Origin of the sequence: Psychrobacter sp. PL19, assembly GCF_017875835.1 — a bacterium.
In the GTDB taxonomy this organism is placed as follows: Bacteria; Pseudomonadota; Gammaproteobacteria; order Pseudomonadales; family Moraxellaceae; genus Psychrobacter.
In genome coordinates this window covers 1,845,482-2,076,167 of sequence record NZ_JAGING010000001.1, presented here as the reverse complement: position 1 = coordinate 2,076,167, position 230,686 = coordinate 1,845,482, and the positions used below count along the sequence as shown (strand labels likewise).

Sequence of the window (230,686 nt, the reverse complement as noted above, 5' to 3'; positions counted from 1 at the left end):
GTGGTCTAAATTGCATGTTCACCTTTATGAATGTGGCACGAATCGGTACCGCTATTCAAGGGGTCACAGCATCTCAGTACGCTTTTCAAGGGGCCTTGTCTTTTACTAAAGAACGCTTAGCATTTCGTTCTCTAGACGGTGCTAAGTTTCCTGAAAAGCCAGCTGACCCGATCATCGTACACCCTGCAGTCCGTGATATGCTGTTGACCACTAAAGCATTCGCAGAAGGCGGTCGTGCATTGATTGGTTATATGTCTCAGTTTGCTGATACCGTTGCCAAGGGTGAAGGCGATGCTCGCAAAGACGCGGATCAAATGCTGTCACTGCTTACCCCTATTGGCAAGGCCTTCTTGACCGAAACGGGACTTGAGTCTGCCAGACATGGTGTTCAAGCGTTGGGTGGTAGTGGGTTTTGTACTGAGTATGGCTTAGAGCAAAATGTCCGTGATACCACTATTGCTTGTATCTATGAAGGGACGACTCAAATTCAATCGCTCGACTTAATCGGACGTAAAGTATTGGGGTCACAAGGCAAACTGCTTACTAACTTTACCAATGTCATTCAGCAGTTCTGTGAAGACAATAAAGACAATGACGACATGGGCCAATTTACTCGTCCTCTTATGAGACATATCAAAGAATGGGGCGATCTAACTGCCCGTATTGGTATGCAAGCAAACGACAATCCTGAGGCAGTAGGTGGCGCTGCAGTTGATTACATGTACTTTAGCGGTTATGTGACCTTGGCTTTCTTGTGGGCACGGATGGCATTAGTGGCACAAACAGCTATTGCTGACGGTACCGGCGAGCAGGCATTCTATGATGCCAAAATCAAAACCGCGCAGTTCTACTTTGCAAAATTGCTACCGCGTACTAGTACTTATGTCAAGCGCATCGATACTGGTGTCGAACCCTACATGAGTATGAGCACTGACCAATTTGCATTTTAATTAAGCGTCATATTTGAGCTGAGGCCTTAGTTATTAGCGTACATTGTTATTAAGCGTACATTGTTATTAAGCGTACATTGTTATTAGCGTGTATTTTAGCTATAAAGTGGTCAAAAACTGCTTTTAATTATAATGGTCATGATTCAATATCTTCCTATAGGCAACATACTAAGGTGTGTTGCCTATTTTGTTTTGGTAGCGAGCTCTAAGCTCTAAAACTATTGGTCTTTTAAAGTGAGTTGACTTATAGTTAAAATACCTTAAAAACGCGACGGTACTGCGGATATAAGATTTTTGCAGCCTCTGTCTGCGTAGGCACAGCAAGCAAGAAAAACGTATGCCAGCAGTAGGTTATGTATCGATATTACTTTTCATTGACTATATATGACTTCGATTAACCATGGTTAATTAGCTAGGATTGCCTTTCCAGCGGGTCACTTAAGTTATATTTAAATACTACAAGAGCACAGAATGACTTTCGGTGCACGCGTAATTCACGAAGATATACACAGTTTAAGCCCTTAATTTGCTAAACTTTATAAATCACTTAATCGTTTTACAGCAATAAGTTTATTGCCATAACTCGCATATTTTATATTTTTCATCTATTTACTGTGACCTTATTAACGGATAACTCGTCATCAATAGATGACCAATATTATTAATACCCCTATTCGTTAGCGTCTCAATATCCTTTGATTCTAACTACCAATAAATAAACTGCTTTACTTCTATTCATATTGAACAATAAGGAATATTTATGTCTGTCTATAATGCCCCTCTTAATGACATGCGTTTTATCTTAACTGACGTTTTTAAAGCTCATGAGTTTTGGCAAAATAATGATAATTTGTCTCATGTTGACATGGAAACTGTCGATATGATTTTAGAAGAAATGGCAAAATTATCCAAAAACGTGCTACTACCTATTAATCGTAGTGGTGACGAAGAAGGCGCAACCTTCCATGGTGACGGTGTCGTTACCACTCCTGAAGGCTTTAAAGAGGCCTATAAGCAATATGCGGATTCAGGTTGGGTTGGTCTGGGTGGCAACCCTGAGTACGGCGGCCAAGGTTTCCCAAAAATGGTCACTATGTTGACTGAAGAAATGATCTTTACCACCAACCAGTCGTTTGCGCTATATCCCAACCTCACTGTTGGCGCGACATTGTGTATGAATGCTGCGGCCTCAGAAGAGCAGAAAAAACTGTATTTAGAAAAAATGTACTCAGGTGAATGGTCAGGTACCATGTGCTTAACTGAGCCGCATGCTGGTACTGACTTGGGTATCATCAAAACCAAAGCAGTGCCCAACGACGACGGTAGCTTCAACATTTCAGGTACCAAAATCTTTATTACCGGTGGTGAGCATGACTTAACTGAAAATATTATTCATTTGGTGTTAGCAAAAACGCCAGACGCGCCAGCGGGTTCTAAAGGTATCTCATTATTTGTGGTACCAAAATTCATAGTTAATGAAGATGGTAGCTTGGGCGAACGCAATACACTGGCAGCAGGCTCTATTGAACACAAAATGGGTATCAAAGCCTCAGCCACTTGTGTGATGAACTTTGATGATGCTAAAGGTTGGTTGGTTGGTCCTGAAAATACGGGGCTTTCATCAATGTTTATTATGATGAACTATGAGCGCGTTACTATGGGCTTACAAGGACTTGGTGGCTCTGAACTTGCCTATCAAAATGCAGCACTTTATGCGCTTGATCGTGGTCAAGGTCGTAGCGACACCCAAATTCAAAGCCCTGAAAAACCAGCTGATGCCATCATTCATCATGCCGATGTACGCCGCATGCTGTTGAACGCTAAAGCCAATTCTGAAGCATCACGCTGTTTTGCCATGTACGTCGCCAAACAACTTGATGCTGAAAAGTTCAGTACCGACCCTGAAGCAGCTCAAATTGCCTCTGCTCGTGTTGCGTTACTAACACCTATTGCTAAAGCCTTCTTAACCGATAAAGCTCTAGAAGCTACCATCGATTGTCAACAAGTATTTGGTGGTCATGGTTATGTGCGCGAATGGGGCATGGAACAAATCGTTCGTGATACCCGTATCGCTCAGATCTACGAAGGGGCCAATGGTATTCAAGCGCTTGATCTGCTTGGCCGTAAAGTCGCTCGTAACGAGGGTAAATATGTTACCAACTTCTTAGCTGAAGTTCGTGATTTTGTGAATACGATGCAAGCCGATCATGGTGTCAAGCAAGCAACGTTAGAGGCTGCTGATACCATAGAAGAGTTGACCAATACCGTCCTTGCCAATATCAGCACACGTAAGAGCGAAATAAATGGCTGTGCAGTTGACTACATGCATGCGTTCGGCTATCTATGCTACTCATACATGTTTGCCATGATGGTAGAAGCTGCTGACGGTAAAGAAGGTGAATTTTATACCAATAAAGCCAAGCTCGCTGATTACTTCGTTGGTCGCATCTTGCCACGTATTGATGCCCATGCTCAGATGGTCAGGTCTGGCAGTGATCCAATGATGAACTTTGATCTTGATTATTTTAATGCCTCAGCTTAATCATGCATAATGATTGATTAAGCGGTTGAATAAAAAGGACAGTCTTATGACTGTCCTTTTTTTATAGCCGTGCAATTGATTGTTTGGTTCATAGAATTAATTTATAGGAAAGTGACTCACTTATAGTGTATATTCATATAAATGAATATTTAGTAGTAATAAAATGTTTAGTGACCGTGCTAAAACCATATGGACTTTGGTGACGATGTGCTCAATCTTAATAATAGTGGTGACACTTTTGAGAATGGGTCGTATTATTTGATGACTGCCTCGCAACATCTGTCTCCAAGCTGTCTGTCTCCAAGCTGTCTGCCATTGGTATAACCTATTGTTGGCATAACCTGCCTACTCATTTTGCCTGTACGCGTACTGTTCTATACCCCCCCCCTTGTGCAGTACTGAGGCATAAATGATGCTTTTTTATAGGCATAAGTTTTATGGACACTGAAAATTCCTATCATCTGCTGTTTGCTGGTTTATAACAGTTCTCAAAATTCTATCCTTCCTTTATAGCCATCCGCAAAACAGTAGTCTGAAAAACGTCATTGATTACTCACTTAATTTGGGTGTCGGTTATTAAGTCTACTTTCGTTAGGGGTTCATCACTTAAGTTTTAGTAGCTAGTTAAGTGACACCATCACATTTGATCAAAAAACGTTATTTCGTTACTGTTTTCTTTATTTGTCTGAAATTAATTACTAACAAAATAAATTGCCTATCTGTAGCCCTTTCAGATTAAAATGAGTCAGAAAAGAGTGTCTGTTCCTTATACAAAATTTAGAAACTGAACGCTTATTAACCCGTTACTCTATCTGCAAATAACCTTACTGCTGTGAATATTTAATATTAGGTTACTTAATTGTAAATACCGCTGATCACTATTTAAATAACAACAAAGGGTACAAGGTGTCAGGAATAAAATACATTTTACAGCAGATTACTGCCTTGAGTGAAGTGCCCGATCCTTCGGTGCTCAAACGCTTGATCGATGAATTGCGAGTATCTGAAAAAGAACCAGCGCTTGCCAACGAGAAGATCCAGGTCCTCATCGATATTTTGCGTCAGCATCCAGAATATGGAGATGGGCTTGCAAGCTTTGTCTTAAAGCTTATTATTGAGTACCGCCAAATTGCCCTGTATACCGATACAGGTATCATGTCAGATGAAGGATTTTTCAGTAGCCTACGCCGCTTAGTCGGCCACCGTTTTTTACCGTTATTACCGCAAGATGATTCAGTCGTTGAGTTGGTTGGTTATTTGTTCAATAAAAAACAAGATGAGCAGTGGCTCGCCAATATTGACAAAGACAAATGGGACACCCTAGTTGAGTTATTTAAGGTTAAAGAAGAGCACTTAGACTTGGTCGCTACCACCAAGAACAGTATATTGAACGCTATCGTTATTCTGTCCTATCGTATTAGTGGTATTGGGCTGCATCCTGATTTGATGGAAGCTTATCCACAAATACTGAACTACTCAGCGTCCTTTGTTGCTCAAAATCAGGAAGCCGTATTATTCGTTAATCAATATCGGCAGGCGCATGAGCTAGATAGCTTGACCGACATTACACCTGAACAAGCGGTTAACCCTGCTCCCCTATTGGTCATGCTTGAGCAGTGTGAAGGTATCGTCGCCACCGTGCGTAAGCGTATTTATAAAACCGGTATCTCTATTCGTCTGACCAATATGATGTTACGACTGGATCAAAGCTTACAGCGCATGCGAGTCTTGACTGAATTGGTGGCGGCTGACGCGCTTAAGCGTGATAGAGCAATTATTGAACTGATTCAAACACTAGTGATTACTGCCAATCGACGCTATAGCATCGGCTATCTAATCGATAACAATACCAAGCTGTTATCACGTAAAGTCACTGACAATGCCAGCCGGGTCGGTGAACATTACATTAGTACTGATAAGTCAGGCTATCAAAAAATGTTTAGAAAAGCCTCGATTGGTGGCTTTATCATTGCCTTTATGGCTACTATTAAAATAGTGACTTATCAGCTGGCGATTGCGCCCATGGTTCGTGCCTTTGTAAACAGCATGATTTATGGTCTAGGCTTTGTCTTCATTCATATTGTTCATGGTACGGTAGCAACCAAACAGCCCGCTATGACCGCTGCCGCTATTGCTTCGACCATCTCTGATAGCTCTGGAAAAAAATCACATCAGCTGACTAAACTATCAGAGCTAGTGGTCGATATCTTGCGAACTCAGTTCATCGCTATTATGGGCAATATAATGATGGCGATACCCGTGGCGCTGATTATCTCGTTTGCGTGGCTGCACTATACGGGCACACCGATGATTAATGCGGATAAAGCAGGGCATCTGTTGCATGAGCTAGATCCTTTTCGCTCATTGGCTCTACCTCATGCCGCCATTGCTGGGGTCTATTTGTTTTTGTCTGGGCTTATTGCCGGCTATTATGATAATTTGGCCGTTTATAACAATATTGGTGCGCGAATTCGCCGGCATTGGTTATTACAGTACTTATTACCTAAGTCATGGCTTCAACGTTTGGGTGGTTTTATAGAAACCAATCTCGGCGCTATTATGGGCAATTTTATCTTTGGGGTATTTTTAGGCAGTACCGCCACCATCGGCTTCTTATTTGGCTTGCCAATTGATATTCGACATATTGCTTTTGCTTCCGCAAACTTGGCACATGGTCTATTTAACCTATCGGCCACACAGATGAATTGGGAAGTGATTTTACTGTCTATCCTTGGGGTCGCGCTGATCGGTATGGTCAATTTAATAGTCAGTTTCTCACTGGCACTATTTGTTGCTTTGCGCTCTAAAGAAGTCAAATTCTTTGAATGGAGTCGTTTAACCAAACAAATTTTTAGCCATATGATTACGCATCCCACAGACTTTTTCTGGCCACGCGATAAACCTATGAAATACGCGCGCATCGATAGCCAAGGTCATATGATTTTTGACGATAGCGCAGCACAAAATAGTGGTAAGCCGCTGCCCAGTAATTATGTGGTCAGACGTTTGTCTGATGTGAAGATATTCCCTAAATCTATGCAAGCCGATACCCAGGGTAAGCAAGCAACGACAGATATATATTATGACAATCAGCCAAAAAGTAATAACACTGGCAGTAATTTGAACAACAATGAAGAAAGGGCCACTCATACTACAACAGCCCAGATCCTATCTAAAAAAGTAATAGATCTCGACGATGGCTTGATAGATAGTGAGCTTAACAGTGTCCCCTATAGCGATGATATACAATATGATAAGACGACTAAGACACTTGGTGCGATCAGTGATGGCCGACAAAATAGTGATCACGAAAGCTCCGACGGCAAGGCTGCTGGAGATACCAAGATGCCACTTCCTAAACCCAAAAAACCGCCCAACCTACCCCATTAATTTGGTTGTAAGTTAAGACAGTGCTTTGAATATACTTAAGAAACCTTAATACGAGTACAATAAAATTATTTAAAGTGAGTCAAATGTAAAACTAATCTCTGAGTGTAGAGTGGAAACTGTAACTGGCTTAATTAAAGAAGAATATTAAGCCAATTTAACTCTCTAGCAGAATTATCCTTGGTTCATCATCACTATGACGCAGAGCAATCAGCGCTAGAAGTGATCACTTTACCATCACTTAATCGGTAGGCCAGCAGGTAATTACCCCACACACAGCCGCCATCAAGTGCGCGGGCGTGCGGTAAATCGACCTCACCTTTAAGCGCGGCCCAATGTCCAAATAATATCTTACGTGCACGTGGTACTTGCCATGCAAACCATGGTAAAAAATCAACTGGCATCGGCTGGTCCAGACTTGAGGTAAAACTAAACTCAAGCGACCCGTCCTGCTTACACAGCCGCATACGAGTAAAATAATTAGCAATCGCTCTTATCTTAGTAAAGCCATTAATATCAGCGTGCCAATTATCAGCCGTTTTGCTATATAAATGTGGCAGCACACGATCAAGATGATGTAAACTGCCTCGCAGCTGTGTTTCTAGCTGCTGAGCGTAACCTTCCGCATCCTCTAAGCTCCAATGCGGCGGAATACCCGCATGCACCAATACCGTATGGGTATCGGGGTAAGCCAATATCGGCTGGTGACGTAACCACTGTAATAACTCTTCGCTATCTTCAGCAGCGAAAATTGGGGCCGTCCTGTCTTTTTTCTTAATCTTAGTCGCCCCCCGCCATACCGCGAGCAAGTTCAAATCATGATTGCCCAAAACAGTTGCTGCAGCGCCTTGCTCACATAACGCCTTGACATCGCGCAAGGTATTTAGTGAGTCTTCGCCGCGTGCCACTAAATCACCGGCAAACCATAACTTATCTTGAGTCGAGTCAAAATTTAAGGTGTTAAGTAACTGACGATACGCGCCATGGCAACCTTGCAAGTCACCGATGACATATTGGTGGCGAAAACTCATAGGACCTCGATTGCTAATACTTGATACTAAAGACCAAAATAACCTTTATCGGTGACAAAGGTACTATAGCTTTCTATTTCTGGCTCTCTATTTCTAAACCTCTACTTGTAAATGACGCGCATGATTGCTTAAATTCACAAAGTCACTAACACTTAAGGTCTCTGGACGCGCTTGTGGGTCTATAGCGCAAGCGGCAAAATCGTCTTCGCTTAAGGTGGGTAACAGAGTGGATTTCTTAAAAATAGCACGTAGGGTTTTGCGACGATGATTAAAGGTGTCGCGTACGACCAGGGCAAAATGTTGTTCATCTTCTGCTACTACTGGCTTGTTGATATGTGGAGTCAGGCGAAAAAAAGCACTGGTTACTTTGGGCGGCGGATTAAAAGCGCCTCTAGGGACGGTCAATAAATAATCAGTATCGCAATGATACTGCATGATCACCGATAGACGTCCGTAAGTCTTGCTACCAACATCGGCGGTAATACGCTCGACCACTTCCTTTTGCAACATAAAATGCATGTCTTGAATGACATCAGCGTAGCTGAGCAAATGAAACAGGATCGGGGTGGAAATGTTGTACGGTAGATTGCCCACCACACGTAGCTTACCGCGCTCAGGACTGTATAGCTCACGATAATCAACGTGCATGGCATTGGCTTTGATAATCGTAAAGTTTGGATGGCTGTTAGCACCAATCCGAATCCGTAAGCTGTCTGCTAAGTCGCGATCAAGCTCAACAACGGTCATGGCATCAACGTCAGCCAGTAACGGCTCAGTCAACGCACCCATACCAGGACCAATTTCTATTAGATTGTCATCACGATCCAAACGTATGCTATCGATAATCTGGCGAATCACACTACCGTCATGCAAGAAGTTTTGACCGAAGCGTTTGCGTGGCTGGTGTTTGGCAGTACGCAAACTGGCAGATAAGGTTTGGGCGTCAAACGAAGGTTTAGACATAAATAGTTCTTAATTTATAAAAATGAAATGATAGAGGCCATTAATAATGGCAGAACAAATGATAGTGCTTTGACTTTAAATTATACCACAGCTCATAATTAGGCTACATTGTCGTCCTACTATTAATTTATGTTCTTAGTAATGTATATTCTTAGGGATTGGTCTTATTAAGTTAATAAAGCTAATGCTCAATTAAGTATTAGCCTTTGGCAATCAGCGCCTTGTCGGCCATTTCATTTGCCATCACTAGCGCTTGGTATAAGCTCGTCGCACTTGCACCGCCGCGACCCGCCAAATCAAGCGCAGTACCATGATCTACAGACGTCCGAATATAAGGCAATCCTAACGTTAGATTGACGGTATCACCAAAGCCATGTGACTTAAGTACCGGCAGTCCTTGGTCATGATACATCGCAATGACCACATCACAGTGCTCCAAATGTCTTGGCGTAAATAGCGTATCAGCTGGCATCGCCTCAGAAATATCTATCCCTGCAGCGATAAACTCTTGCAAAACGGGATTGATAATTTCACTCTCTTCCACACCCAGGTGTCCACCCTCGCCAGCATGCGGATTTAGACCACAAACTAAAATTCGTGGTTTTGCGAGACCAAACTTTGACTGCATATCATCGAGCACAATTTGTATGGTCTGGCGTACATTCTCTTGAGTGATAGCAGCGGGCACATCTTTAAGCGCTAAATGAGTGGTTACCAGGGCCACTTTCATGGTGGGATTGGCCAGCATCATCACCACTTTATCACAGCCACTTTGCTGCATAAAAAATTCTGTATGACCACTAAACATGGTGCCATCTAGCAACTTGATATCAGCATCAATCAGCGCCGATTTTTGTAGTGGTCCAGTGACGATAGCCGCAACCGTGTTGCCGGACGCCAGCTGATGGGCGATTTCTAATTGCCGCGCCACCATTAACGCATTGTTAATCTCAATGTGTCCGGCGACTACAGGCGCGCCACAAGGCATATCAAGTAAAGTAAACCTGCTGTCATTAGCGTCATTATCAACAGCCGCCTGCTGTGAAATCTGCGTTATAAAGTCATCGACATCCGCTTGTGCCGTGACCGTTTGCCAAGAGGGACAGGTCTTTAATACGCCGGCAGCGACCAATTTATCGGCCCGCGCTTGCATGGCTTCAGCTTCAGCAGTGACCCAGATAGGTCGCGCAAAATCCTGTAGTTTACCTTGCTGTGCTAATAGCAGCACCACGTCCATGCCAATGCCCGCAGGCTCACCAGTAGTAATTAGTAGAGGTAGTTTTTGCATTGTGTCAGTGTCCTTGTTGATTCTATAAGTATAAGATTTTATTGTATTTTTTTATTATTGGTATCAGGGTCATTTAAGTGATCAGTCGTTAAGTCAAGCGACTGGTGAATGCAGATAAATTAGCCATTAGAAACCTAAGAAAGAGAATAATGTGGTAGACTTTCGCCTTTGATTGTAGCATTTACTGACAAGCGGTGAAGATGCGTTTTGGTATTTCTATCATAGAAGTACGACTCACTTTTTTAACGGTACCCGACTGTTATTTTTTATACCGATTTCCGAATACCGACTTTTAATAATTAGGCACCCATGGCAGACACCGACAAGACCGACGACTTGCTCAATCAGCAACCGCCACACAATATTGATATTGAAAAAGCCTTGCTGGCTTCTTTAATGAGTATTGAAGAGGCGTATGAAAAGATTGCCGATATCGTCACTAAAGACGACTTCTACGCGGGGCGACACCAATATATTTTTGATGCCATCGCTCACTTGGCGGCAGTAAACGAGCCTTATGACACGGTAATGGTCCATGACTGGTTAGAATCTCAAAAACTACTCAAAAACGCAGGTGGTGACAGTTATTTGGCGGATATTTTGAGCCAAAGCCCCGCGACTCTGTTTAACCTAACCGCTTATGCTCAGCGCGTCCGCGAACTGTCCACCTTACGCCAGTTAATCACTACAGGCAATGAGATGCTCACTCTAGCCTATCATCCTAAAGATCAAACCGTCAGTGATATTTTAGACAATGTTGAAGCCAAAATATTTAGTATCAATGAGCAGCATAACAAGCGCGCTGAACAACGTGGGCCAGTTGGCATTACATCCGTATTGAGCAACGTTATCGACAAGATTCAAGAGCTCAAATCCAACCCTGATGGCATGATTGGTTTGCAAACCCCATTTACTGAGCTTAACAATAAGACGCAAGGTCTACAAGCCGGTGATTTAGTGATTGTCGCCGCGCGTCCGTCTATGGGTAAGACCACCTTTGCTATGAACTTAGCAGAAGGCATTCTGTTCAATGAAGATCTGCCAGTAGTGGTATTTTCTATGGAAATGCCGGCGGAATCAATCGTTATGCGCCTATTGTCCTCATGGGGGGCGATTAATCAGACCCATTTGCGCTCAGGACAAATGAACGAGGATGAATGGGCCAAGATGATGAATGCCATTCAGCATTTGCAATCAAAGCATCTATATATCGATGACAGTACGGCACTTCCTCCTTCCGAGCTGCGTTCTCGCTGTCGCCGTATCGCCAAAAACCATGACGGAAAGTTAGGCGCTATCATCGTTGATTATCTACAATTAATGAAAGTTCCTGGTCTTGATACCAACCGGGTTGGAGAAATTTCTGAGATTTCTCGTAGCCTTAAAGCTTTAGCCCGTGAGCTTGAATGTCCAGTCATTGCACTATCGCAGCTGAACCGTAGTCTAGAAAACCGTCCAAATAAACGCCCTATCATGTCAGATTTGCGTGAATCTGGTGCTATTGAGCAGGATGCCGATTTGATTATGTTTATCTATCGCGATGAGGTCTATAATGAGAACTCAGACCACAAGGGCGTGGCTGAAATTATTATTGGTAAACAACGTAACGGCCCCATTGGTACTTTACGCTTAGCTTTTGAGGGACAATTTACCCGTTTTACCAACCTCACACCTGAATATTATCAAGGCGTTACCTTTGATGATGAATAGCACTCAGTCGTGATTAATAGTAAACAAACCTTTTAGCAACACAACTGATAATACAGTTGATAACACATTTAATAATACGGCGCTACTGATCGTAAATCGCTATTCATAACAATAGCTTTGACTACTCAGTGGCTTGAAAACCCTGCTAACAAAGAAGCCGATCATGCGCACTATTACCATTAAATCGCAAGCCCTCACTCATAACCTCAACCAAGTAAAAAAACTTGCTCCTCACGCTAAAGTCCTAGCCATGGTAAAAGCCAATGCTTACGGTCATGGTATTAAAGCGGTCTTGCCAGCATTGCAGCAAGCAGATGGTATTGGGCTGGCAACTTTTAGTGAAGCAGTAGAAGCGCGGCAATTAGGCTGGGATAAAACGATTGGTTTAATCGAAGGGGTGTTCAGTGCTGATGAGTGGCAGCAGGCTATTGAGCAATCATTCAGTTGTGTGATTCATCATGATCCGCAGTTGGATTGGGCGTTAGCAAATGTACCGCCTGCGAATAGTCCAACACGGCAGGTATGGCTCAAATACAATACCGGCATGAATCGTCTAGGCTTTGATGAGCAAACCATTGTCCAAGCAGCGCAGCGTCTGCATGATGCCGGCTACCAACTGATTCTTGCTACTCATTTTGCTAATGCAGATGATTGTAACCACCCATTGAATGCTATTCAAATACAGCGTTTTTCTGACATGCTGAATGTTCTACGAGAGGGTGTTGACCGAGACATCAAAGGATCATTATGCAATTCAGCAGGATTAGTGAATTTTCCTGACAACCATTATGACTGGGTGCGCCCAGGCATTATATTATATGGTAGCTCACCGCTTACGGATAAATCTGCTGCTGACTTAGGTTTACAGCCTGTAATGGTCTTTAGTGCACAAATTATGGCTTTCCAAACCGTCAAAGCTGGTGATGCTGTTGGTTACGGTAGTCGCTGGGCTGCGCTACAAGATACCAGAACGGCGCTGGTCAGCATAGGCTATGGTGACGGTTACCCACGGGTACTCAATGAAGATGCTTATGTTTGTGTCATTGATAAGACCAGCAACCAAAGCTACTCATGCCCAGTTCGTGGTCGGGTCGCGATGGATATGATTGTTATTGATATCAGCGCAGCACCCAAAGATATTGCTTTAAATAGCGAGGTAGTGCTGTGGGGCGGTGCACCTCACGTTGATGAAGTGGCCACTCATGCCGGTACTATTGGCTATGAGCTACTGTGCCGACTTAGTACACGTCCAGTACGCATACAAGATTAATCCGTATAATACGCTAATATGCTTAACTCTCCTCTTACAGGCTTAGTTATTATGGCGAAATTGGGCGTTTACATTGGCATTAATTACGCTATACTAAAAGTTTGTTGTCACCATAGTATAGCTAATAATGCGATGCTATTGACGGCTGATAACGTTTCATTGACTGTGATTGACTGCTAGGATTGTTATGAGTTTGCGCCATTTTTTGACCTTATCTGATTTAACCAAACAAGAACTAGAAGCCCTTATAAAACGCGCAAGCGAACTACGTAAAATGCAACATGCTGGCGAGATTTATCAGCCCTTTGTTGGTCGTACGCTAGGTATGATCTTTGAGAAGTCATCAACCCGTACGCGCATATCTTTTGAGACTGGCATGGGCCAATTTGGTGGTAATGCTATTTTCTTATCGCCAAAAGACACTCAGCTCGGTCGTGGTGAGCCATTAGAGGACTCAGCACGTGTGATATCGAGCATGGTCGATATCGTTATGATTCGTACCTTCGAGCATCAGATTGTTGAAACTTTTGCAGAATATTCCAGTGTGCCGATTATAAATGCACTTACCAACGAGTTCCATCCTTGTCAGCTGCTTGCCGATATGCAGACCTATCATGAGCACCGCGGTAGTATCGAGAATAAAATCGTGACCTGGGTGGGTGACGGCAATAATATGTGCTCTTCATTCATGCAGGCCGCAAATCAATTCGGCTTTGAGCTGCGCGTGGCGGCTCCCTATGGCTTTGAGCCTGACCCTGAGCTTATGAAACGTTTTTCACACTGCGTCAGCCTGGTTGAAAATGTCCAAGATGCGGCCAAAGACTCAAACTTGATTGTCACAGACGTGTGGGCAAGTATGGGGCAAGAGTCTGAACAAAGCACCCGGGCGCGCCGCTTTGCCCCTTATCAAGTGACGCCATCACTATTAGATAAAGCCGATCCGGAAGTGGTTTTCATGCACTGCTTGCCTGCGCATCGCGGCGAAGAAATCTCGCATGATATGCTTGATGATCCACGCTCAGTAGTGTGGGATGAAGCAGAAAACCGCCTACATGCGCAGAAGGCATTAATGGAATTTTTATTAAAGGATAAAATTAAGCTGCCTGCTTAATAAAGACATTAATGAAACAAAGCGTTCTAAAGGTAATCTTGTAGAGAAATAGCGTACCTAAAAATCATAGGCAATAAAGAAGGCAGGTTACCGACGTAACCTGCCTTTATTATGCCCCTTCAATAGCGCTTATGGCCTGGCTAGTATTGTTGTTATTTTTCGCAAGCAGATACGTTTAGAGTCAATATCATTCTTACTATTATCAATAGGTAATCCATTAAGAACGCATCAATACATCTACTCCAGTACTACTCGCCTTTAACAAAACATCCGCTTGGTTGGCTGCAAAAACTCCATTGCAGACTACGCCTACGATATTATTTAACTGTTGCTCAAGTGCCAGTGGATTACTAACATCCAAATCATAAGTGTCTAAAATAACATTGCCATAATCAGTGACAAAGTTCTCTCGATATACGGGCTCACCGCCCATTTGTGCTAATTGGCGGGCGACATAAGAGCGCGCTTGTGGCAATACTTCAATGGGTACTGGAAACTCGCGCCCAAGAAACTTAACCATTTTGCTATCATCAACCATACAGATAAACTTGTTGGATGCGGCTGCGACAATTTTTTCACGGGTCAATGCCCCACCGCCACCTTTAATCAATTGCAAATGTTCATTCACCTCATCAGCACCATCAATATAGACATCCAGCGTACCCGCAAAATTTAAATCAACTATTTCTATCCCTAAAGCCTTGAGCCTATCTTCTGTCACCTGCGAGCTGGCAACCGCACCGGCAAGCTTCAGCGAGGGCAATAACTCAATCAGACAGTTGACGGTACTACCTGTCCCCACACCAAGTATCATATCGTCTTCGATATAACGTAGAGCAGCCTTAGCGGCGGCTTGCTTTTGTGCGTGCTGATCGCTCATCATAAATCCTTGGCAAGGTAAACTTATCACTATAAAACAGGTAAAATGCGCGGCCATTATAACTGATGGCTATGACGGATGTCAGGGTGATGCTGATTTTAATTTAGTCACTGTTTGGTTGCCGCACATTGCTCCTATAGACTATATTTATCTAAAATAAAGGCTAGTAGGCACTCTATAAGCCAAATTATCCAGCGACCAGGTTATTAAAAATTGCAATTGCATCTTGCAAGATGTTAAAAATCAGCATAGGCTGAGCTATTTCATTTTTATCTTCATCTATCACCTATTTATTCATCACCTAAACTAGGAGTCATTATGCTGTCACACTGGGTACGAGCCATATTGCAAGCTACCGTCTATGACGTTGCCATTCAAACCCCACTTGAGCCTGCACCCAAGCTAACCCAGCGTTTTGCTAATGACATTCGCCTCAAGCGCGAAGACTTGCAGCCAGTTTTTTCGTTTAAATTACGCGGTGCTTATAACCGTATTAGTCAACTGAGCGACGAGCAAAAATCTCATGGCGTTATTTGTGCTTCAGCGGGTAACCATGCTCAAGGCGTCGCTTATTCTGCCCGCAAGTTGTCACTAAAGAACATTATCGTTATGCCAACCACTACTCCTGATATTAAGGTTGATGCGGTCAAGGCGTTAGGTGGCAACGTTGACTTGCATGGCGATAGCTTTGACGAGGCCAACCGCTACGCAATCGACCTTGCGCAGCGTGAAGGCTTGACCTTTATTCCACCTTATGATGATGAGCTAGTGATTGCTGGACAAGGCACCATTGGTCTTGAACTGACCCAACAATGGCGCAATATGGATTATGTCTTCGTGGCAGTAGGCGGCGGCGGTCTGATTTCAGGTATTGCTGCATTCTTAGGCGAAGTGGCGCCACACGTCAAAGTTATCGCCGTAGAGGCCGATCAATCCGCTTGTCTAAAGGCGGCACTTGAAGCGGGCTCACGCGTGAAACTTGAACAAGTTGGCTTATTCGTCGATGGGGTGGCAGTGGCGCAAATTGGTGAATTACCTTTTGACGTTATCCGTACCCAAAAAAGTGATAATTCAGGACCGATTGTTGAGCCTGAAGTCGTGACCTGTACTAATGATGAAGTCTGTGCTGCTATTAAAGACGTTTTTGAAGAAAATCGTAGTATCGTTGAGCCAGCTGGCGCACTATCAGTGGCTGGCATGAAAAAATATATCAAGGCACATGACTTGCAAGGCAAAAACTGTGTGGGTATCATCTGTGGTGCCAACATGAACTTTGACCGTTTGCGTTATATCGCAGAACGTACTGAAATTGGCGAGAAGAAAGAAGCTATTTTTGCAGTGACGATTCCTGAGCAAACCGGTGCATTTTTAAACTTCTGTCGCAGCTTACATGGTCGTAATATTACTGAGTTTAACTACCGTGCGGATAACCAGCTGTCTCCAGACTCTATGGACCCTGCAGCAATATTTGTCGGTATCGGGTTAAAAGAAGGCGATAAAGAGCGGCAAACAATCAGTAATCAGTTAGCAGCTGACGGCTATGCGGCGCATGACTTAACTGATGATGATATTGCCAAATCGCATATTCGCCATCTAATTGGTGGCCATGCTCACGTGGCAAACGAACAGTTATTAAAAGTCACCTTCCCTGAACGTCCTGGCGCGTTATTGACTTTTTTAGAAAAGTTGGGCGATGATTTTAATATTACCCTGTTCCATTATCGCAATCATGGTGCTGCTGAGGGTCGGGTATTAGTTGGCTTACAAGCTTCTGAAAGCAATTCGCGTTTACTACAAGACGCGCTACTCGATATCGGCTATGACTGTACTGCTATTAATGACAATATCGGCTATCAGCTATTTTTGAAATAGGCTAGCCGCTACTGGTGGTCCAAGAATAGCTACTACCAGCATAGTTACTAGTAGTGACACCCAGTTAAAAACGATTTTGATCTTTATACCGAGTGACCTATCGTTTTTATAACGGGTTACCTTACTCGTAAAACTCTAATTTATCAAAAAGCGCTGAGAGTCACATCTTGGTTAAATATATTTTAAGATTCAGGGCATTATATCAGTCCTAATTAGTATTCAACCAAGGCAAAGACTCATAAAAAAGTGCCTACTTAAAATGATTAAAGTATACCTATGCAATTATCCATTGAAGATGCTTGGAAGCTTAAGTGGATTTTAGGAAAAATGCCCTCATATTAAGAAAGTATCTCAGATACTCTGTAGTCATTATCGGACGCGCCAGCTGATTATATTGATGCCAGGCGTAGAGCCATTATTAGGTTCGAGCTCGCCATAGCCGAAGTTAGTTTTATAGTAATACTCTAAAACCGCTTAGTTATAACGTTACTTTAGTATCAGTCATTTAAGTATAAAATCAGTTACTTATAAGCGACTTGAATATAAAATCTCGATAACCCGTTAATACTTATACTTTTTACACAGATTGGCAGTATCTTGTTCGATCTGTATTCAAAGGAATCACTATGAAAAATAATCTTGATAATAGCAACCAAGCCTTACTCAAAATTCGCCTCGATAAATGGCTATGGGCGGCACGATTTTATCGGACGCGCACTCTTGCTAAGCAGGCTATTGAGAGTGGACGTGTCCATTATGGCGGTAGCCGTGTAAAGACCAGTAAAGAGATTGCGATCGGAGACGAGTTAACGATTCGCCAGGGCTCGGCAACCGCAATGACAGAAAAAACGGTTATCGTTGAAGCCTTAACGGCGCAACGTGGCAACGCCGACGCCGCACAAGTTTTATATTCAGAAACTGAAGACAGTGAAGAGCGCCGCGCTTATTATGCCGAACAGCGCAAATTGGCCAATCTTGCTCGACCAGATAACAAGCCCAATAAGAAAGAGCGCCGTGAGTTGCATCGCTTTAAAAACAATCAGGACTAACGACTAGGCACAATTGACGGACTATTAAAAGCTGTCTAAATATTATATACGCTATAGATTCAGCATCCATCCATTGAATGACCCTATTGTTTAGCCTCTGCCCTTGCCATTCGTGCCATTAACCGTTACGCTGAGGGTTGATTTTCTTACTCATTTGCATGCTAATAAACAGCATTACCCGTGCTGGTTTCTTATGGCATGCTTTTTTTGTTGTCATAAAAGGTTGTCTTATGCAGGTTAAAGCATCTACCCCATCGTCTGTATTGTTGGTTTGTTTGGGCAATATCTGTAGGTCACCCACTGCCGAAGAGATCTTTCGTCAGCAAGTGGCTATAGCAGGGTTTGCGATGAAAGTAGACTCAGCAGGTACAGGGGACTGGCATATCGGCCACGCACCAGATGCCCGTGCACAGCGCCACGCTAAAACTCATGGCTATAACATCAGTAAATTGGTAGCCCGCCAGGTGAGTGCCGACGATTTCCGTAATTTTGATTTGATTTTGGCCATGGACGCGCAAAACTTGGCAGACTTACAAGTACTTAAAGACAGCATTGTCGATTCAGACAACGCAACAGCCATTACTGATCCATCGAAAAGACTGGCCAAGCTGGCCTTATTTAGCGAAGAAGATCCGACCTATGGCGGTGATGATGTTCCTGATCCCTATCAAGGTGACGGCGATGCTTTTGAAGACGTGATTAAACGTATTGAGTCAAGTGCACAGGCTTGGATTGAGAGTTGGAAGACCCTATAGAAATAAGATGCTAGATTTCTCGTCCTTTTGATCAGCGTATCCTCTATAATAAGCACCGCATGACTTGTTATTTACTCGCTAAACAGGCTACCTTATGACCTCAGATGTGCGCCTTGATCTCAGTGTCCAGTGTGATTTATCCCCTGGCTTTGCATATGAAAGATTATGTGATGAGCCATATGACCTATCACATGCCAATACTATGGCGCTGGCATGTGTTGCCGACTCCGTAGTGATGTTAGCGGATGAGGCGCAGCTTGATAGCTTTATGGCAAGTTATCAAAAAACCGCTGAACATAATCGACCATTATTTGTGCTGTCCGGCGGTAGCAATGTGTTGTTACCCGCACAATTAAATGCAATTGTACTGCGACCACAAATGCGCGGTATCACCGTCAAAGCTCAGACAGAAACCCATGTCGATATCGAAGTTATGGCCGGGGAAAACTGGCATGATTTAGTCATCTATACAGTCGAGCAAGGCTGGTATGGACTTGAAAATCTCGCCCTCATTCCAGGTTTGACCGGTGCCGCCCCCATTCAGAATATTGGCGCTTATGGCGTTCAGTTAGAAGACTGTTTGCAGTATGTGCGTGCCTATCATTTACCCACCGGGACCTGGCGGCACCTATCGGCCATTGACTGCGAATTTGGTTATCGGGACAGTGTCTTTAAACGCTCGCCAAATACATGGCTGATCAGTCGCGTGGGTTTTCGTCTGCATCTAGATCCAACACAAGTTTTAGCCAGTTATGGCGATGTGCAATCGGTAGCGCAGAATTATGCTGCGCAAAACCGACGCACACAGCCCACTCCTGCTGATGTGATGCAAGCCATTATCGATATTCGCACACAAAAACTGCCGGACCCTAAGCATCTGCCTAATTGTGGGAGTTTCTTTCAAAACCCTGTTATTAGTAATGCCCAATTTGCAGCACTGCAAGTCACTTACCCTGATATTGTCGGCTACTCCATGCCTGAGTCCATGGTTAAGGTCGCCGCAGGCTGGCTGATTGAGCAAGCGGGTTTAAAAGGTGGCGGTATTGCCCCCATTCTTACGCATCAACAACAGGCACTAGTGCTTACCAATCACAGGCCTTATCAGGCCACTCAAAAAGATGTGGCTCAAGCCCAACGGTATATTTCGACTTGTGTTTACAATAAATTTGCGATTACCTTATCTCGTGAGCCTATTTTAGTGAATGCTGATGGCTCAATTGGGCATGGCACGCATGTGGTCTAAAAAGTCGTGGTCTAAAAATCTATCACGATATTACCTGCGATCAGCTGAACGGATGGCCAAACTGTTTCGTATTATTAATATTACCTTTATACTCGGATCAACGTCCGTCATCTTAGTGCTTATTAGTTTATTCACGCCGCTATTTTCGCAAACGGTTGTCTATATACTGAATCATCTGCCTTTACCCCATATGCCAGCCGCCATTATGAATGCACCACCGACCGCTTACGTGGTGCTTGGTGGTGGTCTCACTAATGATAATAACAATCAGATTATTCTCAATCGCTATAGCCTCAACCGCGTTCGTACCGCAGCCACCGCCTATCACGATCTACCACTACCCATTGTACTAAGTGGGGCTGAAGCGCCTTGGCTTAGCCAGTGGCTCATCGAACATGGTATTGAGGGCTTAATAAGTGAAAATGCCAGTATGAATACCTGCGAAAATGCACGCTTTACCGCCAAACGTATTCCGCTACATCATGTCTATCTTATTACCGATAGCTACCATATGGCTCGTGCACGACGACAGTTTGCTCTAAACGGCATTAATAGCACCCCAATTAATGCGCCCTTGCCCGTCAGACGCGATTGGATGGCACCGGCACAAAACCTGAGTCATTCAAGGCGCGCTGTTTATGAAATTGCGGCTTACCTACGTGATGTGCTACGCCCACAATTAGACTGTCGCCGCGCCGAAGATATAACACCGCAACAGTTATTAACGCCCAGAGGTAGCGCGGTAAAAACTTTCAATTAGAATCTATGTCTAAAACACGTTTGTATCCTATGTAATCTTGCTCATTCTTTCCCCCGATAGCAGTCACTTGATATGCCAATAATCAGCGTATAATATAGTGAACTGTCAGCTAAGAGGTCTATAATGCTCAGCATATTCTTATTAATTCCATTGAGCTTGATGTTGTTTGTGGTGGCTATTTGGGCAGTACGCTATGCGGTAAAATCCAACCAGTTTGAAGACCTAGATAACGCCTCTCAACGCATTATTTTAGATGACCGCCAAGAGCGCAGACAAACCATTCAGGCTCATGAGCAAACTGAGGCTACTGTTGATGGTGCTGACACCTCACTTACCGACAACAACATCAATAACGATGCCAATGATCATCAACCAGTCGATAGCGTCAAGGTAGATGATGCAGTTAGCCTTACTGATACGAATCACACCCCGAAAATATAAAGCCTTGATAGGTATTACTTGCCTGCGTTTTCTGGTGGTGGCCAGTATACTTAGTAAATGACTGTCGGTAAAAAATAGAGTTACATTTCAATATTTATTGTAGGAGATACTCATTATGACCACCGCCTTATTGGTCGCAGCATTATTGATGGGGTTTTTTGGTTCACCGCATTGTTTGGGTATGTGCGGCGGTCTGGTGACGGCATTTGGGCTGTCTATGAAAGATGTCAGTCCAGCTAAGCGCCGTGCTCTGGTCGCCACCTATCATCTGGGACGTCTAACCAGTTACGCATTCTTAGGCTTAGTCGCAGGACTTATTGGTACCACTGTGTTAGAGCCATTAATGAAGGGTAATAGTACGCCGCGTATTTTACTGGGATTGGTACTGGTTTTTGTTGGCGTGACCATGCTTGGCGCACCCTTTTTGACCAAGCTTGAGCGTTTTGGTATGCGCTTTTGGCAGTACCTTAGCCCACTTCGTCAAAAAGTATTTCCACTAACCACTTTCCCACGTGCACTAACTGCTGGTCTACTTTGGGGCTTCTTGCCTTGTGGCTTGGTCTACGGTGCCCTACTTATCGCAATAGTCGCCCACAATCCGTTGAGCGGTGCAGCATTGATGTTTGTCTTTGGCTTAGGTACAGTGCCAATGCTGGTTGCCACGCACGAAACCGTTGGCTGGTTACGCGATAAGATTGGGCGTTTTCGCTTAAGACAGCTGAATGGCGCTATTATGGTGTTATCTGGCTTAGCAGTTATTGTTGTACCCATGGTAATGGCTAACATGCACAGTGGGCATGGCGGTGGCGATGCACAGATGGATCATGGCAGCCACTCTGCTATGACGACGTCTAATCCGGAACGTTCTGAAGCAACCACGGCCGATATGAGTCAAATGAATCACGACATGACGCCCGATAGCGATAATGCTATGGATCATAGTATGCAAGACATGAGCACTATGCCAGATGTTACGTCGAATAATATGCCAAGTACTATGCCAAGCGATCGTGATACGAACACTAATTAGTCCACTACCTTGAATCAAGATTAATGAGAAGCTAGTGAGTCATCACCACACCAAGTTAAGAGCATCACATTATTAATGTCCATAAAAATCCCTTAACGCCAATCATGACGGTAAGGGCTTTTTATTTTGAACACGATGGCCAATGAGCAAGACCTCAATCGACTACAAGCAAAACCAGTTCGAGTTGTGGCTGGTTTATTAAAGCCGGTACATTAAGCCAGTCTGATGCTACAACAGGTTGATGTTTGCTCTATAACAACTATTGTTGCCACTGCTCAAGGGTAAACTTAGTATCTAAATGCTTCTCTAACGCCGGTATATTAAAAGCATCGTCCTCACTGACGAAGCTAATACTGATTCCTGTTTGTCCGGCGCGGCCTGTACGACCAATGCGATGCACATAATCATCTGGTTGATCGGGCAAAGTATAATTGACCACATGACTGATATCATCAACATGAATGCCTCGTCCCGCCACATCAGTCGCTACCAAAATAGAGGCATGACCATCTTTAAAGCGTTGTAAGTATTTTTCACGCTTTTGCTGAATGACATCACCTGATAGCATCACAATTTTGTGTGCTTGACGTAGCTTATGATAGAGACGCTTCACTTGATCTTTACGATTGGCAAATACAATCACTTTTTCCACCGCTGTGTCGGTAATAATGCGCTGTAGAGCTTCTAGCTTCTGATCTTCTGTGAGTAAGTAAAAATGCTGATCAACCAGCTCACTGGTCTTATGCTCCGGCTCAATTTCAACGAATTGTGGCTCATGTAACCAACGATAGGCCAAGTTCATCACATCTTGGTTAAATGTTGCTGAAAACAATAAACTTTGACGATCAGTGTTGGGCGGCATCCGTCCTACTAAACGCTTGATATCAGGGATAAAACCCATATCCAACATACGATCTGCTTCATCTAATACCAGTACTTCCACCCGATCAAGATAAACCATACCTTTATTCATTAGATCAATCAGACGTCCAGGTGTGGCAATCAGAATATCGACGTATTGGCGCTCAAGCTCGTGCTGCTGAGTTTCATAATTGGTGCCACCCATGATACAGACACTATGTAACGAGGTATATTTGGTCAGCATGATGCAATCATCAAATATTTGCTGAGCCAACTCGCGTGTTGGTGCCATAACGACCGCGCGTGGCTCGCCTAAATAACGCTCTTCATCAGGAGTAAAGGGACGAGTAAGTAGCGCTTCCATAATAGTGAGCAAAAATGTTGCCGTCTTGCCAGTGCCGGTTTGCGCCTGGCCGATGGCATCTTGATGTGCCAATGTGTGCGGTAATATTTGGGCTTGAATAGGAGTCAGTTGGGTGAAACCTAAATCACTTACCGCGCGTAGGGTCGGCGCTGAAAGTGGCAAATCAGTAAATGTCGTAAAATTACTCAAAAAATCATCCTTTTATATTGACCGCTTGTATATTAACCAGTGATGGGCTCACGGTAAGCCTTGTGGTAGCCAGTATATAAATACAAATGACTATATTTCTGTAAACCAAAAACATAAAAAAGCCAAGCCTGACATCTGTCTCTTACCAAATACGCTGCGATAAACTCAACATCGGTAAGATCAGACGGGCTTGACTTAGTAGTATATCAGTAGTTTATACAGACATTATAGCTAAACTACCCTAATGTCTATGCGGATCACTCTTCTACTTTTCTGACCTCTTCAGCTTGAAGACCTTTATCGCCTTCTACCACACTGAATTCAACTTTTTCGCCGTCTTTTAGAGAACGATAACCATCACCTTGAATCGCGCGGAAATGGACGAAAATATCTTCTCCACTATCACGTTGAATGAAACCAAAGCCTTTTGAATCATTAAACCACTTTACAATACCTTCCTCACGAGCTGACATAATATTACTTCCTAAAAAGTTTATTTAGCCCCAAATTCCTTTGCAACATTGCATATAAACGGGGTCTAAAATTATGAGATCAAAATCTAAGAGTACTGCTCTAAATACTGTTGTTCAAACATTTCAAGTTTATATTCATAGCCACTTTTATCATTTGGTGTGCACCATTTAACAAAAGACTTTCTAAATCAAGACGATTATATTTTATCCGTATTGGTTAGTGCTACCATCATGATGGAATCACTCCTTAGAACATAATAAGTAACAAACTTACAATACTTATTACTTAAAAATATCATAGCACGGGTTTTTAGTAACATAAAGTCTTTTAACATGATTTTTAAAGGCTAACGCAGTTTTTTAGACAATTTTTTATAATCTAACCGGCAAGCTGCTATGATAAAGGGCTAGAGCAAAAATTATTAGGTTTATTCGCTACTATACGACCATTTTATATTTATTGATGATTGACCGTCTTAGCCGTTTGTCGTATCAATACTTTTTTTATATTTATAGAGAAACTTATGAGTAATTCTTCTCAATCGGTAATGCCAACTAATCTCTCTAGTTCGAGAGCAACCATGCCACTTACCCGTAGACTGTTACTTGTTAATGGGGTAAATCTTAATCTGCTAGGTAAGCGTGAGCCTGATATTTATGGTCATACTACCCTCGCCGATATTGAGACGAACTTAATCAACCGTGCCGCTCAGCATGGTATTGAGCTGACTTGTATTCAATCAAATCATGAAGGAAAACTCGTTGATGACATTCAGCATTACGGCCTGTTAGCAGAAGCCACAGCGCAAGTAGACGCGATTATCATCAATCCTGCCGCTTTTACTCATACCTCGGTCGCGCTACGTGATGCTTTATTAGCGACTCAAAAACCGTTTATTGAAGTGCATTTATCTAATGTCCATACGCGAGAATCTTTTCGGCAGCATTCTTACTTAAGTGATGTGGCAGTCGGGGTTATCTGTGGTCTGGGGCATTTAGGCTATCAGATGGCATTGGATTACTGGCTGATCAACACTTACGCCGTAAATTTAGAGCGTTGATTGTGCATCATTGATAATAGTAACTAAAGCAGACTGGTTAAATAGTGACAGCTTGAGTAAAATAGGCTTGGGTAAAAATACCTAGAGCATCCATAGCCTAGCTTTTGTAATAAAATAAACCTTACAATCAAAAACTTGACTCAATCAATAGTCCAATACACGGTGATATGAATGGCAAAATCGTCCAGAAAACGCTTTATGAAACTCGCTGGCATGACTGCAAGTATTGCGGGGAAAGCGGCTAAAAACTCATTGAAGCATCTCTCTAGTGACGAAGAAAAACGCCTGCAAGCGCGCTCAGAGTTGATGCAAGACGTGGGTATCCAGATAGCTGAAACCCTTGGAGAAATGAAGGGTGCGGTGATGAAAGTGGGACAGATTGCCTCACAATATAAAGATGTGTTCCCACCTGAAGTGGCAAATGCCCTTGAAAAGCTGCAAAAAGACGCACCGCCAATGCCTTACGCACAGATACTCGCGCAAGTTGAGCGTGAGCTAAAAGCGCCTATTGACCAGCTGTTTACTGAATTCGAAGAAACATCGTTTGCCGCCGCGTCTATTGGACAAGTCCATAAGGCGACTCTACCCTCTGGGCAAAGGGTGGTCGTCAAAGTACAGTATCCTGATGTCGATGAAAACTGTGATAGTGACCTTAAACAAGTGCGTATGGCGCTCAAGATAGCCGGCGTTCTTAATATGAGCCGTGAGTTACAGAACCAGCTGTTTGACGAGATTCGCCAAAGCTTACATGACGAGCTAGACTATATAAAAGAGGCTCATAATCTGCGTGTGTTTGGCGCCTTCCATGCCGATGATACAGGCCTTATTATTCCCAAGGTTATCAGTAGCCACTCTTCTAAACGGGTATTGACTTTGACTGAAGAGATGGGCGAAACGCTGACGGTAGCAGCAAGCTGGGACAATACTATCAAACAAAAAATTGCAGAGCGCTTATTTCATTTTACTGCCGGACAGCTATTTGGTCTATACCGGATGCATTGTGACCCGCATCCAGGTAACTTTGCCTTTCGAGCTGATGGTAGCGTAGTCGCTTATGATTTTGGCGGGGTTCGCAGCTATAGCGATAGTGAAGTTCAGTTGTTTCGACGCTTTGCTCAACATGCCATAAAAGGCGATGTAACGGCGCTTGAACAAGATTTAGTAGCCCTTGAAGTACGCCGAGATGATGATAAAAATATTCCAGGTGAATTTTACCAAAAATGGCTAGAAATTGGACTCAAACCCTTGTCTATCAAGCCTTATCAAGATGGCGCTTTTGATTTTACTAGCAGTCAGGTGCACCACGAAGCCATAGCTCAAATGCGCACATCTTTAAAGTATTTCGGTCAGTTCCAACCATCAGCTACTACTATGATGCTAGATCGTACGGTATCCGGTCAGTATTGGAACCTAGTCAACCTGGGAGTCGAAATCGATTTGTCACCATTAGTTGCTGACTATCTATAAACGCCACAGCACTCATCCTATAAACATCACAGCACTCATCGCCCTACACATACCCAAAGTTATGGAATGGCTGTTTGTTATATATGTAGCGCATGCCCACAACGATCACAAAACTCTGCTCCTACTGCATGACCAAATTTACCGCAGTTCGGGCAGGTGACTGGATTGAGCTGTGGACGCAGATTACGTGCCAGCTCAGCAGTAAAAATCCCTGTAGGTACCGCGATAATGGAATAACCAGTAATCATGACCATAGAAGCAATGGCTTGTCCTAGCGGTGTTTTTGGCGATATGTCACCGTAGCCTACCGTGGTCATGGTGACAATAGCCCAATAGATAGATAATGGAATACTGGTAAAGCCGTTTTCTGGCCCTTCAACCACATAAATAACCGATCCGAAAATCGTTACTAATAGTACTAAAGATAAGAAAAATACGGTGATTTTCTGTTGGCTGGTTTTTAGAGCAGAGGCTAAAAATCCTGCTTGCTGCATATAAGCTTTCAGCTTGAGCACTCGGAAAATGCGTAAAATACGCAAGATACGTATTACTAGTAGATATTGTACACCCACGAACATTAAGCTCAAATAACTGGGTAGCACCGACAATAGATCCACTACGCCAAAGAAACTAAAGACATAACGGAACCGATTGGGCGCTGAAAATAGTCTTAAAACATACTCAATGGTAAATAAAATAGTAAAGAACCATTCAGTATAGAAAAATATCGTGCCATACTGTAAGCGCATATACAGCACACTATCGAGCATCACTACAGCCACACTGGCCAAAATCGTAATCAATAACATGATGTCGAATAGCTTACCCAAACGAGTGTCTGTGCCTTCAATAACGATGTGAATGCGCTTACGTAGCTGGATAACGGCTTCAGTGGTTGATTGCTTCATAGGATCAATGGCGTCATAAGAATAAGGGCTTTATAAAACCGAATAGTTTAAACGGAAATGAAAGAGTGGGATTAGTTAAAATGATGACAATAGCTGCATATTAGTGTCAACTGATAGCGGTCACCGCCCTATAATACTTGTCACAGTGTAGCAAAAAACCATTATTAGCGACATACAAATTGTCAACTCACACGTAAGCTTGTTATTACAAACAAGCTTGATGAGCGTAAACTTGCTGAGCGTAAAGTAGAAACTGTGTGGGTAATTATAGGCCGTTGTTGTCAGCAGCGCTTTGATCAAGATACTAAATAACAAGCAAAAATTAAGGATATCGTATGGCAGGCCATTCAAAATGGGCAAATATCAAACACCGTAAAGCCCGTCAGGATGCGGTAAAGGGTAAAGTCTTTACTAAAATTATTCGTGAGATTGTCTCAGCTGCCAAGCAAGGTGACCCCGACCCTGATAAAAATCCACGCCTGCGAGCCGTGATTGAAAAAGCGCTATCAGTCAATATGACTCGAGATACCATCAATCGTGCGGTTGCTCGCGGTGCTGGTGGCGGTGACAATGATAATATGGAAGAAGTTAACTACGAAGGCTATGGTATCGGCGGCGTAGCAGTATTGGTTGAAACCATGACTGATAACCTCAACCGGACCGTCAGTGAAGTGCGTCACGCCTTTACCAAGCATGAAGGCAATCTTGGCACTTCAGGCTCAGTCGCGTATTTATTTAACAAACGTGGTGAAATTAGCTTTAATGACCTGGGTTTAGAAGATGAGATTATGCTTGCTGCCTTAGATGCTGGTGCGCTTGATATCGAAAATGATGGTGAGACCCTAGTGGTTATCACTGAAGTCGATAGCTTTGGACGTGTTAAGGATGCTCTTAATGCCGCAGGTCTCCTCTCTGACAACGCTGAAGTAACCATGTCACCAGCGACTAGCGCTGAGATTGATAATATTGATGACGCGCTAAAAGTCATGAAAATGATTGATATGTTAGAAGACATCGATGATGTGCAAGAGGTCTATACTAATGTCAATTTCTCAGATGAAGTCATGGCAGAGCTTGAAGAACACTGATCACTATTAATCTAAATCAGCTTAAAAATCATGTTAGTCGCAAAAAAGCCAAACGTTTAATGACGCTTGGCTTTTTTCAATTACGTATGAAATTAAATATTTTGCCACAACTTCATGCTTTACAGGTAATGCCTTCAAGCGCGAGCAGATATTCCTTTTTATCCAACCCACCTGTATAACCGCCGAGCTTACCATCACTGGCAATCACCCGATGACAAGGAATAGTCACGCTAAATGGGTTTTTACCATTAGCGTTAGCGACAGCTCGAAATGCCGTGGGCTGGCCAATATTATCAGCTAATTTAGCGTAACTGATGGTTTGACCATAAGGTATTTTTTGTAGCGCTCTCCATACCTTTTGTTGAAACTCAGTACCTAGGGTGGTATCAATCGGCAAGTCAAAGCTACGGCGTGTTCCTTGCAGGTATTGCTGCAATTGGGCAATACTGGTTAATAGTAGCTGCTGCTCGATGCAGCCAGAAACAAGCTGCTCAGCCTCTACAAACTCAGTATCCATAATGTCAAAATTATAATGCTTCGCCAAAGAGGATAGCTTAATTTTATCTTGCCAATGCTCATCTGCTCCTAACCATTTACACCAAACTAACTTTGCCGTACCGTCGATAGTATGACTGCCCAGCAATAGTGCCGCCTTAGACAGTTGCTCATTATCATGGTGATAAGCAGCAATATCGGGCACTGTAACGTGCGTTATAATCATATTATCCACCCTACTAATAAGTATATTATCTATGCTAAGCCTAACTGATGTTTATTGCTCATCCGTCTCAAATAACGCGGCAACAAACTGTTTCGGACTAAACGCACGCAAATCATCAATCGTCTCGCCCACCCCAATATAGCGAATAGGAACATCTGTAGTTTCCGCGATATTAAACACGACGCCACCTTTAGCCGTACCATCTAGTTTAGTGATCGTGATACCCGTTAGTGGCACCACTTTATTAAACAGTTCAACTTGATTGATAGCATTTTGTCCCGTGCCGGCATCAAGAATAATCATACCTTCATGCGGTGCAGTTGGATCAGATTTACGCATGACCCGCACTACTTTTTCAAGCTCCGTCATCAGGTGGGTTTTATTTTGTAGGCGCCCAGCAGTATCTGCTATTAGTACGTCAATATTTTTTGCTTTAGCAGACTGCATCGCATCGAAGATTACCGAAGCGCTGTCGGAACCGTGACCTTGCGCGACCACCGGAATATTATTACGCTCGCCCCAAATTTGTAGCTGTTCAGTAGCGGCGGCGCGGAAGGTATCACCAGCAGCCAGCATGACTGACTTACCCTCACCTTGCAAACGCTTGGCCAGCTTACCAATAGTAGTAGTCTTGCCCACACCATTGACACCGACCACTAAGATAACAAATGGTTTTTTGCTGCTATCAATAATGAGCGGCGCCACTTTTGGCGTTAGGATGTCGACCAGTTCAGTTTGTAATGCTTTATATAGAGAGTGGGCGTAAATCAAATCGCCACGCGTGGTTTGTTCAGTCAAGCTTTTGATAATACGATTGGTCGCATTAACCCCAATATCGGCAACCAATAACTGATCTTCGACCTCTTCTAATAGCTCGTCATCAATCTCTTTACCACCGATAAGAATATTAACCATACCTTCAGCTAAATTCTTACGCGATTTGGTCAGTCCCGACTTCATGCGGTTAAACCAGCTGCCTTTTTGACGGCCTTGCGGTTCATCTTCTAGTTCTACTTCAGACGGCTCTACTTTAGATAGTTCAGCGTCACCACTTTTAGACTGAGCACTGCCATTATCGCCTAACTGTTCTTGCAGAGGCATTAACGGTGTGACCGCTGGCGCGGTTTCGTCTTTTAGCGGAGTGTCTGTGTCTGGCTGGTTCTTTAGCTGACTGTCACTAGGCGCTGTACTTTCAATCTTACTTTTGACTTCTGGTGACACGATCGGTGTGCCTAATGCGATATCTTCTGCCGCATCAGGGCTTAGAGATTCGGTGCTTGAAGGTTCTGTGATCAGATGTTCTGTGCCTAGTGCTTGTGAGTCTACTGTCTTAGCCTCTTGTGGCTTTTCCTGGGCGCTATTGTCACCGGATATTTGAGTTTCAGACTGAGAGTCTTGCTCATCAATAATGGGCACAGATTGCGTCGGCATACTAGGTAAAGTGATATCATCATCATCTAGATCATCAAGGTTACCATCTAGATTGATGACGACGCGATTGCTATTATTTACATTATTCATGAGCGGGCCCTAAAAGTTATCAATGTCAGTAAGCTGTTTGTTATTCAATAAGCTGTTTGTTATTCAATAAGCTGTTTATTGCAAAGTCGTTGTTTGTAGCATTCCAAATGAGAAATGATTTTTGTCATAGTTTAGCATAATTCAGACTACCCTCATTCAACACAATAATAGAGGATTGCTAAGTGATACAAATACTCTCAGAAAGCTTGTATTAAGGTTTGGACACAAAAATATGACCCTTGCTAGGTTAAACTTCGCTACAGTTTGCTAGTCTTCATTACGCTATTATTTGGTATTGAGTCGTGAGCCAGCTGCCGGTCTTTATGCCGGTCTTTTACTAGGAACTTTTATGCCATCAATGATGCAGTCTTATTTGCCCCGTCAGACGCCAAAAACTCAGACCTCCACAGTAAACTCTAAAAAATGGATACGGGCCAGTTTAATGTTTACCATAGTAGCATCAGTCTTTTTAACGACCGGTTGTAGCACTACCCACGAGTTTAAGCCAACCGCTACTGTCCTAGTCGGTGCCCATAAGTCGTTGTAACACTTTTTATTACAAAATTTAGTGATTGCAGGTTTTGGTTATTGCAGGTTTTAGCACTAATATGTTCAATCGTCATTTTTATAAGTAGACCCTATCATGTCGTCTTCAATGCAGTCACACTTATCAAAACCCGTACATTTATTGGGATGCAAATATCAATCGAAAGATATCAAAAACATGAACGCTACTAAAATAACCTTGCCACTCATTATCGCTGTTTTATCTTTTTTGACGGTAGGTTGTAACACGCTGCAAGCGCTCGAACCAACAGCCATTTTAATTTCTGATATAAAGAATGCTTTATAATACAGCTTATCGCTATTTTTAAAGTTGCTGTTTTTTAGAGATACTGTTTTTTAGAGATACTATGTTTTAAAGTCACTATGTTTCAAAGTCACTATATTTCAAAGTCACTATATTTTACAGTCACTACATTCAATCGTCATTTTTATAAGTAGAACATACTATGTCACCATCTATAACGTTGCGCATTGCTTGTACCCTAGCGCTATCTTTAACATCGGTCGCTACCCTGACTGCTTGTCAAACCACTACCCTTAAGCAAACAACACAATCTGATGTGACAGCTGTCATGCCAGCGTTAGAAATATCCAATTCGAGTGATAAATCAGACTTAGCGATAGACATGTCAGGGCGTCATGAATTTCAGCTAGATAATGGCCTAAAAATTATTGTTAAAGAAGACCATCGCGCGCCGGTAGTGATGACTCAAATCTGGTATCGAGTGGGCTCGACAGATGAACCTCTCGATAAAGGCGGTATCTCCCACTTACTTGAGCATATGATGTTTAAGGGTACAAGCAATGTATCAAGCGATGACTATGAACGCTTGATTGCCAAGTTTGGCGGGGTCAATAATGCCTTTACCAGTTATGACTATACCGGCTATTACGAGCTGTTTCCGGCCAATCGCCTGCCATTAGCACTAGAGCTAGAAGCGGACCGTATGACCAACTTGATCTTTGATGAGGCCGCCTTTGCAAAAGAGCATCAAGTGGTTATGGAAGAGCGCCGCCAACGTACCGATGACAATCCCCTTGCTAAAGCATATGAGTCATTTCGCTTGCTAGCCCTACCTGATAGCCCTAAAGGTGAGTCGGTCATTGGACCGATGGCAGAGCTTAAATCAATTGAACTGTCGGAGTTGAAAGACTGGTATAAGACCTGGTACGCGCCCAATAACGCCACCCTAGTCATTGTGGGTGATGTTGAGCCACAAGAAGTGTTAGCGCAAGTTAAACGTTATTTTGGCAAGCTACCTACCAGCAAGCTTCCTAAGCGGCCAGCAGTGAGCCAACCAGGGTTTCGTGGTTATAAGCAAGTGAACTCCGAGCAAGCGGTACAGGTACCGGTGTTATTGATGGGGTATAACGTACCCAGTTTACTGACCGCTGGCGCAGAGGGTGAAAAACAAGCCTACGCCTTATCGCTTGCCCAAGATGTCCTAGATGGTGGTCTATCAGCGCGCCTAGAGAGCAGATTGATACGTGAGCGAGGACTGTTGACAACGGTTGGCACCTCTTATAACTTACTAGATCGTGGTGATGGGTTGTTTTTGGTTCAAGCGACACCGCGTGAAGGCGTGAGCTTGGAGCAGGTGCAGCAGGCTATCATGACTGAAATTGATAAGCTTGGCACCGACCCGATTCAAGCTGATGAGATTAGTCGCGCGAAGACCAATACCGTCACCGGACTAATTTATGCGCAAGACAGTATGGAAGGACAAGCACGCATGATTGGCTCTCTACAATCTATCGGGCTTGATGACCGCCTACTGGCGACTCTACCTACCAAACTTGACGGCATAACAGTTGCTGATATTCAAGCGGCTAGTAAAAAGTATCTGATAAAAGATAATTTGACAGTGATGCATATCATACCGCCTAAAGACGAAAAGGCTCAAGTTGAAGCAAGCAAGTCTGAAGATAATAACTAGAAATAAATTCCAAAACTAGCTCTAACTATACTTTTTGCGCTATGCCACTTTTCTAAGAACACTTATACTAAGAAGAAAGATATGACTCATAAGACTTCTAAATTCACGACAAAGAAAACAGCTCTAGCCCACATACCAAACTCAACACGGTCAACAGTTTCTAAATCTAAGCAGCTGTCCTATATGAGTATGGGTATAGCTATAGGCTTAGTAACGTTGACTCTGCCCGCTTATGCAGATTCTGCTGGTGCAACGGACGCGCGCGCCTCATCAGCTGCAATCGACGCCAATGCACCCATTGCAGCCTTGTCGAAACTGAGTAGCCTTGATAACGTCAAACCTTTACAAGTGACCGTGCCGAATGTTGAACATTTTAAAACCACAGCGGGCGTTCCAGTGTCTTTTGTACGCGCGGCAGCATTACCTATTGTCGATATAGATTTACGCTTCAATGCTGGTAGCGCCCGTGATGGTGATGTACGTTCAGAGGGCTTTGGTATTGCTAATATGACCGCCACTATGCTCACTCAGGGTACCCAGAGCTTAGACGAGAACGAATTTACCCGCGCGGTTGAAACCTTGGGTATTAATCTAAGTAGTGGTGCGTACAAAGATATGTTTATCGTCTCACTGCGCAGTCTATCTGACGATAAGCACCTACTACCGGCCGTTGACTTGATGACTCAAATGCTGACTAAACCAACCTTTGATCCAGAAATCCTCGCGCGTAATAAAGCACGTTTATTGGTTGGATTACAGCAACAAAAACAGGACCCCAGCAGCCTTGCCAGCCTTGCTTTTAGCCAAGCATTATATGGTAAACACCCTTATGCGCACCCCTCTTCCGGTACGCTCGAAAGTGTACCAAGTATTGTAAGAAAGGACTTAACGGACTTTCAAAAAAACTATTTAGTGGCAGCTAATGCCTCGCTTGCCATGACTGGTAATTTAACACTAGTTCAAGCTAAAGCGCTTGCTGAAGAGGTTACTGCTAACCTGCCTATCGGCAAGGCTGCCGCTGTCTTGCCCGAACCTAAAACTCTCGACAAAGCACAGCGTATCCATATCCCTTTCCCAAGCTCTCAGACCACAGTATTGATGGGGCAATTGGGCGATAAACGCGCCACTGACCCTAAAGCACAGCAGCAACAGACTAACTTTGCGATTGGTAATGACGTATTGGCAGGTGGCGATTTTAATGCGCGGTTAATGACCGAAATTCGCCAAAATCTTGGTTATACTTATGGTATTTCAGGATCTATGAGTCCAATGCTAGCGCGTGGGCCCTATCAAATTGGCTTTGCTACTCGCAATGACAAGGCACGTGCAGCGATTGACGCCAGTCTAGACGTTATCAATGACACTTTAGACCAGGGTATCACCAGCGCTGAGATGCGTCTGACTACCGATAATCTAAAGAATAGCTTTCCGATGAGTTTTGCCAGTAATGCGGGGATAAACAGCTTACTCGGAATGATGAATTTTTATCAACTGCCAGACAGTTACTTGACCGATTATGTCAACCGTATTGATCGAGTGCAGTTAGCGGGGGTTAACCAGACCATGCGCGATACCCTTAAGCCAGATAAATTTTTGATTGTGACGGTTGGGCAAGATGATCCTTGGCAGAAAAACGCTGATAAATAGGCTTATAAAGCGTTGATGATAAAAAGAGTAGTATAGATAACAGCTTGTAAGAACATACTGCTATTCGTTGATATAGTAGCTTAGTCAGTAACGGTTACGGCCACATCATAAACTAAGCGTTGCGGTTTATAGGTCACGCCATTATAGGCCAAGCGAATGACGTGTCTGTCATAGGAGGCGACCTGATAATCACCATTGGCGAAGTCATGCAAAGTCGGCACAATCAATAAGGCTTCGATTTGTTGGTTATCAAGAGCGACTGCGATATGTTGTCCAGTTTGCGGATATAAGAAGTAATCACAATAGTTGTCTACCATGACTTCAGCGCTGCGCTTGATAGTATTATTGTCCACGTCTTTTTGTAGTAACTTGGGACAGATATCAGCGTGCTTGGATGCCAAACGCGCATAAGAGTTATTGATACCGTCTTCAATACCTTGTTGACTCTTATGGGCAGTCGCCGCTTTGATATCAGCTTTTTTTTCGGGAGACGTGTCTGGACTACAGGCGTTGCTAAGAAAAACTGTGAGAATAGCCGCGCTGAGCAGGGCTATGTACAAAGGGTTTGATGGCAAAATAATTGGTTCCATGACGTTTAACTTACGAAATCTTACTATAGCCGAGCATAGATTTTTTATAAATATCACTCAGGACAAACCTGTTTATCTTATTTTTATTATAAAACACAGCGTTAAAAAATAAAATGCTTATAGAATTAATTATTAAGAACAATTATTATAAAATATAGCGTCCTAGGATGTTATTGCTTTTAGCAGCATGTAAATTTATTAGTCCTTATTTTACCTTTTCTTGTCTCAAATTGACTCTTTATGTCAAAAATTGAGTCTTTGTAAGCGGTATGTTATCTATTTTTGAGTAAGTTCTATTCGATAGCTGGGCTTGTCTTTATCAATATGTCTTTACAAGTTGAGATTTATCGGTCTAATAGCGACATGCAGAGCTGCTACTGGCATGATTAAAACCCCATTTACGATAACCTTGGCTATCTAGATGAATGGCACCCGTCGAATAGAGTCCAAGCCCAAAGTTATAAGACTCGCCTTGATACTGCCAGAACTGACACAAACTATCCTGCATATTATTGAGTCGCCATAAATTATTCTCGTATTCAGGCACCCAAATATCTATCGCTCCTGCGGTCATGTGCTTACTACCATCAGCGCCACCCGCACAACCATTGAGACCCGGACTACGATATACCGAACGAATTTCACTGCTTGCGGGTAAAATTCCTTGGATTTTTAGCGCACTATACAGCCGTAACGTAGGTACAATATTTGACCACAGCTCTTGCGGCGGTAGCTGATACGGCTCGTAGCCGCATTTATCCCAGCTACGGGCAGTCGTCAATAGCTGAGAGAGTGGTGGGACGTTTTGAGCGCCAACTTGTGAGCTGAGGTAGCCTTGATAGTTATTTACTTGCTGGGCACGGTAACGGTCGCTATTGAGCCAACTGTTAAAATCCACAGCAACAGGGTTATTATAGCTATTATTGTTAGTGCTATAGGTAGTGTTGTAAGTCGACGTACGCCTATTTATATTAACGCGCTGGCTTTCTTCTATGGATAGCTTGGCATCATACTCAAACTCGCGCTGTTTTTGTTGGATAAGCCCTTGCAAGCTATCGCCGCTTAGCCTATTGCTACTCAAAATAGTAACGCCGCTGGCGCTATCATTTACTGCACCAGTAGCAGGTGCGATATAAGCGTTACTGCTGCCGCTATTACTATTACTGCCATAGCGTACTTCAATGCGGCGCTCGCTATTATCACTTATAATAGCCGCCTGTACGCTGATACTGCCAGTACAGACAAGCAAGGCAATCACGGGCTTAGCAATAGTAGAGAAAAAAGTTTTTAAAGGTGGTACCCATGCTGATGTCAGCTGATTATTAGCAGTGTTGTGAGCAGAATTATAGATATGGCTATGGGCATGATTTTTTATATTTGTCATTGCGGGCAACTACTACTAAAAACATTTTATCGATACTATCAAATTTTGCTCAAGCAGGCTAAACTATTGACTCTAATGAACCACAACGCGTTTATTAGTAACACTTATCCTTATAATTTTTATAGTTACGTTACTTTCTTACCATCACGTTACTTTATTCATTACCATTTATTGAAATCAACGACTTGGCATTACCGCCTTAAAGCCACTGGCTGATCGCTAATTTTTTAATTAATATAACTTTTGCTAACGCTAATTTTTAATCCTATTCTGCCTATGTCTTCTAGCCCGCAGTATCGCTTTTCGCGCCAAAGCCATCACCTTGGTCAACGTCATGAACAAACGCTATGGCAGCGTATTCATGTTGATCCCTGGTTGACCCTACTTTTACTAACCGTTTGCTGCATTGGTTTAACAATCTTGTATAGTGCCTCGAGCCAAGACAACAGCATGGTCATCCGCCAGATTGTTAGTTATGGCGTGGCGTTTGGGGTGATGTTTGCCATGGCGCAAGTGCCGCCCAGTATTTACCGCGCTTTTACGCCTGTATTTTATGTCTTAGGCTTGGTGCTGCTGGTGCTGGTTGACATCATTGGCGAGGTGCGGATGGGTGCGCAACGCTGGATTAATTTGCCAGGTTTTGGCAGTGTGCAGCCCTCAGAATTTATGAAACTTGGTATGCCAATGATGTGTGCCTGGTTTTTATCCAAGCGCGATCTGCCACCGTCGTTATCTAGTGTTGCGATAACGCTGGGCCTTATTGCCATTCCAGTATTATTAATCGCTAGAGAGCCTGATCTTGGCACCTCGCTGTTAGTAGCCGCCAGTGGTTTATTCGTGTTGTTTTTGGCAGGGCTGTCATGGTGGATGATCTCAGGCGCGCTAGCGCTATCGGTACCCTTAGTAACCTTTGTTTGGCACTTTTTATTACATGATTACCAGCGCACGCGGGTATTAACCTTGTTCAATCCTGAAGCTGATGTTCAAGGCGCTGGCTGGAATATTATTCAGTCCAAAACCGCGATCGGTTCAGGTGGTCTTACCGGAAAAGGTTATTTAGAAGGCACACAGTCGCACCTACACTTTTTGCCAGAGGGCCATACCGACTTTATTATTGCCGCTTTCTCTGAAGAGTTCGGTCTATTAGGCGTGATACTGCTAATGTTTATTTATGCTTGTCTACTGACACGCGCATTATATATTGCCTTTACCCACCCTGATACTTATAGCCGATTGTTAGCAGGCGCTATTGCCATGTCATTTTTTGTTTACGTGTTTGTTAATGTTGGCATGGTCGGTGGTATTTTGCCAGTCGTTGGTGTTCCTCTACCCTTTATCAGTTATGGGGGCACCGCAATTGTAACTTTGATGGCCGGGTTTGGATTACTGATGTCAATTAACACCCATACATCGAGCTAACTGGCTGCTTCCATATCAACAAATAATGCCTAAATTGAATAATAAATAGTGAGTGATAACGAAAAACAGCCAGTCATTTTAAGGCTTAAAATAGCTTTAGAATATCTTTAAGGCATCTTTAGGGTGGATTTTGGGGTCTTAAAACAACAGTTTGAGAGCACTAAATAAAAGCCTTGAAAAAATAAAACTAAGCTAATAGTACCCTTAAGATGGAAACATAGAAAACGGACAAGTATTGATTATAACGTGGTAAATAGAGTTATTTAAGCCAATGTAATATTAAATAATAATCTTTTATTTGTACTTTTCTCTGAATAATCCTTTTAGATAACCATGTTCTATTTCGTGTTATCGGTCTTGCAAGCTATTGTTTTTATTAGGTTAATATAAACAATAGTTGTACCTTTGTCTCCTTAATAGCACAGCTATTGTTAATGAATTCTTATGAGTTTTAATACTTGTTTTTTACAAAAATTTGCGTTACTCTCGTTTCACTGTACTTCGATACATAATCTGTACACAGCTACTAACAAAGTTAGCATTTAATTATATTCGAGTTGCAGCTTATCAGTATAGTTGGCAGATTATAAAACCTGAGCTTTCAAATACACTACTTAATTAACGGTTTACCAACAAAGCAACAGGCAAAACCTCTTAAACCTTTTATTAATTTAGCGTTATAAAAAAGCTCATATACTAGACAAATATAGCGTAGTATCAGCATTGAACTTATCAAACTCTTCTAGTGCCGATAGTACGTATTTTGTTGATGTTGCTAACCCACACTCGAGCCTATCATAAGTGTCTGCAGATATTTGTTACCGTCTGCAAGACTATAATGATGAAACGAAAAACTTACCATATTTTAGAAGCTATAAAAGCCAGTATTCAGTACCAATTCTTATAAACCATTATAGTTATAAATTATTATAGATTGGTTCAGAGGCTTTAGAGCATGCGGTCGTGTTAGGTTGGTCTAACGCTACCACGCGCCATCTAATATTTTTAGATTGGCTCCTAATGTATATGTTATAGAGGTATTTATGAATAAGCGTTTATCTGGTCTACTTACAATGTCAGTGTTTTTGTTTGCTGGCTCTACAATAGCCTCCAATGCCAATGCCGTAGAAGCAAAAAACACTCTTGCGACCTTGTCTCAAGATAACGCCTCTCATATCGACCGTGTACTAAGTGAGCTTACTCGTCAGCACGATGGTGCATCAAGCTTAGTTAAATCAGCCCGCCAGCCAGCATCATTGGCGATTAACAGTTCATTACTGGCCAAAGATACTACCCAATTATCCAATGATGATGACGTATTAGAGCGTCTAACCGCGGTAGCATCTAACTCCGTCAGTAAATTTAAGCAAGCGGGTCTAGCCTCTTGGTATGGTCGTAAGTTTCATGGTCGCAAGACAGCTAGTGGTGATATCTTCGATATGAATGGTTTAACCGCTGCTCATCGTTCGCTACCTTTGAACTGCTATGTCAAAGTGACTAACAAGACTAATGGTAAAAGTGTGGTGGTAAAAGTCAATGATCGTGGCCCATTCTCAGGTAACCGTGTATTAGATCTGTCTTATGGCGCTGCTAAGCAGTTAGGTATGACTGCCAAAGGCGTTGGTAACGTCTCAATTGAACGCGTTTCAGGGCCGTAGATTTAAAGAGCCCCTTAGCTATATAGATCTAAACAATAAAAAAAGCGTCTAACTTGTAAGAAGTTAGGCGCTTTTTTTATCTATTTTATTTTAAATTTTTTAAGTATAGATCATTTAATTGTCGTTCACTGGATTATCGATGGTTTGATTATCGATGACAAACAGTAGCGCTTTATAGTCAGTTTACAATAAAAGAGAGTCGTGTATAGCACTGTGTCTTTTTTAAATTGAATCGACTGTATAATAAGCAGACTATCGCTATAGCTCAAATGCGCGTTCAATAGCGTCATCAAGCCGCTCTACCGCTATTACAGTAATACCCTTAAATTGAGCAGCATTAGCGGCAGGTGCATTAGGCTTAGGAACGATAGCATGGGTAAAGCCATGCTTCATTGCTTCTTTTAAGCGCTCCTGTCCGTTGGGAACAGGACGAATTTCACCGGATAAACCCACTTCGCCGAAGACGGCTAATGAGGACGGTAGTGCTTTTTCTTTAATACTAGAGGCACAAGCCAGTAGTACAGCCAGATCAGAGCCAGTTTCCATTACCTTTACCCCGCCAACGACGTTGACATAGACGTCTTGTCCGCTAGTATGGATACCACCATGCCGATGCATAACCGCAAGCAGCATTGATAAACGCTGAAAATCTAGCCCAAGTGCCATACGCCTTGGCTGTCCTTGTGAGTCATCAACTAGCGCCTGTACCTCGACTAACAAGGGGCGTGTACCTTCGCGGCTGACCATCACTACTGAACCGGCGACTGGCTTGTCATAACGACTTAAAAAGATGGCAGATGGATTGGCCACTTCCTTGAGTCCCATATCAGTCATACCAAAAATACCCAATTCATTAACCGCACCAAAGCGATTTTTGACCGCGCGAATCATACGAAAGCGTGAGTCAGACTGCCCTTCAAAGTATAATACAGTATCCACCATATGTTCGAGCACCCGTGGGCCTGCCAGCGTGCCTTCTTTGGTGACATGACCCACCAGAAACAGTGAGGTACCAGTTTGCTTAGCGTAGCGGGTCAGAATAGAGGCAGACTCACGAATTTGACTGACACCGCCTGGCGCAGAATTAATCGCATCGGTATAAATGGTCTGAATGGAGTCAATAATAGCAATGGCCGGCTGCTCTTGAGTTAATGCCGCACAAATGGTTTCTACATTGGTTTCGGCCAAGACCCGCAATCGATCTGCGGGTAACTCTAACCGCCTAGCACGCATCGCTACTTGCGCGAGTGACTCTTCACCAGTGACATAAAGCGCACTACCTGCCAATGAATCAGCACGCGCCATATTAGTAGCCGTTTGGAGCAGTATGGTTGATTTACCAATACCTGGATCACCACCTATCAGCACCACTGAACCGGCAACCAGGCCACCGCCCAGCACGCGATCAAACTCACCAATCCCTGTCGACATACGCGCATCTAAAGACACACTCACCGCATTAAGGGGCATGACCGCACTATGTGTGCCAGAATAGTTCCCAGCAGGTGCTACGCTGCCGTTGCCCGTACTACGAGGAGCAGCGCGAACAGCGGGTTTAGCCGTAGTTTTATTATGGTGCGGCATACTGACATTGGGCGCTTCAATTAAACTGTTCCATTCGCCACAATCAGAACACTGTCCCGCCCACTTACCAAAATGAGCACCACAATGCTGGCAAACATAGCTAGTTTTATTTTTTGACATAGTATATGAGCCTTATTCGGGGTATCAATTAATGATGGATAATGGGATATCGTTACGCTTATTCAAGTCACTGTTTAGGTTACGAGTAAGCGGTAGTCGCTTATGACAAAGCATTGGCTTATAGAATATTAGCGATTGCTAGCAGAGGCAGCTATCAATATTTAAGATCGATAGTGATAGCTAAGAGAGATGATAATAAATATTAAGATGCGATGAGCAATGTCCGTTTCGATACATAAAGTTAATTCCAGCACATATCAGACTGATAGCGACCGACGGCTTTATACTTGGAAGTCTTTACCTAAATAAACAGATTTGACTAAATCATTGTCTAAAATGTCTTCTGGTGTGCCCTCAGCAATAATAGCCCCTTCTGAAACGATATAGGCCTTTTCGCAAATAGCTAATGTATCACGAACATTATGATCAGTGATTAACACCCCAATACCACGATTTTTTAGAGTTAAGATTACCTCTTTAATGTCACCAACCGAGATAGGATCAACCCCAGCAAAGGGCTCATCTAACAAAATAAACTTAGGGTCAGCAGCCAAGGCGCGCGCAATTTCGCAACGACGACGCTCACCACCTGAAACACTCATGCCTAAAGATTGACGCACGTGGCCTAAATTGAACTCGCCTATTAACTTTTCAAGCTCTTGACGCTGCTCGGCGGCACTCAATTCTGTACGCGTTTGCAAGATAGCCAAGATGTTATCCTCGATAGATAACTTGCGAAAAACAGAGGCTTCTTGTGGCAAATAGCCAATCCCCGCGCGTGCACGCTCATGCATGGCATATTTGGATAGGTCCATTTTACCTAGTGTGACGCGGCCTTTGTCCATGTTGACTAGGCCAACTACCATATAAAAACTAGTGGTCTTGCCCGCGCCGTTAGGGCCTAATAAGCCCACAACTTGGCCTTGCTCAACAGAGAACGACACATCCTTCACTACCCAACGTTTGCCATAGCGCTTACCTAAATTTTGCATGGTTAAACGTGCGACAGGTGCTGCATTACTGGTTGATACTAAAGGGTCAATACTTTTATCATCACTCATAACTTACTCATGCTATTGCAAAATTTAAGCGCTAACGCGTACTCATGATTTTATGTGTAGGGCTTAACGTATGCTGCTCTGATTGGCGTTATTATTGGGTGGGAATACCAGCTCTACTCGCTGATTGCCGCCAGCAGTCGCTTCCACATCACCCGCTTTTAGGCTATAGCGAATGACATTACCCGCAAAGCTCGCACCATTTTGTACCAGCTTGGCATTACCGGTTAAGGTGACGATACCGTTCACTGCATTGTAGTCAATTTTATTGGCTTGCCCTTTTGCTAAGCCTTTTTCTTGGGTTACAACCTGTTGCATAGTCGCGGGTCGTCCAGTCGCTACTGCCGAATTAATGCTGCGCTGCTGCGACAAATTTACCGTGATATTGTCAGCAGTCATCTTGAACGTGCCTTGGGTGATAATAACATTGCCAGAGTAGCTGGTAATCCCTGTGCTTTCACTATAAGTAGCTTTGTCTGCCAATAGTTTAATAGACTGGTTGGCATCTGATGGCAACGCGTGGCTATACAGTGGTAGCGCTAATAGCATTACCATCGGTAGTCTACGTACACCATGCGGTACTTGAATAGAGTAAGTCGATAACAAACGTAAAGCCGGCGAAAAGTTAAATTTCATAAACGATTACTCTTTTGATAATTAGTAAACAATGGCGGCTATATATAGTGGCTTTAAAAAATAATGGCTTTAAGGATATGGTGGCCATAAATAGTATTTTAAGGGTTTTTATCCTTTATTATAAATCATCTTAAGATAGGTTATAGGCGATTTTTATTCTTAAAACAGCGCTTTATCTTGGCGTTTAGCAGGGGTAAAGTTCACCGCTACCTGACCAAATTCATATTCGCCGGTTTCAAGATTGGCTTTCATACTGGATGCCTCAAAACGGTTCATACCTTGTTCAACTTTGACCGGTTCATCACTATAAACCTGCCGTGATTTGGTATTGCCTTTAAGCGTTTGACCAATCACCTTAATAGGCTCAATATTCGTCGCCCCTGCTTGGTCTTCACTGGCTAAAGTAAAACCACCCGCTAGACGTAACTCACCCGTTTGCTGATTAATGGTGGCACTGCCTGCCTCAATCTGGTAGCGCTGCTCAGCTGAAGGCTCCCAGTTCATGGTGATACCTGACATTTCATCCTGATTGGTTACTGGGTTATGAGTTAATGATTCCGCATTGAGTTCATACTCAGTTTCACCTTGCTCATTAGTCTGTACCGCCTTAATATCTGTGGCTTCATAATCAACATCGGTTGCTTCTATATTCACTGGCGGTGTTATCTCGCCTTGTTGCTGAAAAAACCAGCCAGCAATACCGGCAATGATTAAAGCCAGAACGATTAATACGCGGGTATTCACGACAAGTTATCCTGTATGTTAGCCTGAGTCTGCGTGCTATCAAGAGTATAGTGCGCGATGAAGTCTTGATAATGGCCGTGACCTTTTAAGATTAAATCACAGACTTCACGTACCGCACCAGTACCCCCTGCCCGAGTAGTAACCATGTCGCTGCGATTAATCACCTCCGAATGCGCATTCGATACAGTAGCGGCGAAACCAACGCTTTGCATCGCTTTTATATCAGGCAAGTCATCACCCATGTAGGCGCAATCAGTAATATCAATATCAAGGGTTGAAAGCAATTCGTTTAAAGCGATCAGCTTATCATCACGACCTTGTATCACATAGTCGACCCCCATCTCAGTGGCGCGTTTATTGACCATAGGACTGCTGCGACCAGTAATGATGGCGGTTAAAATACCATAACGTGCTAAAGACTTAACCCCTACACCATCTTGTACTGAGAATGCTTTGGTTTCAGTCCCATTAGCGTCATAAATAATCTGACCATTGGATAAAACACCATCGACATCCATTACTAGTAACTTTACTTGACCAGCTTTTTTTATTAGGTCTTGCATAATCCGTCTCTTATTAAAGGCTATTTTTTGAGCGTTATTTTTTATGAGTTAATAAGTGCTTATGGGTTAATAGGTATTATCAAGTACTGAGTATTTATAATTAGGCTTGATACTAAATTCATAATAGAGCAGCTTATTTATTTTACGCCCGCTTTTAGTAGATCATGTACGGTAATAATGGCTTCCAAACTGCCTTGCTCATCAATAACCAATAATTGACTGATAGAATTTTCGTTCATGACACTTAGCGCATCTGAGGCGCGCATGGTTTTACTGACTTGACGTGGATTAGTAATCATTAGCTCACGCATCGGGGTATTAAGATCAATGCCTTTTTCTAAACCTCGGCGCAGGTCACCATCAGTAAAGACCCCAACCACCTTTTCTTGGTCATCGGTCACAACCGTCATCCCTAAGCGGCCGTCAGTCATAGTAAATAGCGCTTTACATAATGGCGATTGCTGGTTAACCACTGGCAGATTCTCTGTTGTGGTATGCATCAGGTCCTCAACCCGCGTCAATAACTGACGCCCAAGTGCGCCTGCAGGATGAGACAACGCAAAGTCTTCTGAGGTAAAGTTGCGTGCATGTACCAGGGCGACTGCTAATGCGTCTCCCAACGCTAAGGTGGCAGTAGTACTTGAAGTAGGCGCTAGATTCAGCGGACAAGCTTCTTGCGATTTACCCAGAGTTAGCACAATGTCAGCTGCCCGCGGTAGCATACCGCGCTGATCTCGGCTAATACTGATTAAAGGAATACCTAAACGCTTGACCACTGGTAACAGCATTTTGATTTCGTTAGATTCACCAGAATTGGAGATAGCCAGCAGCACATCGCCTGGTACCAACATGCCCAAATCGCCATGCCCTGCCTCACCAGGATGCATAAAGAAAGCAGGCGTACCCGTAGAAGCAAAAGTCGCCGCTATCTTACGTCCAATCAGGCCAGACTTCCCCATTCCAGTCACTACCACTCGCCCTTTACAATCTAAAATGATATCGCAAGCCTGAGCAAACCGATCATCTATTTGTTCGGTCAGTAGTGCCAACGCTGCCTTTTCAGTATTGATGGCGTCGATAGCAGTACTAATAAATTGTTCATGGGTCAAATTATGTGGACGGTTACTCATGGATAGCTCAATACTTTTAATGAATCAATGATATATTTTACTATATTATAATCAATATTAATAATATAGTGCAAAATCTAGAACAACGTAGCTACAGTCGAAGATTATAGGGCTGTTTATACGAAAAAGACCCACTATAACTATAATAGCAGGTCTGTCTTTAATAGGTTATGCATTAATACTGTACGCTTGAGTGAAGCGCTTATTGAACCGCACTTTTATCTATTGTTATCTAATCATCGTTAGACTCATCTTTTGGTTTGTCATCAGAGTCAGGATTGTCAGTTGGCGCATCAAACCCACGGTCTTGACCAAAGCCGCCGCGCTCAAAGCCACGATCTTGGTTCTGACCCGGACTCTGACCAAAGCTACCACGTTCAAAGCCGCGATCTTGGCCCTGACTAAAGCCACCACGATTAAAACCGCTACGATTAGACGCAAAGCCGCGCTCTTCAAAACCACCCGCACTAGCGGCGCTAGTACCAGTAGTGCTCTCGCGCTCAAAACCACCACTCATGCTGCCACCTTGATAGCCAGCTGTACCTGTACTTTGGGCGGGCGTACTACTACCAGCAGCTGTCGTTGTTGTGCTACTACCACGGGGATTGCGCGCTGGTACAACTGTTGAAATAGCGTGTTTATATACCATCTGACTGACTGTATTTTTGAGCAGCACCACATATTGATCAAATGACTCAATCTGTCCTTGTAACTTAATACCATTAACTAAAAAAATAGACACAGGAATGCGATCTTTTCGCAGCGAGTTCAAGAACGGATCTTGTAGGGTTTGTCCTTTTGACATGAAATCTCTCCTAAATAGTATGTATAATTATAATTTAATGCTGGTTTAACTATAAGGGTTAGAAGCAGATACAATAATAAATTTTATTGACAAAACGTATCTAAATAAATGCTAAGTCTTCTTAAGTAATTCTACTCTATATTCAATACATTATTATTGTAAATAATTAAGTAACCAGTTGTTTCTATAACATATTTTATAAAAAACTATCAATTTATACTAACGAATAGTAAAAACAATTAATTAGTATAATTAACATTTTAGCGATTTTAAATTATAGCAGTTATATGTCTCGTACTTCGAGATTTATTGTCATTCATTTCTCCTTTATCATACTCAAAGCCTATTTCACTGAAATTAGTGTATTTTTACTTTACTCAGCGCAAATATTCTTTTGCTCAAGCAAGCTATCAACAATATAACAGTCGTTACAACGGTTCGTTACTAAAATAAATAGTTCTTTGCCTGCGCCATCGTCGTGAATGGCTGTACGATTGTTTGATTATCCACAGCACTATTCATAGGGTTGTTTATGGTATTAGGTGATGAAAATATACTTGGTATCCCTGACGATAGACTCGGCAATTGGGTCAATTTGCGTAGCCATGTGTACTGACGTTTTGCTAACTGTCTTGTAGCATATAATGCCTTATTTTGCATTTGTTGACAAGCGAGTACCTCAAGCGGACTGTTCGGCTCAATTGAATGCCTAGTTTGTTGTCGCGTGTTATTTTGCTGAGCTTGCTTAGCATTCGTTTCATCAAACGGCTCAAAGGCGTCATAAAACAGGGCTTTATTTAGATGCGGCTGCGCAAATACTGGATGGTCAACATGTACCAGATATTCTAATACTTGGCGATAACCAACACAACGCATGGCGGGCAAGTTTGGCGTAAGTGGATAACGCTCAAGCAGACCAAGAACCTCGGCGACCAATCCCTCTTGCCACATGATATCAAGGCGCTGCTCAATACGGGTATGCAGCCATGCGCGATCGGGCATCACTGTTAACGCATGCCACTGCTGAGCAGTATTATGCGCTAGTGCTTTTTTAGGTTTGCGCTGCCAGTCGCTTATTGGGATATTCGTTTGTAGATATACTTCAACTGCACGGGTAATGCGTTGGGTATCTGCCGGCTTTAGGCGCTGATGGCTACTAGGATCAACCTTACCAAGATAACTGTACAGCGTACTGATACCTTCAGCCTGTCGCCACTGCTCAACTTGCTGACGGACACTATCATTGCTGTCTGGCACAGGAGATAACCCATCAAGTAACGCCATGTAATACATCATAGTACCCCCTATTAATAAGGGTATTTTATCGTTTTGGTGACAGCTATCAATAAGGCCCGCAACGTCCGTGACAAACTCCGCCACACTATAACTTTGTATGGGATCAATAATATTTACCAAGTGATGCGGGTAGCCTTGTAGCTCAGTACTCGTCGGCTTGGCGGTGCCGATATTCATATCTCGATATATCAGCGCTGAGTCTACCGATATTAACTCATAGCGTCCTGTGTCATACAGCTCATAAGCTAGCGCAGTCTTACCACTAGCAGTTGGTGCCATCAAACACACCACACTGTTATCAGCCAGAGTGTGAGATGGGCTATCAGATAATAGTCGCATATACTGGCCTTTTACGTTGACGCGTTTGATAACATGGCTTTGAGTAGCTGCTCGGTATTGAGCATAGAGTGGGCATGAGTACTGAGTGCTTGTTCAATGGTTTCTTTAAATGCTATTAACTGCTGAGTAGACATGCGCTCGGCACAGCTATTTATTTGCTGATTGATCATCGCAGCGCTAGCTGGCACAGTATTTTTCTTGTCAAGCGCTTGCTCCAAGCACTGTTGTTCACCTAACGTCTGGGACTCCAGTTTAGCCTTAAATACCGACTGCCAATTTTCTTGCCAACGTTGTTGATCGATGAGCAAACATTGTCCTTGACTATAAAACAATAACCACGGCAATGATGACTGGTCATCGCTTTCAATTGCAGCAGCCGAAGTCGCTTGATAACGTTGAGAGACATCATCAATCACGTTTAAGCAGTGCGGTAAAGGTGAGTTACTAAAGGCAGATGGCCTGTCATTGGTACTACTACTTAGGCTATTTTCTTTGTCAAAGCTACTATTATCAGTACTATTAATATCGAAATATGATGGTTCTGGCAATGGTTTGTTTAACAGCTGTTGCTTATCTGAGTGCTGATATTGAGACTGAGGCGCTCGCACTTGCTGGTGTGAAGTCGCATCCTTCAAAGGAGTATCTTTGAATGAAACTGCTTCATGTGAGTGGTTATCTAAAGGTGCTGCACGAATTGACGCTTGCGAGGTATTTGTGTTTATCTTTTTGAGTTTAAGAGCGATGACATGACTTAAATGCGCCATAACATTGTTTAAAGGACTGATTTTGATACGCTGCTTAGTGGGATGCACATTAATATTAAGCCAATGTCCGGGTAATTCAAAATATAGTGCGTAGCCGATACCAGCGAGTTGAGCATTGGTTGCAAGCTGACGTAGCTGGTTGCTAATAGCGATTTCTTTAACCAAGCGGCCATTCACGTAAAGTAGCTTTGGCAGAGAGGTAAAGGTGGCTTGATTGCTCTGCTCATTAGTAACTGGCCATAACCAACCGCTGATAGTTGCTCGCTTGTTGGGATAGTCAGAAGAAATATTTGACTCGTGTAAAAGACTCGATAGATCTACTGTTATTTCTAGCGCATTATCAACTAAGGCGAGCCCTAATGCTTGCTCAAGACGCGACAAAGGTAGATGATTCTCATTACTACCAGCTATACTACCAACCGCGCTGTCAACTGAAGTTGCCGATAACGTTAAACGTTTTTTTTGATCATGATAAAGGCTTAAGGTCACATCCGCACGCGCTAAAGCTACCTCACGGACAACGATTTCAATATGAGCAAACTCAGTGCCAATAGACTTAAGATTACCGCGCCGCGCCGGTACGTTAAAATATAGGTCCTTTACTGTAATCGTTGTACCTTGGTTGTGCACGACCGGCGTTAGCTTGGGTGTATCTGCCAACACGCCAGCGACTTGCAACTGACGGCCAATGCCACTGTCATTATGGCTGCTAGCCAATGTTAGACGAGAAACAGCCGCTGTGGCTGCGAGCGCCTCGCCGCGAAAGCCTAATGTACTAATACCGTGCAAATTAGCGATATCAGCGACTTTGCTGGTCGCATGACGAGTAATCGCCATCACCATGTCATCGGGATGAATACCATCACCATTATCCACGACTTCAATCATACCCATGCCACCTTGGGTAATGCGTATTTCTATATCAGTAGCGCCAGCATCAATAGCATTTTCTAACAGCTCTTTGACCACGGCCGACGGGCGGGTCACTACCTCACCGGCTGCCAATTGATTGATTAGCAGTGGTGATAACTTTTTGATACGGGTATCGGAATGAGTATTATCTGGCATAATAAAGGTCATATTGAAGGTTAGGACACTGGATTTTGGTACTTAGTTTTGAAGCTTAGTTTTGAAGCTTAGAACTTAACGGTGAAAATTTTGGCAAGAAGACTATGCTCGAAATCAGTATTACAGTTAAAGCGTTCACGATTGATGAGGCTTTAAAGAGTCAGTGCGGATAAATCAATCCCTTGCGCCTGCCCTAATCGTGACAGTCTGAGCTCCACTTTCCGTAATTCCTTATTTCTTTGAGCACTGTCAATTTGAATGCCGCCACTTTGAATGCCGCCACTTTGAATGCCGTCACTTTGAGCATTGCCACTTTGAGCACTGTCATCTTGAGCACTATCACCTTGAATCATATCAATAAACAATGTCGGCGGTGGTAGATAGCTGTCAGCACGACTGGCCCATTCAATAATGATCAGTGCACCCGGTTCATCAAGATACTCATCAAAGCCAATGAAAGACAGCTCTTCTGGATCTTGTAGGCGGTATAAGTCCGCATGATAGACCGGCTTACTCATGCCATCATTCTGCTGAATATAATAAGGCTCGACCAAGGTATAGGTTGGACTTTTGACCGTTCCAATATGGCCTAACGCCTGCAGCCAATAACGAGTTAAAGTGGTTTTACCTACGCCTAAATCACCTGACAGCCATACGCTACCTGATAACGGTAAAGTGGCTAACTGCTGGGCTAAGCGCTGGGTATCTGCCTCAGAAGTCAGCACTAACGTTATCGACTGTTGATTACTTTTGGAGCGCTCATCGTCATTAGACATCTGGCTGCACCTGCATAGTCACCGATGGATTGATAAAACGCTCACCGCGTATTAGTTTGGCATATAGCTCTGGATCATGCCATTCAGCACAAACTTGCGCGCTAAATTCAAACTTATCCAGTTCAAGCTTACCCATCTGATCATTGGCCACATCATCAGCAAAGCATTGTGCATAACCGGTTGCCGTTTCGTGAGCAATTACTGAATACACACTCACATCAGCCTCACCATTTTGCATCTGGGTTTGCTGTAATACTTGTTGCGCCCAAAAAAATATTACCCGTGAAAACTGCTCAGCTGATGGAGAAACTGGCAAACTTATCCAGCGGGCACTGAACTTTTTGCAAGCAGCGATATACTCAGGATCGTCTTGATTCCAAAAACAAATCGCGTGATCAAAGCTATCAATAATGTCCTTGATTGAGGACTTCAACAGCCCAAAGTCATAAACCATATGTCCATGATCTAAGCTATGAGCCTCAAGAATCAACTCAATCTGATAGCTATGACCATGAATGGAATGCTTGCAGCGCTCAGAGCTACAATTACGAACGATATGAGCATTTTCGAATTTAAAAAGTTTACGGATACGCATAATAGTAAATTAACCAAAACAGTGAGTATCATTGTACTCGATGGACATGAATAATTATTTACCGAACCTAGTAATCGGCTTATATCTTATTATAGCAAATCGCCATCCTATCCGTAAGTAAGTGCTTATCAACGCTGTCGTCTATTTAACTCAATTTCAAACAATGAATTGCCCAAGCTAACCTTGTTAGACTGACGGAAACGACTTGTTGTAGTGCGTGCATCTACCTTCCACGTCATCTTTATTTTTTGGATGGGCTATTAGCTGGCAACAGCTAGCTATTGCTCGGTCTTAAGGCTATACTGATTTTGCTACGTATTAATAAAGCAGTACAATGGCAGCGACGGCGTAGCCTGTTAACAGACAGCCTAGTAATAAACACCACTTATAATACACAGCCTTTAGGTTGGCTAAAGCTGACCTTGAAGGGTTTGAAAACCTAGTTCAAAATTTTAGAAGCTATCTAAATTAGAAGCTATTTCAAAAAGGTCATCTCAAAAGGAGAGCATCATGAGTAAAGGTCAAGATAGTAAAAAAAACGTAAAAAAGAAACCGCTTTTAACAGCAAAAGAGAAAAAAGCGGCTAAACAATCGAAGAAAGACGATGGCAGCATTCTCGGAAAGCACTAAATAGGACAGGCCATCCACAGACAACTAACTACAGTTGTCTAGGGTGGCCATTGACTATCTAACTATTGCCTGCCTAGCTATTGCCTATCTAATCACGTTAAATCTCACCGCACCTTCATTGGTCTTCTAGCAGGCTTTTCGCCCTTGCCCTCTACTACAACATCAAGTGTCCAAACACGCTTTTCAAATCCGACGATTTAATTGTCAAGCGTCCGCTAGTAGTTAGTAATTTAGGCGCTACGTGGTGCAAACATAATAATAGCCATGCCTAACAGCGCTATCGCAGATCCTACGATGTCCCATATAGTTGGCCGAATACCATTGACTGTCCATAACCACATAATCGCCATAAAGATATAAACACCGCCATAAGCGGCATAGACTCTGCCCGCAGCGGTTGGATGTAGGGTCAACAGCCATACAAAAGCGACCAAACTCAACGCCCCTGGTATCAAAAGCCAAATCGACTTACCTTCTCGCAACCAAAGGTATGGTAAGTAGCAGCCAGCAATTTCCGCTAGCGCGGTAAGCATAAAAAGACCCACGGTCTTCAATTCAGACAAAACAACCTACTCCTTAAGTAAACCATAGCGCCAAACATTACCAAGTGGGCACTTATAACGCTAAATAGTAATAAATCCTGTTAGATAGTGCACCGCATTGCCAGCAATAAACACTCTATCATCTGCAACAACACAGTCGACCACCCCGCCTCGACTTGACGCTTGATAACCAATTAATTCATTTTTACCCAGCCGCTCTGCCCACAATGGTGCCAATCCAGTATGACTTGATCCAGTTACTGGATCTTCGTCACCGCCATTTACGGGCCAAAAATACCTAGAGATAAAATTATATTTATTATATTGGTCTGACTCAGTCTTGCAGGTAACCACCACATCTAAGGGCTTTAGCTGCTTCAAAGTGTCGTTATCACGAACTACCGACAGTACGTCAGACTCAGAGTGGTAAATAACAAAATACGCCTGGCCATTACAATAGACCTCAACAGGAGCAATAGATAAGCCCGCTAATAAACTCTCTGGGATACTATCGACCTTGTTAGGCTTAGTATTAGGAAAATTCATTTGAATTTTGCCAGAGTCTGTTTGTACGACTGACAGTGTCCCAACAGCAGTCACTAAAAAATTAATTACGGTTAGACTAGGGTTCTTTTTGAATAAGACAAAAGCTGATGCTAAGGTCGCATGACCACAAAAATCGATCTCAGTCAGTGGCGAAAACCAGCGGATATGATAGGTAACGACTGTATCTGACTGGTCTTTATCATCTAGCGTATCTGACTCATCCACCACTAGAAACGCAGTCTCAGATAGATTATTTTCCATCGCAATAGACTGCATCAAATCATCACTTAACCAGCTATCTGTGATAATAACTGCCGCTGAGTTTCCTTTAAACAGGGTATCCGTAAAGGCATCAATAACGTTGATTTCGAGTCGCATTTTATTTTCCTACCTTTGATAGCTTGTCGTTTTTAACCTTTAAACACAATCATCTAACATAAAGTATTTATTAGCGACTATAGCCACCGGCGCACTTTCGCTAGATAGACTTGATACTTATTGCCAAACTTCTTCGCCATAATCCTTTCTTCTGGTTGAATTTGAAAGTGGCTTATATAAATGATAAAAATGGGAATGAGAGCAAACGCTAATAAGTTAGACAAATATAGCCCCCAACCTGATAAAACAAGCACCAACCCTAGATACATAGGATTGCGCGTATATCGATAAATGCCATTGGTTACTAGACTGGTAGAATTGTGCGGCACATGCGGATTAATAGTGGTTTGTGCTTTTTTAAATTCAGTAACCCCCATGATGCTAATACCCAACCCTATAATCGTTAGAATAGCGCCCAGCCAAGCCGACCCAACCAGTGAAAACTGCAATGCGGGAAACATTCTAGATACCCCGTACATTACAGCACCTATAATTAAGGCTTGCAATGGCGGTGGAACTTTAAGCTCTAAAGACATCATAATGTCACCGTATAAAAACGTATCAATAGTAAACCTTAAACTATACGCTATTCTGTTATCGCTATTTGATGTACAACCAATCAACTATCAAAAAAAACTTAAGCCAACGCTTACAGTCTGTAATACAATTATTATCATAATCAAGAGTCTTGTAGCCAACCCTCTTGCACTGCTACCTGAATATTATCAAGCATCCATGAGTGGATTTCAGGGAAATCATGGGCAATGAATGCATGTGCTGCTAATACTTGAGATTTCTTTATGCCAAGCTCTCGCCAGGTTTTACCTTCGCTAGAAATATTATGTAAAAAAGGCAACATTCTATCTACTGCCTTTAGTAATTTAGTCTCTAAGCTATCGCCTGTTTCTTGCTCTTCCCACAGTTCAGAAAGCTCAGCAACCCCATTACCTGGATAGGTTTTTAAACGCTTTACACCTTCTCGCTCAGCGGTATGCGCGGTACTTCTGTCGCTAGCATAAAGAAAGGTATCGCCAGCGTCTATTTCACCTAAATCATGGATTAACGCTAGCTTCAGTAATTTTTCTTCAGATATGTCAAGATTAAAACTTCTTGAAATTGACCAGCAAGCCATAGCCAAATGCCATGAATGTTCAGCAGAGTTTTCAAGACGAGCGCCACCATCGATATAGGTGCGGCGGTTAACCAGTTTTAAGGCATCAAGCTCAAGAAGGTACTCTGTAATCGCCGTTAAATCATTCGACAATGTAAACTCCTTATAAATTAGTGAATTTCTGATTGGTAAAACCATATAGATTGGTTAGAAGAGTATAGGTTGCTAGAACAGCATATAACCTAGAGCAGCTTAACTGTTCTAGACAGTTAAAAGATTGAATTAGAAGCCTTGAATTAGCGACTATGAACTACCGACCACCTATAGAGGTGGCGGTTTCTTAGATAATACCCATACTTAATATGATATTCTGTATCAGAGGTTAGGCAAATTCACTAAGCTAACCCTGTCACACCGACAGTTTTGAGTGTTACCAGTCTTAATCCCTCGTTTAAGATATTAAGGCTGGCATTGATATCTCGATTATTTTTTTGCAAGCAGCTCGGGCAATCCCATGATCTTACCGATAGTGGCAGCTCAGCTTTAGTCAGTAAGTGACCGCACCCTGAGCAGGTTTTAGAGGACGGATACCACCTGTCTATTTTGACAAGCTCTTTGCCATACCAGTCTGCTTTATACGCAAGCATGGTGGTAAAAGTAGACCATGAGCTGTCCAATATGGCTTTGGCAAGTTTGTGGTTTTTAACCATGCCCTTGACGTTTAAATCCTCAATTGCAATAACATCGTGGTTTTTAATGAGATTGAACGAGAGTTTGTGTAGGAAGTCTTTGCGTGCATTGGTTATTTTTTCATAAACTTTAGCGACTTTTGTTTTCTGCTTTTGATAGTTGCTGCTCTCAGACAGCTTGCGCTGCTGAGTTTTAGCAACCAATCTGCGTTTGGCCAATATTTTTTGTTCTCGCGCCAGTTTATTTTGCAATTTTGATAGAAATTTAGGATTAGCAACTTTTGACCCGTCTGATAGGACGATGAAGTCTATTAATCCTAAATCAATACCGGTGTTTGACTGGGTTTTAGGCAGGTCATCGACCACTGTTTCAACCAATAAGCTGACATGGTAGTTACCGGATGGGCTTTTACTGATGGTAGCGCTTTTAATTAAGCCATTGATAGAGCGGTGTACCTTCGCCTTGATGTGACCGATTTTAGGCAACTTAACGCTGCTTTGTGTGACCGCTACCGTACCCTTTTGATTGTTGGTGGTGTAACTGTCTTTGATGCCTTTCTTCTTGAACTTAGGGAAGCCTGACCCTTGTTTGAAGAATTTATTATAAGCACTGCGTAGGTTCTGCTGGACGTTGGCCAGCGCCAAACTATCAATCTCTTTTAGCCACTCAAACTCAGTCTTATATTGAGCAGGGGTATTTTTAAGCTCAGTCTTACTCTCTTTATAATGCTCAATCTTATCACTAAGCATCTTGTTCCAAATAAAGCGCGTGCAACCAAACGACTTAGCAAAGAATATTTGTTGATCCTCTGTCGGGTACAGTCTGATTTTATGGGCTTTAAGGATTTGTTTGCTCATATAGAAGTTGTTTGTCATTGGCGGTATAATTATTAATTATTATAACAAATACACCAAATAGTAACCCAAAAATACGCATTCATCCCACTACTTTAGAAGTAGGGGAATTCTGCGCCGAGGTGTTAAATTATAAGCCTTGCATTCAAAAATCCGTAACCTTGATAAATCATTTCGGCTGCATAACATCAAAGCCTGTACGAATATTACTAAGAAAATATCTTGCAGAGCCCAGCGCAATAAGCTCGCCATCGATACAGTTATCTTAGATTCATTACCAGTAGTTTATACCATTCTCGCCATAATATTTAATAGCCAGTAAAAAGACCTTCTAGCAAATGACTTCAAGATTCAAAAGACGTTTCTTGATGAGAAGTCTAAAAATCCAAATTAGCCTAAATTGTCCTGAATTAGATATTACCTAATATGTCCCTAACATATGCAGTATCGGACCAAGTTCTGAACTTCAAATCAACCACAACCATAGAGCATCTAAAACAAAAAAGCCTTCCAGTTCTCTAAAGAGATGCTGGAAAGCTTTTCCTAAATCTAGGCCTTAACCATCAAGCCGTTCTCATGGAATAGTGCTATGCAACACTATGCATAAGCTGGCTCTTTAGCCTTGATCGGGTTAATATTTTCAGCCTTCATAGGGTCGGCAGTGGCAGCACGTTCAGCCTTAATCTGATCAGCGATTTTTTCGGCAATAGCGATGGTTGGACCATTAGTATTGGCACTGATTAGTGTCGGCATAATCGAAGCATCGACTACACGCAGTCCATCGACACCTCTGACTTTAAGATCTACGTCCACGACTGATAGACTGTCTGAACCCATACGACACGTACCTACTGGATGATAAATCGTATCCGCCTTGTTTCGTATATAGCCTAGTAAACCATCCTTTTCAATATCAGGGCCCGCGTAGTCCTTGGTGATGAACTTTGCCATGGCCTCTTCTTGCATAATGGCACGCGTACGCTCTGCGCCTGCTACCATATGTTCGACGTCTTTTGGATGAGACAAATAGTTGGGATCAATTAGCGGTGCTTCGCTTGGATCATTAGATGCCAACTTAACCGTACCGCGGCTTTCAGGACGCAAGTAACAAGTGTGGACGGAGACGGCGTGACCCAACTTAATTTTGCGACCATGCTCTACCACTCGAGAAATCAAAAAGTGTAGCTGGATGTCTGGCCAATCTTTTGGGTCGTTTTCTTTAGCACTAAAAAAGGCACCCGCTTCAGCAAAGTTGGTTGACAACAGGCCGGTGCCATCTTTTTTCCAACGACTCAAGCCTTTGATTATTTTACCAGCTGCACCCAAAGTAATCCCAAACACGTCTTTGGTATTCACCTCATAATCAAAAACAACATCTAAATGGTCTTGTAGGTTTTCACCAACATTTGGTGAGTCATAGACCACTTCAATACCATGTTCTTGCAACTGCTCTTTAGGGCCAATACCTGACAACATTAATATCTTAGGTGAGCCAAAGGTCCCTGAACACAAAATAACTTCTGAACGTGCTTGAATGGTATATTCTTCACCACTTTTATTGTATACCATGCCTACTGCGCGCTGATCTTCTATCAAGACACGTGAGGCCATTGCACCGGTGATAATCGTAAGATTGGGGCGGTCGTCCTCAATAGGATGTACATAGGCGGCAGCGGCTGAACAGCGTTGTCCCTTCTTTTCACCATGAAAGTGGGTGACTTGATACAGACCTGCGCCGTCTTGCTTGGTCGCATTAAAATCATTGTTACGGTCTATACCATTAGCAGCGCACGCATCAATAAAGGTATTGGAGATAGGACGAGGGCTAAGCAGCTCGGTGACATTTAAAGGTCCGCTGTCACCGTGATGGTCATCACCGCCACGGCTGTTATTCTCTGATTTCTTAAAATAAGGTAATAACTGATCATATCCCCAGCCCTCACAACCTAGATCAGCCCAGCGGTTATAGTCTTTTGGACTACCACGGGTGTAGACCATCGCATTAATAGCGGATGAGCCGCCAAGACATTGTCCACGGGGCTGGAAGCCAATGCGATTGTTGAGATGGGTTTGCGGTACGGTATCGAAGCACCAGTTATTTAGTTTCAGTGGTTTGCCTGGAACCATCAAGACGAGGCCAGCAGGTACTCGCACCGCAAGATCTTTGCCGTCGCCACCAAACTCTAATAAACAAACTTTGATTTCAGGGTCTTCTGACAAGCGCGCTGCCAAAACACAGCCTGCAGATCCACCGCCAACGATAATATAGTCAAATTCCATAAATAAATAGCTCCTTGCTTGCGAATAGTATCCGTTCAATAACACGCAGCCAATATCCTCAATAGTGATACCTGGCTTAGGTGAATCAACTTACTTACCAATTAACTATAGCAGAAACAGTCAACTATATTCGCTTAATTTAGAAGACACCCTAGTCATCTTTCAACTAGATATTTTAATTACATAGTATATTAATCAATACTAAACAATTTTTTATTAAGCCCTCTGGTTACTTACATTCAAGCATCTCCATACAGTATTAGTTTAAACTTAAAAGCAAACCAGAAAGTATAATAATCGTCTCATAAATAGGACATTGCACTGATTAAAGGTACCCATAAATGGCAGACTACCTGCCTCAAATGCTCTAAATAGTACTAAAGCTACATTCTTACTACTGGTGTTTGAGAAGCATAAGAGCAGTGGGCTGCCGTAGACCATATATTTACTTATGAACAGACCGTTATCTAAAGACGAAGTTATTCTTCCTTACAATGTTTTTAGAAATTAAGACCTGTCATTAAAAAAGCACCCTATCGAGTAAAGGCTCAATAGGGTGATTTTTTTATTTGACGAGCAATAAACAAATGGCTCAGTGCTTTAACAGGGCTTTAGATATCAAACTCTAAAACTCTATCGCCATCCGCATCTTGAATACGAGTTGGCAGACCAATCCCATTGAGCAGATTAATAAACGGCTTGGCATCAAGCTCTTCGACGTTGACCATTTTTCCTGCATCCCACTCGCCCGTAGCGACTAGCATGGCGGCGGCAACCGGTGGCACGCCAGCGGTATACGAGATACCTTGACTACCCATGGCTTCATAAGCGTCTTTATGGTCGGAGATATTATAGATAAACACCTCAGTATCCACGCCGTCTTTTTTACCTTTGACTTTGTCACCAATACAAGTCTTGCCCGTATAATTCGGTGCTAGCGAACTTGGGTCTGGTAGTACCGCTTTGACCACTTTTAGCGGGATAACTTCAAGGCCTTCAGCAGTCATTACCGGCTGCTCAGACAATAAACCTAAGCTTTGTAGCACGGTAAAGACGTTGATGTAATGCTCACCAAAGCCCATCCAAAAACGAATATTTGGTACGTCTAAGTTAGTAGATAATGAATGAATTTCGTCATGGCCACTTAGATAGCTATTTTGTACACCAACGACGGGGAAATCATCCGTACGCTTAACTTCAAACATTTTATTGGACTGCCACTTACTATTCTGCCAAGAGTAAACGGTGCCGGTGAATTCACGAAAGTTAATCTCAGGGTCAAAGTTAGTCGCAAAGTACTTACCATGGTCGCCAGCATTAATATCAATGATGTCGATATCTGTGACTGAGCCTGCATCCATCATGTCGTAGCCAAGTCGAGCATAAGCATTAACCATACCGGGATCAAAACCTGCCCCTAAAATGGCAGTGATATTGTTATCTGCACAGCGTTGTTTACGCTGCCATTCATAGTTGTCATACCATGGCGGGGTCTCACAAATCTTGCGCGGATCTTCATGAATAGCGGTATCAATATAGGCGACGCCAGTCTCGATACAGGCTTCTAGTACGCTCATATTGAGAAAAGGTGAGCCAACATTAATAACGATTTGAATACCAGTGTCGCCAATGAGCTGTATTAGCGCTGGGATATTCATGGCATCGATTTGGTGCGTATACAAGGTGGCTGGCTGCTTAAAACTGGCCTTTTCCTGTACGCTTTGAGCGATCGCATCACATTTATCTTTAGTACGTGAGGCGATATGAATCACGCCAAGCACATCGTTATGCATTGCACATTTATGCGCGACTACTTGTGCGACACCGCCAGCACCGATGATCAGCACGTCTTTTTTAGCTTGATGGGTATTCTTGGTATGTTGAGTTGATTTCAATGCAACAATCCTCCTTTGTGCCCCTGTCACTGCCATGGTATTGGCTATTCAAAACAGAAACGAGTGAATGATATGCGTGAATTAAAAAGGAAGACCGAGGAAAACCCACGCACCCGATGGACAATGACTGCTGTTTTTGTCCGTGATGATTATAACAATTTTTGCTGCTCTTTCGGCAATAATTAGTCAATCAATAACACGATTACTCTCTAAATTCCCTATGAGTTAGACAGCTTTATGACAAGCTCGCTTTGTAATCCTGATAATCAAACTCCCGCTGTACTTTAATACTACCGTCAAGGCGACGAATCACGATCGCTGGCATATTGACCCCATTAAACCAATTTTTCTTGACCATGGTATAGCCAGCTGCATTACCAAAGGTGACAGTATCTCCTATCTTTAAGGTAGACGGTAGCGCATATTCACCAAAGATATCACCTGCCAAACAAGAACGACCACAAATAATTGTACTATCAGCTGATTCAGTATGCTCAGTTGTTGGTGCATTATTATGGTCGATATTAATGGGCACGATATCAATCGGCTGACCATTAACTGCCGCTATTGACGCGGACTCTTGATAAATTAGCAAGTCAAGCATATGCGCTTCAATAGAAGAATCCACTACTGCAATATTTTTTTCATTGTGCAGGACATCTAAAACAGTGGTCACCAAGGTGCCAGCGCTATGGATACTAGCCTCGCCTGGCTCCAGATAAACTTGCACACCATACTTTTCACTAAAGTCTTTTAGACGTTCAGCAAGCTGCTCAAGCGGATAGTCAGGGGCGATAAAATGAATACCACCGCCCAAACTGACCCAATCAAGTTGCTGTAAGATATCGCCAAACTTAACTTCGATATCCGCCAAGCTGTCACTAAAGGCTGCAAAGCTCTCGTTCTCGCAATTGTTATGAATCATGACGCCGCTAATGTCTTTTAGAATGGTATTAATACTGGCTTTGTCATGTTCGCCAAGTCGACTGAACGGACGTGCAGGATCAGCAATGATAAACGATGAATTACTGGTCTTGGGATTAAGGCGTAACCCGACTGGAATGTTTTGCCCATTGGCCTGATCTTTAAAAGCGTTTAATTGCGAAATAGAGTTAAAAATAATCTTGTCAGCATAGCTTAGTACTTCAGGAATTTCATCGGCGCTATAAGCCACACTATAAGCATGCGTTTCTTTTTCATCTGCATTGCCAAAAGTCTCACGACCTAAGCGTACTTCATTGAGCGACGACGATGTGGTGCCATGTAGATAAGGTTGCATCACTTCAAACGTCCCCCAGGTGGCAAAGCACTTTAATGCCAATAGCGCCTTTGCGCCGGATAGCTCACATAAACGGGCAATAATTTTCATATTGGCCACGATTGCGGCTTCGTCAAGCAAATAATAAGGGGTTGGCACAGTAATTGGTTTTACAGCGGATAACTCATTCATAATAGACAACCTAATGGCTTTTGATATTGATACTAATAAAAGGTATAACAATGATAACTGTTACAGCAAAGATGATAGCTAGAAGTGAAAATTTACAGATTGTAAATAATGCCTGCCAGCGTTGTAAATCTTCTAGGTAATTGCGCTATAGTAGTACAAACCTCACCTAATTAGAATAGCTTATGTCTCTCTCAACCGATTATTCTACTTCCCTAAATCGACCTGATTTAACCCCGTTTGATCTACCGCATCTTTACGCTGATGTTCACGCAGTCTTGAACTTCTGGTTCGATAAGAACCACGAGCCTTATTGGTTTTTAGAAGATGATAGCTTTGATCAACAAATTGCGGATCAGTTTGGTGAAGTATGGCAGACAGCAATACAGGGTGAATATTCGTGTTGGCGACGTACTGAAGGGCAACCTGGTATTAATAATTTAACCGCTGATTTAGCCGGACGTCTAGCCGAGATTATTGTCTTAGACCAGTTTTCACGCAATCTATGTCGTGGCCAAGCATCCGCCTTTACCCAAGATGGTATGGCATTAGTTCTCGCACAAGAAGCGGTGCATCAGTCTGGCTTTGATGATCTGCCGTGGCAATGGCGCCAGTTTATGATTATGCCATTTATGCATTCAGAATCAGCGGTGATTCATAAACGCTATTTACCGCTATTTGAGCAGTTAGACGATCCAGTTACGCTGGATTTTGCATATGGCCATCAGGCTATCATCAAGCAATTTGGCCGTTATCCCCATCGTAACTTGGCCCTTGGTCGTACCTCGACCGCCGAGGAAGTCGCATTTTTGCAACAGCCAAACTCTTCATTCTGAATAATTCTCTAAGCATGGAATCAGTCATTTAACCTACTATTCAAGAGTATGCTTAGGCTATTTATAGTGATTATTATAGGTGCTACTAAATTTATTTTCTACTAGGTGTTCAACACGACTTATTTACTCTCTAGTGCTCGCCTCACTGGCGCAAAGCTGCGTCGATGTGCTGCCAGAACCCCATGTTCTTCGATAGCGTGCATGTGCGCGCGGGTTGGGTAACCTTTATGCTTGGCAATACCATATTGTGGATATTGGGAGTCAAGCTCATACATGGTTTGATCACGGCTGACTTTTGCTAAGATACTGGCCGCGGCGATACTGGTATGGCGAGCATCCCCTTTTACCCAAGCTTGGCAATCAATAGCGGACTTTTCTATACCCAATGTCGCAAGCCTTGCATAATCTAGCTCCGGACAGCGATTACCATCGTATAGCACTTGTGCTTGTAAGTAGGTAGACTTTGCTGCCGCTCCATTAATATCGCCTATATCTCCCATAACGGGAGCCAACTGACTGGCTAATAACTCTAATAGCGCTTCTGTACATATCCGCATACCAAGCATAGTCGCTTGTAGAATATTGACCTGATCAATCACTGCCGCTGGAATGTCAGCCACCACATATCCTATCGCGTGCCACTGCACTAGCGGATAAAGTAAATCGCGCTTTTTTTCACTGAGCTTTTTAGAGTCGGTCAAAATAGCGAGCGGCGTATTTTTTAGTGGCTGGGCCTCAATCAATCCTGACCATGCGCTTGGTAATATTGCTGCAGCCACGTTGACACTACCTAGCAAGGGTCCACGCCCTGCTTCATCAACGCCGATCTGTAGCGGGTGTTCATCTGTGCTGTTATTTGTATTTATTTCGTGTTGAGACAACAGTTTAGAGAGGTTTAACTGTCCCGCTATATGAATAGGCGATGCTAAATTCATATACTGCCCTTTACTATCAATATGCTCAATACTGCTGTTAATGTAGATAATATAATCTTGTGAAGAGGTCTCAATACTCATAACGCTAGTGCTTCTTTTTTATTAATTGGAGTAACGATGAGAGGTGTTTATAAGCCTGTAGTTAATAGTGCTTAACCTATGACGATGGCTGACTATCCTGAATAAACCATTGCTCAATCACGCTGTTAGCAGGGTTATGATTGCTTTGCTGTTGTAGCGTTTGTTTGGTGCTCGCGAGGGTTTTTAATTGCGCCATGTAAGCACGCGGCTGCAATAGTTGCATGACCGTCCGGCAAATATTCTCGCCATTCGCCTGCTCTTGGATCAATTCAGGGACAATTGCCTTACCCGCTAAGATATTGGGTAACGCCACATAGGGTACTTTTACCAAGCGTTTAGCAATTTGATAGGTCAGCTGATTTAACTGATAAATCACTACCATTGGGCGCTCAAGCAGCATAGCCTCAAGCGTGGCGGTACCTGATGCGAGCATAACCATATCTGAGGCTGCCATCGCTTGTTGGCTGAAGGCCGGCTGACTGTCATCATAGACCACGACAATAGCAGCCCGCAGTTTTTCTGAGCGCTTATCAATCACATCTTGTACGATATATTGGTGATTTTGATCCACGGTTGGAATGATAAAACATAGCTTAGGGTCAAGTAATATCAACTTTTGAATACCATCAAGCATCAAGGGCAAGATGGCCATGATTTCGCCGCGCCGTGATCCTGGCATCACGCAAATGAGCTGGCTAACCTCGTCAAAGCGCTCGATAAAAAACTGCTGTAGTCCGTCATTGCGCCAGACCAGCTCACTACGCAGCTGATTGGTTGGGGTGTCTATTAACGCTTGATTAATGGTTCGTAGTAGCGAATGACCGACACATATTGCGGGATGGTCATAACGCTCGTATACTGCTAGCTCAAATGGAAATAGGCAGAGCACTAGGTTAGTCGCTGCCTTGATACCATGGATACGGGACTCGCGCCAAGCCCAAATTGAGGGGCTGACATACTGCACACAGAACACGCCTTTGGGCTTAAGCTTTTTGGCGACTCGTAGATTAAAATCGGGCGCATCAATACCGACAAACCAATCAATATGAGCAGTCTTGAAGGCGGCTAATAATTCACGGCGGGCTTTAAGCAGATCAGGCAGTTGTGATAACACCTCAACTAAGCCCATTACGGCTAAGCGTGATAAGGGAAAAATGCTTTGTAAGCCTTGTGCTTGCATTTTTGTGCCACCCACCCCCACCCAAACGATGTCATCACGCAGATTATTCATTTGTTGCATAAAGTCTGCACCCAAACTATCGCCTGACACCTCACCTGCGACGATACCAATGACTAACGGCGCAACCATTGTCTGATGCAGGTCATGAGAGTCATCGGTTGAGTCAGTCGGATCAGTTGGTTTGTGAGACATAGCAGAATTTGTCATGACAAGATCTCAATAATATCAAAGCATAATGGACAGGGTAAAATAGAGCACAAGCAGCTAGTTTTAAGCGCTGAGCGGATAAGTACAATCGTAAGCCTTACTTTTATGCTAACGTCGTACTCCTTATGTGGCCATCATACGTGACGGCGGTGCAAATAGCCAAATTACAGCGTTATAGCACGACCAATCATGGCTCAAAAACCACTAAATTATTACTTAAAAGGTATCTTAGTAGGCAAATGCTTAAGTATAAAATAACAGTCAGAAAACTTCCTTGATGTTCAAATAACAGGCAAACGTGAAGAAAATTTGATTTACTCATTGCAATTATCAATTAATTAACTGACCGACTACCCTTGTCAACCGACCCTTTTCACCGCATAATGAATATTCCTATAAATTAGCTAGACGATGTATAATCATGACTACACCAGCTACTCATAACGCAGATATTGATGACGTGAATATTGAACAATTCATCCCTTTGATCACTCCCGCTGAGCTAAAAACTGAGCTACCACTAACAGATCCAGCCTATAAAACGGTCTTAAAAGGTCGTCATACTATCCAAGATATCTTAGATGGTAAAGACAAACGTTTGTTTGTGGTGATTGGCCCTTGCTCTATTCATGATATTAAAGCAGCCCATGAATACGCCGACCGCTTAGCAATACTCGCAAAAGAACTTGAAGATACCATCTTTGTGGTCATGCGCGTTTATTTTGAAAAGCCGCGTACCACAGTTGGCTGGAAAGGCATGATCAATGACCCTGATATGGATGACAGTTTTGATATCGAAAAAGGTCTACGCACTGCCCGTAAACTGCTGATTGACTTGAATGAAAAGGGTCTGCCCTGTGCAACAGAAGCATTGGACCCCAATACTCCGCAGTACATGCAAGACTTAATCAGCTGGTCGGCCATTGGCGCCCGTACTACTGAAAGCCAGACCCATCGCGAGATGAGCTCAGGCCTGTCATGTCCAGTTGGTTTTAAAAATGGTACCGATGGTGGCATGACAGTGGCGGTCAACGCCATGCAAGCGGTCAAAGCCGGTCATAGCTTTTTAGGTCTATCTTCAGATGGTAAAGTATGTATCATCAAGTCTAAAGGCAACCCTTATGCGCACGTCGTATTGCGTGGCGGTAATGGCAAACCCAACTATGATGAAACCGCCGTTGAGGAAGTTGAAAATGCTCTAGCTGCAGGCAAAACTAGCAGCAAGATTATGATTGACTCAAGCCATGCCAACTCAGGAAAAGACCCCTACTTACAGCCGATGGTTATTAATAACGTCGCTGAGCAAATCCAAAATGGTAATAAATCTATCATCGGTATGATGATAGAAAGCCATCTAAAAGGTGGGAACCAAAAATTAACTGCTGATTTAAGTGCGCTAGAATATGGCGTGTCTATCACTGATGGTTGCTTAGACTGGGACAGCACAGTGACCGCGCTACATAATTTGCGTGATATGGTAAAAGACGTCTTGCCTCAGCGCTAATTTTAAGATTTATGAAAACCCAAAGCCCATCTGTGCATAGATGGGCTTTTTCTGTGCGCATGAGTTAAGGCAAGTTCATTAGATATTTTTTCTTTCTTAGATTAACACACCAAGTGCCACGCTAAATAATGGCATAGCACACCAGCGTCAGCATCGCATAGGCTGAAATATCAACTTTATTATTTTTCTATACATGTGATTAATGATTCATTTTAGTGGATTCATTTTAGTGATAAAACAATTATGTTCAAAAAATGATGCTAACAATAGGTACACCGATCATTAGAACCCCAAGCGCTTTAAATGCACTTATACCCAGAGATTTAAGTCAAAATCATCACGGCTCAGTGTTGAAATACTCACGATCAGTAATAAACTGCGCCCAAACAATTGGCCCAATGTCGTACATTGCTAATATACCAAAGGCGACCACTGCAAAGGCAGTTAGTGCTGGTGGTAGCAGTAATTGCCAAGGCGTTACTGGCCAAGGATTCTTGGCGGTAACTTTGCTCGGCCACTGAGCCGGTGCTGGTAGCAACCAAAGGCGCCATAAGATAGGTAGGAAGTATAGGGCATTTAGCGCCGTTGAAGTCCATAGTACCCAAACCACCCAGTCCATTTGCGCGGCTATAGCACCGTTTTTTAACCAGTATTTGGTGACAGCACCTGCTGTCAAGGGCGCACCCATCATCCCCAAAGCGGCAATACTAAAAGATATGCTCGTGAGCGGCATGCGCCGGCCAGCTCCATTCATATCACGAATTTTATAAACACCAAGCGTTTCAGCGTAATTACCCGCACTAAAAAATAGCGTTATTTTCATAACACCTTGATGTACTAAATGCACCAGTCCACCAATGGTTCCAACAGGACCGAACAAGGCAGTACCTAATGCGATGTAGGAGACCTGACTGATAGTAGAATAGGCCAGCCGTTTTTTTAGCTCGCTTTGAAACAGCGCTCGCAGACTGCCCCATATAATGGTTACAGCGGCCCAGATAGCCAGTGGCAGCAATAGCTTTAGTTGCTGCGCGAATTCTATTCCGAATACCTCATAGACCACGCGCACGATACCAAAGGCACCGGCTTTTACTACTGCTACGGCATGCAGCAAAGCACTAACGGGTGCAGGGGCCACCATGGCTTTTGGTAGCCAGCCGTGCAGTGGCACCAAGGCTGCTTTTACGCCCAGTCCAATCATTAGTAGAATAAAAATAATAATCAGCGAGGTATGATGCTCCGCGCCTAAGCCACTCAAAAAACCACCTTCGGTAAATTCTAAATTGCCGGTCAGGGTATAGAGCCATACCGTTCCCAGCAACATCAAACTACCACCGCCGAGGGTATAGATCAGATAAGTTTGCCCCGCTTTGCGCGCCGCCTCGGTACCGCGATGTACCACCAATGGATAGGTCGTTAGGGTCAGTAGCTCATAGAAAATCAAAAATGTTAACAGATTACCAGCCATGGCCACGCCAATTGCGGCGGTAACGCATAGACTGAAAAAGCCAAAGAAGCGACTGCGATGAGGCTCATTTTCTAGATAGCCTATGGCGTAAATTGTCGTAAGCAGCCACAGGCAAGCAGATAAGGTGACAAAAAACAATGCCAGTGGATCAGCTCGTAACACCAGCTCGATACCTGGTAGTAGCACCCAACGCGCTTCATAACTATAACCTTGGGTAACCCCCCATAACATCCAACCGACGAGTACCAGCTTTGAGATAGCACCGGCCAAGTTAAGCACGGTACGAATACGCACGCTTTTTTCAGGTAGCTTAAAAATAATAATTGCTGGTAACAGTGAGCCCAACACTACCAAACATGGCAAAAGAGCGCTTAAGTTCATGACCCACTCCCACTAAAAGGTGCGCCAATCTGCAATAGTGACAAAAAGGGTACTGCCAAAAAGCCCAGCGTAATAGCACCGAGCGCCAATAATAATGCGGCCCACTCCATACGTGCAGGTACCCTTGACGGTTCGTGGGTCACTTCAGCCTCAGTAAAGCAGCGCCCTAATACCTTGAATATATAAAGTGCGGCAAGCAGCCCACCAATGAGCATTACTGCCACCAAATCCCAACGCCCCTGCACCAACGCAGCCTCTAGCATTAACCACTTACCAATAAATCCGCCGCTGGGCGGCAAACCCATAATACTAACCCCAGCTAAAGCGAACGCAAAAGCGCTTAGTGGTAGGCGCTGTACCACACGATCAAGATCTTTGATGCGATCATGCCTGCCAAAGTGCAAAAGGTTACCCGCTGCCAAAAACATAGCCGCTTTGGCCAGAGCATGAGAAAGTGCTAGTATTGCAGCCGCATGCCACGCGCCCGCTGCAGCTGCTAGCGGAAACACTAAGAATAAATAGCCTATCTGTGCCACCGTGGAGTAGGCTACCAACAGCTTTAAGCGAGTCTGACGCAAGGCCTGAACAGAACCCCATAAAATAGCCACCGAACCCATTATACCAAGAAGTACTGCCACGATGTCGCCAGAGATAGGCCCGAACAGCGATATCCATAAACGTATCAAAATGTAGAATGAGGCCTTCACCACCAGCGCTGAGAGCACCGCACTTACAGGGGATGGGGCACTGGCGTGAGCAGGTGGCAACCAAAAATGCAACGGAAATAACGCGGTTTTTAGTGCCAAGCCAACTATCATCAGAACCAAGGCAGCCCATGCTGCTGGCTCTGGTGTTATGCGTTCTGCTAGAATAAAGATATCTACGCTGCCAAAGGTCTGATACAGCAATACAACACCCAACAGATAGGCAATAGACCCAGCCAGCGTTGATAACAGATAACGCATGGCGCCAGCAAGGGCGTTACGGCTGCCAGACAATGCTGTTAAGGCCACCGCTGCCAATCCCATTAATTCTAACGTGACATACAGATTGAATAAATCCGCCGAAAGAAATAAAGCATTCAACGCCGCTAGCAACAATAACCAAATAGGCCAGAACCGATGCGCTTGCTCGGCATTGAAATACGCCGAAGCGTAGATACTACAGCCGGCTCCAACCAAAGCGGTCGCCATCAGCATCACTAGGCTTAAGCCATCAGCATACAACTCGATACCTAGGGGCGCATCCCAGCCGCCCAGCGAATACTGAAACACACCCTGCTGCCAAATCTGTAAGCCTAGACCAGCCACTGCGATTACCATCACTAAGCTATAGATTAATACCAGTGTCTGCGCTGTACGTGGCCACACAAAAACCATCATCGCTGTGATAAGCGGCAGAATGATTAGCATAATCGCCCATGGAATACCCAACAAAATATCGGTCATTCTGAGTTTACTTCCTTGTTTGGTAGCACTGGCTGACCAGTAATTGCTGTCAGTTTCAGCATAAGTACCAGCGCCATCGCGGTGGCCGCAACTGCCACTACAATACCAGTGATGATCATGGCATGGGGCACCGGATCTGGTATGGCAGTGCCTGTGCGTGTGGCTAATGCTGCTAGCAACAAAAACACCCCACTACCCATTATGTTCAGCGCTAGAATTTTACGCAGCAGATGACGATAGCGTAATAATCCATGTAAACCAATTGCAAAAAGCCCCACACCTACCAGCCCATATATTAACGCCGCACTCATCACCATTTCTCCTTACTCGGGCGCGTGCCCATAAACAATGCAATAAGCGCGGCTGCAATCGAGAGTGTAGCCGCCGTTTCGATGACTAATATAAGCACTCCGGCCCACTCGATTGGCAACTGTAAAAATCGACCTTCTAGGAGCCCAGTGATAATACCCAGTAGCAAAAACGTCGCCGGTCCTAATACCAGCATCAGACGTAGCGGCCAACCGATCCATGCATTAGGTAGCCGCGCGCCTGACAACAGCATCAGCACCCCTGCAGCTGCCAGCACAGCGCCGGCTTGAAAAGCACCACCAGGACCATAAGCGCCCACCCACAGTAAATATGCCGCGACCATAATTAATAAGGGCACTAGCAGTCGTGATAGCGTATCCAGAACCAATCCCGGTGCGGTTTCTTGTTGTGGTAGTGGTAAACCTAATGACCACACGCCAAGTAGCGCTAGCAACAATACAAATAACTCCAGTAAAGTGTCATAACCACGAAAATTTAGTAGTACGGCTGTCACCGGATTAGTGACCCCACTATTACCTAAATCAGCAGCAACCCTGATACTGAGTCCAGCAGCCTCCGGCGGTAACATCCAAACAGCATATCCCAGTCCTGTCGCGACAAGCACCGCAATCAATAGGCTAGCAACCGTAAGGCCACTGCTAAAACGGTTGCCAAGCTCTAGTTTTTCTACATTGGTAACTGATGTGCTGGCACGCAAATTTTTGTAAGCCGTTAGTAATAATGCTCCGGTTAAACCAGCGCCAATAGCCGCTTCAGCCAAAGCCACATCAGGCGCATTTAAGCGGACCCAAGCTAACGCCATCATCAGTCCGAAGGCAATGAACAACACAATAGCCTTGAACAGTTTGGCACTGCTAAGTGCCCCCCAAGCCAAGCCTAGCGCTATCAGTCCAATCACGATGTCAATAGTAGAACCAATCAGCGTCTCCATGGTCGAATACCCCGTTGCAACGCTCCGTGTGCCACTAAATAAGATATGCTTGCGCCAGCAAGCAGCACCAGTAGCCAAATCAGTACTAATTTTGCCACTACAGGCCAAGACTCTGCTTGTACTGCCAACCCTATCACTATAAAGCCCAACCCTAAATTATCGGCCTTAGTAAGGGCATGAAGCCGGGTAAAAACATCTGGGAAACGCAATAGACCTAGCGTGCCCGCTAAAAAGAACACGCCGCCAATGAGCAGCATGAATGCAGAAAAATAGTCACTTACTGTCATTATCATTCTCCAAAAACACCCAAGCACGGCGTGCAAAAGCCACCGCTGTGACCGTCGCTAGCAGCGCAAATACCAATGCCACATCGCGCAGTGCTGCGCTGCTTGAAGCCTCAGCAAGTAACAATAAAATGGCCACAGCGGTAGTACCGAATAGTTGCGCTGCCAACATGCGATCAGCGGCGGTAGGTCCGCGCAACACTCGCCACATTCCAGCGCCCAAATTTAGCAGTAAAAACAAGGCTAGTGCTAGGTATAAGTTCTGTATAGTCAAGAATCCTCCCGTACAGTCTGCTCAGACAGGCTTGGAAATATCTGCCCCAAACGTTGCTCCAAGCGTTGCAACTCGGCTAAATAATTGCTTTGACTATCAAGTATATGTATTTTTAATACATTTCCCTCGATCTCAGAGCTCAGCGTGCCAGGTAGCAAGCTTGTTACATTAATCATAGCCACTTGCGCCAAACCTGAGGACAGTCGCAACGGATATTCAATAAGCTCCGGCGCTAAAGACATGCTCGGTTGAAACGCCAGTTGCGCAACTTCTATACCGCCTTTTAACGACTGCCAAACAAAGAAAGGCATAAATGCTACCAATCGCCACCACACAACCTTCACTGGTGGCGACAAAGCAATGCTGACCGCCACTGCACAGACAACTGCAGGCGCACCAATCACCCATGAACCGGCCTCACCGCCGGAGAGCACCCACCAAATAATTGAAAATAGCAAAAGCCGCAATACAACCGCTGAACTGTCAATTTCTTGACTTTTTATTCTCATGCGCTCTATTCCCAATTTAGGATGATTCATTCAAAGATATCGCTACTAAAAAATATCACTACTGTATTCACTGCGGTCGTGTCACGTGACCTACTATACAGCGCGTATAGTCGATTCAATTTGAAAAGGATACAGTGTTGCTGGAACGAATTTTTTGCAGCCTCTGTCTCGCAGCACGCCAGAAAAACTTATACCCATATCACCTTGCTATATACGACTCTTATTTGTTGTGAACCATTTATAGTATAGGAGATTCAAAATAATGCCAAACCTAAAATATATAGTATAATTTAAACATGACTATACAAATATACACCCTAAAAAGTTATGGCTTTGGCAGACTCTCGAAGACCAAGAGCAATCCCAGAGCTCGTCAATGTTTACTCATTCTATATCAATAAAGCATGGGCAAAGCCACTAACGACATTGCCAAATAACACTATAACGCTCGTCATACTGTTAACGGTATTTACCAGATATTAAAGCGTATCGGCATGATGGTAGAAAGCCATCTAAAAGACGGTAATCAAAAACTGACCGCTGATTTAAAGGCATTAGAATACGACATATCTATCACTGATGATTGCCTAGACCGGAATAGCACAGTGACCGCGCTACATAGTTTACGCGATATGGTAAAAAATATGCTACCTAGTCGCTAACGGTTGTTAGCAATATTGCTAGTGTTAGCATTCTAGAACATTTTATATCAAAAATATTTTATAAAAAAAGCCCATCTATGGATTCATAGATGGGCTTTTTTGTGGCTTATGACTAACATCATATCAACAAAAATAAAGCGAGCTACTATAGTTAAAATACCTTAAAAACGCGACGGTACTGCTGGTATAAGCTTTTTGCAGCCTCTGTCTGCGTAGGCACAGCGAGCAAGAAAAACGTATGCCAGCAGTAGGTTATGTATCGATATTACTTTTCATTAACTATATATCTCATAACGACTTAATAAAGGGCGCTTAACTCTATTAGTCACAAACTCTCGGAGTTACGCGCTTACCTTTACTGGACCACTTCTGTTGATAGTTTTATAAGAAACTGACTAGACGCCTGCTGCGCCTAGCACTGTGTCCATACTTTCCAGTACGTTCTTAGAAGAGACGTGCTTCTGTAGTTCTATCAAATGATCATGCGCCATTTGGCGGCGTGGCTCAACCAAGGTATACCAGCGGGCCAGCACTTGTAATAAACGCGAGGCCACAACTGGATTCTCTTCATCCAATTTTTTGATCACGCTAGTATAAATATCCAAACCTTCTGGCGTCCAGAGTACGGTCGGCTGAGAGGTAAAGGCACTAATCACTGAACGTACGCGGTTGGGCGTATTCCAATCAAAATCAGCATGCGCGAGCAGTGCTTCAATGGTATCCGTACTGACCTGGTCTGCGGAGGCTTGCACACTGAACCATAAATCGATAACCAGATCATCTGCCTGAAAGCGGTTATAAAAATCGGCTAAATAACTATCAGCACCAACAACTTGATGATTGACCATTGATTTTAAGGCACCAAAACGTTCAGTCATACAGCTGGCATCGTCATACTGCTGCTGCGCCCATTTAGTAGCGTCACTGACTTTTGCAGTCAATGCCATATCCAACACTACATTGCGCAGTGCGCGCTTGCCACGAGCCTCAGAGCTGTCTTCATAAGACTGTAACGGCAGCTGCTCGTATAATCCAGTCCAATGATCTTTCAGCGAAACAGCAACTTGTTGATATAAATCTTGGCGCTGCTGCTTAATGGCTACCGGATCATAATCCTTATGAATGGCCGATGCCAATTCTTGGGGCGATGGCATATCAAGCAAACGTGCAGCAAGCATGGCATCGTCAACCGCCAAGGTTGGCAGAGTCTCAGCCAAGGCTTTTAGATAGACTTCAGGGCTGCTTTTAGAGCCATGGCCTTGTAACAGAATACGGTTGACCAGCATTTGCGTTACTTGCCAGCGGTTAAAACCATTGGTCTCATGAGTCAATAAAAAGGCTAAATCTTCATCTTGATAGTCATAATTGAGCTGTACTGGCGCACTAAAATCACGTAGCAATGAGACTATCGGCTCGCTAGTAATGTTGTCAAAGCTAAAGGTTTGCGCAGCTTGATCGAGTAGTAACAAGCGCTCAGTGATAATTTGGCCCGTGTCTTTATCAAATAAGGCCGTTGCTACTGGAATTGGTAACGGCTTTGGCGCATCAAAACCTGCAACGTGGCGGGTCTGTTGACTCAGCTTAATGGTCAACGTCTGACTCTCACTATCATACTGCTGGTGACCAGACAGCACTGGCGTTCCTGGCTGACGATACCAGTCGATGAAATTTTCAACCTTGATATCAGTGACACTCAGCGCTGATAAAAAGTCCTCAACCGTTACTGCTTGCCCATCATAACGACGGAAGTACTCGTCTGTACCTTGACGGAACTTCTCTGGCCCTAAGGTATTGGCCAGCATACGTACGATTTCTGCGCCTTTTTCATAAACGGTGGTGGTATAAAAATTATTAATTTCCACAAAGCTTTCGGGGCGTACTGGATGGGCTAGCGGTCCTGCATCTTCTGCAAATTGATGCGCACGTAGGGTCGCGACATCATCGATGCGCTGTACGGCACTGGACTGCTGATCTGCTGAAAATGACTGGTCACGAAAGACGGTAAAGCCTTCTTTTAAACACAGTTGAAACCAGTCGCGGCAAGTAATACGGTTACCAGTCCAGTTATGGAAGTACTCATGAGCAATGACCGCCTTGACATTAAAGCTGCGCGCGTCAGTGGTGGTTTCAGGACTTGATAACACACAAGCGGTGTTAAAAATATTGAGCCCTTTATTTTCCATCGCCCCCATATTAAATTGACTGACTGCCACAATCATATAGCGATCTAAATCATATGCGCGGCCATAGTTGACTTCGTCCCAGACCATTGAATCTTTGAGAGCTTGCATGCCAACATGACACTTATCGATATCGCTCGACTTAGCGTACAGCTCGAGAGTTACCTCACGACCTTCGCTGGTGGTGTGGTGATCAGTGAGTACATCTAAGTCGGCAACCACGCACGCAAACAAATAGCTGGGCTTATTCGTGGGATCATGCCAAATCGCATAATGACGGTCTGGTGCGTTTGCCACCTCACCTTGTTCAACCAAGTTACCATTACTTAGTAGAGTCGGATAGCGCTTATCTGCCTCAAGACGGGTGGTAAATATCGCCAATACATCAGGACGGTCTGGATAAAAGGTGATTTTGCGAAAGCCTTCAGGCTCACATTGAGTGACAAACATGGTGTCGCTACCACTACCTGCCATATACAACCCTTCAAGCGCAGTATTGGTTTGTGGGCAAATCCGCACTTGCAGTTGCAAGGTTAAAGTAGCGGGAGCATCGGTGATCATCAGCTTGCCTGCTGCTTGGTTATAACGCTCAGGGGCAAGTGTCGCTCCATCTAGTATAATCGCCAGCAGCTCCAGATCTTCACCATACAGCACCAAATCACCTGCCGTCTGCCGTACCATTTTTAGTGTACTGTCTACCTGCGCATGATCATCGAACAGTCTAATATCCAAATCAACTGTCTCCACATCAAAGCTTGGCTGCTTATAATCGTGTAGATTAATTTTGTTGTTAATGTCACTAGGCGCATGTAATGGCACATCAGGCATTTCAGGATTGATAATTTGGGCGTCGTTTTCAGCGATAGACATGGTTATTCCTATTATTGTGTACTTTATTGGGTAATAGTAAAGGGTAATACTATAATTTGCCCATTATAAAATCGCTACGGCAGCAACCTTGCTAACCCTAATAATAGTTAGGATCTACTCGGTTTTCTGGTATCGATATTATTTTGGGTTAACTATTTGGACTGACTGTCTGGATCGATTATCCAGTATTAAAATTATATGGACTGGGCTCAGTACTTGATAAGTGTGATTATAATTGCTGCTATAGTTATTATTAGAGTTACATTGCCGTAAATGGTTAAATTTCAAGAGCACGCAGCAACAAAATCTAATTTATCAGCTACAGCCACTATAAAACGATTGGTTTACAATTAATACGATAGCTATTTTTAGCGCTATGTTTTAGCGATATGTCTTGGCAATATAGTGATAAACAGTACGGACAAAATAACTATAAACGATGACAATAATATTAGAGCGTGTTATTAATTGGATTATAGCGCTTAAAATGATTTAATGGGGCTATTGGTTACCCACCCTGAATGAATGGCTTGTTCTTATGATGAACCACAATACTCACTGCCAAAATATCACACTACCGTTATTGATTGCTTACATCGAAGCACTGCTACCCGTGCTACAGGCAAACTCTGCAACCCAAACAGTCACTGATGGCAATAAAAATGATAACGCTGATGACCAAGCTACGGAACTGTTATGGGTGGCACAGGATAACACTGCAATGTTAGTGCTGGACCCACAGCTGAACCATAAGCTAGCTGAAGTTAATGGGGTCAATGATGGCAATGGTGGCAATAATAGGCAGCCTAGCAACTCACACTTATCGACCCTGTCAGTACTGGTTCAGCAACCCATACTTGAACGGTATGAGCTGGCCTGTTTTTGGCTACCCACGCTATCAGCAGAATTGCTACAGCAGTATATTCCACTACTCATGCGTTACCGTGATCTCTATGCCACGCACCTACTTGTCGCACTAGACAGTACCATAGATTTACGGGCTTATGGTTTTACTCCGTTTGATATTTTGAGCGAGCAGACGGCGCTTTTAGATACTATTGAGCCTCTGACATCATTAGAGACAACACCATCAGCAACACTTTGGCAATTTAACTTATATGATTACAAACAGCTGCCAAATTGGCTCAATGCCGACTATTGGGCTAACCCTGAAAACTGGGACAAACGTCGCTGGTAGTACATAGTAGTTATATAAGTTAATTAGCTATTTATCGACATTGCTAGAGATCATAATACTTAATTTTAGTATGTTTGCCTGAAAACGATACAAATGATCCAATAAATATGATCATGGATCAGTAAGATCTGATATTACTTACAGTAATGATACTTACATAACGTAACATTGATTATAGTATGAGTAGCAATTGCCTAGATTTTATTATGAGCAATTTAAAAATAACAAGTTTAATTAAAAATTTAGGAGCTAATAATGTCAGTTGATTGTACTTTATCTAACACCGGAGCACAAAATCGTTTTGCTAAAATCGCTGCGCTTGCGCTGCTATCAAGTGCTGTAGCACTAACCACAGGTTGTGCTACTAAGCGTGCGACCTCTGAAGTGGTCGTTGCCCCCCTTGGTATCCCAGGTGGTCAAATGGGTTATACTGGCGCTGTCGTTGTGGATAACTCAAACGCCATTATTGGTGCCGCTGATAATCTACAAGCGGTGGTTTACTTCGCTTTTGATAGCAGCGAGATTACCTCACAATCAGCAGGCATTCTAAATCAGCACGCCAGTTTATTGAGCTCAAATCCAAATGCTAGCGTCCTTATCGCCGGTAACACTGACGAACGCGGTAGCCGTGAATATAATATGGCATTGGGCGAGCGCCGCGCACAATCTGCTAGTAACTATCTTGCTGCTCAAGGTGTATCTACTAGCAATATTCGGGTGATTAGCTATGGTGAAGAGCGTCCTGCTGCTGCGGATACCAGTGAAGATGCCTATGCACAAAATCGCCGCGCTGAACTGTCTTACTAATTATTTTATAACGGTTTATGCTTATTAAAAAAGCCCAGCAATATCCATATTGTTGGGCTTTTTTATAATCTGTTCATAAGCTCTATAGTTTACTGCACCCTTCAACACTCGCCTTAGACTGCTATTGGGTAGGCAATACTCCTGACTACAAACGCTACTTTGATCCCTTATGCCAATTATAACGCTACGCCACCACTGCTATACCCAACTTGATCCCGAGTCATGGTGCGCAACCGCGCAAATTAATCCATCAATCTCATTATTATTGAAGCCGAGCTCAGCCAATCATTTGGCATTGTCTAAGACCCCTATTCCTTGTATTAATTCCCGTGCTTCTGATTTGCGAACTTTTAATTTGCGAACTTTTGATTTCTATACTTTATATTGGCAAGTTTATCATCCAGACAGCGCGCTATCCACTCGCGAAATTGCCTACAACGCACGGCAGCAACAGCGTAATGGTGTGCGCTTACTGCTACAAAACCTACTAAGCAAAATCGGCATTATCGATACTTTAGACCAATCCGAATTCCCGTATCGGCTGATGAATAGTAGGTATTATGTGTGCTTTAGCCATTCAGGAGATAAGCACTTAAATAAAGTGGCGGTCGTTGTCAGTACCCACTGCGCAGTGGGTATCGATATCGAAGTACAGGAGGTGGCTTGGCGCGTTGCACAGCGTTTTTATCATGCCAACGAGCTGGCTATTTTAGCTGAGTTAGCGAGTAGTGAGCGAGACCGCGTTTGTAGATTGTTATGGCAACTAAAAGAGAGTTTTATTAAGATATATCAATATAAATTAGCACAGGGCTTAGGTATAGATTACGCCGCTCTTATTCCTGCGCTAAGCAATATCATGGCTCAAGATGAACGTTCATCAGTTATAATTAGCGACAGTAAAACTAATTACCAAATTGCGGTTTTGCCTTATCAACAAACGGTTGTTATTTTTTAGAAGCCGTTTATTTGCCTAGTATTTTTATTGTTAACCAATACTTTATTTTGAACATAAAAAAACGGCCCGAGGGCCGTTTTTTTTTAGCTTACTGAACTATTTACAGAATCTAATGACTTCTGTAAATTAGAAACGGTAAGTTGCGCCTAATTTAACAATTGGGAAAAACTCAAGGTAATCTTTACCTTCTAGCTCTCTTTCAGCAGCATCAGCAGCTTTTTTAGCTTCATCGCTAGAGTTGCTAGCATTTATTGTAACATCTGTTTTGCCCATATAAGCCGCACCGATTTCACCGAACACACCAAAGTTATTGGTAATGTTAGGACGGAAACCGACAGTCAGGTATGGGGCTAACTTGTTACGATGCTCAATGTTACCTTCTAAAGTACCTACGTCAGCTTCATCATAATCAGTACCGTTGATTCTATAGTTAGCACCATTAGCATTAGCAACTACGTCGATATCGTTGTCAGGAACAATGATACCAGCACCCATAGTGAACCAATTGCCTGCAGGACGTAACTGAACACCCATGTACGGGTTGCTGAAGTCAGTATCGACGTCGTAGTTTATGTCGTTGACGTCAAAATCACCACCGAATAGGTCAGCAACATCGCCACCTGTCCAACCAGCTTGTAGTTCGACTTTATCGTTAATTGAATAACCGACGCTAGCACCATAACCTAGAGTACCGATTTCAGCACTAACAGATGCTGGATTGATTACTGTATTGAATAGAGTCTTGGTACCACCAACAACAGCGCTAGCTGTATTACGAACGACGCCCGCGTCATTGTTATACTGATAAGCAGGAGCAGTGGTATAAGCGACTGGTTCAGCTTGATAAACGACTGCATTATTGTTGTTATCAACAATAATGATAGGATCAGCAGCTAAAGCAGCAGTTGATGCCAATACAGCGGCAGATAATGCAGTTAGTTTGATAAGTTTCATGCGTACTCTCCTAAAGTATAAAATAACTAGCCCGTAAAAATGGTCATCTAGCCTTTATTTTAGATGCTCATTTTGTTGGGCTGATTAAAACAATTTTGGCTCAATAAGTAACCACTATAAATGTACTTTTTGTATACTATTATGTAAAGATTGCATAGATATTGTAATAATTACCCTCTAAATCCTAGAAAACCTAGCTTTTTGTTACAGGATACTCTTACAGTAACTAAATGATGTGTAACAAAAATAATATGTACGCTACTAAATATAGATTACTGCGATCAAAATTAGTAGCAACATCACAGCCCTGCAAATCATGTGGCTATCATGTCGTAGTTGTTGAGGTAATTCAGTAGAGATTTCTATAACTTATTACTACTGTTTGTTGTAGTTTGTGAGTTGATGTAGCCTTAGTTACTCATAAGAGTGAGTTGTGCTGAGTCTAATGACGTTATTGTTGTACTCGGCCAATGTAGAACTGCTACAGAGCCCTAATATATATCGATGTTGGCTCTCCTGAACGTGCTGTTGCAGCAAGCAGTATGCTAAACTTATTATTAAAATTTGTTTCCAATAATAACTGTCAAATACTTATTATTTTCCAGCACTCACTCTTAATAGTAATTGGTTCATTACTGGTTACTTGACACTGTTTGCCGCTGCCTTTTTTATTATTATTGAGCTGTGTATATGCCTAAAGTATCGTCAATTACCCGTGTATTAGAGATCATCGAAGCGGTGTCCTATGCGGCCAAACCTATCTCACCGCTTGAACTGTCGCAAACGCTTGATATTCCAAAACCAACCATCCATCGATTGATTCAAAACCTAGTCGATGAAGGGTTTGTGGCGGTTGACCTAGGGGGCGGTATAATACCTGGCAAGCGGGTGCGCAATCTGAGCGTTGAGCTTTGGCAGCAGCGTCAGTTCTTTAATGAACGACAGATGATTTTGAAAAAGTTGGTAGATGAAATTGAAGAAACTTGCGGTATTGGTATTCCTTATAATATGGATATGATCTATACCAACCGCGCACAAACCACCTTACCCTTACAGATCTATCTACCAGTGGGTGCAAAGTCGCCGATGTGGTGTACCGCAACGGGCAAGCTATATCTAAGCCAACTCCCAACCTCAAGCCGCAATAAGATACTACAAAGCTTACCGCTAAGTAAGTTCACTAAAAATACGATTATCGATATTGATACCTTAAATATCGAACTTGATCATATTGCCAAGACTGGCATCGGTATCGATAATGAAGAGTTTATCTCTGAAATGGTAGCAGTGGCAGTACCGATACTAGATAAGAAATCACGCTATCTAGCCTCGCTGTACTTGCATGCGCCGACCATACGGGTGTCTTTAGATGATCTACTGACTCATGTGCCACGCTTACGTACAGCGGCGCAAGATATTCAAACATTGATCTATGAGTTGCAAGACTGATATGAAAGCACGTATAAATAACGTATTAAATAACGGCGACAAAATAAAAAAAAGTCCCCCTGCGCTATTGACCTTATGAAGGTATGGCGTAGAGGGACTTTTTTTGTACTCTTTATTCTAGCGTTAAAGTTTTAGCGCTAGAACTGCTGAAGTTGTAGTTAAAATACCTTAAAAACGCGACGGTACTGCTGGTATAAGCTTTTTGTAGCCTCTGTCTGCGTAGGCACAGCAAGCAAGAAAAACGTATGCCAGCAGTAAGTTACTGTATCGACATTACTTTTTATTGACTATAGAATGCTTAAAGTTCGTGGCTGTTTGAGATCACTATAAGTATATTATCGAATAAATTCTATTACTTATAGTGCAAATTGAAACTGGTACCAATTGCAACCTAGATCAATCAAAAACAGCATAATTGCCCTTTAACTCGTTACCATCTACGTTGTCATTTAGACAATACTGAACTGTCGTGAAATGCCATGATGCTAGAAAAATCTTTATCACCATACTCAAGAGTGTGCGCTTCGTATAGCTCAGCCGCTTTGGCACCCATTGGGGTATCCACTTTAGTTTTTTCGGCGGTTTGCATCGCCAGGTTAAGATCTTTTCGCATCAATTTAGTCATAAAGCCGCCTTGGTAACGATTGCTCGAAGGCACACTATTCATCACTTGCGGATAAGGGTTATAAACCTCTAAAGTCCAGTTACGTCCCGAGCTTTGGAGCATAATGTCTGACAATACTTTAGGATCTAGGCCGTTTTTGACTCCTAAATTGATCGCCTCTGCGGTCCCTGCCATCAAAATTCCCAGCAGCATATTGTTGCAGATCTTGGCCACTTGTCCGGCACCATGCTCGCCTGCATGAAATATATTTTTGCCCATCGTGGCTAGTATTGGTTCAGCTCTAGCAAAAGCCTCAGCACTGCCACCAACGATAAAGGTTAGACTACCAGCAATAGCGCCACCTGTGCCACCTGACACTGGAGCATCTAAGAACTCAATACCTAACTCAATTGCAGCATCCGCTACAGCACGAGCATCAGCAGCTGCAATGGTGCTGCAATCAATAACTAATGTGCCTTTAGGCAAGTCTGATAATAGACCGTTATCACCCAGATAAACGGAGTGCACATGCTCGCCAGCGGGCAGCATACTGATGACGACTTGAGCATCAGCAGCTGCTGCCTTAGGACTATCAGCGACTGTTGCTCCTGATTGCTGTAAATGTGCAATCGCTGGTGCTGATAGATCATAGACACATAGCGAATAACCTGCTTTTAGCAAGTTCTCTGCCATCGGTGTCCCCATGTTGCCTAGCCCAATAAAAGCAATCTTAGGCTTAGCGGCTTTGTTATTTTGAGCATTGTTATTTTGGTTTTGTTTTGTGGTTTCCGTTGCGCTCATTTCATCACTCCTTGATGATTATGTGGTCAGTACGATTGATAAGTACTAAAAATTAAAGACTGTTAAATACCATCAAATGATATTAGGTATAGTTTGATTAAACGGGTAACGCTATGAGTGATATTTAACCCACACACTCATATTTACAGTACGAACTGGACAGCGAGTGACTCAGCACCTAGCCAGTCCGAGAGTGGGTGTTCTCCTTCCGCATAAGGGTTAGTAAAATGCTGCTCAATATAATCCCGTCCCTCTACGCTCAAACAGTCTGCTAATGAACGCGACCACTGCGGATTTCTATCTTTATCAATCAGCAGGGCACGAACGCCTTCTTTAAAGTCAGGGTTCGCAGCGCAATGTACGGCAACGTTGGTCTCTAAATATAGAACCTGCTCTATTGAGAGCTCAGCCACTTTATGAAATAGCGCATAAGTTAATGCCACAGTTACCGGACAGCCATGACGATAAGTAGACATTGCTCGCTGCGCCCAGCTGTCTTGAGCAAAATTGGCATCAAGCTGCATAAGTGCCGCTTCATCACGCATGAGCGCATCAATATCTGCCAAACCGCCACTGGTCATCAACTTCTGAATGGCTTGCCAATGGTGTGCTAACTTGCTAGCAGGAAGATCCGCTCTTGGTTGTGATGCCAGCGCGTGGTTGGTAATGCTATGAGCAGTGGCAGATTGATTGACATCAACAGCCGCCTGCCAATCGCTTCGGATTAGGCGTTGTATGATGGCGTCGTAGTCGCTACTTTCTACCGCATATTCAGCGAGATTGGCCAGGAGCGCATCATTACCATTACACTGGGCGCCAGTCAGTCCTAAAAACAGACCTATTTTGGCCGGCATACGTTGTAAAAACCAACTGCCGGAGGCATCAGGAAACAGTCCAATAGTCACTTCAGGCATCGCAAAACGCGTGCGCTCAGTCACCAGACGATGGCTACAACCCGCCATCAAGCCCATGCCGCCGCCCATAATAATGCCATCACCCCATAATATTAATGGCTTGGTGTAGAAGTGCATCTGACGATACAAACGATACTCATGACTAAAGAACTCAGTCGCATAAGGGTTCGGTAATGGCGCGGTTTCGGACATGCTGTCATAGAGCTTACGGATGTCACCGCCAGCACAAAACGCCTTATCGCCTGCCCCTTTTAATAGTATCGCTACCACTTGCTCATCGTCTTGCCACTGATCAAGCTGATGTGATAACAGCTGACACATCTCAACACTCAACGCGTTTAGAGACTTGGGGGTGTTTAAGGTCATGATTCCGATGAGATGACCACAATCCGTTGTTTCTGTCTTAAAGAGTACAGGCGCTTCTAATGCTGGCTCTAGCGTGGGCTGATTGGTATTATCCGCTGCTGTCATAAAGGTGACCTATAAATAATAAAAAAGGTAAAAAAGCTACTGTAGTAAAGGCTATTTATTTTGCCAATTGGGGGCGCGTTTTTCTAAGAATGCCTGAACCCCTTCACGTTGATCCATGGTATCAAATAACTTCACAAACGCTTCACGCTCACAGATTAGATTCTGTGCAGGCGGCGTGTGACGAGCGGCTTGAATCAGAGTCTTAGAATGACTGACGGCAACTGGTGATTGCTTAGCAGCTTTTAAAGCTAAGGCTTGTGCCGCTTGTAGCCCTGTACCTTTTTCAACCACTTCTTCGACTAGACCAATACGTAGCGCGGTTGCGGCATCCACCCGCTCACCGCACAAGATCATGCGCTTGGCCCAACCTTCACCGACCAACCACGCTAAGTTTTGAGTGCCACCTGCGCACGGTAATAAGCCAACGCCCGTTTCTGGTAACGCCATCTGTGCATGGTCTTCAGCGATACGGATATCACAAGCTAGCGCACATTCAAGTCCGCCGCCCATTGCATAGCCGTTAATGACTGCAATGCTGACCCCGCGATAAGCCGACAAGGCCTCAAAGGCCTCACCAAAAGCAATCGCCATACTGACTGCACGTCCTTTATCGCCATCAGAAAAATTATTGAGATCCGCACCGGCTGAAAAGAACTTTTCGCCATCACCATGAATGATTAATGCATACACCTCATCATTGGCATTGAGGTCAGTCATCAACTGCTTGAGTGCCTGCAGACTGTCCATTGTCCAGGTATGAGCCGGTGGATTATTCAATGTTAAAGTGGCAACGTGGCCATCAATCGACAGGTTAAGATTGGTATAGTCCGTCATAAATAATCCTTTTTATTCTTTAGCATAGTCCGTGAAAAATAATATCGATACATAACCTACTGCTGGCATACGTTTTTCTTGCTTGCTGTGCCTACGCAGACAGTGGCTGCAAAAGCGTATACCAGCAGTACCGTCACGTTTTTAAGGTGTTTTAACTATACTGTTTTAGTAGTACTGGTTTTATAGTATTAGCCGTAAATGCATTACGTCAGTTACTAGCGCAAATTGCTGAGGCCATCGTCTTGTAATAGCTGACGTGAGATAATCACCCGCATGATTTCGTTGGTACCTTCTAATATTTGATGGACACGTAAATCACGAACATGACGTTCAAGTGGGTATTCATTCAGATAGCCATAACCGCCGTGCAGTTGTAAGGCTTCATTTGCCACATCAAAGCTGAGATCGGTTGATAAGCGCTTAGCCATAGCACAATAAGCTGAGGCTTGCGGATCATTCTCATCAACTTTGCTGGACGCTAGATATAGCATTTGCCGTGCGGTAATCGTTTGAGTGAGCATATCGGCAAGCTTAAACTGTACCGACTGTAGCTCGGCAATCGGGCTGCCAAACTGGCTACGTTCTTTGACATAGTTGGTCGCAGTTTCAAGCGCTGCTTGCGCTGTACCTACCGCACAAATGCCAATATTAATACGTCCGCCATCGAGACCTTTCATAGCAATACGAAAGCCTTGTCCTTCTTCGCCTATTAAGTTCGCTGCTGGTACCTTGACATCTTTAAAGCTAATAGTACGGGTTGGCTGTGCTTTCCAGCCCATTTTTTGCTCATTTTTGCCGTACTCAATACCGTCACTATGGGCATCAACCACGAATGCTGAAACCCCTTTTGGTCCACTACCGCCGGTGCGTGCCATAACTACCAATACATCGGTCTCGCCTGCGCCTGAAATAAAGGCTTTTTCACCATTTAGCACATAATAGTCGCCTTGCTTGTCCGCTTTGGTACGCAAAGACGCCGCATCAGAACCGGCGCCAGCTTCGGTTAGACAATAGCTGCCTAGCCACTCGCCGCTAACCATCTTAGGAATATATTGCTCACATAACGCCGCACTACCATACTCACCGATCATCCATGCCACCATATTATGGATACTCATGTAAGACGCGACCGACGTGTCACCCCATGCCAGTTCTTCAAAAATAATAGCAGAATCTAAGCGCGGTAACCCTAAGCCACCATAATCTGGATTGGTATAAAGCCCTAAAAAACCAAGATCCCCAGTTTTTTTAATCACATCGACTGGAAAATGAGAATTACGATCCCACTCAGCAGCATGGGGCTTAAGCTCTTTGAGTGCAAACTGTCTGGCGGTCTGCCTAAAGGCAACTTGATCGTCGGTTAATGAAAAATCCATGAGGTTATCCTTTTCTATAAGCACGGTATATAAATATAGGGCTATGTTGAATACTTTATTACTTTATTGCTTTATAAAGAGTTACTTGTAAAGAATTATTTGCTTGCGGTAGAATGTTCCAGAAGTAGCATAAATTTTCCCAGCCACTATTAATCAACTACTATTTATTAAAAATCAGCTATAGCCAGTTCAAAGTAGAACAGATACTTTTGTGTCAGCGTGCTACTAGTATAAATTCTTCTTGCTTGCTGTTCGCACGCGTGACAGAGGCTACGAAAAATTCATAACAGCAGCACTGTGTCGTTTTTAAATTGGATTGACTGTAGCAGTCTTTATATATAGCACTCAATGGCATATTTAAAGACTGCTAGTTAATGTAATGAACTAACGCTTACATCGAAATAGTCGTATTAACTTTACCACGGCTGGCCTCATCATCAAACCAACGTGCAGTCACGGTCTTCGTTTGGGTATAAAACTGTACCGCTTGCTTGCCATAAGGACCGAGGTCACCAAGCTTACTGGCACGTGAGCCTGAGAAAGAAAACATCGGTAGAGGCACAGGAATTGGTAAGTTAATGCCGATTTGTCCAACTTCAATATCTTGTTGGAATTTATGCGCCGCCGCCCCTGATTGGGTAAAGATAGCAGTACCGTTACCATGTGGATTGGCATTGAGCAGCTCTATCGCCTCATCTAGGCTATCAGCACGCATGATGCATAGTACGGGGCCAAATATTTCTTGCTGATAAATTTGCATGTCATTGGTGACATTATCAAAGATAGTTGGCCCAACGAAGTTACCCTTCTCATAACCTTCAACCGTGACACCACGACCATCAAGCACTAAGCTTGCGCCCTCCTCCACACCAGTCGCAATCAGATGCTCTACGCGCACTTTGGCAGCAGGCGATATCAATGGGCCTAAGTCTTTATCATGTTTACCCGCTGAGAGCACTAAGCCTTCTGCTTTGGCTTTGATATCGTCAACCCATTCGCCTGCTGCGCCGACCAACACCACTACTGATAACGCCATACAACGCTGACCAGCAGCCCCAAAGGCGGCACCTGCCAATTGGTTCATGGTTTGTTCTTTGTTAGCATCCGGCAAGATAACTGCGTGGTTTTTTGCGCCCATCATACATTGCGCGCGCTTACCTGATTGACTGGCACGCTCATAGACATGTTTGCCCACTGCAGTAGAACCCACAAAAGATACCGCTTTGATATCCGGATGATCACAGATAGCATCGACCGTTGCTTTGCCGCCATGAACCACGTTTAACACGCCTTCAGGAACGCCAGCTTCTATGGCTAGCTCTACTAAGCGCATAGTAACCATTGGATCTTGTTCAGAAGGTTTGAGGATAAAGGTGTTGCCAGTAGCAATAGCCATTGGGAACATCCATAACGGAATCATCGCTGGGAAGTTGAACGGAGTGATACCTGCACAGACGCCTAATGGCTGCCAAACACTATAGGTATCAACGCCAGAAGCGACGTTTTCGACGTAGTCGCCAATTTGTAAATTGGCGATGCCAGCCGCATGCTCAACCACTTCTAAGCCACGAAACACATCACCACGGGCATCGGCGATTGTTTTGCCTTGCTCAGCGGTCAGGATTTCTGCCAGTTCTTCCATATGCTCACGGATTAGGGCTTGGTATCTTAAAAAAATACGGGCACGAGTGGTAATGGGGGTTTTACGCCAGGTTTGAAAAGCGGTCTTCGCGGCGGCAACAGCTTGATTGATTTCGTCATCTGTGGTTTGCGGAACCTTGGCAATGACTTCTTGAGTTGCGGGATCAGTGATATCAAGCCACTCGCTAGTAGCTGATTTGGTAAACTGGCCGTTGATAAGTTGTTGGACGTGATGCATAAGATATCCTTATCTTGTTTGCGCTACTACTAAGCTACTTTACTCATAGGGCAGCGTCTTTATTCATTAAAGGGTGAGTAAAACGTCATTTATTGATAATTAATTTTCTTGTTATCAACTATATATAAAATGATTTAATACGTATCGTTATTGACTATAACAATAAAACAATTTTAGGGTCAAGCGCTTTATTAAAGTTTTGATAAAGACTGCCTACCCGAATAAAAGTTTTGTTGTCATTACAGTAGTTACCGAAAGTCTATTTTCTTGCTGGGTCAGTCGGTCCTTCTCTAGATATGAACGATATAAACGTCCTTTCAACTGTCAGACGAACTCATTGAAGTGCTTGCGAGATAAAGTATTGTAAGCCAATAAAAAAGCTCATGGATTATCTATACTGAGTTAGAAATCCATGAGCTTAAATATTTGTTATTGACCATTAGAATAGCTATTCGCTGTTAATAATCTTTCATAGCCTGCTTCACCGCATCAATTGCGGTTGGATTATCAAGGGTTGACATATCGCCGGTTGGTTTATCTTCTGCTAAGGCCCGAATAGCGCGGCGTAATATTTTACCCGAGCGGGTCTTGGGTAGCGCCTGCGGGAAATACACAGCCGCTGGACGGGCAATACCGCCAAGGGACTTAACAACGGCACCAATAATTTGTTGCTCAAGACGAAAGCGATTTTCAGTGGTTGCAACTTGCTCGTGATCTCTTAACACACAAAACGCGATAGGTAACTCGCCCTTTAACTCATCATGAATGCCAACTACCGCACATTCCGCCATTTCTGGATGAGTACTGATGGCCTCTTCGATTTCTTGGGTGCCCAGTCGGTGTCCAGCGACATTGATGACATCATCTGTGCGACCAAGAATATGGAAATAGCCGTCCTCATCAGTGACTGCATAATCTGAGGTAGAATACTCATTGCCATCAAACAAGCTAAAGTAGCTATCAATAAAGCGCTCATCATTGCGCCAGACAGTCGTCAAGCAGCCCGGTGGTAATGGTGCACTAATCGCCAGTAACCCTTTTTCACCTGCAGCGCAACGTTCGCCGGTTTCCTCATTAATAACATGGGCGTCATAGCCATACATAGGATAACCAGGCGATCCCTGCTTGTGCGGTTTATGATCAAATTTTGGGGTGTTACTCAAAATGGGCCAGCCCGACTCGGTTTGCCAGTAATGATCTAAAATTGGCACGCCCAAATGCTTAGCAAGCCAATTGGCCGTTGATTCATCAAGAGGCTCACCCGCTAAGAAGAACGACTTGAGACTAGAAACATCATAGCGAGTCATCCAAGTTTCATCTTGTTTTTTGAGCATCCGCACACCCGTAGGTGCAGTAAACAAAATGTTCACCTTATTGGCTTCCACGATACGCCACCAGATACCTGGATTTGGGCGATGTGGTAACCCTTCATACATGACGCTGGTCATGCCAGCAAGTAACGGCGCATAAATAGTATAAGAATGACCAACTGCCCAGCCAATATCTGATATCGCCCAAAAGGTCTCGCCAGCCTTACCGTCATAGATATAGTCCATCGAGGTAGTTAGCGCCACGGCATGACCACCGGTGTCACGCTGCACCCCTTTTGGCGTACCTGTGGTACCAGAGGTATAAAGCAAATATGAGGGCGTATTAGACTCTAACCAGACTGGCTCAACAACAGCATTGGCTTCGCAGCTGACACGGCGCTCAGTTGCATAGTCAATATCTAACGCCTGTGGTTTAAAGGGTAAAATACCGCGATCAACGACTATCACATGTTCAGGCTTGATAGTCGCTTGCTCGACGCCTTGATTGACCAGGCTTTTATAATTAATGACCTTACCACCGCGTAAGCCGGCATCAACAGTGACGACCACTTTTGCCTCGGCATCGTCCATACGAATGGCCAAGTTATGCGCAGCAAAACCACCAAATACCACCGAATGAATAGCGCCAATACGCGCACAAGCTAACATGGCATAAGCGGCTTCTAAAATCATCGGCATATAGATGATGACCCGATCACCCTCACCAATACCATGACGCTGTAATACATCTGCAAAATAATTGACTTCTTTGTAAAGCTCGTTATAAGTCAGACGGCGCTTAGTATAGTCAGTATAAAACTCAACGCTGTTGCCTAAGTCGCTAAAAGCATCAACAATCGCTGGATAAGTCTCTATCAACTCTTGATTAACTTCTGAGGACAGCCAAATAAAAGCGTCTTGTTCAGCGCGCTCAGGTAAATGGCGATCAACGCAGTTATAGCATAGGTTGGTCTCTCCGCCGACGAACCACTTGGCAAAGGGCAAATTACTGTCATCAAGGATTTGCTCTGGCTCTTTGTGCCAATAAATGCGCTTGGCTTGTTCCGCCCAAAACTGCTGACGGTCATTGATAGAGGAGTGATATAACTCAGAAAAGGTAGGTGCTTGCTCAGTAGTTACTGGATTTTCAGAGTTTTGATTAGAGACTTGATTGCTGATTTTATTAGAGGCGTGCTCGCTCATAATGGCTATCCTTAGCGTAAACGAAATACAACGAAATATAACGAAATAAAATAATGAGTATAGTGTAATGCAATCTTGTTAAATGACAGCGTAGCATTATTATAATGAAACTCTGGTCTTCCTTGCCGAAAGTAAAAAACCGATACGTTATGTATCGGTTTAAAATGTAGCAGAGCCAGTAATAAAGGTCAACTGCTAAGCCTATAAAATGCTAAATGCCTTCATAACAATCAATCTACAGTCGTACGAATAACGATACGAGTGTGGACTTCTCTTACCTGGCATAACTAGCTCGATAAACGCAGCTGACACTGGTTCATTTTATTAGTGGGAAACTAACTACACTCCCGTTTGATTACCATACATCTCTCGCATCAACTTTTTATCATGCTTGCCAACAGAGGTTTTGGGCAGTTCATCAACGAACTTAAACTCGCTAGGTACGCCATATTTAGGAATAATGCCCTTACTAACAGCCTGATCGGCAATAGCCTTAATATCGTCACTACTGGTCTCCTGGCAGTCCGGCTTAAGCACTACTAATGCTAACGGACGCTCACCCCATTGTGGGTCCCGAATACCAATCACTGACACGTCAGCTACTGACGGATGCAAGGACAGAATAGTCTCAATTTCTAGAGACGAAATCCATTCACCACCAGATTTAATCACGTCTTTGAGACGATCAGTAATCTTAATATAACCATCAGGACGTATGTAGGCAATATCTTGAGTATGCATATAGCCCTGTTGCCACAGCTCAACGCCCGCATCATCATTTTTGAGATAACTTTGGGTCAGCCAAGGCGCGCGTAGCACCAACTCGCCGGTATGCTCTTTACCAGTAGCAACCGACTGATTGTTCTCACCCCAAACTTGGGCATCAACCATCAATATTGGCTTACCGGTCATACAGCGACGAGCGATATCTTTTTCTTCGCTCATCTTAGGCTCATTAATACTGAAATCCGTTAAGCTGATCAACGGTGCGGTCTCAGACATACCATAACCCGTGTAAACCTCGATACCTTGCGCCAGTGCCGCTTTCGCTAAACCTTCAGTTAATCTTGAGCCACCAATAATCATTTTTAGCCCATTAAAGCTGGTATCACGGTCTTGCGCTTCTTTGAGCACCATCTGCAAAATTGTCGGTACACAGTGAGTAATACTTACCTTCTCATTGATGATTAGATCTAGTAAGGTGTCTGGCGCGTAGCGACCCGGATACACTTGCTTTAGCCCAATCATGGTTGCGGTAAAAGGAAAGCCCCATGCGTGTACATGAAACATCGGCGTCATGGGCATATAGACATCGCCATAGCTAACGCCCTGCTTGTTCGGCAACATACCAAATGACGCCGCTTCTGCCAAACTGTGCAATACCAATTGACGATGGCTAAAGAATACACCCTTAGGGTCGCCGGTGGTACCTGAGGTATAAAAGGTAGTGGCAATCGTATTTTCGTCGAAATCAGGAAAGTCAAAATCACTGTCAGCACTGTCTAATAACGCTTCATACTCACCGACTACGCGGCCTTGATTGTCACCAAACACCCCTTCAACGCTCATATCATTATCATCTAGCCAAATAATGTGCTGAATACTAGAGTTTTCAAACTGGTAATTCTTCACTAGCTCAGCAAACTCAGAGTTAAGCATTAGAACTTTAGGCTTGGCATGATTGATGGTGTAAAGCACTTTTTCTGGTGACAGGCGAACATTAACGGTTTGTAAAATATATTGCGACATCGGCACGGCAAAATACGATTCTAAATAACGATGACTGTCCCAATCCATGACTGCAACCACATCGCCAGCGTCAAGGTTCAAGTCTTCTAGGACATTCGCCAAACGATTGATACGAGTAAATAACTCTGCGTACGTTAAGCGTTTTTTGTCGGCATAAATGATTTCTTGATCTAGTGACACCGTTTTGGCACGATTTAATAGTTGTTTGATGAGTAGTGGAAACTCATAGGCGGATGGTGCACTGGGATAAGCGTTTGACATAGATTGGACTTCCTTGTGAATGTTATCAGAGTAACGTTATAAAAATACAGACAAGTAACTTTTGAGTCATTGTAATTGGTTTCAAGACTAACGGATTATTGTCGTACAGACAAATATTTTTGATCAGGTACTTATCGATAGTAAGAAAAAACCTATACTCACTATTATATTAAGTAGAAGTGGCGCGGGTTTTGGTTTTAACCATTCCAAAACTGGCGACGACTAATGCCAACACTTGTACAAATAACAATAGCCACACTGTTAACTTCCATTCTCCGCGCGCATACGCTAATCCACACAGCCATGCGCCCATTGTACCGCCTGCATAATAGCCCATGTAATACAAACCAGAGGCTAGTGATCGGCCCTTGTTAACATTAACCGCGATATAACTGATGGTCGCCGCTTGAGTAATAAACACCCCTGATGACATGATAGCAAGTCCCACAATAATGCCCCACAGTGGCGTAACTTGTGTCAATAACACACCAACCATTGATACCACTACTGCTACTCGAACAGTGCGCGCTGCCCCAAAGCGACGTAGCAATTTCGTGGATAATGGGGTGATGACTACCCCAATCAGATACACGGCAAATATATTAGCCAACTGTCCAGTGCTCAGCTCATAAGGGGTCTTGGCGAGGTGTAGATTGATAAAGGTAAAGCAACCTACTAAGGAGAACAACACACAGGCGCCAAGCAAGCAGGCCGTTACCACATAACGGTTGGTTAGGTGCTCGCCGAGCGTTTGGGTCGCTGAACGAAAGTTCGGATTGGCTTCAAAGCAGCGCGACGCTGGCAGCATTTTACTCACCCATAGCGCACCTATCAAGGTCATTGCCGCCATCACATAATAGCCATAGCGCCAGCCAATAAATTCATGTAGATGCCCCAGCAAAAAACGACCCATAAAGCCGCCGAGTACTGAGCCTGAAACATAAAATGACATCAATTCTGTGACGGCTCGCCCTTTAAACTCTTCCCCAATATAGGCAATGGTCACTACCGTAATACCAGGTACTGATAGGCCCTGCATAAATCGCCACAGTCCCAGCCAACCAATACTGGGACTCTGAGCAATTAAGGCAGTGGGTATCGCTAAAAACAATAACGCGCCCACAATAAATGGCTTACGCCCAACCGCATCAGATAGCATACCTAGAAACGGCGACATGATCGCAATGGCCATCACTGTCGCTCCGACAATCATGCCCGCTTGCACTTCAGTAGCATCAAAATCCACCATCAATACCGGTAGTATTGCTTGGATAGAATATACCTGCAAAAAGGCAAACATTCCAATAAGACTGATGGTGAGCTTTAGGGCCCACGAAGGTGAATTAGAATCAGGCATATCTGGCGCAAATGAGGGTGCAGACGCACTGGGTACTTGAGTGGCGCTGTCTGTTTGAGCGTTGTTTAAGGAATGATCATTCACGGTAATACTGACTATGTTGGACGCCGTTTATCTGAGCGTGAGTGTAGAGGCGAGGTTATGACAGCCTAAGCTTATAATCACAACAGTAAGCGCATTATGGTACCACATTGCCAAACTTGCTTAGAGAGCAAAGTGTCGTAAATAAGCGTTTAGAGCCTAAAAAGATAAGGCTGCTATTGATTATTAGCAGCCTTATCTTTTACATCAGTTATTAACGCAAGCAAAGCACTTATTCACAGCTTGCCTTGCCAGTGCGATGATTAATAGCCCCATTTTCTGACAGCAGCTGTTGCATCTTCACGTGACCGCGTGTGCAAGCATATGAGTAGGCACCTTGGTTATACGAGCCCATCTTCTTATCTTTGGTAGTGGCAACGAGATTTGGATTGGCCCCTTTCGATAGCAAGTATTTCACAGTCTCTAAGCGATTATTACTAGCGGCAACCATAATCAGGGTTTCGCCGTCACCTTCTAGGGTCTGATCATTTAAATCTACTGGCTTTTCAGCATTTAATAAGTTGTATACTTTTTTGACCACATTAGTGTTTTTTCCCAGCGCAGAAGATTTTAGGACATTATAGACATCGCCTTTATCCGTCGCTTGCAAGCTAGCGCCTTGGTTAATTAAATAATCTACGATATCTTCATAGCCGATAAATGCCGCCCAGCCTAGCGCGGTCTGATTAAGATTGCCAGTATCTTTAACTTCCAAATCTTGGCCGTTGTTTGCCATATATTTAACGGTCGCTAGGTCGCCGTGTTTTATCGCATCAAACCACTTAGCATCTGCACCTTTGCTGGGCTCATTATAAAACATACGATAAGAAAGCTTGTCTTTGTTAGCGATATCGAAGTTTTCCGCAGCGCTGAAGCGATAATCTGTTTGCACGATAGGGGCCACTTGAGATGCTTGAACAATATCATCCTTGTTCATATTGCTATCAGTATTAAGACTTGAGCATCCGGTTAGCAGCATCGCAGCCGTGATAACTGATGCGCTCATTTTATAGACGAGTTTCATAGTGCAACCTTAAAAAGTAAATTGAATAATAGCCATACGTGACCAACTAATAGCAGCAATTTTTGATTGGTGTCTGAGTTTTGGACCAATGGATGTCTCACCCTAATAAGTATCTCAGACATTATTAGTATCTCAAGCTCATGATGGTAGGTTGCCAGCCTCTTGAACTCCTACTTATATTATGCGGCAATTGCCAGTGCTATTCATCGTATGTTATGTAGAAATTATCAGGATTAAATGATGGCTTATTAATACTCATTACTACTTATTAATACATATTTAGCCTTTAAAACCCGGCCACTATCTATAAACTGAGAGTGAAAGTTACTAGCGATAGTTCCATAAGTACAACAACATAGTAGTTATACAGCTCATTTTAAGTAGCCATTAATCTAACTAGCACACCATTTCGGATACTATTTCATTTAACCCCTATTTCATTTAACCCCTATTTCATTAAAGCAGTTTAATCCCAGCAGTATTCAATACATTATTTATTAAATTATTAAGGAGTAATGCAGATGACAGATAAAATCTATAATTTAGGCGCAGGCTTTTGGAACATACAAGGCTCATTTCGTTTGGGCGGCATCATCGATATCGGTACTCAATGCTCCTTGGTACAGTTAAGGTCAGGGCGCTTTATATTCTTGGACAGTTACACGCTAACCGATGATGTACGTGGACAGGTTATGGCATTGACCAATAATGGCCAGGACGTAGAAGCCGTACTCAACGTGCATCCTTTTCATACCATGCACTGTGCGCAGATGGCTAAAGACTTTCCGCAGGCTACCTTTTATGGCAGTGAACGCCACTCTAAACAGTTACCCGAAGTGCAGTGGGCCGCTGAACTGGTTGAAAGCGACGCGGTAGCTCAACTTTACCCTGAGCTTGAGTTCTCTTTGCCTAAAGGTATCTACTACATATCGCCGAATGAAAAAGTTCATGCAGGCTCGCTATTGGTGCGCCATCCTGCCAGTCAAAGCGTGCATATTGATGATACTTTTATGAGCCCCCCTTCCAAAATACTTAAAGCGATACTACCCGAATTAATGCTACATCCAACCACCAAACAAGCACTCAAAAATGAGTCAGATGCCGGTGAGCAATATTGCGACTGGGCAACCAAAATCGCCCATCAATGGCGTGATACCCATAATTTCTGTGCGGCGCACTCAGGTTTGGTAAAATTTGAAGTCGGTGGCTTTGAAAAGGCGTTACTGACTGCTATTGATAAAGCCCGTCCTAAGCTTGAAAAAGCTTAATACAGTCAATGAAAAGTAATATCGATACATAACATACTGCTGGCATAAGTTTTTCTTGCTTGCTGTGCCTACGCAGACAGAGGCTGCAAAAAGCTGATACCAGCAGTACCCTAGTGTTTTTAAGGTATTTTGACTATAGCTTGAGATATTTTTTCTCGTAGGGCATAACTCTATATATGATACATGCTAGCTAGAGCAATCATAAGAAAGGCTACCAAAACGGTAGCCTTTCTTACTAGTTTTATAAATGAAGTATCTCGAAGAATCCTGCCTTTTAACTTTAAACAGAGTCCTACTCGATACCCTCCTTCACGATAACAAACTCGCAAGCTCAACTTCGTTACTGATAATATCTGCCAGCGTGTAACCTTCAAGCACGGTAATAAAAGCCGTTAACGCTTCAAAAAACACCCCTTTCAACTGACAGGCCGGACTAATAGCGCAGCCCGCTTTGGCATTCTGCCCCTTTACGGCTGTTTCATCGATAAGCGTCAGAGGCAATCCTGGAGTATTAGCCTCACCATAGCTATTATCATAAGTCGTATCATGATTAGTGCTGCCAGTGATGCCATTAATAGAATTATCAGTGTTGGGTAAGGTCGTGGCAAAACATTCTACCAAGTCAAAATCTGGCTCAATTTGCTTTATCAATACGCCCAAATTAATATCTTTAGGATCACGTGCCAGCCGAATACCGCCATTCTTACCGCGCACACTATGAATATAACCCAACTGTCCAAGCTGATGAATAATCTTGGTTAAATGACTTTTAGAGATATCGTAGCTGTGCGCAATGTCGCTGATATTAGCAAGCACTCCCCGCTCAGGCTTGACCGCCAAATAAATCAACGAGCGCAGTGCATAATCACTATAGTTGGTCAGACGCATGTTATAACGCTCCTATTTCTCTATTATATTAAAAATAAAAATTTTGATTTAAGGTCATTCCAATATAGAAGTGGTGCAAGGAAATCGAGCGCAGGACATACATTAGTATTCCTAGCTCGATTAACACCGTACCGCGAATATAGGGGGATTACCTGCTAACCAAACAAGCCATCAGGTCTAGGTCGCGCCAGCATGGGTAAATAGCTGATGCAAAATAACGTAAAGCACGCAATCCACGCCCCTTGCGCAATCATTATCCATAGTAGATAGTTATCCATATCTACTATGGGCAATAGCACGCGGCTAATAAAGGTTAGCACCATCAAACCAAACATGACAGTCACTGTTTTAGGCGGCGTGTGAATACTGCGTCCGGTATGGCCAAGCGACACCCGCGCCATCATCGCTAGGGTCATCATCCCAACACCCGCAATCGACAGCCCATGTACCGCAATACTATGGTTATAACCCAACCACGGTTGTAACGCGTACAATAAGAAGCTCAGACACATACCCAAAAATGCAATATACAGCGACCATAGTAGCGGCTTTTGCCAAATACCATGATGGTACCAGCCTATTAAGCGTACGATATTAACTGCCGCCACTCCCAGCGCAGTGATGGTCAGCAGATACTTGTTAGGATAAAACAAATCAACGATAAAAAAGGCTAAGAAAAACAGTAAGCTGGCAATATCTTGCGCTTTATTATTGCGTAAGGTCACTTTTTCTGCGCCACCAACGCTCAAACCACGCTCAATAAAAAACGGCACTACTCGCCTACCAATGGTTAGGATCAAGCCAATAATTAAATAAAAGCCAAGATACATGCCAATCTTAGTCAGGTTCATATTTGCGCTAATGATACCCCAATAGCATAGCCCATTACCGACCGTCAGTAGCGCAAGCTTGGCTAAAATACCCATTTGCTTATACTGCTTAACCTGTAGCACCGCTCGAAAAATAAAGAACGCCATTGATCCTATAAATAACATATCAAATATAGCCGCCATATACAGCCAAGCGGCTTGCTCAAATCCAAAACCTAAACTAACACCTAAACCAAAGGCTAACCATCCTAGACGTGCCAGCAACCAACAAACAAAAATACCCAATAGTTTATAACCATGCGGCATCATTACCCCAGTCCAAGTCTTCACTGAGGTTAGTAAAAATCCCGCTACCACAGCCATTGCATAACCATACACCATTTCATGGCCGTGCCAATACAAGGGATTTAAGGTTTGTGCATCAATATTAGTATGACCAGTAAATACCAACGCCCACAGCGCCATAATAATAATGGCGAATAGTGCCCCTGCACTAAAAAATATGCGAAAACTGAGGTTAAGAATAGGATGCGGTGAGGTTGGGGGCTGGTTGGGTAAAGAGAGCGATTGCATAGTAGACTTCTTAATGTATATTTAGTAAAACTTATCTTAAAAATACTCGCATAAACATTCATTTTAAATGAATGTTATAAGTTATGCAATGGACGTTATGAATTCAATTTTATATTAGAACATATTCTATAATCGATCCAATTTAACAAGGACACAATGCTGCTAAATAATAGGATAGGAAATACAGCAAACGTTACTAATTTAAAATAAACAATCGAAATGATCAGAATTTTTTAGTTCTGATATTATCTACACCGTACATTCTTCAACTATCTCATTATGTACTTCAAGTGCTTTATAAAGAATTTTCAGGTCTGTTGTGACAGGCACATCAACATCTGATATCAGCCATAGCGACAATAATTTTTATAACAGAGTTGTATTTTTCTGCCATCAACATAAAGGCAGCGATCATAACTGAACCGCTGCAACAATCAATGATACAACCACTATCACAGTGACATACTGTCTGACTTTAAAATAATCATAGCTAATAATTTGTGCCTGATGAAGACCATAGTCAATCACTACCATAGCGATGAAACCAGCGACCAATAGCCAGATAAAACTAACGGTTGATAAGCTCAAAAACCCTAACCATAAGCTAAGCGCAATAATATTACTAAATATAGGCAATTTGACCGCCCAGCTATTGTCATCAGCCAAGCCAAGATGATTACCCCAATGCGCGCCTGCCATAAATGAGGCTATTACTAGGCCATAAACGGAAAGAACGCCCTCAGTCCTCCCCAAAATTCGTATGGCCTCAACACCTATAGTGATAAAAATGGCGCAAATAACGAACGGAATAGCACCCGCAAAGGTTAAATAAGGGCTTGGCTTTTTCATAGCGTCACATTTATCTCGTGTTTATAAGTTTGATTTAAGGTTCACTGGCCGTATTAACTCGTTTTATGACCCTGCCATTTCTTGATAAAATCACCATTGGGATCATGTTGCTGGGTTTGTTTTTTGAGATTAAACTGTCGACAGCCTCTTGGATCTGCACCCACTCCCGCAAGGTACTGCCAGTTACCCCAATTACTACCAACATCATAATCGATAAGGTGTTGCTCAAAATAGCTAGCACCGTAACGCCAGTCCAAACCCAGCTCATGAATAAAACAGCTGGCAACTATTTGCCTACCCCGATTCGACATGTAACCAGTACTTGTTAGCTGATGCATACAGGCATTGACGATAGGATACAGTGTTGTGCCGTTTTGCCATTGCTGTAGACGTGTTTGATCCAAACGTGTCGTTGGTGCATGTTGGGCAATCCCTTCGAACCAAAATAACTTTTGTTGATGGACAAGTGCGTACCAATAAAAATACTCGCGCCAGAGCAGCTCAAACCATATCCAATAAGTTGAGTCGTTAGCGATAACATCACGTTCATGATGCCGTAAACGATTCAGCAGCACCTTAACCGATAATGAGCCGTTAGCCAACCAAGCTGAGAATTTAGTGGAATGCGTCCAGTTATCCAGTGCATTACGGGTGGTTTTGTAAGTGCTGGGAGCATCGGAATTGAAGTAGTCATTTAAATGACTGATGGCGTTTGTTTCGCCGCCTTTAAAATTAGGCTCTGGCTGTATTTGCTCACTAAAATCTTGGTGGGTAAAAAAGTAGTTACTATTATTCGCTGTGCTATTTGTCATGCTGTCAGGCATAGGTGGCAGCGTTTTTGGCGTTTGGCAAGTAAACAGGTCGTTTTCGGCAGTTAGTAAATCGTGGTTGGCTTCTACTTTTTTGCGAAATTGAGTAAAGCTTTTGGGCAAATCATGCGTTGGTAAAGTAATAAATAAAGTGTTGACCGACTGACTATGCCAGTCTATAAACGGGTATGTCGCTTGTAAAGCATCATAAGCTTGGTTTTGATTATAGTCTGCCGTTTGACTGACACAAATATCAGTGATGTGCTCTTGTTCGATCAGCTGGCATAGCTGCGCGAAGGCGTCTAATTCTAACGCTGATTCTGAACGTCCTTGTGATAAAAATTTTGGTGGTAAAGTTGCAGCTTGTAAGTCTTCTTCTGACTGACTTTCTGATGCTACTTTTAAATTTGGTAGGCACAGCAATCTATTGCCAAGACGCTGTAATGATTCATCTAAATCAGCTAAGCTCTCAGATAAAAACTGCTGACGGGCAGCGCCCATTTCATCAAAAGCATAATACTTACTGTCCTGACTGCCCTTTTTGTCAGCAAGTCTGGCCGCGAAAGTTGATGCATAGACGAGTAGCAACCGTCCATCATCACTGGCTAGTGCTGCCGATTTGAGTAAAGTGGCATTGTCATCTACCCGCAAATCGTTGTGAAATAAAACCAACACGACTTTTTTATCCAACGCGGTATCCACTGGGTTAGGTTGTGAACTATCTAGTGCCTGATTTGACATAGGAGCAATTCCAAAATAATTAAACGCAATCGATGAATACTTAAGGTCAAACTATAGTATTTTAAAATATCATATACCGTATAGCAGGTGTTAAACATTCAACCACAGTATTCGTCATAGTTGTTATTATAGTCATGAGCATTTTTATTGTGGCCATGAATGTTGACTCTCGTTAAGCTGACTGGTTAAATGGTTTAAACCTAGGAGAATACTATGACTGAAGAAAATGATCCAAATAAAAAATATGATATCGTCAATAGATTTTTGACAAAGCTCACTAAAGAACAGCCACAAATGTATTATGCTACTACCTCTGAAGTCGCTCGCAGTATTCATACTATGATCAAAGAGCATACTAACCGCTTATCGGTAGAAGAACAGGCACTAGTCAGACGCATGACTATAGAGGAAATTCAGGGTATGTTAGGCTTTCACCTTAAGTAACAAGCTTAAGTGACGAGCTTAAGTAACAAGCTTCTGGATAGACAGCAAAATATAAGTACTTTTTCCATAAAAAAAGACCGCCCTATGGCAGTCTTTTTTTTGAGTCAAAAGTTTGAGTTAAGCCCATTTGAGTTGAGCCCACCGGAACAGCTGAAATATACGCTTAAAAAGGATAGTCACGCGGGGTATGCTGTACTGAAATCCAATGCAATGTCGTAAATTCTTCAAGTACCCATTCGCCATTGAAACGGCCGATACCTGAGTTTTTCTCGCCACCAAATGGGGCGTTACTTTCATCATTCACGGTAATGTCATTAATATGAGTCATGCCCGCTTTAATACCGCGAGCAAAACGCAAACCTTTTGCCATATCTGTCGTGAATACTGAGCTTGAGAGACCATACATAGTATCATTGGCGATTGTTAGGGCTTCATCTTCATCTTTAGCACGGATAATACCAATTAAAGGACCGAACACTTCATTGCGTGCTAAGTCCATATCGCTGGTGACATCAATAAAAATATGCGGCGGTACCATTTGACCTTTAATCTCACCACTTAAAATCATTTTTGCGCCTTCGTCCTCGGCTTTAGCGATTTTGTCTTTAAGTGATTTAAGCTGCTTGTCATTAATGATGGGACCGATAGCTGTGTCTTGGTGGTTAGGGTCGCCGACTTTTAAAGTTTTTACGTGGGCAAGGAAACCCTCTACAAAGTCATCGTAAATCTCATCTTCGACAATAATACGGTTAATCGCAATGCAGATTTGCCCTTGATGTAAGAATTTACCAAAAGCGGCAGCTTTTACTGCATTTTCGATATTGGCATCTTTTAGTACTACGAACGGATTGTTACCGCCCAATTCGAGTGCCAGCTTTTTAATGTAGTCGCTGCTATTGGCAAGCTCGCCGATATGTTTGCCAACAGCGGTTGAACCGGTGAAAGACACCAGTCTTGGTGCATCATGGGTAACCATGGCATCGCCTATCTCACTACCAGCGCCCACCACCACATTTAGCAGGCCTTTTGGCAAACCAGCTTCTTCAAATATTTTAGCCAGTAGCAAACCACCAGTAATCGGTGTGTCACTGGCAGGTTTTAGCACGACCGCATTACCGAGTGCTAAGGCGGGAGCGATAGAGCGCTGAGTTAAATGAAAAGGGAAGTTCCAGGGGCTAATAACGGCAATCACACCGATAGGTTCCCGATAGACAAAGTTCTCTTTACCTGGAATTTTGGAAGAACGAATCTCGCCGTGTACACGGTTTGGAAAGCCTGCTGACTCAAGGGTAATTGCTCGTGCACTACTAAATTCTACCATGGCTTTGATACGGGTACTGCCCGACTCTTTTACTAGCCAATCGATAATCTCATCTTGACGCTGATCTAAAACCTCAACCACTTTATACATAAGGCCGGCGCGTTCTGCTGGGGTTTTTTGTGCCCATTCAGCCTGCGCCGTTACTGCTGCTTTATAAGCCTCCTCCAGCTGGTCTTTAGTGGCTTGTTTGATCTCTACTATGGGATCACCATTATAGGGATTAGTATTAGTATTGATGCTATCATCTTTACCGCTTTGCCACTCGCCGGCAATATATTGTAGGTGAAAATCGCTGTAGGCATCAGAGGTGCTGGCTTTGGCGTTAGTATTATCAGTAGTCATGATTGTCCTTATTTATGGTTATAGCAATTATATTATTGCTTATAGAATGTGACTTTGTTACTGCTCCGCTGAGAAGCAAAAGACCCCTATTTAAAGTTATATTTTAGAGACGCTATTTATTAAACAATTAGCGTCTTAAAGATGATGAAATAAAAGAAGATATAAAAACGTAACTTGATAGACGACTGGTCTAATGCTACCATAGTGGCATAAGGAATAAGATTACTTTGTCATTATATATTGTTGAAAAAACGTAACACTCGTGAATTAGTGACGTTCTAAAAAATACTTAAAGACTAACATTTAAAAGACTGATAACCCTCTATTAACAACCCTAATTTAATAAAAAGCTAAGGAGGACATGACCTTTATGTCTGCTACCACCACATCCATTTCATCAGATATGCTGTCTTTAGAAACGCCACCTTTAGATAATACGTCTTTAGATACAGCCCCTTCAAATACTAAGAACCACCTATTGACAACCGGTTATTGCTTGATTGCAAAAAAAGGTTTTACCGCGGTCGGTATCAAACAAATCTTGGATCAAGCTGGTGTTCCTAAAGGCTCGTTCTATCATTACTTTGCCTCAAAAGAAGCCTTTGGCGAAGCCATTATTAATGACTACTTCACCGAATATAAACAGCGGCTGGCGCTTATTGATACCCTAGACGTTACTGCCCAGCAAAAACTTTATAACTACTTTCAGAACTGGTACGACACCCAGCAAAATGGCAGTGGTCATGAAAAATGCTTGGTGGTCAAATTGAGTGCAGAAGTCGCAGACATGTCAGAGCCCATGCGTAAAGCAATTCATACCGGTTACCAACAAACCATTACTTGGCTCGCTGAGCAAATTAAAGCGGGCTGGAAAGATCACTCAATCCCTCATCCCGATAATATAGCGGCAGAAAGCATGGCGAAACGTTGGTATTTTGCCTGGCTTGGCGCCAGCTTAGTCTCTAAAATCAGTCAAACCAATACGCCGCTAGCAGAGGTCTGGCAGATGACTACAACACAAATGGGCCGCTAAATGGGCCACTAACTAATAGTAGTTAATAATAAGGTCTGATTTTTCACCCTGCATCACTTTTTTTAGCAGCACTTCTTCAACCAAACCGCACTTTGTATCAATGTTATTAACATCACACCTTGTTGTCTACTGTATAAATATTTTGTAAGTACTACTAGACGACCGGTCTAATTAATGTACAATGCTGACAAATACAAAGAACAAGCGCAATTCATATTCAAGATTTAAAATTGATATTGTTTAATTTTAAACCCCCATTAGACTCCCAGGAGCACTATGAAAAACTTCCAGTATTACAACCCCGTACGTATCGTTTTTGGTGAAGATCAAATCAAACAACTGTCAAACCTAGTCCCTACTGAGGCTCGCGTACTAATTACCTACGGTGGTGGCTCTGCTCAGCGCACAGGTACTTTAGACGAAGTCAAAGCCGCATTAGCAGACAATGGCAGCCGTCAAGTATTTGAGTTTGGTGGTATTGAAGCCAATCCAGAATTCACCACCTTGCTAAAAGCCGCTGATAAGGTCAACGAACATGATATCGACTTCATATTAGCTGTCGGTGGTGGTTCAGTGATTGACGGCAGTAAGTTTGTAGCATTGGTCTCTTCACTTACCGAAGAAGACGGCACCACGGTATCACGCGAACAAGCATGGGATGCCCTAACCAGCGGTTGCAAAAAAATTGACTCGGCTATCGACTTCGGTACTGTGTTGACTATTCCAGCGACAGGTTCTGAGATGAACTCAGGCGGCGTTATCAATCATAGTGAACGTAAAGCAAAACTACCTTTTGGTAGTGCGCTGGTTTATCCTAAATTTTCAATTCTAGATCCTACTAAGACTTTGACCTTACCAGAACGTCAAGTGACCAATGGTGTTGCTGATGCCTTCGTCCATGTGATGGAACAGTATCTGACTTATCCAGTCAATGCCAAGGTTCAAGACGGCTTCGCTGAGAATTTATTAAAAATTCTAATTGAAGACGGCCCAGTAGTCAGAAAAGAGCCAGAAAATTTAGACATTCGTAAAAACCTCATGTGGACAGCAACCATGGCGCTTAATGGCCTGATTGGTAGCGGTGTACCACAAGATTGGACGACTCATATGGTCGGCCATGAGCTGACGTCATTGCATAGCATTGACCATGCACGTACGCTCACTATCTTATTGCCTTCGGTCATGCGTGAGCTAAAAGACAGCAAAAGAGACAAGCTACTTCAATATGCCCGTAATGTCTGGAACATCACTGATACCGATCAGAGCGATGACGCTATTATTGATATGGCAATTGACAATACTGAGAACTTCTTCCGCGAGCTTGGCCTACCGGTCAGTCTAGAAGATGCAGATTTAGATGAGTCAGCCATTGAGCCCATCATTAAGCAGCTTGAAGCACACAAGATGGTCAAATTAGGCGAGTATGGTACGAATGACCTAGACGTGTCACGCCGTATCTTGCACCGGGCAATAAGCAACAAAGCCTCGTAACGGTGTTCAATACTAATAGTAGTGATAAATAACATCTAAAATTTCTAGCAAGAAATAGCAGCTGTTCATTAATGAATGGCTGTTATCTTTAAAGTTAATAAGTGAAACGATAACATTAGACTGACATAAGTAAAGTAGAACAACATAAGTAAAATGGCATAATTAGAACGACATAAGTAAACCAATATAATTACAACGATATAATTAAAACGATATAATTAAAATAAGGAGCTTTAACATGAGCTTTGACAATCAACAACAAAACCAACAACAGAATCGCCAAATTAAACTTGCCAGCCGCCCCCATGGCGCGCCAACCAGCGATAACTTTGAGCTGACCTCCAGTGACCTACCCACTGCAAATAACAACGAAATGCTACTACGCACCGTTTACCTATCACTCGATCCCTACATGCGCGGACGTATGAGCGATGCTAAAAGCTACGCTGACCCTTTAGAAGTTGGCGATGTGATGCTAGGCGGTACCGTCGCTCAGGTAGTTGAATCCAATCTTGATAAATTTGCCATCGGTGACCTAGTAGTTTCCAATTCAGGCTGGCAGGATTATAGTGTCAGTGATGGTGAAGGCGTACTAAAGCTTGATAAGAACATGGCGAACCCGTCTTATGGATTGGGTGTCCTTGGTATGCCAGGCTTCACCGGTTATATGGGCTTGACTGATATTGGTAAACCCAAAAAGGGCGAAACCCTAGTGGTTGCCGCTGCAACAGGCCCGGTCGGTGCGACAGTCGGACAGGTTGGTAAGCGTCTTGAGGTGCATACTGTCGGGGTGGCAGGTGGTGCTGAAAAATGTGCCTACGCGGTCGACGAATTAGGTTTTGATACTTGTATTGATCACACAGCCGACGACTTTGCACAGCAGCTTGAAGACGCCTGTCCTGACGGCATCGATATCTATTATGAAAACGTCGGTGGTAAAGTGTTTGATGCGGTAATGCCACTATTAAATGCCCACGCGCGCATCCCAGTATGTGGCTTAGTATCCCAATACAACGCGACTGAACTACCTGACGGTAAAGACCGCTTGAGTGTCCTAATGGGCAATGTTCTGAGTCGACGTCTGACCATCAAGGGTTTTATCATCTTTGAAGAGTATGGCGATCATTTCCCAGAATTCTTAAAAACTATGAGCAAATGGGTTGAATCTGGCGAAGTCAAAACTAAAGAACATCAGATCGATGGGTTGGCACAAGCGCCACAAGCCTTTTTTGATATGCTAGAAGGCAACAATTTTGGCAAAACCGTCATAAAAGTTGCTGATGTTAAATAGTAGATAGCCTTGATAAAGGCTGGCTGCAATAAGTACTGATAACTACTTTATCTGATACTCTAACAAGCACCACTTGATAGATACTGTTTTCAAATAAATAAGGATAATTATGAATATTTTAATGGTTTTAACATCACACGATCGTTTAGGTGATACTGGTAAAAAAACTGGTTTTTGGCTAGAAGAATTTGCCGCTCCTTACTATGCGTTTTTGGATGCTGGCGCAAATGTTACACTTGCCTCTCCTGCTGGCGGTCAACCACCACTTGATCCTGGTAGCGACACCCCAGATGCACAAACAAAAGATACCACACGTTTTAAAGAAGACTCTGATGCGCAAAAGCATCTTGCCGACACTAAGAAACTCGCTGATATGAAAGCTGAAGACTTTGATTCAGTGTTTTATCCTGGTGGTCACGGCCCATTATGGGATTTGGCAGTGGATAAAGACTCTATCAATCTGATCGAGACTTTCGTTAAACAAGACAAACCTGTAGCCTTCGTTTGCCATTCTCCAGCAGCCCTTAAAAACGTTAAAATCGATGGCGAATACCTGGTAAAAGGTAAAAAAGTCACTGGCTTTACCAACTCAGAAGAAGAGGCGGTTGGCCTTACAGATGTGGTGCCTTTCTTAGTAGAAGATGCGCTTAAAGCCAATGGCGGTAATTACCAAAAAGCAGCTGATTGGGAATCGTTTGTGGTAGAAGATGGCTTGTTAATCACAGGGCAAAACCCAGCATCATCAGAAGAAGCGGCCAAACGCTTACTGACTAAGCTCAAAGGCTAATAGCTTAGAGATCCATACTACAGGCTAACTACTATGATTCGCTTACACCACCTTAATCAATCACGTTCGCTACGCATTTTATGGCTCTTAGAAGAATTAGGTGAGCCGTACGAAATTATTAGTCATCAGCGAGATGCTAACACTTATCTGGCACCAGCCAGCTTAAAAGCCGTTCATCCTCTTGGCAAGTCGCCGGTCATCGAAATGGATGGTCAGTTATACTCAGAATCGGGTGCAATCACTGAATTATTGATTGAACGCTTTGCGCCAGATCGCTTGCGACCTGCTCTTAATAGTGCAGAATATGGTCATTATCTACAGTGGATTGACTTTGCTGAAAGCTCGCTAATGTTGCCATTGATGCTTGAATTGTTCACCAAAAAAGCAGGCATTCATGATAATGAGTTTTTGAATGGTTATATCGATAAAGAAAAGACCAGATTGTTCAAGTATTTGGATGCAGCGGTCGAGGGTAAGTCTTTCATTGTAGGCAATCAACTTAGCGGTGCTGACTTTATGCTGTCATTCGACTTGATCATTCTTGCTCAACGTCAGAAACTGGAGGCGTATCCGCATATTAGACAATACGCAGACAAGCTGGCCGGCCTTGACAGCTATCAGCGTGCGATGCGCCTTGAAGCTGATTATGATGAGACTAACCGTACTTAGACGCTGTTAGCAACGAGTGATAACTAAAGTTATGACAAAATAGCCCAGGCGAGTCTTGGGCTATTTTTTGGTTTTATCATACTGCTAATAATATTAGAGTGTGCCAGCAATCAGCTTGTGCAGGAGCTGTAATATGTTCCTATCCTCTCCATTGCTACAGACTATCGTTCGCTCATGACTACCGAATATCGATTTAAACCCCATGAACAGCCGTTTATGTTGGGTCCACCTGCCACTCCCGACCATCCCGTACCCCGTAAACAGCCACTCTTGACGTCATTATAAATATGACCTCTGAAGTGGCTTTTTTGTACAAATCACTAACTAGATTTTTATGCTTATGCTCATACTTATATTAGTGCTTAAACAAGCATCAGTGTCTGTAATCATTTATGGCAGTAGGCGTTTGGTGTTCCAACTTACGGCACTGTCATTACTGTCATCACTGCCACTATCGTCACGGCTATAGACGATACGGTCATGCATACGATTGGCCCGACCTTGCCAAAATTCAATTTCATTAACCGTAATCTCATAGCCGCCCCAAAACTCTGGAGTTGGCACTGAAGTATTTTCTGGGTAATCAGCTTGCAGCTGGTCGAAAGTCTGCTCCATTGCCTCACGACTGGCAACTTTGCCACTTTGTGGTTGACTGACCCACGCGCCGACTTGGCTGTCATGCGGACGTTTTTGGAAATAGGCGGATGATTTGTCCGCATCTATTTTAGCAATGCTACCACTGATACGAATTTGGCGCTCCAGCTCGTGCCAAAAGAACAACACTTCAGCATTGGGGTTTTCAGCGATATCTTGCGCTTTAGCACTTTCATAATTGGTATAAAATACCACGCCAGTTTCAGTAACTTCACGCATCAGTACAATACGCACACTGGGTTTATTATCAGCGCCGCAAGTGGCAAGACTCATCGCATAGGGCTCTTGTACTTGCTGCTCAGTCGCCTCCCCAATCCAGCCTTTCAATAGCTCAAACGGTGATGCGGGTACTAATTGTTGATCAAGGCTGCCTTTATCATAAGATAGACGCTGATCAGTAAAATCCATGCTCATAACTGTTCCTTATTATTCATACTTTTGTTGGTGGCTATGGTTAATTTTGATGGCAATCAGCCCAATACCGCTTTAATATGATTGGCCAAGCCATTGGCAATCATATCACATTCTATCTCATCATCTGACTCAACCATAACACGAATCATGGGCTCGGTACCCGACTGTCGAATCAGCAAGCGGCCACGTCCTTCTAGGGTGATACTCGCTTTTTCAAAGGCGACAATCAACTCTTCATACGCATAAGGATCCTGCATCTGAGATAAGCGTATATTAACCAATTTTTGTGGCAACACGTCAAAACCTTCAGTAAGGTAGCTGAGCGCTTTATTTTGCTCTTGCATGATTGCCAGCACTTGTAGGCCTGCAATAATAGCGTCCCCAGTACGGCTCTTGTCTAAACACAGAATATGCCCGGACGGTTCACCACCTAGTATCCAACCCTTGGCTTCTAGCTCTTGCATCACGTAGCGATCACCGACTTTTGCACGAACGAAACCAATGCCTTTTGCCTGTAGTGCCAGCTCTAGACCCATGTTGCTCATTAACGTACCCGCCACGCCAGCGACTCGCGTTTGACCTTGCGTGGCGAGCACATATAAAATACCGTCACCATCGACTAGCTTACCAGCTTCATCCACTAGCACGATGCGATCACCATCACCATCAAGACCAATGCCAATATCAGCATCATGGTCTAAAACGGCCTGTTGCAGCCCTTCAGGATGAGTGGAGCCACAATCAGCATTAATGTTTAAACCATCCGGCGTATTATTAATAGCAATTACGGTAGCGCCAAGTTCACGCATTACCCTAGGTGCCACACTGTAGCCGGCACCATTAGCACAATCTACCACTATTTTTAGTTGGCTTAAATCATGTTGATAAGGGAAACTGCCTTTACAGAACTCAATATAGCGACCTTTAGCATCGCCAATCCGATAATTTTTACCCAACTCTGCCGGATCGAGGATCGGCATCGATAAATGATTGCCTTCACCGTCAGTTGCACTCATGACAACTTTTAATTTATCGTTAATTGCATTTTGCATCTCATCAGTAAGCTTTTTACCATCTGCTGCAAAGAATTTGATGCCATTATCATAATAGGGGTTGTGCGACGCTGAGATTACCACGCCAGCATCTGCATGAAAGCTACGAGTTAAATGAGCAATGGCAGGTGTTGGCAAAGGTCCTAACAAATGGACATCTACCCCTGCCGCATTAAAGCCTGCTTGCAACGCGCCTTCAATCACGTAGCCTGAAAGCCGAGTATCTTTACCGATGACCACACTGGGTTTACGCTCAGGATTATCGTTATTTGCTATTAGCACCTGTCCAGTCGCATAGCCTAATTTTAAAATGAAATCAGGCGTAATAGGCATTTTGCCAAACTTGCCACGAATACCATCGGTGCCGAAGTAACTCATTATTAATAATCCCTATGTTAAAAGTGAAAGGCCAAACGTGCTCGCAGGCTAGAGTGTCTACTACTGTCTTATTTTACAAAAAAAACAGCCAACAATGAACGAGCATTGTGGGCTGTTTGTATCTTAAAATCTCTGACGTATAAATATTCACGCTTTTACCGCTGTCATTTAGTCGACTCGGTAGTTTGGTGCTTCTTTGGTAATCTGCACATCATGAACATGCGACTCTTTCATACCAGCAGATGTGACTTTGATAAACTGGGGTTTGCTACGCATCTCTTCAATAGTCGCACAGCCAGTATAGCCCATCGATGAGCGCAAGCCACCAACCAATTGGTTAACGATACCCGCTACTGGACCTTTATAAGGAACGCGACCTTCAATGCCTTCTGGAACCAGTTTTTCGACCCCATCTTTGGCATCTTGGAAGTAGCGATCTGATGAACCGTTCTGACCTGACATGGCACCTAGGCTACCCATACCGCGATAGGCTTTGTAATAGCGGCCTTGGAACAGCTCAACTTCACCTGGCGCTTCTTCTGTACCTGCCATTAGTGAACCGACCATGATGCACGAAGCGCCAGCAGCGATAGCTTTTGCCATATCTCCTGAATAGCGAATGCCGCCATCAGCAATCAGCGGAATGCTATCTTGTAATGCACTAGCTACGCTATCGATAGCTGATATTTGTGGCACACCAATACCAGCGATAATACGGGTAGTACAAATAGATCCTGGACCGATACCCACTTTAACGGCATCAGCACCAGCGTCACGTAGGGCTTTTGCCGCATCACCCGTTGCGATATTGCCACCGATAACTTGAACATGTGGAAAGTTCTTTTTGATCCAAGATACTTTATCAATCACGCCTTTTGAATGTCCGTGCGCTGTATCAACAACAATAACATCTACGTCAGCAGCGATTAAAGCTTCAACGCGCGCTTGGGTGTCTGCGCCAGTACCGACGGCCGCGCCAACACGCAAGCGACCATGATCATCTTTACAAGCATTTGGGTTGTTTTCAGCTTTAGCAAAGTCATTAACGGTAATCAGACCGCGCAGACGAAAGTCATCATCAATAACAATGACTTTTTCAATACGGTGTTCATGCAGTAGTTTCTTAATATTCTCGTTGCTTTCACCTTCATGAACGGTGACCAGCTGTTCTTTTGGGGTCATGATATGACTGACCGGTAATGATAAATTGGTTTCAAAACGCCAGTCACGATGAGTAACGATACCGACAACTTTATCAGTACCCTTCTCTACTACAGGCACACCTGAGATATTATTATCTTGGGTCAATCTTAATAGTTCACCAATAGTCATCTCTGGATGGACAGTAATAGGATCAACTACTGTACCCGCTTCGAATTTTTTGACGCGGCGCACTTGAGTGGCCTGCTTATCAATATCCATACTTTTATGCAAGATACCTAACCCACCTAACTGTGCCATAGTAATGGCCATTTCAGACTCAGTAACCGTATCCATAGCAGCAGAAATTAACGGTAAATTTAAGGTAATACTTTTGGTCAGGCGAGTAGACAGATCGGCAGTTTTTGGCAGGACTTCAGAATAGGCTGGTAACAATAAAACGTCATCAAAGGTGAAGGCTTCATGGACAATACGTAACATACATACCCCTAGCGGTGGTTATTTTGATGGGTGGGAGCTCAGTATTAAGGATCTCAATTAACAGTATGGCAGCCAGCAAACGCTAAATACAGATTCTAGATATAGGCGCTTACTAGAGTCAAAGGCTGTTTCAATGAGTGATCAATAATGCGGTAATACAAATGTAGCATCGACCGCTGCTTAATGACTCAGTTATCCCTTAAAAATAACGCCACATTATAACAAATAAGCCCGCCTCTCGCATAATAGTTTTGTCATCTCACTTTACAGCGGCGTATCTGTATTCCAATATTATATACTCAACTGACACTCAAATAAGTAAAGTTTATAATTTATGCCACTAAAGCAGCTTTTGGGGTAATGACCATCAAAAACATGTCTATTGATGGCTGTCTTTAAAGGTAAAACGCTCTGTTGGTAGATACTCTTTTTGTTCCTGATTAATATAGCTGAGCATTTCCTCACGCACACTGCTTGCTAATATCCAAGCATTGTAAGGACTATTTGCGGCCTGACTGCCCCTTATTTTGATACTATTTTCACTGACTGATACTACAAATAGCTCAGGCTCCGACTTCCCATCCCATAACTCATTCGCCTTGACCACTTCAATATATTTTTGGCGTATAGTGTCGATATCAGCACCATAATCAAGATGTAAATACACCACACCAGTTTGGTGCGATTCGGTATGCGACCAGTTTTCTATGATTTCAGTAATAAGATAGCGCATCGGGACAATTAAGCGCCGCTCATCCCAGGTTTTTAGCACCGCATAGGTATAGCGTAAATCTTCGATAGTACTCCAATGACCTTCCATCATCACTGTATCGCCAATGCGTACTGGCTGAGTGATTGCCACCTGTATACCCGCAATAATATTGCCCAAGCTAGGCTGCGCGGCAACACCAATAACCACACCAGCAATACCTGCTGAGGTCAATAAGGCCCTACCAAGCCCATTAATATTGGTAAATTCACTAAGGCCAATCCAAATACTGCCTAGGATCATCACAAAGATAAACATGCGCCGAAATACTGATGCATAAGTACGGCGGCGGCGTCCTTTATCGAAGTTCTCTTCACTTAAATTTTCAATTTGTAAATCTTGGTAGCGATTGGCAAAAAAGTTGATGACTCGTATGCCGAGCCGCAGCGCGCTGAATACCAGGCCAAGCCAAATAATCGGACGGGTGGAGGACGCCACGGCATCTAAATAAGGAAAGCCACCGGAGACTAGAGTGAATACTAAAGAAAAGCTGATGGTAAACGTCAACGGCACGGTCAACTTACTGACCAAGTCCGCCACACTATTACTACTGCCAACATCGATAGTGTATCTTTTGTCGGCTGCAAACCGGTTGATAATTTTTTCGGTTCCTGTGCTCAGTAACCAACCCACACCCATAGTAAATGAGAAAAATAAAACGAGCGCTAAAAATTCCCATACTGCAATACTAAAAAACCGTAACCCCATCCAAGTAGGTAAATAACGCTCAAACTGCGTGGGTTGATATTGATCATAAAGACTGTCGATATTACCGACCGTTTGCTCAGAAAACACCCAAATCGGCGCATTATCCTCAACTCGCACACGTTGTAAATACATAGGTACACGGCGCTCACGGTATTCCATGTATCCGAGCTGAATAGAACGTCTGGGAATACCTGTCACGCTGTTATTACTACCAAGAGGTGGTTCAATCAGACCATCAGGGCGATCGGGCAACTTATCAAAGACATATAGTTTTTTTTTGGTTAATAAAAAATCTAAACGCTTGGACAATTCAAGTGAGCGACTAAGCTGCACATCGCTATCAATCAAATTCATATTTAGCGCATAAGCGGCCAAATCAAACTGTTGCTTCATAATAGCCGACTGAAAAAACTCCAAAGTGGCCAGTGGCGTTGATAAATTAGGCGGCGTTGCTAATGGCGGTAACCCACTGTTGAGAGCGTCTAGCGGATAGTAGTTTTCATTGTACTCTCCTGTTAGGCTCGTCTCCCCTTGCAAATGCCCTGCTTGCTGCACAGCCGTTTGTTCAGTAGGGTTAATCGTTTCACGAGCTATTTCAGAGAGATCAATATTTTTATTTTTGATAGTTTCAATCTTCTGGGCGGCGTAATCAGCCAAGTTATCTGGCTCATTTTTGGTTGGTGCTGACGGATTGCGCTCTTCATTATCATTGGTAGCAGCCTGGGCAGGAATGTAAAGCAAACTAAGCAACATGACTAAAAAGCCAATCAATAATTTGACACTATTGCTATTAGCCTTATTAATAAAATTATTAATGTAGCAAGCATAAAGGTTGTTATCCGCCGCTTTTAATTCAGCATGATGAGTACAGAGATGACCAGTTTTAGTATTGATAAGCTTACAGTGGGTTTTCATAGCATTGAATTTATTGACCTAAATATTAATCCAATTTAAAACAGTCCGTAAAAAAAAGCCAGTGTAAGCTGACTTAATTTATTAGGGTTCGTATTTAATATGAAGTATTCGTATTAAATAGCGAAAAATAGCTTTTACAATCACGATAACAACCTTTAGGCGCGACGCCAGGTAGTGCCAGTGCGACTGTCTTCAAGCTCAATACCGGCCTCTTTCAACAGCACCCGAATCTCGTCGGCACGAGCAAAGTTTTTATTGGTTTTGGCATCGGCGCGTTCAATGATCAAATTATCAATATCAGAATCACTAAAGCTATCATCGCTCTCTTCACCGATAACGGCTTGTAAGAACTGCTGCACTGGCTGCTGTAATATATTGAGTACCTGTGCCAGAGCTTTTAACCGCTGCGCCAACTGCCATGCACTTTCCACGTCTTCAGCTTTAATAGCCTTATTAATGTCACGTGCCAGCCCAAATAAAATACTGATAGCAGCAGAGCTGTTAAAGTCATCATTCATGCCAGCGATAAACTCTTGTCCTGCCGTACTGGCATAAGCATTATTTATCAAGGTTTCGTTAACCTCTAATGCCTGTCCTTTTTGTCGCTCCGCGATCTTTAGCGCATGATATAGTCTGCTTAGGCTATTATGTGCTTCATCTAGGGCCACATCTGAGAAATTGACTTGGCTGCGATAATGGCTGGATAGTAGAAAGTAACGCACGGTTTCAGGATGGTATTTTGCCATCACATCGCGAATGGTAAAAAAGTTATGCAAAGACTTGGACATCTTTTCGCCATCGACGTTAATAAAGCCCACGTGCATCCAATTACGCGCGTACTCACAACCAGTAGCCGCTTCAGACTGCGCAATCTCATTTTCATGATGCGGAAACTGTAAATCGTGGCCACCACCGTGAATATCAAAAGTATTACCCAAGCATTTAGTCGACATCGCCGAGCACTCAATGTGCCAGCCCGGACGACCTTGGCCCCAAGGTGACGCCCACTGTGGTTCATTTGCTTTAGCCGCTTTCCATAACACAAAGTCAAATGGATTGCGCTTAACGTTTTCAACCTCGACCCGTGATCCAGCTTGCATCTCATCTAAGTTGCGCTTGGACAATTTGCCATAGTCAGCAAAGCTATCGACGGCATAATAGACATCACCATTATCAGCAGGATAGGCGTAATCGCCGGTGACTAGGGTCTCAATCATCTGCTGCATCTCATCAATATGATCAGTCGCGCGCGGTTCCGCATTAGGCGTTAAGCAACCAAGCGCGACGGCATCTTCGTGCATCGCTGCGATAAAGCGCTGGGTTAATACGCCAATATCTTCGCTATTTTCTGCAGCACGGGCAATAATCTTGTCATCAATATCGGTAATATTGCGGATATAATTGACCTCATAACCCAACTGCTTGAGCCAGCGTACCGCCAAATCAAAAGCCACTAGCACTCGCGCATGACCAATATGACAATAATCATAGACCGTCATGCCACACACATACATACCCACTTGACCAGCATTAAGCGGCGTGAATGTCTGCTTACGTCCAGTCATCGAATCATAGATGGACAACTGCGACATGGCATCGGCAAGTGGTGTGGTAGTCATAAAATAGCCTTTAGGTAAAAAATTAAATTAGGTGTTAACAACAGGAATAAAAATAAAAAAACGGGCAATAATGCAAAAAATAGCATGCAGACAGTCTAATATTAAAGTCTAAACGTAGCGCAGCATAATGTAACCAATCTAACGATCTCAACGACAATGGGTCTTAGCAAAATGTATCTTAGCGAAAATGCTTGTAAAATACTACAATGAGCTAGATTATGGCAGATGTTCACTTATAAACACTGAGTGTTAGAAACTTACCCCTCCCTATAAACTGCACGATAAATGAGTACACCTAAGGAAAAACAATGGGCAATCGCTTAAGTAAAATTTACACTCGTACTGGAGATGATGGCACCACCGGTATGGCCGATGGTAGCCGTGTCAGCAAGGCCGATGACTTATTCAGCGTGATGGGTGATGTCGACGAGCTTAACTCGCATATTGGCCTAGTACGGGCACACTTTGCCCAAGCGGTAGCCGCAGCGGATGCCAATACGCAGCCGTTACCTGACCGTCTACAACAACAGGAAGGGCAGCCAGCAGGCGCTGATTTTACCCAGGCCTTGGTTATTATCCAGCATCTATTATTCAATGTTGGTGGTGAGCTGGCGATGCCAGAGTATCAAGCGGTGTACGCCAGCCATATCGAGTGGTTAGAGCAGCAGATTGATGCCATGAATACCACTTTACCGCCGCTCAAAGACTTTATTTTGCCGACCGGTTCGGTATTGGTCAGCCAACTGCATGTCGCACGTTGTGTCTGCCGCCGTGCCGAACGCCAAGCAGTGATACTACAACAACAACGCCCACAAGCCATTCGTAGCACTGCAGTAAGCTTAATCAATCGACTGTCTGATTGGTTATTTGTAGCTGCTCGCTTCTGCACTGACCCTGAGCAAGTTTCTGAAGTCTTATGGGACAGCCAAGTTTTACAAAAACTTGAGGGTAATGAATAGCTGCATTGTTACTGGCTAAAAACCTTACGGTTGTAACTGAAAATGTTTTTTGCCAAAACGCCCGCAACTTTAGTCAGTTGCGGGCGTTTTATTTTTATACTATTTTTACACTATTTTTTTACATCAATTTTTGCATCAATATCAAATTATAAACCAATAACAAATTCTTAAATTAAGCACAAAGTGAACCTTTAATAGGTGGCGCTATCATCTTCGATAATGACCATATCAATACTATCATCTTTTGGCACCGACGCTGGAGCAGTAGGTGTGGCTGGCGCTTTAGCATCAGTACTCGGCGTTACAGCCTCTTGAGGGGTATTTGAAGTACTGCCTGGTGTGCTGTCTTGATTAATGGTGGGCGGAGTCGCAGGCTGTGCAGGCGTAGATGGTGTTACCGGCTTAGGCTGACGAGTAGTCTGAGTTTGGTTGCTACTGGCATTATTATTTTGCGTAGCGTCGCGGCGACGGGGCGCTTCTTGAGCAGGGCTCGGCGTACGCTGACTGTCCATAGCTGACTTTAAAACCGAACTTGCCATGACATCTGCCACTACTGTAATCAGTGCGGGCTGTCCGGCAATACGGGTGCGTACTTGGCCACCTTGAGTGCTCACGACATAAGAAAAGGCATCATCAACCAGCATATTGTTATTGATACGAATATTATCCTGAGCGAGACGAGTTTGTAAGCTGGCCTGATTATTCGCCGCTTGTACTTGACTGGCTTGATACAGATCTTCACTAGGCAAGGTCATGCTGACACTAGCCTGACAGGTGGTCATGCCATTGGCGTTGGCTTCTTGCAGGATTGCCGCATTTTGCACATCAATGAGAATACCGTTTACTTTCCCATTAACTGTGGCACCGCTTAAACTAATTTCTGCACTGTTGGCATAACTGGCGGCTAACGTTTGCGCCTGCTGATTGAGCGTAATTTTTAGCGCAGTTTTGAGACGGTCTTGTACCATCGGGTCATCACAATTAATAGCAGGAGCGACCGCACTATCATTAGTGACGGGTTGCTCGATAGCAGCATCTGTATCTTTACTGTCCTCAACCTCATCTGAGCGGCTACACCCAGCAACTGCCAATCCGCATATCATACCGATACCGGCGACTTGCTGCCATTTGATCCATTTATTACTCGCTGCGCTCATACTTAATTTACTCCCGATTTACTGATACGTGCCACTGTCTATGGACAGTGTTTGATATCTATACCGCAACAACCGCTACGATAGATTTAAAAACCAAACCATTATACGAGGTTTGAATAAGGTGGTCATCAGTGTAGCTCATTGATATGCAAATAAAATCCATCAACGGCCTTAAAACCTACCTTTGGTTGCAAAAACATAACAAACCCTCATATTAATCCTTAACCCCTACTACCGATTTGGCAAATCATTGAATATTAAGAGCAACATAGCCATTACCAATAGATAGATAAACCACTGTTTGCTTATCTGAAATCCATGCAGCATGGTTTAAAAGATCGCTATGTTTAGTAGCTAACAATATTTTCGTTTAACAGCTCATTAGATTTTCGCCAGATCTTGTTATATCCTGTTAGGACGTGTTGGACATTTTTTCGCCATTAATTTACCCCCAATGTTCAGCAGACCCTGTTAGGCGTTACAAGTTATTAACTTGTATGGACTCACTTAAAAAAAGGGAGTGGTTAATCATCATGATAAACCTTGAAAACACGCAACTGATTGGTCATCGTGGCGCTCGCGGCGAAGTGCTAGAGAATACCTTGTCTGGATTTCAGCATGCTTCTCGCTTGAGGCCGCGTGGCTTGGCAGGAATTGAGTTTGACGTACAGCTGACAGCTGACGAGCATTTAGTGATCTTTCATGATGAAACCCTACAGCGCTTATGCGGTTTGCAATCCCGTATTGATCAATTGAGCCTGATTGAAATTCAGCGTCAACTGCAATCAGGACATCAGATCATCAGTCTAGACATGCTGGCGCAAGCACTGCCATTATCAGTGCAAGCACTGCCTTCCTCCACGCCACAGAAACACACGCTAAATAACTTATTTGGTGGGTCTAGATTTGATGGGTCTAGGTTTGCTGGGGCTAGGTTTTCTGACAATACTAATGATGATTCCCTAACAACAGCCGTGCATAAACTCGCACAATTTACCCATATTGAACTAGAAATTAAAACGCACCCCCGCACTAATTATTCAAAATTAGTTGGGGCGTTAGCGCGCTACTTGGTAGATACCCCACTTGCTGGGCTACCTATTGTGCTCACCAGCTTTGATCTACAACTACTCGCTCAGCTGCAGCGCAATAAATTATTGACCCATATGCCCAGAGGCTTACTGGCACACACACCAGAATTATTGGCGACTGCGCCCAATAAGGCATTGCAACTGGGCTGCACTCGACTTGGGGTCTATTATCCCCTACTGACTCAGTCAGTCATCCAACATTGCCACCGTCACAATTTACCAGTGAGCGCTTGGACAGTAAATGATATTGACAGTATTAAACAACTTGTGAAATGGCAAGTCGATGTGATTATTACCGATATCCCAACTCAACTATTATAAATACCTAACAAATATTCATATTATAAATATCCAATTGTCATAATTATAAATACCTAGTTATTATAGATGAGTCGTTTTTACTAATAGAGGGCTGCCATGAATATTTAATGTTTATGACTGGTCTGTATTACTTAAATCATGATCAATCGTTGGCGTTAATAAGACGTTGATTACTGTTCAGTTATTATGAATAAATCGTTAGTTTTACTACGATAAAAGCTATTGATATTTACGGCTCTAAAACCTTACAACAGACCTTAGATACGGTGTTAAAAATTTAACATATCTTGGGTGCTACTTACACTTTTACTCAATACCTGGTAGGTGACGCGATATTCACAGCAATAACTTGTATATATCTATACAAGTTATTGTTATCTAGCAATATTTTTATAGTGCATAGGTGTTCACTTTCTTCTCTTTTTGATGTAATATAGGGTATTGAAGTTAATACCGTTAGGGATATTATATGATTGCAAAAAAAGCACTTGGCTTACCGCTTAAAGGCTTACGTTTCGCTATCAAATCTGGCAGCACACTAGTGCAGAATGCCACTATTCAAGCGACGCGCTTTAAAACGCGGTTCGACGATAACAAGGCGAATAACGCACTCAATGAGCAGCGCGCAGCCACTAGTGACTATACCAATAATTCGTCTGCCTCTACCAAGAGCGGCGATGTCTCTATGAGCGAGACCATCGACGTGCGTGAACTTGAGTTCACAAAAGCACCGATTAATTGGATACCCGCAGCGATCTTGGTAGCCACGCCGCTTGCTGCTGCAGTCATTACTCCTTGGTATCTAATGACCCATCAAGTCAGCGCACCCGTTTGGGGCGTATTCGGCGTCTTGATGGTCTATACAGGTATGAGTATTACTGCAGGCTATCACCGTCTATTGTCGCATCGTTCTTATAAAGCGCATCCGATAGTCAAAAACTTCCTATTACTGGGCTCTACACTAGCGGTACAGGGCTCTGCGTTTGACTGGGTTTCTGGGCACCGTAGCCATCACCGTCATGTTGATCACAAGTTAAATGACCCGTACTCAGCACGGCGCGGCTTTTGGTTCAGTCACGTGGGTTGGATGCTACGCAACTATCCTAGTGGTAAGTTTGATTATAAAAACATCCCTGATTTGACCAAGGATAGAACCTTACAAATTCAGCATAAGTATTATGGTCTGTGGGTGGTAGCGGCTAACGTCGGCTTAGTAGCCGCCATTGGTTGGTTGATTGGTGACGTTTGGGGTACCTTAGTACTGGCCGGTTTGCTACGTTTGGTACTGACCCATCACTTCACTTTCTTCATTAACTCATTGTGTCATATGTTTGGAACGCGTCCTTATACCGATACCAACAGTGCCCGTGATAACTCTATATTAGCGATCTTTACCTGGGGTGAGGGTTATCATAACTATCATCACTTCTTCCAGTATGACTATCGTAATGGTGTGAAATGGTGGCAGTATGATCCAACTAAATGGTTAATCGCTGGTTTGTCAAAAGTGGGCTTAACGACTGAGTTACGTACTATTGATGACACCACTATCAAGCATGCTGAAGTACAAATGCAGTTCAAACAAGCGCATCAACACATCGATACGGCAAATGCGGATGGCATTGATATTCCTCATGCCATGCAAAGCTTCCAAGATCGTATTAAATTTGAATACGATGCCTTCACCCAAACGGTTGAAGAATGGCAAGCGCTGAAAGCCAAAGCTATCGAAATGAAAAAGACTGAGTTCGCTGACCGTTTGCATGAAGTCGATGACAACCTCAAGTTTGAATATGCCAAGATCGAGCAAAAGATTCATGAGCATAATGACAACTTGAAAACAGCGTTCCGCTCTATCGGCCAGAGCAGTAAAGCCGCTTAAAGCTGACTGAACCTAGACGTCACTGTTTAGTTAAGCGTTACTGTTCTCAGTCGGATTAGTGTACTTATTACAACGTTTCTCCTTCCCCCTCATCTACTATGGATGAAGGGGGTTTTTTTGTTTAGAGCTTGGTAAAAAAGTTAAAGAACAGTATAAAATAGGCTAACAAAAAATAGATTACAAGACCGTGACAGTGTAGCTCGATGCCGTATTAAGCCTATGTTATAGTGGTTTTATCTACCTTATGTTTTAATGGAAATACCTGATATGCGCTATCAAAACACCTACGCCAAATTAGATCCACGTCTTCATCATAAGCAACCGCCAACACCACTTGATAACCCACGTGTCGGTCATTTTAATACTCAAGTTGCAGAGCAATTAGGCTGGGCAGAAAACAGCGATTTAATGGCTCGCTGGGTTGATATTATCGGTGGTCATTACCTACCTGCCGAATTTGAACCTTTGGCGATGGCCTATGCCGGTCATCAATTCGGTCAATGGGCGGGGCCATTGGGTGATGGTCGCGGCTTATTAATGGCCCAAGTACTAGATAGTAATGATAATTTACAAGATTTGCATCTTAAAGGCTGCGGTCTGACACCCTACTCTCGCATGGGTGACGGACGGGCGGTCTTACGCAGTACTATAAGGGAATATTTGGGTGGTCATGCCCTAACTCAACTTGGGGTTCCCTCCTCTAATGCGCTCGGCTTTGTGGTATCTGATACACCTATCCGCCGTGAGCGTATGGAAGCCGGTGCCGCATTGATGCGGGTCGCTGACAGCCATATTCGTCTCGGTCATATCGAATGGATTGCTAGCTTTGCTCCTGACTTACTCAGCGAGTTCACTGATTATATGATCGATACTTATTATCCAGAGTGCCGCGATAGTGAGACGCCAGTACTGGCTTTCTTACAAGCGGTAGTCCAACGTACAGCACGAATGATTGCTGACTGGCAACTGACTGGCTTTGCTCATGGGGTAATGAATACCGATAATCTGTCTATCACTGGCAGCACGTTAGACTTTGGCCCGTTTGGCTTTATGGAGCGCTTTGATCCGGCGTGGATTAATAACCATTCTGACCATGGTGGGCGTTATGCTTATCAGAACCAGCCGGCTATCGGCCATTGGAACCTTAATGTGTGGCTACCACACTTTATGCGCTTAACCCAAGCGGGCGTGACTCGTGATAGTTTGGCTGAATGCCTGGCCCCTTATGAGCCCACCTTTATGCAGCACTATCAGCAAGGGCTGTGCCGTAAGTTAGGATTACCGCACCAGTCAGCCAGTTTGACCTTGGCCTTTGAGTGGCTAACCTTGTTAGAAGACAACTTACTCGACTACACCAACAGCTTTCGGGCGCTACTGGGTTTGGTCGCGCCAGATGACCACCCCCATGAGCAACAGCTACTAGCAACCATGGTCTCTGAGCTTGACGGTGAGGCGCTACAAGTATGGCAAGAGTGGCGTACGCGCTATCTGACACAGATTGAGCAACAAAGCGAGCTATCAAGTACCAATATATCAAATGCTAATATGTCAACTTCCGAGGTCATTAAAGGGTTACAGAACAACAATCCCGTTTATGTCTTGCGCAATAGCATGGCGCAACACGCTATTGACGCTGCTGAACAAGGACAGTTTGAAGAAGTGGCACGTTTATACACGTTGCTCGCCAGTCCTTATCACGTACAAGATATTGCCACTGAACGTGATAGTAGCCCGCCGGCTCCTCATGCACCGCAACTGCCGATCAGCTGCTCATCATAAGGTTTATGATGAGTATTGATTGATATTTGTTTACTAGTTTGGTAAAAAATTAGTATTATCAACTGGCTAAATGTTCAATATCAATTTATTATATTATCTGCGTGTTTCATCTCGGTTGGCTAGCCAGCGAATTGCTAATAATGCTAGAATAACTGTCTCACAAGATTGCTGTTTTTTACGCTGATTTCCAACCGCCAAGCGCTACCCTCTCAATTTAACGGCCCCCTCCAATCATCACATGCAATAATGATTGTGAGGGCTAAACGTTAGTTTTTTTATCACTGTTTGTTTTATTCCAATTTCTTCTAACCATGGCAATTACTATGAATGACGATACCAACCTGAATACGGATAACCCTAATACGGAAAGAGAGCAGTTTGAACAGGCTGCCTTACATTACCATTCACACCCAAGACCGGGTAAAATTTCGGTCACGCCTATCAAGCAGTTGGCCAATCAACGTGACCTGGCCTTGGCTTATTCACCTGGTGTGGCAGTACCTTGTCTTGAGATCCAAAGAGATCCAACGCTAGCCGCCAAATATACCGCACGTAGCAATCTAGTAGGTGTTATCACTAACGGTACCGCGGTATTAGGTTTGGGTAATATCGGTCCATTGGCCTCAAAGCCGGTGATGGAAGGTAAAGGGGTTTTATTCAAAAAATTCGCTGGTATCGATGTTTTTGACATTGAAATTGCCCAGAATGATCCAGACAAGTTCATCGAAGCCGTTGCTGCTCTTGAGCCCACATTTGGTGGTATTAACCTAGAAGATATCAAAGCCCCAGAATGTTTCAAAATTGAGCGCGAATTGCGCAAACGTATGAACATTCCAGTTTTTCATGATGATCAGCACGGTACCTCAATTATTGTTGCGGCCGCCATGCTTAACAGTTTATTACTCACTGGCAAAAAAATTGAAGATCTCAAAATTATCTGTTCAGGCGCAGGCGCAGCAGCAATTTCATGCTTGAATCTTATTTGCGCCCTTGGTGTGCAAAAAGATAATATCTACGTTTCTGACTCACGCGGTATCATTACTACTAGCCGTGACAATCTAGATGAATCAAAACAGCTTTATGCCCGTGACACCGAAGCCACTACCATTGACGAATTGATTGATGATGTGGATATGTTCCTAGGGCTATCTATGCCAGGGATCTTGACCGCCGATATGGTTCGCCGTATGGCAAAAGATCCAGTTATCTTTGCCCTTGCCAACCCAACGCCTGAAATTATGCCTGAAGAGGCACATGCAGTACGTTCAGACATCATCATGGCAACGGGTCGCTCAGACTATCCAAACCAAGTTAATAACGCGTTGTGTTTCCCTTATATCTTCCGTGGCGCATTAGATGTTGGTGCAACGACTGTTAACGAAGAGATGAAAATTGCCTGCGTGCGCGCAATTGCTGCTATGGCACATGTTGAGTCAACGCCAACTAACAACGTTAAAGACATCGAGAGCATGCAAAGCTTTGGTAGAGACTACTTGATCCCAGGTCCACTGGAGCCAAACCTGATCATCGAAATCGCTCCTGCCGTCGCTAAAGCCGCGATGGATTCAGGCGTTGCTACCTTACCAATTGAAGATCTTGATGCCTATCGTCAGCGTCTGTCTGAGTTTGTCTATAACTCAGCCTTTGTTATGAAACCAATCTTTGCCCGCGCTAAATCAGACCCAAAACGTATCGTCTACTGCGAAGGTGAAGACAGTAATATATTACTAGCCGTACAAGTAGTGGTCGATGAACAGCTCGCCCAACCAATCTTAGTCGGTCGCCCTTCAGTTATCGAAAACAATATTGCCAAGCTAGCGCTACGTTTAAAAGATGGCGTCAACATCACTATCGTTAACATTGATGATGATCCACGCTATAAAGACTATTGGCAGGGCTATTATGACAAGAACAAACGTAACGGAGTCAGTATCGAGCTTGCACGCCGTGATGTGCGACGCAAAACGTCATTAATCGGTGCGCTACTAGTCGAAAACGGCGATGCGGATGGCATGATTTGCGGTACATTTGGTCACTATCAACTGCATTTAAAATACGTTCAAAACGTCATTGGCAAAAAACAAGGCGTTAGCGACTTTTATGCGATGAATGCGGTCTTGATGCAAGATCGTAATATCTTTATTGCCGATACTTATATCCATGAAGATCCTACTGCTGAGCAATTGGCTGAAATGACAGTATTGGCTGCGGATCAATTACGCCGCTTTAGTATTACCCCACGAGTCGCACTAGTATCGCACTCTAACTTTGGTACTTCTGATCGCGCCAGCGCCGTGAAAATGCGCAAGGTATATGAACTGTTGACAAAAATGAATGTTGATTTTGATTTTGACGGCGAAATGCAAGGCGATGCAGCTCTTGACGAACGTATTCGCATAGAGGACTTGCCATCAAGTCAATTTAAAGGGGCAGCGAACTTGCTGATCTTACCGACGCTAGATGCGGCGAATATCTCCTTTAACCTGCTCAAAACAGCAACCGGTAGCGCGTCTATTGGTCCTATTCTGTTAGGTTCCAATAAACCAGTACATATCCTAACACCATCAGCGACCGCGCGCCGTGTGGTCAACATGACTGCCCTTGCGGTCACTGAAGCCCAAGATTTAGAAAGCGAGGCCGCCGCCGCTAAGGCATAATGAGCACTAAATAAAATGGATACGCATATATACCACTCTGCTACTATTATTAATTGATGGTAGCAGTCTGTTATACTAAAACCAGTCAGTGCCATTGCAATAACGGCGCTGACTGGTTTTTTTTGGCCAAAATAGCGATAGCAAGATAACTATAACCAAGCAGCTATAACAAAATAGCGCAAGAGGGTGCAATGCAAGTCTATCTGGTTGGTGGTGCGGTACGTGATCAGCTATTAGGACGTCCGATCAAAGATAAGGACTTCGTAGTGGTGGGTAGCACCGTGGCCGAAATGCTGGCAGCTGGCTTTCAGCAAGTAGGTGCAGACTTTCCGGTGTTTTTACATCCCACGACTCGAGAAGAGTATGCCCTCGCACGTACTGAACGTAAGCTTGGCCATGGCTATCAAGGCTTCAGTGTTCATGCCAGCTCGGACGTCACTTTGGAACAGGATCTGCAACGTCGTGATTTGACCGTCAATGCGATGGCTATTGAGGTAGTAAGCCTCATTGATGACAGTCCTGTTGACGGTGAAGTGATTGATTATTATAGTGGACTAAAAGATATTAATGGCAAAACATTGCGCCATATATCAAGTGCCTTTAGCGAGGATCCATTAAGGGTCCTTAGAACCGCCCGCTTTTATGGTCGCTATTATGATTTAGGGTTTACCATCGCTGATGAGACGCTCACTTTGATGCGAGAATTGGTAAGCTCGGGTGAGCTGGCACATTTGAGTGCTGAACGTATTTGGCAAGAATCGAGCCGGGCAATGATGCAGACCTCCCCTCATGTCTATTGGCAGCAGCTCTATGAGAGCGGTGTATTGAACGTCTATTTTGTCCCTCTAAATCATGCTTGGGATATTGTTCAGGTACGAGAGACGGTACAGACGGCGCTGTACTTCGCCGGTCAAATGCGATTGAATTTATCACAGCGCTGGTCGCTATTAATGGCCAGTCTGAATCAATCGTTATTTAAGTCAAAATCAGACGATTTAAAACTGTCTGCTACTGCAAATTCGGATATTGCTATTGATAAAACCTTGAATGAAACTAGTAATAAAATGCATGATGCAGCAAAAAATATCACTAAAATAGGCAATCAGATTAAAGTACCCAAAGCACAGACTCAGTTTGCCACTTTATTCATTCAGCAAGCCAAAAATTTAAGCATCATAAACCAGCTAACGGCAGCAGAAAAAATCGACCTTATCCAAGCCTGTAGCGCACACAAAGAGCCCGATAAACTCTCGCAACTACTGGTTACTAGCCAAGTATTACAATTGGCACAACAGCAGCGTCAGATGATGCTAGCGCTTAATAGCTTCCATGCTATTAGTATGGATGACATCGCACTAGATTTGAAAGGTGTTGCTATTGGAAAGGCGCTACGTCGAACGCGGATTGAGCACTTACAAACGCAGAGTACGCTCGAAAAATAATCTAAGAAACAACCTAAGAAATAACCTATAAATAACCACTCATAAATAAACAGTACCGCTATGAATCAGTTAGCCAATCGTGCCAAGACCATAAACCCTGTGGCGCCAGTCATGCTAGTCACTGGTGGCGCTAAGCGTATTGGCGCCGCTATTGTTCGTGCAGCTCACCATCAAGGCTATCGAGTCATTATTCATTGCCATCATAGTCGACGAGAGGCGGATACATTAGCAGAAGTGCTAAATAACACCCGTAACAATAGTACCTCGGTGATAGTTGCAGATTTAGACGTGGTTAATACCCCTGCTGCCTTACAACAGTTCACCCAAACTATCATCGCTACTTTTGGCCAGTTGGACGTGCTGGTACACAATGCGTCGCGATTTTACCCCAGTCCTATTGGTAGCATTGAGCATGAGCAATGGGATGAATTGCTTTTGACTAACGCTAAAGCACCCTTATTCCTTAGCCAAGCATTACACCCCTATTTAAAGATCCAGGGCGGCAACATTATCAGCTTACTTGACATTCACGCTCATGATAAGCCGTTTGGCAATTATGCCGTGTACAATATGGCAAAAGCAGCACACCGAATGATGGTCAAATCTTTGGCGCTAGATATGGCACCTCATGTGCGCGTTAATGGTGTCGCTCCAGGGGTTAATGTATTACCAGAATCAAATAGTGATCAAGCACTTGATGCAAGCCAGCAGCAAAACATCATCGCCTCCATCCCTATGCAGCGGATAGGAATACCTGATGATATTGCCCATAGTGTGCTCTATTTAGCACAAGCTGGTTACGTCACTGGCGAGATTATTACTGTAGATGGTGGTCGCAGTTTGACCTTGGCTGGTAGTGGTTTTTAGAGAAAATGTTACTAATTAAGCAATATGTTGACTACTTAATATCTTTTACTTGAAAAATTAAAAAAATCAGGTATGATTGTGCGTCTACCGTTAGGGCCCATAGCTCAGTTGGTTAGAGCAGAGGACTCATAATCCTTTGGTCGTTGGTTCGAGTCCAACTGGGCCCACCATATATTGAATCAGGCTTGTTCGCAGCGATGCGACAAGCCTTTTTTTATGGGATTTTTGGAATATATAGGATTGTGGCGAGCCACATAGAAAGTTGGGATATTTGTTGGGATAGATTATACCAACGCGGAGATATACCAACATGCCATTAACTCATACTATTATTAACAAGCTAACCCCAAGTGAAAAATGCACCCCTAGCCGCCCTGATAAGTATAATAGACCTCTTGCAAAAGTAGCATCATGATTTAGAATGAACGTATCACTCTCAATCAGATGATCACAATTGCGTAAGCCAACTCTGTAATTTCAGGCTTTTCACACTCATGAAGCACAAGAATAGATTTTGACATCAGGAAACGCTCAACATCACGTTGAGGAAGATCCTTCAACTTCTCGATTATTGCATCGTTGGGGAAGGAGCGACTTTCTGTGGTTTTTTTACAACGTTCAAAGGCTTGAGTGTACATCGCAATTTTACTCGTGATGTAGTGATGGTTGCTATCAGGTGTTTTAGCTGTAGACCATTGCGTTACTGTCATAAAAAATAAAGTGAATATAATTCTCAGCATCTCAATATCCTCCGCAGCCTTTGTCTACTGCATCCCAGAACTGTCGTTACTCGTAACTTAGACTTCCAGTGAGGATTCGGAGTTTTGCAACTTGGCTAATTCTCGCTCGAATCATATCAGGCAGAGCGCTCATGGCCTACGCGAAAAGCACCCAGTCCATGGAGTGAAGGCTATAGGTGGCTTTTGCGACATTATTACCAATAAATATGGTGGCCAATACCCCTGAAAGCATTACAACTTCGAGTAAATTTTCCGCTCGCTGAGCTCTTCTGATTTCATCCAGAGCATCTTCATCCGCTCGGTCTAACTTAAGCCTACTGATATCAGGGCATTCCATGCCAACTTCTCCTTTGGTTTTTGAGTATTAAATCTTAAACAAAACTGTGTGTATAGCCATAACGCTGAGTTTAGCGGCGACCTTGTAATGAAGGCGAAGCCGCAATGAAAAAGGCGTGCGGCGGCCATCGGCCACGTACTACAGCGACTTGTAAAAACACCCGAAGACATCGTGGTGCCAGAACTTGTCTTTGAACCACGGCTCATTCTCGGGAGTACACAAGGCCGCGAGAGGCTTGGCTGATAATCTGTAACGCTCCAAAAGCGCAAGGAGATCTCTCATGGCTACTCGTCTACTTCAGTCGTTGTCGATATAGATCATGGCGAACCAGCTGTTGTGGCGAAGGATATAAGGTCGGTGGCGAGAGTTAACGAAAGCGCTTGACCCATTCACTTACATCATCGCCGCTGCCAATCCCTGGATCGATCAGGCCATCGACCATGAAAGTGGGCGAGCCGTGGATGCCGTTCTGGCGTGAATATTTGGCGTGGCGTTTGATCTCGCGTTCAAGATCAGGGGTTTCAAATGCTGTGGTGAGTGCCACGCCGCTGTAGTCTTCCAGTCGCTGGATAAGTTCATCTGGCGTAGTGCGGCGGTTGGCGCCACTACAGTGATTCTCAAACACGAATTCATCGCGGTGCTCACCCACTGCGGCCATGACCCGATAGGCGTTGGCTTTACCGCCCTCAAGCGTTGACGCGGCAATAATCGCGCGGATGATAATGCTGGAAAACAGGTGCCAGGGCTGGGAGTGAAGCCAAATCTGCACGCAGACGTGATCTTCGCCAGCCTGGCTGAAAAAATCATTTAGCTTGTTAAAGGTTTTTACCGAAAACGGGCAGGTCGGCTCCAGAAAGATCTCGAGCAGGCGTGGGCCGTGGCCCCAGACGAGCGGGTCGGCGTGCCATTGATGAGACATAGTGAGGATTCCTCTTTGTTAGGTACGGACTGCAGATGCTTGTTTCAAGCGATTAGGAGTCTAGCTTAGCATAAAGGTATATAAGGAAAAGGAGCGTGCTGAGGTGGTGATCCCCCTTAGAAACCATAGTGCTCAAAAGTAGAATTTTCCGTCCCGGGGCGGTTCAGTATACGACCCTGAGTCGAGCAACCACGGAATATACTTTATAAATTTAATTTGGAAGCTAGAGCTTGGTATTACTGATTCTATTAACATTTTTCTTCATTTAATTTATTTTTTAGATATATCTACTCTAGTCTCTACACATTTTCGTAATAGTAAATTATTACTACCGATACCAAATAAGCTATCAGGTTTTTGATAAAAGTCTAACCCTCTATCAATCTTAAAAACCCATCCATTATCATGCAGCATGTGCTCATTGATCTGTAGTTCAAGCTCAATATCTATCTCCATTAAACTCTGCTGAAGCTCATTCAATCTATCTGACATTTCTTTAATATTAGTACTGAACCGCCCCGACTATATCGGAGGTTGATTTACTTGAGTCAGGCAGCAATGCCTGACAGGGTTAAATTATCATAATACCGCTTTTCAAACTCAAAAGGTGACACATAACCAATCGCACTGTGCAAACGAGTCTTATTGAACCAATCTACCCACTCAAGGGTCGCCAACTCAACATCGTTCATACCACTCCATTGCTCTTTTAAATAATGAATCACCTCGGATTTATAAAGCCCATTAACCGTTTCGGCTAATGCATTGCCATATGAATCACCGGTTGTACCAACAGAGGCTATAACGCCAGATTCAGTCATCCTATCGGTATAGCGAATGGATAAGTATTGAACCCCTCTATCACTATGATGAATCACATCTTTGGGCTTGTTTCTATCAGACAGTGCTTGTTTTAAAGCGTCTAGCACCATATCGGTATTCATACGGTTAGATACTTTCCAGCCTACAATAGCGCGTGCAAAAACATCAATGATAAAAGTGGTGCAAACCCAGCCACTCATTGTTTTAATGTAAGTGAAGTCGGCAACCCATAACTGGTTTGGACGATGGGCGGTAAAGTTACGATTGACTACATCATCAGCTCGCTTTTGGTCGTCACGGCTGTTGGTGGTTATCTTACCTTTACCACGCCAGATGCCTTGCAGGCCATACTGCTTCATTAAGCGCTCTACCGTACATCTGGCCACATGAAGGCCATCCGCTTTTATCTGCTGCCAAACTTTACGAGCACCATAGCGGCATTTGCTGTCTTCCCATATGCACTCAATTTCACCAATCAGGTAATAATCATGCTGATGACGCCTGGAGTACTTCTCGGGGTTATCTGCTAAGTCTTTGGCACGATAATAGGTAGATGGGACAATCGGTAGGACTCTACAGATTGGCTCGATCCCGTACTTATGCTTGTTATCATCGATAAACTGAACCATCACTGAGGTGGGCGGTCGAGCTCCGCCTGGGCGAAAAAAGCGGCTGCTTTACGTATAATCTCGTTGGCTTGCTTCAGTTCTTTATTCTCGCGCTCAAGCTCTTTGATACGTTGATCTTGGTTTTGTGCTTGTACGATTGCTGGAATACTCTGCTCAATATGCTTTTTATGCCATGCTCGTAGAGTTTCAGGGGTGCAGCCTATTTTAGGGGCAATCGCTTGTATGGCTGACCATGTAGAGGGATAATCGTCCGATGCTTCAATAAGCATGCGAACGGTGCGCTCTTTAATTTCAGGGGTGTAGTTTTGTCTTTTCATTGTCGTGTTCTCTCAGAATGTTGAGCCTCCGACAATCTCATGGCGGTTCACCTTTGTGGCTGCTGGTGAGAACCGCCATCAAGGGGCTGAATTATCTGTATTTGGTAGTCCCAGTGAAAATATGCGACTCATCGCTGGCGTGAGCTATTTAAGTGCAAAGCAGAATGACACGGGCACTGTCGCGTTAGATGGCAATAGAGTCATCGGTATCCCTAAACTGCAAAGCAACGTCAACCTCGAATATGATGTCGCCGCACTCTCAGGATTAACCTTAACTGGCGATATTATCCACACGGGCGCGCGTTATGCAGATGCCGCAAATACCTTAAAAGTTGACGGTTATACCACGTTAGATATTGGTGCCCGCTATCGCACTATGCTGGCGGGACAGGACGTGACGCTAAAAGGCGTGGTCACAAACGTGACGGGTGAAGATTATTGGCAATCTGTTGGTGGTCTGCCAGGCTATGGTTATCTAAATGCTGGCGAACCCACTGCGTTAAAAGTGTCCGCCACTTTCGACTTTTAAACCCTATTTTTTAAAGCATACTCGTTAAAGCATATTTATGACATTTTAATAAAAGGGATTAGGACCTACCTACTCCCTTTTATGCCTTCAAAAATACGTAAAATTCATTCTATTATTGAGCCATTATGTCTTCTCGTGCCTCGTCTTCTTTATATCATATAATTTGGGTTCAATATCGCCTTCCCTTTCTCAAAGTCATTCTGCTTAACTTAGTCAATGCGGCGGTCAGTGTTGGCATCATCGCTTATATTAATCACACCTTTATCAGCCAGCCCGTTTTCAATACCTTATCATGGGTAAGCTTGGGCTACTTTTCAGCCTTAGTACTGCTGCTGTTAATCACTACTTTTTTATCACAATATACCTTGACCCGCTTGGGACATAAATTTGTTTATGAACTCAGAACCAAACTCGTTAAACAAATTATCGACACCAAAGTACCTCAGATAGACCATTTGGGTAGCGCGCGGTTATTAGCCAGTCTGTCATCAGACATTCAATCGATTACAGTCGCCTTTGTAAGAATGCCGGAACTGGTTCAAGGGGTTATTTTATCTATTGGGGTTTCACTTTATCTGGGCTGGCTATCATTGCCATTACTATTTATCGTCATGTTTTGGATTCTAATGACGATTTGGATAAGCACCATTTTGGTCAAGCATGTTTATCATCATTTGACAGAATTAAGAGAAATTAACGACGATTTATATCAAGATTATCAATCGATAATAGAGGGACGTAAAGAGCTGGCGTTAAACCTTCACCGAGCCGAAAAATTATACAAAAATGACTTTTTAAGTCATGCTAAGTCCTATAAAGAGCGTGTTATTAAGTCTGATACGTTTCATTTATCTGCAGTGAATTGGTCTAATATCATGATGTTCGCGGCGATTGGCGTAATATTTGCGGTGTCAAATCAGCTTGAGATACCGATGGGTGTCGCGACTACTTTTTCTTTAACAATTTTATTTATGCAGTCCCCACTACTACATGCTGTAGGCGCTTATCCGACCTTACAAACGGCTCAAGTCGCCCTAGATAAAATCCACTCTTTAGAGCTCACTGACTATAAACCAAAATTCGTTACTGATGCCGCTATAAAAGACTGGCAATCCATATCGTTAACAGATATTAGATATCGTTACGAAGGCATTAATAATAGTGCAAAGGATTTAGCGGTTAAAAATAATGGCTCCGAAAATCGTAGTCATGCTAGTGACATATTAAGTGAAGTCAATCTTACTCTCAATCGTGGCGAGGTGGTCTTTTTGATAGGGGCTAATGGTAGCGGCAAGTCTACTTTAGCAAAGATAATCACAGGGATTTTCACTCCTACCACGGGTTCTGTAAAAGTTGACCAACAAACCATTTTCAGAAGCCAATAATGTTGATTATAGACAGCTTTTTTCTGCCATTTTTAGCGACCAGCATCTTTTTAAGCAACTGGTAGGCAGTCAAGGCAATGATCCCGATATGAGTTTAGTGACGGCTTGGCTGCATAAATTAAACTTGCAAGATAAAGTCAGTGTTACCGATGACCGATTATCAACAGACAAACTATCACAGGGACAGCGTAAACGGTTGGCGATGTTAACCTCAGTGGCCGAACAAAAAGACATTCTACTACTTGATGAATGGGCGGCTGACCAAGACCCTGCTTTTCGCCGAGTGTTCTATCAAACATTAATCCCTGAATTAAAATCGATGGGTAAAACCCTATTTATTATCAGCCATGACGACGGCTATTTTGAGCATGCTGACCGATTGCTACTGATGAAAGAAGGTAAACTGATAGAATTAAACGAGGAAGAACGACAGCGTGCAAGTGCTGATGCGATATCTATGTTGAACTGAGTATGACTAGAGTTGAGCGCATTTGTAATTTGTGTGGATAAAAGTGCTTGCACGTGAGAAGAAACAATTAAAAACGGTACAACTATCATGGATTGATTTTAGAGGTAAAGCCTATAGGTTTTCTTCCTGAAACTTTAAGGATGTCAGTGCTTACTTAATTTAACTCAATAACTGTTTAATAAACTATACAAGTCAGCGACGCGTTCAGCTCGACAAAGAAATCTAGAATGTCCCGAGATAAAAAATTAGGGTATTTGGTTTAAAGATCAGTAGTAATATTAATTATGCGCAATAAGGTTATTGAAGTATATAAAGATACTGGAAACATATATCTCTTAATCGAGAGTATCCAAAATTATACCAAACTCAAAAAATACGATTAGATGTGTCAAACTTGTTTAACCTACAAAACGTAGTGCCTACACTCGTTTTCTTTGCTGCTCCAATTTTTGGAATGGTATTAGTTACCCTACAACCTAATCACAAAGCATTTAGTAGCAGCATAAAAAAGCCTCGCTAGGTTGCCCAAGCAAGGAGGAAGATAAAGCCTATTATTTTATTTATTTTTCTTATTATCTGAGTTTTTTTGCTGGTAGTAGAGCTGGTTTATATAAGTAGCCTACTGTTGTAGATAACTCCTATTATTAATTGCTATTCGTTCACGAAAGCAATCTTACTCAGTCCTGCTTGGCTAGCAGCAGCCAATACTTGCGCGACCGTATCGTATTTACCCTCTTTATCCGCACGCAATTGTACAGAAGGATCCTTACCAGTAGCGCTCTGTTGTTGCAGACGCGCTTCCAACTCATTCATACTAATAGGGTCACTGTCCCAAAATATGCCTGCATCTTTATCAATACTGATTTGAATGACTTCTGGCGGCTGCTCACTAACTACTGCACTGGTTTTAGGCAAATTTAAAGGTACTGTTGGATTCAAAACAGTCGCCGTCAATAAAAAGATAATCATCAATACCAACATGACATCAATAAGTGGAATAAGGTTCATCTCATTCATACTTTGAACGTCATCATCACCTAATTGAAATGCCATAATGTCCTCAATATACTTTTAATAGTGTGGTAATACATTTATAAGGGTATAAGTATTCTAACTAAATGTTCGCTCGATCCTAGAACAAACTATCCAATACAACCCTTTTTATAGCTCTTTTATATCTACTTTATAACATCTTTATAAGCGAGAGGTAGATGCACTATGAGGATAAGTATTTTTTTCATCAGAAGGGACACTGCTATCACTATTAGCGCTTTTGCTATCAGGATTGCTAAGAGTAGTAAAAGTCTTTTTAACTAGCGTTTGTGGCTTACTTGATGTATGTATCTCTGTTAATTCAACAGACAGTGCCAATAAATCATGAGCTTTATCATTGGCATGGTACATAACGCAGCGATTGATACGCACCGCAAGGTTATAAAACACCACAGCTGGGATGGCAACTGCGATCCCTAAGCCCGTCATAATGAGCGCCTCACCAACGGGTCCTGCCACTTGTCCAAGCCCTGCTTGACCGCTAGTACCGATATTATGTAGCGCATGAAAAATCCCCCACACTGTCCCAAATAGGCCAATAAATGGCGCAATAGCAGCAGTCGTACCTAGAATAGGCAGTCCGCGCTCACTAGCAAAGCGGTAACGACCGATATGCTTTAATAATGTCTGTTCTATGATTAAGCGATGAGTAGCCATATCAAAATCAATAAGCGCAGGACGCTTAATCTGAATCTGCTGACTCAAATCATCAGCAACACAGGCTGCTAATTTGCGACTCTGCAGTACGCGAATAATACCAGTCATCCAAGAGATGACGGATAAGGCCAGCAACACGAAGAATAGGCTTTTAGTCACCATGTCGCTATATTGCCAGTAGCTTGTAAAGTCCATGCCAGACTCCTTAGTATTTTATGCAATCATATAAGCCCGCTGCGACTACCGCATTTAGGCTTATTTCGAAAAAATTATAAATAGCTGTTCTTTAGAAATAATGAGCTTTATAAATAACTAATTTTTAGGGTACTGCATATTTGATAGGTAAAGTCACATTGCCTACGACTGGTATGCCATTTTTCATAAAAGGTCTGAATTTGCCAGAACGTACTTGCTGCTGAGCCTCTCTATCGAGTATGGCATTACCAGAAGATTGTGCTAGGCCCACGCTATCAATACCACCTTGCTTATTAACTTGTAATACTAAGACCACTTTAAAAACATCACCTGACTTGGTACCACGTTTGGCACGAGCAGGAAAATTAAAGTTAGGTGAGGACGCCCAATTGGCATTACTAGCATTAAAATTCACCGGTGTATTGCTTGCTATGGCAGCGGCTTTTTCAGCAGTTCTATCATTGGCGGCTTCTGCTTTTGCACGTGCAGTGTCTTGAGCTGTCTTAGCTTCTCGTAAGGCTTCAGCATGGGCCTGTTGGGTGGCCTTTTCGGTTTGTACTGCCAACATTTTACGTTCGTTATCGGCTGCTAAAGCATTTGCTTGAGCTGAAGCATCTGCTTCTTGTGATTTTGTCTGTTGTTTGATTACAGGCTTACTTTTTACGACTTTCGTTGTGGTAGTAGGCTGAATATCGATTTTAGGCTTCAGCGTTTCTTTTTTCGCAACGGGTTGTATTGTTTTTTTAGGCTTTACCGTAGGCTTAGGTTTTACGTCAGATTGCGTTTTAGATGGTTTTAGGGACTCCAATTCTGCTATTTCTACTGTCGGCTCTTCAAATGGAACAGGCGCTGACATCAATTGTATTTCTATAGGTGGGGTTATTTTAAGCGGCTCAATAATAGTTATAGGGGCTTTTACCATCACCAATGTCATCGCCGTCAGCAAATGTAATACGACAACAGAACCCATAACCGTTAATGTTAATTTAAGCGGTGGCACGTTAAAATTCGTTGAACCCATAACACCCTAATAATTGTCTGAAACCAAAGTTTCTTAATGATAATGTAAACGATAACTATTATCAATAAATTTAATCATTATATTTCTATTATTGATTCTTGCTTTCTACATTACCTCTTTAATCTGAATAGATTTAGCTATAAGATCGACGAATCTTACTTTCGTCACTACCTACGCTGCCCATGAATAGCGACGCGCCATTTAGGATATAGGGGTTTCTATAAATATATACACATCGGTGAACCAGCGATAGGATCGGTAATGACTTTGGCTTGCACCTCAAATATTTCAGCCAGCATCGCTTCTGTCATTATCTCCTCAGGTGTTCCCATAGCTTTTAATTCACCAGATTTCAGGACAACAAGTAGATCACAATATCTAGCTGCTTGGTTGAGGTCATGAAGCACAACAATCAGGCTTTTACCCTGTTCTTTTAACCCCCGAATAAGCTTCATGAGCTCTATTTGGTAGGAGATATCTAAATAAGTGGTTGGCTCATCTAGCATGATAATATCGGTATCCTGTGCTAAAACCATAGCGAGCCACGCACGCTGCTGTTGCCCTCCAGATAAAGCTTCAAGTGACGTCTCGGCCAGAGATTGAATAGACATCTCATTCATTACTCTATCCACTATCTGCTGATCTACAGCGCTTAATTTACCCCAATGCGAAACGTACGGTGTCCTCCCATACTCAACTAACTGTCTGACCGTTAACCCTTCAGGATTGGTTTGAGCTTGTGGCAATACCGATATCTGGCGAGCAATCTGCCGACCAGACAAGTGAACCATATCTTGTTTTCGTAATAGGATTTTACCAGACTGAGGTTGGATAAGACGACACAACCCTTTTAGTAGCGTAGATTTTCCACAACCGTTAGGGCCAATAAGACCCACTACTTTATTTTCTGGCAGCTCAAGTGACAAGTTTTTAATAACGGTCTGACCACCGTGATAGCCAAGCTGTAGTTTATTAACCGATAGCATTACCACCCCCGATAGCGAGAAAGTAAAAAGATAAAATAAGGGGCGCCAATCACTGAGGTCAAGACCCCAGCCGGCAGCTCAATAGGTGCAAATAAACTGCGAGCCAATAAATCTGCAGTCACCAAAATAATGGCACCTATCAGCGCTGAAGCAGGCAATAAGATGCGATGCTGATGCCCGAAGAGTATCCGAGCAATATGCGGAGCCAATAGACCAATAAAACTGACCGTCCCTGCAACGGATACGGCCAAACTAGCAATGACTACTGCCGTTAACAACGTGGTAAATTCTAATGGTTTTACGGATACCCCAAGATGATATGCCGTCTGCTCTCCAAGTCCTAACACATCCAATCGCCAAGCCAAATACATACTAACTGCCATCAGTACGGTAAATATTACGGTTAGCATTGGGATATGTTGCCAGCTGCGACCCCATAAACTACCCGTTAACCAAATCATCGCGGTATTAATTTCAACCGGATAAATCACTAGCAAAAAATTAATCCCACTGGCTAAAAAAGCACTAATAGCGACTCCAATAAGCGCTAATCGTGCCGGCGTGGGCTGTGACACCTGTGCTAATAGCATAATAATACAAAATGCCAATAATCCACCAAGTGAGGCCGCGACAGATAGCCACCAAGTCGGTGCTGTAGGAATCATAACCAGCAACAAGGTCGCACAGAACCCTGCGCCCGCGCTGATTCCCATTAAATCCGGTGACGCGAGAGGATTACGAATGACCCCTTGCACTAATGACCCTGATAGACCGAGGCTGGCACCCACTAAAATTGCTAAGATAGTTCTGGGTAACCGGTGTTGCCAGACAATAAAATCCTTCTCACCGCTAAAGCCTTGATATAAATTTTGCCAGATTTGTCCCATGGTTAATTCACTGGCACCCAAAAATATACTACTGACACTAAGGAATAGTAGCATCACAATAATGAGCCCCAACACTCTACGTGCAGGCTTACGACCAGATAGCGAGTTTGAACGAGACGAAGATGAAGTAGTTTTTGTTATCATTCGTTGCTTAATATGATTGCTTAGTAAGGTTGCTTGATATGGTTTCGAGTAGCATCTGGTTAATATTTAACCGTAGCTGTAATAATTAGAAGTAGAACACCATCTAATTGAAATTTTTGGAATTAACCTATAAATGGCATAAGGGTTATTTAAGTTTAACGTTTAAAACGATCGAAAACTTAAGCACTCTATCAGCCATCTAGTCGTCGTCTACACGCAAGCGCAATAAATACGGGCGTACCAATCAATGCGGTTAATAAGCCAACTGGGGTCTCCGCTGGATAAGCGACTGCCCGTGATAAGACATCTGCCCAAACCATCAATATACTTCCTAGCAACACCGATAATGGTAATAGTTGCTCATAAGCCATATTAGATACCTGCTTCAAAAGACGCTTGGCAACATGGGGAATGATTAAGCCAACAAACGCAATAGGGCCTGCCACGGCGACACTTACGGCAGTCAGTATAGTAATCAATGCCCCACACGACCACTGTAGTGCTCGAAGGTTTACCCCAAGGCTGCTCGCCACATCATCACCCAATACCAATACATTTAGTTTTGGTGATAGCCACCAACCATACCCCAATGCCAGTATCGATGTAATTGCTAGCACTGGAATCGACTCCCAGCGGCTATTTGCAATAGAGCCTGCCAGCCAATACAACACGCCATAAGCTTGCTCATCTGTAGTAATAAGCGCCGCTCGCGTAATACCAATAAGTAGGGCATTGATAGCGACACCCGACAAAATAAGACGAACGGGATGAACCGAGCGACCAGAAAAATAGCCGGCCAATCCAGCAACAAGGGCACAAGACAGGACGGCGCCAACCATAGCTTGCAAGAAGGTAGATGTTAAAAAGGCAACGCCTAAACCAATAGATGACAATGCAACCACACAAGCCGCCCCTGAATTAATGCCCAAGACCGCAGGAGACGCCAGCGAATTTCGAGTAATCACTTGCATAAGCAATCCAGCTACCGCAAGATTGGCACCCACTAATATCGCCACAAGCACGCGCGGCATGCGGATTTCTATCAATAATTGCGTATTTATCGACGCTGGATAACTGCCATTATGTTGAGTCAATAATGGAATCAGATCAGCCAACGACAATGAAAATTTTGAATAGGCCGTTAACCCTTGCCAGCAGCCAATAAATAAAACTACTAATAGCCCACACCACAATAGCGCACGCAGTACATGGCGCTTTATAGTTTGATATTTAGGCGATAAAGGAGACAAACGATTCATTCGGAATTCAATCATGAAGCCCTGCTCCATTCAAAAGGACGCTAGTGCTACAACGCATTAATTCGACAATTCTGAAGACATGCTTGCACTTTCTCCACCTTTTCGCTTGGCTATCTGTAGCAGCTCGGTAGCCATATGCTCAGCAGACTGCATACTACGATTTAGCGCCCAGTAAGTTGGATCTACTTCGATGACTTGATTTTTTTTGACCGCAGTCAGCTGATTAAATAGTGGGGAGGACTTCCACTCATCATAAAGGGTGTGGTCATTATAGCGACCGATCAATAGCCAATCGGGATCCGCTGCCAACAGTTGCTCAAGGCTAGTGGCAATATACGCGACATCCATCTGCTTAGGGATGGGGCTTTGTATATTAAGATAACTGAGCAAGCTACCCGCATAAGAGCTTGGCCCATGCAGCCACATACCTTTATCGCTAACAATAGCAAACTGAACGTTTTGACTGGCAAGTCTTGTTTTAGCCAATTGTGACCTTAAGCCGCGCATAGTCTGTAGATGAACGTTAATAACTTGAGACATTTTTTGATCTTGATGTACGATATGACCGACCAATTGAGCCGTCTGTATGTTCTCTACATAGCTCTCGCCGCGGCTTTTTAGCACCACCGACGGTGCGATTCGACTAAGCTCCTCAGCGATGACGGTATGGCGCTCTTCGTCCGCTATTATCAAATCTGGTTTTAAATCAGCGATTGCCTCAAGGCTAGGCTGATACCGTGAGCCAATGGAGGTGTAGTCTGAAATCTGTTGGGTAAATTCGGTAATAATACTGTCAGGCTTATCATCATCTGCAATACCAACAGGCTTGAGACCTAGCGCTAAAACATCCCCTAGAAATGAGTTTTCCATAACCACGATTCGCTTTGGATTATTGGAATACTTTTCAAGGTTGGGCAAGCGCTCTTTGATTTGCTGGTCAGTCAGCAGACGAACCCCATTATTTACGCTCGGCTTAGTTATAGCTGTTTGCGACGTGTCATTACCAGCACTATTAGATAACGGCGATGCAGCGGCTTTATTCTTCTGATTGACAATAAAAATACCACCGCCAATAATAATTAATGCAATAACAAATAAAGGTAAAATAATGCTTAGCCTTGGACGTTGATTCATAAATAGCTTTTCTTAGTTACAATTGAATGTGCACGATTAGGATGTCAGTTAACGATATAAGATAATTATTATCAAATATACTAAAACTCATAGTTGTACGTTAAGAGCCACGTTCTAGGCGCGCCAAGACCAATTTGATTCTTACCCGATGTGCCATTGGTAGCCCCTAATGCATACTCTTTATCTAGGGCGTTATTTAGATTCAACTGCAGGTTATGTTTGCCCATGCTATAAGCGGTCATCAAATCTATCGTAGTATAGCCATCCAGTTCGACTGCTTCTGCGTCTCCGGCGTAGCGATCACTGACATAATTGACCCCGCCCCCAACGCGCCACTGTTCACTTGGTTGATAGGCTGTCCATAAGGAAAAGGTTTGCTCTGGTACATCATTTGGCGTCAGCCCTGTTTTTTTATCTTCTGCATCTAAATAGCTATAGCCTGCAGACACATCCCAATTGTCACGAAGCTTCCCTCGCGCTTCTAACTCTATCCCTTGATGACGGAACTCATCTTTATCAGTTACTTCTCGATTCTTATTGGTTTTTGGGTCTTCTTTATCGATTCGATATAGTGCTGCATTGAGCATAATACTGTCATCATTTAAGTAAGTCTTAACCCCAATCTCTTTTAGGTCAGTCTGATAAAGGGCAGCCAGTTTTGGATTGATAAAAATGCCGGAGTAAGGCAGCTGCCATGATCGCGCCATTGTTGCATAAGCGGAGGTGGCGTCGTTAAAATTATAGACGACGCCTGTTCGGTAGCTGAATTTGTCTTCATTAAGCTCAATGTCCTTACCTTTAAAGCTTTGATTCAAACGCATATTGTCATAGCGGACATTCCCTACTAGTGACCAGTCGCCAATATGGTAAACATCTTGAGCAAAGATACCGGTGCTTTGGGTGCTATTTTTACGAAATGCGGGGAACCCTGGATCAGCAGTCGGCCCTTGCGCTGGATTTGATACTGATTTAGACGGTATGTTTTTATCAGTAGCAAGGGTCAAATCAATATCAATATCATTGTAATCGGCGCCAAATAGCAGCTCATGATTACCAAGATTCCAAGCCAACTCAGATTGTAACGTCTTGCTAGTACGCGGGTCGTAGCCAAAATTATTGACTGTTTGTTCAACTTTATCGTTGATAATATCAGCAGATGATTGACGGGTGCCTTTTTGTTCTAAACTGATATGGCTGTATGAAGCCCGGTTGGTCCATGTCATGTTGTCATTAATGTCAAACTCATGATTGACCTTGGCATTCCACGTGTCTGAATCTTGGTAATCATTGGTGCCGCCATAAAAAGTATTCACTGGCACATCAACAGGCTTACCATTTTTGGACGGGACACCGCGATAAGGGACGAGATGCTGACGCATAAAGTCGATGGATACATCGAGAGTTTGCTGGTCATTCGGCTGCCAGCGAACCGTTGGTGCAATGAAAACATCATTTGAATCGACATGATCAACATAGGAATCACTACGACGATATTCAGCATTTATGCGAGCATTGACAGTATCAGATACTTTATGCGAGCTATCTATTCGAGTCACTACTAAGCCATCGCTGCCAACTTGAGCTTGTACCTTATCAAAGTCATCACCTTCTGCTTTTTTACTGACTAAGTTAATAATGCCGCCAGCACTACCGCGTCCATACAAAGCGCCTGCCGGTCCTTTTACCACTTCTATTCGCTCTACATTGGCCAAACTGCGATAGGACTGCAATTTGCCATCATCACGCATACCATCGCTATAAACATCGTTCAACCCATTGAACCCTCGTAACACAAACTCGTCTCGGCTACCTTCGCCAAGCGTGTTATTCAAGCCTGCAACCCCTTTTACAGCGTCCAACAATCGCACAGCACCTCTATCTTCTAGCTCCGTTTTGGTGACCACCGATACCGACTGCGGCACATCTAGCCATTCTGTATCCGTTTTGGTACCTGATGTTGGTGTATAAGCGGCATAACCTTCGTAGGTTTTAGCGGTGACAACAATTGGCGTAAGCGTTGTTGATGGTGTGGATAGGTTCTGTGCACTATTTTGGCCACTCAATATTGGTGGTTCTGCAAGCGTGTTTTGAGCGGCAGCCTGATGGCTCACTGTCATCGTCAGACCAGCTGTCATCACTGTCACAAACAGTTGAGAACGAATCGCAGTTACTAGAAGCTTGGGTTGATTGTTATGCATATTTAGGTCCATAGAATTTTTGAGAAATTAACAAGGATGCCATTTTGTGATTATCAATATTTAAGGTAATAATTTTCTTATAGCCTGTTAAAAAAGGGAGCGGACAGCTTAGATTATTTATTTTATAAATGATAAACACTTTGCAAATGATAACCATTAGTGTTTATAATTGCAACGTTTGAGTAACATCATTAATCTTTAACTGACATAAATACACACTAAATAATTGGAATTGTTATGATTATTTTTTTTAAACGTTCTGCTCTTTGTCTCGCCTTACTTTGTATTTATCAACAAAGTAGTGCTGAAGTTACGCAGATGAGCAGGGATTCTAGCTTTGAGGAGCGCTCAGACAGTTCCATTAATAACCACTATACAACTGAACAGATTCCCTCTTTTACCGCGGCGCCGATTGTCGTTACCGCTGAAACGTTAGGTGACTCTAGTAGTAATGAGGTAAAAGCATTTGCAGGTAATCGTACGGTTATTGATAATGACTTGATTAAAAAGACGGTTAGTAACTCAATTGATGGTGCGCTACAGTTTGTCCCAGGTGTCAAAATTGAAGATGAAACGGGGACTGGGGTATTACCCAATATTTCCATCCGTGGCTTGCATGCCAGCCGCAGTGGACAGGCGCAGTTTTTGATGGATGGCATTCCTCTAACATTAGCGCCTTACGGTCATACTGGCCAATCTATATTTCCGGCTACTCTCGATAACATTGAGCGGATAGATGTCGTGCGAGGTGGGGCTGCGACCCAATATGGTCCCAATAATGTCGGGGGTGTTATCAACCTTGTCACCAAACCTATTGCTAATGAGACTCAAACTGAGATTGGAACCAGTTCAACGATATTTGAGCAAAACGGTAAGCCATTAACCAGTTTATACGCCCGTCACAGTCGCTGGCTGAATGATAATTTGGGTGTGCAAGTGGAAGCTAACGGTATCAAGGGCGACAGCTTTAGAGATCACTCAGACACTGAAGTCACTAACCTGCAAGCCAAAGCTCTTTGGTATATTGATGACAATCAGGAATTAGAAGGGTTTTTGCAATACTATGATGCCGATACAGAAATGCCTGGTGCGCTTTCGCCATCTGCCTATGAACAAGATCTAGAACAGAGCCAGCGCCCATTTGAAGCGTATCAAGGCAAATCAACGCGCTGGCATGCTAAGTACAAAAACTATTTAGATATCGGTGAGCAAGCGGTTTTAGACCTCACGACTTTTGGACATCACGCCACTCGCAACTTTGAATGGGGGTTTAATTCACAAGCTAACAGTCAAGGAGTGCACTGGGCAGACCCTGCTATTGCAGCGGATAGCTTGCGTACCTCTCCTCGTGAGTTCAATGTTTATGGCGTGGAGCCGAAGTTTTCTATTAAGCTTGGTGATACCAAAAATATCAAACACCACCTAATCAGTGGCGTGCGCTACGTCAATGAAGATATCGATTATAAACTGACCCAAACCAAGCTTGCTGACGGTACTACCATCACACCTCGTGATTGGAATCTACGAACGGATGCATGGGCAGCTTACCTTAGCGACGAGATGAGTCTTATGGATGATAAGCTCAAAGTTACGCCCGGTATCCGTTATGAAAATGCAAAAATGACTTTTAATGATGCGGGTAATAATACTCAAACAGACAATACCATTACTGAATGGCTACCTGGGCTGACAACGTCCTACGCATTAAATGAATCTGATGACACTCTATGGATCATTTATGCCAACGCACAGAAGTCTCTTAGAACACCACAAATTGCTTATATTCGAGGTAAAGGTGAGGAAAGCAGCGAGCTTGCATGGAACTATGAAATGGGAACACGCTACACCACTGATAACCTGCAAGCTAACTTGGGACTGTATCGAATAGATTTTAAAGATCAATTGCAATGGAATAGTGCCGAACAAAGCTTCGATAATGTGGGGCGTACCCTGCATCAAGGAGTAGAAACTTCTATTACTTATACCCCTAAAAAATATGACAACCTAGATTTTGGACTGAGCTACAACTATCTAGACGCCACGCTGCAAGAAGGAGAAGATGAAGGCAATCAATTGCCATATAGCTCTCCGCATCAGTTGGGCTGGCATGCCGGCTACAACTACCAAGAATATAGCGCCACTTTATCCGGTGTTTACTATGCCAAAGCCTATGCCGACAATGCCAATACCACTCAAGAAAGCGTAGACGGCGGCATTGGAGAAACGCCTGCCTATCAGGTTTGGAACTTAAGTCTACAAAAAACGTTACAAGACACTAAGAACGAGAAGCTCTCTGTTCAGTTCGGTATTAATAACTTATTTAATGAACAGTACTATTTCCGAGGTATCGATACCAGTCCTATCGGACGCTATCCAGCACCAGGGCGCTCGTACAAACTAGGACTTAACTATCAATTTTAAATATTAACAAAATTTAAATACTGAGATCCTCAGCAAATCACAACGAGAAAAGTAAATCTGAAATAGATCTACTTTTCTCTAATCAAGTTTTATGTCTTAAAAATATTAGCTATAGCCATTCCGATGTAAAAAAGATACAGCGAGGCTGGGATGTTTGCTTTTAAAATATAGGTTTTGTAGCCTTTGTCTGCGTAGGCACAGCAAGCAAGAAAAATTTATACCAGTCGCGCGTCAAAACACAACGTATCTACTTTATTTAGTATCGACTATAGCCGCTATGTTAGATATAGAAAATGGCTTAGCACCTAACTCAAAACACTCTATGACAAACTTTTGTTATTTTTTAGTAACTAGAGAGCCAACATCTTAATTATATACTTGTAATGATTCTCATTATCATTACAATCAGGTAAATATTAAAAACCCTACTACTATTTATATTCAAGTATAAGAGAAAAATTCCTATGTATGATTCTACGGTTCTAATCTCTCATGTCGTCAACGATGCAGTCATTGAGGGCTTCATCCCCGCTTTATTGAGACAGATGACAGAGCAACGCACCAAACTTATTATCATTACTGACCATAAAGATGCCCATATGGACGCTTTAATAGACACGTCCTTGGGCGCAGACATTATTATCCTTGAATGCGACGTGTTTAACCCTTTAGCTATCATTGATACCTTGAATAACTATCACGTCTCTCCTAATTTGGTGTTTAGCAATAGTGATCATTTACAAGCCTCAACGGCTGTTGTCGCTGGTTTCTTTAATCTGCCCAGTAAAGACTGGCGTCAATGCATTGTATTCAAAGACAAACACTTAACTAGAAAACAGCTAAATTCTGCTAATTTGTACAAACCTAAATATCAATTACTGAGCGCTAAAAATTTAAATCTTGATAATCTCACGATTGGTTTTCCTGTGGTCGCCAAGCCTAAGCAGGGCGTCGCCAGTATGCATGTTCAACTCTGTATGGACAAAAATGAACTTGTCACTTATTGCCAAAACTTTTGGAAATCCACAACAATACCTATTCTGGTTGAGTCCTACGTTCCCGGAACTTTGATTACTTTAGAGACACTTGGCGATGGCGAGACATTGGTGGCCGTGGGCGGCTTTGAGGTAACGTTGACTGAGCCACCGCATTTCGTAGAGCTAGACGCCGTTTGGAATACGCTGTTATGTTTGCGATACCATGATACTTGTTTGTCGATTCTTCGCACCATTGGCGTTGGGCTGGGTGTCTGTCACAGTGAATTTATTATCACTCCCAAAGGTGAGGTGCACTTAGTTGAAATCAATTATCGCAGCATCGGTGATGGTAGAGAGTTTTTATTGAATGATATGTCTCAATACCCTTGGTTTGACACCCTTGTTAGATTACACAAAGGTGTGAAAATTGCTGAGTTAGAGGCGGAGTTCGGTCAGCTTGCCATTAATACTCATGCACGAATTCATTACATTACTGCCCCTCAATCGGGTACGATTCGCTCTGCTCCTGCCTCATTTAAAAAACAAACCCAACAAAGTGTCGTCATCCATCAACCCCTAAAAAAACAGCATCAAACCATCCAACTTACTCACTCTAATAAAGACTATTTGAGCCGACTGCTTGCTTATTCAGACTGCGCTAACACAGTGGATGACATGCTAAGAGATGCCATAAAAGATTTACAGTGGCAGTTTGAATTATAGAAGCTGCAATTACGTGCTACTGGTATAAATTTTTCTTGCTTGCTGTGCCTACGCAGACAGAGGCTACAAAAAATTTATCCCAGCAGCACTGGATCGATTTTAAATTGAATCGGCTATAAACACCCCCTAGTCACACATTCGAATAATTTATATTTTGAGAGTTTATGATGGATAAACAATATATTACTAAGCGCTTTATCAACACTTGTATCCGGGAAGATGTCTATGGACTGCTATCAAATAATTCGATTATCGAAGCAGAATTTGATATTCCTGATTTGCCAAAGGATCTTAAAGCTCAAAAATTCTGGCTTAAAATAACCTCTCCTGAACAAACGGATTGGTTGCCTATTGTACCTAGTGATTATATGCAATATTGGCAACTTGTAACCCCAATTTGGATTAAAAAAACGTTGGATGGTTACGCCATCAAGAGTGACTATGATGATTTTATAGCAGTCCTCAAACAGTCTCCAAGTGCCTCTGATGCGGCGCTTAATAGTTATCTACTCGAACTTGATTGTGCCACGGAGCACCAAGCTTTAGCCCGCCAAGGTTTTAAATGTCAACGGCGCTATCTTGCTACCAATATTAGTGAATACCCAAGTTGGTCTGAGCGTTTGCTGTACGCCGATCAAGTCGCCTCGTATTTAGACCATCCTTATTACCCCACTGCCCGTGCCAAGCTCGGTCTTGATGAGGCTGATATCACATCTTATAGTCCAGAGTTTGCGCCAACCTTTAACCTATATTGGGTCGCTGTCTCTAAAGAGCTAGCTACCGTATGCGCTGAGCTGCCTAGTATTTGGCCAAGCTTTACAGATGTGGGTCTCGATAGCAATCTGCAACAGACTCACCAACTGTTTCCCGTTCATCCTTTAACCCTCCCCTTGCTCCAACAAAATGCACTCAAGAACGACGCCCCTCAAATTATATTTGCACCCAAGCCTGCTGTGAGAGTGCAACCGACATTATCTGTTCGTACAGTGGCCTGCTGTGATGCACCAAATATTCATATTAAAGTACCGCTAATAGTCCGAACATTAGGTAATAAAAACGTTCGCTTGATTAAACCCTCAACCATTTATGATGGTTATTGGTTTCAACAAACATTAGAGGCGATTGAGAAAAATGACAACGCGCTTCGAGGGTATTATTCTCATTGCGATGAAGCAATAGGGGGACATATGGGCGACGATAGAACCATAGCCTTTATCGTCAGACGCTATGATGATACTAAGTTAGCTAATAAAACACCTGTACCAGTGGCGGCGTTGGGTAGCGTCATGCCTGATGGTCGCCCTTTCATTAGTCATTTAATTGAACAGTTTTATGAAGGAGACAGTCAGGTTTGGCTGAGGGATTATATTCAATTGTTATGCCATGTCCATTTGAATTTATGGATTAGATATGGCGTCGCACTGGAGTCTAATCAGCAAAATGCAGTTATTTTATTTGACCACAATGACCGCAACATGACCTTACTAATGAAAGATAATGATGCCGCTCGAATTTATCCACCACGATTTAATGGCGCCATGCTGCAATCTGGTTTAGCCAGCCTCATAGATATTGGGGATATCAAAGACCAACGCATATTAGTCGATGATGAGTTGGCTTTGGCTCAGATGTTTTTGACGATTACCATACAGCTAGACATCGTTGCCATTATCGAGATGATGAGCAAACATGACATTATTAATCGTAATGAGTCGTATCAAACCCTAACAGCGTGCATTAATGCGACATTACAAAGCCTATCAGTGCAAGGTTATGATACCCACCTTGCCAAACAAGTCTTGCTAGAAAACAAGAACTGGTATATCAAATACCTATTGTGTGCCGGCAGCCTATTATCAAAGGAACAATCTGGTGCCACAGATATTAATAAATTCTATGGCAAATCAGCCCCCAACACCTTAAAAATCATGCAGCTACATAATCAGGATTCCTAATGAGCTATCGGATTATGGTGGCTATCGTCCTATGTTGTCACTACATGTCAGCTTTTTCTGCTTTAGGCATGCCTTTGTTTTTACCTATCATGCTCCAAGAGTTGGATGCACCACTGCAATCGAGCTGGGTTGGTTTGCTGTTTATACTACCAACCCTGATGACCGCTATCGCTGCTAGATTCTGGGGCCATTTCGCCGATACCTACGGTCGAAAGACGTCGCTTTTGCGTGCGGAGCTAGGACTAGCTGTTGGATTCTTGATATGCGGATTTTCTCAGTCTTTATGGCAGCTCATTATAGGGCTGAGTATTCAGGGGCTATTTGGCGGAACTATGGCTGCCTCAAACGCTTATTTGGCAACTAGCATTACTGATAAGAACGCCTTAAAGCAAGTCTTAAACTTCACTCAATTTTCAGCACGGCTTGCCTTAATTACGGCCCCTATTGGGCTAGGATTTTTGGTATACCATTACGAGGTTCTTAGTTTATATCGCGTTTTGGCCATACTGCCTTTATTGGCATTCCTATTAAGCTGTTGGCTAAAAAAAGACGTCGTTTCAGTGGTAGCACTCTCAGATGTAAATGCTGTTGAGTTGTCTAAAACATCTTTAACAACTCATTCTTATAGCAGTACAAATAACAAAGCTGCGTTATCTAAAAATCGTCAGAAAAATTTGTATCACTCACAGATAAAGGGTGCTGCCCTTTACTCTAATCCTTATCTATTTCTATCGTTACTACAGTTTTTCTTAGCATTTTGTATGGTGGCAACTTTCCCTTACTTTCTGCCCTTTGCAAAAACTTTCGGTCTTAGCATCTCTCAAATAGGTCAATTATATGCCATGCCACATGTCATTTATCTTATCTGCCAGCTGTTATGTGGACGCTTAAGCATTCGCATTCCAACATCATCGCTCACACTTGGTTTTGCGGTACTAGCCGTCGCCGCTTTGTTGCATTTAAGTGATTATCTGGCCTTGATTTGGTTGGCTAGAATGCTATTCGGTGTGGGTATGTTTATGTGTTACCGCAGTCTTCATACTCAAATGGCCAGCACCAACCAATCTAAGCATAGCGGAAAAATATTCTCTCGATACGATGCGCTATCGAAATGGGGCGGCGTGTTAGCAGGTTTGTCTGTCACTTTATTTGTCCCAATGTTTGGCCTGCTATTTCCTTTTGTCATTTCAGCTTTGATGGCGGTTATCGCTATGATTACCATAAGGATGCATCAGCATTATCTAACAAACCTTGAAAACCATAATCAACCTAAAAAAGACAGCTATTATGAAACCGAATAACTCTACTCGCCTGTATGACTTGACTGGCCTCGATAATAATGTCCATGACATTAATCAAGATTGTAACGCTGAGACTATCCCAAATAGCTATATACCAAATAACCACATGCCAGATGATAATCTACCAAATCTGCTGTCACAGTACCACCAGTACAAATCTGAGCAACACGCTATCATGAACATCATCAATTGCTATCTTCGTGAATTTGCAATCCCCAATCAAGACATGAGTATCGATGAGGCTCATGACGACTTGCCGTTTTGTTTACTTTATGACCGAGCCTGCCCTAGTGAACGGCTACTGACTATTAGATTTCCTGTGGCTAACGACCCCTCTCACTCTACCAGAATCGTATTGCCAGTGGCTTACTTTAGTCGCTTAGGGAAGTGTCAACTGAGTGGGTCTCCTTGGTTAAAAGCAAACAATCAACCTTGGATGTGCCTAAACATTCGTCAATTAATCGATTATATCCATGACTATATTGCGACTCGTTATCAATTGAGTATCAATCAAGAGCTAAAAGATCAGATTGTCAATAGCATTAGCATGACAACCGCCTTTCTACAATCTTCTACTCACAACTGTCACAGTATTCAGAGTGACAAATCTAGCCACAGCCATATCCCTAATGATTATATCTACAGCGAGCAAGCATTACTTTGGGGCCATGCTTACCACCCTTCTCCTAAGAGCCGACAAGGTGTCAATACGACCTCTTTATTGGCTCACTCCCCCGAAACCCAAAGTCAATTTTCCTTATTTTGGTTTAAAATTGATCCCTCTCTAGTCACGTATATTGGCGAACACGCCAAAACAGTGCTTAGCGATATTGCTCATATTTTACTAAGTGAGTCTGCTGACTCGTTAGACCCTATAAGTCAAGACGATTGGGTTTACTATCCGTGTCATCCATGGGAAGCAGAAGGCATCTTGGCGAACCTAACCATCAAGCGAGCGATAGCATCAGGCTATGTTGTGCCACTTGGTATTGCTGGCAAGACCGTCTCCCCAACATCATCGGTACGTACTTTATATCATGACCAGCTGTCACATTTTATTAAATGCTCTATCCACGTTCGTTTGACCAACTGCATTCGCAAAAATGCGTGGTATGAGCTACACAGCGCCGTTTATCTAAACGGTATTTTAGCAAAAATTTATCACAGCACACGCCTGACTGACCCCACTTTTAAACTGATGTTAGAACCAGCTGCCGCTACTGTTGATATGGCGTCCAAGTTCCCCGATGAAGATGCTGAATCCACTCAATTTATTACAGAAGCATTTGGAATTTTGTTTCGAGAATCTTTTACTGCTGATGAAATCAAGTATCTTGCGCCCCAAGTTGCTGCAGCCTTGTTTACTGAGGACAGGTTTGGAGACAGTGTGATTGAGCGGCAATTACAGCAGCAGCGTCGCTCCCACACCGGTCAAATACCACATTACGATACCTTAGCCTGTTTATGGTTAGATCGTTATGCCAACATTTTAATTGACGGTACCTTTGATTATTTTTTTAATCACGGCATTGTGTTCGAACCGCATTTACAAAACACAGTTATTGGTTTCAATCAGGGACTGCCTTCGTGTGTTTGGGTTCGAGATCTTGAAGGGACTAAACTTGTTGATACCCTGTGGTCACTTGACAACGTTACTGGCTTATCTGCACGTAGCAAACAGTCGATCCTCTACTCCAAAGAAGAGGGATGGTCACGCATTGCCTATTGCGTTTTCGTTAATAATCTAAGTGAAGCTATCTTTTATTTATGTCGAGGCGCAAGCTCAGCGGAGGCTTTAGAGATTTTACTCTGGCAGACTGTCAAAAATATATTGATTAACTGGCAGCTGACATATGGCGCTCAGCCTGAGATTCAAGCGCTAATAGAGGGTGGCAGTATGCCCAGTAAAACCAATTATAAAACCCGATTACTAAAGCTTGCTGATAAATATTCCGCCTACATCATGATTCCGTGCCCATGGCAACCCTCTACGCTCAACCCTAATAAAGGCAGTAATCATAACTTAACAACTCATCTGAATCAGACTCAAAGGAATGCCTAAAATGATAACAGACGCGTCGACAAAACCCTCAAATAAAGTGCGAAATAAAGCATCAAATAATAATAACCTTCATACAAAAATCATTGATTGCATTCATGAATTTGGTGCTCAACAGTCACCAATTTGTGCTTATATTTATGACTTGAAAGCTCTAGAAGAACGAATAAAGACTATAACGCGTTGTTTACCAGATCGCACACATTTATTTTATGCCATCAAGGCCAACGCTGAGCCTGAGATATTATCAACGTTAGCAGACCATGTAGATGGCTTTGAAGCTGCTTCTGGTGGCGAGCTCAATTGGTTACAAACCCATCAACCTAACAACCCTATTATTTTTGGTGGACCAGGAAAGCTTATAGAAGACCTTCATCAAGCCATTCACCAACAAATCGATACGATTCATGTAGAAAGTCTGGTAGAGCTGTCTAGAATTCAAACCCTCAGTCAATCATTACAGCTTCCCGTACGTATATTTTTGAGGATGAACATCCATATCGGTGATATAGGTAGCAGTAAACTGGTCATGGGCGGCAAACCTACACCGTTCGGATTGGATGAAACCAGCCTTAAACAAGCGCTAGACATTATTGACTCAAGCCCACTTATTCAACTATGTGGGTTTCATTTTCATTTAATGTCTCACCAACTATCTGTAGAACGCCATCTGCTTTTAATACAGCGATATATTGACATGGTCAAGAAGTGGCAGCATGACTACTCATCACTGCCTTCGTCACTGACCATCAATGTCGGTGGTGGTATAGGTATTCACTATGATCATAATCCTCAACATTTTGATTGGCAAAAATTTTGCCAACAGCTTTCAATTATTTTAAAGGCTAATCCTGAATTTAATTTGAGGTTTGAGATTGGACGTTTTATCACAGCGCCCTGTGGTTATTATGTAATGGAGGTGTTAGACATCAAACAAAATCTTGGTGAGACATTCGTGATTGGCCATGGCGGTACACACCATTTTAGAACACCCGCCGCGCAACAACACAACCATCCCTTCTTCATTGTACCTCGCAGCACTATAAAAACAATAGAAACCGAACATCAAGAAAGCCTGACAAATAAAGCTGCCATCACTAATACTAATGCGACCATTGTCGGCCAGCTGTGCACACCTAAAGACGTGCTGGCACAAAATCAATGGATTGAAGAACTGCGTATTGGAGACTGCCTTGTTTTCACTTTAGCGGGTGCTTACGCTTGGAATATCTCCCATCAAAACTTCTTAATGCATCAACCCCCAAAAATGATTTTTCTATAAAAAATACTTTGGATTTTTACCTAAAAATATCTAGCCAAATAGTTGAATATTACTCCTGAAACCCTATCGCGAATTATTCATAAGCTTTGCGTTACTGACTATCTAAAATATGATAATGGTGAGCTTCAAGTGATACAACTGAATAAACTTAAGGTCTTCGCCGGCTTGCCGATTAATCTCAACAGTTGTCAGGCTTCCAACGCTCGTTATGTTTGATAGTGAGATTATCTAATAATCAAAAATAACGCTCAAGTGATAGTAAGCGTACTCACAGTATCGATACTGTTAATCTGTTTGGTGGTGTTCTAAAAAGTTATCAACTATTCAGTGGGAGCACTCTCATGATTTCGGTGTCGATAACGCCCAAAATAAATCTAAGGTTAAGATTGTATTCTGGTTAACGACGATAATCATGGTTTTGGAGATCGCTGCGGGTACATGGTCTGACTCTATCGCGTTACTGGCTGATGAGTGGCATATGAGCACGCATTCAGCCTTATTGCTATATTTGCTTATTCATACGCTAAAAAAATACTAAAAAAAACTCATTTAGTTTTAGTACGGGCAAAGTAAATTACCTCGGTGGCTTTGCTAGTGCCATTGCGTTAGCCATCTTTGGGCTATGCTGAAGAAACCGTAGAGATAAACTTGGTAAACTAACGACTCGATAGGGAGTTTACCATGACCAAAAAAATACAGAGCTACAGTACAGAATTCAAAGCAGAAACCGTCAAAAAAATAGCTGATAATAACGGCAATCTTGGTGTAACTGCTCGGTAATTAGGAATAGCGATGCAAACCTTATCCAATTGGCAGAACAAAACCAATCAAGGCAAGCTTGTCGGCACAGAACAATATGATCCTGAGCTTATGGCAGCTCTTGTAGAAATCAAGCAACTCAAACGGCAATTAAAAATAGCTGAAGAGGAACGAGAGATATTAAAAAAGGCGACGGCGTATTTCGCGAAAAACAGTTAGTGAAGTACGCCTTTATTGAAGCCAACCAGCAAATATTTAGCATTACTCGTATGTGTTGTGTATTGGACGTTAAGCCATCAAGCTACTATGGCTGGGTAAACCGTGACATCAGTGAGCAGCAAATACATCGCAATCACAGTGAATTACTGGTCAGAGTGGCTCATGATGTGATCAAGCAGCGCTTTGGCTATGAGCGTCTGCATGCTCATCTTACAGAGCAAGGGTATGCCATCATCAAATATATGGTCAGAAGCCTTAAAGAAGAACACGGCATTGCTTGTCGTCGCCACAAGCGCTTTAAAATCACCACCAACTCAAATCACAATAAGCTTGTCTATCCGAATTTGCTTGATCAGAAATTTGATGCCAGTCGCTCTAACCTTGCGAAGCAGTGCTTCTCAGGGTCAGCGATGTCACCTATATCTGGACGCGCGAGGGCTGGTTGTACTTGGCGGGCGTTAAAGACCTATATACTAAAAAGCTTGTCGGCTATGCCATTAATAAGCGCATGACAGCAGATTTAGTTTGCCGTGCATTGAACATGGCTATTAAGAACAAAGGACCAAGTAGGAACTTGACCGTCCACTCTGACAGAGGCAGTCAGTATGTAGTCATGATTATCACAAGATCATCAAACAGCATAAGTTTAAGGGCTCAATGAGCGGCAAAGGTAATTGCTTCGACAATGCACCAATAGAGAGCTTCTCAGGTGAGGAGCACTGCTCCGCAAGGAAGAACGAGCTGGTGTATCACCAAGATTATAAAACGAGATTCGAAGCCATCAATGACATCATTAAATATATTGAGCTTGAGTACAACCAGACTAGGATTCAAAAGGGCTTGGGCTATAAAACGCCAAGACGAATGTGGCTTGACTTTTACCGTCAGGCTGCATAATTAAAACCTCCCAAGTTAATGTCTACGGATTTGACAGCATAGGTCACTCCACGTGTCGCTGGTGAATATATGATTGCTTTATGACACGCTAGAGAAAAATACCCTTCTACACCATATTTTCAAAGATATCATCAATATATTTTTCTACGGCATCACTATCATTGGTGACTTTAGCATACGTCCTCAAACCTATTATTTGAATTTGGAAATAACGCGCCAGCTCAACCGGATTTTTCTTAACGCTGATTTCACCATCGTCGATGGCTTGCCTAAAAATAGCAGAAAAAGATGCTTCTATATTCTCTAAAATACCCGTTGCATGAGCCAATAAATCTGGGCTATCGTTCTGGGTGAGTTCAGAGACCGTTTTGACAATCATGCACATACCACTTGGCGCAGTGGCTGTATTATATACAGTCACGCTATGAATGAATCGCTTCAAACCACCCAGCACGGTGTTATCTTCTGCCATACAGTCAGCAAGCCTCTGAGCACCATCTTTAGCATAACGATTTAGTGCTTCTGCAAACAACTGGTCTTTGCTGCCAAAAGCGGCGTAAATACTACCGGGATGCATATTCACCACGTCTTGTAGGTTTCTCATTGACGTTGCGTGGTAGCCCTTTTGCCAATAGAGATTTTTTGCTTTTTCAACCACATCATCGCGATTAAATTTTACTGGGGCACTCATAGTTTTTACCTTAGAAATTTTGTCTTAAAAGCTTGTCTTAAAAAACAGAAACCAAGTAATAATAGTATTACTTGGTCTCTTACCTTATCGCTTGGCTTTATTCGAGATAAACTACTTTGGCTTTAATGCTAAGACTTTATCAATGTCATCAGCATTATGACGGTTTTCAAGCTGCTCCCACTCTTCACCCCAATTGCGGTTGATGATGCAGCCACGTTGTACTGCTGGTCGCGTTAACATGGCTGTCGCCCAACGCTGGATATGGGTGTATTCTTCAACCTGAAGAAATTCTTGTGCGTCGTATAAATTCCCCAAAACTAAATTGCCATACCAAGGCCAAATGGCAATGTCCGCAATACTATAATCATCACCGGCAATAAATTCGTTCGTCGCTAATTGCTTGTCTAATACATCCAGTTGGCGCTTGATTTCCATCGTAAAACGATTGATAGGGTATTCAAATTTTTCGGGGGCATAAGCATAAAAATGACCGAACCCACCACCCAAGTATGGCGCGGAGCCATGTAACCAGAATAGCCAGTTAAAGACCTTTGTACGCTTATTGCCTTCTGTAGGCAGCAATGCTTCAAATTTTTCAGCAAGATACAGTAAAATCGAAGCCGACTCAAAGATAGGCTCAGCATCGTCACTAGAGTGATCAACTAGTGCTGGAATCTTAGAGTTTGGGTTAATATCTACAAACCCCGATGTGAATTGATCGCCTTCGCCAATTTTAATCATGTGGGCATCATATTCCGCATCCTTACCTAATGCTAATAACTCCTCTAACATGATGGTAATTTTTTGGCCATTAGGCGTGCCCATTGAGTACAGTTGCAAAGCATGCTTGCCGATAGGTAACTCTTTTTCATGGGTTGCCCCCGAAACCGGACGATTGATACTTGCCCATTTACCGCCACTTTCTGCGTCATGAGTCCATATTTTTGGTGGTGTGTATTGATTTTCCATTTTTATCACTTCTATGTTGGTGAAAAATATTAGTTCTGTTTGTCTCGATTAGGCTTTTTTATCAAAGTTTTGTGGATATAGCGCCCGTGCGGCAACATCATCAAACTCAGTCTTAAACTCGATATTTTTAGCAAGAGTTCGGGCTTTTTCTACCGCAGGACGTGCATTTACATTTGCAAACCAACGTTTTAGGTTGGGATAGCTCTCTAATTCTTCTTCGTCTAATACGACAGCAGCTTTATCAATCCAGCCCCATGCTGAAATATCGGCAATTGAATACTCGTCGCCAACGATATACTCGCGGCCTTCCATGTGGGTATCGAGCACTTCATAATGACTTTCAGCTTCACGAAGATAGCGATTGATAGCATAAGGTATTTTTTCTGGTGCTTTGTGTCTAAAATGAACGGATTGACCAGAAAAAGGCCCTAGGCCTGTCGCTACAAACAGCAACCACGACAGCATCTCACCGCGATCTTCTGGCTGTCCTGCTAATTTTCCCGTTTTCTCAGAAAGGTACATTAAGATAGCAGTCGAATCAAACACGCGTGTGCCATCGTCTTCAATTGCCGGTGTTTTACCATTCGGGTTAATAGCGCGGTATTCAGGTGTGTGTTGCTCGCCTTTTAAAGTATCTACAGCAACCAATTCATACGGCAAGCCGGTCTCTTCAAGGTAAAGAGCCACTTTCATTGGGTTTGGGGTTTGGTGAAAATAAAACTTGAGCATAACGCTATCCTATTATATAAAAATATTAGTTTGGCAACTATAGAAATAATCAAGAATCTGAATTGTGAGTTGAACCATTTTTTTATTACTTGCTGTTACAGTTACTATAACTATAATTGAACGGTCGTTCAAGTACAAGTTTTAGATAACCACTCATTTAATTATCAAGATTAGGCACAACAAGTGTTTTACTTGTGCGATATTTAAAGACGTTAATGTTGCGCCTATACCAAATAATTTAGATTCAATGGTTGATGAGAGTAAGCGCCGCTAGAGAGGCAAGTATCACCTCCAGAATACTGAATATTATTTTGATAAGGCAGTAAAGGAAATATACGATGGGCCGTAACCGATAAACACCAATGCTAAATAAAAATGTATCGACTTATTTTAAGACAGGACGATTTAAAAATTATTAAAATTGTACTAAAATATTTTTAATACAATCCCACTAAAAAAGGACTAAAAAAGGACTAAAAATGACTATATTAACCGTTATTGCCAATATCACTGCAAAAGATGACCACATCGCCTTAGTGAAGACTGAACTTGAAAAGCTCCTACCAGTTACGCGTGTAGAGGAAGGCTGTCTCCAATACAATCTATACCAAGATAACGAAAACCCTGCTCACTTCATGTTTCATGAAAGTTGGGCATCGCGTGAGCTGTGGCTGACACATAAAGAAAACCAACACTTAAAAGACTTCGTAGCCGCAACAGATGGCACGCTCGAATCGTTCATCTTAAATGAGATGACAGAAGTTGCTCAGTAGTATTTTTACTTAGCAACTGAACCACCCTGGTATTGTCGGAGACTCAACATTCTAAGAGAATACGATGACGATCAGCTGCGGGCGGATGACTTAATGACGCATAACTTTACAGCTGGTTATCCTAACCTTGCGAAGCGGTGCTTCTCACGGTCGCTGACTTTACTGATATCAAGACAGGTAGTGGCTGGCTCTATAGAGCTTTCATCATTGATGTGTTTGCTGGTATTATCGTCGGCTGGAAGGTGTCTAATCGTATGAACACCACATGAGTACTGGATGCTTTGGAGCAGGCCCTATCGGATAGAGGCAAACCCAAAGATGTTATTCATCTGTTAAAGCCTCTGTTGGCCTAACTTAAATAGATAATCTCCGATGTAATCGGGGCGGTTCAGTTAAATAAAAAGCAAAATAAACAAAGCCGAATGCTACTTGTAACAATAGCATTCGGCTTTTTTATATGCACTTTCTAACCGCTAGAAGGAAGTACGACGATAGTTGCGGTATTTAGGTAACCAAAAATTAGCTTTTAATCGACGTTCTAAATTTTCTACCGTGACAGGTAATGCCAATCTATCTTCAATCGCTTGTAGTGCAACTGCACAGGCAATTTTTTCACTGATCTCTCTGATGACTCTTATTGGAGGCAATAATGCACCTGGTTCTTTTTTATATTCCATTGATATGTCTGCAAGTGCTTGGCTCGCGGCCATTAACATATTATCGCTGATCCCCGTCGCACGTGATGCTAAAACACCTAGGCCAATACCTGGAAATATATAACTGTTATTACACTGGGAAACCTCAAAAGACTGACCTTCAAAAGTTGTATTAGGAAAAGGACTACCCGTTGCAATAATGGCCTTGCCTTTGCTCCAGTTAGTCACTTCTTGCGGTGTTGCTTCAACACGAGACGTTGGGTTTGACAGCGGTAATACAATTGGATTTTCCGTATTAACACATAAAGCTTCGATCACCTCCTGTGTAAATAGACCTTTTTGCCCGCTTACACCAAACAATACCGTTATTTTTGCTTGTTTAACCACTTGTGCTAAACCGAGTTTCTGACTCTTATCCCAACTTTCAATAGCGGATTCTTTTTGTACTAACGGTACTTGGAATTTTTGTAGCTCTGTCATGCTATCCGTTAGCAAACCATAACGGTCGACCATAAAGACTTGTTTACGCGCCTGCTCTTCTGTTAGGCCTTCACGCTGCATTTGGCGAACAATATGCTCTGCGATACCACAACCAGCTGAGCCTGCACCTAGAAATGCTATTTTTTGTTGACTGAGTTTTTGACCTTTATTTAAACAAGCGGCAATCAATGTACCGACTGAAACAGCCGCGGTCCCTTGAATATCATCATTAAAGCAACACAGCTGATCGCGATATTTATTCAATAATGGTGTGGCGTTCGTTTGTGCAAAATCTTCAAATTGTAATAATACCTCTGGCCAACGCCGTTTAACCGCTTGAATAAATAAGTCTACAAATTCATTATATTCATCACCAGAAATTCGTGGATTTCTCCAGCCCATGTACATGGGGTCGTCGATTAACTGTTGATTGTTAGTGCCTACATCTAATAAGATTGGTAGACAATAAGCAGGGCTGATACCACCACAAGCCGTGTATAGCGCTAATTTACCAATTGGGATTCCCATTCCTCCAATGCCTTGGTCTCCTAAGCCCAATATACGTTCACCGTCAGTGACCACAATCACTTTTACTTTTTGTTTGGTTGCATTTTGCAGCATATCATCAATTTTATGGCGCTCAGGATAAGAGATGAATAAACCGCGTTTACGGCGATAAATTTTAGAGAATTTTTCACAAGCCTGGCCAACCGTTGGTGTATATATCAACGGCATAACTTCCTCGATATGCTGATCAATCAAATGATGAAATAACGTCTCATTGGTATCTTGTATATTGCGCAAGTAAATATGCTTGTCCATATCACTAGTAAATGAGCAAAGTTGGTGATAAGCGCGTAATGATTGCTCTTCAATCGTCTCAATATTGTGAGGTAACAAACCTGTTAAATTAAAGCTGTCACGTTCTTCTGATGAAAAAGCGCTACCCTTATTTAACAAAGAGGTTTCTAATAGTGCAGGACCTGCAAAGGGGATATATAACGGACGTTGGTTTGGCATGATAAAATCTTCTTATTAAAGGCGTATGGTGGTACAAAGTTAATGGTTTAAATATTTTTAATCATTCATTAAATGACAGAAATCATGAAAATTTATGTCTTTGTCTAACTTTCTTAAAATTATTCAAACTAGCACACTTAAGGGTTGATACCTATAAGAAATTAAATGTCTTTCATAAGCCCTCAGTATTAATGATGAAATATTTGTTTTATTGTGTTTGTTTTATTGAATAAATGATTGGTACTCAGTTAGAGAGTAAACGTTCTTTATGCTTCCAGATTAAAAATAGGCTGACCGTATTCGATATTCTGCCCATTTTTAACTAAAACAGCGCTGACGATACCTTCTTTCTCACTGATGACGGGCAGCAATCGGGTCAGCTCGTCAATAAAACAAACTGTTTGACCTTTTTTAATATGATCACCCTTATTAACTAGGTTATCAGTTGTGTCGTCTTCACTTAAGTAGACTTGTCCAACATGAGTAGCACATAAATGCGAATGCTCATTATTTTTAGGCTTGTAAGCAGGCGCTGTCTCTACAGAGCTAGTACCCTGTTTATTTAGGTTGTTGACTACCGTAATAGACTGACCGCTATGTGCAATTGTTACTTCATGCAACTGACTGCCCTCAACGAGTTCGACCACACGTACCACTTGCTCTATATCCATAATGGACTCCTTAGTTTATCTCTTAACTTGGTTCTCAACTGATTCCAAGATATTGCATAATAGTCATCACACTTAAGATGCTCATAGCAATAGCAATTAACCAACCAAATACAGCTATCCAAATAGGATGCTGATAATTACCAACGATATTTTTTCTATAAGCGGCAATAAGTATAATTATCATAGCGATAGGTAAGACTAAACCATTTAGTGTACCAACCAACACTAGCACTTGGGCGGGCTTACCAATAGTGGAAAATACGAGGGTTGAAATAACGATGAAGCCAATAATAAAATAGCGCTTATATTTTTCAATGAAAGGATGGAAATTAGTCATAAAAGAAACAGAAGTATAAGCCGCGCCAATGACAGAAGTCACAGAGGCAGCCCAAATTACGATACCAAAAACAACTTTACCAGCGTTCCCTAAGATATATTCAAAAGGTGACATTGCTGGATTTGCTGGATCTAATGAAACACCTTGAGACACCACACCTAAAACAGCAAGGAATAAAAATACACGAATAACAGAGGCAACTAAAATACCAGTTACTGAACTTCTAGTAACAGCGTCTATATTTTCTTCCCCACTCACGCCAGCTTCTAGCAAGCGATGCGCACCGGAGAAGGTGATATAACCACCAACCGTACCACCCACTAGCGTGACAATAGCAACGGCATCAATCTTATCAGGCATAATGGTTTTAGTAACGGCTTCTGCTAGTGGTGGATCAGATTTAAATACCACGTAAATGATCAATACAAGTAGGATGAAGCCCATTAGCTGAGCAAATTTATCCATAATAGGCCCAGTTTCTCGGCCTAAGAATATCGCTACAGCAATAACACCACTGATCAATGCACCAGTAATAGGTGAGATATTAAACATTGACTGCATACCAAGACCAGCGCCACCAATATTACCAATATTAAAAGCGAGACCCCCTGCGATAATTAAGAAAGCTAGTAAGTAGCCAACCCCAGGAAATACTAAGTTAGCAATCTCCTGCGCACGCATTTTGGATACAGCGACTATTCGCCAAACGTTAAGCTGCACCCCAATGTCCATAATAATCGATATTAAAATAACAAAACCAAAGCTTGCCATTAGGCTTTCGGTAAAGGTAGCGGTTTGGGTCAAAAACCCTGGCCCTACTGCTGAGGTTGCCATCAAAAAAGCCGCGCCCAAAATAGCGGTATTGTGTTTTTTTAAGGTACTCATAAACATCCTTGTTTTATACGGAATAGGTCGCTCAAACTGTTATTGGGCAGATACCTTAATACCTTTAAGCTCTAGTTGTTTTTTTATTTCTTTAGCAAATAAAATGGCATGTTCACCGTCGCCATGTAAGCAGATACTTTGAGCATCTACTGGCACCTTTGCACCGCATATGCTAGTGACAGTGCCTTCAGTAATCATCTGTAATACATGATTAATCGCTTCATCAGTATCGGTTATTAGGGCATTATCCTTGCTACGAGATACCAATGAGCCATCTTTCTCATAATTTCTATCAGCGAATACTTCAGAGATAGTCACTAAACCATGGTTTTTTGCTGACTTAATTAGATAACCACCTGATAAACCCATCACTTTTAAATTTGGATCAAAACGCTTGATTTCGCTAACTAAAATATCTGACAAGGCTTCATCAACGGCCGCTTGATTATACAAAGCACCATGCGGTTTAACATACTCTAAAGGCACACCAACTAAGTCACAGAGCGCTCTAGTCGCGCCCAATTGATAAGCCAATAAGGCCTGGTAAGCGGCTTCATCTAAGGTTTGATTGGTACGACCAAAGTTCTCTCTATCGTCTAGACCGGGATGGGCGCCTACCCTAACGTTGTTTGTTTTTGCTAATTGTAATGTGGTTAGCATTTCTTGATAAGAGCCGGCATGCAGGCCGCAGCAAACGTTAGCGGAGCTGACTATGGATAATAGGCTCTCATCTTGGCCACAGCCTTCAGCGACATCGGCATTTAAATCAATTTTCATGGGCGTACTCCTTGATTTGATCGATATAATGTTGTCTTTTTTGTTGCTCATACAATGCCTGCTCTAAGTCTACGACGACAAATTGACAGGTTTTACCAAACCTGATTTGGGCCATCAATCCTATATCTGCGTTAATCACCGTCGCGATTTTAGGATAGCCACCTGTCGTTTGCGCGTCAGCCATCAGCACAATAGGCTGCCCTTGCGGCGGCACTTGAATCATGCCAATATCGACACCGTGCGAGCTCATCTGCGTAGGCTCAATCAACTCGAGTGGCGATGTGCCTGCTAAGCGATAGCCCATACGGTTGCTACTACTTTGTAGCTTCCACTGCTGTGATTCAAAAGCGTCCTTAGAGGAAGGTGTAAAGCGCTCATACTCGCTACTTTTTATCACTCTAATGGTATTGGTTGGCGCAAGGCGAGCCACTCCAATAACGGGTAAGCTTGCAGCGATTCTCACTTTTAAGAGGTCATCTACTTTAAGATATCTACCCTCAAAGCCACCAAAACCAGCTTTTAGATTGGTGCTAGCCGATTGCAATACAGGTTCAATATTGAAGCCGCCATGCACACATAAATAGCTATACATGCCTTGTAGTGGACGTAAAAGTTTCAGAGTTTGCCCCGCTTGCGCATTGATACGCCAATAGCAGGGAATGCGCTTATCGTCTAAATACGCCTCGTATAGCGCACCTGTTAAGCAAAAACTGACGTCTTCCTCGAACTGTATGGTCAAATCACCTAAAGCAATTTCAATAGCAGGCTCGTTGAGATCATTTTTTATCAATGCATTACCTGCTTGTAGAGCCCAGCTATCCATCGCCCCATTTTTACCCACGCCCATGCTTCGGTAGCCAAATCGTCCTGAGTCTTGGATGCTAGCAAGGGCATTAGCGCTTAAAACTTTCATTGATGTCACCTGTTTATATTTCTATTTATTTATGTTTCTATTTATTCGTATTTTTTATTGGCACTTCTCATTGTTATGATCCTTATGTGCGGATATCTTATTCATAAATATCAATAGCGGTAAACTTCAAGGTATCGCCTGCGTTAAGCAAAGTAGGAGATGATTTATTCAAATCAAATAAAGAAGTGTCGGTTTTGCCTAATAGCTGCCAACCCCCTGGAGATTCAAAGGGATAAATACCTGTTTGTTCACCGCCAATACCGACTGAGCCTGCAGGCACTTGAGTTCTTGGTATCGCATGTCTTGAAAAATACAAGGATTCAGATAAGCCGCCAAGATAAGGAAAGCCAGGCTGAAAACCAATAAAATAAACCGTATAAGTAGCCTCGGTATGTAAATCGACAACCGCTGCAACAGAGAGACCTAATTCACTCGCCATAGCTTTTAGATCAGGACCATATTGGCCACCATAATGCACAGGAATTTCAACGTGCTTACCGTCTATTGTTTTTGAAGGAATATTATCAAGCAGAGTGGATAGCCTATCTTTAAAGTCTTTAAGCTCGCTCCATGGTAACGATATTGTGAATACACTTAACGTATTCATACCAATGACCACTTCTATGACTTCTGGCAGCTGTTGGATACTATCGGCCAAAGCCCAGCATTTTTGCTGTTTGTCTAAAGTCATAGGTTTAGGAAAAAACAAAGCCAGATTGGTCTCACTGCATATTTGCCATTGTAGTTCCATAAGCGCACGCTCCACTATCTTTGTTTTCATTTCGGCTTCAGCTTTGTTTTTTGCTATAGTCGATTCAAAATAAAAGGAATACTCTTGTAGCAACGTGCTACTGGTATAAATTTTTTTTGCTTGCTGTTCGCACACGTGACAGAGGCTGCAAAAAATTCATCCCAGTAGCCCATTAGCATTGTGCCGTTTCTAAATTGGATTAACTATACTAACTCTCAATTTGTATATTTTCTTTTATCCATTCGGATAGATAATGAATACTCATTTGTCCCTGACAAAACCCAGTATCTTTAAACAGTCGTTGATGGAGGCTAATATTGGTATCAATTCCTGTAATTTGCGCTTCTGATAATGCCGCTTGCATCTTTTTTATAGCCTGGTCTCTTGACTGGTCATGCACGCATATTTTAGCGATTAAACTGTCATAAGAGGGTGGTACGGTATAGTTTGATTCGATATGACTGTCCACTCGAATACCAAACCCCGCTGGCATATGACAGTAGTCTATACGCCCAGCGTTGGGCAAAAAGGTATCAGGGCTTTCAGCATTAATACGGCACTCAAAAGCATGTCCAGTGATAGAGATATCGCTTTGTTTGTGCGCGAGCGCTAACCCTGCGGCCACTCGTATTTGTTCTTGAACGATATCAACCCCAGTGACCATCTCGGTAATAGTGTGCTCAACCTGGACTCGAGTGTTCATCTCGATAAAAAAGAACTCGCCATTCTCAAATAAAAACTCAAACGTGCCAGCACCTCGATACTGCATTTTCTGGCAGGCGTTGACACAAGCTTGACCTATCTGCTGCCGCTGCTCATCGGTAATACCGGGAGCTGGCGCTTCCTCAATTACTTTTTGATGGCGACGCTGCATAGAGCAATCGCGCTCACCTAAGTAGATAGCATTACCATGAGTGTCGGATAGTACTTGTACTTCAATATGCCGGGGCGTTTGGAGATATTTTTCCAGATAAACGACAGCGCTACCAAAATTGGCTTGGGCTTCCGTTTGGGTCATAGAAATAGCGGATAATAGATCAGCCTCTTTTTCGACCACTCGCATACCGCGACCACCGCCGCCGCTCGCGGCTTTAATAATAACCGGATAGCCAACCTTTTTTGCAATGCTAATTACCATGTCTTTATCAGCAGGCAAAGCACCTTCAGAACCAGGAACACAAGGCACGCCAGCGGCAGTCATTTGTTTTTTGGCAGCGACCTTGTCTCCCATCTTGCTGATATTGTCTGCCGTTGGCCCAATAAATACAAGACCAGACTGTTCAATTAGGGCAGCAAAGTCTGCATTTTCGGATAAGAATCCGTAGCCTGGGTGAATGGCTTGGGCATTGGTGATTTTTGCGGCGGAGACAATCGCTCTTTGATTGAGGTAGCTGTGTGTCGCGTTAGCAGGACCGATACATATCTTTTCATCAGCTAAGCGTACCGGTAGCGAGTCTTTATCCGCTTCTGAATGAGCGATTACAGTTTGAATGCCTAACTGTTTACAGGCTCGGATAATACGTAAGGCAATCTCACCACGATTAGCAATTAATATTTTTGAGAACATGTCAGTTTTCCTAAGAAATACAATATCAAATACAGCAACTGTGCAATACTTTGCAATGTTGGTTAGTCTTAACTATTTGGCTCTATGATAAATAAGATCTGTCCATACTCTACAATATCGCCTTCATCGACTAATACCTCTTTGATAGTGCAGGCAGCCTCTGCTTTGACCTCGTGCATCATCTTCATCGCCTCAATAATACATAGCGTCTGCCCCTCCTCTACCTGTTCGCCAACTTCAACAAATGCATCCGCTGTAGGCTCTGAGCGTCGAAAGAAGCTACCTAACATGGGTGCCGATATCATAGGCGCTACTACTTGGTTTTCTGAGTCTTTAGCAGATGTTTTTTCATCAATAGTCTTACTACTGTCATTGCTAGTATTAGCACTATTATTACTGAAGTTACTATTATTGGTATGAACTTTATTACCATCAGCGTTTACTGATGTTCGTTGTTCTGAGCTAAAAGCGCTGGCAGCAGAATTTCTTTTGCTATGATTATTGATGCTATCACTGCTATTTTCATTGCTATTAGGCTGACAGACTATAGAAATACGCGTATCGCCATCGGTCACTTCTAAAGAATTTATATCGGAGCGTTCCGCTAGCTTTATCAGCTTTTCTAGATCCGTAAAGTTAATATCCATATTATTAGCTATTCCATTAGAGTAAGAAGTGAATAATTATTTTATGTGAATATACTAAGAAGTCTCACTACGTACAATCGTAACTCAGATATTTCTTAGGATTTTAATTAAAGTTATAGTACTGCCAAGTCTTCATCTCTAGGATCGCAGATAAACATATATCCTGGTGAATGAGTGATCATGAGTTCTGGTTTACTGGTCATTGCTATGCTTTGAGGCGTTACTCCACAAGCCCAAAAAACAGGAACTTCGTCTTCTTTTATTAGGGAAGAGTCACCAAAGTCAGGTGAATTTATATCTTTTATACCGATTAGACCCGGGTCTCCTATGTGGATAGGTGCACCATGCACTTGAGGAAACCTAGATGTTGCTTGTACGGCCCTTGTTATTAGCTGATACGGTATTGGCCTCATACTCACTACCATTTTTCCATAAAAACCTCCAGCAGGTTCCGTTTCTATATTTGTGATATACATAGGTACGTTATGGTTGTCTTCAATATGTCTTATGGGAATAGATGCATTTAACATGGCAGTTTCAAAAGAAAAGCTACATCCTAATAGAAAGCCTACCAGATCATCTCTCCAGTAACCTTCTATATCTGATACTTCATCTACCAATTCGCCGAATTTATATATTCTATATTTCGGTATATCAAACCTTAAATCTGCACCTTTGGCCATTAACTTGGGCTCTGCGCTACCTACATCGGTTACATCCAAAATAGGACAGGGCTTGGGATTCCTTTGCGCAAACAATAAGAAGTCGTAAGCTAAATCCTTAGGCACTATTACTAAATTTGCCTGTATATGACCTTTACACATACCAGAAGTAGGCTTATCAACCTTACCTTCTCTAATTAACTCTCTGACTTCTTTTGGACTCATAGTGGCTAAATCTAGCATCGTTCTTATTTCCTTTTATATTTTATAATAAAAAATAGTATATGGTTATTTTTTATAATAAAACACCTTAGGATCTGTTGAATATTCAATCATAGCACTGGCAGTGACTATTTTTTAGTCGATTCAAGGTCAAAGATATCCAGTTTAGTCATTCTAAGCGGATAGTTTTGACAAAGTAGCGGCAAAAAAGAGACCTGTCCAACTGCGAGCATAGCGCTTGTCTTGCGGGCGGGCGAAGTAGTGCTTTGCTTACTCCGTCCTCAGAGCTGATGCTAAAACTGCCCCATACTATGTAGCAAATCTAGCTCAAGCATTTGCATTATCGTCGATTGACGTCTTTCTTGTCTGAAATACAGCTCTGATTAACTAGCAGCTATTTGCAGTGCTTATTTGTGAATATTCAACACGCCCTAATATAAAAATCATACTAGGGCGTGTCCCTAATCTAGAGAGTCATTAAATATAAGGTCATAATAGATTATTCTATTAACTTTTATATTATACGAAAAGTGGCAAGAACGGTACTGACAGATCATATCTGAGAACGACTAAAAACCACCATAAAATCCTACGGTTCTCATTCATGGAAAAATGATAGATAAGTCATGGAAGCCATACTTTGAAGGCTACGCACAAGTGTACTATGACGAGATATTTCGCTGTCAATTCGTATGGAAACCCGATTAGTTTTGAAGTCGCTGGGGTCAAGTCCACGACAGCCAAGTTGCAAACGAATTAATAGATATACCACATGGTGCTGAGCATTTTGTTGCTGATAAAACCTATGATACTAATCATATTAGAGACAGGCTTAAACAAGAGAGTATCAATCCGGTCATTCCAAAAATAAAAAATACCAAACCAGCAAATACAAGCTTTGATAATTACTTATAGTCGATTCAGTTTAAAAAATACAGTACTACTGGAATGAATTTTTTGCAGGCTCGAGACACGCCTGTGAACAGCACGTAAGAAAAATTTATACCAGTGGCACATAGCTACACACGACCCTCTTTTATTGTGAAATGACTATAGTTACTTATATCAGTTGCTTCATTTAGTTGAGAACACTTTCGCAAGATTAAAGCATTTTAGAGGTATAGCAACACATTATGAAAAGCTAGCTCATAATTTTAAGTCTATGCTATATATCACTTGTATATTTATTCATTGTCAACTGAATTGAGGACACGCCCTAGAGCAAGTTTACTGACATATTAAAAAATAACTTGTTACAACTTGCGGTTAATGCTATATTTTAATCAGTTGGTGAGTATCTACACTTTTCAACCAAAACCTCTTGATCTATCCTTCGTAAAATAGTTACCGCAAGAAATGCCATAAAAAGAAAGCCGTAAGCAGTAGAGTGATAAATCACCTGCAACCCCTTTCTCTTGACATGGTTAATGTTTAAAAACTACAAAACACAAAAAATACAACTGTATGAGTCAGGAAGACTCTTGCACTAAATCTGCCTGACAAACTACATATATAATTCTTTGTGCCACCTTTATGCACACTTACAAGGATGTAACTCATGTCGCTACAAAACCCAGTTTTCATTCCTGGTCCTACCAATATACCAGACAGACTACGCCACGCGATGAACGTGCCCACTCAAGATCACCGTTCCCCTAGTTTCTCAAATACTTTGTTACCCGTACTGGCTGATGCTAAAAAAGTATTTAAAACGCAAGACGGTGAAATCATTATGTTCACCGCTAGCGGAACAGCAGGCTGGGAAGCAGCTATCACTAATACCCTATCCCCTGGTGATAAAGTTCTAGTTGCACGCTACGGTATGTTTTCTCATCGCTGGATTGATATGTGTCAGCGTCATGGACTCGATGTGCAAGTCATTGAATGTCCTTGGGGCACTGGTGCGCCTGCTGATCAATTTCAGGCCATTTTAAGTGCAGACACCGAGCATGAGATAAAAGCACTGCTGGTGACACATAATGAAACGGCGACTGGGGTATTAAGTGACATTGGCGCTGCTCGTAACGCTATGGACAGTGCTGATCATCCTGCACTTTTATTCGTTGATGGGGTGAGCTCAATTGCTTGTGTTCCTTTTGAGATGGATGCCTGGGGTGTTGATGTGGCGGTAGCGGGCTCGCAAAAGGGTTTTATGCTCGCAACGGGTATGGCCATATTAGGGGTTAGCCAAAAAGCACTGAGCATGATGGATCAGGCCAGATTACCCCGTACCTATTTTGACTTTCGCGACATGCTAAAAGCGAATGCTAATGGTGGCTTTCCTTATACGCCACCGTCTCAGCTGATTCATGGTCTAAGAGCCAGTCTCGATATGTTGTTTGAAGAAGGGCTCGAAAATGTTTATGCGCGCCATCACCGCATAGCAGAAGGCGTACGCCAAGCCGTTAGCGCATGGGGGCTTACATTATGTGCAGCATCACCCGATCTTTACTCTAATACAGTAAGCGCTATCTATGTCCCTGAAGGATTTGATAGTAACGCGCTAACCGATCATGCCTTTAATAAATATGGTGTATCTTTTGGGGTCGGCTTGGGTGAGATGAATGGCAGAGCGTTTAGAATTGGACATCTAGGCTCACTCACTGAGGTAATCATGTTATCAGGGCTGGCAGCCATTGAGATGGCGATGGTTGATTTGGACTATCCTATCAAACTGGGTCAAGGTGTCGCTGCGGCGCAAGAGTATTACCGCAATCATTAAGTAAAAAACAACTAAAAGTAACTGATATAAGTAACCAAATAGATAAACAAGCAGATAAATAAGCAACTCAACAATAAAAATTAAGGGGTATTTTTTATGATAACAAATAACGATGGATTAACGATCCCAACCCTTGACGATATGCTAGAAGCTCATGAGCGCATCAAGCCATACATTCATCGCACCCCTGTTTTGACCTCGCAGTTTTTAAACGAGATGGCGGGCTGTGAGATGTTTTTTAAATGTGAGAACTTCCAAAAAGCCGGTGCCTTTAAAGTGCGCGGTGCCTCAAATGCGGTGTTTGGTCTCTCTGAAGAAGCGGCAAAAAACGGTGTATGTACGCACAGTTCAGGCAACCATGCATTGTCTTTATCTTATGCCGCTGGCCGACGCGGCGTGCCCTGTCATGTAGTGATGCCACATAACGCGCCAGAAGCTAAAAAAGCGGCGGTACGTGGTTATGGCGGTATTATTACCGAATGTGAGCCATCAACTACCTCACGCGAAGAAGTGTTTGCTAAGGTTCAAGCAGAAACTGGTGGCGACTTTGTCCATCCATATAATGACCCAAGAGTAATCGCAGGACAGGCCACCTGTTCACGTGAGTTTTTAGAGCAAATGCAAGAGCTCGATAAAAACCCCGATATGGTTGTTGCTCCAATCGGCGGTGGTGGCATGATATCAGGGACATGCTTGACCTTATCAAACCTAGCCCCTGACGTTAAAATATATGCAGCAGAGCCCGTAAACGCTGACGATGCTGCACGCTCACTAAAAGCTGGTCATATCATCGCTGATGACGCCCCCGACACCATCGCTGATGGCTTAAAAGTACCGCTTAAAGATTTGACCTGGCACTTTGTCAGCAACTACGTAACTGATATTTTGACCGCGACCGAAGAAGAAATTATTGAAGCCATGAAATTAACATGGCGACATATGAAAATCGTCATTGAGCCAAGCTGTGCTGTGCCACTTGCCGTTATTTTAAAGAACAAAGACCTATTTGCAGGAAAAACGGTTGGCGTCATTATCACTGGTGGTAACGTCGATCTTGACAAACTGCCATGGAACTAAATATCAGTCATTAAACATCAGAAACTAAATATCAACCATACGAAAATCAGGCGTTAATTAAGCGCACGTTATGCGCAAATTTAAACTGCTTTTATACCATTAATGAAATAAAACTAACTAACAACATGGAAGACTTAAAATGACAATTGCTGCTGAATTAGAAGTAGGTTATAACGTACCCGCATCTGTTGGTATGGATGAAGCCGACATTCAAACCCCTTGCTTGATATTGGATTTAGACGCCCTTGAGCGCAATATCAAAAAAATGGGTGATTATGCTAAAGCGCATAATATGCGTCACCGCAGTCACGGTAAAATGCACAAATCGGTTGATGTACAAAAACTGCAAGAAAGACTTGGCGGCGCTGCCGGTGTTTGCTGTCAGAAAGTATCTGAAGCCGAAGTATTTGTGCGCGGTGGTATCAAGGACGTATTGATATCAAACCAAGTGCGCGAGCCTGCCAAACTTGATCGCCTAGCAAAACTGCCTAAGATGGGCTCAACCATCACGGTCTGTGTCGATGACCTAGACAACGTTGCTGAGTTATCAGAAGCGGCGACTAGAAACGGCACTGAACTTAATTGCTTTATCGAAATCGATTGTGGCGCTGGACGTTGTGGCGTTACTACTACCCAAGCTGTGGTCGATATCGCCAAAGCCATCGATGCTGCGGACAATATCCATTTCAAGGGTATCCAAGCCTATCAAGGCGCAATGCAGCATATGGACAGCTATAGTGACCGTCAAGCCAAGACCAAAATTTCAGTTGCTCAAGTCAAAGATGCCGTTGATGCGCTGACAGAAATCGGTTTAAAGCCAGAGTTTGTCTCAGGTGGCGGTACCGGCAGTTACTATTTCGAAAGTAATTCGGGCGTTTATAATGAATTACAATGTGGTTCTTACGCGTTTATGGATGCGGATTATGGCCGTATTTTAGATGAAGACGGCAACCGTATTGATAAAAATGAGTGGGAAAACGCGTTATTTCTTCTAACGTCTGTGATGAGCCATGCCAAAACAGATAAAGCCATTGTCGATGCCGGTCTAAAAGCTCAATCAGTCGATAGTGGTCTGCCATTTATCTATGGCCGCGACGATGTTGAATATGTTAAATGCTCGGACGAACATGGTGTGGTAAGCGATCCTCATGGCGTGCTTAAAGTAAATGAAAAGCTCAAGCTGGTACCTGGTCACTGTGACCCAACCTGTAATGTTCACGATTGGTATGTGGGCGTACGTAACGGTAAAGTCGAAACCGTATGGCCAGTATCTGCACGTGGTAAAATGTACTAAAAAACTCTACACTCGATATTATAATTTTTGCAATGGGTTGTGGCCAGGGCTATAAATATAGCCCTAGCATCTTTCGTGAATTATTACGATTGGCTGGGCTAAGATTGCCAGTCTATATGCTAAAGAAGCCAGCCCATATTGTATTGAAAGTTGCGCACTAAAAAGGAATTTACAATGAGTGAGGAAAACAATATTAATAATGAAGGCGGTCTACTAATCGTATCAGAAGACGCTTGTAAGTCAGTGATTGATCGTGCTTCTGCGTTTAGCGCAGTTGAAGATGTTTTTGCGGCGATGTCGCAAGGTGATGCTTATAACTTTCCGGTTATCCGCGAAGCCATTGGCTATGCTGATGCACTATATGGCTTTAAATCTGGCTTTGACCGTGCGGGTAAAGCACTGGGTCTTAAATCAGGAGGTTATTGGCCGGGCAATGCGGCTAAAGGCTTGACCAACCATCAATCAACGATCTTTTTGTTTGATCCCGATAACGGTAAATTGCGTGCATTAGTGGGTGGCAATTACTTAACGGCCGTACGTACTGCAGCAGCATCTGCGGTATCAATTGCCCATCTAGCCCGCAAAGACAGCAAAGTACTGGGTATGATCGGCGCCGGTCATCAGTCTACTTTTCAGCTACGCGCCGCTCTTGAGCAACGCGACTTTAAAAAAGTAGTCGCTTGGAATAAGAATAAAGATCGTCTCAAAAACCTACAAGCAGTTGCTGAAGAATTAGGCGTACCGTTTGAGGCCGTTGAACGTGAACAATTATGTGCAGAAGCTGATGTGATCATTACCATTACTTCGGCGTTTGAGCCGCTGCTTATGAAAGAGTGGATCAAACCCGGTACGCATATTGCCTGTATGGGCACAGATACTAAAGGTAAGCAAGAAGTTGATGCTGATCTAATGGCAGTTGCCACTGTATTCACTGACGAAGTCGCACAATCGATTAGTCTGGGTGAAACACAGCACGCAATTGCTGCTGGCACCATCAAAGAAGATGCGATTATAACGATTGGTGATGTGATCAATGGTAAGCATGCAGGCCGTACATCGGCTGATGAGATTACACTTTTTGATGGTACAGGTGTTGGCTTACAAGATCTAGCGATTGCCTCCGTTGCTGCCAAGCTCGCTCTAGAAAAAGGTAAAGCCCAGCAAATCTCGTTATAATTATTAGACCAATCATTTTATTTTAAAACAGCCAAATAACTCATTTATTTGGCTGTTTTTTTGTGATGAGTATAGGATGATCTGTGCTGCATCGATATTACTTTTCATTGACTATAGTGGTAACAACCTCATTGATATTTGGCAGTTTAAGCGTATGGAAACAAACAACTAACATGAACTACCGACCACCTATAGAGGTGGCGGTTTCTTAGGTAATACCCATACTTGATACGATATTCTGTATCAGAGGTTAGGCAAATTCACTAAGCTAACCCTGTCGCACCGACAGTTTTGAGTGTTACCAGTCTTAATCCCTCGTTTAAGATATTAAGGCTGGCATTGATATCTCGATTATTTTTTTGCAAGCAGCTCGGACAATCCCATGATCTTACCGATAGTGGCAGCTCAGCTTTAGTCAGTAAGTGACCGCACCCTGAGCAGGTTTTAGAGGACGGATACCACCTATCTATTTTGACAAGCTCTTTGCCATACCAGTCTGCTTTATACGCAAGCATGGTGGTAAAAGTAGACCATGAGCTGTCCAATATGGCTTTGGCAAGTTTGTGGTTTTTAACCATGCCCTTGACGTTTAAATCCTCAATTGCAATAACATCGTGGTTTTTAATGAGATTGAACGAGAGTTTGTGTAGGAAGTCTTTGCGTGTATTGGTTATTTTTTCATAAACTTTAGCGACTTTTGTTTTCTGCTTTTGATAGTTGCTGCTCTCAGACAGCTTGCGCTGCTGAGTTTTAGCAACCAATCTGCGTTTGGCCAATATTTTTTGTTCTCGCGCCAGTTTATTTTGCAATTTTGATAGAAATTTAGGATTAGCAACTTTTGACCCGTCTGATAGGACGATGAAGTCTATTAATCCTAAATCAATACCGGTGTTTGACTGGGTTTTAGGTAGATCGACGGCTACCGTTTCAACCAAAATACTGACAAAGTATTTACCAGTCGCGGTCTTGGTAATGGTGGCACTTTTAACCAGCCCTGTAATTTTTCTCTCAATGGTCGCTTTGATATGACCGATTTTTGGCAACTTAATACGGTTCAAGCCAACCGCAATCGTGCCTTTTTGATTGTTGGTGGTATAACTGTCTTTTTTACCTTTGTGTTTGAAGTTTGGGAAGCCGAAAGTAGGTGATTTGAAGAAGCTTTGGAAGGCTCTTTGTAGGTTGATTTGCACATTGGCCAATGCCAAGCTATCCACTTCTTTCAACCATTCAAACTCTTTTTTATACTGAGCGGGTGTGTTTTTTAAGCTTTCTTTATGACAGTCATAATGTTTTATTTTATCAGCAAGCATTCTATTCCATATAAAACGAGCGCAGCCGAATGACTTAGCAAAGAATATTTGTTGATCCTCTGTCGGGTACAGTCTGATTTTATGGGCTTTAAGGATTTGTTTGCTCATATAGAAGTTGTTTGTCATTGGCGGTATAATTATTAATTATTATAACAAACACACCAAATAGTAACCCAAAAATACGCATTCATCCCACTACTTTAGAAGTAGGGGAATTCTGCGCCGAGGTGTTAAAAAAATGCCCCATCTAATAAGATGGGGCATTTTTTTAACTTTTAATAAGTTTAGACTTAATTACAAATGAACTTGTAAGATCGAACTTGAAAACTTAGGCATTACTATTTGTCTTCTGAGAAGTTTTACTACCCATCTTAGTGAAGATAAAATAGCCTATAGAGGCAATCAGAAGAGAATCTAGTGATGGGATACCAGATAAAGTAAACCAGCCATTTACAGTACAAAAGCCAATAAATGAGCCCACAACCCAAGCCACGAAAGTTAACGGTTTGATTGCAGGATCTTTTTCCAGGCTCGCCTCATCATAACCATCTTGGCGGTTGATAAAGAAGTCAGCAATGTAAATACCGGCTATGGGCGGCGTTGCAATCCCAAGAAATAGTAAGAACGGGATGAACCACGTCAAGATATCCATACTACCCACTATGACTGCTAAGATACCTAGAGTAACGGTAATTTGCCATTTGGGAAACTTAGTGAATAAGGTTGATAGCACTAATGTACCTTGGAACATATTACCCGCATTGCCGGTAATACAAGCAAATACTAGCAAAATAGCAGCCGGTAACGTCGTGCCGATAATCGCCATGGCTGATAATAACGAGTCCTCAGAAGTAATTGAACCCGGTATTGCCCCTATTAAAAATAGCACAGGATAAGCCACACCAAAAGTCAAAACGGCAGCCATTATGGCATGTTTACGGTTACGCACGAAGCTACCAAAGTCAGGAGAGGTGGCAACCAATACTATGATAGTACCTACCACTGAAGAGACCGCGGCACCAAAGCTTAAAGTACTGACCTTTTCTACCACAGCCACAGAAGATGTTAGTGACATATATAAAATCACTAGCATCAGTAGCACGATAATGGGCACTGCAAATTTCGACACCTTGCCCAAAGCTTCAAAACCAAAAGCAGTAGAGGCCACAAAAATAACACAGCCGAAGGCTACGATGAGTGGAAAAGGCAAATCAAGCTGGAACTGAGTTATTAAAAGATTTTGTAGACTATTGCCAAACATATTGGCGGTCACAGCTATCCAACCAAATAGACTAATGGCCATAATGACATTGATGGCATTAGCTCCTTTACTACCGAATGAGTATTTTACAATACCATAAGTAGGTAAGCGCGCTTTTTCACCAATAATAATGTTGATTACAGCAAGAACGGTTAGAATTAAACTACCGACAGCAATGACCAGCGCTGCTGACCCTAATGTCAGCTGGCTACCAAGGTTCGATGATGCTAGCAAAAGTGGGGTAACCAAAATACCCAAAAGGATTATTGCTATTTGAACACCGGAGGCGGTATCAGATTGTTCCGTATTGTTTCTGCTACTCATATTATCACGCCTTAAATTCGAAACTGAATGCGGTTAAAGAGTTTCCAAGAATGTCCGTATAAAAAATTTTATACGGACATTCTTTTACATCTCGATTTATGCGTTAATGATTTATAACTTGGTATAGTTGCGCCAGCCGCCAGTTTCAGTGATTTCACGTTGCCCTTCAACGAGCCATGACTCACCTAAGACACCAAGCAATTCTGTGCCATCGGCCAGTTTAACTTTACCAATAGTAAGCCCTGCAGGCTCATTGCTCAATACTGAGGCAAAGGCTGCCATTGGTAATTCCCATATTTCAAGATCAACACTGTTGTTCTCTTCAAGTGTGCGAATCATAGCAGGATGAGCATCATTGATGGTCCATAGACGATAATGCTTATCTGTTTTGTCTTCGCGAATGAATGTGGCACCCACATTCAATAAATTTGGGTTGAGCTCAAGATCGCGCATCAAGGTGCCGTTTACTGCTAAAAGGGCTGTGTTGGACATAAAATTTACTCCATAAATAAACGTTGCTCCGGTCATACCGGATTTAAATAAATACTGAACTTAAATAATTAGTTATTGCGGATCCAAGTACCGGTTTCACCATCAATAGCCTTGATAACAGTGCCAGGTTTGGTGATCAGGCCTGCCCCTTTAGGATTGCCTTCTAAGAACATCAACAAAGCATCGACTTTAGGTTTCATTGAACCTTCACCGAATTGACCTTCTTCGCTTAATTTTTTGGCCTTGGCTGGGCTGAGCTCGTCTAACCACTCCTGCTCTGCGGTACCAAAGTTAATAGCGACCTTTTCAACACCAGTCGGAATGATCAACAAGTCAGCTTGTAATTCTTTTGCTAGCATGGCTGTGGCCACATCTTTATCGATGACCGCTTCAACCCCTACCAAGTCACCGCTAGCATTGCGCTCAACTGGAATACCACCACCACCAGCTGCAATCACTAGCGTGCCACTATCAAGTAAGGTTTTAATGCTGCCAGATTCAATAATCTCTTTTGGACTTGGACTGGCTATGCAACGACGCCAGCCGCGACCTGAGTCCTCCATAATGTGCCAGCCAAGCTCGCTGGCACATTTTTCCGCCGTCTCTTTATCCATAAAAGATCCAATAGGCTTACTTGGATTTTCAAAGGCAGGATCGTTGATATCAACTAGGGTTTGTGTCACTAAGGTCACCACTGGACGGGTCATACCGCGGCGGCGCATCTCATTATTTAAGGCCTTTTGAAACATATAGCCGATCGCACCTTGGGTATCACCAACGGCGTAATCAATCGGGACGGGATTGACTTTATAAGCGGCCAGCTCTGAGCGGTACAAGATAAAACCAACTTGTGGGCCGTTTCCATGAGTCAAGACCAAGTCAAAACCGCGTTCAATTAGATCGATTAGGTAACTGACGTTATTAGTGACTGTTTTATACTGATCATTGATTGAGTTGTGGTCGTCATTTTCAATCAGTGCATTGCCGCCAAAAGCGACAACCGCTAAAGGTTTTTTAGTCATATTGATTCCTATTGATTATATTTTTTAGTAACTGTATTTTTTAGTAGCTGTATTTTTTAGTAACTGTATTTTTTAGTGATTGCGTTGAGTGGCAAAGGCTTCTAAAGCATCAACAAAGCATTGCATGGGTGCCGTTGTGATACCAGCTCCGATTTGGCCCACACCCGCTTGTTTATGAGCGATACCTGTGTTGATAATCGGTAGCACTGAGTGATCGACAACCTTGCGTGCGTCAATACCAGCGGCTGTTGGTGCAAAATTAAGCGCAGGTAAAGTAAAGGCTGGATTGCCACCTAAAGTGATGGCCTGCATGGAGCGGCTATTATTGGTGGCATCAATTGGCGTTCCACCAACGAATTTTACAATTGCTGGTGACGAGGCCATAGCAAAGCCGCCCACGCCAGCAGTTTCAGTGATAGCGCTGTCACCCAAATCGGCTGCGGCATCTTCAATGCCATAACCTGGGAAGAACAGACCATCAACTGGATTGGCTGGCGCTTCAAACCAAGTGTCACCAGTACCTGAGAGACGAATACCGAAATTGACGCCATTACGAGCCATGACGGTCACCATTGTACTATTGGTGATGTTTTCGGCCGCTTTGAGCATGCTTTTACATGCCGCCATTGATAAGTTTAGGAAGAAATGATCATTAGCGGTAATAAATTCCAGGACTCTTTGTACTTGCTCTTTTGGCAATGAAGTCTTAAGTAAAGCTGGCAAAAGCTGCTTCAATAATAGACCCGTTGCAGCGGCGTTACGATTATGTACCTCATCGCCCATGTGCAAAGCTTGAGCCATAATAGGCTTTAATTCTATCGGACCTGATTGTACTAGCATGGCTTTCATCGCTTCTGCAAGCTCAGTGCCCATCCACTCTAAACGTTCAATGACCACTGGGTTATTGGCACCAAAGCGCAATACTTTACCCAGCCCTTCATTGAAGTTACTGTAAACTCGCTCATTATCACTGTTAGGGTTTTCGATGACCCATAATGGCATTGAGCGACTGATAATACCGGCCATTGGGCCTACAGCATCATAATGATGGCAAGGCTCGAATAAAACGTCGCCGGTGTGTACGAGTGCTTCAGCTTGCTCAATATCTTCAGCCCATTTTTCAAATAAAATAGCACCTAAGATAGCGCCTTGAACCGGACCACACATATCTTCCCAGGCAATAGGAGGACCTGCATGTAGGATTAGTTTTTTGGTAGCAAGGGTAGGAATTGCTTCGCCTGCGAGCATGACGTCTACTAACATTGGCTGTGCTGTTAAGTAGCGCTCCATGGCAGTTTGGTTTGCCAATTCAATATCTGCTTGATTGAGTAATCCAGCTAGGGCAAGGCCGCCTGTGCGATCCCCGCCTGCTGGTGGTTGCCAATTCATAGCGATAGCTTCACCGCCGGCACGTTCAATATTAGACGCAAAACTTGCTAGGCCTGCGTTGAGGACGATTAATTTCTGATTAAAGAGCTCTTTCATTGGAATGTCCTAATTTAGCTAAGTTGAGAAACAAATTGAGCAGCAAGGTGTGCAGCATCGGCATTGCTATCGGCAATTAACACCTCTGCTGTCGTCAACGAGGCACGAATCAAGTCGCACGATTGTGGGTCTAAATCTGTACCACATACATGAGCGATAAATACCGGTTGAGTTGCAGAATCACGGCGAACTTGCGCAATAATATCAAGCAGATCAGCTACTGGCGTCTCTGATGCACCATAACCTAAGACCACATCAAATAAAATAACGGCGGTATCAGGATCTTGAGCATCTTGTAAAATTCTTTCGTTACGCAAAGTGGGGTCAATCATTGGATGCGGTTTACCTTGGGTAAAATCGTCATCGCCTAAATCTACGATAGTATGCTGCTGGCTGCTCCACACATCATCAAGTAGGCTATTGCCTGCAATGGGTGTGTTGGAGTAAGCTTTTAAGCCATATTGGTCGGCAATAATTTGCGCTTCAAAACAAAAAGTTCCGCCAGCAAATACGCCTCGAATATAGCGCTGAGTTGGCGCTAAAGAAGTGGCCAGTCCCGCTAATACAGAATTATCTTTTGGTTCAGTTTGCACAGCAGGAATTGCTTGGTCATTTAACACAGCAACAGCCACTTCGGCCGAATGAGCCAATGAATGAGCAAACTGTATATTATTGAGTGCTGTATTACTGTCTGTAGCGCCAAGGAAATGCACCACAACTGGTTTGCTTACCTTTGAAGCGGCTTCTAAAATTCGCTCTGCAATAGCTTTGGCTGGTGGCTTTGAGATTAGTACAATGACTTTCGTCTCTGCATCATCAGCAAGCGCGCGTAGACCCTGCAGCATAGAGATGCCGCCAACGTCTTGATGCAGATCATGACCACCTGTGCCTAAGGCTTGTGATATACCCTCACCTAATTGATGAACACGGCAAGTGGCTTCTTGTAGTCCAGTGCCTGATGCCGCTACCACCCCGATTGCACCGCGACGAACGACGTTAGCAAACCCTAAAGGAATACCATTGATAATAGCAGTACCACAATCAGGACCCATTACCATAAGCTCTTTTTGTTGCGCCAAATCTTTGATTGCACGTTCATCTGCAACGGATACATTGTCGCTGAACATCATCACATTTAACCCAAGATTCAACGCTTTCATAGCTTCTGCCGTTGCATATTCTCCCGGCACAGATATTAGCGCTAAGTTGGCGTCAGGATGTTGATCCACCCCAAGGGCAAAGCTAGTCAAGGGTTGTGAGAATTGTTGACCGTCATCACCCGCATCTGGTTTTGCAGTTAATGCCTCGTAAGCAACGTCAATGGCTTCGTTACATGCCGCTTCTTCGCCTCTGACAGCAACCACGAGATCATTAGGCTTGGCGACGATATCGGTGCCAAAACCGGCGTCAGTCATACGCGCAATATTAGCTTCAGTACCCATCGCAACAGAAGCTTCATCGACGCCATCGATTTTGTTAAGGCGTGCTGAGACTTGCATTAGGGATACAGAATCTTGATATAGATTTTCAAATTTTTTATATTTAATGATCATGAAAGTACCTGTTAATATATGTTTTTAATTCAGTAGTTATTGATTTAGGAATTTTTAATTCAATATTCTTCAATGTAATATTTCTAATTTAGGCCATACAGCTCATTTAGGAAATACAGCATCCCAGCAATGGTATCAGCGCCAGAACTGGCACCAATACTAAGGTTGGTCACAACGGCTGTGTTGATAACTGAGACTTCTTCTTGGGTCAATAAATAATATACCAGCCATTGCACGGGGTAAGAAAAATGGCGAGATAATGCTAAGCCTAGATAATGAGCACTAATGTCATTAGTCTTATCCATATTTAACCGTATTGCTGATTGCATATTCTGATAAATGATTTTAGCTTTTGGGTTGATGCCCATTAAGCTTGATAATACAGCCATAGCTCCGATTAAAAAATCATCCCCTGATGGAGTGAGTCCTTTACCAAAACCTATGTTTTTAACTAATTCTTTTGAGGAATGCTCAATACAATTCGGTAGTGTTAGACCTAAATAGGCTATGTAGTTATCAACAGAGCTTATCTCTACCTGCTCTTTTTTTGATAGATGTTCACTTAATATTTTTTCAGTGATAATAAGGTTGTTTTTAACTTTTTCCCAATCAAGTACTGACACTGGTGGCGCTTGTTGCCATTCTCTCGCAGTAAGGGTGTTAACGGCTAGCATGATAGAGGACTTTATACGGATAATACCACCACGCATAAAGACCTCATCACCCACCTTAACTCTAGTTATCAAATCTCCTAGCGACTCAAAATAGCACTGATAAGCCGTAGGTGTCGCTGGTAATGTGCTATCGAGAAGGGATACCCAAGGCGTTTCAACAAGATCTGTTGTGACGTTCATCGAACGCCGAAAAACGCTGTGTACTTTGCCATTAAACGACATCGTTGGGCAAAGGTATCCCTTAGTCAGTGCCAGCATGATTTTGATAGTTTATTTAAGCGCTGCTAGAATCTTGTCAGAATCAGATACCCAACCAAAAATACCGCCTTGAGCTTTAATCATCTCAAGCGTAGATTTTTGAAACTCTGGGAAATAAGAAGCCACGCAATCTTCAGGAATAATACACTCGTAACCACGGTCGTTAGCTTCACGAACGGTCGTGTTAACGCAAACTTCAGTCGTCACACCGCAAACAATTAAGGTCTTGATATTACGATTTTGTAGAATCAATTCCAAATCTGTTTGATAAAAAGCACCTTTACCTGGTTTGTCGATAACAGGCTCGCCAGCAACAGGGTACAATTCTGGAATGGTATCGTGGCCAGCTTCACCACGAATAAGAATGCGGCCTTTTGGACCTGTTTCACCAATAAAAGCTTTGCCGCCACGATTAAGCTTGGCAGGTGGGCAATCGCTTAGATCAGGACGATGACCTTCACGAGTATGGATAACCATAAGCCCGATATCACGTGCGGTTTTTAATAGTTTGGCACAAGGTTCAATAGCAGTGCGTACTAGTGATACATCGTTACCTAACGCTTCGCCAAAGCCACCTGGCTCAACAAAATCTCGCTGCATATCAATGACGACAAGCGCGGTAGTTTCTGGATCAAAGCTCAAGGCAAATGGTTCGGCTTGGAATGATTTAGTCATAATTTAACAACCTTATAATAGTAAAGTTAGAATAGTAGTATGTTTTATATCAGCTTAAAATGATATCTAAACTTGAGTGAATGCTCAAACTAAGCCGTCATTGTTCTTTAAGCAGCTCGGTGCTCACTGCTGTGAACTACTTTGAGCGACAGCTCGCGACACTAGGCTAGTTAGCCCTACTGCTAGATAATAACTCAGTGACTTAAGTTATTGTCACTTAGCTTATCGTTCAGTTGTTTAAGCATCAAAAACTAAAAAAAACGGGCAGTATACTAATCCGTTTTCCTTATACTAACACTATCTACGCCGCCTATGTAAAGCGCTTCTAAAAATAATGCCATATCCTAGGCAACATTATGTACAGCAGGGCGGTCGACATCACTTTGTGTAAAGGCACACAAAATTGCAACCCTCGAATTGCAACCGTCGACCGAGGCGTACAGGGTCTAAATACTTTTCTATTTCTCCTAGCTGCTGAGATTTGGTGAAGTGATTTATGGAGTACGTTTCTATATCTGCCAGCGTTCTCCCGACTTTATGCAAGGCTGGCTGCTATTTTCTGATTCTCACGGAAACCACAGACTTTTGCACCTCAGTGGCGTTAATGAAGCGGATCAAGCCATCAGTAAAAGTGTGGCAGGTCGTGCTTCCAAGATTCACTTAGCAGTCGATGCTCATGGTAACCCGATCAGCTTTATATTATCAGATGGCACCACTCACGATGTTAAAGTCGCGCCAGATTTAGTTGATAAGATAGATTTAAGCAATACCGATATTTTATGTGCCGATAAAGGCTACGACTCTGACACGCTAAGAGAGCACATTAAACAAGCAGGGAGCTTCGATAATATTCCTAGAAAGAAGAATACAAAATCTGATAACCATCATATGGACTGGGACTTGTATAAGATACGCCATTTAGTTGAAAATGCGTTTGCACACTTAAAATGGTTCAGAGCAGTGGCCACCAGATACGATAAACTTAAACAAAGTTATGAGAATACGGTGGCGCTAGCTGGCGCTTATATCTGGCTGAGATTATGTATGTTCAACAGGCCCTATTCTACAAACAATCATTTACTCTATTTTGAATAAATCATGATTGAATAAAAATAATATAAATTAAACCCCTTGTAGTAAGTTATTAAGTGCATACTTTGTAGTTTGTCTTAAGGATTAATCATGGCTAAATCGACTAACCCTTACACTACGAATGCATTCGACAGCACAGACCTTAAAACAATCCTGCATTCTAAACGTGCCAACATCTACTATCTTTCCCATTGTCGCGTCATGCAAAAAGACGGTCGCGTGTTATATCTTACCGAAGACGACAAAGCCAATCTGTTCTATAACATTCCTATCGCCAATACCACATCGATATTGTTGGGTACAGGTACTTCCATTACCCAAGCAGCGATGCGGCTATTATCACAAGCGGGAGTATTGGTCGGATTTTGCGGTGGTGGTGGCACACCACTATTTATGGGTGCGGAGCGTGAGATCTTTATTGAATGGATGACCCCACAAAGCGAGTATCGCCCCACTGAATATATTCAAGGCTGGATGAGCTGGTGGTGGGATGATGACAAACGCTTAACAGCGGCTAAACACTTACAACACGCTCGCCTAGCCTATCTACAAACAGTTTGGGGTAAAGACAGTGATCTAAAACGCTGGGGCTTTGATAGCAGTATAGACACAGTACAAGCGCTGCTGACTGATAATATTCGTCAGATCAATCAGCAGCAAGAAGTCATGCATCTAATGCAGTTGGAGGCGCGGTTAACTAAACAGCTGTATAAACTGGCTGCAAAGAATACCGGCTACGATGGCTTTACCCGCGAGCATGAGGGCATTGATAAGGCCAATGGCTTCCTCAATCATGGCAACTACCTGGCTTATGGACTTGGCGCAACGACAGCTTGGACATTGGGTATTCCGCATGGTTTTGCGGTGATGCATGGTAAGACCCGTCGCGGCGCTTTGGTATTCGATATTGCTGATATCATCAAGGATGCACTAGTACTACCACTAGCCTTTATTTGCGCGGCTGAAAATGTCAGTGAGCAACAGTTCCGGCAAGAGTGCCTGAATATGTTCACTAAACACAAGGCATTAGACTATCAGTTTGAAGTGATAAAAACACTTGCTATGATCAAAGATTGGGAGGTATAAATGATTGTCACCTTGGTCTCGCAATGCGAAAAAAAGTCGATCAATCGCACACGTCGTATTTTAGACAGCTTTGCCAATCGTATTGGCAATAATGTCTGGCAAACGGCCATCACTGAGGAAGGTCTAAAGACTGTAAAGCAACTACTACGAAAGTCGGCGACCAAATCTACTGCCGTTAGCTGTCATCGCAATAAGTCACGCCAATTGACTGAGTTGGTATGGATAGTGGGCAATAAGCGTAAATTTAATGAGATCGGTGTGGTGCCGGTGAACCGTACGAAAAGAAATATTTTGCATAGTGAATGGGAGAATGAATGGAGTTACGCCAGTAGTATTCAAATTATCGCTACTATCGCCGCCCTACTTCATGACATTGGTAAATCCAGCATTGGCTTTCAGAAAAAACTCCTTGTAGGTAGTAAACTTGGCGATCCCTATCGTCATGAATGGATATCACTTAAATTATTTGAACTCATCATTACAGACTGCACCAAGGATGATGAGTTTCTAGAGCGTTTTATAACGATTGACACCTGGCTAAAAAATAATGATATAGAAAAGTTATTATCCACCTCTAAACTCGATGCAATTCATCTGCATAAGATGCCGCCCCTTGCCCAATGGGTTGCTTGGCTGATTGTCACTCATCATCGCCTACCACCTGTTAACAAAGTTTTTTATCCATCTAAAACCATTCAGCGCTCACAACTACCTAATAACACAGCAGATATAAAAAAAGACTTGAATCAATTTTACTCAGAACTTACGCCGATTGATTATTGGGTGAGAAATCCTAAATCAATAGATGAAATGACCAAATCTCAATTAAAAGACTTTTGGCAATTTGACGAATTAGTGATTAATAGTTCTATTTGGCAGAAAAATATTAAGCGCTGGGCTACAAAGGTATTGAATGATCCGGCATTGATGGAGCTAAGCCAGAATGCTGTGGCGACCAATCATGCCATAAGCGACCCTTTTTTACTGCATTTATCACGGCTTTGCTTGATGGTTGGTGACCATAATTACTCTAGTCTTAAAGAAGAAGACTCACGTTGTATCAAGGTGAATAGTCAGTTTAAAAAGTTAGCTGCAAATACCGATAGAACAGCGAGCAAACCGACAGTCAAACAATCATTAGAGGAGCATTTATTAGGAGTTGGTGCATTCACTGCCCAGTTCTGCCGTGCACTGCCTATTATAGCTAGCGAGATGCCTGCACTGCGCAATCATGATCCACTCGTCAAGCCTACTGGTATTGAACGTTTTAAGTGGCAAAATACGGCCTTTAAAATGACCTATGGTTTGCAAGAAACAACGCGTGAGCATGGTTTCTTTGGTGTCAATATGGCATCGACGGGCGCAGGTAAGACTATTGGCAATGCGCGGATTATGTATGCTCTAGCTGATCCCAAAAAAGGCGCACGCTTCACCATTGCCTTAGGCTTGCGTATCTTAACCTTGCAAACAGGACTGAGCTTTCGTAAGAATTTGAAGCTGGAAGGCGATCAATTAGCGATATTAGTCGGGGGTACTGCCAATAGAAAGCTGTTCGAAATGGCTACTAATGACAATCAAGAAAGTGCTGACATTCTCAGTGAATACAGGAAAGATGATGAACCGGAAAACGATAATGATACCTTTGGCAGTGAGTCCAGCGAGGAATTACTAGACGAGATGATTGATAGTGATATCGATTATCAGGACTATGATGATTTAAATCTAGGCACGGTCATTGCTAGTCCCAAAGCTCGCGATTTAGTATTTGCACCGATTGTGACTTGTACTGTTGATCATATTATTCAAGCAAGCGAATGCAAACGCGGGGGTAAATATATTGCGCCGATGCTACGGCTACTTAGTAGTGACTTAATACTCGATGAACCAGATGACTTTGACCAAGCGGACTTGCCTGCCCTCACCCGTCTGATGCACCTTGCCGGACTGTTTGGTACGCGCGTGCTGCTCTCGTCTGCGACCTTGACGCCTGACTTAGTAACAGGATTGTTTGAGGCATATATGGAGGGGCGCAAACTGTTTAATCACAGTCAAAACAAGTCTACGCCTAACGTCGTCTGTGCTTGGTTCGATGAGCAACCAAAAGCCATCATGTCTGAGCAGTGCAGCACTATTGCTAATTTTACTAAAACCCATCAACACTTTTGTGAGAAACGCGCCAGCTATTTATCAAAACAGCCCGTTAGACGAAAAGCAGAAATATTGCCATTCTCGACCCATTATAGCAAAGACAAAGAAGCAGATTTTTACAAACCATTGGCGCAAACCTTGGTTGATGGTGCTCTACGCTTGCATAGTGACCATTATAACAGTCATAACGTTCAGCCAAAGACTGATACAGCAGCAGTTGACAAAACGAAAGGTTATAAAACAATAAAAATCAGCATTGGACTGATTCGGGTTGCCAATATCAATAATATCAACGCCATCGCTATGCAATTATTCAAAGCCGACAACATCACTGTACCTAACGACACGATATTGCATGTGGTCTGTTATCACGCCAAGCAGCTTTTGTTACTGCGAAATGCGTTAGAAAACAAACTTGATCGGATTTTAGACCGTAGTGACAGTAAAGTGGCTATTTTTGATCATCCTGAAATAAAGCAAGCGCTAGCAAACAATCCTGCTAAAAATCATATTTTTATGGTGCTGGCTACTCCAGTTGCTGAAGTTGGACGCGACCATGATTACGATTGGGCAATCGTTGAACCATCCTCTATGCGCTCAATCATTCAGCTGGCTGGACGTATTTGGCGGCATCGTCCGGACAAAGTTGCAACCACGCCCAATATGCTACTGCTACAACATAATATTCGCTATTTTAAAAACAATGGCAGTCAACCTGTCTTTACTCACCCTGGGTTTGAGACCACTTTGTTTAAGCCAGCTAGTTACGATTTGAATGAGTTGATGACGACAGAACAATTGGCAAATGTGGACGCTAGACCGCGCATAGTTACTTCTCATAGTGACCCATTTAACAAAGCGTCTAAGAAGACACCTAGCAAAAAAATTAATACTCTCAGCGATCTTGAGCACCAAGTAATGCGGCATTTATTAAACAATCCTAAGCTCAACTACGTCAATGCTTATTGGGATAGTAAAGCCACTGCCAACCGCACCCATACCCATCTACAGCAAATCAGCCCATTCCGTGCAGGCATACCACAAGATGACTGGCTAATCATTCCCCGCATAGTCAGCGATGATGAAGATATGGATATACCTACCCAAGGCTTTGACGCTTATTATGCTGAAGATATATTCGAAAAAGGACTCGCCAAATCAAGCGCGCAGAACAAGGTTCTTCAACCGTTGGTTTTTGAGTTCACTAGCGCGCGAATAAAGCCTTGGCTTAGCACCTCGCTAAACGCTGAATTAAATAAATTAGAAGTCGCAGAGCCTGATAAAAGCTTACGCTCGCTTGCTATCACTTATTCGTCAGTGTCCCTTGATAGCATTAAAACTAATAACAGTAGGGGCTGGAAGTTCAATGAGTTTTTTGGCTTTGTACGTGAGTAATCCCTCAGTAAATAGCAGGCATAAAAAAGCACGGTGTGAACCGTGTCTTTTTATTGTAGCCAAACCACCTGTGCGGTGGAGAAATTTAATAACGATTAAATCATTTTCTAAGTCACCTTTGCGATGATTAAATGGATTATAACAAATTTTTCATCAATAGTTAATATTTTTAGTAATGATTATATCATGGTTTACTTATTTATAATTTCGTGTTTTAATGCTTCTAGTTATTTACTTTTGTGCGTTCTAAAAAAGGAGTAAGTCGTGATGGATATACCCCCAGAGTTAGCAAGCGGTGCAATTAAAGCATTTCTTGCCAGCCAATATGATAAAAAAACAGAAACTGAGCAAAAGCAGCTGGTCAAAGCGATAGAGAGTAATGATTCAGTATTGATTGATAGCTTAAATGAAAAACTGGCCGTTGCTCAAGAAAAATACAGCATCACAAGCTTTATCCCTGATGCTGCCACACGTATGGCAAAACAATTGAATTTTGGGACACATATCTCAAAAGGCATACATCCTGATGCTAAAGGCGATAACGTTAGTTTTGATGCTGAAAATTATTTGCCAAATACCCTTGTTGGTACTCACTCCATAGTTAGCAGATATATTGATGCTAACGGTAATGCTGCTGCCCTACCTCTTGCTGCTTTTTTTGATTTCGAAGTGAACGAGACCATCAAAATTCGTGACCTTATTCTGACTGACAATGCCGACTTTATTGCCTCATTAACCAGTCATAAAGAAACGTCAGATACTTATCATCAAACATTTAAAACGGCCTTACAGAATATCATTACTGAGCCTGTCACTCATGAACGTAATAAACAAACATTATGGGTAACTAATGCTTATCAAGGCGTAGATAGAGAACAACTTGATTATATTAATGTCATTCCACTCTACCCTTCTGTTCTCACTCATGAGGTTTATCAGCGAATCAATCATCTTAAATTTTCTGATGAAAATAAAGCGGCGCGCGACAATCGCTTTAAAAAGACTGCAGAACAGCGCCCTTATGTGAGTCTAAATCAATTAGCAACTATTCAGCTTGGCGGCACTAAACCGCAAAACGTCAGCTTACTGATGAGTAAGCAAGGCGGACGCAACTACCTTCTCCCCTCAATGCCACCCATCATCAAACGTGATTATGCTTACCACTTGTCAAAATTCGCCACCAGCATTTTTAGCACAGGTATGGAATATAACGTGCGTGAGGCACTGGACAGTATCTTTAAATCCGTTAAAAACAGCCGCAACATCGTTGATATCAGAGATGCACGCAAACGTGCCATTGATGAGGTGCTATACCAAGTATTTGCCAACGCAGAAAACATCCGCACCACATTGCCCGCTGGTTGGTCAAAAGACTATGACCTTGACCGTTGTGAAAAGCTTTGGTTGGATCCAAAACGTGCTGATATGACAGGCGAAGAAGACTTCAAAGCCGAACGTGAAAGCAATGATTCATGGCATGGTCAAATCATGCACCGTTTTGCTCGCTGGTTAAACACACTTCTGCAAGCTGAATTCAAAGCGCTAGCACGCGACTTTGGTGACGCAGAGCACCTTGAATGGGAGCGTGAGATTGAGGATATGAAAAAACGTTACGAGCGCGCAGGCAAAGGGGTATTTTTATGAGCCGCATTGATGATGACGTAGCCATTGGAGTAGTTGGCTATTTAATGTTTAAAAAAGTCGTGATTGAGGGCGCAAATACCATCTCCAGCCCTTTAACTTATGGCTTCCCTGCTATTACTGGGTTTTTGGGCAGTTTTCATGCAATGTCACGTAAGATGGCGGACGATGAGCAATTGTCAGGGGTGTCATTAGGCGGCGTGTTACTTGCTTGCCACGACTGCCAACCACAAATGTATCGCGCCAATACTTATAATAATTATACGTTTAACCAAACGCGTAACCCTATTAAAAAAGATGGCAAAACTGCTTCTATCATTGAAGAAGGCAAATGCCGATTGGTCATGACCTTTATTGTTGAGGTATTAAGCGAAGAATCATTAACTAATAAGCAGCAAGCGCACGCTATGCAAAAAACCAAACAATGGCTACAGCAGCAGCGTATGGCAGGCGGTAGCGTGCAAAGTATGGCGCGGTTTGAGCCAGTACAATTTTTTGGTAAAAATGATATTGGCGATGTGATACCGCAGTTACTACCCGCCTTTATCTTGATGGACGCGCAAGATGACTTTGACGAAATTATCGGTAAGGTACAACAGGACAATCCTGATGCCACGCCATTAGACGCGCTTATCGATGTCTGTGCCTTGCATCATATTCCTGAGACGCAAAAAAACGGCGATAGCAAATGGCTGACTATGTCACGTAAAACAGGTCACGGTTGGCTGGTCCCCATGCCAGTCGGTTATCAAGGTATCTCAGAATGTTATGACGCTGGCGTAATGCAAAACGTGCGCAATCCTGAATATCCCAGTCAATATGTCGAGGCAGTCTATACCCTTGGCAAATGGGTCTATCCACAGCGCTTGAATAGTGTCGGTGGTGATAATGATATTGCTAATGCATTTTGGCGCTATCACTACGACGCTGAACAATCATTGTATTTGGTTACTCAGAACCAAGATTTTTAATTTCATTTATTATGAAGCACAGTAAAGCATTTTTACAACTATTTTAATAATCACGGAGAATCACATGTCAAAATTAGCCCTAAAAACCGCATCCGTCCTCGCTTTTGAGCGTAATCTTGATATTTCAGATGGCTTTTTTGCACAAACGAACAGCCAAGATGTCAATACAAAAGTAACGCCTGTTATCATCAAAGAAAAGTCTGTGCGCGGTACGATTAGCAACCGTCAAAAAAATGCTATCGCCAACGACCCTACAAAGCTTGACGCTGAAATTCAAAAGGCCAATCTACAAACCGTGGATTCAGCTTCGTTAGACGAGAGTAATGATACATTGGTCGTGACGTGGAGCGGTAAGGTATTGCCATTTACCGGTAAGCCTAATGTCTGTAATGACCAAGATTATCAGCAAGCATTGGTAGCAACAGTGAAAAGTTATCTTGATGGCGAAGGTGTTAGCGAATTAGCGCGTCGTTATGCAACTAACATTGCTAATGCGCGTTGGTTATGGCGCAATCGCGTCGGCGCTCAAAGCATTAAAGTTGAGGTCAGCTGCGATACCGATGGTAAGCAACAGCAGTTGAGCTTTGACGCTAAATCGATCTCATTGCATAACTTTAATGAACCAAGCAATGATGTTAATAAACTTGCCAGCATCATTGAACGTGGACTGACAGGTAACGCTTTTGTTATTTTATACGTAAAATCCTTTGCCATTATGGGCTACGGTCAAGAAGTCTATCCTTCACAAGAGCTGGTGCTCGATACTGGTAAGACCAAAAGTAAAATTCTGTATGAAGTCAACGGTAAGGCTGGCATGCACTCGCAAAAAGTCAGCAACGCCATTCGCACTATTGATGATTGGTATCCTAATGCCGAGTTCCCTATTGCCATCGAACCGTATGGCGCAGTGACGACTATGGGTACAGCATTCCGCCAGCCTAAAGACAAAATGGACTTTTATAGCCTATTTGATAACTGGGTACTCAAAGGTGAAGCCCCAGACGCCAGCCAGCAACACTATGTGATGGGCGTGCTTATTCGTGGCGGTGTGTTCGGTGCCAGCGGTAAGGAGTAATTCATGAGTCAATTGACGCATTACCAAGAAATCACCATTATTCCCGATCCTGATATTGCACCCTACTTTATCTGGAGTAAGCTGTTTACGCAGTTGCATATCAGCTTAGCTGAGGTCAAAAACAAGCATGGCATCGAGTCAATCGGTGTCAGCTTTCCTGACTATCATTATGATGACAAGGGTAAATCATCCAAGCTTGGGCTTAAGCTACGAGTATTTGCACTCAGCCAAAAGGATTTAGAAACATTAAGTCTCAACAGTTGGCTATCAAGACTAACTGATTATGTGCATATTAAAAGTATTAGTGAGGTCGGTGATAAAGCAAAAAGTCATCTGGTGGTCAGCCGTTATCGTCCAAAAAATCCGCTCAAGCAAGCTGAAGAATTTGCTAAACACAAAGACATCAGCCTTGAAAATGCGCTTGTACACTGTGCTGCGCATAAACAGGATAATAAGCCCTATCCTCATATCAACTTAAAAAGTGAGACCAATCAACAACCTTATAAACTGGCAATTTTTCAAGAAGTAACTGCCAGCGCTTGTAAAGGCACGTTCAATGTTTATGGTATGAATAATAAAATAGGTCAGGTTACCGTGCCGCATTGGTAACTTGCTTTCATGGTAATGACGAATTACCCAAAAACTAGGAGTAAAAACCCTTTTTTTAGATTATTTAAAAATTCGCTTATTTATCATACAGTTATGATAAGGCAAAAAACAGAGGGTAAAATAGGGTATTTTGTCCTCCAAGCCTTGTCATAACTGGTTTTTTAGAGGTATAATTCCTCTTCATCACCGCTCAGGTGACTTAGAAAAATAGGGGAGTACAGCGCTGGCAAGTGGTAGGCTTCATCACCGCTCAGGTGACTTAGAAAATTCCTATGGCGGCGTCCGCCACCGCCTTAAACTTCATCACCGCTCAGGTGACTTAGAAATTACGCGAAATGATAGAGGAGACCACATACACCTTCATCACCGCTCAGGTGACTTAGAAAACAACAGCGATAAGCGCCAGGACGCCCAGGACCTTCATCACCGCTCAGGTGACTTAGAAAAGGTTACGGACTCCACCATACTGTCAAACGTGCTTCATCACCGCTCAGGTGACTTAGAAATTGTTAACGGGGCCTATCGGCTGGCTAATAGCCTTCATCACCGCTCAGGTGACTTAGAAATTTAACGATATTGGCGAACAGGGAGGGGTCGACTTCATCACCGCTCAGGTGACTTAGAAAAGTCAGCTCCCAAGTCGCTCATGTTTATATTACTTCATCACCGCTCAGGTGACTTAGAAAATGTCGCCATTTTCTTTAGCGCACCATTTGTTCTTCATCACCGCTCAGGTGACTTAGAAAATAAGACGGGCGGTCATAGTGAGGCGGCTGATCTTCATCACCGCTCAGGTGACTTAGAAAGTCAACAGAAGATGAGGCGTTTAAGAAGTCAACTTCATCACCGCTCAGGTGACTTAGAAAATGTAGTTCATAATCTCGTTAATCGTCTCAGTCTTCATCACCGCTCAGGTGACTTAGAAAAATTACCATGTAAAGCCGCTACTTAATAGAGCCTTCATCACCGCTCAGGTGACTTAGAAATGCATCATGTCAAATCGCTGCGTTAGCAATTGCTTCATCACCGCTCAGGTGACTTAGAAAACTAACCCAACTAGAGATAGTTGCCTTTCCTGCTTCATCACCGCTCAGGTGACTTAGAAATTGAAAGTGTTCTATTGTATCAACCCTCATAACTTCATCACCGCTCAGGTGACTTAGAAATGCTATCTGTCCGGATCGTCAGGGCTTTTTTACTTCATCACCGCTCAGGTGACTTAGAAAAACCACGGCCACCGACTTTATGGTTGAGTGCTCTTCATCACCGCTCAGGTGACTTAGAAAATTAACGAACACGGAAGTCGCCAAAGCTAAGCCTTCATCACCGCTCAGGTGACTTAGAAAATAACTATCTAGCGCATTGGTAACGCCTAAACCTTCATCACCGCTCAGGTGACTTAGAAAGTTTGTATATGCTAGGGCGCTTTCCTTGTCTTCTTCATCACCGCTCAGGTGACTTAGAAAAATAGAAGGCTCTTATATCGTAGAGCGTGAAACTTCATCACCGCTCAGGTGACTTAGAAACATTTCGTTAATCTGTGATACGTTCCACGCACCTTCATCACCGCTCAGGTGACTTAGAAAGTTACCATAGAGTCATTGCCAGAGCTTAACACCTTCATCACCGCTCAGGTGACTTAGAAAACGACCCGATGAAGGCTGATTTTTATATTATCCTTCATCACCGCTCAGGTGACTTAGAAATTCTAAGTTGTTGGGCTGTGAATAATGCTTTACTTCATCACCGCTCAGGTGACTTAGAAAGTCTGCTGTGACTATTGGTGATTGTGGTATTTCTTCATCACCGCTCAGGTGACTTAGAAAATTGACCGTAAGCTGTTAGCATCTTCTCAATACTTCATCACCGCTCAGGTGACTTAGAAATGCAAACGAGCCTTTAGTTACAGCCGCCTTGCCTTCATCACCGCTCAGGTGACTTAGAAATGGCTATCTTCTGCATTGCTAACACCTAAGCTCTTCATCACCGCTCAGGTGACTTAGAAATCCAGCGCATGATATGCCTGTGCTATGATTGACTTCATCACCGCTCAGGTGACTTAGAAATGCATAGTTATTGCCTGGTGAGCCTGTTAAGCCTTCATCACCGCTCAGGTGACTTAGAAACGGCAGCCAACGTTGTTGTTGCTGTTAGACCGCTTCATCACCGCTCAGGTGACTTAGAAAATTTTCTGAAATACCGGAATTAATAAATAATCCTTCATCACCGCTCAGGTGACTTAGAAATGGTAGTAAGCATCTATCTCAGCTTCATTCACCTTCATCACCGCTCAGGTGACTTAGAAATAAACCCACTACTAAAGATATAACTACTCAAACTTCATCACCGCTCAGGTGACTTAGAAATACAAATGGTGGCGGTGCGATAGATGACGATACTTCATCACCGCTCAGGTGACTTAGAAATTATCTTTGCCGTAGAGCCACATATAACCTCTCTTCATCACCGCTCAGGTGACTTAGAAAGTTAAAAGATGCGGTTTTGCCTGTGTTGTCAGCTTCATCACCGCTCAGGTGACTTAGAAATATAGAGCATGGCAAGGAATGTTAGGTAGGTGCTTCATCACCGCTCAGGTGACTTAGAAATGTAGCGCCTCAGAACATGCAAAACGCTGAGGTCTTCATCACCGCTCAGGTGACTTAGAAAGGCATCGAGCTAGCACTAGTCTTTTTGCTGTAACTTCATCACCGCTCAGGTGACTTAGAAATAAGAGATGGTAAGTTTTTAAACCCGTACCATCTTCATCACCGCTCAGGTGACTTAGAAATTAATTGGTGGCTTTTTATTGCCAAAAGGAAACTTCATCACCGCTCAGGTGACTTAGAAATAAGCCAACGTGGATGGTTTAAAGGTTTTTTACTTCATCACCGCTCAGGTGACTTAGAAATGCTATATTTTGGAGCTATAATAGGACTTTCGCTTCATCACCGCTCAGGTGACTTAGAAAATCGGTCTAATGCAAATCACAGCGTTTGTATCCTTCATCACCGCTCAGGTGACTTAGAAAAATAGGAATCAACATTATGACAACATATTACACTTCATCACCGCTCAGGTGACTTAGAAAGCTGAAAAAACTATCTGAGCTGTAACCATGCCCTTCATCACCGCTCAGGTGACTTAGAAAACATAGAAAATGGTTATAAATAAACTTTACTTCTTCATCACCGCTCAGGTGACTTAGAAATATGTATAAGAACGCTATAAGACTATAAGAGTCTTCATCACCGCTCAGGTGACTTAGAAAACCATGCTTGTTTGGTTTTAAATCATACAAATCTTCATCACCGCTCAGGTGACTTAGAAATTTAAGTGTGTTTTATTGAGTGTTTAATATATCTTCATCACCGCTCAGGTGACTTAGAAAGATAGCATTGGACGTTATAGCATTATGTTGCGCTTCATCACCGCTCAGGTGACTTAGAAAAACCCATGATAACGCTATCATCATCACAATATCTTCATCACCGCTCAGGTGACTTAGAAAGCTATAGCTTGTGAAATGGTTATTTGCTAAAGCTTCATCACCGCTCAGGTGACTTAGAAAAATAAACACTATATAAAAGGCTTACAACATGACTTCATCACCGCTCAGGTGACTTAGAAAATTCTATTGTATTTTTCAAATTGGTCTACAAACTTCATCACCGCTCAGGTGACTTAGAAAATCACTTCAACAATTAGCATTACGTAATTATCCTTCATCACCGCTCAGGTGACTTAGAAAACTACAAACCATTAAAAAACTATTCCCAGAGCCTTCATCACCGCTCAGGTGACTTAGAAAGAAAACAGTTATTACCGATATTAAAGCCTTGTCTTCATCACCGCTCAGGTGACTTAGAAATTACCGATGTTGATTTGGATTGCGACAGCCAACTTCATCACCGCTCAGGTGACTTAGAAAACCGAAAAAAGTTAATAGTGTTATGAAGTGGTCTTCATCACCGCTCAGGTGACTTAGAAAACATGAGGACAAGCTAGCAGGTGTACGTAATACTTCATCACCGCTCAGGTGACTTAGAAATATATGCGTACCTAGGCAACACAATGCGCTTACTTCATCACCGCTCAGGTGACTTAGAAATGCTATATTTTGGAGCTATAATAGGACTTTCGCTTCATCACCGCTCAGGTGACTTAGAAAATCGGTCTAATGCAAATCACAGCGTTTGTATCCTTCATCACCGCTCAGGTGACTTAGAAAAATAGGAATCAACATTATGACAACATATTACACTTCATCACCGCTCAGGTGACTTAGAAATTGCTGCTGAGCAGGACTACCGCCCTGTAATTCTTCATCACCGCTCAGGTGACTTAGAAATGCTCACCGCCTACTTCATCAATAATAATATACTTCATCACCGCTCAGGTGACTTAGAAATTGCAACAATTTTGCGGGGCTTGCTTTTATCTCTTCATCACCGCTCAGGTGACTTAGAAATCACTACTATTCGAAATAGATTGTTTATCATCCTTCATCACCGCTCAGGTGACTTAGAAAAATCTATAACTAACACTGAATCGACCAATACAGCTTCATCACCGCTCAGGTGACTTAGAAACGTTTTTATAATCGCTATGCTCGTTAACTTCACTTCATCACCGCTCAGGTGACTTAGAAACTATCTGCTGCTGCAATGTGTCCGAACTCATGCTTCATCACCGCTCAGGTGACTTAGAAATAACCTAATCACTGACAATATGGACGTTAATGCTTCATCACCGCTCAGGTGACTTAGAAAAACATCGTACCTGTATGCCATAGATTTCCATCCTTCATCACCGCTCAGGTGACTTAGAAAGCGAATATACGGATCGCATCAGTAACAAAACCCTTCATCACCGCTCAGGTGACTTAGAAATTAATCTGGGGTGTATCAATTTGATTGTCAGACTTCATCACCGCTCAGGTGACTTAGAAATGTTACGGGTTCGCCTAAAATAACGGGTTGTACTTCATCACCGCTCAGGTGACTTAGAAAACCTCCGCATCTTTAATCGCTTGGTAATAAGCCTTCATCACCGCTCAGGTGACTTATGAGCAGCGTTAAAAAATTGCATGTCAATTTTAGATGCGCAAGAGTAAATCTTTTGAATAAGATTTGCTAGTAGCTGGAATATTGACATAAATTTGGATAGAAGCATATCACCGCTCAGGTGACTTAGAAATGAAGAAATGTCATCAATCGTTTTGATTGAGCCTTCATCACCGCTCAGGTGACTTAGAAATAATGCCCTGCGTGTTGGCAGTTTAAGCGGTGCTTCATCACCGCTCAGGTGACTTAGAAATTGACGGAATGGCTGATATATTAGTTTCCAAACTTCATCACCGCTCAGGTGACTTAGAAAACTGAACGATAGCGATATCACTACCTTCAATCCTTCATCACCGCTCAGGTGACTTAGAAAACCCATCCATAACGGCTGAAACTACCGTAAGCCTTCATCACCGCTCAGGTGACTTAGAAATTATAGTTTAATGAAGTACTCGCGTTTGAAGTCTTCATCACCGCTCAGGTGACTTAGAAAATACGGTCATCTTCAGGAACACCCAAGTCATCCTTCATCACCGCTCAGGTGACTTAGAAAATCATCAATGGCATTTTTACTGATATGTCAGCCTTCATCACCGCTCAGGTGACTTAGAAAATGCTAATAAGATTCTTACGAGCATACTTGCTCTTCATCACCGCTCAGGTGACTTAGAAAGTTTAGGCATAGCAGCAGGGCGCAATCTCTACCTTCATCACCGCTCAGGTGACTTAGAAAATGCTGAACAGGAAGTCAGCTTATGCCAACACCTTCATCACCGCTCAGGTGACTTAGAAAATCGCCTTTGATAGACCAGTCATTAATTTTAGCTTCATCACCGCTCAGGTGACTTAGAAAATGAACAGTGCTTAGCGTAGTGCTTAGCGCCTCTTCATCACCGCTCAGGTGACTTAGAAAACCAGCTATCGTCAATGGTATGTATAACGCGCCTTCATCACCGCTCAGGTGACTTAGAAAGTCTTACCGGCATTGCTGTAGCCTGATGACTCCTTCATCACCGCTCAGGTGACTTAGAAATATCGAGGTCCACGGCCAGGGCGGTAGCGCCACTTCATCACCGCTCAGGTGACTTAGAAAAGTAGGGAACAACACGGAAAAATAGTAATAGCCTTCATCACCGCTCAGGTGACTTAGAAAAAGTGATGGACACCCTGGTCAAGCTATCCAGTCTTCATCACCGCTCAGGTGACTTAGAAAGTTACCATAGAGTCATTGCCAGAGCTTAACACCTTCATCACCGCTCAGGTGACTTAGAAAACGACCCGATGAAGGCTGATTTTTATATTATCCTTCATCACCGCTCAGGTGACTTAGAAATATTCCAACTTCGCGCCATAGTTTAATAATTACTTCATCACCGCTCAGGTGACTTAGAAAATATGTTAAATTACGGGGTGTGTTGTTAGTCACTTCATCACCGCTCAGGTGACTTAGAAAATAGGGATACACCTGCACAGTGTGCTAACACTCTTCATCACCGCTCAGGTGACTTAGAAATAACAGTTATAGAGCAGTCAGAATTTGACTACCTTCATCACCGCTCAGGTGACTTAGAAAATTAGATAGAGTGGACTCAAAGAACAAAGCGCCTTCATCACCGCTCAGGTGACTTAGAAAACTCACTCGTAGACAGTTTAAACTAGCTTTACCTTCATCACCGCTCAGGTGACTTAGAAATACCTGAAAGTAACAGCGCACTCATAACGTTACTTCATCACCGCTCAGGTGACTTAGAAATATGTTAGCAGCTCTACTATAAATAATCTATTCTTCATCACCGCTCAGGTGACTTAGAAAATTAAACCGTACTGTTAGAGCTGTTACGGCCCCTTCATCACCGCTCAGGTGACTTAGAAAATCCCGCCACTTCATTGTTCTTGTGCCTTTAACTTCATCACCGCTCAGGTGACTTAGAAATCACTAATACTTTTTAGTTCCTTATTTCCTTTCTTCATCACCGCTCAGGTGACTTAGAAAAACGGTTTTAAGTTAAAAGAACAGCCGGACGGCTTCATCACCGCTCAGGTGACTTAGAAATGATTTATAGTCGTCAGCCTCAGCGCTTATAACTTCATCACCGCTCAGGTGACTTAGAAACATAGCGCATAACGTAGTTCGCCCGCACGCACCTTCATCACCGCTCAGGTGACTTAGAAAAATTTAGATGCTCTAATGAGCCTGATATTATTCTTCATCACCGCTCAGGTGACTTAGAAACCAACCCGCAGGAGACGCAGCGTAAGACATGGCTTCATCACCGCTCAGGTGACTTAGAAATATTGACCAGTCTGCTGCCCCTGACAAGTCTGCTTCATCACCGCTCAGGTGACTTAGAAATTACTCGTAAATAATAAAGATCATTTTTCCTTCTTCATCACCGCTCAGGTGACTTAGAAACATTGCGATAATGGCAGGACGAATAGCGACAGCTTCATCACCGCTCAGGTGACTTAGAAACACCTGCGGTAGCAACAACAAATTTTAATCAACTTCATCACCGCTCAGGTGACTTAGAAACAGAAGTGGTTACTGCTACTGCTGACTGGGACCTTCATCACCGCTCAGGTGACTTAGAAACGCTAGTATCTGCTCACCTTGCGTCTTAACATCTTCATCACCGCTCAGGTGACTTAGAAATCATTAGGTTTAACCCAAACACGGCCTTGAGTCTTCATCACCGCTCAGGTGACTTAGAAAATAACTCTAGCGGTAAGGTTCACCCAACTCAACTTCATCACCGCTCAGGTGACTTAGAAAAAGTGATGGACACCCTGGTCAAGCTATCCAGTCTTCATCACCGCTCAGGTGACTTAGAAAGCGCTAGTTGCGGCTTGAGCGTGTGCCATGCTCTTCATCACCGCTCAGGTGACTTAGAAATAATACAACCTTGTCCTGGCTTGCGACTGCTGCTTCATCACCGCTCAGGTGACTTAGAAAATTGTGATACTCAACGCAATAAACACCGTGGTCTTCATCACCGCTCAGGTGACTTAGAAAAACTGTTTAAAGCAGGGTCGCGGTCTATTACTCTTCATCACCGCTCAGGTGACTTAGAAAAAAGACGGAGAGATGTGTATCGGTATGACGCACTTCATCACCGCTCAGGTGACTTAGAAAATAGTCATAACTTTAGTGTATAAAGTCTGCATCTTCATCACCGCTCAGGTGACTTAGAAATAATTAATTCAGCCTTACGTCTTTTATCACAACTTCATCACCGCTCAGGTGACTTAGAAAACTCGTAACTGTCAATGCCTAGTGACTGCTGCCTTCATCACCGCTCAGGTGACTTAGAAATAGTAAGAACACACGTTCGTCAGTAGGCATCTCTTCATCACCGCTCAGGTGACTTAGAAAGCTCACTATCAGCGACAAGGCGATTGCAGGCACTTCATCACCGCTCAGGTGACTTAGAAAAGAGGAATCAACGGAGTTATGTACAATCAATGCTTCATCACCGCTCAGGTGACTTAGAAATTTCGGGAAATTATTAACCCCTGTTGCGTCATCTTCATCACCGCTCAGGTGACTTAGAAACAAAAAGCACTGAGAAGAGCAGGGCCGGATAGCTTCATCACCGCTCAGGTGACTTAGAAACTCAGCCGCCGCTATGTAGTCACTCGCTTTGTCTTCATCACCGCTCAGGTGACTTAGAAATTCACCGCCGCAGGCCACGCAATTAGGGTTAATCTTCATCACCGCTCAGGTGACTTAGAAAATGAGAGTTGACGTTTGCCCTTAAATGATTTTCTTCATCACCGCTCAGGTGACTTAGAAAAAGATGGGTGGGGCGTGCTGAACTAGGAAAGTCTTCATCACCGCTCAGGTGACTTAGAAATTTTTGAAATCAGCGTAGATGATGAGCCGTCCCTTCATCACCGCTCAGGTGACTTAGAAAGTAAGGCTGTGTGCCTCGCGTGTTACCCATGACTTCATCACCGCTCAGGTGACTTAGAAATCAACTAATATAAACGGCTTGCAGTGGTCAATCTTCATCACCGCTCAGGTGACTTAGAAAAAAAACAAATAACTATACCCACTTAACGGTGGCTTCATCACCGCTCAGGTGACTTAGAAACATTGCTCATAGTCCGCATACGCTCCGCCCTGCTTCATCACCGCTCAGGTGACTTAGAAATTGCAATCTGTGCCTCAGTGACAATACCCATTCTTCATCACCGCTCAGGTGACTTATGAGCAGCGTTAAAAAATTGCATGTCAATTTTAGATGCGCAAGAGTAAATCTTTTGAATAAGATTTGCTAGTAGCTGGAATATTGATATAAATTTGGATAGAAGCATATCACCGCTCAGGTGACTTAGAAAATCATCGTTTGACCGAAATTCATTGGCTCATGCTTCATCACCGCTCAGGTGACTTAGAAACTAGGATACACAATAGTTATCACTAGATTATACTTCATCACCGCTCAGGTGACTTAGAAAGCTAAAAACAGCAAGTTATGAAAATTGGGATGCTTCATCACCGCTCAGGTGACTTAGAAAGTCGGCATCTAAGGTTATGTCAGACTCAGAAGCTTCATCACCGCTCAGGTGACTTAGAAATGATACTTCTAATCCTCCTGATACTTCTGATCCTTCATCACCGCTCAGGTGACTTAGAAAGCTTGAGTCGACGTCGGGGTCGGATGTAGAAACTTCATCACCGCTCAGGTGACTTATGAGCAGCGTTAAAAAATTGCATGTCAATTTTAGATGCGCAAGAGTAAATCTTTTGAATAAGATTTGCTAATAGCTGGAATATTGACATAAATTTGGATAGAAGCATATCACCGCTCAGGTGACTTAGAAAATTGATTATCAATACATCGCCAACTGCTGCAACTTCATCACCGCTCAGGTGACTTAGAAAATCTACCGTCATCGTAGGTGGCACTTTACTTCCTTCATCACCGCTCAGGTGACTTATGAGCAGCGTTAAAAAATTGCATGTCAATTTTAGATGCGCAAGAGTAAATCTTTTGAATAAGATTTGCTAGTAGCTGGAATATTGATATAAATTTGGATAGAAGCATATCACCGCTCAGGTGACTTAGAAAGAGTCCGCCCGAACACCGATGTTGTTGTTGCTCTTCATCACCGCTCAGGTGACTTATGAGCAGCGTTAAGAAGTTTCATGTCAATTTTAGGTGCGCAGGAGTAAATTCTTTGAATAGGATTTGCTGATAACTGGAATGATTACCATTCATTTTTGAGCATTGTGCGAGGCGTAACAAACAAAATATTTTTTGTGTAAAAACTTAAAGATTACTTGTTTGCTATTTTTTTGCCATCATTTTATCCCCAATGTTCAACAGACCCTAATATATTTTAATTTTATTTCACCTTCTGTACAAAATAAATAAACCTGACTAAATGGTCAGTTATCTGAATAAAATCATAATCTTAGATGACACTAGCAAGATAACGCTACATATTGTGGCTTTATTTATGAAAAAATTACAGTTGTTAGACCCATTAAATTATGATTAACTGTTTCAAATCGTTAATAAATATCTTGTTACTAGTGTAATTATCAGTTCGACTGACGTTATCGTCGTGGGAGCACGTCACCACTTTAAGTGACTGTCTCCTCTAGCAGACGATAGCTACTATCTTTCAGCAGCGCCTATTTTTAACCAAACCTGTTTTTCCCTAATGGTACTGACGCGTTTTTACAGGATGTTAAAACCAGTTTTTACCTGACACTATAGCTACGACTTTAGGGAATATAATGACTGTACAAAAGGGAGTTTTACTGTGCATTTAAATCTACTTACTAGCCTGCCACCTTCTACCAAATCATTTAAAGCTAAGCTGGCTTATATGAAGCCATTAACCACTGCCGCCGTTGCTATCATTGCTTTAGGCACCATGACTACTGGTGCTCACGCTAAAATGCTGTTTGGTGGTACCAGCATCACTGGACTATATGGTGATAACTTTAAATTAACCCCTAATCTAGATGATAATACTCTTAAGGTCATGACCCTAGAGCATGCTTCCACTCATACTTGGGGCGGCGTATTCTTCTTCGTTGATCGTATCCAAGGTGATGATTACGACTTGAAAAATAAGGACGGGGACGTTATTGGTACTAAAGAGTTTAAAGAAACGTATGGTGAGCTTGCCCCTAAGCTTAAGCTTGCAACCTTTGATACTGGCCTTATCAAACAAGTTAACTTGGCAGGTCAGTATGAGTTTGGCTCAAACGGCAAAGGCTTTAGTCAAGACAACTATTTAGTGGGCGTCGGTGCAGATCTGAACTTACCGATTCCGAATATGAAATACGCGTCTGCCTCTATATACCAGGCATTTAACAGCCAAAATAATTCAGATGACCAACAAATCACCTTAACCTATGGTTGGGAGAAGAATAACTTTGTCATCGACGGTTATATTGATTACTCTTTTAACAGTGAAAACGATGAAATTAAAGACAACATTCATATCAATCCACAAATAAAATATAACCTACAAAAAGTATTGGGTATCGACAATCGCTTAGAAGTGGGCATGGAATACAGTTACTGGAAAAACAAATTCGGTTCTGACGAGACACAAAGTGCGCCTAGTGCCTTGGTTAAATTCCACTTTTAAGTAAAATCCCAACCGTCTGCAGCGCTTAGTTATTTTTACATAAAAAGCCCCGCTCTAACTTTGATGTTTGAGCGGGGCTTTTTGCTATCTAACATTTTATACGAAGCTTACAATCCTATCAGTAAGAATATGCGAGAACTTTTAGGCCTTGGAGGGCTTCAAGGCAGCGCTGATATCAGCCAATAAAGGCGGAATATCGTGTTTGTCCGTGATCACCTCTAGCATGACCATTTTATCTGTAGTGGCTGCTGCCTTTAGCAGAGCGGCTTTTAACTCGCCCGCTGTTTCAACCTTAAGCAGTAGAGTATTGTCCTCATTACCACCAAATGCTTGCGGCATCAGTTGCCAATTACACTTAGGAATGTCGTTATAACGTTGGTTTTCACCATGAATGGCGCGCTCGACGGTATAGCCATCATTGTTAATCAGCACAATAACTGGATTAATACGTTCTTGGATCATGACGGCTATCTCTTGAATAGTCAGTAAGGCTGAACCGTCGCCAATCAGTAGCACACTACGCTTATCCGGAGAGGCAATAGCGCCGCCTAGACTCGCAGGCAAGGTATAACCGATTGAGCCCCACATGGGTTGTCCGTAGCAAGTCACGCCTTCTGGTAAACGGACATCGCTAATACCGAAATAAGCGGTGCCTTGTTCCGCAAATACCAGATTATTATGGTCTAAGCGATCAGCAATGATATGCCATAAGTCATCTTGACGGATAGGCTCGTCATCCTTACCCTTTTGCTGATGCGGCTCTATCTTTTTACATAACGGCTTTGGCACGATATTAATCCCAGAAGTCATTACTTCATGCAGCGCTTGCAAAGCATCTTTCAGCGCGATTGGCGCAAAGTTCCGACCACTGATAGTCGCGCGCTCGTAATGCAAATCAACCACGACCTCTTCATTAATGTCTTGGCTAAAGCCAGCAGTAGTGGTATCGGTATATTGTACCCCAATCTTAATCAAACATTCACAGTTCTCAACCGCATCTTTGACCACTGGACGTGACGCCACGCCAGCATAAGTACCTGCCCAACGTTCACTGTGTTCATCCAGCAAGGTCTTGCCCCACGATAACGTCGTATAGGGGATCTCAGTGTCGGCTATTAAAGCCTTAAGCTGGTTTTGTAGTCCCAGACGATGCACCATTAAATCGGCCATCAAGGTCGTGGTCTTATTCGGTAAAAACTCTATCAGTGCTTGCTTAAAGTCGACTAAGGCCGCTTGACTGGTAATATCTTCTGTACTATCAATGAGCTTAGTTGTCGGCGGATAAATGGGCAGACGCGCTACATCGGGTGATAGCATCAGATAGCCTGGACGGTGTTTTTTAAGCACCATACGAATCACTCGATCTATCTCAGAGGCCGCATTTTCAGAAGTGATTTGCGCACGCGCCACAGTCACTGGCTCTACCATCTTGATAAAGTGATTGAACACGCCATCACCAAGCGAGTGATGGATCCGGCGCTTGCTCGCCTGTTGCGCCATAGCAGGTGCCCCAACCACATGCAATACCGGGGCATATTCAGCATAAGAGCCAGCAGTAGCGTTAATTGCAGACAGCTCCCCTACGCCAAAAGTCGTCACCATCGCAGCAAAACCGCGCTCACGCGCATAACCGTCTGCAGCGTAGCCTGCGTTCAGCTCGTTGGTATTGCCTACCCAGCGTAGCTTATCAGAAGCAATGATGTTATCTAAAAATGTTAAGTTAAAATCACCAGGCACACCAAATACTTCAGTCGCGCCCGCCTCAGCGATACGCTCAAATAAATAATCAGCGATAGTGTATTCTTGGCTCATATTGCTTATCCTTAAGGCTTATTGTTATAAATAGTCATCGTTATAACTGTGATGGGGAATCATTATAAAAGAGTATTTCAGCTTACTTATTAGATTCAAAGCTTTTGGAATACCTATTATAACAATCTGTTATATCATACATTCATAGCAGGATGACATGCCTATTTTGCTAAATTTTAGTTTTTTGCATAGTGGCTGTTGACAGGTCATAAAAACTGCGTATAATACGCCATCATCATCTAGACGATAGTTACTTGCTAATTATAACTATTTGATAATTCAGCGGGAATAGCTCAGTGGTAGAGCATAACCTTGCCAAGGTTGGGGTCGAGAGTTCGAATCTCTTTTCCCGCTCCAAATATGGCTCGTTAAGAGCAAAAAGCCTCACTTCTTACTATAAGAAGTGAGGCTTTTTTTTGTCTTAATTTTGGGGGTTATAGCGGTTTTATACAAACGAACCCAATCTAAAATTTCACCTATTAAGAATAGTGATGCAAAAAAATTCCATTCTCGCTACTTTTTCTTCTCATTTAACACTTTTGAAATTATTCATAGCGTGATCAAAACGCGACGAACTTATCAAGCATAAACGAATAGATAAGGAATACCGTTGTGAAGATCACTAATTATAATTATAAAAGACTATTTGCTGAATTTAAGCCTAATAGCACTATTAGTAGAGATGCTAGTGCTATTGCCAATACGCTAATTTGTAAGCTCTACATTCAGCCTGGCTCAGATCTAGCACGCTTTTTAGGCATTAAGACTTGCTTTTATAATTATATGACACTGCAGGTATGCATACAAAAGCAACTGAATACTCAAAACCGCTAACTTGTGAAAGATACGAGCAACAAGCTCCAAAGTGAGCTTCATAAACGATTACCGCAACCTGGTTGTTACTATTAACGGAAGCATGTTGTGTGTGTAAAGCTGCAACTCAATATGACGCATAACGCGCGCGGTATAAGAATATGTAAGGATTACTGAGCATACGATAGTCAAGGTAGCTTTATTAAACACGTACAGGCGCTTTGCAAACAGTATGAGATTAATGCTCAATTACTAATTAAAACGAGCCCTCAGTGTTATGCCTACTTGAACGATTTACTATGTAAGTGCTGCGTCTATATTGGTCCGATTGAGTTACCTGCAGATATTTCTTATATAAGTTCAAAACACAGTTAGTTTTGTGCAGTATGTGAAAATGCTTTGTGGCGGATATATAAAGAAAATAAAAGCTTCGACTCTAACTCTTACGTCCTATAAAGCACTTTAACCACATGCCAGCCAAATTTGGTTTTCACTAAATGCGGGGTGAAGAGTTCGCCGCTGAAGCAGACTTTATCAAATGCTGGTACCATTTGGCCTTGTTTAAACTCACCTAAATTGCCGCCTTTTTTACCTGATGGGCAGGTTGAGTGTTTCTTAGCCAACACATCAAACTGGGCACCTTTTTTAAGCTTGGCAATAATGTCCTCAGCCACTTCTTTGTGTTTTACTAAAATGTGTAATGCGCTAGCTGTACGAGCCATAATGTAAACCCTTCATAAAATATCGATTATCGCGGCATTATATCACTACTTACTTTTGCTGCTAACCTAATTTGTATGCTCTACTTCATCAAAAGTCATTATCTACACAGGCGATATTCTTTGGATGAGGATTGGCACCTGTCGAGGGTCGCTGCCCCTACATAATAGGCTTAATAAGGCTGAAGTAATTCATTACTTCACAGAGAGCCGCCTCGGTATTGTCGGAAACTTAACATCCTAAGAGAGTACGACAACCTTCTTTGACAAATGATAAACAGCTTGTTATGATAAAAAAACATCGTGGGTTTAAGGCTACTTCCAGCGCGATGAAAAACAAAGACTGGTAAAACGCACAACTCCTTTTCGCTCTGTAAGGTGACTGTGTCGTTTCAATTTGGCACAGACAGAGCAATAGGAGATTTCTTTATGACTACTTCTAGTCGATTGATTCCAAACTTTATACTTCTCAATTATTCTACTCATACTCGGCTACTAAGTCTTATGAGACTTTTTCGTTATTCCGCTTTTTTCAATAAGCCCTCTTTCAAAAACTCCTCCAGTAAGCTTAATAAATCTTTATCAGTCTCAGTCACTGATAGTCCAAGCTACACTAAGAATATGGCTTACCTTGGTTTTATTACTGTGCCCAACGACTCTTAAGTTTGACGTATAGCAATAACACCAGCTAAGAATTTGAATGTATTCACCTCATTTAACGATTATTAAAAGGTAACCTTATGACAGCATATAGCGATAAAACCAACCAAGATGACAACACTACTCGTAATCAAGATACACACGTTGAAGACTGGATGATGGAAATATGGGACTGGATGGATAACCATAATATGCATGGTAGCCTTGACAGCATTGTTCCTCGTGATCCTGAAGCATTACGTCAGTTAGAAAGGCTTGATTTAGGATATGGAAAATTGACGAGTTATAGCTATATTGATAATAAATCAGTATTACAAAGCGAAAGTGAGTCCACTAAGCCATTGCCAGGCGCTATCGGCAATTTAAAGAACCTGAAATACCTTAGACTGATCGGTTTTGAAGAGCTACCGGAAGAAATTGCTCAATTAGATAACTTAGAGACGCTAGTATATATGAAGTGCTCTTTCATTGAATTCCCAAAGGTACTCTGTAAACTAAAAAACCTTAAATCCCTAAGTATCTTTTCAAAAAGCTTAGAGAGGTTTCCTAATGAGCTCGGCAATCTATCATCTCTTACCAGTTTTGATATGAGGGGAACGCAGGTTCAACACTTACCATACTCTATTGGTAGTCTAAGCAAGCTCAGAAGCATTGAGCTGTATGCTAATGAAGATTTGAAGGCTTTGCCTGATAGTATCGGAAATTTAACAAACCTTACAAAATTAGAAGTACGTGCTTCTCACCTCGAAACCCTGCCACGTTCTATAGGCAATCTAAATAGATTAAAAAGCCTTGTACTCTATCAAAATGGTCTGCAAAGTTTGCCCAATAACATTACCAACCTGAAAGCATTGGAACAACTCGATGTTAATGAGAATCTTCCATCGGGTGCATCAGAAACTGTCAATCAATTTTTGGATAGTGTTGGTGGTAAGGCGACTTAGATAATGCTGTATGTGAATACTGCGGTTATGCTTATCCGCTTAAAGTATTGGCAGCTATCTCTTATATGTGCGCAAAAGATGGTTGGTTATGCGCAATATGTGAGTACACTTTGTGACGGACAGATAAAGAAAACAAATTAGTATTAACCGTCAAAAAAGTCAGATAGCTTAAGTTGTCTGGCTTTTCTATTTATCAAATATCTTCTCTTAAACACAGTCCAATTTAATGATGCCACAACAGTATAAACCTAACTATGTAGTTAATACTGAGCCTCTAACGTAGCTCTAATAGTTCTGTTATAAACTACTCTAAAAGAGAGAAATAAACATTGGATGCAGCACAGAACGATTTTTTCTAAACCTTGGTCTTTCCAATGCGGAGCTGTTGACTTATAAACATATCGATACACAGATTTTAGAGGCTTTATTTTTGAAAAACCTACTTAATAAATCGACTGAATCAACTCTTGTTTAAGATCCACTTCTGGTTTTAACATATCATCAGCTAAACTACGTTTGCTTGATAATAGCTTGTCCAATTTAATCTCAAAAGTATCAAAATCATCTGCTGCAATAGATGGGTAATAAACAAAAACCTCTTTATCTTGCCCAATTCGATAGGCTCTATCAGTTGCTTGGTCTTCCTTAGCTGGGTTCCAACTACGTGTATAATGAATCACATGATTCGCTTTTTGGATATTCACCCCAAAGCCCACTGCCACCGTAGATAATATAATCACGTTGAAACCATCCATTTCTTGGAACTTATCAATAATACCTTGTCGAGTTAAGCCTACTCTACTGTTAGTGTTGGAATCCCCGTTTACTGTAGTAACGTTTAATCCAAATCGCTCAAGGAGAAGGCGTTTTAAGAACACTTGAATAGCCCTGAACTCAGTAAAAATGATAACCTTCTCATCTTTTTGTTTTATACTCTCTAAAGTCTTTATTAACCATTCGGCTTTAGGTGAATCTTTAATAGTCGCTTGTTCTTGCAAATTCAGGGGATGAGCACAAATCATTCGCATATCATGTAGTGCTTTTAACATAACGCCTTTGTGGCCTTGCTCAGATAAACTTCTATAATCATTTGATACTTGTTTATATAGTGTGCGTTGCAACGTTGATATTTTAATATTTTTACAATCATTAATTTCGTGTTTTGCTGGCAACTCAGCGACATCATGCTTCATACGTCTTAATACTTGTGGCTCAATCAATTGACGAAGGTAATCTATTATCGCATTGTCTTCATCGTCTTTCTTTTCAATAGGACGTCGATACTCTTTATTAAATTCACTAAGCGAACCCATTAGATTTTCTTGAATGAAATCAAATAAGCACCATAGATCAACAAGTGAGTTTTCTACAGGCGTGCCTGTACAAGCGATTTTAAAGTCTGCTTTTTGAGCTTTAGCAGCTTTAGTAACCATTGCAGTGGGCACCTTTATTTTTTGTGCTTCATCGCATATCATCACACTCCAATCTACCCTTCCTAAAGAAAACTCAAGGTCTCGCATTGTTTCATAAGTAGTCAATACGATATCTGCACCACCTAACCAATTTTCTTCAAGTAGATTCGTTATTCCATAATCATTTCTTAATTGAGAAGATATTAAGTGCTTCGGTATTTTTCGCTGTTTTAAGTTATCTCCATACAAGCTTAGAACCTTGCCAAATTTTGCGCTAAAAAACCTATTGATTTCAGCCTCCCAGTTCTCCAATAAAGAAACTGGCGCTACGACTAATGCAGGCTTTTTATCTTCTGTAGTTTCTAAGTATTCACCAATAAAACAAAGTAACTGCAAAGTTTTCCCTAATCCCATATCATCCGCTAACAAGCAGCCGCTTATCTGAATTGGCGCATACTGATATAGGTTTTGTAGCCAAGCGATACCGTACTCTTGATGCTTTTTTAGACTAAATTCTTGGCTTCTAAAACTTGATGGCAACCTGGCCTGAGGGCGATTACTTTCATCGAAAGTCAGAGTCTCAGATCGCTTTTTAGTAAAGTCTGCCTCATCGATATTATTAGCAATCAATAAGGTAGATTTTTTCTTTGTTTCATCAGCTTCTGGCTGCTCTTGCTCTACGTCGTTTTCAGCTGAGTCTCCACTCTTTGAATCACGCAGTTCATCAAGTAATTTTTTTGCATCATCTAATGGAATAGAGGCGTTGCTGTCCGGATGTAGAACAAAGCTCTCCCCTTCTGCCTCTGCATGCTGGATACGTTGCTCAAGTAGTTCAGTAGTGGCATCATTATTATCAGAAGTAAATTGAGATAAGTCGGCTGACTCATCTATAAGATTCTGTGGTAACCATTCGGATTCACCACTATCTTTTTGAATTGCTTCAGAGCTCAGTTTTTCAGCTTCACCAATCCCTATCACTCTATCGCTGTAGTTGCTTAAATCTAGCACTGTTTTAGCTTGCAACTCATCATCATACTGTTGAATTTTTTCTAGATCACTTTTCAGCTCTTCTACTTGATTTTCTAAGTAGTTGGTTCTATCTATACTGTAACCTGCCCATAGGAACACAGGTGATGATCGCTCATAAGTAGCAATAAAGTGTTGGGCTTGCGCTAGATTTGAAAGCTCTAAAAGAACAGGGTCTTGTGCTCTACTTGAGTTTTCATGCAACGTTAACTGAGCGGAACTAAAATGCGATGCTTCATCATAGGCTTTATCTACTAGCAAACGGTAGCTATAGATTTCTGCCTCTTCTTTTGATTGCTCGAAGCCCTCTGGAGATATAACCTCTATCGCATCCTCCCCTAACTGAGCAAAAGGATTATGTAAAAAAGTCTGTGCACGCTCACCAGTTATCCGACGATTTGGCATCTTCTTAATTTCATTTAGTACACTTTTAACTTGCGGCTCGATGATAACGTGTGCCAAACCACCTTCTGGTAAGCTGATTGTATATTCATCTTGCACTTCATTATACTTATCAAAAGTTTGTAGCCAATTTGAGGGCGAGTCTTTAAAATCAGGCTGCACCTCTACCACTGACTCTGAACTAACTAAGTTTTTACGAAGGTTAAGTTGGAGCTCATCTGGGGCCAGTACGATTGTTTTACGTAGGAACTCATCTAAGTTCGCTTCACTTTTATTTGCTAAACCACGTATTTGCGCCCAATATTTTTGATTTGTTGATTTATCTTTATCCGTAATACGAGAGAACTCTTTAATTTTCTCTAATAACTTCCAAGCGCTTTCATTCAATAAATATTCTTTACCAGTAAGACTAATAATTGCGCCTGTTCGTTTGATTGAGCCTTTAAACTTAACCTTATTTTTATCACACCAACCATCCAGAATGATTTGAAAATTAGAATCACTTAGCCCATTTTCACTACGAATTATCGGGTATAAATCATTTGATAGTGGCAAGTTGAGCAAATTAATGACATCGCTATGATCAGGGTCTTGTTTAATCTGAAACAACTCTTCCCATGGCAATATATAGCTATCATCTAGCTGATAAGCAACCTCTTCATCGGCTAAACTCTCCCAGTAGAAATCCGCATCAGTTTTAGCCACAGCTGTATAGCAGTGCTTTAAACCCATGTCATCATATTGTAGCGGTAAAGACACGATTTTTTCTACCAACTCTTCTCTATTAGTATCGTCAACAGCTTTATTTCTTTTCCAGAATGCTAACTTCATAACTACTCTCTAATAACGTCTTTTGTATTTTGGACTATTAGATTGATTAGAAAAGACTCCCAACTCAGCAAGTTTTTCATCAAATCTAGCTTCCCAGTTTCCTGAATGACTTAAACTCATTCCTCGACCAGAATCACTTTTAAAGACTGAATGCGGTTTGTTCTTTAATTCAAAAACAGTTATGTTTTTCTTATCAATATTAAAGGGTAAATTACTATATCCATAACAAGCATTTCCTGTATCTGAAAAATCAACAATATGGATGTTATCGATTTTAAGTAGAAAGGCATTATTACTAGCAGTAGATCCTACAAGATTTTTCAGCCTACCACGGTTGAGCTCTATAAACTTTCTATGTTCAGCATGTCTAGATTGTACGGCGGCTGAACCTAGAAATATCTGAGAAAAAGAGATTTTGTCGATAAACTTTATCCAATAATTAAAACGATCGACATCAGCTGTATGGCTGAATAATTTAAAGAAAGCCTCTAAATCTGCTCTTACAAACCACTGAACAACCATTTTTCTAGTATCTGGGTGTACATTTCGCCAACCTGCTGATGAGTCGTATTGCGGGTTACCCCATTGCGTCAAACAAACACTCTTTAAAGCTTCGTGCACAAGTGTGCGTTTTGAAGTAGAAGCATAACGTTCAAGTAAAGCCGTTAAAATAGCTGTAGTATAAATTGGATTCTTTTCGAGGAGAAGTAAGAAACGCGGTATCACCTTAAAGTAGTCATCTTCCTTCATTGTCTTGACTGACTTGATAGATGAGCTTACCAAGCTATCCCAAAACCAGCTATTAGGAGCAATGCTTAAGCTTTCTAACTGACTACTCACTCTGCTGTCATCGCTATTGTGTAAAAAGTCACGAATAAATCTTTTGGAAGGATCTAGCGAGAGCACTTCAGGATGATCAGTTAACGTGGTAAGCCATTTTTTAGGCCTAAGAGTGGCTCGAAACAACGTAGAGCGATTGGTATTTAAGATATTCCTGAGCTGAATCCAGTTATTGGGCCGTTTATTTATCTCATCTTGTTCTACCGCAAAATAACTATAAAGCAGAGGGAAATAAACAACCTTTAGCAGCTCAGGATCAATTTTATTAAATTGTTCAATGAGCTCGCTACCTTTGAAAGTGAAAAGTATTTTGTCCTCATAACTTAGCAACTTCTTACTGAGTGACCAAGCTAGATTCTTCCAATCGCGTTTTGTGAGATAGTCTTTACCCTGCTTTTCTAATTTTAAAATTGAGTTAACAATTTTTTCTTCGATAGGCTGAATACTCTCCATATCATCAAACTTACGTTCAATGAGCTCTAATGTCTTAATTAACTTGTTCGGTTTGACAAATTTATTATGTATTTGGGCAGGCTCAGAGAAATTATCGACACTCTGATTTAACCTTTGCTTTAAAATAGCGATACTCATCACATTCACCTTGCCAGCTGACAGGTTTCAATAGGGGCAGAGACGAAAATCGGCTGCGCCTCAGCACTTTCTTTTTCTTTTAAGCCATAAAACTGCATTCTTAGTTCTACACGACGTGAAGCTTCTTTACTGTCTTTTGCCGCATTGAATGAGACGCCACCAGCCAAAAATAGCTGTTTGATTTGATTTTTTTGCGCGTCAGTTAAGGTAATTTCTTGATTGAATGTAGGATCCAATAAGCTACACATCACCCACTCCGAACGGCGTAGACTCAAATTCAAGTTATATAAGTATGATCCATCGGTATCTGTAAAGCCCTCAATCACAATCTGTTTAAACCATTTTTTGCCGTTTTCACTATTGGCAGCTTCCAAGACAACAGGGACCAAAGCACTTAAAGCCTTTATACCCTCTGAATTTAAGCGGTAATCATTGTACCCAAAACGGCCTGCTTCACCAAAATTTATACGGTTCTCTTTACAGTCTACGGTGATGAGCTGATTCTTTAAAGTAGGGTCGTCTTTAATACTAGTACAAATATCTAAGACCTCTGAACTCCGCTCTTTCTCCGCTTGTGTTGCTTCGTTAATTTTCTTAGTAACTACCATTAATGATACTGCCATCACGACTAAAAACAGTGTCATGAGAGCTGTCATTAAGTCAGCAAATGAGATCCAGAAAGGCTTTTCACCCTCATCCTTTGAACGAGGCTTCTTAGCGTACCTATTACCAATCATTATCGATACACTCCCGAATTAGCGTCTGGTTTTTTGCGTAAGGTCTTCAAGGTCTTCAACCACATTTCCTAGACCCTCAACACCTGTTGCAAGGCGTTTAACGGCTTGATCAAGTGTGTTATCAAAAGACACTAACGAATGATTTAGACTACTTTCAACGGAAGTACCAAAGCTATCAAAACTCTTCACTAGAACATCACTAACTTCTGCTAAATATTCTTGCATTTCCATCTTGACTTGGTTTAGAGCTGTCGTCATATTCTTCATATCATTAAGCATTTGACTACTCATGCTAGCTTCAGACTTTGACTGCTGAATGAGACTTTCTAGTGTTTCAATTGCAAGATTAACGCTGTTTTGAGAGTTCTTATAATCTCTTATTAACTCAATAAGGTTACTGCTGGCACTGGTCATATTGGTTGACGTCGTATTAACCTGTGCAATAAGCTCTGAGGTTTTACCAGTCACTGTGATTAGTGAGCTGCCAGCCGTCGTAAACTGTTCAGAAGCTACACGCATTTTTTCCGCACCACTATTCATACCAGTGATGCTATCAGTAGTCACTTGAGATAGTTTTTGGATATTTTCTTTATGACTCTGAACCGCATTTTGACTATGAACAATCAACTCTTTAATTTCACTGCCTAAGTTATCAATCAATACAGAGGACTGCTCATGCAATTTTTGTTGATTATCTGATATTTGGCGATCCTGCTCGATACGTTGCTCTGCGACATTTGATAGCAGGTCTGACATTGAAGTACCTAAACCTGATACAAGCTCTGAAACCTTACTGTTTAACTGCTCAACAGCATATAACCCTTGATCACCAATTTTAGCCGAACCCGCAGATAGATTCTCTACCATTTCGTTCATTTGGGTAGACATCTCATTTTGCTTTTGATGAATGTCCTCCATCATTGCCGCCATTTGGGTCTCTAACGTTTTAGTTGAGACTTCACTGTTGGTTTGCATATCAGTAATTAATTGGGAGAAACCTGACTGCATCTCACGCATTGCAGTGACAGACTGAGTCATCATCTCACTCATACCTGTCATTTGACCGCCAAACGTCGTTTCCAGCTTACTCATGAATGCAGTTAGCACATCAGTCATAAGCTCTTGCACAGCCGAACCTTGATCACCGCTGACCTGCTGCACGCTTGAGGCAATCTTATCTAAAGGACCTTGCAAATTATCTGTAATGGATTCACCAATTTGGGTTGCCATCGATTGACTTGTTTGAGCATAAGAGTCACTTAACTGATTCGCAAGGGCAGCTTGATTTCTTTTATTCTCTTCGACCAAATTAGTCATCATGGCTTTTAAGTCATTAACCAAGCTATCTTTAAGCTGTCGAGCATTCACCTCATTGGCTTGAGAGGATTTGAGTAATTTGGCTAAGTATTCCTCACCACTGTCATCGGCAGTAAAGGCATTATCAATGGCGGTATTTAAACGTTGTAATTGCGCATAACACTGTCTAAGCCATGACTTTTCACGCCAAGTAATCAGCATTGCGGTGGTGATAGCCAACGCAGATGCCATAAAGGCTTCTGCAACCCCTGTTAGTAACAAAGCCAGACTGTCTTGAACCTTATCAGGGTCACCCGCAGGGTCAAACGCCCATAATCCCATCAATAGACCTGCGAAAGTCGCAATAATACCAATACCAGTAATTAGACCTGGCAAATGCTTATAAAAATCTACTTTTAATGGAATATCCACAATGATGGATTCCGTGAAAAATACATCACTTGGTACCGTTGCCCGAGAATGAACTATATTAGCTTCACCATCTTCCGTTTCATAAATATCATGAAAGGTCTTTTTATAGTTTTTCCAAGCTTGCTCTAAAGAAGGGTTATCTACAAAATTGGCGTCCAACGAGTCTTTATCAACATTAGATCCTTCATTAAGCTTGTCGATATCATTAACTAATTGTGACAGCTTATTACTCAGTGATTTAGCTGGTCTTGTATAAAACCACCAAAATATAATACCGATAACCAAAACAAAAATAAGCATTGATAATGGCAAAACAAAGAACTTTTGCGAAAGTTGCGCTAAACCTAACAAATCCATCAATACCACCTATATGCATCAAAGAAAAGATTGAAAGTTTTACTATTCGACCTGTTATATCCAGATTAGAGTTAGCTCAATCCCATGGTAAATATTTACATCGAAAAATATCTATGACAGCAGTCCATATCCATAATTACAATCTGTAACTTACAAAGAGAGAATAGTAACATAAACAAATGATTGACAGCTAATACCTAGGAAATAATAGACAGTTTTGAGAGTTCGTAGCTATGATAGATATAATGAAATAGACCATCTTCAAGAGTATTTATCAAAGCTCACTACCTTACAGTCCTGACTTGAATCCTATCAAAAAGAAGTAGCCTCAGCATATTCATTGGCATTGATTTGATAATAATTAAGCCTGTTATTAATGACCGTTATAAAATCAATATTTTGGGGGTTGTTAGCTTACTGATTACTTCTAGTTGTTTGGGCGGCGTCCAGACAAGATCGTTATTTTCAATGGCCATCTGATATGCCCACTGACTTACTCGTTCAGAGGTATCTTGATTACTCACGAAGCCTTTAACAAGGCGCTAACCATAATATCTATTATGACTAGAAATGATTACTACCGTTAAAGCCTAGTTCACGAAACCTAAGAAACGGTAGTTTTACTGGCGATATATTTTTCAAATATCGTTCATGCTATTCATGTATATCATAGCATCAAACAAATTTACTTTTTTTAGCGGCTCAGCACTACCAACCTTTGAGCCGTGCTGAGCAAAACGTAGACTCAACTTTGATAAAGTTAAACAAAACCTAGAGTACCAGATTAGGTGGTTCTAATTCTTAATGATAGTATTAGTAGTCCAGTCAGGCTGTAAAAGTCTGAAAAATGATAGGGAAATCGATCAAAAAAGGAGAGGGACATAATGCTATTAGACAATCCGTTTTATACGCAGGAAGTACAAGGAAGGTATGACTTATACTCGATAGGACCATTCGAGCTTGAGGAAGGAACTGTTATTCCCGATCTAGAGCTTGCAGTCGCAACTTACGGATCTTTGAACGCAGATAAAAGCAATGCTATTCTCATTCCAACCTGGTTCGCTGGGACGCACAGTGTTTGGGAGCAGTCTTATATTGGTCATGGCCGTGCTTTGGATCCAGAAAAGTACTTTATTATCGTGGTCAACCAAATCGGTAACGGTCTTTCAACGTCGCCTCACAACACTCAAGATAAGCTTATTGCCATGTCTCGCTTTCCAAAAGTGCGTATCAGTGACGATGTTCGTGCGCAGGAAAAACTACTACGAGAAGTTTTTGATATTGATAAGCTAGCGTTAGTTGTTGGTGGTTCAATGGGGGCACAGCAAACTTGGGAATGGGCTGTTCGATTCCCTGAGCGGGTACTAAGGGCAGCCCCTATTGCTGGTACTGCTCAAAATACGCCACACGACTTCATTTTTGCGCAGACATTGATGGATGCTATTACTAGCGACCCTGGTTTTGCTGATGGTGAGTATAGCTCACATACTGAAGTATCGGATGGGCTAGAGCGTCACGCTGACCTTTGGGCAGTGATGGGTCTTTCGACTGACTTCTGGAAAACAGAATATTGGCGTAGCATTCAACCTCTAATTGAGGGACAAGGTTATAATTCTTTTGAAGAATTTCAAGAAGGGTTTTTGCGTACTATATTTCGAATGATGGATCCCAATGCTCTTTTGATAATGGCTTGGAAGTGGCAACATGGTGATGTTGCTCGGAATACTGATGGTGATCTTAAAGCAGCACTGGGTCGTATTACCGCAAAAACCTTCGTAATGCCGATAGACCATGATATGTTTTTCCCAACAGCGGATTGTGCAGCTGAGCAAGCATTGACTCCAAATAGTGAATTAAGAGAGTTGCATACTGTCACTGGACATTTAGGCTTATTTGGCTTTGATCAAAGCTACCTTAATGAATTGGATCAACATCTAGCTGAACTACTGAGTATACAAGTATAAAAGAAAATGTCTCATCAGCTAAAGCCAGATAATATTTCTATTGTCTGGCTTTTTAAGTCTTTATCAAATGATCGTATGCGTCTAGCTTTTCTTCTCTGTATTCGGTCTATTATGAAACCTTACAGAATTTTGAAGGTCTTGGTTATCATTAATGCCTTCAGCAATGTCTTCAGCAAGGTCTTCAGCATTTTTATAATCATGGATAATACAATCTAGTTGTTCGGGGATATGGTCAAGGGATACTTACTACATAATTTGGTTTAATTTTATTGGCGTAGGCTGGTTTTTTAGCCTAGTTTTTAGTTAAACGTTAGAATTTGATAAGTGCCATGGTATACGGAAATTCTATTTAAAGAATTTCCCTTGCAAAGTTATGAGCTGGGAAAAAGTAAAGGTCTGGGAGACCTTTATCCTAGTGCAAGAGAAAATTTATAATTTTCTAGCAGTGCAATTTTTTAACGCTTCTCATAACTTAAGCAAATTGCCCTTGACCCACTTGATGATAAGCACGATTAAAATAAACCAGACTGTCCTCTTGTCCGCCCTGTTGTTCAGAATGCTTGATGGCGACAACACGACACATAAAGATACTATGCGTGCCAACTTCCTGAACGTGCTCAATCTCACAATCAAAACTCACCAACGCATCTTCTAAAACAGGAGCACCTGTTGCTAATTCAGTCCAAGAGCCGTGTTTAAAACGCTCTTCTGAATCTAATTTCGATGCAAATGCATTGGATATGGGTTCATGCTGTGCGCCTAGCACATTGACACTTAAAATTTTATTGTCAATAAAGTGGGCATGTGATCGAGCTGTATGATTCATACAGACCAGCAAGGTTGGCGGTGTATCTGTGACGCTGCAGACCGCAGATGCCGTAAACCCATGAGCACCAGAGGTGCCTTGTGTGGTGACCACATTGACTGCGGTCGTTAACAAAGACATTGCATTTCTAAAGTCAGTTGCTTCAATCATATCTTTAATCATTGCTGCAATCCTAAATTTGATTATCGTTTGTTTCTAGATGAAGCTAGGGCGACTTGATGGTCTAATCAAATGTGTTCAATCAAACCGAACGCAGTAACCGGTCACATCTCTTGAGATCGGTAAGTGCATTGATAAGTGCTAGGCAGTCAATTCTTTACGAACGATTTGGGCGCCTGCACTTAAAGCACTCAACTTGCCTCGTGCAACTTGGCGAGACAAAGGTGCCATGCCACAGTTGGTCGAAGGATAGAGCTTGTCAGCATCAACAAATTGCAGTGCTTTGCGTAGTGTATTTGCCACTTCTTCAGGGGTCTCGATATCATTGTTTGCCACATCAATGGCACCGACCATTACTTTTTTACCGCGAATCAATTCAAGCAAATCCATGGGCACATGTGAGTTTTGACATTCAAGTGAGATAATATCAATCTTAGATTGTTGCAGTTTAGGAAACGCTTTTTCATATTGGCGCCACTCTGAACCCAGTGACTTTTTCCAATCGGTGTTGGCCTTGATGCCATAGCCGTAGCAAATATGGACCGCCGTTTCACATTTTAAACCTTCGATGGCACGCTCTAAAGTGGCAATACCCCAGTCGTTCACGTCATCAAAGAACACATTAAAAGCCGGTTCATCGAATTGGATAATATCAACACCAGCCGCTTCTAGTTCTCTCGCTTCTTGATTGAGTATGATAGCAAATTCCCAAGCCAATTTTTCACGGCTTTTATAATGACCATCATATAGCGTATCAATCATCGTCATCGGGCCTGGTAGTGCCCATTTGATAGGCTGTTTGGTTTGCTGACGTAAAAAGGTAGCCTCTTCAACAAACACAGGCTTTTGACGGCTCACCGCACCAACCACTGACGGCACACTGGCATCATAGCGATCACGAATTTTTACGGTCTTGCGTTTCTCAAAATCTACGCCATCAAGATGCTCAATGAAGGTGGTCACAAAATGCTGACGGGTCTGCTCGCCATCACTGACAATATCGAGACCTGCATGCACTTGTTCCTGCAATGACAAACGTAGAGCATCTTGTTTGCCTTCAATCAATTGCTCGCCTTCTAATCTCCAAGGTGACCAAATGGTCTCCGGCTCTGCCAGCCAAGAAGGTTTCGGTAAGCTGCCAGCAGTTGATGTCGGTAATAATGTTGGTTTCAGTAATGGTGTCGGTAATAATGTTGTCATGTTGATTCATCTTTTATATTTTGGTTTTATGTTTTATTTTTATATTGAGGACAGTTAGGCGGCGTGTTTTTTGACAGTGTAGTTTGCAGCCCATTCCTCAAGAATGGCTTGGTAGGGCTTGATAAACTGTTCTTCAGTAAATTTACCTTGAGTCACCGCCATCTGACCGCGCTCGGCACGATCATACACAATTTGAGTCAGTGAATAATCTTGGTACTTCAAGCTGGGTTGATACACTTGACCTGCTGTAGAATTGGCATTGTAAATTTCAGGCCGGTAGATTTTTTGGAAAGTTTCCATAGTACTAATAGCACTGATCAGCTCAAGATCAGTATAATCACTCAGCAAATCGCCCGCAAAATAAAACGCTAAGGGCGCAGCACTATTTGCGGCCATGAAGTAACGAACGGTTAAGCCCATTTTGTGAAAATAGTCATCGGTTAATGAATAGTCATCTTGTTTGTATTCAACCCCTAAGATAGGATGTTGATTGGTGGTACGATGATAGGTTTTACTGGTTGAAACACTGATACAAATCACTGGTTTTTTATTAAAGTTGGCTTTGTATGCGTCTGAGTTCAATAAGTATTGAAACAATTTACCATGTAAATCACCAAAATGCTCTGGCGTTGGTGATGCTAAGTTTTTATTGCTATGTTCTGATAGTAATATGCTAAAGTCATAATCGCGCACATAAGACGAGAAACTGTTGCCAATCATACCGTCAATACGGGTATTATATTTATGGTCAACAATCGTTGTTTTCAACGTCTCAATTACCGGGAACGTATTACCATTGCCTTCAATGTCCATACCTGCAGAAATGATGTCCACTTCGACAGAATAACGGTCTGCTGTCGGGTTGTCCCAATGCGCCAACGCGTTAAAACGATTGTTTATCATTCTTAAGGTTTTGCGTAAGTTTTCTTGACGATGCTCGCCACGAGCCAAATTTGCAAAGTTAGTCGTAAGACGTGTGCTGTCTGCAGGATGATAGTTTTCATCAAAACGAATGCGCTTAATTGAACAGGTGAATTCTTTACTCATGGTGATCTGCTACCCTAATTATCCGAGATAAAACCAAATTTCTGTATGTGATAAATCATACCTGAACCAATACATGAATAAAAACGACTTAACTTAAATTAAAGATGAATAAAATTCATGTTAATAATTTTATGGTGTGAAAGCAGATTGGATAGCGGCAATTTTGACGACTTACTTAATAAACCATTAAACCTATAACAAACCAAAACCTATAACAAGTCAAAGCGACCAAGGCTAATTATGAGTACTTATATACTGGACACAGAAACGACAGGACTAATTGAACCGCACATGACGGAAGCGGCCTACTCTATTGTTGCGATAAACGGTGGCAAGGTAGCTGTCTTGCAGGATCCGAGAGCTAAGCGTTTTAATCCGCTTAAAGAAATTACTTTAGGGTCTATGGCAACATCGCATATATGTGATGAGAATATTGCGGATGCGCCCCCTCATACAGATTTTAAATTACCCAGTAGTGTTGAGTATTTAGTTGGCCACAACATTGATTTTGATGTGCAGGTCCTAAAAAATGCTGGCGTGACTCACACACCTAAGTTGATATGCACTTTTGCAATGGCTGCCCATCTTCTGCCGACACTTGATAGCCATAAGTTAGTCGCTCTACTCTATTACTTCCACCGAGATGTCGCGCATAATCAAGCAAGGAATGCGCATACAGCTATCGCTGATATTTACTTCACTCAGCTGGTGCTTGGTAGTCTGATTGACTTGGCTAATAGTCAAGGTCATGCCATAACTGATGTAGATAGCTTATATGAATTTAGCCAAATGGCACGCATACCTACACATTTGAGTTTTGGTAAACATAAGGGTGTCGCTATTGCAGATCTAGCGACTAATGCTGATGGTGCAGGCTATCTTAAATGGTTGCTCAAACAGGATAATGTTGATCCTTATTTAGCTCAAGCTTGCCAGCAAGTATTAGAGTCGGTGTAAATATACTTATGCAGTCAGTTTTTATAGTACGGGAAGATATTTTTCCTGGGTAGCTGGGTGAGCATCCGGATTTGGATTACTATTGATAGCGCTTAGCTTACCAGATTTATTTCTAACGTTTCTTCAGCATATATCACTCTTACCAACTCAAATATAACTGCATAGCAATTTTTATTAAACCTCTTAAAAAAGTGCTATTCCGTTGGCCTCCACTAACGGAGTTTCGAGGGTTAGCGACGACTTATGGACGAGATATATTATGTATTAACCCAGCTCAACTCTCATCCAACTTATATTCGGCTTGGCAGTTAAATAGATTGCCAGTTTTTTTAAAAGCAGTTACAATTCCTTAATAAACCTGCTACATTCACGACAAGGAAGTCGCTATGCATCGTAATATCGCTCGATCTATCACTAGCCATACCACTCTCAAAACCCTAACCAAAAGCATGCTTGCCATCAGCCTATCTATCGCTGGTGTTGCTCATGCTAGCGAGTATAGCAGTGTCACATTCTTTGGTGATAGCCTGACCGATGGTGGCTATTTTAGTCCAATTATTCCAGGTGGCGCTCAATTCACTACTAACCCTGACAATACATGGGCGACGTCATTTGCTGAGCAACTCGGTACTACTTCTGTTGCCAATACTCTCGGTGGTGCTGAAACCGGCAATAACTATGCTATTGGCGGTGCAAGAGCTGGCGTAGATGTCAGTAGTACTATTCTTTCTGCAAACAGTCGAGTTAATGGTTACTTGGCTAACAATCGCGTAGACCCTAATGGACTATATGTAGTATGGGCAGGTGCAAACGACATAAGGGAAGGATCTGAGGCTAGAGATGCAGCAGTAGCTAGTCAAGTTGAGACGGTTCAAGCGCTCAAAAATAATGGCGCAAACTATATCTTAGTGCCTAATATTCCAGATTTTGGTTTAACTCCAGATGCTATTGCTGCTGGATCTGCTGCTCAACAGGATCTGACTTTTATTACTAATCAATATAACCAAGCAATGCTTAGCAGCGTGGCATCTACTGGCGCTAATATCATACCGCTAGATACCTTTAGCTTATTACAACAAATCGTTGCCAACCCTTCAGCTTTTGGCTTTACCAATGTTACCGATAGAGCTTGCGAAACGGATAGCTCATTGACTTGTGGGCGCGATGACCTTGTTGACTCAGGTGATAGTGATATCTCAGATGCTAATGAAACGTATGTTTTTGCCGATGGTATCCATCCTACAGGTCGTACACATCAACTGATTGCTGACTATGCCAATGCGGTCGTGACTGCGCCAAGTCAAATTGGCGTGTTGCCACATATCGCCACCAAAGTAGGCCTGGCGACCAATGAGCGTTTGCAATCACACGTCAATCAATTGCAAAGCAGCGAGCAAAGAGCGGCGCGTACAGTATGGGCCACAGGCGAAGTTGAAAACCAAGATATTGCAGGTTTTGAGAGTGACGGCAATGCACAACTATTGGTAGGGGTAGACTTTGCGCATGCCAACTTAGCAAATGCGGTCACTGGTCTCTACGGCAATATTACTCGCAAGGATTTTGACAATTCAAACGTCTCTTCAGGTCTTAGCGATATCGGCATTGATGAGATTGGTTTTGGGATTTATCATACTAATACTCTCGAACAATTCGGCGGTGTACAGCTTAACGGTGCTATCGGCTTTGGCTCTATGGATGTTGATGTAACTCGTACGGTTAACCTTGGTGGTAATAGACAGAACTTTGACTCAGATGCTGATGGCAAGCGCTACTATGCCAGCTTGCAAGCGGGCTATCCGATGCAAATAAGCAGTATCAACATCACGCCTTATCTTGGCGCTACGGTAAACCGCGTCAAAATAGATGCCTTAGAAGAACAAGAGATGTCCGGTATCGCCATGCAGTTCGATGAACAAAAATATACCACTACTTATGGTAAGTTTGGCGTAAAAGCACAGCATACCTTAGCTGACAACCTCAATATTTTTGGCGATGTACACTATCAAAAGCGCTTAAGTGATGATTGTGATGCGGTTTCAGCGCGTTTAAACACCGTGCAAAACATTAGCTTTGACACTCCTACTATCGAAACTGACGATGATAATTTTGCGATGACCCTTGGCTTGTCTCGTAACTTTGGTCTACTTAATGCCAATGCAGGTATCACCCATTCGCAAGGTGATGATGACGACTCAACCAGTGTGTTTGTCGGACTTAGCGGCGCATTTTAAGTAAATATGTAGTTGAATACTAAATTTTATATTTTCAATCCTTAAATTAACGTATGAAGTGCAATTTCACCGCCAAAGTGCGATTGCACTCATGAACTATATACATATAAGCCTAGGGGGACGATATCAGATCTATGCTCTTAAAAAGGCAAAGCACAGCATTAGATTTATAGTAGACGAATTAAATCAAAGTCCTAGCATCATATCAAAAGAGACCAGGCATAATATAAGCCTGCGTGACTACCAAGCAAAGCGTACAGACGATAAGGCCAAAACGAGGCATGCAAACAACGCCTTCACTATTATCTCAAACGTCTTGGACTGGATAGTTGCTGAGCTCAAGTTACAGTGGCGTCCGGAACAAATGGCGGGTGTTCATAGTAGACTTAACCACATGAGTCTCTATAGTGAAAGCAGTTATAAATCACCATACAGCCATGAGACTTAAAGCTACTTTCGTCAAGATAAATGATGAGTCTATCGTCACGCTCAAATTGTTTTAATTGCTCAGCAAAGAGTAAACGTTTCTCTTCATCCGCCTTTGGGTGAGTTAAGCTCTTTTTTTTGAGTAATACCGATTCATTTCAAGGCGATGCCAATGCCTCTTTGAATGCCGTTAAAACAACGAGCTCGTTCATACTGATAGTCATCAGGATAAGCCTCTACGTCCGCTCTAAGCTTGTCGTCATTGATTTCAGTAGGAATAGATTTGCGTTTCTTACGCTCAGGATATGTTTTCCAACGCTGAATAATGTTGGTGCTGATTTGATGCTCTTCTGCAAGTTGCCGAACGCTATCACCTCCTTCAAGTTTGCTGAGTATCATTTGTCGGTAATCTTTTTAATGGGCCATATTATTCACTGTAGCGGATTGTGGTTTCTTTTACTATAGGTTTGATGCTAGTGCACCTAGGCCTTTTTTTTACCTACTCTTTGAGATTGTACTTCATGTGTTAATCTAAGAGACCGCCAAAATTTTGTTGCAAATAATTGTAGATATACTATTCTAAATTGGCACGACTATTTTTCAGTTAAGTTAATCAGGAGCTCAAGGATGGCTATAGATAACGACGTATTACGTGAACGCATCAGCTTATTAGGGTCATTCCTAGGCGAAGCGATTTCTCGCCAGTCTGGTGAACAAACGGTACATACGATTGAAAAACTGCGCAAAGGTTTTATTCAACAACGCCGTGAGCCTAATGAAGCCCATAAGCAGCAACTCATCGACTTCATAGCCTCTTTAGACAATCAAGCATTAAAGAATGTTATACGCAGCTTTTCTATTTATTTTTTCCTCGCAAATTTAAGTGAAGAAAATTACTTACGTGATCAGCGCCGTGTCCTAAGTATGCAAACAGAACAGAGTTGGGAGGGATCGTTTCGTCGTACGCTACTTGAGTGTCGTGAACGTAAAATTGAGCCGGTTCAAATGCAAGAGCTTATTGATCAGTTAAAATTTACGCCGGTATTTACCGCACATCCCACTGAAGCGCGCCGCCGTACGACCATGAATATCTTACAGAGTCTATTTATTCATAATGATGCCTTAAATAACCTTTCAGAAAACAGTTTCTCTTATGAGCAAGCCAAAGAACAAACCGCGCAAACGATTGATTTATTATGGTCCTCTGATGAAGTACGGACCCGTAAACCTCTAGTCTATGATGAGATAAATAATGGTCTGCACTATTTTAACGCCAGTTTATTTGATGCCATTCCGAAGGTCTATCGTAATATTAAAGATGCTATTGTCGAGATTTACCCCGAGTTAATAGATTATCCCTTACCGGCATTTATGAGTTTTGGCTCTTGGATAGGTGGCGATAGAGATGGCAATCCATTTGTGACTTTTGAGACCACAGAACTTGCCGTATTAATGCATGCTGATACTGTGCTACGTCATTATCAAGTACTGCTCAAAAAGTTGCGTCGCCAGCTTATTCATAGCGATACGACGGTTGATGTCGCACCCGAAGTATATGCAAAAATTAGGAGTTATGGTGAGCTCGATCAGCGGGTGTTTAATTATAATCTCAATGACTATGGCAATGAGCCTTATCGTAGGTTACTTTCTTTAATCCTAAATAAAGTCAAAGCTACTAATAATTTTATTCAGAGCAAGGGTAATGATAGCGAGGCTAAAACAGATGCTTATCCCAACCCACAAGCGTTATTAGCAGACTTACGCATTATCCGTCAAAGTGTGAATACTCATGACACGGCACATGCAGAAGGCTTATTGCTGGATACGATTCGTCTGGTAAAAACCTGTGGTTTCCATTTGGCCGCGCTCGATATTCGCCAAGAGTCGTCTTATCATAGTGACGTCATTGCCGATATTTTTGCCAGCGCTTCTAATTTACCAGATTATCAAACGCTTAATGAAATAGAGCGCCGAGAATGGCTCACGCGCTTGCTTGAAAAGCCCGGTACACCACTCATTTATACCG

The 230,686-nt window shown here is 42.7% G+C and carries 169 protein-coding genes, 2 tRNA genes, 8 pseudogenes, 3 CRISPR repeat arrays and 1 other annotated feature (2 of these 183 cut by a window edge); of the genes and pseudogenes, 75 read left to right on the top strand and 104 right to left on the bottom strand.

The window, feature by feature from the left end:
- The 3 genes from H4W00_RS08445 to H4W00_RS08435 form a co-directional block, all read left to right on the top strand.
- A protein-coding gene (locus H4W00_RS08445) for an acyl-CoA dehydrogenase C-terminal domain-containing protein (protein WP_209959094.1) crosses the window boundary here: on the top strand, positions 1–950 show its 3' portion. The gene continues 847 nt to the left of window position 1, outside the view; 950 of the gene's 1,797 nt are visible here — the last part of the coding sequence; its start codon lies beyond the left edge, outside the window; the stop codon is at positions 948–950.
- Positions 951–1,710: 760 nt separating this feature from the next.
- Positions 1,711–3,492, top strand: a complete 1,782-nt coding sequence (locus tag H4W00_RS08440) for an acyl-CoA dehydrogenase C-terminal domain-containing protein (protein WP_209957202.1) — start codon at positions 1,711–1,713, stop codon at positions 3,490–3,492.
- A gap of 906 nt (positions 3,493–4,398) precedes the next feature.
- On the top strand, positions 4,399–6,882 hold the full coding sequence (locus H4W00_RS08435; RefSeq protein WP_209957200.1) for a site-specific recombinase: 2,484 nt from the start codon (positions 4,399–4,401) through the stop codon (positions 6,880–6,882).
- 191 nt (positions 6,883–7,073) lie between these two features.
- Here H4W00_RS08435 and H4W00_RS08430 read toward each other — a convergent pair whose 3' ends face one another.
- The 3 genes from H4W00_RS08430 to pdxA all read right to left on the bottom strand — a co-directional run bounded on the left by H4W00_RS08430 (position 7,074) and on the right by pdxA (position 10,161).
- Entirely contained in the window at positions 7,074–7,910 is an 837-nt protein-coding gene (locus H4W00_RS08430; protein ID WP_209957198.1) for a symmetrical bis(5'-nucleosyl)-tetraphosphatase, read from the bottom strand.
- Positions 7,911–8,003: 93 nt separating this feature from the next.
- The gene (rsmA, locus tag H4W00_RS08425) at positions 8,004–8,873 is read right to left on the bottom strand and encodes a 16S rRNA (adenine(1518)-N(6)/adenine(1519)-N(6))-dimethyltransferase RsmA (RefSeq protein ID WP_209957195.1); all 870 of its coding nucleotides are present in this window, start codon (positions 8,871–8,873) and stop codon (positions 8,004–8,006) included.
- Positions 8,874–9,072: 199 nt separating this feature from the next.
- Positions 9,073–10,161: a 4-hydroxythreonine-4-phosphate dehydrogenase PdxA gene (pdxA, locus tag H4W00_RS08420; protein ID WP_209957193.1), complete on the bottom strand. Its 1,089-nt coding sequence runs from the start codon at positions 10,159–10,161 to the stop codon at positions 9,073–9,075.
- A gap of 309 nt (positions 10,162–10,470) precedes the next feature.
- Between pdxA and dnaB the strand changes: the two genes are divergently transcribed.
- From dnaB to argF, 3 genes are all read left to right on the top strand, one after another.
- Positions 10,471–11,871: a replicative DNA helicase gene (gene dnaB / locus H4W00_RS08415; protein WP_209957190.1), complete on the top strand. Its 1,401-nt coding sequence runs from the start codon at positions 10,471–10,473 to the stop codon at positions 11,869–11,871.
- A 163-nt stretch (positions 11,872–12,034) separates the two neighbouring features.
- Positions 12,035–13,141: an alanine racemase gene (gene alr, locus H4W00_RS08410; RefSeq protein WP_209957188.1), complete on the top strand. Its 1,107-nt coding sequence runs from the start codon at positions 12,035–12,037 to the stop codon at positions 13,139–13,141.
- Between the two features lie 187 nt (positions 13,142–13,328).
- Positions 13,329–14,252: an ornithine carbamoyltransferase gene (gene argF, locus H4W00_RS08405; protein WP_209957186.1), complete on the top strand. Its 924-nt coding sequence runs from the start codon at positions 13,329–13,331 to the stop codon at positions 14,250–14,252.
- A 217-nt stretch (positions 14,253–14,469) separates the two neighbouring features.
- Here the strand turns inward: argF and rpiA are convergent, their stop codons facing one another.
- Positions 14,470–15,132: a ribose-5-phosphate isomerase RpiA gene (rpiA, locus tag H4W00_RS08400; RefSeq protein WP_209957183.1), complete on the bottom strand. Its 663-nt coding sequence runs from the start codon at positions 15,130–15,132 to the stop codon at positions 14,470–14,472.
- 318 nt (positions 15,133–15,450) lie between these two features.
- Here rpiA and ilvA point away from each other — a divergent pair, with 318 nt between their 5' ends.
- From ilvA to H4W00_RS08365, 7 genes are all read left to right on the top strand, one after another.
- Positions 15,451–17,004, top strand: a complete 1,554-nt coding sequence (ilvA, locus tag H4W00_RS08395) for a threonine ammonia-lyase, biosynthetic (RefSeq protein WP_209957180.1) — start codon at positions 15,451–15,453, stop codon at positions 17,002–17,004.
- 626 nt (positions 17,005–17,630) lie between these two features.
- Positions 17,631–18,053, top strand: coding sequence for an RNA-binding S4 domain-containing protein (locus H4W00_RS08390; RefSeq protein WP_209957178.1), 423 nt, complete (start codon positions 17,631–17,633; stop codon positions 18,051–18,053).
- A gap of 230 nt (positions 18,054–18,283) precedes the next feature.
- Positions 18,284–18,808 carry a low molecular weight protein-tyrosine-phosphatase gene (locus tag H4W00_RS08385; protein WP_209957176.1) on the top strand — a complete coding sequence of 175 codons (525 nt, stop codon included), beginning with the start codon at positions 18,284–18,286 and terminating at the stop codon, positions 18,806–18,808.
- A 202-nt stretch (positions 18,809–19,010) separates the two neighbouring features.
- On the top strand, positions 19,011–20,051 hold the full coding sequence (gene murB / locus H4W00_RS08380; RefSeq protein WP_327193418.1) for a UDP-N-acetylmuramate dehydrogenase: 1,041 nt from the start codon (positions 19,011–19,013) through the stop codon (positions 20,049–20,051).
- On the top strand, positions 20,041–20,811 hold the full coding sequence (locus tag H4W00_RS08375; protein ID WP_209959092.1) for a YdcF family protein: 771 nt from the start codon (positions 20,041–20,043) through the stop codon (positions 20,809–20,811). Before murB ends, H4W00_RS08375 begins: the two co-directional genes overlap by 11 nt.
- A 123-nt stretch (positions 20,812–20,934) precedes the next feature.
- Positions 20,935–21,252: a cbb3-type cytochrome oxidase assembly protein CcoS gene (ccoS, locus tag H4W00_RS12620; RefSeq protein WP_327193400.1), complete on the top strand. Its 318-nt coding sequence runs from the start codon at positions 20,935–20,937 to the stop codon at positions 21,250–21,252.
- Between the two features lie 115 nt (positions 21,253–21,367).
- Complete coding sequence (locus H4W00_RS08365) at positions 21,368–22,282, top strand: sulfite exporter TauE/SafE family protein (RefSeq protein ID WP_209957172.1); 915 nt, start codon at positions 21,368–21,370, stop codon at positions 22,280–22,282.
- A gap of 259 nt (positions 22,283–22,541) precedes the next feature.
- Here the strand turns inward: H4W00_RS08365 and H4W00_RS08360 are convergent, their stop codons facing one another.
- Together H4W00_RS08360 and H4W00_RS08355 are read right to left on the bottom strand one after the other, a co-directional pair.
- Positions 22,542–23,696 carry a DEAD/DEAH box helicase gene (locus H4W00_RS08360; RefSeq protein ID WP_209957169.1) on the bottom strand — a complete coding sequence of 385 codons (1,155 nt, stop codon included), beginning with the start codon at positions 23,694–23,696 and terminating at the stop codon, positions 22,542–22,544.
- A gap of 257 nt (positions 23,697–23,953) precedes the next feature.
- Positions 23,954–24,169: a cold-shock protein gene (locus tag H4W00_RS08355; protein ID WP_209957167.1), complete on the bottom strand. Its 216-nt coding sequence runs from the start codon at positions 24,167–24,169 to the stop codon at positions 23,954–23,956.
- Positions 24,170–24,750: 581 nt separating this feature from the next.
- Here H4W00_RS08355 and aroQ point away from each other — a divergent pair.
- On the top strand, positions 24,751–25,230 hold the full coding sequence (aroQ, locus tag H4W00_RS08350; protein WP_442966464.1) for a type II 3-dehydroquinate dehydratase: 480 nt from the start codon (positions 24,751–24,753) through the stop codon (positions 25,228–25,230).
- A 171-nt stretch (positions 25,231–25,401) separates the two neighbouring features.
- On the top strand, positions 25,402–26,697 hold the full coding sequence (locus H4W00_RS08345; protein WP_209957163.1) for an ABC1 kinase family protein: 1,296 nt from the start codon (positions 25,402–25,404) through the stop codon (positions 26,695–26,697).
- Between the two features lie 77 nt (positions 26,698–26,774).
- On the opposite strand, the gene H4W00_RS08340 is transcribed toward H4W00_RS08345, so the two are convergent.
- The gene (locus H4W00_RS08340; RefSeq protein WP_209957161.1) at positions 26,775–27,605 is read right to left on the bottom strand and encodes an ion transporter; all 831 of its coding nucleotides are present in this window, start codon (positions 27,603–27,605) and stop codon (positions 26,775–26,777) included.
- A 335-nt stretch (positions 27,606–27,940) separates the two neighbouring features.
- On the opposite strand from H4W00_RS08340, the gene H4W00_RS08335 reads away from it, so the two are divergent.
- Positions 27,941–28,693 (top strand): YebC/PmpR family DNA-binding transcriptional regulator, encoded by a 753-nt coding sequence (locus H4W00_RS08335; protein WP_209957159.1) that lies wholly within the window; start codon positions 27,941–27,943, stop codon positions 28,691–28,693.
- 112 nt (positions 28,694–28,805) lie between these two features.
- Here the strand turns inward: H4W00_RS08335 and H4W00_RS08330 are convergent, their stop codons facing one another.
- Together H4W00_RS08330 and ftsY are read right to left on the bottom strand one after the other, a co-directional pair.
- Positions 28,806–29,414 (bottom strand): methylated-DNA--[protein]-cysteine S-methyltransferase, encoded by a 609-nt coding sequence (locus tag H4W00_RS08330; RefSeq protein ID WP_209957156.1) that lies wholly within the window; start codon positions 29,412–29,414, stop codon positions 28,806–28,808.
- A gap of 51 nt (positions 29,415–29,465) precedes the next feature.
- Complete coding sequence (ftsY, locus tag H4W00_RS08325) at positions 29,466–30,374, bottom strand: signal recognition particle-docking protein FtsY (protein WP_209959090.1); 909 nt, start codon at positions 30,372–30,374, stop codon at positions 29,466–29,468.
- A gap of 910 nt (positions 30,375–31,284) precedes the next feature.
- Here ftsY and H4W00_RS08320 point away from each other — a divergent pair.
- The 3 genes from H4W00_RS08320 to H4W00_RS08310 all read left to right on the top strand — a co-directional run bounded on the left by H4W00_RS08320 (position 31,285) and on the right by H4W00_RS08310 (position 35,086).
- Positions 31,285–31,482, top strand: a complete 198-nt coding sequence (locus H4W00_RS08320; protein WP_209957155.1) for a hypothetical protein — start codon at positions 31,285–31,287, stop codon at positions 31,480–31,482.
- A 466-nt stretch (positions 31,483–31,948) separates the two neighbouring features.
- Positions 31,949–33,439, top strand: coding sequence for a M16 family metallopeptidase (locus H4W00_RS08315; protein ID WP_209957154.1), 1,491 nt, complete (start codon positions 31,949–31,951; stop codon positions 33,437–33,439).
- A 183-nt stretch (positions 33,440–33,622) separates the two neighbouring features.
- Entirely contained in the window at positions 33,623–35,086 is a 1,464-nt protein-coding gene (locus tag H4W00_RS08310; RefSeq protein ID WP_334684926.1) for a M16 family metallopeptidase, read from the top strand.
- An 80-nt stretch (positions 35,087–35,166) separates the two neighbouring features.
- Here the strand turns inward: H4W00_RS08310 and H4W00_RS08305 are convergent, their stop codons facing one another.
- Together H4W00_RS08305 and H4W00_RS08300 are read right to left on the bottom strand one after the other, a co-directional pair.
- Entirely contained in the window at positions 35,167–35,676 is a 510-nt protein-coding gene (locus H4W00_RS08305; RefSeq protein WP_209957151.1) for a hypothetical protein, read from the bottom strand.
- A gap of 352 nt (positions 35,677–36,028) precedes the next feature.
- Positions 36,029–37,060 (bottom strand): D-Ala-D-Ala carboxypeptidase family metallohydrolase, encoded by a 1,032-nt coding sequence (locus tag H4W00_RS08300; protein WP_209957149.1) that lies wholly within the window; start codon positions 37,058–37,060, stop codon positions 36,029–36,031.
- Positions 37,061–37,336: 276 nt separating this feature from the next.
- On the opposite strand from H4W00_RS08300, the gene rodA reads away from it, so the two are divergent.
- Positions 37,337–38,479, top strand: a complete 1,143-nt coding sequence (rodA, locus tag H4W00_RS08295; RefSeq protein WP_209957147.1) for a rod shape-determining protein RodA — start codon at positions 37,337–37,339, stop codon at positions 38,477–38,479.
- Positions 38,480–39,795: 1,316 nt separating this feature from the next.
- Positions 39,796–40,137 (top strand): annotated as a pseudogene (locus H4W00_RS12755) (septal ring lytic transglycosylase RlpA family protein); the annotation flags it as partial.
- Positions 40,138–40,395: 258 nt separating this feature from the next.
- Here the strand turns inward: H4W00_RS12755 and radA are convergent.
- From radA to nspC, 19 genes and pseudogenes are all read right to left on the bottom strand, one after another.
- Entirely contained in the window at positions 40,396–41,841 is a 1,446-nt protein-coding gene (gene radA / locus H4W00_RS08285; protein WP_209957142.1) for a DNA repair protein RadA, read from the bottom strand.
- Positions 41,842–42,122: 281 nt separating this feature from the next.
- Positions 42,123–42,833, bottom strand: coding sequence for an LPS export ABC transporter ATP-binding protein (gene lptB, locus H4W00_RS08280; RefSeq protein WP_209959086.1), 711 nt, complete (start codon positions 42,831–42,833; stop codon positions 42,123–42,125).
- Between the two features lie 132 nt (positions 42,834–42,965).
- The gene (lptA, locus tag H4W00_RS08275) at positions 42,966–43,535 is read right to left on the bottom strand and encodes a lipopolysaccharide transport periplasmic protein LptA (protein WP_209957140.1); all 570 of its coding nucleotides are present in this window, start codon (positions 43,533–43,535) and stop codon (positions 42,966–42,968) included.
- Between the two features lie 159 nt (positions 43,536–43,694).
- A complete protein-coding gene (lptC, locus tag H4W00_RS08270; protein WP_209957137.1) occupies positions 43,695–44,279 on the bottom strand; it encodes an LPS export ABC transporter periplasmic protein LptC in 585 nt (194 codons plus the stop codon).
- Complete coding sequence (locus H4W00_RS08265; RefSeq protein WP_209957135.1) at positions 44,276–44,842, bottom strand: KdsC family phosphatase; 567 nt, start codon at positions 44,840–44,842, stop codon at positions 44,276–44,278. The genes lptC and H4W00_RS08265 overlap by 4 nt, the downstream gene beginning before the upstream one ends.
- A gap of 137 nt (positions 44,843–44,979) precedes the next feature.
- A complete protein-coding gene (locus tag H4W00_RS08260; protein WP_209957132.1) occupies positions 44,980–45,972 on the bottom strand; it encodes a KpsF/GutQ family sugar-phosphate isomerase in 993 nt (330 codons plus the stop codon).
- Positions 45,973–46,204: 232 nt separating this feature from the next.
- A complete protein-coding gene (gene hfq, locus H4W00_RS08255) occupies positions 46,205–46,777 on the bottom strand; it encodes an RNA chaperone Hfq (RefSeq protein WP_209957130.1) in 573 nt (190 codons plus the stop codon).
- Between the two features lie 444 nt (positions 46,778–47,221).
- On the bottom strand, positions 47,222–48,412 hold the full coding sequence (gene miaA / locus H4W00_RS08250; RefSeq protein WP_209957128.1) for a tRNA (adenosine(37)-N6)-dimethylallyltransferase MiaA: 1,191 nt from the start codon (positions 48,410–48,412) through the stop codon (positions 47,222–47,224).
- 11 nt (positions 48,413–48,423) lie between these two features.
- A complete protein-coding gene (gene mutL, locus H4W00_RS08245) occupies positions 48,424–50,244 on the bottom strand; it encodes a DNA mismatch repair endonuclease MutL (RefSeq protein WP_209957126.1) in 1,821 nt (606 codons plus the stop codon).
- 344 nt (positions 50,245–50,588) lie between these two features.
- Positions 50,589–51,020, bottom strand: a pseudogene (gene tsaE, locus H4W00_RS08240) (tRNA (adenosine(37)-N6)-threonylcarbamoyltransferase complex ATPase subunit type 1 TsaE); the annotation flags it as partial.
- On the bottom strand, positions 51,013–51,615 hold the full coding sequence (locus tag H4W00_RS08235) for a 6-pyruvoyl trahydropterin synthase family protein (RefSeq protein ID WP_209957120.1): 603 nt from the start codon (positions 51,613–51,615) through the stop codon (positions 51,013–51,015). The pseudogene tsaE and the gene H4W00_RS08235, both read right to left, overlap by 8 nt.
- Before the next feature lie 860 nt (positions 51,616–52,475).
- Positions 52,476–52,808, bottom strand: coding sequence for a YnfA family protein (locus H4W00_RS08230; protein ID WP_209957118.1), 333 nt, complete (start codon positions 52,806–52,808; stop codon positions 52,476–52,478).
- Positions 52,809–52,868: 60 nt separating this feature from the next.
- Positions 52,869–53,711 (bottom strand): PhzF family phenazine biosynthesis protein, encoded by an 843-nt coding sequence (locus H4W00_RS08225; protein ID WP_209957116.1) that lies wholly within the window; start codon positions 53,709–53,711, stop codon positions 52,869–52,871.
- Between the two features lie 77 nt (positions 53,712–53,788).
- A complete protein-coding gene (locus tag H4W00_RS08220; protein ID WP_209957114.1) occupies positions 53,789–54,250 on the bottom strand; it encodes a methyltransferase family protein in 462 nt (153 codons plus the stop codon).
- A 140-nt stretch (positions 54,251–54,390) separates the two neighbouring features.
- Positions 54,391–54,975: an HD domain-containing protein gene (locus H4W00_RS08215; protein ID WP_334684925.1), complete on the bottom strand. Its 585-nt coding sequence runs from the start codon at positions 54,973–54,975 to the stop codon at positions 54,391–54,393.
- A gap of 242 nt (positions 54,976–55,217) precedes the next feature.
- The gene (tnpB, locus tag H4W00_RS08210) at positions 55,218–56,369 is read right to left on the bottom strand and encodes an IS200/IS605 family element RNA-guided endonuclease TnpB (RefSeq protein ID WP_209957110.1); all 1,152 of its coding nucleotides are present in this window, start codon (positions 56,367–56,369) and stop codon (positions 55,218–55,220) included.
- 594 nt (positions 56,370–56,963) lie between these two features.
- Complete coding sequence (locus tag H4W00_RS08205; protein WP_209957107.1) at positions 56,964–58,646, bottom strand: GMC family oxidoreductase; 1,683 nt, start codon at positions 58,644–58,646, stop codon at positions 56,964–56,966.
- A gap of 611 nt (positions 58,647–59,257) precedes the next feature.
- Complete coding sequence (locus H4W00_RS08200; RefSeq protein ID WP_209957105.1) at positions 59,258–60,541, bottom strand: saccharopine dehydrogenase family protein; 1,284 nt, start codon at positions 60,539–60,541, stop codon at positions 59,258–59,260.
- Positions 60,542–60,776: 235 nt separating this feature from the next.
- Positions 60,777–61,991: a carboxynorspermidine decarboxylase gene (nspC, locus tag H4W00_RS08195; RefSeq protein ID WP_209957103.1), complete on the bottom strand. Its 1,215-nt coding sequence runs from the start codon at positions 61,989–61,991 to the stop codon at positions 60,777–60,779.
- Between the two features lie 182 nt (positions 61,992–62,173).
- On the opposite strand from nspC, the gene H4W00_RS08190 reads away from it, so the two are divergent.
- A complete protein-coding gene (locus H4W00_RS08190) occupies positions 62,174–62,824 on the top strand; it encodes a DUF924 family protein (protein ID WP_209957101.1) in 651 nt (216 codons plus the stop codon).
- A gap of 119 nt (positions 62,825–62,943) precedes the next feature.
- On the opposite strand, the gene H4W00_RS08185 is transcribed toward H4W00_RS08190, so the two are convergent.
- Together H4W00_RS08185 and lpxB are read right to left on the bottom strand one after the other, a co-directional pair.
- The gene (locus H4W00_RS08185; RefSeq protein ID WP_209957098.1) at positions 62,944–63,840 is read right to left on the bottom strand and encodes a ribonuclease HII; all 897 of its coding nucleotides are present in this window, start codon (positions 63,838–63,840) and stop codon (positions 62,944–62,946) included.
- Positions 63,841–63,916: 76 nt separating this feature from the next.
- Entirely contained in the window at positions 63,917–65,149 is a 1,233-nt protein-coding gene (gene lpxB / locus H4W00_RS08180) for a lipid-A-disaccharide synthase (RefSeq protein ID WP_334685001.1), read from the bottom strand.
- A gap of 499 nt (positions 65,150–65,648) precedes the next feature.
- On the opposite strand from lpxB, the gene H4W00_RS08175 reads away from it, so the two are divergent.
- Positions 65,649–66,731, top strand: coding sequence for a 3-deoxy-7-phosphoheptulonate synthase (locus tag H4W00_RS08175; RefSeq protein WP_209957096.1), 1,083 nt, complete (start codon positions 65,649–65,651; stop codon positions 66,729–66,731).
- Positions 66,732–67,068: 337 nt separating this feature from the next.
- Here the strand turns inward: H4W00_RS08175 and H4W00_RS08170 are convergent, their stop codons facing one another.
- The 7 genes from H4W00_RS08170 to H4W00_RS08140 are packed head-to-tail and all read right to left on the bottom strand — an operon-like array spanning position 67,069 to position 72,386.
- Positions 67,069–68,580 (bottom strand): complex I subunit 5 family protein, encoded by a 1,512-nt coding sequence (locus tag H4W00_RS08170; protein ID WP_209957093.1) that lies wholly within the window; start codon positions 68,578–68,580, stop codon positions 67,069–67,071.
- Complete coding sequence (locus tag H4W00_RS08165) at positions 68,577–70,028, bottom strand: complex I subunit 5 family protein (RefSeq protein ID WP_209957091.1); 1,452 nt, start codon at positions 70,026–70,028, stop codon at positions 68,577–68,579. The genes H4W00_RS08170 and H4W00_RS08165 overlap by 4 nt, the downstream gene beginning before the upstream one ends.
- Entirely contained in the window at positions 70,025–70,339 is a 315-nt protein-coding gene (locus H4W00_RS08160; RefSeq protein ID WP_209957089.1) for an NADH-quinone oxidoreductase subunit K, read from the bottom strand. Before H4W00_RS08160 ends, H4W00_RS08165 begins: the two co-directional genes overlap by 4 nt.
- A complete protein-coding gene (locus H4W00_RS08155; RefSeq protein WP_209957087.1) occupies positions 70,339–71,289 on the bottom strand; it encodes a hydrogenase subunit MbhD domain-containing protein in 951 nt (316 codons plus the stop codon). The genes H4W00_RS08160 and H4W00_RS08155 overlap by 1 nt, the downstream gene beginning before the upstream one ends.
- On the bottom strand, positions 71,277–71,576 hold the full coding sequence (gene mnhG, locus H4W00_RS08150; protein ID WP_209957085.1) for a monovalent cation/H(+) antiporter subunit G: 300 nt from the start codon (positions 71,574–71,576) through the stop codon (positions 71,277–71,279). The genes H4W00_RS08155 and mnhG overlap by 13 nt, the downstream gene beginning before the upstream one ends.
- Positions 71,563–71,847 carry a monovalent cation/H+ antiporter complex subunit F gene (locus H4W00_RS08145; protein WP_334684924.1) on the bottom strand — a complete coding sequence of 95 codons (285 nt, stop codon included), beginning with the start codon at positions 71,845–71,847 and terminating at the stop codon, positions 71,563–71,565. The genes mnhG and H4W00_RS08145 overlap by 14 nt, the downstream gene beginning before the upstream one ends.
- Positions 71,844–72,386 carry a Na+/H+ antiporter subunit E gene (locus H4W00_RS08140; RefSeq protein ID WP_209957083.1) on the bottom strand — a complete coding sequence of 181 codons (543 nt, stop codon included), beginning with the start codon at positions 72,384–72,386 and terminating at the stop codon, positions 71,844–71,846. Before H4W00_RS08140 ends, H4W00_RS08145 begins: the two co-directional genes overlap by 4 nt.
- Positions 72,387–72,850: 464 nt before the next feature.
- On the opposite strand from H4W00_RS08140, the gene H4W00_RS08135 reads away from it, so the two are divergent.
- Entirely contained in the window at positions 72,851–73,018 is a 168-nt protein-coding gene (locus tag H4W00_RS08135) for a hypothetical protein (RefSeq protein ID WP_334684923.1), read from the top strand.
- A 395-nt stretch (positions 73,019–73,413) separates the two neighbouring features.
- Here H4W00_RS08135 and pepN read toward each other — a convergent pair whose 3' ends face one another.
- On the bottom strand, positions 73,414–76,068 hold the full coding sequence (gene pepN / locus H4W00_RS08130) for an aminopeptidase N (protein WP_209957081.1): 2,655 nt from the start codon (positions 76,066–76,068) through the stop codon (positions 73,414–73,416).
- A gap of 538 nt (positions 76,069–76,606) precedes the next feature.
- Between pepN and H4W00_RS08125 the strand changes: the two genes are divergently transcribed.
- The 3 genes from H4W00_RS08125 (at position 76,607) to H4W00_RS08115 (ending at position 79,028) form a co-directional block, all read left to right on the top strand.
- On the top strand, positions 76,607–77,266 hold the full coding sequence (locus H4W00_RS08125) for a DUF6231 family protein (RefSeq protein ID WP_209957079.1): 660 nt from the start codon (positions 76,607–76,609) through the stop codon (positions 77,264–77,266).
- Between the two features lie 255 nt (positions 77,267–77,521).
- Positions 77,522–78,073 (top strand): peptidoglycan-associated lipoprotein Pal, encoded by a 552-nt coding sequence (pal, locus tag H4W00_RS08120; protein ID WP_209957077.1) that lies wholly within the window; start codon positions 77,522–77,524, stop codon positions 78,071–78,073.
- Positions 78,074–78,242: 169 nt separating this feature from the next.
- Positions 78,243–79,028 carry a 4'-phosphopantetheinyl transferase family protein gene (locus tag H4W00_RS08115; protein ID WP_209957075.1) on the top strand — a complete coding sequence of 262 codons (786 nt, stop codon included), beginning with the start codon at positions 78,243–78,245 and terminating at the stop codon, positions 79,026–79,028.
- 126 nt (positions 79,029–79,154) lie between these two features.
- On the opposite strand, the gene H4W00_RS08110 is transcribed toward H4W00_RS08115, so the two are convergent.
- Positions 79,155–79,982 (bottom strand): hypothetical protein, encoded by an 828-nt coding sequence (locus H4W00_RS08110; RefSeq protein WP_209957072.1) that lies wholly within the window; start codon positions 79,980–79,982, stop codon positions 79,155–79,157.
- Positions 79,983–80,672: 690 nt separating this feature from the next.
- On the opposite strand from H4W00_RS08110, the gene H4W00_RS08105 reads away from it, so the two are divergent.
- Positions 80,673–81,431, top strand: a complete 759-nt coding sequence (locus tag H4W00_RS08105) for an IclR family transcriptional regulator (RefSeq protein WP_209957069.1) — start codon at positions 80,673–80,675, stop codon at positions 81,429–81,431.
- Between the two features lie 445 nt (positions 81,432–81,876).
- Here the strand turns inward: H4W00_RS08105 and mmsB are convergent, their stop codons facing one another.
- From mmsB to H4W00_RS08060, 9 genes are all read right to left on the bottom strand, one after another.
- Positions 81,877–82,836 carry a 3-hydroxyisobutyrate dehydrogenase gene (mmsB, locus tag H4W00_RS08100; protein WP_209957066.1) on the bottom strand — a complete coding sequence of 320 codons (960 nt, stop codon included), beginning with the start codon at positions 82,834–82,836 and terminating at the stop codon, positions 81,877–81,879.
- 143 nt (positions 82,837–82,979) lie between these two features.
- Positions 82,980–84,221, bottom strand: coding sequence for an enoyl-CoA hydratase/isomerase family protein (locus tag H4W00_RS08095; protein WP_209957063.1), 1,242 nt, complete (start codon positions 84,219–84,221; stop codon positions 82,980–82,982).
- A gap of 51 nt (positions 84,222–84,272) precedes the next feature.
- Positions 84,273–85,055, bottom strand: coding sequence for an enoyl-CoA hydratase (locus H4W00_RS08090; protein ID WP_209957061.1), 783 nt, complete (start codon positions 85,053–85,055; stop codon positions 84,273–84,275).
- A gap of 215 nt (positions 85,056–85,270) precedes the next feature.
- Positions 85,271–86,431, bottom strand: a complete 1,161-nt coding sequence (locus H4W00_RS08085; protein WP_209957059.1) for an acyl-CoA dehydrogenase family protein — start codon at positions 86,429–86,431, stop codon at positions 85,271–85,273.
- Between the two features lie 391 nt (positions 86,432–86,822).
- On the bottom strand, positions 86,823–88,310 hold the full coding sequence (locus tag H4W00_RS08080; RefSeq protein ID WP_209957057.1) for a CoA-acylating methylmalonate-semialdehyde dehydrogenase: 1,488 nt from the start codon (positions 88,308–88,310) through the stop codon (positions 86,823–86,825).
- 458 nt (positions 88,311–88,768) lie between these two features.
- A complete protein-coding gene (locus H4W00_RS08075; protein WP_209957055.1) occupies positions 88,769–90,823 on the bottom strand; it encodes a propionate--CoA ligase in 2,055 nt (684 codons plus the stop codon).
- 339 nt (positions 90,824–91,162) lie between these two features.
- Positions 91,163–92,833 (bottom strand): fatty acid--CoA ligase, encoded by a 1,671-nt coding sequence (locus H4W00_RS08070; RefSeq protein ID WP_209957053.1) that lies wholly within the window; start codon positions 92,831–92,833, stop codon positions 91,163–91,165.
- Positions 92,834–93,002: 169 nt separating this feature from the next.
- Entirely contained in the window at positions 93,003–94,190 is a 1,188-nt protein-coding gene (locus tag H4W00_RS08065; protein WP_209959079.1) for an MFS transporter, read from the bottom strand.
- 313 nt (positions 94,191–94,503) lie between these two features.
- The gene (locus H4W00_RS08060; protein ID WP_334684922.1) at positions 94,504–95,295 is read right to left on the bottom strand and encodes an ankyrin repeat domain-containing protein; all 792 of its coding nucleotides are present in this window, start codon (positions 95,293–95,295) and stop codon (positions 94,504–94,506) included.
- Positions 95,296–95,816: 521 nt separating this feature from the next.
- Between H4W00_RS08060 and H4W00_RS08055 the strand changes: the two genes are divergently transcribed.
- Complete coding sequence (locus tag H4W00_RS08055; RefSeq protein WP_209957050.1) at positions 95,817–96,563, top strand: hypothetical protein; 747 nt, start codon at positions 95,817–95,819, stop codon at positions 96,561–96,563.
- 309 nt (positions 96,564–96,872) lie between these two features.
- Here H4W00_RS08055 and H4W00_RS08050 read toward each other — a convergent pair whose 3' ends face one another.
- From H4W00_RS08050 to H4W00_RS08035, 4 genes are all read right to left on the bottom strand, one after another.
- Positions 96,873–97,451, bottom strand: coding sequence for an Rrf2 family transcriptional regulator (locus H4W00_RS08050; protein WP_209957048.1), 579 nt, complete (start codon positions 97,449–97,451; stop codon positions 96,873–96,875).
- Between the two features lie 155 nt (positions 97,452–97,606).
- Positions 97,607–98,854, bottom strand: a complete 1,248-nt coding sequence (locus H4W00_RS08045) for an NnrS family protein (protein ID WP_209957046.1) — start codon at positions 98,852–98,854, stop codon at positions 97,607–97,609.
- 411 nt (positions 98,855–99,265) lie between these two features.
- A complete protein-coding gene (locus H4W00_RS08040; protein ID WP_209957044.1) occupies positions 99,266–99,703 on the bottom strand; it encodes a DUF3429 domain-containing protein in 438 nt (145 codons plus the stop codon).
- Between the two features lie 53 nt (positions 99,704–99,756).
- Positions 99,757–101,253, bottom strand: a complete 1,497-nt coding sequence (locus H4W00_RS08035) for a DASH family cryptochrome (protein ID WP_209957043.1) — start codon at positions 101,251–101,253, stop codon at positions 99,757–99,759.
- A gap of 213 nt (positions 101,254–101,466) precedes the next feature.
- Between H4W00_RS08035 and H4W00_RS08030 the strand changes: the two genes are divergently transcribed.
- The gene (locus H4W00_RS08030; protein ID WP_209957041.1) at positions 101,467–101,697 is read left to right on the top strand and encodes a hypothetical protein; all 231 of its coding nucleotides are present in this window, start codon (positions 101,467–101,469) and stop codon (positions 101,695–101,697) included.
- Positions 101,698–101,860: 163 nt separating this feature from the next.
- Here H4W00_RS08030 and H4W00_RS08025 read toward each other — a convergent pair whose 3' ends face one another.
- A complete protein-coding gene (locus H4W00_RS08025; protein WP_209957039.1) occupies positions 101,861–103,360 on the bottom strand; it encodes an aldehyde dehydrogenase family protein in 1,500 nt (499 codons plus the stop codon).
- A gap of 403 nt (positions 103,361–103,763) precedes the next feature.
- On the opposite strand from H4W00_RS08025, the gene H4W00_RS08020 reads away from it, so the two are divergent.
- The 5 genes from H4W00_RS08020 (at position 103,764) to H4W00_RS08000 (ending at position 108,631) form a co-directional block, all read left to right on the top strand.
- Positions 103,764–104,393 carry a TetR/AcrR family transcriptional regulator gene (locus tag H4W00_RS08020; RefSeq protein WP_209959074.1) on the top strand — a complete coding sequence of 210 codons (630 nt, stop codon included), beginning with the start codon at positions 103,764–103,766 and terminating at the stop codon, positions 104,391–104,393.
- A 276-nt stretch (positions 104,394–104,669) separates the two neighbouring features.
- Positions 104,670–105,884, top strand: a complete 1,215-nt coding sequence (locus H4W00_RS08015; RefSeq protein WP_209957037.1) for an iron-containing alcohol dehydrogenase — start codon at positions 104,670–104,672, stop codon at positions 105,882–105,884.
- 238 nt (positions 105,885–106,122) lie between these two features.
- Positions 106,123–107,175, top strand: a complete 1,053-nt coding sequence (locus tag H4W00_RS08010; protein ID WP_209957035.1) for an NADP-dependent oxidoreductase — start codon at positions 106,123–106,125, stop codon at positions 107,173–107,175.
- Positions 107,176–107,284: 109 nt separating this feature from the next.
- On the top strand, positions 107,285–107,962 hold the full coding sequence (locus tag H4W00_RS08005; protein ID WP_209957033.1) for a type 1 glutamine amidotransferase domain-containing protein: 678 nt from the start codon (positions 107,285–107,287) through the stop codon (positions 107,960–107,962).
- Between the two features lie 33 nt (positions 107,963–107,995).
- The gene (locus H4W00_RS08000; RefSeq protein ID WP_209957031.1) at positions 107,996–108,631 is read left to right on the top strand and encodes a glutathione S-transferase family protein; all 636 of its coding nucleotides are present in this window, start codon (positions 107,996–107,998) and stop codon (positions 108,629–108,631) included.
- A gap of 390 nt (positions 108,632–109,021) precedes the next feature.
- Here the strand turns inward: H4W00_RS08000 and pdxH are convergent, their stop codons facing one another.
- The 5 genes from pdxH to cysS form a co-directional block, all read right to left on the bottom strand.
- Positions 109,022–109,693 carry a pyridoxamine 5'-phosphate oxidase gene (pdxH, locus tag H4W00_RS07995; RefSeq protein ID WP_209959072.1) on the bottom strand — a complete coding sequence of 224 codons (672 nt, stop codon included), beginning with the start codon at positions 109,691–109,693 and terminating at the stop codon, positions 109,022–109,024.
- A gap of 62 nt (positions 109,694–109,755) precedes the next feature.
- Positions 109,756–111,129, bottom strand: coding sequence for a phosphoglucosamine mutase (gene glmM / locus H4W00_RS07990; protein ID WP_209957029.1), 1,374 nt, complete (start codon positions 111,127–111,129; stop codon positions 109,756–109,758).
- Positions 111,130–111,297: 168 nt separating this feature from the next.
- Positions 111,298–112,770 (bottom strand): IMP dehydrogenase, encoded by a 1,473-nt coding sequence (guaB, locus tag H4W00_RS07985; RefSeq protein WP_201558144.1) that lies wholly within the window; start codon positions 112,768–112,770, stop codon positions 111,298–111,300.
- 379 nt (positions 112,771–113,149) lie between these two features.
- Positions 113,150–115,162: a mechanosensitive ion channel family protein gene (locus H4W00_RS07980; protein WP_334684921.1), complete on the bottom strand. Its 2,013-nt coding sequence runs from the start codon at positions 115,160–115,162 to the stop codon at positions 113,150–113,152.
- Between the two features lie 155 nt (positions 115,163–115,317).
- Positions 115,318–116,781 (bottom strand): cysteine--tRNA ligase, encoded by a 1,464-nt coding sequence (cysS, locus tag H4W00_RS07975; protein ID WP_209957027.1) that lies wholly within the window; start codon positions 116,779–116,781, stop codon positions 115,318–115,320.
- A gap of 308 nt (positions 116,782–117,089) precedes the next feature.
- On the opposite strand from cysS, the gene H4W00_RS07970 reads away from it, so the two are divergent.
- Positions 117,090–117,740, top strand: coding sequence for a cob(I)yrinic acid a,c-diamide adenosyltransferase (locus H4W00_RS07970; protein WP_209957024.1), 651 nt, complete (start codon positions 117,090–117,092; stop codon positions 117,738–117,740).
- A 191-nt stretch (positions 117,741–117,931) separates the two neighbouring features.
- Here the strand turns inward: H4W00_RS07970 and H4W00_RS07965 are convergent, their stop codons facing one another.
- Positions 117,932–118,897: a hypothetical protein gene (locus tag H4W00_RS07965; RefSeq protein WP_209957021.1), complete on the bottom strand. Its 966-nt coding sequence runs from the start codon at positions 118,895–118,897 to the stop codon at positions 117,932–117,934.
- Positions 118,898–119,430: 533 nt separating this feature from the next.
- Here H4W00_RS07965 and H4W00_RS07960 point away from each other — a divergent pair.
- The 7 genes from H4W00_RS07960 to H4W00_RS07930 all read left to right on the top strand — a co-directional run bounded on the left by H4W00_RS07960 (position 119,431) and on the right by H4W00_RS07930 (position 129,106).
- Entirely contained in the window at positions 119,431–120,309 is an 879-nt protein-coding gene (locus tag H4W00_RS07960) for a glycerophosphodiester phosphodiesterase (RefSeq protein WP_209957019.1), read from the top strand.
- 685 nt (positions 120,310–120,994) lie between these two features.
- Positions 120,995–122,191 carry an acyl-CoA desaturase gene (locus H4W00_RS07955; RefSeq protein WP_209959067.1) on the top strand — a complete coding sequence of 399 codons (1,197 nt, stop codon included), beginning with the start codon at positions 120,995–120,997 and terminating at the stop codon, positions 122,189–122,191.
- A gap of 267 nt (positions 122,192–122,458) precedes the next feature.
- Positions 122,459–123,970, top strand: a complete 1,512-nt coding sequence (locus H4W00_RS07950) for a protein adenylyltransferase SelO (protein ID WP_209957017.1) — start codon at positions 122,459–122,461, stop codon at positions 123,968–123,970.
- A 323-nt stretch (positions 123,971–124,293) separates the two neighbouring features.
- On the top strand, positions 124,294–126,627 hold the full coding sequence (locus H4W00_RS07945) for an NADP-dependent malic enzyme (RefSeq protein WP_209957015.1): 2,334 nt from the start codon (positions 124,294–124,296) through the stop codon (positions 126,625–126,627).
- Between the two features lie 191 nt (positions 126,628–126,818).
- Positions 126,819–128,069 (top strand): tRNA nucleotidyltransferase, encoded by a 1,251-nt coding sequence (locus H4W00_RS07940; protein WP_209957013.1) that lies wholly within the window; start codon positions 126,819–126,821, stop codon positions 128,067–128,069.
- A 60-nt stretch (positions 128,070–128,129) separates the two neighbouring features.
- Positions 128,130–128,936, top strand: a complete 807-nt coding sequence (locus H4W00_RS07935; protein WP_209957012.1) for a pteridine reductase — start codon at positions 128,130–128,132, stop codon at positions 128,934–128,936.
- 93 nt (positions 128,937–129,029) lie between these two features.
- Positions 129,030–129,106, top strand: a tRNA-Ile gene (locus H4W00_RS07930).
- 270 nt (positions 129,107–129,376) lie between these two features.
- On the opposite strand, the gene H4W00_RS07925 is transcribed toward H4W00_RS07930, so the two are convergent.
- The 5 genes from H4W00_RS07925 to H4W00_RS07905 form a co-directional block, all read right to left on the bottom strand.
- Positions 129,377–129,676 (bottom strand): hypothetical protein, encoded by a 300-nt coding sequence (locus H4W00_RS07925; protein ID WP_209957009.1) that lies wholly within the window; start codon positions 129,674–129,676, stop codon positions 129,377–129,379.
- 136 nt (positions 129,677–129,812) lie between these two features.
- Positions 129,813–130,013, bottom strand: coding sequence for a hypothetical protein (locus H4W00_RS07920; RefSeq protein ID WP_209957006.1), 201 nt, complete (start codon positions 130,011–130,013; stop codon positions 129,813–129,815).
- A 367-nt stretch (positions 130,014–130,380) separates the two neighbouring features.
- Positions 130,381–130,932: a DsbA family protein gene (locus H4W00_RS07915; protein ID WP_209957005.1), complete on the bottom strand. Its 552-nt coding sequence runs from the start codon at positions 130,930–130,932 to the stop codon at positions 130,381–130,383.
- 270 nt (positions 130,933–131,202) lie between these two features.
- Positions 131,203–131,388, bottom strand: coding sequence for an MIT C-terminal domain-containing protein (locus H4W00_RS12750; protein ID WP_442966443.1), 186 nt, complete (start codon positions 131,386–131,388; stop codon positions 131,203–131,205).
- 92 nt (positions 131,389–131,480) lie between these two features.
- A protein-coding gene (locus tag H4W00_RS07905; RefSeq protein WP_442966442.1) for an IS3 family transposase occupies positions 131,481–132,700 on the bottom strand; the annotation gives its coding sequence in 2 pieces (ribosomal slippage) (positions 131,481–132,424 and positions 132,424–132,700; 1,221 coding nt in all).
- Positions 132,309–132,425 (bottom strand) — a sequence feature (AL1L pseudoknot). (Overlaps the previous gene by 117 nt.)
- Positions 132,701–132,704: 4 nt before the next feature.
- On the opposite strand from H4W00_RS07905, the gene H4W00_RS07900 reads away from it, so the two are divergent.
- From H4W00_RS07900 to H4W00_RS12615, 3 genes are all read left to right on the top strand, one after another.
- The gene (locus H4W00_RS07900) at positions 132,705–133,229 is read left to right on the top strand and encodes a TonB-dependent receptor domain-containing protein (RefSeq protein ID WP_334684920.1); all 525 of its coding nucleotides are present in this window, start codon (positions 132,705–132,707) and stop codon (positions 133,227–133,229) included.
- 125 nt (positions 133,230–133,354) lie between these two features.
- Positions 133,355–134,614 carry an ATP-binding cassette domain-containing protein gene (locus tag H4W00_RS07895; protein ID WP_334684919.1) on the top strand — a complete coding sequence of 420 codons (1,260 nt, stop codon included), beginning with the start codon at positions 133,355–133,357 and terminating at the stop codon, positions 134,612–134,614.
- A complete protein-coding gene (locus H4W00_RS12615; RefSeq protein ID WP_334684918.1) occupies positions 134,583–135,083 on the top strand; it encodes an ATP-binding cassette domain-containing protein in 501 nt (166 codons plus the stop codon). The genes H4W00_RS07895 and H4W00_RS12615 overlap by 32 nt, the downstream gene beginning before the upstream one ends.
- A 651-nt stretch (positions 135,084–135,734) precedes the next feature.
- On the opposite strand, the gene H4W00_RS07890 is transcribed toward H4W00_RS12615, so the two are convergent.
- From H4W00_RS07890 to H4W00_RS07855, 8 genes are all read right to left on the bottom strand, one after another.
- Positions 135,735–136,136, bottom strand: coding sequence for an ExbD/TolR family protein (locus H4W00_RS07890; protein WP_209957002.1), 402 nt, complete (start codon positions 136,134–136,136; stop codon positions 135,735–135,737).
- Positions 136,137–136,277: 141 nt separating this feature from the next.
- Entirely contained in the window at positions 136,278–136,988 is a 711-nt protein-coding gene (locus tag H4W00_RS07885) for a MotA/TolQ/ExbB proton channel family protein (protein ID WP_209957001.1), read from the bottom strand.
- 124 nt (positions 136,989–137,112) lie between these two features.
- Positions 137,113–138,009, bottom strand: coding sequence for an energy transducer TonB (locus H4W00_RS07880; protein ID WP_209957000.1), 897 nt, complete (start codon positions 138,007–138,009; stop codon positions 137,113–137,115).
- A 218-nt stretch (positions 138,010–138,227) separates the two neighbouring features.
- Complete coding sequence (fecE, locus tag H4W00_RS07875) at positions 138,228–138,995, bottom strand: Fe(3+) dicitrate ABC transporter ATP-binding protein FecE (RefSeq protein WP_209956999.1); 768 nt, start codon at positions 138,993–138,995, stop codon at positions 138,228–138,230.
- On the bottom strand, positions 138,995–140,026 hold the full coding sequence (locus tag H4W00_RS07870; RefSeq protein WP_334684917.1) for a FecCD family ABC transporter permease: 1,032 nt from the start codon (positions 140,024–140,026) through the stop codon (positions 138,995–138,997). Before H4W00_RS07870 ends, fecE begins: the two co-directional genes overlap by 1 nt.
- A 191-nt stretch (positions 140,027–140,217) precedes the next feature.
- On the bottom strand, positions 140,218–141,300 hold the full coding sequence (locus H4W00_RS07865; protein WP_209956998.1) for a FecCD family ABC transporter permease: 1,083 nt from the start codon (positions 141,298–141,300) through the stop codon (positions 140,218–140,220).
- A 42-nt stretch (positions 141,301–141,342) separates the two neighbouring features.
- Positions 141,343–142,419 carry an ABC transporter substrate-binding protein gene (locus H4W00_RS07860; protein ID WP_209956997.1) on the bottom strand — a complete coding sequence of 359 codons (1,077 nt, stop codon included), beginning with the start codon at positions 142,417–142,419 and terminating at the stop codon, positions 141,343–141,345.
- 80 nt (positions 142,420–142,499) lie between these two features.
- A complete protein-coding gene (locus tag H4W00_RS07855) occupies positions 142,500–144,617 on the bottom strand; it encodes a TonB-dependent receptor (protein WP_334684916.1) in 2,118 nt (705 codons plus the stop codon).
- Positions 144,618–144,935: 318 nt separating this feature from the next.
- Here H4W00_RS07855 and H4W00_RS07850 point away from each other — a divergent pair, with 318 nt between their 5' ends.
- The 7 genes and pseudogenes from H4W00_RS07850 to H4W00_RS07820 all read left to right on the top strand — a co-directional run bounded on the left by H4W00_RS07850 (position 144,936) and on the right by H4W00_RS07820 (position 157,210).
- Positions 144,936–147,038 (top strand): TonB-dependent receptor family protein, encoded by a 2,103-nt coding sequence (locus H4W00_RS07850; protein WP_334684915.1) that lies wholly within the window; start codon positions 144,936–144,938, stop codon positions 147,036–147,038.
- A gap of 464 nt (positions 147,039–147,502) precedes the next feature.
- A complete protein-coding gene (locus tag H4W00_RS07845) occupies positions 147,503–148,738 on the top strand; it encodes an ATP-grasp domain-containing protein (RefSeq protein WP_209956994.1) in 1,236 nt (411 codons plus the stop codon).
- A gap of 164 nt (positions 148,739–148,902) precedes the next feature.
- A complete protein-coding gene (locus tag H4W00_RS07840) occupies positions 148,903–150,693 on the top strand; it encodes an IucA/IucC family protein (RefSeq protein WP_209956993.1) in 1,791 nt (596 codons plus the stop codon).
- Positions 150,693–151,994: an MFS transporter gene (locus H4W00_RS07835; protein WP_209956992.1), complete on the top strand. Its 1,302-nt coding sequence runs from the start codon at positions 150,693–150,695 to the stop codon at positions 151,992–151,994. The genes H4W00_RS07840 and H4W00_RS07835 overlap by 1 nt, the downstream gene beginning before the upstream one ends.
- The gene (locus H4W00_RS07830) at positions 151,981–154,056 is read left to right on the top strand and encodes an IucA/IucC family protein (protein WP_334684914.1); all 2,076 of its coding nucleotides are present in this window, start codon (positions 151,981–151,983) and stop codon (positions 154,054–154,056) included. Before H4W00_RS07835 ends, H4W00_RS07830 begins: the two co-directional genes overlap by 14 nt.
- 1 nt (position 154,057) lies before the next feature.
- Positions 154,058–155,335 (top strand): type III PLP-dependent enzyme, encoded by a 1,278-nt coding sequence (locus tag H4W00_RS07825; RefSeq protein WP_209956991.1) that lies wholly within the window; start codon positions 154,058–154,060, stop codon positions 155,333–155,335.
- Positions 155,336–156,016: 681 nt separating this feature from the next.
- Positions 156,017–157,210 (top strand): annotated as a pseudogene (locus tag H4W00_RS07820) (IS3 family transposase).
- A 106-nt stretch (positions 157,211–157,316) separates the two neighbouring features.
- Here the strand turns inward: H4W00_RS07820 and H4W00_RS07815 are convergent.
- The 3 genes from H4W00_RS07815 to H4W00_RS07805 all read right to left on the bottom strand — a co-directional run bounded on the left by H4W00_RS07815 (position 157,317) and on the right by H4W00_RS07805 (position 159,599).
- On the bottom strand, positions 157,317–157,901 hold the full coding sequence (locus tag H4W00_RS07815) for a TetR/AcrR family transcriptional regulator (RefSeq protein WP_209956990.1): 585 nt from the start codon (positions 157,899–157,901) through the stop codon (positions 157,317–157,319).
- A 111-nt stretch (positions 157,902–158,012) separates the two neighbouring features.
- A complete protein-coding gene (gene yghU, locus H4W00_RS07810) occupies positions 158,013–158,870 on the bottom strand; it encodes a glutathione-dependent disulfide-bond oxidoreductase (RefSeq protein ID WP_209956989.1) in 858 nt (285 codons plus the stop codon).
- Positions 158,871–158,918: 48 nt separating this feature from the next.
- Positions 158,919–159,599 (bottom strand): glutathione S-transferase family protein, encoded by a 681-nt coding sequence (locus tag H4W00_RS07805; RefSeq protein ID WP_209956988.1) that lies wholly within the window; start codon positions 159,597–159,599, stop codon positions 158,919–158,921.
- Positions 159,600–160,078: 479 nt separating this feature from the next.
- On the opposite strand from H4W00_RS07805, the gene H4W00_RS07800 reads away from it, so the two are divergent.
- A complete protein-coding gene (locus tag H4W00_RS07800; protein ID WP_209956987.1) occupies positions 160,079–160,372 on the top strand; it encodes a putative quinol monooxygenase in 294 nt (97 codons plus the stop codon).
- Positions 160,373–160,438: 66 nt separating this feature from the next.
- Positions 160,439–160,701 (top strand): annotated as a pseudogene (locus tag H4W00_RS07795) (DDE-type integrase/transposase/recombinase); the annotation flags it as partial.
- A gap of 144 nt (positions 160,702–160,845) precedes the next feature.
- Here H4W00_RS07795 and H4W00_RS07790 read toward each other — a convergent pair.
- From H4W00_RS07790 to H4W00_RS07750, 9 genes are all read right to left on the bottom strand, one after another.
- Entirely contained in the window at positions 160,846–162,528 is a 1,683-nt protein-coding gene (locus H4W00_RS07790; RefSeq protein WP_209956986.1) for an NAD-dependent malic enzyme, read from the bottom strand.
- Between the two features lie 266 nt (positions 162,529–162,794).
- A complete protein-coding gene (locus tag H4W00_RS07785; protein WP_209956985.1) occupies positions 162,795–163,199 on the bottom strand; it encodes an acetyl-CoA carboxylase biotin carboxyl carrier protein in 405 nt (134 codons plus the stop codon).
- Between the two features lie 34 nt (positions 163,200–163,233).
- Positions 163,234–164,421, bottom strand: coding sequence for an NRAMP family divalent metal transporter (locus H4W00_RS07780; RefSeq protein ID WP_209956984.1), 1,188 nt, complete (start codon positions 164,419–164,421; stop codon positions 163,234–163,236).
- A 39-nt stretch (positions 164,422–164,460) separates the two neighbouring features.
- Positions 164,461–165,198, bottom strand: a complete 738-nt coding sequence (gene pxpA / locus H4W00_RS07775) for a 5-oxoprolinase subunit PxpA (RefSeq protein WP_209956983.1) — start codon at positions 165,196–165,198, stop codon at positions 164,461–164,463.
- Positions 165,188–166,111, bottom strand: a complete 924-nt coding sequence (locus H4W00_RS07770) for a biotin-dependent carboxyltransferase family protein (protein WP_209956982.1) — start codon at positions 166,109–166,111, stop codon at positions 165,188–165,190. The genes pxpA and H4W00_RS07770 overlap by 11 nt, the downstream gene beginning before the upstream one ends.
- A 97-nt stretch (positions 166,112–166,208) precedes the next feature.
- Positions 166,209–166,892 (bottom strand): 5-oxoprolinase subunit PxpB, encoded by a 684-nt coding sequence (gene pxpB / locus H4W00_RS07765; RefSeq protein WP_334684913.1) that lies wholly within the window; start codon positions 166,890–166,892, stop codon positions 166,209–166,211.
- A 178-nt stretch (positions 166,893–167,070) separates the two neighbouring features.
- A complete protein-coding gene (accC, locus tag H4W00_RS07760) occupies positions 167,071–168,429 on the bottom strand; it encodes an acetyl-CoA carboxylase biotin carboxylase subunit (protein WP_209956981.1) in 1,359 nt (452 codons plus the stop codon).
- 68 nt (positions 168,430–168,497) lie between these two features.
- Positions 168,498–169,076, bottom strand: a complete 579-nt coding sequence (locus tag H4W00_RS07755; RefSeq protein WP_209956980.1) for an acetyl-CoA carboxylase biotin carboxyl carrier protein — start codon at positions 169,074–169,076, stop codon at positions 168,498–168,500.
- Between the two features lie 113 nt (positions 169,077–169,189).
- The gene (locus tag H4W00_RS07750) at positions 169,190–169,981 is read right to left on the bottom strand and encodes a putative hydro-lyase (protein WP_209956979.1); all 792 of its coding nucleotides are present in this window, start codon (positions 169,979–169,981) and stop codon (positions 169,190–169,192) included.
- Positions 169,982–170,695: 714 nt separating this feature from the next.
- Between H4W00_RS07750 and H4W00_RS12745 the strand changes: the two are divergent.
- The 6 genes and pseudogenes from H4W00_RS12745 to bhcD form a co-directional block, all read left to right on the top strand.
- Positions 170,696–170,875, top strand: a pseudogene (locus H4W00_RS12745) (IS5/IS1182 family transposase); the annotation flags it as partial.
- 142 nt (positions 170,876–171,017) lie between these two features.
- Positions 171,018–171,167 (top strand): annotated as a pseudogene (locus H4W00_RS07740) (IS5/IS1182 family transposase); the annotation flags it as partial.
- 351 nt (positions 171,168–171,518) lie between these two features.
- Positions 171,519–172,682: an L-aspartate--glyoxylate aminotransferase BhcA gene (gene bhcA / locus H4W00_RS07735; protein ID WP_209956978.1), complete on the top strand. Its 1,164-nt coding sequence runs from the start codon at positions 171,519–171,521 to the stop codon at positions 172,680–172,682.
- 96 nt (positions 172,683–172,778) lie between these two features.
- On the top strand, positions 172,779–173,759 hold the full coding sequence (gene bhcB, locus H4W00_RS07730) for a beta-hydroxyaspartate dehydratase BhcB (RefSeq protein ID WP_209956977.1): 981 nt from the start codon (positions 172,779–172,781) through the stop codon (positions 173,757–173,759).
- Positions 173,760–173,898: 139 nt separating this feature from the next.
- Positions 173,899–175,053 carry a 3-hydroxy-D-aspartate aldolase BhcC gene (gene bhcC / locus H4W00_RS07725; protein ID WP_209956976.1) on the top strand — a complete coding sequence of 385 codons (1,155 nt, stop codon included), beginning with the start codon at positions 173,899–173,901 and terminating at the stop codon, positions 175,051–175,053.
- 174 nt (positions 175,054–175,227) lie between these two features.
- Positions 175,228–176,229: an iminosuccinate reductase BhcD gene (bhcD, locus tag H4W00_RS07720; protein ID WP_209956975.1), complete on the top strand. Its 1,002-nt coding sequence runs from the start codon at positions 175,228–175,230 to the stop codon at positions 176,227–176,229.
- Positions 176,230–176,492: 263 nt separating this feature from the next.
- On the opposite strand, the gene tnpB (H4W00_RS07715) is transcribed toward bhcD, so the two are convergent.
- The 8 genes from tnpB (H4W00_RS07715) to H4W00_RS07680 form a co-directional block, all read right to left on the bottom strand.
- Positions 176,493–177,647, bottom strand: a complete 1,155-nt coding sequence (gene tnpB, locus H4W00_RS07715; protein WP_209956974.1) for an IS200/IS605 family element RNA-guided endonuclease TnpB — start codon at positions 177,645–177,647, stop codon at positions 176,493–176,495.
- A 220-nt stretch (positions 177,648–177,867) separates the two neighbouring features.
- Positions 177,868–179,124 (bottom strand): cytosine permease, encoded by a 1,257-nt coding sequence (locus H4W00_RS07710; RefSeq protein ID WP_209956973.1) that lies wholly within the window; start codon positions 179,122–179,124, stop codon positions 177,868–177,870.
- Between the two features lie 111 nt (positions 179,125–179,235).
- Positions 179,236–179,616: an allophanate hydrolase-related protein gene (locus H4W00_RS07705; RefSeq protein WP_209956972.1), complete on the bottom strand. Its 381-nt coding sequence runs from the start codon at positions 179,614–179,616 to the stop codon at positions 179,236–179,238.
- A 68-nt stretch (positions 179,617–179,684) separates the two neighbouring features.
- A complete protein-coding gene (locus H4W00_RS07700; RefSeq protein ID WP_209956971.1) occupies positions 179,685–180,638 on the bottom strand; it encodes a carbamate kinase in 954 nt (317 codons plus the stop codon).
- A gap of 72 nt (positions 180,639–180,710) precedes the next feature.
- Positions 180,711–182,123 (bottom strand): DUF1116 domain-containing protein, encoded by a 1,413-nt coding sequence (locus tag H4W00_RS07695; protein ID WP_209956970.1) that lies wholly within the window; start codon positions 182,121–182,123, stop codon positions 180,711–180,713.
- 14 nt (positions 182,124–182,137) lie between these two features.
- A complete protein-coding gene (fdrA, locus tag H4W00_RS07690; protein WP_209956969.1) occupies positions 182,138–183,676 on the bottom strand; it encodes an acyl-CoA synthetase FdrA in 1,539 nt (512 codons plus the stop codon).
- A gap of 83 nt (positions 183,677–183,759) precedes the next feature.
- Complete coding sequence (locus H4W00_RS07685) at positions 183,760–184,572, bottom strand: DUF2877 domain-containing protein (protein ID WP_209956968.1); 813 nt, start codon at positions 184,570–184,572, stop codon at positions 183,760–183,762.
- A 48-nt stretch (positions 184,573–184,620) separates the two neighbouring features.
- Positions 184,621–185,283, bottom strand: a complete 663-nt coding sequence (locus tag H4W00_RS07680) for a cysteine hydrolase family protein (protein ID WP_209956967.1) — start codon at positions 185,281–185,283, stop codon at positions 184,621–184,623.
- Positions 185,284–185,853: 570 nt separating this feature from the next.
- On the opposite strand from H4W00_RS07680, the pseudogene H4W00_RS07675 reads away from it, so the two are divergent.
- From H4W00_RS07675 to H4W00_RS07640, 8 genes and pseudogenes are all read left to right on the top strand, one after another.
- Positions 185,854–186,378, top strand: a pseudogene (locus H4W00_RS07675) (IS5 family transposase); the annotation flags it as partial.
- 87 nt (positions 186,379–186,465) lie between these two features.
- Positions 186,466–187,461 (top strand): type I-F CRISPR-associated endonuclease Cas1f, encoded by a 996-nt coding sequence (gene cas1f / locus H4W00_RS07670; RefSeq protein ID WP_209956966.1) that lies wholly within the window; start codon positions 186,466–186,468, stop codon positions 187,459–187,461.
- Positions 187,462–191,004 (top strand): type I-F CRISPR-associated helicase Cas3f, encoded by a 3,543-nt coding sequence (gene cas3f, locus H4W00_RS07665; RefSeq protein WP_209956965.1) that lies wholly within the window; start codon positions 187,462–187,464, stop codon positions 191,002–191,004. It abuts the gene before it with no gap.
- Between the two features lie 267 nt (positions 191,005–191,271).
- On the top strand, positions 191,272–192,648 hold the full coding sequence (csy1, locus tag H4W00_RS07660) for a type I-F CRISPR-associated protein Csy1 (RefSeq protein WP_209956964.1): 1,377 nt from the start codon (positions 191,272–191,274) through the stop codon (positions 192,646–192,648).
- Positions 192,645–193,616 carry a type I-F CRISPR-associated protein Csy2 gene (csy2, locus tag H4W00_RS07655; RefSeq protein WP_334684912.1) on the top strand — a complete coding sequence of 324 codons (972 nt, stop codon included), beginning with the start codon at positions 192,645–192,647 and terminating at the stop codon, positions 193,614–193,616. Before csy1 ends, csy2 begins: the two co-directional genes overlap by 4 nt.
- A gap of 64 nt (positions 193,617–193,680) precedes the next feature.
- Positions 193,681–194,691 (top strand): type I-F CRISPR-associated protein Csy3, encoded by a 1,011-nt coding sequence (gene csy3 / locus H4W00_RS07650; protein ID WP_209956963.1) that lies wholly within the window; start codon positions 193,681–193,683, stop codon positions 194,689–194,691.
- A 3-nt stretch (positions 194,692–194,694) separates the two neighbouring features.
- Positions 194,695–195,300 carry a type I-F CRISPR-associated endoribonuclease Cas6/Csy4 gene (cas6f, locus tag H4W00_RS07645; RefSeq protein WP_209956962.1) on the top strand — a complete coding sequence of 202 codons (606 nt, stop codon included), beginning with the start codon at positions 194,695–194,697 and terminating at the stop codon, positions 195,298–195,300.
- A gap of 178 nt (positions 195,301–195,478) precedes the next feature.
- Positions 195,479–200,369: direct repeats of the CRISPR family, unit length 28 nt; unit sequence CTTCATCACCGCTCAGGTGACTTAGAAA.
- A gap of 98 nt (positions 200,370–200,467) precedes the next feature.
- Positions 200,468–204,577: a CRISPR direct-repeat array (repeat unit 28 nt; unit sequence CTTCATCACCGCTCAGGTGACTTAGAAA).
- A 98-nt stretch (positions 204,578–204,675) separates the two neighbouring features.
- Positions 204,676–205,064: a CRISPR direct-repeat array (repeat unit 28 nt; unit sequence CTTCATCACCGCTCAGGTGACTTAGAAA).
- Positions 205,065–206,138: 1,074 nt separating this feature from the next.
- Positions 206,139–206,978, top strand: coding sequence for a DUF5020 family protein (locus tag H4W00_RS07640; RefSeq protein ID WP_334684911.1), 840 nt, complete (start codon positions 206,139–206,141; stop codon positions 206,976–206,978).
- Between the two features lie 141 nt (positions 206,979–207,119).
- Here the strand turns inward: H4W00_RS07640 and H4W00_RS07635 are convergent, their stop codons facing one another.
- A complete protein-coding gene (locus tag H4W00_RS07635) occupies positions 207,120–208,790 on the bottom strand; it encodes an alpha-keto acid decarboxylase family protein (protein WP_209956961.1) in 1,671 nt (556 codons plus the stop codon).
- A 282-nt stretch (positions 208,791–209,072) separates the two neighbouring features.
- Here H4W00_RS07635 and H4W00_RS07630 point away from each other — a divergent pair.
- Positions 209,073–209,147: transfer RNA gene (locus H4W00_RS07630), tRNA-Gly, on the top strand.
- Positions 209,148–210,046: 899 nt separating this feature from the next.
- Here H4W00_RS07630 and ppiC read toward each other — a convergent pair.
- Positions 210,047–210,325, bottom strand: a complete 279-nt coding sequence (gene ppiC, locus H4W00_RS07625) for a peptidylprolyl isomerase PpiC (RefSeq protein WP_209956960.1) — start codon at positions 210,323–210,325, stop codon at positions 210,047–210,049.
- Between the two features lie 737 nt (positions 210,326–211,062).
- On the opposite strand from ppiC, the gene H4W00_RS07620 reads away from it, so the two are divergent.
- Positions 211,063–211,926 carry a leucine-rich repeat domain-containing protein gene (locus H4W00_RS07620; protein ID WP_209956959.1) on the top strand — a complete coding sequence of 288 codons (864 nt, stop codon included), beginning with the start codon at positions 211,063–211,065 and terminating at the stop codon, positions 211,924–211,926.
- Positions 211,927–212,369: 443 nt separating this feature from the next.
- Here the strand turns inward: H4W00_RS07620 and H4W00_RS07615 are convergent, their stop codons facing one another.
- From H4W00_RS07615 to zorA, 4 genes are read right to left on the bottom strand one after another with little or no spacing between them, the layout of a single operon-like run.
- A complete protein-coding gene (locus H4W00_RS07615; protein ID WP_209956958.1) occupies positions 212,370–215,597 on the bottom strand; it encodes a DEAD/DEAH box helicase in 3,228 nt (1,075 codons plus the stop codon).
- Positions 215,598–215,606: 9 nt separating this feature from the next.
- Positions 215,607–217,028, bottom strand: a complete 1,422-nt coding sequence (locus H4W00_RS07610; protein WP_209956957.1) for an EH signature domain-containing protein — start codon at positions 217,026–217,028, stop codon at positions 215,607–215,609.
- Positions 217,029–217,033: 5 nt separating this feature from the next.
- Positions 217,034–217,765, bottom strand: a complete 732-nt coding sequence (zorB1, locus tag H4W00_RS07605; protein WP_209956956.1) for a type I Zorya anti-phage system protein ZorB1 — start codon at positions 217,763–217,765, stop codon at positions 217,034–217,036.
- 18 nt (positions 217,766–217,783) lie between these two features.
- On the bottom strand, positions 217,784–219,850 hold the full coding sequence (gene zorA / locus H4W00_RS07600) for an anti-phage ZorAB system protein ZorA (RefSeq protein ID WP_209956955.1): 2,067 nt from the start codon (positions 219,848–219,850) through the stop codon (positions 217,784–217,786).
- 884 nt (positions 219,851–220,734) lie between these two features.
- Here zorA and H4W00_RS07595 point away from each other — a divergent pair.
- Positions 220,735–221,814 (top strand): alpha/beta fold hydrolase, encoded by a 1,080-nt coding sequence (locus H4W00_RS07595; RefSeq protein ID WP_209956954.1) that lies wholly within the window; start codon positions 220,735–220,737, stop codon positions 221,812–221,814.
- A 472-nt stretch (positions 221,815–222,286) separates the two neighbouring features.
- Here H4W00_RS07595 and H4W00_RS07590 read toward each other — a convergent pair whose 3' ends face one another.
- From H4W00_RS07590 to H4W00_RS07580, 3 genes are all read right to left on the bottom strand, one after another.
- The gene (locus H4W00_RS07590) at positions 222,287–222,790 is read right to left on the bottom strand and encodes a flavin reductase (protein WP_209959052.1); all 504 of its coding nucleotides are present in this window, start codon (positions 222,788–222,790) and stop codon (positions 222,287–222,289) included.
- Positions 222,791–222,940: 150 nt separating this feature from the next.
- The gene (locus H4W00_RS07585) at positions 222,941–223,999 is read right to left on the bottom strand and encodes a methionine synthase (RefSeq protein WP_209956953.1); all 1,059 of its coding nucleotides are present in this window, start codon (positions 223,997–223,999) and stop codon (positions 222,941–222,943) included.
- Positions 224,000–224,053: 54 nt separating this feature from the next.
- Positions 224,054–225,046, bottom strand: coding sequence for a DUF1852 domain-containing protein (locus H4W00_RS07580; protein WP_209956952.1), 993 nt, complete (start codon positions 225,044–225,046; stop codon positions 224,054–224,056).
- Between the two features lie 240 nt (positions 225,047–225,286).
- Here H4W00_RS07580 and H4W00_RS07575 point away from each other — a divergent pair, with 240 nt between their 5' ends.
- Both H4W00_RS07575 and H4W00_RS07570 read left to right on the top strand, forming a co-directional pair.
- Positions 225,287–226,003, top strand: a complete 717-nt coding sequence (locus H4W00_RS07575; RefSeq protein WP_209956951.1) for a 3'-5' exonuclease — start codon at positions 225,287–225,289, stop codon at positions 226,001–226,003.
- Between the two features lie 386 nt (positions 226,004–226,389).
- A complete protein-coding gene (locus H4W00_RS07570; RefSeq protein ID WP_209956950.1) occupies positions 226,390–228,234 on the top strand; it encodes an autotransporter domain-containing protein in 1,845 nt (614 codons plus the stop codon).
- 579 nt (positions 228,235–228,813) lie between these two features.
- On the opposite strand, the pseudogene H4W00_RS07565 reads toward H4W00_RS07570, so the two are convergent.
- A pseudogene (locus H4W00_RS07565) lies at positions 228,814–229,062 on the bottom strand (IS630 transposase-related protein); the annotation flags it as partial.
- A gap of 225 nt (positions 229,063–229,287) precedes the next feature.
- Here H4W00_RS07565 and ppc point away from each other — a divergent pair.
- Positions 229,288–230,686, top strand: the 5' portion of a protein-coding gene (gene ppc, locus H4W00_RS07560) for a phosphoenolpyruvate carboxylase (RefSeq protein WP_209956949.1). It continues 1,382 nt past the right edge of the window; the window shows 1,399 of its 2,781 coding nt (coding positions 1–1,399); it begins with the start codon at positions 229,288–229,290; its stop codon lies off the right edge, out of view.

What these genes read in the sequence shown, in the direction of transcription:
- H4W00_RS08440 (WP_209957202.1), top strand. Translation starts at nt 1,711, where the DNA reads ATGTCTGTCTATAATGCCCCTCTTAATGACATGCGTTTTATCTTAACT.
- H4W00_RS08430 (WP_209957198.1), bottom strand. Translation starts at nt 7,910, where the DNA reads ATGAGTTTTCGCCACCAATATGTCATCGGTGACTTGCAAGGTTGCCAT.
- rsmA (WP_209957195.1), bottom strand. Translation starts at nt 8,873, where the DNA reads ATGTCTAAACCTTCGTTTGACGCCCAAACCTTATCTGCCAGTTTGCGT.
- pdxA (WP_209957193.1), bottom strand. Translation starts at nt 10,161, where the DNA reads ATGCAAAAACTACCTCTACTAATTACTACTGGTGAGCCTGCGGGCATT.
- dnaB (WP_209957190.1), top strand. Translation starts at nt 10,471, where the DNA reads ATGGCAGACACCGACAAGACCGACGACTTGCTCAATCAGCAACCGCCA.
- alr (WP_209957188.1), top strand. Translation starts at nt 12,035, where the DNA reads ATGCGCACTATTACCATTAAATCGCAAGCCCTCACTCATAACCTCAAC.
- argF (WP_209957186.1), top strand. Translation starts at nt 13,329, where the DNA reads ATGAGTTTGCGCCATTTTTTGACCTTATCTGATTTAACCAAACAAGAA.
- rpiA (WP_209957183.1), bottom strand. Translation starts at nt 15,132, where the DNA reads ATGAGCGATCAGCACGCACAAAAGCAAGCCGCCGCTAAGGCTGCTCTA.
- ilvA (WP_209957180.1), top strand. Translation starts at nt 15,451, where the DNA reads ATGCTGTCACACTGGGTACGAGCCATATTGCAAGCTACCGTCTATGAC.
- H4W00_RS08390 (WP_209957178.1), top strand. Translation starts at nt 17,631, where the DNA reads ATGAAAAATAATCTTGATAATAGCAACCAAGCCTTACTCAAAATTCGC.
- H4W00_RS08385 (WP_209957176.1), top strand. Translation starts at nt 18,284, where the DNA reads ATGCAGGTTAAAGCATCTACCCCATCGTCTGTATTGTTGGTTTGTTTG.
- murB (WP_327193418.1), top strand. Translation starts at nt 19,011, where the DNA reads ATGGCGCTGGCATGTGTTGCCGACTCCGTAGTGATGTTAGCGGATGAG.
- H4W00_RS08375 (WP_209959092.1), top strand. Translation starts at nt 20,041, where the DNA reads ATGTGGTCTAAAAAGTCGTGGTCTAAAAATCTATCACGATATTACCTG.
- ccoS (WP_327193400.1), top strand. Translation starts at nt 20,935, where the DNA reads ATGCTCAGCATATTCTTATTAATTCCATTGAGCTTGATGTTGTTTGTG.
- H4W00_RS08365 (WP_209957172.1), top strand. Translation starts at nt 21,368, where the DNA reads ATGACCACCGCCTTATTGGTCGCAGCATTATTGATGGGGTTTTTTGGT.
- H4W00_RS08355 (WP_209957167.1), bottom strand. Translation starts at nt 24,169, where the DNA reads ATGTCAGCTCGTGAGGAAGGTATTGTAAAGTGGTTTAATGATTCAAAA.
- aroQ (WP_442966464.1), top strand. Translation starts at nt 24,751, where the DNA reads ATGCCACTTACCCGTAGACTGTTACTTGTTAATGGGGTAAATCTTAAT.
- H4W00_RS08345 (WP_209957163.1), top strand. Translation starts at nt 25,402, where the DNA reads ATGGCAAAATCGTCCAGAAAACGCTTTATGAAACTCGCTGGCATGACT.
- H4W00_RS08340 (WP_209957161.1), bottom strand. Translation starts at nt 27,605, where the DNA reads ATGAAGCAATCAACCACTGAAGCCGTTATCCAGCTACGTAAGCGCATT.
- H4W00_RS08335 (WP_209957159.1), top strand. Translation starts at nt 27,941, where the DNA reads ATGGCAGGCCATTCAAAATGGGCAAATATCAAACACCGTAAAGCCCGT.
- H4W00_RS08330 (WP_209957156.1), bottom strand. Translation starts at nt 29,414, where the DNA reads ATGATTATAACGCACGTTACAGTGCCCGATATTGCTGCTTATCACCAT.
- ftsY (WP_209959090.1), bottom strand. Translation starts at nt 30,374, where the DNA reads ATGAAGTCGGGACTGACCAAATCGCGTAAGAATTTAGCTGAAGGTATG.
- H4W00_RS08320 (WP_209957155.1), top strand. Translation starts at nt 31,285, where the DNA reads ATGCCATCAATGATGCAGTCTTATTTGCCCCGTCAGACGCCAAAAACT.
- H4W00_RS08315 (WP_209957154.1), top strand. Translation starts at nt 31,949, where the DNA reads ATGTCACCATCTATAACGTTGCGCATTGCTTGTACCCTAGCGCTATCT.
- H4W00_RS08310 (WP_334684926.1), top strand. Translation starts at nt 33,623, where the DNA reads ATGAGTATGGGTATAGCTATAGGCTTAGTAACGTTGACTCTGCCCGCT.
- H4W00_RS08305 (WP_209957151.1), bottom strand. Translation starts at nt 35,676, where the DNA reads ATGGAACCAATTATTTTGCCATCAAACCCTTTGTACATAGCCCTGCTC.
- H4W00_RS08300 (WP_209957149.1), bottom strand. Translation starts at nt 37,060, where the DNA reads ATGACAAATATAAAAAATCATGCCCATAGCCATATCTATAATTCTGCT.
- rodA (WP_209957147.1), top strand. Translation starts at nt 37,337, where the DNA reads ATGTCTTCTAGCCCGCAGTATCGCTTTTCGCGCCAAAGCCATCACCTT.
- radA (WP_209957142.1), bottom strand. Translation starts at nt 41,841, where the DNA reads ATGTCAAAAAATAAAACTAGCTATGTTTGCCAGCATTGTGGTGCTCAT.
- lptB (WP_209959086.1), bottom strand. Translation starts at nt 42,833, where the DNA reads ATGCAAAATTTAGGTAAGCGCTATGGCAAACGTTGGGTAGTGAAGGAT.
- lptA (WP_209957140.1), bottom strand. Translation starts at nt 43,535, where the DNA reads ATGAAATTTAACTTTTCGCCGGCTTTACGTTTGTTATCGACTTACTCT.
- H4W00_RS08265 (WP_209957135.1), bottom strand. Translation starts at nt 44,842, where the DNA reads ATGCAAGACCTAATAAAAAAAGCTGGTCAAGTAAAGTTACTAGTAATG.
- H4W00_RS08260 (WP_209957132.1), bottom strand. Translation starts at nt 45,972, where the DNA reads ATGAGTAACCGTCCACATAATTTGACCCATGAACAATTTATTAGTACT.
- hfq (WP_209957130.1), bottom strand. Translation starts at nt 46,777, where the DNA reads ATGTCAAAAGGACAAACCCTACAAGATCCGTTCTTGAACTCGCTGCGA.
- miaA (WP_209957128.1), bottom strand. Translation starts at nt 48,412, where the DNA reads ATGCGACTATTATCTGATAGCCCATCTCACACTCTGGCTGATAACAGT.
- mutL (WP_209957126.1), bottom strand. Translation starts at nt 50,244, where the DNA reads ATGCCAGATAATACTCATTCCGATACCCGTATCAAAAAGTTATCACCA.
- H4W00_RS08235 (WP_209957120.1), bottom strand. Translation starts at nt 51,615, where the DNA reads ATGCGTATCCGTAAACTTTTTAAATTCGAAAATGCTCATATCGTTCGT.
- H4W00_RS08225 (WP_209957116.1), bottom strand. Translation starts at nt 53,711, where the DNA reads ATGCGACTCGAAATCAACGTTATTGATGCCTTTACGGATACCCTGTTT.
- H4W00_RS08220 (WP_209957114.1), bottom strand. Translation starts at nt 54,250, where the DNA reads ATGATGTCTTTAGAGCTTAAAGTTCCACCGCCATTGCAAGCCTTAATT.
- tnpB (WP_209957110.1), bottom strand. Translation starts at nt 56,369, where the DNA reads ATGAGCAAACAAATCCTTAAAGCCCATAAAATCAGACTGTACCCGACA.
- H4W00_RS08205 (WP_209957107.1), bottom strand. Translation starts at nt 58,646, where the DNA reads ATGGAATTTGACTATATTATCGTTGGCGGTGGATCTGCAGGCTGTGTT.
- nspC (WP_209957103.1), bottom strand. Translation starts at nt 61,991, where the DNA reads ATGAATGAGTTATCCGCTGTAAAACCAATTACTGTGCCAACCCCTTAT.
- H4W00_RS08190 (WP_209957101.1), top strand. Translation starts at nt 62,174, where the DNA reads ATGTCTCTCTCAACCGATTATTCTACTTCCCTAAATCGACCTGATTTA.
- H4W00_RS08185 (WP_209957098.1), bottom strand. Translation starts at nt 63,840, where the DNA reads ATGAGTATTGAGACCTCTTCACAAGATTATATTATCTACATTAACAGC.
- lpxB (WP_334685001.1), bottom strand. Translation starts at nt 65,149, where the DNA reads ATGGTTGCGCCGTTAGTCATTGGTATCGTCGCAGGTGAGGTGTCAGGC.
- H4W00_RS08175 (WP_209957096.1), top strand. Translation starts at nt 65,649, where the DNA reads ATGACTACACCAGCTACTCATAACGCAGATATTGATGACGTGAATATT.
- H4W00_RS08170 (WP_209957093.1), bottom strand. Translation starts at nt 68,580, where the DNA reads ATGAACTTAAGCGCTCTTTTGCCATGTTTGGTAGTGTTGGGCTCACTG.
- H4W00_RS08165 (WP_209957091.1), bottom strand. Translation starts at nt 70,028, where the DNA reads ATGACCGATATTTTGTTGGGTATTCCATGGGCGATTATGCTAATCATT.
- H4W00_RS08160 (WP_209957089.1), bottom strand. Translation starts at nt 70,339, where the DNA reads ATGAGTGCGGCGTTAATATATGGGCTGGTAGGTGTGGGGCTTTTTGCA.
- H4W00_RS08155 (WP_209957087.1), bottom strand. Translation starts at nt 71,289, where the DNA reads ATGGAGACGCTGATTGGTTCTACTATTGACATCGTGATTGGACTGATA.
- mnhG (WP_209957085.1), bottom strand. Translation starts at nt 71,576, where the DNA reads ATGACAGTAAGTGACTATTTTTCTGCATTCATGCTGCTCATTGGCGGC.
- H4W00_RS08140 (WP_209957083.1), bottom strand. Translation starts at nt 72,386, where the DNA reads ATGAATCATCCTAAATTGGGAATAGAGCGCATGAGAATAAAAAGTCAA.
- H4W00_RS08135 (WP_334684923.1), top strand. Translation starts at nt 72,851, where the DNA reads ATGATGGTAGAAAGCCATCTAAAAGACGGTAATCAAAAACTGACCGCT.
- pepN (WP_209957081.1), bottom strand. Translation starts at nt 76,068, where the DNA reads ATGTCTATCGCTGAAAACGACGCCCAAATTATCAATCCTGAAATGCCT.
- H4W00_RS08125 (WP_209957079.1), top strand. Translation starts at nt 76,607, where the DNA reads ATGATGAACCACAATACTCACTGCCAAAATATCACACTACCGTTATTG.
- pal (WP_209957077.1), top strand. Translation starts at nt 77,522, where the DNA reads ATGTCAGTTGATTGTACTTTATCTAACACCGGAGCACAAAATCGTTTT.
- H4W00_RS08115 (WP_209957075.1), top strand. Translation starts at nt 78,243, where the DNA reads ATGCCAATTATAACGCTACGCCACCACTGCTATACCCAACTTGATCCC.
- H4W00_RS08110 (WP_209957072.1), bottom strand. Translation starts at nt 79,982, where the DNA reads ATGAAACTTATCAAACTAACTGCATTATCTGCCGCTGTATTGGCATCA.
- H4W00_RS08105 (WP_209957069.1), top strand. Translation starts at nt 80,673, where the DNA reads ATGCCTAAAGTATCGTCAATTACCCGTGTATTAGAGATCATCGAAGCG.
- mmsB (WP_209957066.1), bottom strand. Translation starts at nt 82,836, where the DNA reads ATGAGCGCAACGGAAACCACAAAACAAAACCAAAATAACAATGCTCAA.
- H4W00_RS08095 (WP_209957063.1), bottom strand. Translation starts at nt 84,221, where the DNA reads ATGACAGCAGCGGATAATACCAATCAGCCCACGCTAGAGCCAGCATTA.
- H4W00_RS08090 (WP_209957061.1), bottom strand. Translation starts at nt 85,055, where the DNA reads ATGACGGACTATACCAATCTTAACCTGTCGATTGATGGCCACGTTGCC.
- H4W00_RS08085 (WP_209957059.1), bottom strand. Translation starts at nt 86,431, where the DNA reads ATGGATTTTTCATTAACCGACGATCAAGTTGCCTTTAGGCAGACCGCC.
- H4W00_RS08080 (WP_209957057.1), bottom strand. Translation starts at nt 88,310, where the DNA reads ATGCATCACGTCCAACAACTTATCAACGGCCAGTTTACCAAATCAGCT.
- H4W00_RS08075 (WP_209957055.1), bottom strand. Translation starts at nt 90,823, where the DNA reads ATGAGCGAGCACGCCTCTAATAAAATCAGCAATCAAGTCTCTAATCAA.
- H4W00_RS08070 (WP_209957053.1), bottom strand. Translation starts at nt 92,833, where the DNA reads ATGTCAAACGCTTATCCCAGTGCACCATCCGCCTATGAGTTTCCACTA.
- H4W00_RS08065 (WP_209959079.1), bottom strand. Translation starts at nt 94,190, where the DNA reads ATGCCTGATTCTAATTCACCTTCGTGGGCCCTAAAGCTCACCATCAGT.
- H4W00_RS08060 (WP_334684922.1), bottom strand. Translation starts at nt 95,295, where the DNA reads ATGAAACTCGTCTATAAAATGAGCGCATCAGTTATCACGGCTGCGATG.
- H4W00_RS08055 (WP_209957050.1), top strand. Translation starts at nt 95,817, where the DNA reads ATGACAGATAAAATCTATAATTTAGGCGCAGGCTTTTGGAACATACAA.
- H4W00_RS08050 (WP_209957048.1), bottom strand. Translation starts at nt 97,451, where the DNA reads ATGCGTCTGACCAACTATAGTGATTATGCACTGCGCTCGTTGATTTAT.
- H4W00_RS08045 (WP_209957046.1), bottom strand. Translation starts at nt 98,854, where the DNA reads ATGCAATCGCTCTCTTTACCCAACCAGCCCCCAACCTCACCGCATCCT.
- H4W00_RS08040 (WP_209957044.1), bottom strand. Translation starts at nt 99,703, where the DNA reads ATGAAAAAGCCAAGCCCTTATTTAACCTTTGCGGGTGCTATTCCGTTC.
- H4W00_RS08035 (WP_209957043.1), bottom strand. Translation starts at nt 101,253, where the DNA reads ATGTCAAATCAGGCACTAGATAGTTCACAACCTAACCCAGTGGATACC.
- H4W00_RS08030 (WP_209957041.1), top strand. Translation starts at nt 101,467, where the DNA reads ATGACTGAAGAAAATGATCCAAATAAAAAATATGATATCGTCAATAGA.
- H4W00_RS08025 (WP_209957039.1), bottom strand. Translation starts at nt 103,360, where the DNA reads ATGACTACTGATAATACTAACGCCAAAGCCAGCACCTCTGATGCCTAC.
- H4W00_RS08020 (WP_209959074.1), top strand. Translation starts at nt 103,764, where the DNA reads ATGCTGTCTTTAGAAACGCCACCTTTAGATAATACGTCTTTAGATACA.
- H4W00_RS08015 (WP_209957037.1), top strand. Translation starts at nt 104,670, where the DNA reads ATGAAAAACTTCCAGTATTACAACCCCGTACGTATCGTTTTTGGTGAA.
- H4W00_RS08010 (WP_209957035.1), top strand. Translation starts at nt 106,123, where the DNA reads ATGAGCTTTGACAATCAACAACAAAACCAACAACAGAATCGCCAAATT.
- H4W00_RS08005 (WP_209957033.1), top strand. Translation starts at nt 107,285, where the DNA reads ATGAATATTTTAATGGTTTTAACATCACACGATCGTTTAGGTGATACT.
- H4W00_RS08000 (WP_209957031.1), top strand. Translation starts at nt 107,996, where the DNA reads ATGATTCGCTTACACCACCTTAATCAATCACGTTCGCTACGCATTTTA.
- pdxH (WP_209959072.1), bottom strand. Translation starts at nt 109,693, where the DNA reads ATGGATTTTACTGATCAGCGTCTATCTTATGATAAAGGCAGCCTTGAT.
- glmM (WP_209957029.1), bottom strand. Translation starts at nt 111,129, where the DNA reads ATGAGTTACTTCGGCACCGATGGTATTCGTGGCAAGTTTGGCAAAATG.
- guaB (WP_201558144.1), bottom strand. Translation starts at nt 112,770, where the DNA reads ATGTTACGTATTGTCCATGAAGCCTTCACCTTTGATGACGTTTTATTG.
- H4W00_RS07980 (WP_334684921.1), bottom strand. Translation starts at nt 115,162, where the DNA reads ATGAAAACCCACTGTAAGCTTATCAATACTAAAACTGGTCATCTCTGT.
- cysS (WP_209957027.1), bottom strand. Translation starts at nt 116,781, where the DNA reads ATGACTACCACACCACTTGCCGATGCCATGTCGCAGTTGTCCATCTAT.
- H4W00_RS07970 (WP_209957024.1), top strand. Translation starts at nt 117,090, where the DNA reads ATGGGCAATCGCTTAAGTAAAATTTACACTCGTACTGGAGATGATGGC.
- H4W00_RS07965 (WP_209957021.1), bottom strand. Translation starts at nt 118,897, where the DNA reads ATGAGCGCAGCGAGTAATAAATGGATCAAATGGCAGCAAGTCGCCGGT.
- H4W00_RS07960 (WP_209957019.1), top strand. Translation starts at nt 119,431, where the DNA reads ATGATAAACCTTGAAAACACGCAACTGATTGGTCATCGTGGCGCTCGC.
- H4W00_RS07955 (WP_209959067.1), top strand. Translation starts at nt 120,995, where the DNA reads ATGAGCGAGACCATCGACGTGCGTGAACTTGAGTTCACAAAAGCACCG.
- H4W00_RS07950 (WP_209957017.1), top strand. Translation starts at nt 122,459, where the DNA reads ATGCGCTATCAAAACACCTACGCCAAATTAGATCCACGTCTTCATCAT.
- H4W00_RS07945 (WP_209957015.1), top strand. Translation starts at nt 124,294, where the DNA reads ATGAATGACGATACCAACCTGAATACGGATAACCCTAATACGGAAAGA.
- H4W00_RS07940 (WP_209957013.1), top strand. Translation starts at nt 126,819, where the DNA reads ATGCAAGTCTATCTGGTTGGTGGTGCGGTACGTGATCAGCTATTAGGA.
- H4W00_RS07935 (WP_209957012.1), top strand. Translation starts at nt 128,130, where the DNA reads ATGAATCAGTTAGCCAATCGTGCCAAGACCATAAACCCTGTGGCGCCA.
- H4W00_RS07925 (WP_209957009.1), bottom strand. Translation starts at nt 129,676, where the DNA reads ATGCTGAGAATTATATTCACTTTATTTTTTATGACAGTAACGCAATGG.
- H4W00_RS07920 (WP_209957006.1), bottom strand. Translation starts at nt 130,013, where the DNA reads ATGGAATGCCCTGATATCAGTAGGCTTAAGTTAGACCGAGCGGATGAA.
- H4W00_RS07915 (WP_209957005.1), bottom strand. Translation starts at nt 130,932, where the DNA reads ATGTCTCATCAATGGCACGCCGACCCGCTCGTCTGGGGCCACGGCCCA.
- H4W00_RS12750 (WP_442966443.1), bottom strand. Translation starts at nt 131,388, where the DNA reads ATGGAGATAGATATTGAGCTTGAACTACAGATCAATGAGCACATGCTG.
- H4W00_RS07895 (WP_334684919.1), top strand. Translation starts at nt 133,355, where the DNA reads ATGTCTTCTCGTGCCTCGTCTTCTTTATATCATATAATTTGGGTTCAA.
- H4W00_RS07890 (WP_209957002.1), bottom strand. Translation starts at nt 136,136, where the DNA reads ATGGCATTTCAATTAGGTGATGATGACGTTCAAAGTATGAATGAGATG.
- H4W00_RS07885 (WP_209957001.1), bottom strand. Translation starts at nt 136,988, where the DNA reads ATGGACTTTACAAGCTACTGGCAATATAGCGACATGGTGACTAAAAGC.
- H4W00_RS07880 (WP_209957000.1), bottom strand. Translation starts at nt 138,009, where the DNA reads ATGGGTTCAACGAATTTTAACGTGCCACCGCTTAAATTAACATTAACG.
- fecE (WP_209956999.1), bottom strand. Translation starts at nt 138,995, where the DNA reads ATGCTATCGGTTAATAAACTACAGCTTGGCTATCACGGTGGTCAGACC.
- H4W00_RS07870 (WP_334684917.1), bottom strand. Translation starts at nt 140,026, where the DNA reads ATGATAACAAAAACTACTTCATCTTCGTCTCGTTCAAACTCGCTATCT.
- H4W00_RS07865 (WP_209956998.1), bottom strand. Translation starts at nt 141,300, where the DNA reads ATGATTGAATTCCGAATGAATCGTTTGTCTCCTTTATCGCCTAAATAT.
- H4W00_RS07860 (WP_209956997.1), bottom strand. Translation starts at nt 142,419, where the DNA reads ATGAATCAACGTCCAAGGCTAAGCATTATTTTACCTTTATTTGTTATT.
- H4W00_RS07855 (WP_334684916.1), bottom strand. Translation starts at nt 144,617, where the DNA reads ATGCATAACAATCAACCCAAGCTTCTAGTAACTGCGATTCGTTCTCAA.
- H4W00_RS07850 (WP_334684915.1), top strand. Translation starts at nt 144,936, where the DNA reads ATGAGCAGGGATTCTAGCTTTGAGGAGCGCTCAGACAGTTCCATTAAT.
- H4W00_RS07845 (WP_209956994.1), top strand. Translation starts at nt 147,503, where the DNA reads ATGTATGATTCTACGGTTCTAATCTCTCATGTCGTCAACGATGCAGTC.
- H4W00_RS07840 (WP_209956993.1), top strand. Translation starts at nt 148,903, where the DNA reads ATGATGGATAAACAATATATTACTAAGCGCTTTATCAACACTTGTATC.
- H4W00_RS07835 (WP_209956992.1), top strand. Translation starts at nt 150,693, where the DNA reads ATGAGCTATCGGATTATGGTGGCTATCGTCCTATGTTGTCACTACATG.
- H4W00_RS07830 (WP_334684914.1), top strand. Translation starts at nt 151,981, where the DNA reads ATGAAACCGAATAACTCTACTCGCCTGTATGACTTGACTGGCCTCGAT.
- H4W00_RS07825 (WP_209956991.1), top strand. Translation starts at nt 154,058, where the DNA reads ATGATAACAGACGCGTCGACAAAACCCTCAAATAAAGTGCGAAATAAA.
- H4W00_RS07815 (WP_209956990.1), bottom strand. Translation starts at nt 157,901, where the DNA reads ATGAGTGCCCCAGTAAAATTTAATCGCGATGATGTGGTTGAAAAAGCA.
- yghU (WP_209956989.1), bottom strand. Translation starts at nt 158,870, where the DNA reads ATGGAAAATCAATACACACCACCAAAAATATGGACTCATGACGCAGAA.
- H4W00_RS07805 (WP_209956988.1), bottom strand. Translation starts at nt 159,599, where the DNA reads ATGCTCAAGTTTTATTTTCACCAAACCCCAAACCCAATGAAAGTGGCT.
- H4W00_RS07800 (WP_209956987.1), top strand. Translation starts at nt 160,079, where the DNA reads ATGACTATATTAACCGTTATTGCCAATATCACTGCAAAAGATGACCAC.
- H4W00_RS07790 (WP_209956986.1), bottom strand. Translation starts at nt 162,528, where the DNA reads ATGCCAAACCAACGTCCGTTATATATCCCCTTTGCAGGTCCTGCACTA.
- H4W00_RS07785 (WP_209956985.1), bottom strand. Translation starts at nt 163,199, where the DNA reads ATGGATATAGAGCAAGTGGTACGTGTGGTCGAACTCGTTGAGGGCAGT.
- H4W00_RS07780 (WP_209956984.1), bottom strand. Translation starts at nt 164,421, where the DNA reads ATGAGTACCTTAAAAAAACACAATACCGCTATTTTGGGCGCGGCTTTT.
- pxpA (WP_209956983.1), bottom strand. Translation starts at nt 165,198, where the DNA reads ATGAAAATTGATTTAAATGCCGATGTCGCTGAAGGCTGTGGCCAAGAT.
- H4W00_RS07770 (WP_209956982.1), bottom strand. Translation starts at nt 166,111, where the DNA reads ATGAAAGTTTTAAGCGCTAATGCCCTTGCTAGCATCCAAGACTCAGGA.
- pxpB (WP_334684913.1), bottom strand. Translation starts at nt 166,892, where the DNA reads ATGAAAACAAAGATAGTGGAGCGTGCGCTTATGGAACTACAATGGCAA.
- accC (WP_209956981.1), bottom strand. Translation starts at nt 168,429, where the DNA reads ATGTTCTCAAAAATATTAATTGCTAATCGTGGTGAGATTGCCTTACGT.
- H4W00_RS07755 (WP_209956980.1), bottom strand. Translation starts at nt 169,076, where the DNA reads ATGGATATTAACTTTACGGATCTAGAAAAGCTGATAAAGCTAGCGGAA.
- H4W00_RS07750 (WP_209956979.1), bottom strand. Translation starts at nt 169,981, where the DNA reads ATGCTAGATTTAGCCACTATGAGTCCAAAAGAAGTCAGAGAGTTAATT.
- bhcA (WP_209956978.1), top strand. Translation starts at nt 171,519, where the DNA reads ATGTCGCTACAAAACCCAGTTTTCATTCCTGGTCCTACCAATATACCA.
- bhcB (WP_209956977.1), top strand. Translation starts at nt 172,779, where the DNA reads ATGATAACAAATAACGATGGATTAACGATCCCAACCCTTGACGATATG.
- bhcC (WP_209956976.1), top strand. Translation starts at nt 173,899, where the DNA reads ATGACAATTGCTGCTGAATTAGAAGTAGGTTATAACGTACCCGCATCT.
- bhcD (WP_209956975.1), top strand. Translation starts at nt 175,228, where the DNA reads ATGAGTGAGGAAAACAATATTAATAATGAAGGCGGTCTACTAATCGTA.
- tnpB (WP_209956974.1), bottom strand. Translation starts at nt 177,647, where the DNA reads ATGAGCAAACAAATCCTTAAAGCCCATAAAATCAGACTGTACCCGACA.
- H4W00_RS07710 (WP_209956973.1), bottom strand. Translation starts at nt 179,124, where the DNA reads ATGAGTAGCAGAAACAATACGGAACAATCTGATACCGCCTCCGGTGTT.
- H4W00_RS07705 (WP_209956972.1), bottom strand. Translation starts at nt 179,616, where the DNA reads ATGTCCAACACAGCCCTTTTAGCAGTAAACGGCACCTTGATGCGCGAT.
- H4W00_RS07700 (WP_209956971.1), bottom strand. Translation starts at nt 180,638, where the DNA reads ATGACTAAAAAACCTTTAGCGGTTGTCGCTTTTGGCGGCAATGCACTG.
- H4W00_RS07695 (WP_209956970.1), bottom strand. Translation starts at nt 182,123, where the DNA reads ATGAAAGAGCTCTTTAATCAGAAATTAATCGTCCTCAACGCAGGCCTA.
- fdrA (WP_209956969.1), bottom strand. Translation starts at nt 183,676, where the DNA reads ATGATCATTAAATATAAAAAATTTGAAAATCTATATCAAGATTCTGTA.
- H4W00_RS07685 (WP_209956968.1), bottom strand. Translation starts at nt 184,572, where the DNA reads ATGTCGTTTAATGGCAAAGTACACAGCGTTTTTCGGCGTTCGATGAAC.
- H4W00_RS07680 (WP_209956967.1), bottom strand. Translation starts at nt 185,283, where the DNA reads ATGACTAAATCATTCCAAGCCGAACCATTTGCCTTGAGCTTTGATCCA.
- cas1f (WP_209956966.1), top strand. Translation starts at nt 186,466, where the DNA reads ATGGCTAAATCGACTAACCCTTACACTACGAATGCATTCGACAGCACA.
- cas3f (WP_209956965.1), top strand. Translation starts at nt 187,462, where the DNA reads ATGATTGTCACCTTGGTCTCGCAATGCGAAAAAAAGTCGATCAATCGC.
- csy1 (WP_209956964.1), top strand. Translation starts at nt 191,272, where the DNA reads ATGGATATACCCCCAGAGTTAGCAAGCGGTGCAATTAAAGCATTTCTT.
- csy2 (WP_334684912.1), top strand. Translation starts at nt 192,645, where the DNA reads ATGAGCCGCATTGATGATGACGTAGCCATTGGAGTAGTTGGCTATTTA.
- csy3 (WP_209956963.1), top strand. Translation starts at nt 193,681, where the DNA reads ATGTCAAAATTAGCCCTAAAAACCGCATCCGTCCTCGCTTTTGAGCGT.
- cas6f (WP_209956962.1), top strand. Translation starts at nt 194,695, where the DNA reads ATGAGTCAATTGACGCATTACCAAGAAATCACCATTATTCCCGATCCT.
- H4W00_RS07635 (WP_209956961.1), bottom strand. Translation starts at nt 208,790, where the DNA reads ATGAGCCAAGAATACACTATCGCTGATTATTTATTTGAGCGTATCGCT.
- ppiC (WP_209956960.1), bottom strand. Translation starts at nt 210,325, where the DNA reads ATGGCTCGTACAGCTAGCGCATTACACATTTTAGTAAAACACAAAGAA.
- H4W00_RS07620 (WP_209956959.1), top strand. Translation starts at nt 211,063, where the DNA reads ATGACAGCATATAGCGATAAAACCAACCAAGATGACAACACTACTCGT.
- H4W00_RS07615 (WP_209956958.1), bottom strand. Translation starts at nt 215,597, where the DNA reads ATGAAGTTAGCATTCTGGAAAAGAAATAAAGCTGTTGACGATACTAAT.
- H4W00_RS07610 (WP_209956957.1), bottom strand. Translation starts at nt 217,028, where the DNA reads ATGAGTATCGCTATTTTAAAGCAAAGGTTAAATCAGAGTGTCGATAAT.
- zorB1 (WP_209956956.1), bottom strand. Translation starts at nt 217,765, where the DNA reads ATGATTGGTAATAGGTACGCTAAGAAGCCTCGTTCAAAGGATGAGGGT.
- zorA (WP_209956955.1), bottom strand. Translation starts at nt 219,850, where the DNA reads ATGGATTTGTTAGGTTTAGCGCAACTTTCGCAAAAGTTCTTTGTTTTG.
- H4W00_RS07595 (WP_209956954.1), top strand. Translation starts at nt 220,735, where the DNA reads ATGCTATTAGACAATCCGTTTTATACGCAGGAAGTACAAGGAAGGTAT.
- H4W00_RS07590 (WP_209959052.1), bottom strand. Translation starts at nt 222,790, where the DNA reads ATGATTGAAGCAACTGACTTTAGAAATGCAATGTCTTTGTTAACGACC.
- H4W00_RS07585 (WP_209956953.1), bottom strand. Translation starts at nt 223,999, where the DNA reads ATGACAACATTATTACCGACACCATTACTGAAACCAACATTATTACCG.
- H4W00_RS07580 (WP_209956952.1), bottom strand. Translation starts at nt 225,046, where the DNA reads ATGAGTAAAGAATTCACCTGTTCAATTAAGCGCATTCGTTTTGATGAA.
- H4W00_RS07575 (WP_209956951.1), top strand. Translation starts at nt 225,287, where the DNA reads ATGAGTACTTATATACTGGACACAGAAACGACAGGACTAATTGAACCG.
- H4W00_RS07570 (WP_209956950.1), top strand. Translation starts at nt 226,390, where the DNA reads ATGCATCGTAATATCGCTCGATCTATCACTAGCCATACCACTCTCAAA.